This is a genomic window from Planococcus sp. 1R117A (assembly GCF_051417975.1).
Classification (GTDB): domain Bacteria; phylum Bacillota; class Bacilli; order Bacillales_A; family Planococcaceae; genus Planococcus; species Planococcus shenhongbingii.
Genome location: NZ_JBPRLO010000001.1, coordinates 230,686 through 461,371, shown reverse-complemented (window position 1 = coordinate 461,371; position 230,686 = coordinate 230,686). Strand labels below are relative to the sequence as shown.

Here is a 230,686-nt window from a genome sequence, read left to right as displayed (position 1 = left end):
AGAAAAAAGAAGATATTATTGTCAGAATTACTTCGACGGCAATCTGTGGAACGGATTTGCATATTTATCAAGGGGCCCTGCCGACGACGAAAGATACAGTCATTGGCCATGAACCTATGGGGATAGTTGAAGAAGTTGGACCTGATGTAACAAAAGTAAAAAAAGGCGATCGTATTGTATTGCCGTTTAATGTAAGTTGCGGTCATTGTTTCTATTGCAGCCATGACATGGAGAGCCAGTGCGACAACTCAAATGGCAACCCTCATTTTGATACTGGCGGCTATTTAGGACTGACTGAGCGCTATGGCGACTATCAAGGAGGACAAGCTGAATATTTGCGTGTCCCTTATGGAAATTTCATGCCTTTAGTGATTCCGGAATCATCCGAGCTTGAAGATGAGTCATTGCTGTTCTTGTCGGATGTTTTGCCAACGGCTTGGTGGAGTGTAGAGAATGCAGGAGTACGGCAAGGAGATACTGTGGTTGTTTTAGGTTGCGGACCGGTTGGTTTGATGGCGCAGAAGTTTGCCTGGATGCAAGGGGCCAAGCGGGTTATTGCCATTGATGAAATTCCATATCGCATGAATCTGGCGAAAAAAATCAATAATGTAGAAGTGTTCGATTTTTCGCAGCATGATAATATGGGAGCGTTCATCCATGAAATTACAAGCGGAGGAGCTCGCGTCGTCATCGATTGCGTAGGGATGGATGGCAAGAAATCCCCAGCTGAAGCAGTTCAGCAAAAATTGTTCCTTCAAGGCGGTACACTCAGTGCGATTAAAACTGCCAAAGATGCAGTCAGTAAATTCGGGGTTATCCAGTTAACCGGGGTTTATGGTTTGAACTATAATCAGTTCCCGTTAGGCCATCTTTTTGAACGCAATATTACACTGAAAATGGGGCAGGCACCAGTTATCCATTTGATGCCAATGCTTTACGAGAAGATTGAAAACGGTGAATTCGATCCACGTGAAATCATTTCGCATATCATGCCGCTTGAGGAAGCAAGCGATGCCTATAAAATTTTCAATGACCATACAGATGATTGCACAAAAGTGGTCTTGAAACCATAATGTCACAAACATGATTTAATTTTATTAGATTAAGCGCCCCATATGGCTTGGGGCGTTTAAATTTTTGTCCAAACACGGTATGATGAGAGATAAAAAGAAATTCACTCAATGGTGTTTTAAGCCGCTGAGTGTTAAAACGGGATGAAAGTTAGGGGAGGAAGCCTGTGGCTCAAATTGGAGAAACTAGACGCGAGCTTGCCTTGGATTGTTTTCTGTTAGCTGGAAAAATTTTAATGGAAAATGGAGCAGAAACTTATCGCGTGGAAGATACAATGATCCGGATGGCGGTTTCTCAAAAAATGACGAATTCCCATTGTTTTGTGACACCTACCGGAATTATGTTTTCTCCAAGTGATGAGTTGCCTACACGATTTGTCCGAATCAACAATCGCCAAACAGATTTAGAACGGGTTGCTCTTGTGAATTCGGTCTCTAGAAGATTGGTAGCAGGCGAATTTACGCTTTCGCAAGCTTATGATGAATTACAGAAAATTGACCAAACAAACCTGAAGTTTAATATATGGCTGCAAATTTTAGCGGCTGCTACTGCAAGTGGCTGTTTTCTTATTTTACTTGGAGGCAGCTGGACTGATTTGCCTTTTGCTTTTGTATTCGGGGGCACCGGTTTTATCATTGTGGAAACCATCTTAGAAAGAACCCGTGTGAAATTTTTTGCTGAATTTATCGGCTCACTCGCTATTGGCCTATTAGCTTTACTGGCCGTCCATTCCGGTTTCGGGAAAGATTTGGACACAATTATAATCGGGTCCATCATGCCGCTAGTCCCGGGGCTGCTCATTACCAATGCAGTCCGTGACTTGATGGCTGGCCATTTCGTTTCAGGACTATCAAAAGGCGCGGAAGCATTTTTGACGGCATTTGCCATAGGAGGCGGCATTGCTTTAATTTTATCATTTTAGGAGGAAATTGAATGAATTGGCCATTAGAGGCATTTCTTAGTTTTCTGGCGGCCGGTGCATTTGGCGTTATTTTCAATACACCGCGCCAGACCTTAATCAGTTGCGGTTTGGTGGGGATGACCGGCTGGCTCATTTACCGCAGCTATAATCTCATGATGGATGACTCGGTTCAGGCAACTTTTGCGGGAGCTTTCGGAGTCGCGATTGTAGCCCATTTGCTGGCGAAAAAGTTCAAGATGCCCATGATCATATTTAGTGTGGCGGGGATTATTCCGCTGGTGCCGGGGAGCAAAGCTTATAATGCCATGCGCAATATTGTTGAAAATAATTACCTGGAAGCCATCACATTTGCTTCTGAAGCCTTGATGATTTCTGGGGCAGTAGCGATGGGACTGGTATTTGCGGAAGTGCTCATGCAAGCTTTCTTCAAGCATCAGGCAAAACGGATCCAAAAAAAAATCGGTATTACCCTGGAGTAAAACTAGGGTTATACCGATTTTTTATTTTAGCCATTTTTCTAATTCTTGGGCTTCCATAGGGCGCCCTGAAATATATCCTTGGATAATGTCGCAGTCCATGGCCTTCAGCAATTCCAGCTGATCGTTCGTTTCGACTCCTTCAGCGGTAACTTGGAAATCCAAGCTCTTGCCGAACTGAATCATACCTTTGATCATTTTCTGCATTTTTTCTTGTTTGGTAATCGTTTGAATAATGTCGCGGTCAATCTTTAAACTGGAAATCGGCAGCATGAGCATATAACGGAATGATGCATAACCTGTGCCGAAATCATCAAGCGAGAATGAAATGCCGGCTTGATGCAGCTGTTTCATTTGTTTAATGATGGATTGTTCAGCCTCTGCTTCTAAGGCGAATTTCTCAGTTATTTCAATGGTCAGCGAATTGGCGTCGCATTCATTAAGCTGCAGCTGCTGCAAGAAAACTTTCGCCATATCCTTGTCGCGGAATTCACGAATGGATGAGTTGATGCTGACATTTATGTCGATGCCTTTTGCTTTCCATTCTTTCATCTGTGCGCAGACCGTCTCAAGGACATACATTCCAATTTCATGGATGCTTCCGCTTTCTTCAGCAATTGGAATCAATTCATCGGGTGTAACGACCCCAATCTCCGAATCTTCCCATCTCACCAGCGCTTCTACGCCTTCTACTTTTCCGGTTTTCAAGTTGACTTGCGGCTGATAAAGCAAGCGCAAATTCCGGCGGTCAAGGGCATGAATCAGACGTTTTTCAATAAGAGATTTTCGGTTCAGCCGTTCGTGGTCGTCCGATGTAAGAATGGAAATGGCGCTGCCGCCGCGTTCCTTCACTTTTTTGATGGTAGCGTAAGATGCTTTGATCAAATGGACGAACGATTGCTGGTCTTCAGGATAACGGGTAATGGCCCCGCTGATTGTTAAAGGAATTGCCGTTCCTTGCAGGTAAATTGGATGCTGCTGCAAATAATGCAGGAATCCTTCGATAAACCAGCTGCTGAGAGGAGTCACCAAAGCAAACTCATGCAAGCCTGAACGGGTAATGACCGAATCAGAGAAATACATGCGAAGGCGTTTTGTGAACTCAATCAGGAGTTCATTTTCTGTATCTGTATTGGAAACGTCCCTCAAAGTATAAAAACGGTCAATATCCAGGAAAACAAAAGAAAAGTGCTTGCCTTCCTCGATAAATTCATTAACCACTTGTTCCAGGCGATGGCGGTTTTCGAGACCAGTGATGGGATCTACGAAAGCAATTTGCTCCAGATGCTGCTGGGCTTTCTTTGCTGTTGTTATATCCTTTTCAAGGAAGATATAATAAGTATCATCCCCTTTAATCTGCATTGGGATGGCTGTTAAATCGACCCAGTAAACCTCGCCGTCTTTTTTCAGTTTCTTAACTTGGCCGTTCCATACGTTGCCTTCTTTTAATGTAGCTGTGAGCGATTCTACAAACCGGATATCTTCGCTTTGTTCTCCAAACATTGACCAGATCGGTTTGCCGAGTATCCGTTTTGGTGTCCATTTGCTCAATTTTAGGAATAGGGGGTTTGCATACGTAATTAAAAATTCTTCATCAAAATACAGAAGCATGAACGAGTCATCCAATCCGTTGCGCAAGCTGTTGAGTTCCCTGCTGGCTGATCCTTCTTCATCAGCCTCATCCACTTCAAAAATAGACATGACAAATTGCTCGTTATCCGCCGAAAAAGCTTTTGTTACGATTGTTGTATAAGTGCGAGAGCCGTTTCCTAAACCTACTTCCATTTCTTCGAACCGTATAGGTTCTTTGCTATGTAAAATGGTTTCCCAAGAATGCTTGTAAAGCGCAGCTTTTTCAGGGTTCATATAAGGATAAAGTTGCCCTTTGAGCAAATTCGTTTCGAGTTGGAAAACACGTTCAGCATGGCGGTTGCACCATACAACAAGTCCGTCTTTGTCCATAATGATAATGGGAAAAGGGATATGGTTAAAAACGAGATTATCTGATAATAGTTCTTGCAATTCACTCATTCCATGACGCTCCTTCTCCGTAGTTTATTTCCATTATAAAGAAGAAAAGGACCATCGTCATCCTTTTCAAAATATCTGCGTGCGAAAGTTCACGATACATTCACTATGTTTATTCTAACAGCCATGAGAGAATGGTGGAAGAAAAAAAGAAAATTATGAGAGAAATGAAAGAAGAGGGAATAAAAATGAAGAAAATTACAATTATTTCATTATTAATATTAGCTATGCTGCCGCTTTCTGTACAAGCCCATACTACGCTGATTTCATCCAATCCTGCTGAAGGGGAAGTCCTTCAAACACCGCCCCAGGAACTAGAGCTGGTTTTTGGCACAGTCATTGAAGAAGGAAGTACGATGACACTGAAAGGGCCGGATCAATCTTATCCTATAGAAGATATCGTAATTTCTGAAAATACCATGACCGGTGCAATCAGTGAAGAACTGCCGAACGGCCAATACATCATAGGCTGGGATATCATCGGAGAAGACGGCCATCCGATTGAAGGCGAAGTTCCTTTTAATTTAACTGCTGAAGCTGCTGCAGAAGAACCGCCTGCTGAAAATAATCCCACTGAAGAAGAACCTGTAATTGAAGAGCAAACAGAAAGCCCGGAAGCGACGGGAACTGCTGAAAGCGGCCAAGAGGAAGGCAACCCACTGTCCACCATTTTGCTTGTTGCCGCTGCTATTTTAGTGGGATTCGGTGTTTATAAGCTTCTTAAGAAAAAAGCATGATTTTTTTTACGGCGCTTTCCGATGTCTTGTTGTATATTGCATTTTCGTATATCATCGGTTCAGTGGTTTTAGGGTTTGTACCAAAGACGCATAAGCCGGTAATCCAGGAATCCAATGTTATGCGGCTTTTGAGTGTCGCCGGCATTGCCTTATTTTCACTTGCACCGGTAATTAAGTTAACCGTTTTTTTGAATAATGGAGAGAGCTGGTTCAGCACCTTGTTTCGTGTAATGATCGACTACCGTGTTGGAAACGGCTGGGTGTTGACTTTGTTGTTTTGTGTGCTTCTCGGGCTGACTGTGTATTACAGCGGATCCGTGCATATGCGCTTGTATTATACGGGAATCCTAGTCTTGATCGTCGGTTTTTTCAGCCATGTTTCCACTTTGAATTTATGGGGCGGCTTTATCAGCCATTCCCTTCATTTTTTAGCCATGTCGCTATGGATTGGTGTATTGCTCCATGTGGCGTGGTTTGCACAAGACGGCTCGAACTGGCGCCGTTTCATTTCCTGGTTCACACCTTTTGCATTAGCTTGTGTAGCCATGCTAATAATCAGCGGAATCTTCATAATGCTGTTTTTTGTAGAACCTGAAGATTATGTGAGGTCATGGATACTGCCTTATGGCCAGCTGCTGTTGCTGAAGCATCTAGTCATCATTCCCGTTTTGGCTGCTGCATGGATCAACGGATTTTTGAATCGAAAAGGAAGTTATGATCGAGCTTGGCTGAAAGTGGAATTTTTATTGATTTTGCTGGTTTTTGTTTTTACCGCTTTTATGAGCAAGCAAGCACCGCCGCATGATATCAATAATACATTTCGGTCAGAAGGTCCTGCTCCACTGATCGAGCTGTTGAAAGGCCCTCAGTTCATCCCGATTAATGGAGCATGGTCTGTTTCGATGAACGGCATCTTGTTGATGGTTATAGGCATCATGTGTTTAGCCATGATGGTGCTGGGCTATAAAAAACAATTGCCGCTTTGGCTGTCATTCATTTTCGGACTGATTTTTGTAGGCGCGGTATATGCCGGGTTAATGTTGAATATTGCATTTTAACAATAGCAAAGAATAGATTGCCAGTTGGAGAAAGGAAAGGTTCGATGGGGCGTATTAAAGGGGTTGCCATGATTATAAGCGGTGCCATGCTTTGGGGTGCGACAGGTCCATTGATGGAGTGGTCACTGGCAACCTTCGGCTTTTCTGCATCATTCCTGTCCACGGTCCGGCTGGTACTTGCCGGGCTGCTGCTGCTTGGATTTTTAAAATTAAAAAATATCCCGATTACTTCAATTTTCAGGGACAAGGTTTGGATTCGTCCGCTGCTGATTTTCTCTGTCTTCGGCATGCTTGCTGTCCAGTACTCATTTGTAGCAGCAATTGAAGCAAGTGACGCGGTCGTTGCGACGCTGCTCCAATTTTTGGCACCAATTTACATCATTTTATTTGTTTCGTTGCGGCAGAAAAAGCTGCCTCCCTTTTATCAGATTACAGGTATGGCTGGAACGCTGATCGGCTTGTTTCTGCTGTTGACGAATGGGCAGCCGGATAAATTGATCATTAGCGGAGAAGCGTTGTTCTGGGGGCTGCTTGTCGGTTTGACGTTTGCATTCTATACCTTGTATCCGGCACGGTTGATGCAGGAATGGGGCGTGCTGCTTGTCGTCGGCTGGTCGATGCTGTTTGGCGGAGCATTTTTAGGGATAGTCGATCCGATTTTTCTTTCAAACGAATGGGAGAAATTCCTTGATGGCCGGGCAGTTCTGGCAATGGCAGCCATTATTGTGATTGGGACAGTGGCTTTTGTTTTATTCTTGAGCAGCATGCGTTTTATCTCTCCTATTGAAACAAGCATCCTGTCTTCTCTTGAACCTTTGACAGCCATGGTGATTTCTGTTTTCTGGTTTCATCAGATGCTGGCGCCTGTCCAACTGGCAGGAGCTTTGATCATGCTTGTTTTTGTTACTTGGCTGTCTTTAGCCGGAAATTTAAAACCGAAAAAAAAGAAAGCTGAATACTCGGCACGCAGTACCTTATGAAGGTGCTGCTTTTTTTATATTTTCCAGAGATTATTGCTATCTGTTGTCAGAGAATTGTGGCATAATAGTCAACATAAAAGATTCGTGTTTCGAAATGTTTAGGGGGTTAACCGGGTGAAAACTGTTTTTTCTTACGCCAAGCCGTATAAGTTGCTGATTGGAATCGCTTTGGCTTTTATGCTACTGGAATTGACGGTTGAGCTGATGCAACCATTGGTTATTGCGAAGATTATCGACGATGGCATCATCGCTGGAAACCGGGACCAAATTATCCAGTATGGATTTATCCTGATGGCATTATCGGCAGTTGCTTTTGGAGCTGGAATTATTAATTCTTATTATGCCGCGCATGTATCGCAGAGCTTTTCTTTTGATTTGCGCAAAGCTCTCTATGGGCGCATCCAATCGTTTTCAATTGCCACTTTCAACAAGTTTCCGGCATCCGGTTTGATAACGCGCTTAACAAGCGATGTCACGATGGTGCAGCAAGTGCTGTTCATGGGGCTTCGCATTATGCTGCGTGCGCCGCTACTGGTAATCGGAAGCATGATTATGGCACTCTTGGTAAATGCCAAACTGGCGTTTTACTTGGTGATTGTCTTCCCATTTCTGCTGATTTTTTTATATGTCATGGTCAGAAAAGGCGTGACGTATTTTAGTTTTGTCCAGCGGCGCCTTGACCGCCTAAATCGAATGATTCAGGAAAACCTGCAAGCGGTGCGGCTGATCAAAGCGTATTTGCGCGGCAAATACGAAGCCAGCCGTTTTTCAGAAGTGGCCGTGTCATTAAAAGTGGATACTGTCAAAGCGTTCCGCGTCATGGAAATCATTTTGCCGGTCTTATTATTTGGAATGAACTTGGCTTTATTGGGAGTCATCTGGTTCGGAGCTAATGAGATCCGGCAAGGCGGAGCCCAAATTGGGGAGCTTGTGGCCATAGTGAACTATGCCATGCGCATGACGGGAGCTTTTTCAATGTTTTCGTTTATCATCATGGCTTATGCAAGGTCGAAAGCTTCTTCCGGACGGATTGAAGAAGTGCTGCTGGCAGAAGATGTCCGTGAAAAAGAAGAAATAGGGGAAGAAAAGGCGGTTCGCCAAGGAGAAGTGGTATTCGAAAATGTTTCGTTCACTTATTCGGGGACGAGCCAAAAAGTTCTGAAAAATATCTCTTTTAAAATGAAGCCTAATGAAAAATTGGCTATCATGGGAGCGACGGGTTCAGGAAAATCTTCACTGCTCCAGCTCATTCCGCGGTTTTATGACGCAACAGAAGGCACTGTCTATATCCATGGCCGTGATGTAAAGGAATGGTCATTGCGGTCGCTCAGAAAAACGATCGGCGTTGTCCCTCAGCAATCATTGCTGTTTACAGGGACGATTTCCGATAACCTGTCATGGGGCAAAGAACAGGCGCTGCAGGAAGAGCTGGCGGGCGCAGCTGTAAAAGCACAGATCCATGATACTGTCGTGAGATTTCCGAAAGGCTACAGCACCCGTGTTGGCCAAAAAGGCGTCAACTTATCAGGCGGCCAAAAGCAGCGGCTGTCGATTGCGCGGGCGCTTGTCCGGAAGCCATCGATTTTGATTCTGGATGATAGCACGAGTGCACTTGACGTAAAAACAGAAGCAGCATTATGGGAAGAACTGGAGCACGAAAAAGCGACGATGCTTATCGTAACCCAGAAAATTCGCACCGCATTAAAAGCGGATCGTATTCTGCTCCTTGAAGAAGGAGAAATATCGGCATATGGAACTCACGAACAGCTTCTGGAAAGCTCAGAATTATATAAACAAATTGCGATGTCGCAACAAGAGGAGGAGGTGGACGAGTATGTTTGATGCAATCCGCCGGCCTTTCGGTTATGAACCGGTCATTAAAAAAGAGGATCTGGCAAAAGGTGCTTCCAAGAAAACGGAGCGGGCGGAAAACTGGAAGTCCACGCTGCTGCGTATCTGGAAACTGGTGGATGAGCACCGTTTGCTATTGATCACGGTATTGTCGCTTGTATTTGTCAGTTCGGCGCTCGCACTCCTTGGCCCTTATTTAATCGGCCATATTATTGATGCCTATATCGTGCCGCAAAAATTCGAGGGAATGGGGCCGATTGTGTTGTGGCTTATTGTGGTCTATATCGGCCATTCCATATCGCTTTATTTGCAGAACTATTGGATGGTCGGTATTGCCCAGCAAGTGATTTACCGTATGCGTACAGCCTTATTTCAGCATATGCAGCGGTTGCCGGTGTCTTTCTTTGATAAGCGGCAGCACGGAGAATTAATGAGCCGGATGACCAATGATATTGAAAACGTCTCTACGACATTGAACAGTTCATTTATCCAGGTTTTCTCAAGTGTCTTGACGCTGACGGGCACGGTGATTGTCATGCTGATGCTCAGTCCATTGCTGACTGTGCTGACGTTGCTCATCATCCCGCTTATGTACATTGCCATGCAATGGATCACGAAAAGAACAGGCAGGCTGTATAAAGAACAGCAGCAGGCGATCGGTGAACTTAACGGTTTGATTGAAGAAACCATTTCCGGCCAGAAAATCATTAAAGCATTTTCCCAGGAGCCGCGGGTCATGGAAGAGTTTCTCGTCAAAAGCGAACGCCTTCGGAGAACAGGGTTTTGGGCGTGGACTTATTCCGGATTTATTCCTAAAGTCATGAACTTCCTGAACAACGCAAGTTTTGCAATTGTCGCGGGTGCAGGCGGGATTCTGGCATTGAACGGTGAAATCACTATAGGGGTCATCGTCATCTTCACGGAATATGCCCGCCAATTTACCCGGCCGCTCAATGATTTGGCGAACCAGTTCAATACGGTATTATCCGCGATTGCAGGAGCAGAGCGCGTTTTTTCCATCATGGGAGAAACCGAGGAAAAAGACGATGAAGTCCAAAATGCGGATAAAGAGCTCCAGGGCTATGTCGAATTCGAAGATGTATCATTCAAATACGAAGGTGCGGAAGAAGATTGGACGATCCGCAATGTCAGTTTTACTGTGGGAATCGGCCAGACTGCCGCTCTTGTCGGCGCCACAGGGGCCGGGAAAACGACAATCATGCAGCTGCTCGCGCGTTTTTATGATGCCAATGAAGGTGAAATACGGATTGACAGCACGCCAATCGCTGAAATGCCGCGTGAAACGCTGCGCAAGCAAATTGCATTTGTGCTGCAGGATCCTTTTCTGTTTGAAGCGACGGTTTGGGAGAATATCCGCTATGGCCGCCTGAATGCTTCAGATGAGGAAATTATCGAAGCCGCGAAAAAAGCGAATGCCCATGATTTCATCGTTAAACTGCCTGATGGCTACGATACGGTCTTGAAAGGGGACGGTTCCATGATCAGCCAGGGCCAAAAGCAATTATTGTCGATTGCCCGCGCTTTGGTGGCCGATCCGGTCATTTTGCTGCTGGACGAAGCGACGAGCAGCATTGATACGGTCACGGAACTCAAAATTCAGGAAGCTCTGGAGCGCCTGATGGCGGGGCGCACGAGTTTTGTCATTGCCCATCGCTTGAATACCGTGCGGCAAGCTGATTTGGTCCTGGTCATGGAGATGGGGGAACTGGTGGAATACGGAACACAGCAGCAGTTAATAAATACACGCGGCCTATATGCCAATATGCTGGCAGATGCCAAATTATAACTAGATGTAAAAAGGCTGATCCGTTTTTTCGGATCAGCCTTTTTTTATGGATGGGTTTGCATAGGGGCTCTTGGTTTAAAGCGCCCTAATAGAATTTCACCAAGTGGAATTGTTTTAGGGATAAGAATCGATAAAGCGATCGGCACCATCAAACCAAGAAGCGTGTATGTGAGTAAATTAAATGGCAGGAATTCTTTTACAAAAAAGCCGACCAGAATGTGCAAGTACATAATGGAAATCGAGTGTTTTTCAATTTTCATTAGCCAAGGGAAAGTCGCCATTGAAGCCAGTTGCTGAAAAATGCCGACGATTAGAATGGTAAAAGCAATCGGAATAACAAGATCTAATAAAAAATGGTCATAGCGCAAAAATTTCATGCTCAGATGGTAGTCAATCCATCCGGCTTTATCCGCGAACATGGCGGTTGCTGCCACTCCAGCTGCTGCTAGAATAGCATTTCTAGGGATTTTCATCCAAAAAGACTTAAAGTAATAGCCAATAGCATAGTAAATGACGGCAATTAAAGCCACGTCCAAATTCCAAATCATCGGGATTTGCTGGGAAGCCACATCCGGTTCGCTTGCTAAGGTCATCGCAAAAGTGCCTTCAATTTGGGCAAGTACATAACAACTTGCTAAAATGGCAAGTTGAATGGAGCGTTTGAACCGGGTAATCCATAAAAAGAGCAGATAGGTGGCGAACATGACTGTCACAAACCAAAAGACACCATGTTCACCGCGGAGAAAACGTCCTCCAACCGTCATATCGATTAAATCCTGTCTTAGGAAAGAAGCTGTAAAACTGCCTTCTCCGATAGCGATGCCATATTTTATCGCTGCCAGCAGCAATAAGAAGAAAAGATAAGGGACCAGTAATTGCATAAATCGCTTGTGAATGGCAGGTTTTAAGTCGTTTGAATCTGTGATGGGTTTAAAAAACAGTCCACTCAATAGAAAAAATGCCGGCATATGGAACCAGTATATGTATTTTATAAGGGGGAAATCTGTTATCATGGGTCCGGAATAGTGTCCGATGACCACCAAAATCATCAGAAAACCTTTTACTGAGTCGACCCAGGTTAAGCGCGTTTTTGCCAAGACAATGACCTCCGAGAATAAACTTATCAACTCAGTATATCCTAGGAAATCAAGGATTAAACCGTTGATACAGAACGGTAAAAATTCGTTTAATTCAGTATTCTTATGTTAGGATAAAAATAATAACGGAAAGGATGGTGGAAAATGAATATCTCTCTATCAATTGAGTCATTTCCGCTGAATTCAGAAACCATAAAAGACATGAAAGACTTTTTAACTTTATTTCAGGAAGATTACAGTATGGTGCTGCAGGAGCCGGTCTGGGGAAGTGCAGATGCCAGAGGTTTTGCCGTAGTCGCCTATACGGATGAAGGGCAATTAATAGGGTTTGCAATTTCCGTTGATATTGTCGGCCTCCACCATTACGAATGGTCGGCGATTGTCCATCCGGATTACCGGAGGCAAACCATTGGAACTGCGCTTGCAGAAGGCATTCACCACGGACACGTGCAGCGGGAAGCTGAAGAGGAACTGGCGGCTTTTATTGAAGAGCCGGGAGCCTCTGAATTTCTTAAAAGTTTAGGCTATGAAGCTGATTTTAAAGAAATCCTGTTGGGGGTAACGGCTTTGGAAGAGCTGGATTTGCCGGACGGCTTAACAGTCGCGCCTTTTGACGGAGAGCGTGAAGAATTGGAATCTCTGCTGCGGGCAGCTTTTGATGAAGATGTGATTCCGGTGATTGCCCATAATCTGGAGGAAGCGGGAAGAGACGTCTGGGTCATGAAGAAAGATGGGCATCTGGTGGCAACTGCTACACTGATTGCGGAAGAAGATGCTTTATGGGTGACGGCTTTTGCGGTGCATCCTGAACAGCAAGGGAAAGGCTATGGGCAGGCTTTTCTATCCTGGAGCCGCAATTTGGCGTTTGTAGAAGGCAAACAACAAGTGCTGCTCGATGTGGAAACGGATAACCACGCACTCCGGGTATATGAAAAAGCTGGTTTTGAACCTGTCAATACAGTGGCATACTGGAGAAAAATCACGGCTGCTGAATAGAAAAAACCATCCGCTTCTGCAGATGGCCGTGTATGAAGGAAATCAACTTCCTGTTCCTTTAAATTCTTTTTCAGTGCCGTCAGAAAAACGGACTTCAATTTCAATGTTATTGTAGCCCGCTTCAATGCCGAATGCCCCTACCACTTGTTTAATGGCTTCATCATCAGCTGTCTCCGGGGATAAGTCCAGTTGCTGGAAAGCCGGTTCGATTTCATCCATCGCATCATTTCCGGATAAATCCTGGTTTTCTAATTTGTTCTCGAAGCTGGCTTCTATATTGTCGCGGTCTTCCTCATAGCTGATATCGATAGCATCATCTTGATCGGGATAATCTACATCGACACTGAATTCAGTAAAGCCGAACGTGTCGCCGCCAATACTTTCTTCATCAGTTCCGCCGCCAGGGGAAGCGTCACCTGGGCCAGGTGCAGGATCAGTTTGGGATTCATTGCCGACCGGTTCGTTTACTTCATCGCTTTCTCCGCAAGCCGACAAAACTAAAGCGGAAGAAAGCAGCAATGCCGTCAGTATAGATGTTTTGTTATAGGTCATGGAAGTCATCCTTTCGCATTAGATTCATTACCGACAGTATTCCCGATTTCTTTGTTTTTAATCGTTGTAGACAGTGGTCGAAAGTGTGCACCATAGCGGAGAACTGAGCTGAGCGGAGAAAAAGGAGAGCCGGAACGGAGCAGCTTATATGAACGATTATACAAATGGGCAAAACATTGCAGCGTCTTCTGAAAAAGGCATTCATACAGACTTTCAGCAAAGCATGACTTACGGGGAATATTTGCAACTTGATCAGTTGCTATCGGCCCAGAGCAGTATGAGCGGAGAACATGACGAAGCGCTGTTCATCATTATCCATCAAGTTTCCGAGCTGTGGATGAAACTGATTTTGCATGAATTGGACGCTGCAATCAGCCATGTGAACCAAGACAAGCTGCAGCCTGCCTTTAAACAATTGGCAAGGGTATCAAAAATTCAATCGCAAATTATCCAAGCGTGGGATGTATTGGCAACCATGACTCCTGCAGATTATCTGAAGTTCCGGGATACCCTTGGAAATGCCAGTGGATTTCAATCTTATCAATACCGCATGATTGAGTTCGCTTTAGGGTATAAAACTAAACATGTACTAAAAATTTATGAAAAAGAGCCAGCGCTGCATAAAGAGCTTGTTTTAGCGTTCAATAAACCAAGTATTTATGATGCAGCTATCCAAAAACTTGCACGAAGCGGATTGTATATCGAGTCTGACGTACTTGATCGAGATGTTACAACAGTCTATGAATCAAACATCAGTGTAAAAACTGCATGGAAAACGGTTTACCAGAACACCGACGAATACTGGGAATTATACCAGCTGGCAGAAAAGCTGGTGGACATTGAAGATTGCCTGCAGCAATGGCGATTCCGCCATATGAAAACTGTGGAACGCATTATCGGTTTCCGGCAGGGGACAGGCGGCTCTTCAGGCGTCCATTATTTGAAAAAAGTGCTGGATCACTATTTTTTCCCTGAACTTTGGGAACTGCGGACAGATATTTAGGAGGACAAGTCATGAAGATTTACGCACACAGAGGATGCTCAGGCACCTATCCGGAAAACACATTGGCTGCTTTTCGCGCAGCTGCAGAATTGCCGATCGACGGCATTGAAATCGACGTCCAATTGACCAAGGACGGAAAAATGGTCGTCATTCATGATGAAAGAATCAATAGGACGACGAACGGCAAAGGTTATGTAAAAGATCTGACGCTTGAGGAATTGCAGAAGTATGACGCTGGATCCTGGTTTTCTGAAGAATGGAGCGGAGAATACATTCCAACGCTGGATGAAGTGCTGGAAATCTTTCAGGACACCGATCATATCCTGAACATTGAAATCAAGTCAGATATATTCCCTTATGTGGGCTTAGTGGACAAAGTCATCAACTTGGCTACTAGAAGAGGGCTCCTTGACCGTATGATCATTTCTTCTTTCAATCACGAAGACGTTCAGAAAGTCTGCCATGAAACCGATGCGAAGTCTGCCATTATCACTTCACAAATTTATGTAGACATTTACGACTACGCACGCGTCATTGGCACAAAGCGGCTTCACATTTCATTGCCTTCCGCCTATCGGAAAATGACCACTGAAGCACTTCGGAAAGGTTCCATTGTTTATGTATGGACAGTAAACAGCCTGGAATACGCACAAGAACTGCAAAAAATCGGCATCCACGGAATCTTTACCGATTATCCCGAAAGGATGCTGAAAGAGCTTAAGTAAAGTGAAGGCGTCATTTGTATAGATTGTCGAGAAGCTCTCATTATTTTTCATTTCGCTCCAGGCGGACGCTTTCTTATCTGCAGTCAAATGGTTTCCTCTTTTTCCTGAAAGAACAGACGAAGTAAGGTTTTTTAAGCGATTGCTTTCCGTTCCGGCGCGCGCTTTCCGCGGGCTCGCGCCCAAGCCTCCTCAGCCGCTCTGCGTCTTGCGGGGTCTTGGTCGTCTCGCTATTCCGCAGGAGTCGCACACCTGCACTCCAAGCAACGGCGAATCCCTCAAAAAGGGGCATGCCAAAAGCCTGCCGGTTCCTATTTTTTTCAGCAGGCCGGCTGTGATTTGGTAAAAGAGAAATGGTTTTACAAAGCCTTGTCGGATTCGTAATGATGAAGAAGTCCATATCGAATAAGGTGAAATACAACTTTCATGAATTCATTGACACAGGCGATGACTGCAATCTGATGGAGTTTTCCAATGGGTTGCTTTTTTAATCGGTCGTAAGGTTCGACGATGATGTTCTTTGCTTTTTTAATAAGGAAATCATATTCGTCACTATAAAATAGAGGGTCTTCTGCAGCCGTTTGTTTCCGAGCTGACCTTACGCTTCATTCAACTTCTTTTTGTTTTCTTTAGTTGTTCTTTAAAACAGTAACTGTATAAGAAAGCCCTTTATTCTTCTTTCCTTCTCTCCAGATATGGAGCTAAACAGCGGAGGAAAACGTACTGTTTCTGTCTTTGCATCGCTGCGCTAGCTTCGAGACATGGAAAAGCGTATCGGTTAAGCGATAGCAATTAAATGATTTTTCTATTTTCTAAACAACCAAAAAAGAGGCGCAATTTGCGCCTCTTTTACCATTTTGCATAATGTTCTTCAATTGCTCCAAGCATTTGAAGGATTTTTAGTTTTTTGCCATCCGGATAACGGACATAGCCATTATAATAGCCGAAAAGCTGATGGACTTCAGATTTCACCAGTTTCATATCTGTTTTAGAAACCCGTTCAAAAAAAGGGGTGAAAGTCAGTTTCACATCATCGGAGAATTTGGTATGAATCAGCCATGGTTCCTTATAATTTTCCCGATTATAGTGAAACAGCACATCTTCATGGATTTTGGTCATTTTCCCGTTAACGAAAAAGGCATTTTCCGTCATGCCAGTGCCGTCTGTCCACTTGCCCCCTAAATTCAATCCAATCGATCTCCCCAACGAACGCTGCGAAGCTACTGCCCAGTTCCAGGAAGATTCACGCGGCCAAACTCCTCTGCCATAATCCAGCACGGCAAAACTGTCTTCCGGTTCGAAGTCAAAACGCTGGCTTCCGATTTTTACATATCCTGAAGTGGGAAGGGAAAGATGTTTCCCGGTAAATTGAAAGGTCTGCCGATTCCAGGGGATCACAACATTGAGAGAATCATAGGCTTCTGGATGCTGGATTTCCAGGGAGGCATGAAGAGATTCCCCATCAAAGTCCTCTATACTTACCTGCATCTGTGTCGTGTTCTGTTTATAGCTTATTTGAATATTCATATCGCCGTGGCGGAAATGGCAAGCATCTAGTACTTCATCCGATAATTTTAATTGCCTTGTAAAAGGTACGACCAAGGTCTTTTCATGAAACCGCTGTGTTTCATAATTTAAAAAATAGACAAAACAGACTGTTGCATAATCCAGATGGCAAATAGTGGCAGAAAACATGATTTCATCACCAAAAACGCACCAATAATTCCACTTTTTCTTTCTCATGAAGTTTCCCCGAAGGTTACTGACAACGATAGGCTGGCGTGCATATCCGATGGCTGCCGGATTTAATTGGCCTTTTGCATCACAAAGCATTACGTGTTCTGTAAGTTCTCGTTCTACATGCTGCATTAAATCCACCTCGCTCATCATTCTACTTCCATTGTAGCAGAACAACCATGTTAAGACCGTGAAAAAGTAAATGAGAAGGTACGAAAGGAGGTGTTATTCATTACTTGCTTATGTGAAAATACCTTGTTTTATACTAAGTATTACTGAACAGGTTTTCTCCACATCAATACTAATGTCCCTTCACCGGCGTGGACAGCAAGAGAAGAACTGAGGTCGCCTATCAGCACGCGGGCTTGCGGATTGATTTTCAAGACTTCTTGTTTCAAGCTCTCAGCTTCCTCATGGACATTGCCATGCATGATTTGGAAAGTGTCGATTTTGAACTCTTCATGGTCCGCCTTGGCATGATCGATCAAATACTGCACGGCTTTTTTATGGGACCGCACTTTGTCGATTGGCACCAATTCACCTTCAGCGCTTAACTGGACAATCGGTTTCACTTTTAAAAGGCTTCCTAAATAGTACTGGGCGCCACTCATTCGGCCTCCTTTATACAATTGCGACAAGTTTCCGATTAAAATATAATTACGGAAGTTTTGCGTTTCCTGCTCTAGGCGCTTAGCAATTTCTTCAGCGCCAATTCCTTGGTCAGCCAGTTCCAAGCCGCGTTCTAATAATCCGCTCAATCCGTAAGACAGAGCCAATGAATCGACAGCATAGACTTTAAAGCCGGTCATATCGGCTCCGGCAACAGAAGAAGCAATCGTGCCGCTAAGTTTAGCGGAAGCATGGATGGCAACTGCACATTCGTACTCTTCCTGGAGCTTTTCATATAACTCAGCAAACTTTCCAGCAGAAGGCTGAGAAGTTTTGGGGAATTCTGAAGCGTTTTTAATGCGCTCATATAATTGCGTATTCGTTAAATCGACTCCATCTACAAATTCTTCTGAGCCGAAATGGATATTAAGCGGCACGATATAAACATCCGGATGAGCTTTAAATTCTTCTGTTACAAATCCAGTGGTATCCATAACCCAAGCAATTGGTTTTTTCATTTACAAACATCCTATCATAAAAGTATTTTGAATAATTAAACTATAGCACGGATAAGGAGCGCCGAATAGCCTAAAAGGTAGAGGTTCAAGACAAACTTCCGACTTGTCTAAAAAGATAAGTCTACAGCTAAACTACAGTTTAGCAAAACGTTTTTCGAATGATTCTCGCAAGTCGTTTTGGTGTTTAATCAGGATTAGGATAATTGCAAGAATCAGCGGCCATAAAACAGATAGTTGACCAGTAAGCGAAATCGCAATGATAAATGCTGAGAAACTAGTGAGCATGGTCAGGGTTGCGCTTTTGAGGATTGGGAAGAAAATCCCGAAAACAAGAAACATCACCAGAAAAAGTGAAGGCGTGATCAATAAGCTCACGCCTATAAATGTAGCAATGCCTTTGCCCCCGCGGCCTTTTAGCCACAGCGGGAAAAGATGGCCGCAAATCACCAAAAGGCCGCCGATGGCAATAACCCACTCGTTCAAGCCCCCATACTGTCCAAGCCCCGCAACTAAGGCGCCTTTTGCGGCATCCCCTAAAAAAGTCAGGACAAAAGCAGTTTTGCCGATTACAGCTCCTGCATTCCGGGCACCCAGATTGCCAGTGCGCTCTTTTCGCAAGTCGATGCCTTTCCATTTGCCGATCCACCAGGCTGTCAATAAATTTCCGATAAAATATGAAGCAATCCAATAAATGACCATGCCGGCCTCCTGAAAGGGTGTCGTTATTCCTATTTAAACAGTTTACAGCAGAGAAGGAAAGCCCGCTCTGTAAGACCCAAAGAGATCTCCAGTTTTTCTATGGAGGAATTGAGAGTTGATTCAATGCACAGCGGGTATAGCAAGAGGAAAAAAGGAGTGGGGATGATGGAAGATTTGACGCGTGAAAAATATTTGGCTCATGGTATTCCGCCGCAATCTCAATCACGTAAGCCGGGTTTGGAAAAGGATATGGATCCGCCGCCTGTTTTTGATTTGGAAAGCCGCCGGGGAAGCGGCAAACTGACGGATAAAGTGGCAGTGGTGACAGGAGGGGACAGTGGCATCGGAAAAGCTGCGGCAATCGGCTTTGCTAAAGAAGGGGCCCATCTTGCGATTGTCTATTTTGATGAACATATTGATGCGGAAACGACAAAGCATTTGATCGAAAAGCAAGGTGTGCGCTGTTCGCTGCATGCAGGAGATATCGCGGACGAAGCCTTTTGCTGGAAAGTCATCGAAGACGTAATCGAGATCCATGGGAAGATTGATATCCTGGTCAATAATGCCGCTTGGGCAAAAAGGCAGGACAGCATCCTGGACATTTCAGCAGAACAATTGCAGAAAACGTTTGCGACGAATGTATTTTCGATGTTTTATTTAACAAAAGCGGTATTGCCGCATTTACAGGTGGGCAGTTCCATTATCAACACATCCTCGATTGATGCCTACGCCGGCCAGACTGGACAGGTGGATTACTCGGCGACAAAAGGGGCAATTGTAGCGTTTACTCGGGCAATGGCGCTGGAACTTGCAAGGGACGGGGTCCGGGTGAATGGCATTGCTCCAGGTCCTATCTGGACACCGCTCGTTGCTTCCAGTCATTCAGAGGAAGAAGTCGCTGGATTCGGAATATCTACCCCGCTTGGGCGTCCGGGTCAGCCGGTGGACTTAGCGGGCAGCTTTGTATTGCTGGCTTCTGCCGACTCCGCTTATATGACCGGGCAGTTTTTGCATATTAATGGAGGAGCCTATTTGTCTTCGTAAACACGGAGATGCTGAATAAGTAGGGATATAAAAAGGCCATCTTATTTAAGGATGGCCTTTACCAGCTTGTTGAGAAAGTTAAAATTTGTATTAGTGACCATCCCTTAACCGAGATTCCGCCAACCAGCTGCGAAGCTATTGGCCGAATCATTTCGGTCAATAGCTTTGCGACGAGCTTGCGCAGGAGCACATGTTTTGTGGCCGAGGTTTGTGAGGCCAAGTCTTTGCGACGAGCTTGCGCAGGAGCAGTACGGTTTTCTCCGCTGGTTGGCTTCATATCTGGAGAGCAGGAGGCAATACAAGAGAGCTTTCCAAAACAGTCACAATTTTAGAGAGTCTCTAAAGGTGACAAAACAAAGCTGAATGCAGCGGAAGGTGGGCGACTCCAGCGGAAATAACATGAGCTGAAGACCCTGGACTGAGCAAAGCGAAGGAAGCGGCTGAAGCCATGTCCGCGGAAAGCGTCCCACCTGGAGCGCAATGACAGAAGAAGATATAAGGCCTGAAAAAGGCCATCCTATTTCAGGATGGCCTTTAATCCGCTATTTCAAGTCTGCTGCTTCGAACAGGTAATCGCTGATGACGCGAAGCCCTTTGTCGAAGTTTTCTAAGTGGAAATGTTCGTTTGGTGCATGGAAATTCTCGGAAGACAAACCGAAGCCCATTAAAACGACCGGCAAGCCAAGAACTTGGTCAAATACAGCGACAATCGGAACCGATCCGCCCATGCGGGTAAAAGCAGTTTTAACATTATAAACTTTTTCGTAAGAGCGGCCTGCAGCCTGGATAGCCGGATGATCATAAGGCGTCAGGAAGGGTTGTCCTTTATCGAAATCGGTGATTTTTACGGTAACGCCTTTTGGTTTATTCGCTTCAATGTGGGCACGAAGCTTCGCGACAATATCGTCTGGATCTTGGTTTGGCACAAGGCGACAGGTGATTTTAGCGCTGGCTTCAGCAGGCAGAACCGTTTTGATGCCTTCGCCGGAAAATCCGCCGGTGATGCCGTTGATTTCGAGTGTCGGGCGGATCCAAGTGCGTTCGACAAATGAATAGCCTTTCTCACCGAAATCTTCGGTAATGCCCAGATCTTGTTTTTCTTTTTCAAGATCGAATTCCAAAGCCGCAAATTCCGCACGTTCTTCGTCCGATACTTCCAAGACATCTTCATAAAAGCCTTCCACTTGAATGACGCCTTCTTTGTCGCGGAACGATTGCAGGATTTCCACGATGGCATGCAGTGGATTTTGGACAGCGCCGCCGTAAAGGCCGGAATGCAAGTCGCCTTTTGGTCCCTTGACATCAATCTGGATGCCTGCAAGGCCGCGGAGCCCATAGCAGACAGCCGGACGGCCAGGGCCCTGCATGCCGGTATCAGAAATGACGATCAAATCAGCTTTTAATTGTTCTTTATTCTGTTCAACGTATTTAGGAAGTGTAGGGCTGCCGATTTCTTCTTCGCCTTCAACGATGAATTTGATGTTTACAGGAAGTTCACCGTTCAATTTAAGCAATGCTTCGACCGCTTTTACATGCATGAACGTTTGTCCTTTGTCATCACTCGCGCCGCGCGCGTAAAGTTTATTGTCACGGACATGCGGATCGAAAGGAGGTGTTTCCCAAAGGTTCAGCGGGTCAACCGGCTGAACGTCATAATGGCCATAAACCAGCACAGTCGGTTTGCCTTCAGCATGAAGCCAGTCAGCATAGACAACTGGATGGCCTTCAGTCTCAAGGACTTCAGCATTCTCCAGCCCTGCATTTTGCATGGCATCTCTCAGCCATTCGGCGCCTTTTCGGATATCATCTTTGTGCTCTGACAATGAACTGATGGAAGGGATTCGCAAAAATGCTTTCAGTTCTTCCAGGTGTTCTTCCCGGTGATCTTTGAAATATTGGTCTATCACTTGTGCATTCATTTTATCCCTCAATTCCTTATTTTTTAATTATGGAAAAATTATAACATAGGAGCTAAGGTTTTCGACATTTGGATTTTTGCTATGGTATAATCTTTGATACGGAAAGAGCTCGTAAAATCTGTGTTTTATACACTGGAGGAACCAAATTTGTTTATCGCATTAGGGATCTGTTTATTCATGTCGTTCTTCTTCTCGGGAAGCGAAACGGCGTTAACAGCTGTTAATAGGATGAAGGTCCATCTTCGCGCGGAACAAGGCGATGCGAAATCGCTGCGGGTACGGAAGTTGATCGCGAAGCCGGACCGAATGATTACGACAATCCTAATTGGAAATAACATAGTGAATATCCTGATGCCGACGTTAGTGACAACAATTGCACTTACAAGAGGCTGGGAAGTGGGATTAGCAACGGCCGTTTTGACAGTCATCATCATCATTTTTGGTGAAGTGCTGCCAAAAACGATTGCCGCCACATTTGCTGATCGACTTGTTTACGTGGTGGCGCCTGCCATCAGTTTTTTTGTCATTATTTTTAAACCGCTTACATGGTTGTTGTCGAAATTTACGAATATCTTTATTCGCATCATTTCAAAAGGAACCGTGAAAGAAGCTACCTTGACCAAAGAAGAATTGCGGTCGATGGTGGACATTGCATCCACTGAAGGGACATTTGCCGAGGAAGAATCAGAACGGATCAAAGGTGTTCTCGATTTCCCTAATAAAGACGTGTCTGATGTCATGTCAACGCATCGTACCGATACGGTGGGCATTGCAATCGATTCCACTTACGAGGAAGTCCGGGACTTGATTTTGTCTTCTGCTTATACACGTTATCCGGTTTACGAAGAAAGTCTGGATAATATCGTCGGCTTGTTTTATTCGAAAAAATTGATCGAGTGGTCGATGAATCCGAATTTGACGATCGTGGAACTGATGGATGACAATCCGCTCTTTGTTGTGCAGTCGGTAAGCGTCGAGAAAGTCTTTAAAATGATGATGTCCAAGAAAAAACACATGGCAGTTATCCTGGATGAATACGGTGGAACGCTTGGAATAGTCACTCATGAGGATATTATCGAGGAAATGATCGGTCAGGAGATTGAAGATGAAACGGACGTAGAAGACGATGAGCTGGTCTTCGAAATGACCGAAACCCAATTGTCTTGCCACGGCCGTCTGGAAATTGAGGACGTCAATGATATGTTCAAGGTAGAAGTGCCGAACGACCATGACACCATTGCCGGATTTGTCATGCAGCAATTAGGCCATGTGCCGGATGAAGGCGAAGAATTTACATACGAGAACCTTCACGTCAAAGTGAATGAAATGGACCGCAACCGGATCATCCGGTTGACCATTACCAAGCATACAGATGAAGAAATAATGGCAAACCCTGTTTAAGACAGGGTTTTTCTTTTTGTTTGTTTTCGCATCTATGCTTGTCAAAAGAAAGGGTGCTTCCGCTTTTCTATTGTCCAGCTGCAGCGGCCAGATTCTCGGGTCATAAGCCAACCCGGCTGTGCGGCTGAAGAGATGCCGCTTCGCCGGTTCGTCTTATGCCTGTCGAATCTTTACGGCCGCTTCCGCTTTTCTGAATTACAACTTTGTAAGGTTTATGAAAGTGAATCCGATAGAGCGTAAGCTTCGGATAAGGCACAATAAGGTTAATAAGAAAAACGGACGGGGGCACTATTCATGGAAAGTTTATATACAGAATACAACCGATACATTTATCATTTATGCTTAAAATTGACTCGCAATAAAGCTGAGGCGGAAGACTTGATGCAAGAAGTGTGGTTAAAAGTTGTGCGCTATGAGTCATCGATTCAGGAAGTGGATCATTTAAAGGCATGGTTGACAACCATCTGCATGAACACTTTTCGTGACCGGTACCGCAAAAATGTACGACGCAGCAAGCACGTGATGCATCAGCCGGAAGGATTGGATGTTTCGCTTCTTGATTTGATTCCTTCTGATGAAGCGGGAGCTGAAGAAATTTTGGAACAGCAAGACGTTTCAGTAATGATTCGCCACAAGATTTCAGAACTCGATTCCATTTACCGCACAACCATCATGTATTTCTACGTTCACCAATTGTCGTTGATTGAAATAGCGGAAGCCATGAAAGTATCAATTGGAACCGTAAAATCACGCTTGTTCCGAGGCAAACAACGGTTAAAAGACATGTTGCTGGAAGATGCACGCACGCGTGAATATGTGCAAACAGCTTAATATTAAACTATCAGCCAGCTGAATCTTTCAGCTGGCTTTTTATTCCATAAAAATAATAAATTTCTTTTCATTTCTTCTTGCTATAATGAGAGCGAGGGGGAGGGTTTATGAAAAGAAAGAGGTTCCAAGGGTGGAGCAAGCGAAAAAGAATTGTCAGAGGAATAGCAGGAATTCTAGCTTTATTATACATAGCGGTTATTGTCTGGCATACATATAAACCATTGCCGCCCGGAGTTTCCTATGCTGGAAATACACACAGTGTGGAAAATATTGATATGCTTTATGACCTTTCCTATGCCCAGGACATGAAAGGGTCAGAAAAGGAATATGAACTGCAGATTTTCAAAAAAATATACGACATGATTGATCAGGCGGAAGAATTTATTGTATTGGATTTATTTCTATTTGATAATTATAACGACCAGAAAACGGCTTATCCTGCTGTAGCTGAATTGCTGACCGATCATTTATTGAAGAAAAAACAGGAAAATCCGGAAATGCCCATCTATTTCATCACCGACCCATTAAATACCGGATATGGCTCTTATGGAAGCCAGTTGCTTGGAACATTGGAGGATGCAGGAGTCGAAGTTATTTTTACCGATCTGGATCAATTGCGGGATTCCACGCCGCTGTATTCCGGCTTTTACCGTGTGTTGTTCCAATGGTTCGATACCGACAGCCAAGGATGGATCGCAAATGGCATGTCGAGCGATGCTCCTAAACTGTCAATCGCCTCATACCTGGAAATGATGAATATCAAAGCCAATCACCGGAAAACGGTCGTCACCGAAAAAGAAGCGATCATCAGTTCCGCAAATCCGCACAATGCCAGCGGGCTACATGGGAACATGGCTTTTACAGTAAGCGGACCGATTATAAATGACATCCTTGAATCGGAAGAAGCGGTGTCCAAATTCTCAGGCGGTCCTGAGTTTCCAAGGATAAAGGCTGCCGAGCAAGAAGGAAACTATAAAGCTCAATATTTGACTGAGAGTCAAATATTCGATGCGTTGATACAGGATATCGGGAAAGCGAAGAAAGGAGACAGCATCTGGCTGGCGATGTTTTATATTGCTGAAAGTGATGTGGTCGGGGCTTTGAAAGAAGCGGCAAACCGGGGAGTGGAAGTGCGGATGATTCTTGATCCGAACGAGAACGCTTTCGGTACGGAAAAAACCGGACTGCCAAACCGCCCTGTTGTCAACGAAATGTACGAAGAGGCAAATGAAAACATGAAAGTCCGCTGGTATAATACCGTGGTCGGACAATTCCATACCAAATCCATCATGATCAAGACACCTGAAGAAACAATTGTGATGGGAGGTTCAGCGAATTATACGGAGCGGACACTGGACAATTATAATCTGGAAGCCGATATCCGAATTGTGGCACCAAACGGCAGCGAGCTAGTCGGGGAAATGGATAGCTATTTCAATCGCTTATGGACAAATGAAGACGCGCTTTATACCCTGGACGTTGAAAAATTCCAGGATGAATTCTCATTTTGGCAGCGCGGGGTATACGGATTCCAAAAGATATTTAAATTAACAACCTATTAAAAAATGGCCTCTCCTTAAAAAGGAGAGGCCGTTCGTATGTTATTAAAGAGATTGCTTGCCAGCATTGATCCATTCTTCAACGTTCCAGACTTTTGTTGCCAATCCCTCGTAAAATTCAGGTTCATGGCTGACGAGGACGATTGTGCCTTTATAGGCTTGCATTGCACGTTTTAATTCCGCTTTCGCGTCAATATCCAAGTGGTTTGTCGGTTCATCGAAAATCAGCCAATTGCTTTCTTCCATCATTAATTTGCATAAGCGGACTTTGGCTTGTTCGCCGCCGCTCAATTGCGTCATCGAACGGGAAATATGTTCGTTTTTCAATCCAGTCCGGGCAAGAGCGCCGCGTACTTGGCCTTGATCCAAGCTCGGATAAGCAGCCCAGATTTCATCAAGCGGTGTGTGGGTAGGTGCTTTGACTTCCTGCTCGAAATAGCTCGGAGTCAAGTATTCCCCGCGCAGAACATCGCCGTCCAAAGGTTTGATCTTGCCAAGCATTGTTTTCAGCAAAGTCGATTTACCGACGCCGTTCATGCCGACAAGCGCGATTTTCTCGCCGCGTTCAATCATGAATGTGAGAGGCGGAAGAAGCGGCTTGTCATAGCCGATGGTCAAAGCTTCTGCTTCTACTACATAGCGGCTCGGGCTGCGGGTTTCTTTAAATGAAAATTGCGGTTTGGCTGCAATTTCCGGTTTTTCAATGCGGTCCATGCGATCCAATTGCTTCTGGCGCGATTTTGCGCGTCCAGTTGTGGACGCCCGCGCTTTGTTTTTTGCGATGAAGGTCTCGGTTTTCTTGATCATGTCGGCTTGTCGTTCGTAAGCGTCCAAATGCTGCTGTTTTGCAAGCTCAGCAAGCTCGATGAATTTTTCATAAGTCGCTGTATAACGGGACAAGCGGGAAAATTCCAAGTGGAAAATGACGCCAGTAACGCTGCTCATGAATTCCGTATCATGCGAAATCAACAAGAACGCATGCGGGTAATTTTTTAAGTAGTTAACAAGCCATTGAATATGTTCTTCATCCAGATAGTTGGTCGGCTCATCCAGCAAAAGGACTTTCGGTTTTTCCAAAAGCAATTTGGCAAGAAGCAGTTTTGTCCGCTGTCCCCCTGACAGAGCTTCAACCGGGCGTTCCAATCCGATTGCGTCAAGCCCAAGACCGCGTGCAATCTCTTCAATTTTTACATCAAGCGTGTAGAAGTCGCCGGCATCCAATGCATCTTGCACTTCGGCCATTTCTTCAAGAAGTTCTTCAAGGCGGTCAGGATCGGCATCGCCCATTTGCATAGCGATGTCATTCAATTCTGCCTCTTTTTTATAAAGCGGCAGGAAGGCATCTTGAAGCGTTTCGCGCATTGTGCGCCCAGGCGTCAATTGGGTATGCTGGTCCAAATAGCCGTAATGTGTCTTCGGCTGCCATTCAACCCGTCCGGAGTCGTACATGATTTTCCCTGTTAAAATATTCATCAATGTGGATTTGCCGACGCCGTTAGCTCCGACAAGGCCCACATGTTCGCCTTCAACTAGACGGAACGACACATCATTGAAAAGTGTGCGGTCTCCGAAAGTATGGCTTAAATTCTCTACTGTTAATAAACTCATTTATTTAATTCCTCCATATTTTAAGAAAAGTGTAGGTGCTAAGAAAAGCGCAGGCGCCTGTGTAGCTCCGACAAGCGCTAAAAGGCTGGGCAGTGATGGCGCTCTTTGCCATCGCAGGCCAGACTGAAGCGACTCGAGGAGCTAGGCGCCGGAGCTGGACACAAGAAAAGCGGAAGCGGCGGTTCAGGTTCGACGGGCATAAGACAAACCGGCGAAGCGGCATTTTTCCAGCCGCACAGTCGGGTTGGCTTATGACCCGAGAACCTCGCCGCTGCAGCTAGACCATAAGAAAAGCGCAGGCGCCGGAGCTGGACACAAGAAAAGTAGAAGTGCCTGTTCAGCTCTGACAGGCATAAGACAGACCAGCGAAGTGGCGTTCTTTGCCGCACAGCTGGGTTGGCTTATGACCCGAAACCTTCGCCGCTGCAGCTGGGCCATAAAAAAGTATAAAGTCCTTGAGGGATAAGGGACGAAGGGGAGAAATGCAAAAAAAAATTCGCGGGCTACAGTTCCGCGAGTTTTTTATTCAATTCCGCGAGGCGTTGTTCCATTTTTTCCAAGCGTTCTTCTGCCTGGTCCACCATTCTTGCATGTCCAGTAGTTTCCAGCTTTTCAATATCACCTTGTTGGCGTGTGTAATCACTTTTTAGTTCAGCAATTTCATACTCAAGTTCCTGTCGGTTCACTAGATTCACCCTTAGATTTTTTTCCATTGTATCACATTATACACAATTTTAAATCCCTTACGGCTTAGTTGTTGCTTTTCACATCAATGGTAAAACCTCTATAATGGTCAAGGAAGTTTTAGCAGAAGAAAAAAAGTATGATTTAACTATCAAAAAAAGGAGGCAATATCTCATTGATTCTATCTTATTCGGTTTAATGCTGATTTTTTTCCTTGGAGTTTTATCGCAATGGATTGCTTGGCGGCTGCAGCTACCTGCCATTGTCCTTATGTCGATTTCCGGGCTTCTGGTAGGTCCCATATTCGGCATCATTTCTCCAGCGGAAAGGTTCGGTGAATTATTCGGCCCGATCATTTCATTGGCTGTCGCCATTATTTTATTTGAAGGAAGCCTGAATTTAAATTTTAAAGAAGTAAAAAACTTCAGCAAGCCACTATGGCGCATTGCTACATGGGGGGCGTTTATCGCCTGGATTGCGGGATCGCTCGCCGCTCACTATATGGCCGGTCTGTCACTCGCCGTTTCGTTTGTTATCGGCGGCTTGTTCATTGTTACCGGACCAACAGTGATTCTGCCGATGCTGCGGCAGGCAAAATTAAAACCTCGTCCGGCAGCGATTTTGAAATGGGAAGGCATTATCGTCGATCCTTTCGGTGCATTGCTGGCATTATTTGCTTTTCAATTTGTTTTATTCGCAATGGGAGAAGAATCCGCATCGGCGTTCGGCTTGTTCTTTTTAGCCTCATTGTTTTCAGTGCTCCTTGGCCTTGTTGCCGGCTGGGGGATGGGCAGGATGTTCGAAAAAGGGCAAGTGCCTGAATTCCTCAAGTCGCCGATGGTGTTTGCGGTTGTGCTGCTGGTATTTGCCGTTTCAGATACCGTTATGCCCCAAACAGGATTGCTTGCCGTTACGTCAATGGGCATCATGATGGCGAATATGAATATCACATCCATCAATGAAATGCGCCATTTCAAAGAAAATATTTCGGTGCTGTTAATCTCGAGCATTTTCGTTATGCTGACGGCATCGTTGAGCTTGGACATATTGATTGGAATCTTTAATCCTCGGATTATCGCCTTTGTCCTGGCGATGCTCTTTATCGTCCGCCCTTTGTCTATCTGGCTTTCAACAATCGGAACTGATTTATCGTTCCAGGAAAAGTTGTTGGTCGGCTGGATTGCGCCGCGCGGAATTGTTGCGCTGACAGTCTCCGGCTACTTTGGCGCGACATTGATGGACGCAGGATTCGAAGATGCGGAATTATTGACGGCGCTGACGTTTGCCTTGGTCTTTTCAACCGTCGTGGCACATGGATTTTCCATCGGCTGGCTCGGGAGGAAGCTGGGGCTTGTTTCATCCGTTGAACCCGGAATACTGATTGTTGGGAGCAGCCGGTTCACTGTGAAACTTGGCAAAATGCTGCACGATATGAATAAGAACGTTTTGATTGTGGACTCCGCGTGGGGCCGCCTGCGATTGGCCCGCGAGGAAGGAGTGCCAAATTTTAACGGAGACATCCTATCGGAACATACCGAGTACGAAAAAGATTTAACGCCTTATGAAACGATGATTGTAGCGAGTGAGAACGATTCGTATAATTCATTGGTTACCAGTAATTTCGTGCCGAAACTGGGGCGGACGCATTTATTCCAAACTGCTATCCATATAGGAAATCCGAAAGATTTCCATGCTTCGCTCAGCGGCAAAACCTTATTTGGGTCAGAATGGAACATCCAGGCACTTGAAGAAAAGGCTGAGGAAGGATACGCCATGCGGAAAACGCAGTTGACTGAGCAATTTACTTATGAAAAATTCCGTGAGAAGTCAGTGGAAGGCACCATTCCTTTATTCATTGAGCGGGCGCAAGGAAAGATTGAATTCTTTACCGCTGAAAACGGGGCGGAACCGAAAACAGGAGATACCATTGTCAGCTTTTCACCGCCGGCCCATCAGGAAATCCGCACGCAAGAGAAATTGGAAACCAGCCGGATTAAAAGCGGAATTCAGTCTTAAGAATGAAATCTGACTTGGATAAGCTCAATCAATGCGTATTATGAATCGGACTTTGCTATGATAAAGTAAATCAGCTTTGGGAAACTCTGTTAAGTTTTTCAAAGTGAGACATTCAGGGACAGCGGAACTGTCCGGCAGATACGTATTCAAGGAGGATTTATCTTATGAAGATTTTATTAGTGGATGGAACCATTATTGGTTCGAAGACCGGTGTGATTTTGGAGCAAGTGCAAACATATATCAAAGATTTCAATCCGGACATGGAGCTTCTCATTTTAAACTTGGCTGACTATGACCATCAATTTGTTGATGGCCGGCCACTTGGCGAATACAACGAGGATATGCGGGAAATCGTTCGCCGCTTTGAAAATGCAGATGGCTACATTATCGCATCTCCGATTTTCCAAGGCTCTATTCCTGGAGTGCTGAAAAACACATTTGATATGCTGCACCCTCGCACAATGCGCTATAAGCCGGTTTCCATCGTAGCAAACGGTGGCACGTATCAGCATCATCTGGTCATCGAAAATCAGCTGAAGCCGATACTCGATTATTTCCGCTGCCTCGTAACGCCGAACTATGTGTATACGCACACTAGCCATTTTGATGACAACAATACTATCATTAATGAAGACGTTCACGATCGCTTGCGCGAATTGGCACGTGTTTTCGTCCAATATGCTGAGATGAGCAAGCATTTATCCAAGGAAACGATTGACAATCCTTGATTGGCAGAAGAAAAACCTCCCGCGGGAGGTTTTTTTGCTTTATTTGCTGGAAATAAAATCAAACTTTATTTATATCATTACTAGTTATAGGATTTACTTTCCTTCCGAAGCGAAATACTTTCCTTCCGCCGTAGAATACTTTCTTTTCGACGTAAAATACTTAATTAATCCGGAATAAAGTATACCCTGTCTTTATAACTTCCTTTATAAGGCATATTAGTGGCCTTAAGCAGCTTAGATGCCGTAGTTGTAGAGCTTATACCTGTAAAATCACGAAATTCTCTATTAGAAATAGTCGGCCCGATCAAATAACGATATTGTTTCAATGCCAATAGATGGCTGTCAGCCTCAGCGAATAGGCAAGTGTCACAGCGCCACCTTTTACGAGTATAGAGCAATTGGCGAACCACGCAATTCGGACAAAGGACTCCCTTCAATAATGAATTTGGCATCCTCAGTAAAATGGGTTGCTTGCTTGAATGGATAGCAGCTAACTCCAATGCGAGTGATTCAGTCCGCTTTTTTGTAATCCTTACTTGCAGCTGGTCCCGCAGCAATTGATCCATCAAAAAAGGCAGACCTGAAGATTGGATCATGATGCGTTTTCCAGCTCTCGATTGAATAACTGCAGAAGGATAGGTAAAGACGATGGCACCGATAACGGGCAGTTTTATTTTACGTTCGGTTAGGAATTGCTCAACCCATTTCTCATGGCGCCGTACTTGGTCATCGGGATTCCGCATGCCGTCAATGCTGCCGTCTTTGTTTGTCCGCGAGAACTGACGTGTCTGAGAATCGAAATTTAGCAGGCCGGAAATGCTTTTGATTTCAAGAATTAAAATGAAATGGCTGGTTATAAGAAGAGTGTCGATTTGATGTGAGGATTGCTGTTTTTGAATAAATAAATCATGGATAAAATAGTGGGGGATTGGGATGCCGATTTCGTGCCAAAGGGAATCAATGCGTTGTTCGCCGTGATAGCCGGCGCTGATTCGGCGAAGTTTTTCTGTCCAATGGGGGAATTGGATATGGGTAGGAGGAAGTCTCTTGAGCAAACTTTCGAGCTGGAAGAGTTCGGCTGGAGCCTGGCGTTGTTTAAGTATCAATCTAACAACTCCTTTCTTCTTTATGAATATAGCTTACAAAAGTGAAGACAGCAAGTTGAAATTGGAAAAAAGCTGGCTACTGTCCGGGAACCGAGATTTACTGTCCGCACAGCATAAAATACTGTCCATACTTAGAAAATACTGTCCGCAAACCGACAAATACTTTCCAACCCCCGCGAAAAGCCATCAAAACCGGAAGATGCTATAATATACGCTATACGAAATGAGGGTGAATAAATTGAAATCAGTAGTACTTGCAGAAAAGCCATCCGTAGCACGCGATATTGCACGCGTACTGGGATGTTCACAAAAAGGCAATGGATTTTTGGAAGGCAAACAATATATCGTCACATGGGCGCTTGGCCATTTGGTGACACAGGCACAGCCGGAGCAATACGACAACGACTTCAAAGAATGGAAAATGGAGAACTTGCCGATTATTCCGGATCCGTTTAAACTCGTGCCGATTAAACAGTCAATGAAACAATACAATGCAGTAAAAGCGCAATTAAACCGCAGCGATGTCAATGAAGTCATCATTGCAACCGATGCCGGGCGCGAAGGGGAACTCGTCGCACGCTGGATCCTGGAAAAAACGAAAACGCGCAAGCCGATCAAGCGGTTGTGGATTTCTTCTGTCACCGATAAAGCAATCAAAGATGGCTTCAACAATCTGAAAGACGGTAAAGCCTATGAAAACCTGTTCCAGGCAGCAGTTGCCCGTGCGGAAGCGGACTGGGTGGTCGGCATCAATGCCACACGCGCATTGACGGTAAAATACAATGCGCAATTATCAACCGGACGTGTCCAGACGCCGACGCTCGCAATGATTGCCGAACGCGAGCAGCAAATCCGCAATTTCCAGCCGAAGCCATACTACGGCATGCAGGCAATTACGGAACAAGCCGCTTTTACATGGACTGACGGCAACTCGACGCAGTCATTTGATAAAGAAAAAATCGACAAGCTGTTCAACAAACTGGGCAATACGCATGAAGGAACGGTCACGGAAGTGAAAGTCACGCCGAAGAAGCAGCCGGCGCCGCCTTTATTCGACTTGACCGAACTTCAAAAAGAAGCCTATAAGCGCTACAGCTGGTCGGCGAAAGAGACGCTCAACACGCTGCAAGGCTTATACGAGCGTTATAAAATCGTCACATACCCGCGGACCGATTCGAAGCATTTGACGTCTGACATGAAAGATACATTAAAAGACCGCATCAAAGCGGTGCAAGTCGGACCTTACCGGGCGTTGGCCGCTACCATCCTGAAAACGCCGGTGGCTGCGCAAAAAGGCGTGGTCGATGACAATAAAGTCAGTGATCACCATGCCATCATCCCGACGGAAGAAACGCCGCAGCTTCATAATTTATCCGATAAAGAGCATAAATTATACGACATGATCGTCAAGCGCTTCCTGGCCGTCTTTTACCCGATGTACGAATACGACCAGACAACGGTGATCATCACTGCAGGCGGCGAAACCTTCCAGACAAAAGGCAATACGATCCGCAATGAAGGCTGGAAACGCGTTTACAATGACGACGAAGAAGACGGCGATACGACATTGCCGCCATTTGAAAAAGGGCAGAAGCTCCATATTAAAGGAATCGCCCTGACAGACGGCAAGACCAAGCCGCCAGCTTTCTTCAATGAAGGAACGCTCCTTGGGGCGATGGAAAACCCGTCACAGTTCATGGCCGGCGAATCCAAAGAGTTGATCCAAACACTTGGTGAAACAGGCGGACTTGGAACGGTTGCGACACGCGCCGATGTCATCGATAAATTGTTCAATACATTCTTAATCGAGAAGAAAGGCAAAGATTTAACGATTACGTCGAAAGGCCGCCAATTGCTTGAACTTGTTCCGGAAGATTTGAAATCTCCGAAGCTGACCGCAAGCTGGGAGCAGCAGTTGACTAAAATTGCAAAAGGGCAGATGAAAAAAGAGCAGTTCATGAAAGAAATGATTGCGTTCGCCCAAAAGTCAGTGTCGGATATCAAAAAGAGCGACAAAAAATTCAAGCACGACAACGTTACTGGCAAGACTTGCCCGGATTGCGGCAAGCCGCTTCTTGAAGTAAACGGCAAACGCGGCAAGATGTACGTCTGCCAGGACCGCGAATGCGGCTATAAAAAGCAAGTAGCGGTGCAGACCAATGCCCGTTGCCTGGTCTGCCATAAACGCATGGAAATGCGCGGCGAAGGGGAAGGCAAAATGTTCGCCTGCCAATGCGGCCACCGCGAAAAACTGTCGGCATTCGAAAAACGACGCAATGCCAATCAGTCAAAAGCGACGAAGAAAGATGTCAATAAATACTTGAAACAGCAGGACGACACGCCTGTGAATACAGCAATGGCAGATGCGCTGAAAAAATTATTGGGGCAGAACGATTAAAATCCAAGCGCTGGCATGATATGCTTGTTGAAAATAGAGCGTGTGAGGTGCAGCCTGTGGCAAAGAAAATCGTGAAAACCAATGCAGCGCGCATATTGGAAAAAGAGAAAATTGCGCACGAAGTTCTGCAATATGATCCGGAAGACGGCAAGATCGATGGCGTTTCTGTTGCGGCCAAAATCGGTTTTTCACCGGAGATGGTCTACAAAACTTTAGTAGCTGCCGGGAACTCAAAACAGAATTATGTCTTTGTAATTCCAGTAGCGGAAGAGCTGGACTTGAAAGCTGCTGCCAAAGCGGCAGGCGAGAAGAAAATAGAAATGGTTCCTGTTAAAGACATTTTAGGCTTGACCGGCTATATTCGCGGAGGCTGTTCACCGCTCGGCATGAAAAAGGCATTTCCGACTTTTCTCGCTGAGCAGGCGGAATCGTTGGATGAAATTATCGTCTCCGCCGGAAAAATCGGCATGCAATTAAAACTGGCCCCTGACGATTTGATCCAAGCGACTGGCGGCCAGTATGCTGCTATTGTGATTGCTGGTTGAATTAATCGGACTTTTATGGTCAGCGGGTTTCCCACTCGGAGAAGCGGAACCCTTACTGACTGCTAAAGAAAAATAAAAACCATCCGTTCTTTTTGAGATGGATGGCTTTTTATCAATACATAATAGAAAGAAGGATGGGGATGGGACGCGCTTTTTTTTATCGGTGGCTGTTTTTCATTAGTGGACTTATTGTTTTAGCATTAGGCTTTACCATGATCATCAAAGCGGACAAACTTGGCATCAGTCCTTGGGATGTATTGAATGTCGGCCTCTTCAAGAATTTCGGTCTTAGTATCGGCACTTGGGCAATTATAGTGGGTCTTGCAGTTATCGTTTCCACAATGCTGTTCACACGGAAGTTCCCGCAAATCGGCACATTCTTGAATATGCTGCTGATTGGAGTTTTCATCGATGTATTCAATTGGCTGATACCGGATATTGAAACGCTGGTTGGACAAATACTCATTTTTCTTGTTGGCATTACCATTTCCGGCTATGGAGTCGGTCTTTACGTGTCACCAAGAATCGGTGCAGGCCCGCGTGATAGTTTGATGCTGATCATCGTTGAAAAGACAGGCCTCAGCATCTCGGTCGTCCGGGCAGTCATTGAAATTACCGTCGCGTTTATCGGCTGGATGCTCGGTGGGCCGGTCGGAATCGGAACCGTCGCTGTTGCATTATTGACTGGCAGAATCGTGCAAGTGTCATTACCGCAATTCGAAAAGTTGTTGAAAAAAATTATCGATAAAAAAGACAGCGTACCTCCTGCTCTAAAAATTTAAAAGGCGTTTCAGAAAGTTGAAACGCCTTCTTTAATATGTTATAAATAAAACCAAGTAAGGCTATTGGTTTTATAAAAATAGGCAATCAAAGGGGAATTTATATGGGACGTGAGTTCGTAGAAATATTTGATGAGTGGGTTCATACTTACGACGATTCAGTTTATGGAAAAGATAAAGAATATGAAGATGTTTTCGTAAAATACGATGAAATATTGCAGGCAGTCGCCGATTTAGCTATCAGCCCGGTAGTGGAATTCGGAGTAGGCACTGGAAACTTGACGGAGAAACTATTGGCACGCGGGCTTGAAGTGACAGGAATTGAACCCAATCAGGCAATGCGTGAAGTAACTGCTGGAAAATTAGCGGAATTAAAATTAATGGACGGGGATTTTCTGCAGTTTGACGATAAAATTAAAGCGAAAACCTTTGTCAGCACTTACGCTTTCCATCATTTGACGGATGAAGAAAAAGCTCAGGCGTTCCAGCTGTATGCGGAAAAGCTCCCAGTAGGCGGCAAAGTGGTGTTTGCGGATACGGTGTTTGAATCCTTAGAAGCAAAACAGCAGAAAATTGAATTTGAAGCATCACGCGGGTATGTTAATCTTGTGGAAGATTTAAACCGTGAATACTACACGACACTGCCGGCAATGAAAGAATTGATCGAAACAGCAGGCTTTTCAGTTGAGTTCACTCAATTGAACGGGTATGTTTGGTTAATAGAGGCTACTAAGAAAGGTTGAAGCGCCTGTCTCAGCTCCGACAGGCGTAAGACGATTTGGCGAAGCGGCTTTTTTTCAGCCGCACAGCCGAATTGGCTTACGACCCGAGGAGCTAGGCGCTGAAACTGGACACTAAGAAAGGTTAAATGCCTGTTCAGCTCCGACAAGCGCTGGAAGGCAGGCCAGTCTGAAGCGTCTCGATGAGCTAGGTGCTGAACTCGACACTCAGAAAACCAATAAAAACACTAACTTATAAGGAGACGATACCCATGAAAAAAATGAATGTTGAAAGCTTTAATTTGGACCATACAAAAGTGGTTGCCCCATATGTACGTTTAGCTGGAGAAAAAACGGGCGCAAATGGCGACACGATCCGCAAATACGATATCCGTTTCAAACAGCCGAACAAAGAACATATGGATATGCCGGCTCTTCATTCTCTTGAGCATATGATGGCGGAGCATAGCCGAAATCATTCTGATCAAATCATTGATATCGGGCCAATGGGCTGCCAGACTGGTTATTATTTATCCGTGATTAACCATGATGATTTTGATGATATTTTACGCATTTTGGAAAACACATTAAAAGATGTTATTGCAGCGGACGAAGTGCCGGCCTGCAACGAAGTGCAATGCGGATGGGCAGCAAGCCACAGTCTGGAAGGCGCAAAAGAATTAGCGCGTGAAATGCTGGCTAAAAAAGACGAGTGGCGCCAAGTATTTGCGGAAGAAACTGTTTAAGGAGAATGAGCATGAAATTTGCAACCGAAATCCAGCAGTTGATCGGCAATACACCGTTACTTGAGTTAACACATATCGACATTCCCAATAATTGCCGGATCTTTGCTAAATTAGAATTCTTTAATCCGGGCGGCAGCGTGAAAGACCGCCTGGGTGTTTCTTTGATAGAAGATGCGGAAAGCCGGGGAGTATTAAAACCGGGCGGAACGATGATTGAACCGACTGCCGGCAATACCGGAATCGGATTGGCGCTTGCCGCAATTGGGAAAGGCTATAAAGTGAAATTTGTGGTACCGGAAAAGTTCAGCCAGGAAAAACAGTCCTTGATGCGCGCGCTTGGAGCAGAAGTGATCAATACACCAACTGAACTTGGCATGAAAGGCGCGATTGCGAAAGCCAATGAACTGGCTGAGCAACTTGATGCTTTTTCACCGTCCCAGTTTTCAAATCCGGCCAATCCGGAAACTTATGTCCGGACGCTCGGTCCGGAATTATGGGAAGCGCTGGACGGCAAGATTGACATTTTTGTAGCAGGAGCAGGTTCAGGCGGTACGTTTGCCGGAACTTCGCGTTTTTTAAAATCAAAAAATGCAGACATCAAAACTGTCATTGTGGAACCGGAAGGCTCAATCATCAATGGCGGTGAATCAGGTCCGCATTTGACGGAAGGCATTGGCATGGAGTTTTTGCCGGATTACATGGACCGAACTCATTTCAACTCAATCCATACGATTTTAGATAAAGAAGCGTTCGAAGCATTGAGAGAGTTGGCGAAACGTGAAGGTCTGCTTGTCGGAAGTTCTTCAGGAGCGGCATTTGTCGCAGCGATGAGAGAAGCAGAAACTGCAAAACCGGGCAGCCATATCGTAACCATCTTTGCTGATTCAAGTGAACGCTATATGAGCCAAGATATTTATGGAAGAACATTTTAGGAGGATCATTCATGAAACCAAAAACTAGATTAATCCATGGTGGAATTTTTGGAGACGAAGCGACTGGAGCAGTCTCCACACCAATTTATCAAGTAAGCACGTATAAACAGGAAGCTGTTGGGAAATTCAAAGGATATGAATATTCACGCACAGGCAATCCGACGCGCCATGCCTTGGAAGAATTGATTGCTGACGTTGAATACGGACACGCGGGCTTTGCATTCGGCTCAGGAATGGCAGCCATTTCATCGGTTATGATGCTGTTCTCAGCTGGAGATCATATTATCCTAACTGACGATGTTTACGGGGGTACATACCGTGTTGTCAATAAAGTCTTGAACCGCTTCGGTTTGGAGTTTACCTTTGTCGATACAGGCGACTTAGCGGCTGTTGAAGCAGCTGTAAAAGAAAATACGAAAGCGATTTTCATTGAAACACCAACAAATCCATTACTGAAAGTAACGGACATTGAACAAATCTCTGCTTTCGCAAAATCGAAAAATCTGATGACGATTGTCGACAATACGTTCATGACACCTTATTTGCAAAACCCGATCAAACTTGGTGCCGATATTGTCTTGCATAGTGCCACCAAATATATCGGCGGGCATAGTGACGTAGTGGCTGGTTTAGTGGTAGTAAATTCTGCGGAATTGGCAGAAGACCTCCATTTCGTTCAAAACTCAATCGGGGCAATTTTAGGGCCGCAGGATTCATGGCTACTGATCCGCGGATTGAAAACGCTTGGTATCCGTATGGAAGAAGCAACTGCCAATGCGCAGAAAATCGCTGAATTCCTTGATCAGCATGAAGCAGTAAATGCTGTGATCTACCCTGGCCTTTCAACGCATACTGGCCATGAAATGATGAAGAAACAGGCAGACGGATTTGGTGCAATGATTTCATTTGACGTGGGAAGCAAAGAAAAAGCAGGCGAATTGCTTGCGAAACTGAAATACTTCACACTTGCTGAGAGTTTGGGAGCGGTAGAAAGCTTGATTTCTGTACCGGCTCAAATGACGCATGCTTCAATCCCTGTGGAACGCCGCGCGGAGCTTGGCATTGTGGAAGGGTTAGTGCGCATTTCCGTAGGCATTGAAGATGCCGAAGATTTAATTGAAGATTTAACAAATGCATTAAAATAATAAGGAAAAACCGCCCTCGAGGCGGTTTTTTTGTGCAATAAAATAATAAAATGTCAAAAATGTCAAATAACTTTTTTAAATGGATAATTCTGTGGTGAATATTACACTATATTTCGGTTTTCGAAATACATCTTTTAGCATATTCTTCTGAATAGTCAAACATGATAATATCTATCTAGTAGTAATATTCTGACAATTCAAGGAGGACACGACATGAAAATGAGTAAATGGGCGTCGGTCATTTCAGCTAGTGCATTGGCACTTTCTTTATTGACTCCAGCCGCATCACCGGCAGAAGCAGCAACAACAGCACCAAGTGAATGGAACAGCGAAAGGTACGGGGATCGGGTCGACATCGACCAGAAGCTGAACGAGCTGTCTCAAGACGAAAACTTTAAAAAAGAAGCAGATAAAAAGATCAAAGCGCAAGCTGATGAAGTGGAGAATCCTGAAACTGAAACAAAAGCTGACAGCACATTTACTTATGACGGCGGAACAAAAAAATTCTTAAACCGCAATTTGTCATTTAAAGACTTTACACTTCGCAGCGTCGGTGACAATGTCGAAATTTGGGTAGCAAACGACTTAGCTTATGGACCAAAGAACCCGAAACCAGCAGACGTCGTAACTCAAGCACAAGTAGATAAACTTCGTGATGAATTTGACAGCAATATCTATCCAAAAGCGACAAGTTTCTTTGGAACCCCGGATCAACTGGATGGCTCGAATTCTCCGCTTCCAGAAATGGTCGGCCTTCCGGAAGGCTATTACGAAGGATCGGATAAAGTCATCATGCTTGTAGATAACGTAGTGGATGAAGGCTGGGACAATCCATCTTATCCGTTCTTCGTAGCTGGCTTCTTCTGGCAGACGCTTGAAAATTACACAGACCGCAACATCATCACAATCGATACAAACTCTTGGGAAACACGCTTGGAGTCTACATTCTTCGGCACCACAATCCATGAATTGCAGCATTTGATCCATGCGGATAACGATCCTGCAGAAGAAACTTGGCTGAACGAGGGCATGTCCACGTTCTCTGAATATCTAGGCGGCTATGGCCATGATGCCGGATCCATCAACTTCTATCTGGATCATCCGGAAAACTCTTTAGTCAATTGGGATGAGCATGGGACAGCCAAAACAGGTCCTGAAACTATTGCTGATTATGGGCAAGTGTATTTATTCACTTTGTATATGTACGACAAATTTGGCCAGGAGTTTATCCGTGAATTAGCAGTAAACGGCTCTAGCCAAGGTATGCCAAGTGTGGACGAAGTGCTCCAAAAGTACGGTTCAGACAAAACGTTTGCTGAAGTGTACCAGGACTTCATGGCTGCTCTGACTCTGGACAACCCGAAAGCCGGCAAGCAATTCGACATCGACAGCATCGACCTTCGCAAACTTCCGGTTGGCACAACAGGAGCAGTCCGCGGGAAAACTGTCGATTTTGAAAAAGCGAAAACATTTGAAAAAGCAGGAGTGCCGGCATGGGGTGGCGACTTTAAAGAATTCAACTTCGGCAAAGATGTGCGTGGCATGAAATTCGACGGGGCAGAGTTTATTCCGCTTCAATGGGGAACAGTGGCTGACCCAGCAGGATCTGGAGTTCAAGTATTGCATGCCAACAACGGCGACGAATCCGACCAGGCATTGATCTTTGGAGCAACAGTTCCGGCGGCAGATGCAAAACTGACCTTTGACCATTATTACGATATTGAAGAACAATGGGATTTCGCAGCTGTGCAAGTTTCTACAGATAAGGGCGAAACGTGGACTTCATTGGAAAATGAAAATACACGCAGTGATGTAGTAGCTGAAGGACATCCGACAATCAAAGCAAACGTTCCTGGATTTACAGGCCATAAACTAAACTGGTCAACTGAAACATTCGACTTGTCTGCATATGCCGGCCAAGAAGTACTGGTATCATTCCGCAATATGACGGACTGGGGTTATAACGACAAGGGATGGTTTATCAAAAACGTTCAACTGGGAGACTTCTCAGCTGACGGCACTTCAACTGAACCGTTCAAATCCCTTGGTCAATTGAAAGGTGAATACGTTGATTTCACGACTACATTCATCCAAACGAAGAAAAATGGGCAAGAACGCGTCTTCCACGTAGATCCGTTTAATGTGACGAATAAAGAAGCATTAGATCTTCAGCAAGTCCTTCGTGAAGGCAATGTTAAGATGATCACTTCTTTTGCAGCAGCTCCAAACCAAAAAGAAGCACAGGACTTCACTTATGAAGTGCTGTACAAAAAAGACAATCCGAACAAAGCAAAAGGCAACAGCAACAAGAAATAAGAGGAAAGCGGACCCCGGTCCGCTTTTTCTTTTGGGAAAATTTTGCGTTGTGATAAGATGGAAAGTGAAATTGGTTTCGAAAGGAAGAGGACATTGTCAAAAAAATTGGATGCGTTTTTAGAAGAGAATTTGAGCGAATTGAAAGAGCAAGGCTTATATAACGAAATCGATCCGGTAGAAGGGCCAAATGGTGCAATCATCAAAGTGCGCGGCAAAGAATTGATCAATTTGTCTTCAAACAATTATCTGGGGCTTGCAACAAACGAAGACTTGAAACAAATTGCGAAAGACGCGATTGATAAATATGGCGTTGGAGCAGGAGCAGTCCGCTCAATTAACGGAACTCTTGACATTCACGTGAAACTGGAAGAAAAACTGGCTGAATTTAAAGGCACAGAAGCAGCGATTTCCTACCAGTCCGGATTTAATTGCAATATGGCAGCGATTTCTGCAGTTATGGATAAAAACGATGCCATTTTATCCGATCAGTTGAACCACGCTTCCATCATTGATGGCTGCCGTTTGTCAAAAGCGAAAATCATCGCATTCAAGCACTCGGACATGGAAGACTTGCGTGCGAAAGCGAAAGAAGCGACAGAATCCGGCCTCTACAATAAAGTCATGGTCATTACGGACGGCGTGTTCTCGATGGACGGCGACATTGCGAAACTTCCGGAGATTGTGGAAATCGCGAAAGAATTCGATTTGATTACTTACGTAGACGACGCACATGGATCTGGCGTAACCGGCAAAGGGAAAGGCACCGTGAAGCATTTCGGGCTTGAAAAAGAAATTGATATGCAAATGGGTACATTGTCGAAAGCGGTTGGCGTTGTCGGCGGTTATGTAGCTGGCAAAAAGAATTTGATCGACTGGCTGAAAGTCCGTTCACGTCCGTTCTTGTTCTCAACAGCGGTGACTCCAGGCGACGTTGCCGCAATCATTTCAGCGCTGCAAATGATCATTGACTCAACTGAGCTGCATGACAAGCTTTGGAACAACGGCGACTATTTGAAAAAAGGCTTGAAAGAGCTTGGATTCAATATTGGTGATTCTGAAACACCAATCACTCCTTGCATCATCGGCGACGAGAAATTGACGCAAGAGTTTTCTAAGCGTTTATTCGATGAAGGTGTTTATGCAAAATCAATCGTATTCCCGACGGTTCCTAAAGGCACTGGACGCGTTCGCAACATGCCTACAGCGGCGCACACAAAAGAAATGCTCGACAATGCGATTGAAGTGTATGCAAGAGTCGGCAAAGAATTAGGCGTTATCAAGTAAAAAGCGAAAACCCGCCAAGATGGCGGGTTTTTTATTTAATTTGCCGGAATACGACCAGTAGCGATGAAAATACGACCAGTTAAGCAGAAAATACGACCAGCAGTGACAAAAATACGACCAATAACCGTAAAAATACGATTCTGCAGCAAAAAAGCGGACACAACATGTGCCCGCTTCAACTAATTTATAATCCTTGCGCTTTAAAATAAGTCGCCGCAAATACTTTTGCTGCAATCATCATCGCTTGTTCATTAAAATCGAAATTTTCATGATGATGCGGATAACTCAAACTGTCAGCAGCCATTTTTGCTCCGACAAAAAAGTAAGCGCCTGGTTTTACTTGCGTATAATAGGCAAAGTCTTCAACCGGCATAATTGGATCGATATCGATGACACGTTCCGCACCGACGGTTTTGCCTGCTGCTCGTCGCACGATATCCATTGCGTCCGGATGGTTCCACAGAGCGTCATAGCCTGTTTCGATCACAACTTCAGCTGTTGCTCCCATTGCACGCGCTACGTTTTCTGCAATGGCTGCAACGCGTTCATTGGCCAGCTTGCGCAGCACCGGATCAAATACACGGATCGTGCCTTCCATAACCGCTTCACTCGGAATCACATTGTCTGCATCACCGGCATGGAATTTGCCGATGGAGACGACAAGTTCCTTCAGCGGGTCTGCATTGCGGCTGACAATCGATTGAAGGGCAATCATAATATGACTCGCTGCCAAGATCGGATCGGTGCCTGTATGCGGTTCTGCGCCATGCGTGCCGTATCCTTTGACGATGATCTTGAAGGCATCCTCAGCGGCCTGCAAATAGCCATCCCGCACAAAGACGCGCCCATTCTCCATCATGCTTTGAATATGAGCACCGAAAATCAAGTCGACGCCGTCTAAACAGCCATCTTCAATCATGCCGCGTGCTCCTCCAGGAGGCAGTTCTTCACCAAATTGATAGATCAGCACAATCGTTCCGGGAAGCTCGTCTTTTATCGAGGCCATTGCTTTTGCAAAACCTAAAAGCCCTGCAGTGTGGCCGTCATGCCCGCATGCGTGCATAACGCCGGGAACTCTGGATTTATAAGAAACATCTTTTTTATCATCGATTGGCAGCCCATCAAAATCGGCCCGGAAAGCGATTGTCTTGCCAGGCTTTCCGCCACGGATATAACCGACTACACCACGTCCGCCAACGCCGCGCCGAACTTCGACGCCCATTTCTTCCAAGCGCTCTGCAATAAAAGCAGGCGTTTCGACTTCCTGATGGGATAATTCAGGATGCATATGCAAGTGGCGGCGTGTTTCCACCATTTCCTCATATAACGATTCAATCTTTTTCATTACAGCTGATTGCATAGGATTGATTCTCCTCATGGTTTGAAATATGAACTTATAATCAGTATACATTCAGCGAAAAGAGGGAAGCAATAAAGAACGTATAAACAACACGTTTTAAGAATACTTATTCAAAGAGCATAAAAAAATGCGCTGCCCAATTCGGCAGCGCGAGGTTAAATCACATCTGTTTTTTCAATCAAGTTCAAAAATTGCTGTGTGCGTTCTTCTTGAGGGTTGTTGAAAATGTCTTCCGGTCTGCCGCGTTCTACAATCTTTCCGGCGTCCATAAAGAGGACTTCATCCGCAACACCTTTTGCAAAGCGCATTTCATGCGTCACGACAACCATGGTCATTCCTTCAGAAGCCAAGTCCTTCATAACTTGCAGCACTTCACCGACAAGTTCCGGATCCAATGCTGAAGTTGGTTCATCGAAAAGCATGACTTTCGGTTCCAGAGCAAGCGCACGGGCGATGCCGACGCGCTGTTGCTGCCCGCCGGACAATTGGAAAGGGTAATAATCCATTTTATCTGCGAGTCCGACTTTTGTTAAAATTTCTTCGGCTTTTTTTCGGGCAACCGCTTTATCAAGTTTTTGTACAATGACTGGACCTTCCATGACGTTTTCAATCGCTGTCATATGAGGAAATAAATTATAATGCTGAAAAACCATCGCTGATTGTTTCCGGAAAGCGGTGATTTGCTTTTTAGAAAAAGGTTTCGAAAAATCAGCGGTTTGTCCATCGATAGTGACCGTTCCGGCATTAGGCACCTCTAGAATATTCAAGCATCTCAGGAAAGTTGTTTTACCAGATCCAGAAGGGCCAATGACGACAATTGCCTGTCCTTTTTGGACATCTAAATCGATGCCTTTCAGCACTTCAAGATTGCCGAACTTTTTGTGTAGATTTTTAATGGAAATCATATTTCTCTCCTTACTGCAGTCTTTGAATGCCTGTATTATCGGGATACATAACGGTCAAAACGATGTTCCAGTCTGCCCTGTCCGATTGACAATAAGAAACAGACGACCCAGTAAATAAGTGCTGCTTGGGCGTATAACAATAAAAACTCATAGTTTGTAGCGGCAATTTGCTGAGCAATGCGGAACATCTCTGTAACGAGAATGAGCGACGCCAACGAAGTATCTTTAACTAAACTGATAAATGTATTCGAAAGCGGCGGAACAGATACCCGTGCTGCCTGCGGCAAGACGATGCGGCGAAGCGACTGCACGTAAGTCATTCCGATTGTATTGGCTGCCTCCCATTGTCCTTTAGGTATGGAAAGGATGGAAGCGCGGATTACTTCAGAGGCATAAGCCCCGACATTCAATGAAAAACCGAGGACGGCTGCCGGGAATGGATCAATGACAATCCCGACTGTCGGCAGTCCGTAGAATAAAATGAAAAGCTGAACCAATAAGGGTGTGCCACGGATAATCGATACATAAACCCGGGCAATATACTGCAGGATTTTAACGGTCGAGATACGGGCTAAAGCAGTCAATACTGCTAAAATCAGTCCCAATACAAATGAAATCAGTGTCAAAGGTATGGTGTATTGAATCAAGCCTTCTAATAAAGGAAGCCAGGCTGACTGTGAAATTTCCGTGAGCCGTTCCAGTCGAACAGGGTTGGAGAAAATACTATTCAAGTACATTTTCGCCGAACCATTTTTCAGAAATTTTATCGTAAGTGCCGTCTTCAATCATTTCAGCTAAAGCAGTATTGACTTCTTCAACGATAGCGCCGCTTCCTTTACGGAATAATAGCCCACTTTGAGCTACATCAGATGCTTCATCAACAACTTTGATATTGGCATCTGGGCGCTGTTTCAAAAAGTCCAGAACCGTTAAGTTATCATTCACTGTCGCATCCACGCGTCCGGAATTCAATAATTCGATTGCCTGGTTAAAACCTTCAACACCTTCGATTTCGGCTCCAAAAGAACGTGCAGTTTCTGCATAATTGCTTGTTAAAGACTGGGCAGATAATTTTCCTTCTAAATCTTCGAAACTTTTGATGTCTTCATTGTCTTTTGATACTACTAATGTAGCTGTAGAAGTGATATATGGATCTGAGAAATCATAGCTTTCCTGGCGTTCAGGATTGATGCCGACTTGGTTTGCCACCATGTCAAAGCGCCCAGCATCTAAACCTGCAAACATGGCATCCCATTGAGTTTCCAGAAATTCAACTTCCACACCTAAACGCTTTCCGATTTCTTGCGCAATTTCTACGTCAAAGCCAGTCAATTTACCGGAATCGTCATGGAAAGTGAAAGGAGGGTAAGTTCCTTCCGTACCCACACGCAACGTGCCTTCTTCTTGGACTTTGGCCAAGACATCTTCTTCAGAACTTCCAGAACCAGTTGCGTCATCCGTTGTTGGATCTTCTTCCGGAGAGCCTCCGCCGCATGCTGCCAACAAAAACATGGCCGCTAACAATAAGAGCATAAAACTAAACTTCTTCATAAATAATCCCCTCAATTTCTTTAATTTTTTATTGATAAGTGCATTTGCATTCTAAAAAAATACAGTACCGTACCGCCTTTTATACCCTTTTTTAGTGAAAAAGAAACTATGGTAACAAAACATAGTGGGATACTTGGTTTACAAAGCGAAAGGTGCTTATCAAATTTACAAATGCAGTACTTATATAGAACTGTATCATTATAGCACCAAGGTAGCAGACGTTCAAATTAATAGTTTCAGCTTTTTCATTGACGGATATTTTGAAAGTTATTGTATTTTTAAAGAGAACAATTTATAATGGCAACAGGATAAAGCTTAAAGAGACAATGAATTCATAGATAAGAATGTATTTATGCAGAGGACATTTGTTTTACGTGAAGGGAGATTATAAAATGAAGCGAATTATGATTACTGGGGCACTGGGGCAGATCGGTTCTGAACTGGTGGAGAAATTGCGCGGAATATACGGGATAGACAATGTACTGGCAACTGATATCCGGCCAGCAGCTGGCAGCGAGGGACCATTCGAGTTGCTTGATGTGACAGATGGACAAAAGATGTATGAGTTAGCAAAGGATTTCGGAGCGGATACCATGATGCATATGGCAGCTTTGCTGTCAGCGACAGCTGAAGAAAAACCATTGCTTGCGTGGAACTTGAATATGGGTGGACTGGTCAATGCGCTTGAAGCTTCTCGTGAACTGGATCTGCAATTTTTTACACCAAGTTCAATCGGCGCATTCGGTCCATCTACTCCTAAAAAAAATACGCCGCAGGACACGCTGCAGCGCCCGACAACGATGTATGGCGTCAATAAGGTGTCTGGTGAATTGCTATGCGATTATTATTTCCACAAATTCGGCTTGGATACTCGCGGAGTCCGTTTTCCAGGCTTGGTCTCGTATGTGGCACAGCCGGGCGGAGGAACGACTGATTACGCAGTGGACATCTATTACAAAGCGGTTGAACAGCAAAGCTATACGTCATATATCGATAAAGGAACATATATGGATATGATGTACATGCCGGATGCGCTTCAATCGATTGTTGATTTAATGGAAGCAGATCCATCAAAATTGGAACATCGCAATGCCTTTAATGTTACAGCCATGAGTTTTGAACCGGAAGAAATTGCGGCATCTATCCGCAAGCGTATTCCTGACTTCAAAATGTCTTACGAAGTTGATCCAGTCAGACAAGCAATTGCTGACAGCTGGCCTGACAATATCGATGCTTCAGCTGCAGAAAAGGAATGGGGCTTTAAAGCTACCTATGATTTGGATGCAATGACTGCTGATATGCTGGAGAAATTGAAAAAAAAACTGATTCACGCCTAGTTTAAAGGAGAAACGATTTGGCATCGTTTCTCTTTTTTATTTTCAATTAAACGCCTTGAAAACCTAGCGATTGAAGCAGCAAAAAAGGCCATCCGCAAATGCGAATGGCCTTTAGATTAAATTAAAACAATAGATGTCCAATTCCCGCAACAATCGGCAGGGCAATGACTGTGCGGAGCAAGAAAATGACAACCAAATCCAGAATGTTAACCGGAATTCTAGAGCCAAGCAGCAAACCGCCGACTTCCGACATATAAATCAATTGGGTGACGGACATCGTAGCGACTACGAAAAGCGTCAATTCCGATTCGATCATACTTTCAGCAAGTATGGCTGGCAAGAACATATCGGCGAATCCGACTACCATCAATTGTGCAGCTTCTTCTGCTTCCGGTACACCCAATAAATTCAAGTACGGTTCAAATGGTGCTCCAAGAATTTTGAAGATTGGTGTGTATGTAGCGAGCATCAAAGCGACTGTACCGAACGCCATAACGACCGGCGCTACGCCAATCCACATATCCAAGACGTTTTTAAAGCCATCTTTGAAGAATTCGCCAACTGACTTGTTTTCATCTGCTTTAGATAAAGCATTTTCAACACCGTGGGAAACGACGTTATATCCTTCCGGCACTTTTTCAGACATAGCATCTTGCGATTTGCCGTTCATGAACGTCGTCGGCTTTTGAGCTAACGGATAAATACGCGGCATGATAAGCGCCAGCACAATGCCTGTCAACACTACAGTTCCGTAATACGGCAGGAAGTATTGTCCAAGGCCGACTTGTTGAATAACGACAATGGCAAATGTAATTGAAACAACGGAGAAAGTAGTTCCGATAATCGCCGCTTCACGCTGCGTATACTTATTTTGGATATACTGCGTGTTGGTCAAAAGAACGCCGATGGTTCCATCTCCTACCCATGATGCAAGGGCATCAATCGATGAGCGGCCAGGCAAACGGAACAGTGGACGCATGATTTTCACCATCATGGTCCCGAATAGTTCCAGAAGGCCAAAGTTCATCAGAAGCGGTAAAAACAACCCGGCAAACAGGAAAATTGTAAAGAGGAATGACAATAGCCCTTCAGGGGACAGCAATAGTCCTCCCGTATCGGCGCTCCAAACTGCTTCCGGTCCGACTTGGAACAAAACCATTACGGCAAAAACAGCTCCTATGATGCGGACAATGGTCCAAAACAAATTGACATTGAATAATCTATCAAAGAATGAGACTGTATGGTGCTCATTTACTTTTCTAGTGATGCTGAATATTGAGCCGATGGCGGCAATCAGCAGGATGACAAGCATGATCCATGGTGAAATCGACTCGATTTTACCGGCCATCCAGTTGGCCAGCAAAGCAATTGGTACAACCCAGCCCTCATCTGTTGGTACCGGCACGATAAACAAAAACACGCCCAGAATAGATGGAATCAAAAACAATAGCCAGGTCGAAACTGTAAATTTTTTCACGAATAAACCCCTTTTCCTTGTGCATGAAAACACGTGATGAATAGTAATTATACAGCATTTTTCCCCTATAAAATGCTTTATAACCAATGTTTATATTATCTGAAAAAGGACAGAAAAAACACCCCTATTTTCTAAAAAGAAAATAGGGGTGTTTTAACCTAAAAGGAGTCTTCAAAGTCTTGATTCCAGCGGTAATTATAAAAACGTTCTTTAGTCAGCCAATTTTCAGTTTCCGCATCGCCTTGAGCAAGTTTATGCTCCATTTCTTCGAGCATCCAGGCAGTCTGGGAAATATGGGCTTTCATGGCATTCATCTTCTGATCACGCACCGCTGAAATATCATAAATAATATCCGGTTCTCCAAGCACGTCCAATGTGTTGTTGGCAAATGCCACACAATGAAGTTTTGGCCGGTCTTTCATGCGGCGAACGGCGCGGACAACTGCCCGTGCCGTTGCTTCGTGGTCAGGATGCACTGAAAGATCAGGGTAAAATGTGATAACCAGTGAAGGGTTCAGTTCGGTGATCAAATCAGCCATCATGCCGACCATTTTTTCGTCGTCTTCAAATTCGACTGTCTTATCTCGCAGCCCCATCATCCGCAAATCGGTCAATCCCATAGCTTCTGCAGAAGCCAGCAGCTCTTTTTTTCGGATCTGTGGAAGTGATTCCCTTGTAGCGAATGGCGGATTTCCTAAATTCCGGCCCATTTCACCTAGCGTCAGACAAGCGTATGTAACTGGAGTTCCTTGTTTAATATGCGTGGCAATCGTTCCTGAAACACCGAACGCTTCATCATCCGGGTGAGGGAAGACGACCAGCACATGCCGTTCTTTTGGAATTGTCATCTGTAGTTCCCCCTTAGTAACTGAACGGTGTTTCGCTGATTTGCAGCGCTACCGCCAATTTTCCTGTGCCATCATGTCCTGCAAGCAAGAGCCTTCCTTGCTCATCCAGTTCATAATGGGTAATGCCTTGTGCGTAAACCCAGCCATGCGGCAATTTCAATCCGACGCGATGAGGGCTTTCGCCGACCACTTTTCCCAGTTCATAGTTAATCACGACGTTGCGGATAAACGCTCCGGCATTGAAAAAACCTTCGTTAAAATGAGTGGCATAAGAGCCGTTTGTTGTTTCTAAATGCAGGTAAACATCCCTGTTCGCAAATGCATCGAGTTCTACTTGCAGTTTTTTCACTTCTACTATTTCCATCTTATTCACTCCTCAGCCAATCCGTATTCCTTTAGTATAGGGAATATTAGTCAAGAATGCGATTAGGATGCTTTAAGGAAAGCGTAATAATGCCGCTGTGTAAAAAGGGAATATTCAAACAACTTAAAATAGATTGAAGGCTATTGGGTTTATTTCTATGGCAGCATGAAGGTTTAAGATGCCTGGCTTTGAAATCACGGCAATTCAAGTCCATAGCAATGGAACAATAAAAAAAGAGGGCGCCTCAGCGTCCTCTTTTACATAGATTAAACTTCCGTTACTTGAACTTCAGGTTTTTCGAATTTATTGGCAGCGCCGTGCATCACTGGTCCAACGTACTGGTTTAGTTTCCAGCCGTACTGGATAGCTGCAGACACAAATGTTTTTGCGTTAAGGACAGCATCGTTTACGGATTGCCCGTTCGCCAAATTGGCTGTAATGGCTGCAGCGAATGTGCAGCCGGCACCGTGGTTATAAGTGGTATCCGTTTTATCAGCTGTCAAAAGATAATGCGTTTTGCCGTCGTACAGCAAATCAGCCGCTTTTTCATGCTGAAGCTGTTTGCCGCCTTTGATCACAACATATTGAGCGCCATGCGCATGGATTTTTTCAGCTGCCGCTTTTAAATCCTCTACTGTACGAAGTGTGCCAAGACCTGAAAGCTGTCCTGCTTCGACTAAGTTCGGAGTCACGACTTTTGCGACCGGCAATAGGTGCTTGATCATGGCATCAACGTTTTCCGGGAACAATACTTCATCTTCCCCTTTACATGCCATTACCGGATCGATGACAACTTCTTCCAATCCGGACTTTTTAATCGCTTTGCCAGCCATTTCTATGATATCGACTGTTGGCAGCATGCCTGTTTTCAAAGCATCCACTCCTGTTGAAAAAGCAGTCTGCAATTGTGCGTGAACCGTCTCGACAGGAATTGGATGGATGCCATGGCTCCAGCCGTTTTCAGGATCCATTGTCACGATGACTGTTAAAGCATTCATGCCGTAAGTTCCATGTTCTTGGAAAGTCTTTAAATCTGCTTGTATACCAGCTCCGCCGGATGTATCTGATCCTGCGATTGTTAAGGTCTTTTTCAATGTCATCGTTAAAACTCCTTTAATATATTATTTTCATCACTTTATTTTAACAAAAATCGGAACATTTACAATGAATCAAACTTTGACGGGAATAACAGAAGGACGGCCATCGCCGTGCTTATGAGAAAGAACAGCAAGATAACTGAAGCTATCATCCAACTGCCGCTTATGAAAAGACCGATGGCTAGAAAAAATGTTAATATGGAAACAGCCAGTAGTGCAACCATTAAGCAACCCATGCCAAGCCGCTTGGCATTTTCCGGCGCACTCGATCCGTTGGTTGAAGAGATGGTTTTTATTTTTTCACGAAAATCGGCCATCATCATCGCTCCTTTATTCCATCCTAACATGGGGCTATGGTGAAATGAATAAAAGAAAGAGGGTTTGTAAATGGCGAAAGATCCAAAATTGACAGAGATTGAACGCTTATTGAATGAAGTAAAAGGGAAAGAAGATACAAAAGAATCCGGCTTCTGGAAAACATTTAAAGTGATGATGAGCGTTTGGCGCAATTCGTTCCTTGTGTTAATCGTCATATTGTTATTGCTTCTTGTTGCATTGCCGCTCGGGACGTTCTGGATGATCAAAGGCAGCACATTCACTGAAGACAAAGGCGCATTCTTGGAACAGATCCAGGATCTCAACGAGCTGGCGACGGCTGAGGCTTTTTCGAAAGTCATTATTGAACGGCAGGACAATGCCGTATTTGGACAGGAAATCGGCCTGGACTTGCCCGGCACAAAACGCCAATTGCTGGTTGTCATCCCGGGATCGGTTAAAGCCGGCATTGACTTTTCCGAAGTGACAGAAGAAGATATCGAACTTGACGAAGCAGCGAAAACTGCCACGCTGACACTCCCGAAAGCCGATTTCTTAGGCGGTCCGGAAATATTTATGGATCAAGTGGAAGTGTATTCTTATGAAGGATTATTCAGAAGCGGCGCTGATATATCGGAAGCATATGAACTGGCAGAAGAAGCACAAAAACTGATGCTGGAAGAGACAAAGGGGCAAGGTGTCCTTGAGACGGCTGAAGAAAATGCGGCCCGTTCGGTGCAGGAAATGTTCAAGCTGGTAGATTATGATGTAAAAGTCGAATTTAAAGAATAAGGAGCGATGTGTATGCCGAAGGAAATATTTCAAAATGACTGGCAGGAAATAGTCGGGGAAGAATTCAGTAAGCCGTATTACTTGAAGCTGCGCGAATTTTTGAAAGAGGAATACGCCAACGAAACCGTGTATCCTGCAAAAGAAAACATTTGGAATGCGTTCAAACATACGCCTTATAAAGATGTCAAAGTCGTCATTCTTGGGCAGGATCCTTATCACGGGCCAAACCAGGCACATGGCTTGAGTTTTTCCGTTCAGCCCGGTATGCCGCATCCGCCAAGTTTGCGCAATATGCTGAAGGAATTGAACGATGATCTTGGATGTGAAAAACCGAAAGACGGAACGCTGACAAAATGGGCCGACCAAGGCGTCATGATGCTTAATACGGTATTGACGGTGCGGGCTGGACAAGCCAATTCCCATCGCAATCAAGGATGGGAAATCTTTACCGATGAAGTGATCCGGAAATTGTCAGCCCGTGAAAAGCCGGTGATTTTTGTATTATGGGGCCGGCCGGCGCAGCAGAAAAAGCCGCTCATCGATTTGGAGCGCCATTCCATTATTGAAGCCCCGCATCCAAGCCCATTAAGTGCCAGCCGAGGATTTTTCGGCAGCCGGCCTTATTCAAAAGTGAACGAACTGTTACAAAAGCAAGGCGACGAGCCGATTGATTTCTGTTTAGCCTGACGCCTGCCGGCAGGCATGATAAAATAAATGAGAATGTAAACGGAAAGGGGGATTTTGCATGGCAATCGATGCAGCACGCATTTTGAATGAAATCGAAAAGCACACTGCGCAAGCACGGAAAGGCGATCCGGCAAAAATGCGCGAGTCCATCGCTGCGGTACGGGCTCTTTGTGATCTTTTATTGGAAGATGACCAACTGCAAAAAGACAGCACACCGCGTGCAATTCCACTCGCCTCCCCTCAGATACAGCCGGTTTCTTCAGCCAGCAAACTGCAGGAAGAAGACGGCGCAAACGGTGATTCACTGTTTGAATTTTAATCGGAAAGAGGAATAGAAATGAAGTTTTTCTTGATAGCCGGAGCGGTTAATGCTTTATTATCCGTAGCTCTCGGTGCTTTCGGTGCACATATGTTAGAAGGACGCGTTGCGGATAAATATTTAGATACCTGGCAGACGGCTGTCCAGTATCAGATGTTCCATGCAGTCGGTTTGATGGTTGTAGGAATTCTGATGAGCTCGTCATTGATCGGTACGCTCGGTTCCTTGTCTTGGGCAGGATACTTAATGCTGGCCGGAATCATCATTTTCTCCGGAAGTCTGTATGTTTTAAGTTTGACTGGCATCAGTATTTTAGGGGCTGTAACACCAATCGGTGGAGTAGCATTTATTGTTGGCTGGATCATGTTGATCGTTGCAGCATCAAAAGCTTTGTAAAACATTAAGAAGGCCAGCGCCTAAGCGCCGGCCTTCTTTTATTATATTTCCCGGGAAATATATGTGTTTTTATCATTGTTCAAGCAACTCTTTTAATTTTGCAGGATGGTCCACCGTTAACGCAATGCGGGAAACCTTTTTGGTGCGCCCGAAGAATAACACCGCTTCCTGTGGTTCTTTAAATTCGATGATCACTTGTGGTTCCGGTTCCGCAAAGTCCTTTGCAATAAAGGAAAGGGTCTCTTTACCGGCTTTGGCACCCCAATGCAATTGGGCAATGGCTTCAAGCGGAACAGTCATGCGTTTGCTTAAGCCTAACGATACGTACAGTTTTTTGCCTGTAATTTTCAGCGGATTCAAGCGCAGCGCCTGGATTTCACCGATGAAATACACGACAGAATAAATGTTCAAGACAAGAAGCACAATTGACAGTACAAGTGATTTATCATGCAGCCACCAATGGAGCCCAATCGTCTCAATGACAATCGCATGAATCAGCATGATGTAAAAGGCCATGGTGCTTGAGTTCTTATGGAGTGAGATCAGATTGGGACCTTCTGTTGGTTTCTTTTTCCAAGAACAGAACGCGTAATAGAAGATGAGCGATTCCGATAAGATTACGGTAACGAGCGGATTGGGTTTGATTCGTTCATAGGTAGTAGGCAGCAAAGTGAATAATGGGCTTTCTGCCTTTTCTTTGATGGCGCGGACAATGGCCGGAATGTGGTAAAGAAGCAGCCCAAGAAAAGCGAGTTCTGCGAATAAAACCACTGCTTCCAAGCCAATCCCTATGTAAAACAGAAAAGTGAACGGTTCAAAATAAAGGGAAGGGATAATGAAGCGGGCGAGTACAAATCCTCCAGCGACAAAGCCGACAAAATGCTTGAATGACAAACGAAAAGAAGCGAGCATTAAAAGCGGTGCCACAAAGGCAAAGTCGATCAGCGACCCGGTGACGACCCAGAAGGTTTCTTCAGGAATGACGAGTGAGGAAAGAGGCGAGCGGTATAACAGGAAATTGCTAGTCATTACAAGCAGCAGCAAAACGAGAGACCATTTGGCAAAACTGTTCTGGCGCATCACAAGCATACAAACACCCCGTTTTTCTTTTAGTATACCGTGGAATATATTGGAATTGAAACGTAATTCGTGGCGAAATTCTGAAAGTTTCGAGGAGAGTCGCTTTCTCCGCATAACATATGTGAAAGCGGTGGGAATTTGTGTTCCGGACAGTAAATCCCGTCTGCGGACAGTATTTCACCATTTCCGGACAGTATTTGCCTTAAAACGGACAGTAAACCCGTCCAATTGCTCATTGAGGCAATAAAAACGGCTAAAAGCACTCCGCATAAAACAAAAAAACCGCCCGGGGGCGGTTTTTAATCTTATACTTGCAGGAATTTCGCTGTACGTTCTGCGTCCAGGCGTGTGCCGACGTAGAATGAACCAAATTCTGCGTAACGTGCGCTGACTTCGTCAAAACGCATTTCGTAGATCAATTTTTTGAACTGAAGAACGTCGTCTGCGAACAAAGTAACGCCCCATTCGTAGTCATCAAAGCCGACAGATCCTGAAATGATCTGTTTTACTTTGCCTGCATAGCTGCGGCCGATTTTGCCGTGGGACAGCATCAATTCTTTGCGAGTGTCCATTGGCAGCATGTACCAGTTGTCGTCGCCTTCACGGCGTTTATCCATCGGGTAGAAGCAGATGTACTGTAAACGTTGAAGTTCAGGATACAAACGTGCACGTACGTGAGCGTTTTGGTATGGATCTTCGTCTGATTTTCCAGAGAGGTAATTGGAAAGTTCAACAACCGATACATACGAATACGTAGGAACTGTATAAGCGATCAATGTCAGCTTATTGTATTCCGTTTCAAGCTCACGCAATTCATCCATTGTTTCGCGCAATAACATTAGCATCAAGTCGGCTTTTTGGCCAACGATTGAATACAATGCGTGTGCACCTGTTTTATTTTCATCGGCTTGGTTGATTTTGTCCATAAATGCCTGGAATTCGTCAATCGCGAATTGGCGTTCTTCATCCGTCAGCATTTTCCATGAAACCCAGTCCATCGAACGGAAATCATGAAGGACGTACCAGCCGTCTAATGTAATCGCTGCTTCATTCATTATCTAAACACTCCTTTTATCTAAATCTCACAAAATCAGTTTATCACATTGGTCATGTAAGTTCCTGAAAAACAAATGCCTGTCACCAATTCGTCATGCCTGAAGTGCCTTTTCAGCGGGGCATGAGTCGGGTAAACTAAAGACAAGCTATAGCCTGATGAGGAGAATTAATATGCCGTTATTTTCAGAACAAACCAAATGGCGTTTCTGGGATCAATCCTTGAGCGCCAAAAACCGTTCCGCACTGGAATCCTTTGCTGCGGATGATACATTATGCGAACTGGTCGGATCCGGAAAAAGTCCATCGACCATCCGGACATGGGTACACGACGATACAGTCGTACTCGGAATACAGGACCACCGTTTGCCGAACATCGAAGCGGGTATGGATTATTTAAAAGCGCACGGCTATGCGCCGATTGTCCGGAATTCCGGAGGACTCGCTGTCGTGCTCGATGCGGGAGTTTTGAATATTTCGCTGGTAATTTCAGAAAAAGAACAAGCCATCGATATTTCAGCAGGGTACGACATGATGCTTGAACTGGTGCAGGCATTATTTCCGGAAGCGCCGGTTGAGGCTTACGAAATTGTTGGCTCTTATTGTCCAGGGTCATACGATTTGAGCATCGGCGGCAGGAAATTTGCCGGCATTTCCCAGCGCCGCATCCGCCGCGGTATTGCGGTTCAGGTTTACCTGTGCGTAGAAGGGGCGGGTGCACAGCGGGCTGAACTGATCCGCGGGTTTTACGAAGCCGGGCTCAGCGGAGAACAGACGAAATTCACCTACCCGGAAATAAAACCCGAAGTGATGGCGTCGCTCAGCGAACTGCTCGGCAAAGAAATCACAGTACAGGAAGTTGTGCTGAATTTGTACGAATTGATCGGCATGCCATCACCGCAGCCGCTGATGCCTGAAGAGACAGAGCTTTACGGATTTTATTTGAACCGCGTTGTCGAACGCAACCGGAAAATGCTGCCGGCACCTCTTGAATGAGGTATCTGAGCTGGTGTAGAATACTTGTTACGCAGAAAAATTGGAGGTGCGCCCGTGAGCTATGCGACACAGAAATTAGCTGAAGAAAAAGTTTTCAAAGATCCGGTTCACCGATACATACATGTGCGCGACCAAGTGATTTGGGACCTGGTGAATTCACGTGAATTCCAGCGTCTTCGGCGCATCAAACAGCTTGGCACCTCTTATTTAGTATTTCACGGAGCTGAACACAGCCGCTTTAGCCATTCGCTTGGCGTCTACGAAATCGTCCGAAGAATTTCAGATGATATTTTCCATGGACGGCCCGAATGGGATGAAGACGAACGGCTAGTGGTGTTATGCGCTGCGCTTCTTCACGATCTGGGCCATGGGCCTTTTTCCCATTCATTTGAAAAAGTGTTCCATGTCGACCACGAAGAATTTACACGGGAAATTTTGCTTGGCGATACAGAAGTCAACCAGATCCTGTTAAAAGTTGGCGAAGACTTTCCGAAGAAAGTGGCGGAAGTAATAGCCAAGACATATGCCAATAAACAAGTCGTTTCTTTGATATCAAGCCAAATTGATGCAGACCGCATGGATTATTTGCAGCGCGATGCCTATTATACCGGTGTTTCGTACGGCCATTTTGATATGGAGCGAATTCTTCGTGTCATGCGTCCGTTGGATGATCAAGTAGTGATCAAGTCAAGCGGCATGCACGCAGTTGAAGATTACATCATGAGCCGCTACCAAATGTACTGGCAGGTTTATTTCCATCCGGTAGCCCGCAGTGCTGAAGTGATTCTGCGGAAAATTTTGCAGCGTGCCAAACAGCTGAGTGAGAACGGCTATAAATTCAAGCAGCCGCCGACGCATTTCATGGCATTTTTCAATCGTACTTTTGAGTTGAAAGATTATTTAGCGCTTGACGAAGGAGTCTTGATGACTTATTTCCAGCTATGGATGACAGAGCGTGATCCGATTCTTTCGGATTTGAGTGACCGGTTTGTCAATCGTCGTCTGTTTCAATATGTGGATTTTGATCCGGGCAAAGATTACCGGAAACTTGGGGAGCTTGCTCAATTGTTCGAGGATGCGGGTATCGACCCGGAATATTATTTGGTTGATGATTCTACATCCGATTTGCCATATGATTTTTACCGCCCTGGCGAAGAAGAAGAACGTTTGCCGATCCATTTGCTGATGCCTACAGGTGAAATCAAGGAATTATCCCGTCAGTCACAGATTGTTGATGCAATCTCAGGCAAACGAAGAACAGATTATAAATTGTATTTCCCGGCGGAATTATTAATAGATGGCAAAAAGAAAGCTGCCAAACAGAAGATACTGGAAATGCTTAGAAAAGGAGGGGTATAGTTGCTCCAGGAACACGCAAAAATTGTGGATTTCATCGCCACAGCGGAAGGGATCACCGGACGCAAGAAATTACAGAAAATGATTTATATTTTAAAAAAGATAGGTTTGCCGTTTCAAGAGAAATATGAATTCCATATTTATGGTCCCTATTCTGAGGAGTTGACGGCCCGCATTGAAGAATTATGCGATATGGGCTTCTTGGCAGAAGAACTGGAAGACAAAGGATCTTATGTGCGATACAAGTACAATGTAACCCAGGAAGGAAAAGATTTCCGGAGTACCTTGAAAGAATCGGTGCTGGAGAATCCCGAAGTTGCTGCTCGACTAAAGGAAAAAAGCGGCCGTTTTTTGGAACTGACCGCTACTCTTCTATATTTTGATCATCTAGAACGAGCTGAACAAATTGAAAAGCTTCATATTGTGAAAGCGAAGTTGAACTTTACTGCAGTCGAAATAGAAGAGGCGTTCGGGTTTATTGACGAATTGGGCCAATTGAAAAAACTCCCTTAAGGGAGTTTTTATGTATTAGCTGGTTTTTAAAACTTAGATGTCACTAAATAACTTTCCTTTAACGCCGTAGTCCGTTTTCTTCATATCTTCAATGAAGACGACTACGTTTTCAACTGGAGCACCAGTGGTTTCGGATACCGCTTCAGTTACTTTCTCGACCAATGCACGCTTTTGATCTTCTGTGCGGCCTTCGAGCATTTTGACAGTTACGTATGGCATAATAGTTACAGCTCCTTTTTTAAAGATACATCAATCATATCAGAACGGGAGGAATGTACACATGGCAAATGAAGAAAAACCAAAACAAAAAGTGGGATTCACGATCATCAAGAACGCTCCGACAGACGGCCATAAAGGCTATGGCATAGGTTCACTGTCTTTAGAAAACGTATCTCCGCTTTTTATTGACATAGAAGAAGGCGAAGCATTTGTTGACATTGGCGCGATGCATGCACGCAGCGAAGTGGAACGCGGCATTAAATTTACTGTGAACCGGGAAGATTCAGCCGGAGGCAAACCGTATTGGCTGGTGTGGGTTACCATCGATTTCAATCCGCAAGGCCCTTATTACGCTGGAGTAACGGCTTGCGAAATGGTCGTTAACCGCGAAAAACGCCGAGGTTATAAAATTTTAGCTGACCACGTCAATTTAATGGACAAATCGATGAAACGGAAAATCATCATTGAGCATATGGATGAAGCTTCTAAACGGGTTTTGGCAGAATACTTGAAAAAACACAATCTCGAATTGTGGGAACGCAGTACTGAACAACTTCGTCAAGGGCTGGATGTATAATAAAAATAGGATTTGTACGATTTGTGACATTTGGAAATGCTTTCGACAGGCGGTTGAAGTTGTCCAAAAAAGGAAGTAAACTATAAATACAGCTTTTAAATAGAAAGCTAGGACACCTGAAATGCGGGAAAGTGCCGTGAGCCATTGTGAGAAAACCCAAGCCCAATGCCTCATGTCTCTTTCTCCGTGCTATCAGGATAAAAGGGTTTTCTGTGAAGGGAAAGATTCCCAGTACAGAAAACCTTTTTATTTCGGGCATATTAAGAACTGCATCGGGTAAAGAGGACTATGCATAGAGAAACTCAATTAGGGAAGTTGTATGTCCCTGATTGCTAGTTGATCCAATCGGGCTTTTAAGGCCCGTGGTCTTCCGCTCGAAAAACGGAGACCCTACGGACCTTTAAAGCGCGATAAAGAGAAACTCAATCAGGGAAGTTGTACCTCCCTGATTGCTAGTTGATCCAATCGGGCTTTTAAGGCCCGTGGTCTTCCGCTGGAAAAGCGGAGACCCTACGGACCTTTAAAGCGCGAAAAATTTATTGCACTTTCATTAAAAAGAATTATACTTTTTTAAGTAGTTTTAAAATGACGGGAAAAGGAGTTTGATTATAGATGGCAGGATTTTGGTATACAGAAAAACAAACCGAGAACTTCGGGATTACGATGAAAATCAATAAAACGCTTCACACCGAACAAACGGATTTCCAATACTTGGAGATGGCAGAAACGGCTGAATGGGGCAATATGCTCTTCCTTGACGGCATGGTTATGACGTCTGAAAAAGATGAATTCGTTTATCATGAAATGGTGGCGCACGTTCCATTGTTTACTCATCCTAATCCAGAGAACGTTCTGGTTGTTGGCGGCGGAGACGGCGGAGTGATCCGTGAAGTGCTCAAGCATCCTTCTGTTAAAAAAGCGACGCTTGTCGATATTGACGGCAAAGTGATCGAGTACTCGAAAAAATTCTTGCCTTCAATCGCATCAGGCCTTGAAGATGCACGTGTTGAAGTGATTGTCGGAGACGGCTTTATGCACATTGCGGAGTCCGAAAACAAATACGATGTCATCATGGTTGATTCAACTGAACCAGTGGGCCCGGCAGTAAACTTGTTCACTAAAGGCTTTTACGCAGGAATTTCACGTGCATTGAAAGAAGACGGCATTTTCGTCGCACAGTCTGACAACCCTTGGTTCAAAGCAGACTTGATCGAACAAGTGCAAAAAGATGTAAAGGAAATTTTCCCGATCACGAAATTGTATTTGGCGAATATCCCGACTTACCCGAGCGGTCTGTGGGCATTCACAATCGGTTCGAAAAAATACAATCCATTGGAAGTGCCGGCTGAGCGTTTCCATGATATCGAAACTAAGTATTATACGAAAGAATTGCACAATGCAGCATTCGTATTGCCAAAATTCGTGAAAGATATGGCAGGCGAATAAACGATGAGATTTGACGAGACATATTCAGGTAAAGTTTTCATCAAAAGCCATCCGAATTACGAAGAATCCAAAGCAGTGCTATACGGAATGCCGATGGACTGGACGGTAAGTTACCGCCCAGGTTCACGTTTCGGCCCAAACAAAATCCGTGAAGTATCTATCGGTTTGGAAGAGTACAGCCCGTATCTGGACCGGGAGCTCGACGATGTGAAATTCTTCGACGCAGGCGACATCCCCTTGCCGTTCGGCAATCCGGAAAAATCCCTGCTTGAAATAGAAACCTATGTCCATACACTTCTTGCCGATGGCAAAATTCCGATGGGCATGGGCGGTGAGCATTTGGTGTCATTGCCGGTCATGAGAGCCGTTGCCAGCAAATACGACGATTTGGCGATCATTCATTTTGATGCGCATACTGACCTTCGCGAAAACTACGAAGGCGAAGAATATTCGCATTCCACACCAATCCGCAAAATTGCCGATCATATTGGACCAACGAATGTCTACTCGTTCGGCATCCGTTCCGGCATGAAAGAAGAATTTGAGTGGGCAAAAGAGCAAGGCATGTACATCTCGAAATTCGAAGTGCTGGAGCCGTTGAAAGAAGTCCTGCCGACATTAGCTGGACGCCCGGTATATGTTACGATCGACATCGATGTTCTGGACCCGGCGCATGCGCCTGGAACAGGCACGGTTGATGCAGGCGGCATTACTTCGCGTGAGCTGCTCGCGTCGATCCACGCAATCGCAGCATCGGATATCAACGTTGTCGGTTTCGACCTTGTTGAAGTATGTCCAGTTTATGATCATTCGGATCAAACTGCCAATACGGCAAGCAAATTGATTCGCGAAATGATTTTGGGCTGGGTGAAATAAGAAAAGCGGAGGCGATCGTGCGAAACCTGACGGGCATAAGACGGGCCGACGAAGTGGTGCACTTTATCACACAGTCGGAACGGCTTATGACCCGAAGGTTTGATCGCCGAAGCTGGACAATAAGAAAAGCGGAAACGGCCATTTAGGTTCGACTGGCATAAGACGAACCAGCGAAGTGGCGCTTTTTGCCACACAGCTGGGTTGACTTATGACCCGAGAACCTGGCCGTTGCAGCTGGACAATAAGAAAAGCGGAAACGCTTTTCCGCCAATCTTTAATAAAAAAGCCGGTCTGGAATTTTCCAGGCCGGCTTTAACTTTTTGGTGCTGAAAAATCATCTGAAACAGGCCGAATGATCATGGAAATACGTTGAGTAATCATAGATCCACGAAAACTGATTATAGAACTCCACCGAGTGATCATAGAACCGCAATAATTGACCATAGCGCACCGAAAATAGAATCTCTCCATTAAAAACGGTAAGATAAGAATGAATCATTAACTGGAAGAGGTGCTGACAATGGAATTATACAAATGGACTGGTCATAGGGACCAAGGCGTGGCAATCCTGGCCGCTATGGCGAATGCGCGGCTGGTGTACTTGGTGGACGGCGAGGAATCGGTTTTGCTTTATGAATCAGAAGGCGGAGCTCCTTTGCAGGGATTTGAAGCGTATCAGGTATTGAATGCTGTCGGTGACATCAACGACGGCTATTATGCCGTATTCAATAATATTCCGGTAACGGATGAAGGCCGTGAGCTATTTGAATCGCGTTTCCAAAATAGAGCGGGCATGGTCGAGAAAGAGCCCGGCTTTGCGGCCATCCGCGTGTTGCGCCCTGTCCAATCGGATACGTATATCATCCTGACTTTATGGAAAGACGAGAAGTCGTTTACGGACTGGCAGCAATCACAGGCTTACGGCCACGCTCATGCGAAGCGGGGAACGTCTGAAGGAATCGATAAGAAGCCGAATATCTTTCCACGTCCTTCTTTTGTGAAAACGTATATCAAATGAAAATGACTTCTTGCAACCACTCCTAATGGGTGGTTTTTTTGTCTGGCCAAATTTCAATACCGTCTCTTCAGAGCATAAAATGAAACTTAAATTGAAATGGAACCTTGAATCGGGCTATAATAAAAAGGCTATTGCTATTACATAAAGGAGGCGGCGGAATGCAAAAAGCTGTGAAAATAAAACTCACGACGATTATCCGTCAGCCAGACACAGAAGAACAGCTGATGGAGTTGTGGTCACACGGCACGCTGACAATAAAAAACGATCGGCGCTACTTGCAGTATGAGGAGCAGCTGGAAGAGCTGTTGATTCGAACCACAGTAAAGCTCAGTGAAAACGAAGCAGTGATTATGAGAAGCGGCGCCCTGCAGATGCGGCTACCGTTTTTATTACATAAAGAACAGACAGGAAATTTAACAAATGAGCAAGGCACTTTTATGCTGACGACAAAAGCTCATGAGCTGACGATCAGCGATACACGCTTTAAAGTCCGTTACGATCTGGCAATGGGCTCTGCTCACGTCGGAGAATATGAAATGGAAATCCAATTTATGGAGGGTCAAAAATGAATGCAGTAGAAAAAGTACAGCACGCCATTAAACTGGCAATCAGTGAAGCGGTTCAAAAAGCGGAATTGACGCCCGAACCAGTCGAAGTTTACCTGGAATCACCGAAAGACAAAGCGAACGGCGATTACGCCACAAACATTGCGATGCAATTAGCGCGTGTAGCGAAAAAAGCGCCGCGTGTCATTGCAGAAGCGATTGTCGGAAATCTTGACAAAGAAACAGCGAATATCGAAAAAGTGGATATTGCCGGACCTGGATTTATTAACATCACGATCAAAAAAGATTATCTGCTGGACGTAGTGAAAACCGTCCTGGAGCAAAAAGAAGATTATGGCCGCACCAATTCAGGCGGAGGCGAGCGGATTCAAGTCGAATTCGTGTCTGCCAACCCGACAGGCGACCTTCATCTTGGGCATGCCCGCGGTGCATCAGTCGGTGATTCACTATGCAACGTATTGGATGTTGCGGGTTACGATGTGTCACGTGAATACTATATCAATGATGCCGGGAACCAAATCAATAATTTGGCGCTGTCCATCGAAGCGCGTTATTTTGAAGCACTCGGCGAACCGCTGAACATGCCGGAAGACGGCTACCGCGGCCAGGACATCAAAGACATCGCTGCAGATCTTGTGAAAGAGCATGGCGATAAATTTGTCTCGATGACAAAAGAAGAACGTTTTGAAGCGTTCCGCAAGCATGGCTTGAAAGTGGAACTGGCGAAATTGCAGCAAGACTTGGCTGATTTCCGCGTTGAGTTTGATGAATGGTTCTCGGAAACTTCTTTATACGAAAAAGGCGAGATTGAAATTGCGCTGAACAAGCTTCGCGAGAACGGCCATATCTACGAAGAAGAAGGTGCAACTTGGTTCCGCTCGACGACATTCGGTGACGACAAAGACCGCGTATTGATCAAGAACGACGGTTCGTTTACATATATGCTGCCGGATATCGCTTATCATGACGACAAATTGTCCCGCGGTTTTGATAAGCTGATCAACATCTGGGGAGCTGACCACCACGGTTATATCCCACGCATGAAAGCGGCGATTGAAGCGCTTGGCTATGACCGCGATACGCTTGAAGTGAGCATCATCCAAATGGTCCAGCTGTACAAAGACGGCGAAAAGATGAAAATGAGCAAACGTACCGGGAAAGCAGTAACGATGCGTGAACTGGTTGAATTGGTCGGCTTGGATGCAGTGCGTTATTTCTTCGCTATGCGTTCAGGTGATTCCCATATGGACTTTGACTTGGATCTGGCTGTATCGCAGTCCAACGAAAACCCGGTTTATTATTCACAATATGCCCATGCGCGCATCTGTTCGATTTTGCGCCAAGCGGAAGAGCTAGGATTCTTAGCTTCTACAGATAATTTAGATCTGCTGACTTCGGAAAAAGAAATCGATGTCCTGAAAAAAATCGGTGATTTCCCGCAAGTGGTGGCAGATGCTGCGAAACAACGCGCACCGCATCGCGTCACTACCTATATTCAGGAATTGGCAGCTCATTTCCACAGCTTCTATAATGCCAATAAAGTATTGGATGCTTCGAACGCGGAACTGACTGCTGCGCGCCTTGCGCTGATCACAGCTGTTAAAACTACTTTAGCTAATGCGCTGAAATTAGTTGGAGTTTCCGCTCCTGACAAAATGTAAGAGACACAGAAAGAATTTTGTGTATAATTAACTTATTAAGAAACTTAATAATTCAATCATAAAGGTGCTTATGTCTAAGAACATGAGTTAAAAGGGAAGCCGGTTCGATTCCGGCGCGGTCCCGCCACTGTAAGTGAGAGCAATCTGCCAACAGCCACTGAAGCAACGCTTTGGGAAGGTGCAGTACGCCATGATCACAAGCCAGGAGACCTGCCTTTATGACAACACCCACTAAGCCTGCGAGGACCGGCTGGATGCACACGTTTTTTATGTCGTCCTTTCAATCTCTCGCAGTGTCTGCGGGAGATTTTTTATTTGATAAAAGGGGATGTCGAGATGAAGAAGTTTTGGAAGTTTGGAGCAAGTGCAGGGATGGCAGCAATGCTGCTCGCAGGTTGTGGCGGGCAAGAAGCACCGACAGGAGAGAATGCGGAAACACCGACAGATCCGCCAAAGGAAGTAGCGGAAGCTGAATTTCCGGTAACGATGAAGGATGCAATGGGAGAAGAAATCGTAATCGAAGAAGAACCGAAAGCGATCGTTTCCATGGTGCCGTCAAATACAGAAATCGCTTACGAACTCGGATTGGGAGAAAAAATGGTCGGGGTATCCGATTTTGATAATTATCCGGAAGAAGCGGCAACTGTCGAGAAAATCGGCGGGCAGGAATTCAATGTTGAAAAAATCATCAGCTTGCAGCCGGACTTGGTATTGGCCCATGAATCAGGTGTAGGCGTCGGTGAGGCTGGACTTCAGCAATTGCGTGATGCCGGCATTAAAGTATACGTTGTCCAGGAAGCCCAAAGTTTTGACGAAGTATATGACACAATGACGATTATTGGACAAGCAACCGGTACAATGCAAGAAGCGGATGCACTCGTTTCTGAAATGGAAGCACAAGTAGAAGAAATCGAAGAACAAGCGAGCAAAATCAAAGAACCAAAAAAAGTATTTGTTGAAGTAGGCAGCAATCCGGAAATTTATACAACCGGCAGCGGAACGTTCATGGATGAAATGCTGGACATCATCAACGCGGAAAATGCGGCTGGTGAGCTGGAAGGATGGGTCAGCATGGACCCGGAAGCAATTGTCGAAGCCAATCCGGATGTGATTGTGTCGACCGAAGGTGCTTACGTGCCGGATGCGGTTGAAAAAATCAAGGCCCGCAGTGGCTTTGCCGATGTTACGGCAGTGAAAGAAGATGCGGTTTATAATGTTGATTCGGATAAAGTTACCCGTTCTGGCCCGAGATTGACAGAAGGTTTGATGGAAATGGCTCAAGCTGTTTATCCTGAGGTTTTCAGTGAGTAAAAACAGCCTGGCTTATATCGTCTCTTTCATTCTATTGGGAGGGGCTGTCCTGCTGGGAGTAACGGTCGGCACGGTTTCCATTTCGCCGGAAGTGCTGTGGAACCCCGAGTCGGATGAAACAGCTGCCAATATTTTGTGGAATATCCGGATGCCGCGCGTGGTTTTGGCAGGTTTAGTCGGTGCAGCGCTGGCAATTGCCGGTGCAGCATTCCAAGGCTTGCTTAAAAACCCGCTGGCCGATCCTTACACTTTAGGAGTGTCATCCGGTGCCTCAGTCGGCGCTGTGATGACGCTCTTTTTCGGCATTTCGGTCCCGTTTTTAGGGAATTATACTTTGCCGGTGATGAGCATGCTGGGTGCATTGTTGACGATGTTTGCAGTAATGAGTTTTGCGAAATTGGTCGATCGTTCCATGAAAATGGAAACTGTCATTTTGACAGGAATCATTTTCAGTTCGTTTCTCGGCTCTGTCATCTCCTTGATGATAGCGCTGACGGGAGAAGAGCTTCGCCAAATCATCGGCTGGCTTCTTGGCAGTGTATCGATGCGAGGCTGGCCCTATGTTCAAATGGCCTTGCCGTTTATCCTCATCGGATCCTTCTTGCTTTGGCTGAACCGGCGTGAGTTGAATGCCATGCTGTTCGGGGAAGAACGGGCACAGCATTTGGGAGTCGACGTGAAAAAAAGGAAAATGATGATTCTTATCAGCGGATCCGTTCTGACCGGAGCGGCTGTAGCGGTTTCGGGAACGATCGGCTTTGTTGGCTTGGTCGTGCCACATATGACCCGGCTCGTATGGGGTTCGGATCATCGGCATGTATTGCCGCTGTCTTTTATCAACGGTGCTGCGTTATTGATCATCTGTGATTTGGTGTCCCGGACGATCATTTCACCGACAGAATTGCCAATTGGGGTAATTACCGCATTTATCGGGGCACCGGTTTTTGCGTTTATCTTTTTCCGGCAGCGGAAAGGAGTGGCTTGATATGTTGAAAATAACAGAGTTGGTTGGCGGATACGGAGATAAGAACATCGTCGATGATGTTTCTTTCCAAGTTTCCAAAGGCTCGATGCTTGGGATTTTAGGGCCGAACGGCAGCGGGAAATCCACGATGATGAAATTAATCAGCGGGGTGCTGCCTTTAAAGAGCGGAAAAATTGAAATTGAAGAGAAGACAATCACTGATTTTGGGGCTAAAGAACTCGCCAGGCACATGGCCGTTTTGCCACAGCTTCATGCGCATGCATTTGCCCATACGGTCCGTGAAACGGTATCGCTTGGAAGATACCCGCATCAAAGCGGCTGGTTTTCTTCCTGGTCTGAAGAAGATGAAACGGCTGTAACAGAAGCCATGCGCTTGATGAACATCACGCATTACGAGACTACACAAATCGACCGCTTATCAGGGGGAGAGCAGCAGCGCGTTTTTGTGGCACAGGCATTGGCCCAAAATGCTAAAATCCTGCTGCTCGACGAACCGACCAATCATTTGGACATCAATCATCAAAAAGAACTGCTTGATACCATTAAAAAACAAGCGATTGAAAAAGAATTGACAGTTGTGTCGATTTTCCATGACATCAATATTGCGTCCATGTATTGCGATCAACTTCTGCTGTTGGACCATGGCAAGATTATCCGTATGGGGGAGCCGCACGAAGTGGTGCGGGAACAGGATATTGAAGCCGTCTACCGGACGCGGGTTAGCAACCATCCACATCCAGAGCTTCCAAAACCGCAAGTCACGCTGCTTCCGGGAATAAAGCGGCGGACAGAAGAATGGGAAATCCGTGCCGAAGACTTTGCAGTTTCGCCGAATATGGTGCTTTACCAAAGTGAAGTTCCTCTGAAAACCGTATCTTCAGCTGTCATCAATGCCGGAGCCGGCTGGTTCCGGACATTCATTAATCGCCATGTGGACATGAATTATAATATCGATGACAGTTTGATGGAAATGACAGGATTCATTGAAGAGTTGGGTTTTAAACCTACAGATACTGTCGGAATGATGACGGCTGTACAAACCCAGGATGCTATCGTGAAGGAGTACAAGGCTTCTTTCGGTTCCATCGTCATTGCGGTGACTGCAGGAATTGGAAATGCAGTGGATGTCTCGAAGGCACTTGAACGTGCCATGCAAGTTGGCACGATTAATACGTGGATTATGGTCAATGGCAAATTATCGGATGAAGCTTTTATCCAAGCGATGATTACCGCTACGGAAGCCAAAACAAAAGCGCTTCATCTTGAAGGCGTAATGGATCTGCTGACAAATACGTTAGCGACCGGAACTTCGACTGACAGCTGTTTGGTCGCTGCTACGCAGCAAGGTGAACATTTGCCATACGCTGGCCCGATTACCGAGCTTGGAAAGTTGATCGGAGCAGGGGTATTTGAATGTACAGTGGAAGCAATTGGCTTATACCGCGAGGCGAAAAAGGAATGATCAGCCATATTTTTGCCATTGGACTGGGTCTCATAATCGATCGGATTGTCGGAGATCCACCCGGCTGGCCCCATCCGGTCAGATGGCTGGGAACTTTGATATCAAAGCTGACAGCCAAATGGAACCATCCGCCGAATGCTTTTCGCAACGGTTTTCTTCTCGTCTTAGCCGCCGCTGCGGCAGCTTTTGGAACAGCTTATCTGTTGGTTTCGGGAGCATATGCCGTTCACTGGAGTTTGGGCTTTCTTATCGAAACGATTTTAATCGCTTCCGGCCTGGCACAAAAAAGCTTGCGTGATGCCGCAGAAGACGTGTACCAGCCGCTGATTCAGAAGGACTGGAGCCAGGCAAGGGAAAAGCTGTCCTGGATTGTCGGGCGTGACACCGCTCATTTAGATGAAAGTGAAATTACCCGCGGCGTTGTCGAAACTGTATCAGAAAATACAAGCGACGGTATTACGGCACCGTTATTTTGGGCATTTCTGCTGGGGGCACCCGGATTATGGCTATATAAAGCAGTCAATACATGCGACTCGATGGTGGGCTATAAAAATGAGGACTTTGTGCAATTTGGCTATGCCTCGGCCCGCTTGGATGATGTCTTGAATTTCATCCCAAGCCGCATTACCGGAGCACTGATTCTGCTGACTACCAGAAACAAACGAAATCTCACGATGCGTCAGCGTTTTGCGGAATGGACACGGGACGCCGTCAAGCATCCGAGCCCGAACAGCGGCTGGCTGGAAGCAGCAACTGCTGTTCAGCTGGGCATAGAACTCGGCGGTGTCAATACATACAAAGGAGTCCGTTCAGAACGCGCCCGCATGGGGAAACCCGTTTATGAACTGGAAGCCGAGCATATCAAAGAGGCAGTTCAGCATATGCATATCGCAGCGATTTGGTTTTATATTCTCTTTGCCATAGGAGTGATGATCATTGAATTTGCCTGACCACGGCGCGAACCCGAAAATTTTATATAAACGACTCGGAATGGAAGCGCCTGAAAAAATTCTGGATTTCAGCGAGAACGTTCATCCTTTCGGCCCGCCGGAATTTATTGCAGACTCCTGGCCATCCTTTCAGGACCTGATCCGATTTTATCCGGACCCTGACGGCGAACCGTTCCGAAGCGCAGCAGCCGAGTTCCATGAAGTTGAACCGGATTGTGTCATTACGGGAAACGGGGCAGCGGAAATTTTCACTTGGCTGGCGCGCCGGTACCGCGGCAAGCGGGTGGTCTTGATTGAACCGGCTTTTTCTGAATACCGCAAAACGCTTGAGGCAGAAGGAGCAGAAGTTGTGGCTGTCCAATTAACAGAAGAAAATGGCTGGCGTCTTCAACTGGATGAAGTGGTGCTGGCGTTAAAAGGCTGTGCTGCTGTTTATATCTGCAATCCCCATAATCCGACAGGACTTTTACTGGAACAGCATGTACTGGTGTCAATCGCTGAAGAATGCCGGAATGCAGGATGTGAACTTGTTCTGGATGAAGCCTTTATTGATTTCGCTGGAGAGGAATTTTCGCTGATTCCGCTGCTGGAAACTTTCCCTCATGTCATTATTGTCCGGTCGATGACCAAGATGTATGCCATTCCTGGTCTACGGATGGGCTATGCCATCGGTGAACCGGAAGTTTTGAAGCAGTTGAAACAAGGCGCCGCCCATTGGAATGTGAATGCGATTTCGGCTCAAGTTGGAGCCCGGTGCTTGGGACAACAAACTTACCGGAAACGTGTGATGGAAGCAGCAGGAGTTGAGCGGGAGTCCATGACGCGCTTTTTGGAAGAAAAGGGCTGCACGGCGACAGATTCCGCTGTGAATTTTCTGTCGTTCCGGCTGCCAGCAGATAAAGCACCGGACGCCTTTTTCAATGAAATGCTGGAAAAAGGAATCGTGCTCCGGCACACTAAATCATTTCAAGGGATGGACGGAAACTGGTTTCGCATCGGCATGAAAGCAGCTGTCCAAATGCAGCAACTGCGGGAGGCGATGACACGATGGCTGCGGGACAATTGATATTTGTCAGTGGCGGTGTGCGCAGCGGCAAAAGCGCTTGGGCAGAAAAGTTCATACATAAAACCGATGCCAAGAATAAGATTTACTTGGCGAGCGGACAGGCATATGACGCGGAAATGGAAGAGCGGATTCAGCGCCACCGGCAGGACCGAAAAGATCAAGGCTGGAAAACGATTGAGCAGCCGCTCGATTTGGAGAAAGTTATTCCGGAAATTAGTGCTGGAGATGCGGTGCTGTGGGATTGCGTCACCACTTGGCTTGCCAACGAGTTATATGAAGGCTGGGAGCAAGAGGACCCATGTATAGATAAAGAAGGCTGCATGGAACAAAAATGGATGCATTTACAGGAAACCATCCGGAAAATCCGAAATCAAGCAGAACTTTTTGTCATCGTGTCAAATGAAGTATTGGACGATTTTGTGCGGGATGCTGCCTATCAGCAATGGCTTGGCCAAATTCATCTATGGCTCGTGGCTCAGTCGGACAAGGCATATGAAGTGGAAAATGGAGTCGCTTATAGAAGGAAGTGATGAAATGCACGGAATCATGATTCAAGGAACTTCATCCGATGTAGGGAAAAGTATGATTTGCACAGCGTTTTGCAGATTGTTGGCCGATCAAGGCTATAGCGTGGCACCGTTCAAATCACAGAACATGTCGAATAACTCTTACGTAACGGTACTGGGAGAAGAAATCGGACGGTCACAAGGCGTGCAGGCTGAAGCAGCTGGAATTGTCGCGACCGTAGACATGAATCCGATTCTGTTGAAACCGGAAAGTGGCATGAAATCCCAAGTGGTGCTGTTCGGAAAGAAATTAGAGGCAATGGACGGCATGGATTACCGCAGCCGATTTTATGAACAAGGGCTGACCGCCATTGATCAAGCGCTACTGAATCTCTCAAAAGAGTTTACGCACATCGTGATAGAAGGGGCGGGAAGTCCGGCAGAAGTCAATTTGAATGACCGCGATTTGGTCAATATGGCTGTTGCTGAGCGGGCCGATGTGCCGGTGATTTTAGTGGCTGATATCGAACGAGGCGGAGTCTTTGCTTCAATCGTTGGAACACTGGCGCTTATGCCGAATCCTGAGCGAGTGAAAGGACTGCTAATCAATAAATTCCGTGGAGATATCGGGTTATTTGAAAACGGTATAGCGTTTTTGGAATCTTATACAGGCATTCCGGTTCTTGGTGTGATTCCGTATTTGCCGAATCACGCAATTGAACAGGAAGACTCACTCGGTGTCCGTGAATTAGCGAAAACCGCTTCTCGCCAGCCGATTGATATAGCAGTATTGAAACATCCTTACCTTTCAAATTTTACAGACATCGAAGCGCTGTTAAACGAACCGGATGTATCTATCAGCTGGGTGGAATTTGTCGCAGACTTGGGTGTTCCGGACATTGTCATCATCCCGGGGACCAAGAGCACGATTGCGGATTTACGTTATTGGAAGCAGCAAGAGCTGCAAGAACATCTAAAGTCATTGCCAGATGAATCAAGGATTGTGGGACTCTGCGGCGGCTTTCAAATGTTGGGAGAATGGCTGGCAGACCCTTGTGGCTATGACGGCATGAAAGTGGAACTCGAACAAGGCTTAGGCTTTATTCCGGGCATGGAAACGCAATTCACTGAAGAAAAATTCGTGCAAAGGCGCACCGGCATGGCGCATTTTGAGAAGTCGGGCATAGCTGTAACAGGCTATGAAATTCATACTGGAAGATCGACTTCGGTAAATCCGCCACTGATCCATTACGAAACAGGCAGTGAAGGCTATCAAGACGGCCGGATTCTTGGCACCCATTTGCATGGCTTTTTTGACAGCCCGGACTGCCGCCGTGCTTTCCTGGCGCCGTTCCGGAAAACGAAAAAACTGCCGGAGCCGCCAATTCACGAAGAAATCGACCGCTTTGGACGCTGGGCGCATCATGTGAAACAGCATATTGACTGGCAAGCGGTCGAGCGAATGGTGGAGGCAAGCCAATGATGGGGCATCTTGCAAACGGTTTGGCTTTGGCTTTTCAGTTTTTCTCAGTGATCCCCGTGAGAAAAGAACTGCCTCTTGAAAAGAACGACGTAACGGCAATGTATCTGTCGCTTCCATTGGTGGGGGCCTTGATGGGGAGCTTATCTGCTTTGATTGTTTTTACATTAAGGGATTATACGGAAATGAGTTCCTTGCTCGCAGCATTTGTGGTCATCCTGTTTTTAGTAACAGCGACAGGCGGCCTGCATCTGGACGGGCTTGCTGACGTAGGCGACGCTTATTTTTCGTATCAGGACAAGAAAAAAAGACTCGAAATCTTAGGAGATCCGCGAATCGGCGCTTTTGGTGCTATGGTTTTATTGTTCGCGGTCCTTGGCAAAATCATTGTTTTGTCAGAACTGGTCTACAAAATTCCGCTGGTTTTGCTCATTGTGATTCCTTTTTTTTCAAGAATCGGTTTGCTGATGCTCTTCAGCACAACCAAGACCGCAAAGCAAGATGGGCTGGGCGCTTTTTTCCGCCAGCGTGCCAATGTCAAATGGCTGATTTTAGCGGCTTGCCTTTATCTGCTGATTGCAGCAGGGGTTCTTGTTTATTATGCGGGAGCTGTAAATGGGGCACTTTTTGCCGCCGCTTTCCTGTTGAGCCTCTGGCTTTACCGGAAGTGGTGCCTGCGCCAGTTTGGCGGCGTGACGGGCGACTTGTTCGGAGCTTATATAGAAGGGACTGAATTGCTGTTATGGACGGTGCTTTTATTCTTCATCTGATCCGGCATGCACCAACAAAAGGAAATGGCTTGAAGCAATATATCGGTTGGACCGATGAAGCGATTGTGCCTTTTGGCGTTAAAGAGAATACGGCGGTGCAGGAGGTCTGGGGAAGCGACTTGGCACGTTGCCGCCAGACAGCAGAAATCCTTTTTCCAAACGCTGTTTATCACGAAAATCCAAACTTTCGGGAATGCCATTTTGGGGACTGGGAAATGAAAACGTATGAAGAATTGAAGGACGACCAGAATTACAGGGACTGGATTGATAATCCGATTGAGCAAGCGCCACCTGGAGGTGAAAGTTTGGCGGATGTCATACAAAGGGTGGACGACGCAGTGCGATCTCTTCCTGAAGGCAACGAATTTTATATTGTTGCCCATGGCGGACCGATCCGGTATTTATTGGCCAAAGGAAGTGGGCAGCCGTTTCAGCGGCAAGCGGCACTCCACGGGCAATGCTATACGTTGGCCTGGCAAAGCCGGAAAGCATTCGAGGAGGGAGCGCCATGCATATCGTGTTCGGTGGAGCCTTTAACGGCAAACGCCAATATGTAAAAGAATTATTGGGGAATCGGGAATACATCTGGTATGAAGGAAAGTTGCCGGACCAAGCTGCATCTTTTCTAGTGATTGCCGGAATTGAGGAGTGGGTTAAAGCTCAGCTCGACAAAGGAACAGATGAAAAAGATATTACTAGAGGGATTGAGCAAGCCATTTCATTGCAGCCGATCAATCAGCAAATTTGGATTTTGACCGACATGAACCGGGGCATCGTCCCAGTAGATCCGTTGGAGCGAGAGCTGCGGGATGTGATCGGCCGGCTGTATCAGCATTTATTCAAGAAAGCAGACCATATTACACGGATATGGTACGGTATACCACAAACCATCAAAGGGGCGGATGAACATGAGAATTTATACGAGAACCGGTGATAAAGGGCAGACTAGTTTGATTGGCGCTCGCGCTGACAAAGATGCACCGCGGATTGAAGCTTACGGCACAATTGATGAAGTCAATTCATTTATCGGCAAGGCAATGACCGAACTCGATCCGGAGAAGTTTGCGGATCTGCTGGCTGACTTGGAAGCGATTCAGAACGAATTGTTTGATTGTGGTGGAGATTTGGCGGATGTCCGCAAAGAACCTCAGTATAAAATGACCGAACAGCCGGTGGAAGTGCTGGAATCACGCATTGATGATTTGATGGAAGAGCCGCCACTATTGGAGCGATTCATTTTGCCTGGCGGTTCGCCTGCAGCAGCGACTCTCCACATTGCCCGTACGATTACGCGCCGGGCAGAACGCCAGACAGTTACATTGATGAAAGCGGGGGAAGATTTCCCGCTGGTCGTACAGCGTTATTTGAACCGCTTGTCCGATTATTTATTCGCTGCAGCGCGCGTCGCCAATTCCCGGACTGGTGTTCCGGATAATGAATACGTCCGCAGTGCGAAAGTATTCAGGAACGGCGGACGTGCAAAGAAAAATGACTAATCCATCAACAAATAAAATCACGCTGGCTGCTTTATTCATCAGCTTATCGGCTATCGGCGGCATGTTTAAAATCCCGCTCGGAATCGCATCGATTGCCCTTGATTCCTTGCCGGCTCTTGTAGCAGTTTTGTTCCTTTCCGCACCGCTTGCTGGAACAGTAGCAGCTCTCGGACATTTACTTTCTGCATTATTCGGCGGCATGCCGCTAGGGCCTTTCCATATTATCATTGCGCTGGAAATGTGGGCAGCGGTCTGGCTGTTTGCCAAGCTGCACAATGCAAACAGAACGGCATTGAAATGGCCGATATTCATTATCTGCAACGGCTTACTCGCGGCGATTCCATTTTACTTTCTGTTGTCTCCGGCATTTTTCTATGCGTCAGTACCAGGGCTGCTGTTGGCTGCGACTATTAATGCAGTGGGAGCTGGAATCATTCTGCCGTTTATGAATAAAGTTGGAGAGAAGGTTTTATAATGCGCCATGCATTGCAAGTGGGGGAATGGGTGATTACATCCGACAACTCAGCAGCAATCGGAGAAAAACCGCACGATGTGGTGGCGGCTTCTGATAAAATTACGGCCAAATTTGCTGCACGGGTGGCGCTGCTTGAGCAGTGGGCAGCTGGAAGCGATTCGGAAGCGATCCTGCTGCATAACTTCAGCGGCGAAACCCAATGGAGCCGGTATGTAGAAGGAATCCATGAGCTGTTCGCCGAAATCGGAATCGAAGCGCCTAAAATTGCCGGCAGTTCAGAAACCAATATGGAAACGCTGCAGTCGGGAATAGCGGTGACCATGCTCGGCAGGAGACGCGAGGAAATAAACGCCGAAAGCCTGAAGTGGTTTATTTACGGGATGCCATTGGTCGGCAAAGATGTGCTGGAAAAAAGGGAACAAATTGCGGACATGAAAAAAATTTATGAAGCATTGAAAGAAGGGCTTGTTGCCCGAATTTGGCCGGTCGGCTCGAAAGGCATCGCCATGGAAGCGGAGCTTTTATTCGGCCGGAAAATCTCAATGGCTGCTGAAGTGGACGTAGAAGTTTCAGGGGGACCGGCGAGCTGCGTGCTGATTGGCGTCCAGCCGGAACAGATTGAATCGCTGAAGCCGCATTTCGGCCAATATGTTTTTCCTTTAGATACGGAAGCGCCACGATGAGTGGTGCTTTTTTTAATGAAGTGAAATGCTATGAGCGGAATACGGAGTTCTATGATCGCTTAGCGTAATTCTAAGGGCAGAATGGGAGTTCTATGATCACTCAGTAAGATTCTATGATCAGTCCAGTAATTTAGATGATTATCTACAGTTAATCTTTGAACATTCATAACAAATTATTGGTTCATTTTACTAACCAAGTGTATATAATAAAAAATGAAAACCCTTTCATATTATCTATTGACTGAATGCTCATTCATATTTATTATAGAACATAGTATCGACAATCTTTTATCAGTCACGTAAACTTTGTATAAGGAATTTTTTGAATATACAAACACAAGGGGGATATCACCATGGAGCCATTGCTCATAGCAAACTGGATTTTGTTTCTTGCAGTAACGGTTTATGCAGTTTACCTGTTTCTCTATTTATTGAAAACTAGGTATGATTTCATAAAGCTTGGCAAGAAAGTGGAGTTTGAGGAAAACTTTAAAGAACGTTTCCGCAAAGTCATGGTCAACGTTTTTGGCCAGAAGAAACTATTGAAAGATAAGAAGAGCGGAACGATCCATGTCATATTCTTTTATGGGTTCTTACTGGTGCAGGCAAGTGCCATTGATTTCATCATCAAAGGCTTGGTGCCAGGAGCGCATTTGCCGCTCGGGCCGCTTTATCCGGCGTTCACATTTTTCCAGGAAATCGTTACTTTGACGATCTTGGTCGCTGTCGTATGGGCATTCTATAGAAGATATATCGAGAAATTAGTTCGTTTGAAACGCGGCTGGAAAGCAGGCTTGGTGCTGATTTTCCTCGGCACACTGATGATTTCTGTACTAGTTGGAAATGGTGCAGCCATGATTTGGCAAGGCCATGAAACAGCTTGGACCGAGCCAGTAGCATCTGTATTTGCGACTGCTTTCTCAGCGCTTCCTGTAACTGCGGCAGGCGTTATCTTCTACGCTATGTGGTGGGTGCATCTATTGTGTCTGTTAACATTCCTGGTCTATGTGCCGCAATCGAAACACGCTCACTTGATTTTTGGGCCCGTCAACACATGGTTCCATCGTGTGGACCATGTGGGCCGATTGAAACCGATCAACTTTGAAGAAATGGAAGACAATGAAGACGAAGAGGCCATGCCTTCATTCGGTGTCGGCAAAATCACAGATTTTAGCCAGTCTCAAATGATCGACTTCTATGCTTGCGTAGAATGTGGACGCTGCACAAACATGTGTCCGGCAACCGGTACCGGAAAAATGCTGTCTCCGATGGATCTGATTACAAAACTTCGGGATAACTTAACCAATACAGGTGCGGTCATGACCCGCCAAAAGCCTTGGGTGCCTGCACTCGCATTCAATAACACCAAAGGAAACCAACTGGCGATGGCTGCTGGTGCTGAAGGGGTCAGCATCGACGAACTTTACAGCCCGAGCTTGATTGGAGACGTCATCACAGAAGAAGAGATTTGGGCTTGTACGACTTGCCGCAACTGTGAAGACCAATGTCCGGTAATGAATGAACACGTGGATAAAATCATCGACCTTCGCCGTTATCTTGTGATGACGGAAGGGAAAATGGACAAAGATGCACAGCGCGCGATGACAAACATCGAAAAGCAGGGCAATCCATGGGGCCTTAACCGCAAAGAAAAAGAAAACTGGAGAGATGCACGTCCAGATATCAGCATTCCGACTGTTAAAGAAATGAACAAAGCCGGAGAAGAATTTGAATTCTTGTTCTGGGTAGGCTCAATGGGTTCATTTGACAGCCGCTCTCAAAAAATCGCGTTATCATTTGCCCGATTGATGAACGAAGCTGGTGTCAAATTCGCGATTCTTGGCAATAAAGAAAAGAACTCCGGGGATACACCGAGACGTTTAGGAAATGAATTCTTATTCCAGGAACTGGCGACAGCAAATATCCAGGAGTTTGAAAAAGCGGGAATCAAGAAAATCGTCACGATTGACCCGCACGCCTACAATATCTTTAAAAATGAATACCCTGATTTCGGATTTAAAGCCGAAGTTTACCACCATACGGAAATGCTGTTCGAGTTGGTGCAGGAAGGCCGCTTGAAACCGCAATTCCCGGTAAACGAACGCATAACGTTCCATGATTCCTGCTACCTCGGCCGCTACAACGATGTCTATGACGCACCGCGTGAAATCCTGAAAGCGATCGAAGGCGTAGAATTAGTTGAAATGGTCCGTAACCGCCAGGACGGCATGTGTTGCGGAGCCGGCGGCGGATTGATGTGGATGGAAGAAGATGCAGGCCACCGCGTCAACGTTGCCCGTACCGAACAAGCACTGGAAGTGAATCCGACAATGATTTCTTCCGGCTGCCCATACTGTTTGACCATGTTGTCAGACGGCACAAAAGCGAAAGAAGTGGAAGACAAAGTCGGCACATACGATGTTGCTGAATTGCTTGAAATGGCAGTCATTGGAAATCGCACAGCAGAATTAGAGCCGGAAACCATTCAATAATAATTGCCAAAAGAAAGAAAATTCTATAAGATAGGCTTATAAGCAAGAAAATGAAAGGGAGTGCATCGCTCCCTTTTGTTTTGAATTAAAACCGAGCGAGCGTTCAGTCAATATTTTTAGCGCATCACAATGCGCTAAAAATATTTGCCTCGAAGCTAGCGAAGCGATGCAGAGGCAATAGTTAAATAAAAGCGACGAAGCTAGCAAAGCGATGCAACGCACTTTCATGTTTCGAAACAGCAAAGAAGCGTCTTTTCAACGTTCAGATTAGTTTATCTGCGTTCAAATCAATTTATCGACGTCCAGAAAAAATTATCTGCGTTCAAAAAATTTTATCTACGGTTAATCATTATTTATCTTCGTTTACGTCAACTGTTACCGTTTTAGGCGAAGAATTATAACAAGCATAATTTTTTTGCACATAATTGAAAACGTTTACAAAGGGAGGAAGAAAGATCATGGCAAAAACAGTGATTATCGATGGAGCACGTACAGCATTCGGGAAGTTTGGGGGCAACTTAAGCACTTTATCGGCAAGTGAATTAGGGGCAGAAGCGATTAAAGCAGCAATGAGCCGCGCGGATATCCAACCGGAAGAAGTGCAGGAAGTGATCATGGGGAATGTACTGCAAGCTGGCCAGGGACAAATTCCATCACGCCAAGCAGCGAAAAAAGCGGGAATCCCGTACAACGTCAAATCAGAAACCATCAATAAAGTATGTGCTTCCGGCATGCGCAGCGTTACGCTTGCAGACCAAATCATCCGCTTGGGCGATGAAGAAGTGATCGTGGCAGGCGGCATGGAATCGATGTCGAATGCACCATATTATTTGCCGAGAGCACGTTGGGGACTTCGCATGGGGGATGCGCAAGTAGTTGACGGCATGGTCCATGACGGATTGTCTTGTTCATTCCATCCGGACCGCGTCCATATGGGGACTTACGGCAACTCGACAGCTGAAGCATTCGCATTGACGCGTGAAGCACAAGACGAATGGTCTGCCCGTTCGCATGAACGCGCGGTAAAAGCGAAAGAGTTATTTGCAGAAGAAATCGTAGCGATTGAAATTCCGCAGAAAAAAGGCGATCCGATTACAGTCGATTTCGATGAAGCACCGCGTGCCAATTCAACTATTGAAGCGCTGGCGAAACTGAAACCGGCGTTCGGCAAAGACGGCACCATCACAGCCGGCAACGCTCCAGGCATCAACGACGGAGCAGTAGCGCTTGTGTTGATGAATGAAGAGCGGGCACAAAAAGAAGGGAAAAATGTATTAGCCCATATCTTGGCACATACAGAAGTGGCGATTGACCCGCATCGTTTCCCGGAAACTCCAGGAATCGTCATCAATGAATTATTGAAGAAAACAGGCAAAGCGCTCGACGACATCGATTTGGTGGAAATCAACGAAGCCTTCGCAGCAGTAGCGTTGGCAAGTTCGCAAATTGCGAACCTGGACGCGGAAAAAGTGAACGTCAATGGCGGCTCTGTTGCACTTGGCCATCCAATCGGGGCGAGTGGAGCACGCATCATTTTGACACTTGCATACGAATTGAAACGCCGCGGAGGCGGTATTGGAATCGCAGCCATCTGTTCAGGCGGCGGGCAAGGCGATGCAATCATGATTGAAGTTCCGAAACAGGAGGCAAACTGACAATGGCGATTCAAAATGTAATGGTAATCGGAGCCGGCCAGATGGGTTCCGGCATTGCACAAGTTTGTGCACAATCAGGTTTTAATGTGAAATTGAATGATATGAAACAAGAAGCATATGACCGCGGCATCGCGGTAATTACGAAAAATCTGTCACGCAATGTAGAAAAAGGACGCATGACGGAAGAAGAAAAAACGGCTGTTCTTGGCCGTATTTCTTCTTCCCTTGATTTGAAAGATGCACATGATGCAGACATTGTCATTGAAGCAGCAGTGGAGAACATGGAAATCAAACACAGCATCTTCAAAACCTTGGACGAAGTAGCTCCAAAGCACGCAATTCTGGCTTCTAATACATCTTCACTTCCTATTACGGAAATCGCAGCCGTCACAAACCGGCCGGAACAAGTGATTGGCATGCATTTCATGAACCCGGTTCCGGTTATGAAACTGGTTGAAATAATCCGTGGCCTGGCAACAACAGATGAAGTTTATAAAACCGTTGAAGAAATGACTGTGAAATTAGCCAAAACTCCAGTGGAATGCAACGACTTTCCAGGATTCGTTTCAAACCGTATTCTAATGCCGATGATCAATGAAGCGATTTTCACCTTGCAAGAAGGCGTAGCCACCAAAGAAGCGATTGACAACATCATGCGCCTCGGGATGAACCACCCGATGGGCCCGCTCGAATTGGCAGATTTCATCGGGCTTGATACATGTCTTTATATCATGGAAGTGCTGCATGATGGATTTGGCGACAGCAAATACCGCCCAAGCCCGCTTTTGCGCCAATATGTGAAAGCTGGATGGCTCGGCAAGAAAACAGGGCGTGGTTTCTATGAATACAGTTAAATTAGGGGGCACCACAATGGATTTGCGTTTTACTGAAGAGCAGTTGATGATGCGAAATATGGTCCGTGATTTTGCAAAAGAAGAAATTACTCCTTTTATCGAGCGGATGGAACAAGGGGAGTTTCCAAGAGAAATATTAAAGAAGATGGCAGATCTGGGCTTAATGGGGATTACCGCTCCTGAAAAATACGGCGGATCTGAAATGGACTTTACTTCCTACATCATCGCGATTCACGAATTGTCGAAAGCGAGTGCGGTGATCGGCGTGATTCTTTCAGTGCATACTTCAGTCGGCACAAATCCGATCTTGAATTTTGGGACAGAAGAACAGATTCAAAAATATATTCCGAAACTGGCGTCAGGTGACTATTTGGGTGCTTTCGCACTGACTGAGCCTTCAGCTGGATCGGATGCAGGAAGCTTGAAAACAAAAGCGGTCTTGAATGGCGATCATTACATTCTGAACGGTTCGAAAGTATTTATTACCAATGGCGGTGAAGCTGATACATATATTGTGTTCGCTTCAACAAAACCGGAAGCGGGAACACGCGGGATTTCTGCTTTTATCGTAGAAAAAGATTTTCCGGGTTTAATCGTCGGCAAAGATGAAAAGAAAATGGGGCTTCACGGTTCGAGAACAGTGCAGTTGACCTTCGACAACCTGAAAGTGCCGGTTGAAAATCTGCTCGGCAAAGAAAACAAAGGCTTCAGCATAGCGATGGCGAACTTAAATGTCGGCCGTATCGGCATAGCCGCACAAGCTTTAGGGATTGCAGAAGCAGCTTACGAATATGCGGTGGCTTATGCAAAAGAACGTCAGCAATTCGGAAAATCGATTGCGGACAACCAAGGCATCGGCTTTAAACTGGCGGACATGGCCACGCAAGTGGAAGCGGCAAAACTGCTCGTTTACAACGCAGCCGACTTATACGCCAGAGGCAAAGACTGCAATAAAGAAGCTTCAATCGCGAAGCTGTTCGCTTCAAAAGCAGCAATGGACAACGCCATCGAAGCCGTCCAAGTATTCGGCGGCTACGGCTATACAGAAGATTACCCGGTCGAGCGTCTGTTCCGCGATGCAAAAATCACCGAAATCTACGAAGGCACGAGTGAAATACAGCGAATCGTTATTAGTAAACAACTATTAAAATAATTGGAGGAATGGGACAATGAATTTTCAATTAAGCGAAGAACATGAAATGATCCGCAAAATGGTACGCGATTTTGCAAACAATGAAGTGGCACCGACTGCTGAAGAACGCGACGAAGAAGAGCGTTTTGACCGCGAAATTTTCGATAAAATGGCGGAACTGGGACTGACAGGAATTCCTTGGCCAGAAGAATACGGTGGAATCGGCTCGGATTATTTGGCATATTGTATTGCTGTTGAAGAGTTGTCCCGTGTCTGCGCATCAACTGGCGTAACGCTTTCCGCCCATACTTCACTTGCTGGCTGGCCGGTATACACATTCGGCACAGAAGAGCAGAAACAGAACTACCTGCGCCCGATGGCTGAAGGAACAAAAATCGGCGCATACGGCTTGACTGAGCCGCAATCAGGTTCTGACGCTGGCGGAATGAAAACAAACGCTAAAGAAGACGGCGACCATTACATTTTAAACGGTTCGAAAATCTTCATTACAAACGGCGGCATTGCCGATATCTATATTGTTTTTGCGGTAACTGACCCGAATTCAAAACATAAAGGCACAACTGCTTTTATTGTTGAAAAAGATTTTGAAGGCTTCTCAGTTGGCAAGAAAGAGAAAAAACTCGGCATTCGTTCAAGTCCGACAACTGAAATCATTTTCGATAATTGCCGCGTACCAAAAGAAAACATGCTGGGTGAATTGGGCCAAGGCTTTAAAATTGCGATGCAGACGCTTGACGGCGGCCGTAATGGCATCGCAGCCCAAGCAGTCGGCATTGCTCAAGGCGCTTTGGATGCATCCGTAAATTATGCGAAAGAACGCGAGCAATTCGGTAAGCCGATTGCGGCAAACCAAGGCATTTCGTTCAAACTGGCAGATATGGCGACTTCAATCGAAGCGTCACGTTTGTTGACTTATCAGGCGGCATGGCTTGAATCGAACAAACTGTCCTATAGCAAAGAATCGGCGATGGCGAAATTGATGGCTGGTGATACCGCGATGAAAGTAACGGTTGAAGCGGTTCAAGTTTTCGGCGGCTACGGCTATACGAAAGATTATCCGGTTGAGCGTTTTATGCGCGATGCGAAAATCACGCAAATTTATGAAGGCACTCAGGAAATCCAGCGTTTGGTCATTTCCCGGATGGTCACTAAGTAACTGGAGGGATTCGCCCATGAACAAAAAGCGTGAAGTACAGTCCTCCGTAAAAGACGAAAGCCTGATTGAAAAGCGCCGTGCGCAGATGATCCGGGGTGCTGTTACGCTTTTTAAAGAAAAGGGCTTTCACCGGACAACCACACGGGAAATCGCTAAAGCTTCGGGCTTCAGCATCGGAACTTTATATGAATATATCCGGACGAAAGAGGATGTCCTGTACTTGGTTTGTGACTCGATTTACGATGAAGTCCATGCAAGACTCGACGCGATTGATATTCAAAAAGGGTCGCTGGAAGTGCTGATAACGGCACTCGAACATTATTACGGCTTGATTGACGATATGCAGGATGAATTTGTGGTCATGTACCAGGAATCGAAATCATTGCCGAAAGACGCGCTGCAATATGTGCTGAAGAAAGAGATTGAAATGGTTTCTTTATTTGAGCGTCTGCTTGCAGAATGCGCCGCAAGCGGTGAAATCAAACTGACGCCGAAAGAAATCAAACTGGCGGCCCATCATTTATTCGTACAGGGGCAGATGTGGGCGTTCCGGCGCTGGGCATTGCGGGATTTCACCATTCAGGAATTCACCAAGCTTCAAACTCAATTTCTGCTGCAGGGGATGGCAGGAGAAAAAATCACGATACAGGGGGCTTAATATAAAATGGCGATTTTACAAGAAGAAACAAAGTACAAGCCGAAAAATCATGTCCGTTTTGTAACCGCATCAAGTCTTTTTGACGGCCATGATGCATCGATCAATATCATGCGCCGGATTTTGCAGGCAGCTGGAGCAGAAGTAATTCATCTTGGACACAACCGCTCAGTGGAAGAAGTCGTCAATGCGGCGATTCAGGAAGATGTCCAGGGCATCTGTATTTCCTCATATCAAGGCGGACACATGGAATACTTCAAGTACATGCACGATTTGCTGGAGGAAAGAGGAGCGGGATACATCCGGATCTACGGCGGAGGCGGAGGCGTTATTTTGCCTCGCGAAATCCAGGAACTGGAAGAGTACGGCATCGCCGGCATTTTTTCTCCTGAAGACGGACGGAAATTAGGGCTTGAAGGAATGATCCAGGAAATCGTCAAAGAATGCGATTTTTCAACTGTAAAAGAAGACTTGTCTTTTGAAGGAGTTTCTGCAGACCATCCGGTGGCCTTGGCAAATCTGATTACCGCTGCTGAAGAAGCGCATACCCGCGAAATTGATACGGATGACTTGCTTCAAGCGGTTCGTGCACAAACGAAAAATACGCCAGTCCTTGGAATTACAGGGACAGGCGGCGCCGGGAAGAGTTCGCTGACAGACGAGCTGATCCGCCGTTTCCTATCAGAGCTGCCTGATAAGAAAATCGCGATTTTATCAATCGACCCGACAAAGCAAAAGACCGGCGGCGCATTATTGGGCGACCGCATCCGCATGAATGCGATCTTCAATAAACGTGTTTTCATGAGGAGCTTAGCGACACGCGGCTCAAGAACGGAAATTTCAGGCGCTTTAGGCGACGTTTTAGATGTGGTAAAAGCGGCAGGGTTCGATTTGATTATTGTGGAAACCAGCGGAATCGGGCAAGGAGACGCAGAAATTGCTAATTTCGCGGACGTATCGATGTACGTCATGACAAGCGAATTCGGTGCACCGACACAACTTGAAAAAATCGACATGATTGATTACGCAGATTTGATTGTCATCAATAAATTCGAACGCAAAGGCTCGGAAGACGCGCTTCGGCAAGTTCAGAAACAGTACCAGCGCAGCCATTTATTATGGGATAAAGAACTTGATGCGATGCCGGTATTCGGTACAATCGCCAGCCAGTTTAATGACAAAGGCACCAATTCCCTGTTTGCGGCTTTGGTTCACACAGTAAATGAGAAATGCAATACTGAATGGACCACAAGTTATGATCAGTTTATCAAAACGCAAAAAGAAAACTTGATCATTCCAAATGACCGCCGCTACTATTTGCGGGAGATTACGGACACTGTGCGCAGCTACCACGCGAAAGCGAAAGAGCAATCTGCGTTAGCACGCCGTTTGTTCCAATTAGAAGGAGCAATCGAAGCGGTAAAAGAAAAAGCGCCGGATGATGCCTTAGTAGCGTCACTTCAATCATTGGCTTATGGCGTCCGCGATGAGTTGACAGCTGAATCAAAACGAATTCTGGAAAACTGGAAAGCGCTGAAAGAAGCTTATGCCGGCGATGAATTCGTCACCACGGTACGAGACAAAGAAATCCGGACGATTTTGCGGACAGAAAGCCTTTCTGGCTTAAAAATCCCGAAAGTTATCTTGCCGAAATTTGAAGATTACGGTGAAATCCTTAAATGGGTCTACCTGGAAAACGTTCCTGGTTCATTCCCTTATACAGCCGGGGTATTCCCGTTCAAACGCGAAGGGGAAGATCCGAAGCGCCAGTTCGCAGGAGAAGGAACGCCGGAACGGACGAATAAACGCTTCCATTATCTGTCGAAAGACGACGATGCGAAACGCTTATCAACAGCGTTCGACTCCGTGACGCTTTACGGGGAAGACCCGGATCACCGCCCGGACATTTACGGGAAAGTCGGGGAATCAGGCGTGTCGATTTGTACGCTTGATGACATGAAGAAACTGTATGACGGCTTTGACCTTTGCGCACCTTCTACGTCGGTATCGATGACAATCAACGGACCAGCGCCGATTATCCTGGCGATGTTCATGAACACGGCCATCGACCAGCAAGTGAAAATCAACGAAGAAAAATTCGGCCGTCCGTTGACGCTCGAAGAGTTCACAGAAGTACGCGAGTCGACGCTTCAAGTTGTGCGTGGAACGGTGCAGGCAGATATCTTGAAGGAAGACCAAGGGCAAAACACGTGCATCTTCTCGACGGAATTTGCGCTTCGCATGATGGGCGATATCCAGCAATACTTTATCGACCACAAAGTGCGCAATTATTACTCCGTATCGATTTCGGGCTACCATATCGCGGAAGCGGGAGCGAACCCGATTTCACAGCTCGCGTTCACTTTGTCGAACGGCTTCACCTATGTGGAATATTATTTGAGCCGCGGCATGAACATCGATGACTTTGCCCCGAACTTGTCGTTCTTCTTCTCGAACGGCCTGGATCCGGAATATACAGTGATTGGCCGCGTGGCACGCCGCATCTGGGCAGTGGTTATGCGCGATAAATACGGCGCCAACGATCGCAGCCAAAAACTGAAATACCATGTCCAAACGTCTGGCCGCAGCTTGCATGCCCAGGAAATCGACTTTAACGATATCCGGACGACTCTGCAGGCATTGATGGCGCTTCAGGATAACTGCAACTCGCTTCACACTAACGCTTACGATGAAGCAATCACAACGCCGACAGAAGAATCAGTGCGCCGCGCGATGGCTATTCAGATGATCATCACAAAAGAGCATGGCTTATCGAAAAACGAAAATCCATTGCAAGGCGCATTCATTGTCGAAGAGCTGACACAATTGGTGGAAGACGCAGTGCTGACGGAATTTGACCGGATCAATGACCGCGGCGGCGTTTTGGGTGCAATGGAAACCCAGTACCAGCGCGGCAAGATCCAGGAAGAATCGATGTTCTATGAAATGAAGAAACATACAGGCGAATTGCCGATTATTGGAGTCAACACATACTTGAACCCGAATCCGCAAAGTGACGCAGACATCAATGCGATGGAAATCGCACGTGCCACAACTGAAGAAAAAGAAACACAAATCGCCAATTTGCGCGCTTTCCAGGAACGCAACGCATCAGATGAAGCATTGGCTCATTTGAAACACGTAGCGAAATCGGGCGGCAACATCTTCGGAGAATTGATGGAAACCGTAAAAGTCGCAAGCCTCGGCCAAATCACCACAGCTTTATACGAAGTAGGCGGACAATATAGAAGAAACATGTAATTCTAGTGGATAATGAACGAAAAAGCCGTGTGTGGATCTTCCACACACGGCTTTTTATCTGGAAATGGGAATAATAAGCGATATTTTTGTGGAAATGGCTTTAGAGAGAAGTGGAAAGGATTTTTATTTGCGTTCGTGGCTCGTTTATTTGCGCTTAAAAAGTTTTATTTGCGTTCGGACCCTGTTTATTTGCGTTCAGCCAAATCTATGGTTCATTTCAAACTTTTGGTGATGTAAATCTGAAAATCAAAACCCCGGTGAGTCGCTTTGAACGGAAGTTTTCTGTATAATAGAAGAAAGTTCAATGTAGCCACAGCGAAGGATGATACTCTATGTCTAAATACATCCATTACATAATCATCATCCTCTGCATCGTACTTACTTTATTTCTGTACAATAAAGCACTTGCATCAATTCCTTTTTTGATCCTGTCGTTTTATTTGTTTTATTTTGGCTGGACACAGCTTACTGACAGAAAAAAGAAAACACGGTAGCGGAGTGCACCTACTTTGTATATAATGAATAAAGTTGAAGATAGAAGAAGGGACGTGCACAGATTGAATATCCGTGAATTATCACAAGACGAATTAGTGGAAGAGTCGTTTGTCGACTTAGCCTATGCAATTTTAGAAGAAACACATGAAACTAAAACTTACTCGGAGATTGTTTCAGCAATTGAAGCATTACTCGGTTTATCGAATGAAGATATGAAAGCGCGCCTTGTTCAGTTTTACACAGACATGAACATTGATGGCCGATTCTTGATACTGGGAGAAAACCGCTGGGGACTTCGTGAATGGTATCCAGTAGAGCAAATTGAAGAAGAATCCGCACCAACGGTTAAAGCACGCAAGAAGAAAACGAAAGTATCCAGCGATGAGGACTTTGATGACATGGATCTTGAACTCGAAGATGAATTGGAATTTGACGACTTTGATGAAGTGGATGACGAAGACGACGATGAAGATGATGAAGTATTGGTCATTCCGCCAGTCGAAGACGAAGAAGTGGAAGTCATTGATTTCGATGTGGATGTAGATGACGATGACGATGATGAGGTAGACGTGGATGTATTGGTCGAAGACCTGGACGGCAACATTATCGATGATGAAGAAGAAGAGGACGACTTAGAAGACGACCTTAAGTAGTCTGAACAATTTTTTACCTTGACTTATGCGATTAGACTGGATAAGATTTTATTGGGCTCCTTAAAATAGGAGAGATGAATCGTAAAGTTTACGCGCTCCCTCTGCACAGTGCAGGCGGGGCGCTTTTTATTTTTTTAAATTGAAGGAGGAAACAAGCATGACAAAGTATATTTTTGTAACTGGAGGCGTTGTGTCGTCTTTAGGCAAAGGAATCACAGCAGCATCATTAGGCCGTTTATTGAAAAACAGAGGATTGAACGTTACCATCCAGAAATTTGACCCATACATCAATATTGACCCAGGCACGATGAGTCCATATCAGCACGGAGAGGTTTTCGTAACAGACGACGGTGCGGAAACGGATTTGGATCTTGGCCATTATGAACGTTTTATCGACATCAATTTGAACAAATACTCTAACGTAACGACAGGGAAAGTTTACTCCACTGTCATTAAAAAAGAGCGCCGCGGCGACTATTTGGGTGGAACTGTCCAAGTCATTCCGCATATCACAAATGAAATCAAAGACCGCTTGCTGCGCGCTGCGAAATCAGCAAAAGCAGACGTAGTCATCACTGAAATCGGCGGAACTGTCGGCGACATCGAATCCCTTCCATTCCTTGAAGCTATCCGTCAAATGCGTTCAGACCTTGGCCGCGATGAAGTCATGTACATCCACTGTACACTGATCCCTTACCTTGGCGCTGCCAAAGAAATGAAAACAAAACCGACTCAGCACAGCGTAAAAGAACTGCGCAGCCTTGGAATTCAGCCTAACCTGATTGTTGTCCGCACAGAGCACCCTGTACCTCAAGACATGAAAGATAAAATTGCTTTGTTCTGCGACATCAAAGCGGAAGAAGTCATTGAATCGCGCGATGTTGACGTAATTTACGAAATGCCGCTTCGTTTGAAAGAGCAGCATATGGATCAAATCGTTCTTGACCATTTTGGGATTGAAGCTCCGGAAGCCGATATGACAGAATGGACGGCTCTTGTAGAAAAAGTTCAATCCTTATCCAAAAAAGTGCGTATTGGTTTAGTCGGAAAATACGTTGAATTGCAAGATGCTTACATCTCTGTTGTTGAAGCATTGAAACATGCTGGATTTGCATACGATGCCGACATCGAAGTGAATTGGATCAACGCTGAATACATCAATGAAGAAAATGTTGCTGAGCAATTAGGGAACTGCGACGGCATCCTGGTTCCTGGTGGGTTTGGAGACCGCGGTGTCGAAGGGAAAATTGTTGCAACGAAATATGCCCGTGAAAACAACGTTCCGTTTTTCGGAATCTGCTTGGGCATGCAATTGGCTTCTGTTGAGTTTGCACGCAGCGTCATGAATTTTGAAGACGCGCATTCTTCTGAACTGAACCCGAAAACGTCTTATCCGGTCATCGATTTGCTGCCAGAACAAAAAGATGTTGAAGATTTGGGCGGAACACTTCGTCTAGGATTGTACCCTGCTAAATTGGAAATCGGTTCAAAAGCATACGAAGCGTATGGTGAAGAGCTGGTTTATGAACGCCATCGCCACCGTTATGAATTTAATAATGAATACCGTGAGCAATTTGAAGCAGCTGGCTTTAAATTCTCAGGCACTAGCCCGGATGGCCGTTTGGTTGAAATTATTGAGCTTGCTGACCACCCTTGGTTTGTGGCTTGCCAATTCCACCCAGAATTCATTTCACGCCCGAACCGCCCACAGCCTCTATTCAGAGAGTTTGTCCATGCTTCATTGAAAAATGCAGAAGTGCCGGTTTAATCTTAATTAAAATTTTTAAACCCATGAATTGCAGTTGGAGAATAAAAAATAAATAAACACGTTGAAAAACCTTCCTGCTTTTTTATTGCAGGAAGGTTTTTCTTTTGGATGTAGCTTTGATTCATCAAGCGGAGGTGAATTTTAAATCACCTAAAATTTTTAGGTCAGTTTGACTGTCGAGGAATTTCTATGCTCTTCCATCATTTCGCTCCAGGGCGGCCGCTTTCCGCGGGCACGGCTTCAGCCGCTTCCTTCGCTGCGCTCAGTCCAGGGTCTTCAGCTCGCGCTGTCCCGCTGGAGTCGCCGCCTTTCGCTGCATTCAACTTCCCTTTATCACCTTTAGAGACTCTCTAAAATAGTGACTGTTTGAGAAAATCTTCTCTATGCTTGTGCCTGTTCTCAAGATATGGAACCAAATAGCGAAGGAAATCGTACTGTCTCTGCAAACGGTTTGCTAGAACTTCATTACTCAGCCAGCATTTCATCGATGGCCATTTTGACTGCATGATAAACAAATAACGCGCCCATTGCATGGGGCACCACGGTCCGGCTGCCGTCTTCTGCCGGCAGCAAGCCTTTGTCGATTTTTAATGAAATAAAGGCATCCGCTTCCATTTCATTATTACGATTCTCTGCCGTTAGCATAGCAAATGGCAGGTGGGCATCATTTAATCGTCCAGCGAGTTCGTCGCCTTCCTTGTTTTTCGCAAGGATCCATACACGGTCGGCGCTAGTAATAACGCTGTCTGGCTGCCACCGGGCACAGCTTTGGAGAGGTTCAACTCCTTCAGCTGCACTGGCAGCCACTGCTTTCATTTCACCGAATGCGGCAATGAAGATAGTTCCTTCGCCGATGGCTGCTTGGGCAAGAACACGAGCTGTATCTTCAATCGCTTCTTCTTGCTGTGCAATCCGCTGAAATAAGCCGCTTAATTGGGTTGTTAACATTTTCATTTCTTTCACCTCATAAACAGATTATAGCAGAAGGCGTTGCGATGTAGAAAAGAGGGCCATTGTCTAGTAGAATGAAAAGGTACGCTGAAGCTGGAAAAAAGAAGGGAATGGCTCCTCTTGAAAACGATATTGATCGTAGATGACCAGATGGGCATCCGACTTTTATTAAATGAAGTATTTAAAAAGGAAGGCTTCCATACCTTAATGGCTGCAAACGGCAAAGAAGCCATACAAAAAGCGATGGAAACACAGCCGAATCTGGTATTGTTGGATATGAGAATGCCGGGAATGGATGGCATTGAAATTTTGAAAAGCTTAAAGGAATTACAAAAAGAGATACATGTGATCATGATGACGGCATATGGTGAACTCGATTTGATCGAAGAATCGATTGACAGCGGAGCAGCCCGTTATTTCACGAAACCATTTGATGTATTTGAAATACGCGATGCTGTAAAGCAATTGTTAAGAGACTGATACACACGAAAGTAGCGAAAGCATGCTGTTTTTGGTATAGTAAAAAGGATATTTGGGTAATATACAGCTGAGGAGGAATTTTGTAATGCCGTTAGTTTCAATGAAAGAAATGATGATAAAAGGGAAACAAGAAGGTTATGCAATCGGACAATTTAACTTAAATAATCTTGAGTTTACTCAAGCGATTTTACAGGCAGCACAAGAAGAAAATTCTCCTGTCATTTTAGGGGTATCTGAAGGTGCAGCTCGTTATATGGGCGGATTCACTACAGTGGTACATATGGTGAAGGGCTTAATGCACGATTACAAAATTACAGTTCCCGTGGCTATTCATCTAGACCACGGCTCCAGCTTTAAAAAATGTAAAGAAGCTATCGATGCTGGATTCACTTCTGTCATGATCGATGCATCTCATCACCCATTTGAAGAAAATATTGAAATCACAAAACAAGTTGTGGAATATGCACATAAACATAATGTATCCGTGGAAGCGGAATTAGGAACCGTCGGCGGACAAGAAGACGACATTATTGCAGATGGCGTAATTTATGCAGACCCTCAAGAATGCAAGCAATTGGTTGAAGAAACTGGCATTGATTGCCTGGCGCCGGCTCTTGGGTCTGTCCACGGACCATATAAAGGCGAACCGAACTTAGGCTTTGAAGAGATGGAAGAAATTTCTCAGCTTTGTGATGTCCCGCTTGTATTGCACGGAGGAACAGGAATTCCGGTAAAAGATATTCAGCGTTCGGTTTCTTTAGGAACAGCGAAAATCAATGTCAATACGGAAAGCCAGATTGCTTCAGCGAAAGCGGTCCGAGAAGTGTTGAATAATGATGCGGATGTTTACGATCCACGTAAATATATGGGGCCAGCCCGTGAAGCGATCAAAGCGACTGTCATTGGGAAAATGCGTGAATTCGGCAGCTCAGGAAAAGCTTAATAACATACAATACTGGATGAAAGAGAGAAGCGTCCGAAGGGTCTCTTCTCTTTTTCCCAGATAACTAGGAGGAAAAGAAGATGAAATTTTTTATTGATACAGCAAACTTTGAAGAGATTAAAGAAGCACACTCATGGGGAATCCTTTCAGGGGTAACGACAAACCCTTCTCTAGTGGCGAAAGAAAAAAATGTTTCTTTCCACGACCGTTTAAAAGAAATTGCAGCACTTGTTGATGGCTCAATCAGCGGGGAAGTTATCGCACTTGACGCAGAAGGCATGATCAAAGAAGGCCGTGAATTGGCTGCTTTGGCACCTAACATTACTGTGAAATTGCCAATGACGCCGGACGGTTTGAAAGCTTGTTCAGTTCTTGCAGCAGAAGGCACAAAAGTCAACGTAACATTGATTTTCAGTGCAAACCAAGCACTTCTTGCAGCACGTGCAGGCGCATCTTACGTTTCTCCTTTCCTTGGCCGTTTGGATGATATCGGACACAATGGCATGGACTTGATCGCGACAATCGCTGACATTTTTGCTATCCATGACATCAAAACAGAAATCATTGCAGCTTCCATCCGCCATCCGCAGCACGTAACAGAAGCAGCACTGAATGGAGCGCATATCGGTACAATGCCGATCAAAGTAATGCAGCAAATGTTCAAGCACCCATTAACTGACAAAGGAATCGAAGCATTCTTGGCAGACTGGGAAAAACGTTCTATTGAAGAAGAAGTAAAATAAAACTATATATTGAAATGAAAAATTAACCTTTTACATGCCGCTCCGGCCGCTTTGGGCAGAGCTCCCGCAAGAAGACAGGAAGACCGCCTGTCTTCTTGCTTTGCTTAACCCGTGGACGCGCCTTTGGAATATCGGCAAGTGAAAATAATTAGTTTAGATAGTTGAACCAATCGGACTTTTAAGGACAGTAGATTTCCTTGAAAGCGGAAATTGTACTGTCATTTAAAGTGGGATAAAGGAGAAATTAAATCGAATGGATGTTTATAAAGTAAAAGGCGGTAAACGCTTATCCGGCACGATTAAAGTGAATGGGGCAAAAAACAGCGCAGTGGCATTGATTCCTGCGTCCATTTTAGCGAACTCACCTGTGCAAATTGAAGGCTTACCGGAAATTTCTGACGTCTGGACACTGAAAAGTATTTTAGAAGAAATCGGCGGCGAGGTGTCATTTGAAGATGGCACCATGAAAATCGATCCGACTCATATGATTGATATGCCGTTGCCAAATGGCAATGTGAAAAAACTGCGGGCTTCTTACTATATGATGGGTGCTATGCTTGGCCGTTTTAAACATGCGGCAATCGGGCTGCCGGGCGGATGCTTTTTAGGGCCTCGTCCGATTGACCAGCACATCAAAGGTTTTGAAGCGCTCGGCGCAAAAGTGACGAACGAACATGGCGCCATTTATTTGCGTGCGGATGAACTTCGCGGTGCGAAAATCTACCTGGATGTTGTCAGCGTAGGAGCGACTATCAATATCATGCTGGCGGCAGTTCTTGCCAAAGGCCAGACAACTATTGAGAACGCTGCAAAAGAACCTGAAATTATAGATGTGGCGACGCTTCTCACAAACATGGGAGCAAAAATCAAAGGAGCGGGTACGAACGTAATCCGCATTGATGGCGTTGAAGAGCTGCACGGAACAAACCATACAATCATCCCGGACCGTATAGAAGCAGGAACATTCATGATCATGGCCGCTGCAATTGGAGATGGCGTACTGGTTGATAACGTTATTCCATTCCATATGGAAGCTTTAACAGCAAAATTGCGTGAAATGGGCGTCGATGTACAAGAAAACGAAGAATCTATTTATATTCCTAAATCGGCCTCACTTCAGGCAATTGATGTGAAGACGCTGGTATATCCAGGATTTGCAACGGATTTACAGCAGCCATTTTCAGTATTAATGACACAAGCGACGGGTTCTTCAATGATTACGGATACGATTTATTCGGCCCGTTTCAAGCATATTGATGAATTGCGCCGCATGAATGCAAGTGGACGGGTTGAAGGGCGCGCAGCGGTAATTACCGGGCCGACTCCGTTGACATCGGCAACTGTGGTGGCTTCTGATTTACGCGCAGGTGCGGCATTGGTTATTGCCGGTTTGCTTGCAGAAGGCGAAACAGAAATACGGGAAATTTATCATATCGAACGCGGATATTCGAATATTGTCAATAAGCTTCGTGGGCTTGGCGCAGATATCCGCAGAGAAACAATTGATCCGGTCACAAGTGCAAAGTCCGACCTGGGACAGAGCGCGAACTGACTTCTTTCCAGCTTGTTGATATATGCTACAATTATGAAGTATAGATTTTCAGCTGAACGGGAGGAAAAGAAACTATGGAACGAAGTTTGTCAATGGAACTTGTGCGTGTTACGGAAGCGGCAGCAATTGCTTCGGCAAAATGGATGGGCCGCGGTTTGAAGATTGAAGCGGATGACGCGGCAACTAGTGCCATGCGGAAAGTTTTTGATACAATTCCGATGCGCGGTGTGGTAGTGATTGGTGAAGGTGAAATGGATGAAGCACCAATGCTCTATATCGGAGAAGAACTCGGGACGGGCCAAGGACCGGAAGTGGATGTGGCGGTCGATCCTTTAGAAGGAACGAATATCGTAGCAGCTGGCGGCTGGAATGCGCTTGCAGTTCTTGCGATTGCTGATCGTGGCAATTTATTGAATGCACCTGATATGTATATGGATAAAATTGCAGTAGGACCTGAAGCCGTCGGTAAAATTGACATCAATGCACCAGTGATTGATAATCTTCGTGCAGTGGCGAAAGCAAAAAACAAAGATATTGAAGATGTAGTAGCAACTATCCTGGACCGCCCGCGCCACAAACACATTATTGAGCAAATTCGTGCTGCAGGAGCCCGCATTAAATTGATCAATGATGGGGACGTGGCAGGAGCGATCAATACCGCTTTTGAAAAAACCGGTGTTGATATTTTATTCGGCACAGGCGGAGCCCCTGAAGGCGTAATCGCGGCTGTTGGCTTGAAATGCTTAGGCGGCGAACTTCAAGGGAAGTTGATGCCTCAGTCAGATGAAGAAGCACAACGCTGCTTGAATATGGGCTTGGATGTCAGTAAAGTTCTTAAAATGGAAGACCTTGTAAAAGGGGACGATGCCATCTTTGCAGCAACAGGCGTTACGGACGGTGAACTGCTTCGCGGAGTTCAGCTAAAAGGCGGTTTTGCAGAAAGCCATACATTGGTAATGCGTGCGAAATCAGGCACAGTCCGTTTTGTCGAAGGGCGCCATAGCATGAAGAAAAAACCAGATCTCGTTATGCATGATTAATGATCCAACTTCAAAATTGAGTCCGGTATCTTGCCGGACTCCTTCTTTAAAGATCTTTCCAATCAAATCAACGACTGATCCTCAACATACGAAACCCTAAAAAAAGAGTAAGAGTGGTGTCCAATTAATGACAATAATAACAATTTCCGCTTTGGAAAACATGACGCTGAGAGAGCTTTATACTTTGGCGAAAGAATACAAGCTGACCAATTACAGTAAATTATCGAAAAAAGAATTGATTTTTGCTATTTTAAAAACAAGAGCAGAACAAGAAGGCTTTTTCTTTATGGAAGGCGTTCTTGAAATCATCCAATCAGAAGGTTTCGGTTTCTTGCGTCCAATCAATTACTCGCCAAGTTCACAGGACATTTATATTTCAGCTTCCCAAATCCGCCGGTTTGACTTGCGGAATGGCGATAAAGTTTCAGGAAAAGTGCGTCCGCCAAAAGAAAACGAGCGCTATTTCGGCTTATTGCAAGTAGAAGCGGTAAACGGTGAAGATCCGGAAGTCGCTAAAGAACGTGTCCATTTCCCAGGCTTGACACCACTTTATCCGGATCGTCATATCCATCTGGAAACCACACCGAAACATCTTTCTGCACGCATCATGGATTTAGTGGCGCCTGTCGGATTTGGCCAGCGCGGTTTAATCGTTGCTCCGCCAAAAGCCGGTAAAACGATGCTGTTAAAAGAAATTGCCAACTCGATTACCACAAACCATCCGGAAGCCGAGCTGATTGTTCTGCTCATTGATGAACGTCCGGAAGAAGTGACTGATATCGAGCGTTCGGTTGACGCGGATGTTGTATCTTCAACATTTGATGAAGTACCGGAAAATCATGTAAAAGTGGCAGAGCTAGTTTTAGAACGCGCAATGCGCCTTGTAGAGCATAAACGGGATGTCATCATCCTGATGGATTCCATTACACGATTGGCCCGAGCATATAATTTGGTTATTCCGCCAAGTGGCCGTACACTGTCAGGAGGAATAGACCCTGCAGCTTTCCACCGTCCAAAACGCTTTTTCGGGGCAGCCCGCAATATCGAAGAAGGCGGCAGTTTGACTATCTTAGCTACTGCTTTGGTTGATACCGGATCGCGTATGGATGAAGTGATCTACGAAGAATTTAAAGGAACCGGCAATATGGAGCTGCATTTAGACCGCAGCTTGGCAGAACGCCGCATTTTTCCAGCACTGGATATCCGCCGTTCGGGCACCAGAAAAGAAGAGTTGCTTCTTAATCCTGCTCAATTGGAGAAACTGTGGGCAATCCGCAAAACCTTCTCAGATTCACCGGATTTCGGAGAACGCTTCTTGAAAAAACTGGGCCAAACAAAGACCAATGAAGAGTTTTTCGAGCAATTGAACAATGAAATGAAGGCTCACCGCAGCAACAAAAAGATGATTTAAATAGTTGCAATATGACCTAATATTTGTTATGATATTGAGAGTGATTTAAAACAGTGCTATTGCATATACGGCCTAAAGAGCCGTGTAAGGCAATAGTAAAATAGATTATCAAACTCTGTTCCAGATGGTTCAGGGCGGGAGGAGAAAATATTATGAAAACAGGTATTCATCCAGAGTACAAACAAGCGACAGTAACTTGCTCATGTGGGAATTCTTTCACTACAGGTTCTGTAAAAGAAAACATCAACGTTGAGCTTTGCTCAGAATGTCATCCATTCTACACTGGACGTCAGAAGTTTGCTGCAGCAGATGGCCGCGTAGACCGTTTCAACAAAAAATACGGCATAAAAGAAGAAATTGCTGAGTAATTGATAAATATACCTGCTTTGCGCGAAAACGCCAAGCAGGTATTTTTTCGTTTAATAGCTGTTTAATTCGCCTTACATAGCAGGAAAAAGCAGAATTACTAACGATTTTGGGTATGAATATAATGAAAAAGCGTTTGAAAGGGGTCCCACTTATGTACGTTATGAAACAATCAGGTTGGGTAGAGCTGATCTGCGGAAGTATGTTTTCAGGAAAATCGGAGGAATTGATCCGTCGGATACGGCGCGCTCAATTTGCAAAACAAAAAATTGCGGTATTCAAACCGAAAATCGATGACCGCTATAGCGAAGAAGCGGTGGTTTCACATAATGGTACTACTGTCATTGCCTTGCCAATTGAGCATTCAAGAGAAATGTGGCAGTTCATTACAGATGAATATGATGTCATTGCCATTGATGAAGCTCAATTTTTTGATGATGAAATTATAGATAATGTCCAAAAACTGGCTGATCACGGATTCCGTGTCATTGTAGCAGGCCTGGATCAAGATTTCAGAGGACGCCCTTTTGGCCCGATGCCGACATTATTGTCCATTGCAGAACAAGTAACGAAACTTCAAGCGGTTTGCACCGTTTGCGGATCACCTGCAAGCCGGACACAGCGTTTGATTGACGGCAAGCCAGCTGGCTCTGACGACCCGACGATTTTAGTAGGCGCATCAGAAGCATACGAACCGCGCTGCCGCCATCACCACGAAGTCCCGGCCGGTGTAACGATTTCGAAATAAAGCAGTTTTGTTTGAAGAACTAACTTTTTAAACGCTTCGGCCGCTTTGGGCATGGCTCACGCAAGAAGCCAGGAAGACCACCTGTCTTCTTGCTCCGCCTAGCCCGTGGACGCGCCTGCGCTGGATACGCTTTCTAGAAAAGAGAGAATCATTGAGTTAGCTTTTTGATGGCTGCTCACTTAGATATGAAGCAAAACAGCGAAGACGCCTGCGGGATAGCGAGACAGCCGAGACCCCGCAAGGCGCGAAGCGGCTGAGGAGGCTTGGCGCTCGCCCGCGGCAAGCGTAGCTGTTTTGCGGAATATCGACTTTATCAAAAGAAAACAGAAAAAAGAGGTGATAGTGGAATGTTTGATCGATTACAAGCTGTAGAAGACCGTTATGACCGTTTAAATGAACTGTTGAGTGATCCTGAAATTGTCAGTGATACCAATAAACTTAGAGAGTATTCCAAAGAACAATCCGATTTGCAGGATACGGTGGAAGCTTACCGTGAATATAAAGAACTTACCGCTCAATTGAACGAAGCGAAAGCGATGTTTGATGATAAACTGGACCCTGAAATGCGCGAAATGGTCAAGGAAGAAGTCAATGATTTGGAAACGCAATTAACGGCGATTGAAGAACGCCTCCATATTTTATTGATACCAAAAGACCCGAATGACGACAAAAACGTCATCATGGAAGTGCGCGGAGCAGCTGGCGGAGATGAAGCGGCATTGTTTGCTGGTGACCTTTACCGCATGTACAGCAGATATGCCGAATCGAATGGCTGGAAAGTGACCATCATGGATTCCAATCCAACTGGCCTTGGTGGCTTTAAAGAATTGGTATTCATGATTACTGGAAAAGGCGCTTATTCGAAACTGAAATATGAAAACGGGGCACACCGTGTGCAACGTGTACCGGAAACTGAATCGGGCGGCCGCATCCATACGTCAACAGCGACCGTCGCTTGTTTGCCGGAAGTGGAAGAAGTTGAAGTGGAAATCCACGACAACGATATCCGAGTAGATACGTACGCTTCATCTGGAGCGGGCGGACAATCCGTTAACACGACGATGTCGGCAGTGCGATTGACGCACATTCCGACCAATACGGTCGTTACCTGCCAAGATGAAAAATCCCAAATTAAAAACAAAGCCAGTGCAATGAAAGTCCTCCGCGCACGCGTTTACGATAAATTCCAGCAGGAAGCACAAGCTGAATACGATGCAGTGCGGAAATCAGCTGTCGGAACCGGGGACCGTTCTGAACGGATCCGGACTTACAATTTCCCTCAAAACCGGGTAACGGATCATCGCATCGGGTTGACTATACAGAAACTCGACCAGATCATGCAAGGCAAGCTGGATGAAATCATCGAAGCTTTGGTTGTGGAAGAACAGTCTGCGAAAATGGAAAGTTTGAACAATGACTAAAAGCAGACGATTGTATGAGGCCCTTAACGGGGCTTCTTCTTTTTTAAAAAGCAAGGGCCGGGAAGAAGCGGTCGCGCGAATCCTGCTCCAGCATGAACTCGGTTTATCACATGCCGGCCTGCTGTCTGCCATGCGTGATGAAATGGATGAAGCGGCATTTGAGCGCTACTGGAGCAAGATTGAACAGCATGCAAAAGGAATTCCTGTTCAGCATTTGACCGGAGTCGAAGAATTTTATGGCCGGAAATTTCAGGTCAATGAAAACGTCTTAATTCCCCGGCCGGAAACTGAAGAACTGGTGGAAGAAACTTTAAGGCTGGTCAAGGAGGTTTTTCCTGATAAATATCCGTCGATTGCGGATATTGGAACAGGGAGCGGCATCATTGCGATTACGATGAAATGTGAGCTTCCTGGATCGCTTGTCACGGCGACTGATATTTCGGAAAAAGCGTTAAATATGGCCGAGCAAAATGCACATCGGCTGGAGGCGGATGTCCATTTTAAGCTTGGGGATTTAACTGAACCGATCCGTGATCAGAAATGGGATATCATTTTATCGAACCCGCCGTATATTGGCTATGAAGAAGCAAACGATCTATCTGATACTGTCCGTGATTTTGAACCGCATAACGCATTATTTGCGGATAATAACGGCTTAGCTTTATACGAAAAAATGGCCGATCAATTGCCGCATTTGCTGAATAAACCTGGGATTGTCGGCTTTGAAATTGGTTATAAACAAGGACCGGCTGTGGAAAACTTATTAAAAAAAGCTTTTCCGGAAGCAAAAGTGTATATAAAAAAAGATATCAACAATCAAGACCGCATGGTTTTTTGCATACACCATTAACTTGTTCACAAATTGTGAGCAAATTGCTATGAATTATCCACAATTTGTGGATAAAATTATAAAAAACAAGTAAAAATAGGAGATGTTCACATGGAAACGGAAATCGTACTTGTGGATAGTTCTGTGAATAAAGAAGAAACTTATTCACAGGCTGTGGAAATCCTCCGGAATGGAGACATTGTGGCCTTTCCCACTGAAACCGTCTATGGGTTAGGCGCTGATGCCACGAATCCGCAAGCCGTTGAAAAGATATTTACCGCAAAAGGGCGGCCGTCAGACAACCCATTGATTGTACATGTCGATTCTAAAGAAAGCGCCTTGAACTGGGTTCAAAACGTTCCGGCAAAAGCAATTCAATGCATGGATGCTTTCTGGCCAGGAGCCTTAACAATCATACTAGAGTCAAAACCGGGCGCATTTGCTGAAAATGTTACGGCGAACCTCAAGACAGTCGGTATTCGTGTGCCGAATCATCGAGTTGCATTGGATTTGTTGACACGGGTAAACGTGCCAATCGCCGCGCCCAGTGCCAATACAAGCGGCAAACCGAGTCCGACGCTGGCAGAACATGTCTACCACGATATGGCTGGCATCATTCCGCTTATACTTGACGGTGGACCCACAACCATCGGACTCGAATCGACCGTTCTCGATATGACAAGCGAACCGCCAGTTATTTTACGGCCAGGGAAAATTACAAAAGAAGATCTTGAACTCGTGATCGGCACAGTCCGGCTGTCTTCCGAAATCCAAGGGAACGCACCGAAATCTCCTGGGATGAAATATATACATTATGCGCCTGACGTGCCTGTCTATTTAATCGAGAACGATGAAGCATTAGTTGGAAAAGCGATACAACATGTACAAAAAGAAGGAAAGAAAGTAGCAGTTCTCAGCACCGCCGATTTCCCAGTGGCCGATTACCATTTTCCATTATCGGCAGAAACTCTTTATGATAGTTTGCGAAAATGTGATCAGACGGATGCTGATTTGATTCTGGCCACTGTTTCATCAGCTCCGAACCGGAGTGATGCCATGATGAACAGATTGGAAAAAGCGGCTGACCACAAGTGGTTCAGCTAAATCATTCTGGAGGTGGAGATACAATGAAGATTTTCTTTGTATGCACAGGCAACACATGCAGAAGTCCGATGGCAGAAGCCATATTATCGGCGAAAAATTTGCCGGGAATTGAAGTCCGTTCAGCCGGTATCGTCGCTGGAGAAGCTCCCTTGTCATTCAACGCCCAAACCGTATTGGACGAAGAAGGAATTTCATTTGAACATACTTCCAAACAATTATTGCCGGAAGATATGGAGTGGGCAACATTAATCTTAACGATGACCGCTTCCCATAGACAATTCCTGCTGCAGCATTATCCGGAATATGCCAGCAAACTATATACATTAAAAGAGTTTACCGGTGAAATGGCGGCGGATATCAGCGATCCATACGGCGGATCTTTATCCACTTACCAGCAAACGTTCAATGAATTGAAAAGATTGATTGAGCTGCTTGTAGAAAAGCTGGCTGAAGAAGAACAGACAGAAAAGAAATGATCGTTTTGAAATAGGCCATTTGCGAATACGCAAATGGTTTTTTATTTATAGGATCCTTCAGATAGCTGAAAATCCATTGTTTCTTCCGTATACAGCGGGTTTATAGGATTTTTTGGATATTGATGTTAGAATAAAAGAAAAGTGAATAATGCATTTAAAAAGCATTTCGCTTCAACCGAAAATAGAAAAGAGGGCTTTACATGAAAATTGCTATAACATCAGATCACGGTGGGAATAACCTGCGTAAAGAAATCGTTAATTTATTAAATGAATTGGGTATGGATTATCAGGATTTTGGTCCGCACACAGATGATTCAGTCGATTATCCGGACTATGCAAAACCGGTGGCGGAAGCAGTGGCGAAAGGCGAATTTGATCGTGGAATCCTCATTTGTGGAACAGGAATCGGCATGTCGATTGCTGCCAATAAAGTTAAAGGCATCCGATGCGCACTGGTTCATGATGTATTCAGTGCAAAAGCGACAAGAGGCCATAATAATTCAAACGTTTTAGCGATGGGTGAGCGCGTAATTGGGCCTGGGCTAGCACGTGAAATTGCCAAAACATGGCTTACAGAAGAATTCGAAGGCGGCAGACACGAGAAACGCATACAGAAAATAACAGATCTCGAACAATAATAAAAGGAGTGGTTGATATGCAAACTTTATGGCAACTGCAGCTTGAAGAAACGTTAAGTGAATTGGAACAGCAAATTCAATTTAAAAAGGGCCAAGTGTTTGTAGTCGGCTGCTCCACTTCGGAAGTAGCAGGGAAACGGATTGGCACAGGCGGCGGCCTTGATATTGCAGAAAGCCTTTATGAGCCGCTTGAAAAATTTGCGGCACGCCACCGTATTTTTCTGGCTTTCCAAGGCTGCGAACATATTAACCGGGCACTGACGGTCGAACGCCAAGCAGCTGAAAAATACGGCTGGGAACCAGTTACGGTCATCCCTGTTGCTAAAGCCGGCGGCTCCATGAGTGCTTACGCCTATTCAAATATGAAGGATCCGGTGGTGGTTGAAGAAATTCAAGCACATGCTGGAATCGACATTGGACAGACAATGATTGGCATGCATTTAAAAAGAGTAGCCGTTCCGGTGCGAACTTCTGTTAAACTAATAGGTGAAGCGATTGTGTCAGCTGCAACTACCCGTCCGAAACTTATTGGCGGGAAACGCGCAAGTTACGATCGTGAGCTTGTCCAACTACAGGAGGGATACATTGATGGAATTGATTAAAACGCAGGACTCGGCAGTTTTCGAAGCAATTAAGGCAGAAAAAGGGCGTCAGGAAGCGAATATTGAACTAATCGCCTCTGAAAACTTTGTATCGCAGGCAGTAATGGAGGCACAGGGTTCAGTCCTTACTAACAAGTATGCTGAAGGCTACCCTGGAAAACGCTATTATGGCGGATGTGAATTTGTGGATGTAGTAGAAAACATTGCACGTGACCGACTGAAAGAAATTTTTGGTGCAGAACATGCAAACGTTCAGCCACATTCAGGATCACAAGCCAATATGGCAGTTTACACAGCAGTGCTTGAAAAAGGCGACACAATCCTAGGCATGAATTTAAACCATGGCGGACACTTGACACACGGCAGCAAAGTGAACTTCAGCGGAATGCAATACAATTTCGTGGAGTATGGAGTAAACGAAGAAACGCAATTAATCGATTATGAAATCGTGCGCCAAGTAGCGCTTGAGCATAAACCGAAAATGATCGTTGCAGGCACTAGTGCTTACTCCCGCGTTTTGGACTTTGAGAAATTCCGTGAAATCGCTGATGAAATCGGAGCTTACCTAATGGTGGATATGGCGCATATTGCAGGATTAGTCGCAACTGGCGCTCATCCGAATCCAGTGCCGCATGCGCATTTCGTAACATCGACTACACACAAAACACTTCGCGGCCCTCGTGGAGGATTGATCCTTTGCAAAGAGGAATTCGCGAAGAAAATCGACAAGACCATTTTCCCTGGAATTCAAGGGGGCCCTCTAATGCACGTCATTGCTGCAAAAGCGGTGGCATTTGGAGAAGCGCAACAGCCTGAATTCAAGACTTATATTGACCAAGTAGTAAAAAATGCACAAGCTCTTGCTGAAGGTTTAAAAGCTGAAGGCGTCGATATCGTTTCAGGCGGAACTGACAACCACCTAATGCTGGTTGATCTTCGTTCTCTAAACTTGACTGGTAAAGTAGCGGAGCATGTACTTGATGAAGTAGGGATTACAACAAACAAAAACACCATTCCTTTTGATCCGCAAAGCCCATTTGTGACTTCAGGAATACGCCTTGGTACGCCAGCGGTAACTTCCCGAGGATTTAAGGAAGCGGAAATGAAAGAAATCGCTTCGATCATGGCTAAATTATTGAAAAATCCAGAAGACGAAAATGTGAAAAAAGAAGCTGCAGAACGAACTGCTAAGTTAACAGCTAGTTTTCCATTGTACAAATAAGGAAATACAGCTGCCGAAAGTTTGATTTAGGCAGCTGTATTTTTGCTGTATACATAAAAGTTCTTGGGGGACCTTCGTATGCCAACGTACCAATTAAGGAAAGAAAAGCGAATAATCATTGAGTGGCTGCGCCGTCTGGGGGTAGAATTTCAAACTGGTTTTGTTGTGTTGAACCATGATGCAGAAGACACCCCAATCATTTATGCGAATCAGGCTTTTTGTGAGATGAGCGGCTTCTCAGAAGATGAAATAGTCGGATTTAATGGAAGATTTATGCACGGGTCAAAAACCGATCCGGAAGTAGTCCGGAAAATAAGAGACTGCATTGATGCCCGTACTGCATGCACATATGAAATCATTAACTACCGGAAAGACGGCAGCCCTTTTTGGAATGAAATTACTGTCCAGCCCATTAGCATCCAGGAAAAAGGAGTAACTTTTACATTGATGCTTCAACGGGATATCACGGACCGCAAGCGGACGGAAGCTTTGATCAAATTGCAGCAGGAAACTTATAATGATATTGAAAAAGGCTATATGCTGAGCGTTCTTTTACAAAAAGCCTGTACGGCAGTTGAGTCTTTTTTCCAAGATGGTGCGAAATGTACGGTCATGCTGGTGGATGAAAATGATCGTTTCCGGATTGCGGCAGGAAATTCTATGCCAAAGGAATTTCATGAAGCAGTGGACGGAGTTTTAGCAGAAGAAACAGCAGGCACTTGTGGAGCAGCTTTTTATCGCGATGAAACCGTAGTGGTGGAAGACATAACAATTGATCCTTTATGGAAGAACTACCAGGAACTTGCGGAAACGCTTGGCCTTGTTTCAAGCTGGTCTGTCCCGATTCATGATCTTGAAGGCAAAACCATCGGCACGTTTGGCATTTATTTCCCTGCATGCACTCTTCCGGCTCCCAAAGAATTGGAATTTATAGAACAGATGGCGCCGGCAGTGGCATTGATCATCAAATATTCCCAGCAGCAAGCAGACATTCTGGCATTGGCTTATACCGATAAAGAATCGAATTTGCCGAACCGGAACTATTTCATAAATGAAATAAAAGAACTGTTAAAAGAACAAAAAGAAGGATTTATTGCATTCATTTCTGCAGATGAATACGTAAAAGTGGTTGATCAGTACGGACACCGGGCAGGGGATTCACTCGTCCGCGAAGTCGGCAAACGGTTTCTTCGGGCGAAATTGCCATCGGATCATGTGATTGCCCGCTTTTCTGATTCGACCATTGCGTTGTTTTGCTTAACGCCTCTTGGCAAAGTGCCGGATTATTTAGAGCTGCTGGCCCAATTGGATCCGGTCAGCATTCAGGATATGGAACTGTTCCTGACTTTGAAAATGGGAGTAGCCCTGATTACGCCGAACCAGCAAAATGCGGACGAACTGATACGCCATGCAGACAGCGCATTGTCCAAAGCCAAACTGCGGGCAGGGGAGTCCATTTGTTATTACGAAAACGAACACGATGAATCGATGATGAAAGATTTGCGGATCGCCAATGAATTGACGGCAGCGATCAAGCGTGAAGAAGTCGATGTTTACCTGCAGCCGAAAGTGGAATTGAAGACTGGGAAAATTCTAAGCTTTGAAGCATTGGCCCGCTGGTCTTCCCCAGAGCTTGGTGTTATTGCTCCTGATGTTTTTATTCCCGTTGCGGAAAAAAACGGCAAGATCCGGGTGTTGGAGCAAGTGGTGCTGAAACGTGTCTTGACGTGGTTGAAAAAACGGCAAGACCAAGGTTTGGAGTTAAGCCAAGTGGCGATCAATATTTCAACCGATCATTTTTTCCATCATTCCTTTATTCCTTATCTTGTCGATAAGACGGCAGAATATGGCATTGAACCGAAATGGCTTCAATTAGAAATTACGGAACGCATCGGTTTTGTTGATATTGATACAGCTTATAAAGTTTTTAGGCAGCTGAATAATTATGGTTTCACAAGTTCACTTGATGATTTCGGTACAGGATATTCTTCTTTGAGTTATTTGCAGAAGCTGCCTGTCACCGAAATTAAAATTGACCGTTCGTTCATTTCCAATATGCAGGAACCTCAGACTTTAGCGATTGTGCGCACGATTGTACAGCTGGCTGAGAACTTGAATATGCGTGTTGTAGGGGAAGGAATCGAAACCGATGAGCAGCGGCGGATTTTAATCGCGCTTGGATGCCGCATCGGCCAAGGTTATTTCTACTACCGTCCGATGTCTCTGGATGAAGCGAATTTACTATAAATCGAAGCCAAAGGGCTTCGATTTTTTTCGTGCTCTGATTCTTTTACAGGAGAGAAAAAACTGAAAAGTCGCAATGCTCTCGGCAGCAACTTTCAGAAGAAAAATTCTGTTATACTATATAAGATAAATGTTAGAAAAGGAGAGATATGCCTTGGGGAAAGTATATGTATTTGACCATCCGCTGATTCAGCATAAATTGACGTATATCCGCGATAAGTCGACAGGAACGAAAGAATTCCGTGAATTGGTAGATGAAATTGCAACGTTGATGGCTTTTGAAATCACGCGGGATTTGCCGTTAAAGGAAATTGAAGTGGAAACGCCGGTTCAGATGGCGACTTCCAAAGTGTTGGCGGGCAAGAAGTTAGGCATCGTGCCAATTCTGCGTGCTGGCATCGGTATGGTGGATGGCATTTTAAAATTGATTCCTGCCGCTAAAGTGGGCCATATCGGTTTATACCGGGATCCGGAAACTTTACAGCCGGTTGAGTATTATTTGAAATTGCCATCCGATGTGCAAGAACGTGAATTTATTGTAGTAGACCCGATGCTTGCAACAGGTGGTTCAGCGATAGAAGCTGTGAACTCCTTGAAGAAGCGCGGTGCGACGAAAATCCGTTTCATGTGCATCATTGCAGCACCGGAAGGCGTGGAAGCTTTCCAAGCAGTTCATCCGGAAGTTGATTTATATATTGCGGCATTGGACGAAAAACTGAACGAGCACGGGTATATTGTTCCAGGTCTTGGTGATGCAGGGGACCGGTTGTTCGGTACGAAGTAAGAAAAGCGGAAAGAGCCGCTTAGCTTCGACAGAACTAAGACAGACCAGCGAAGTGGTGCATTTTGCCACTCAGCCGGGGTGGATTATGACACGTGAAGCTGGCTCTTGTAGCTGGACAAAATAAGCAAGAAAAATGCAGGCAATCCAACCCTCGGGTAATAGCTGCGAAGAGGGTTTTTTCGCCAGAGTCTAGACATATAAGAAGTGAGGGATTTATTTGTCGAAAAAGTGGAAAGTGATGACGATTTTTGGCACGCGGCCTGAAGCTATTAAAATGGCGCCGCTTGTACTCGAACTCCAAAAGCATCCTGAAACCATCGAGCCGCTTGTTGCGGTAACTGCCCAGCATAGAGAAATGCTTGACCAAGTGCTGGAAACGTTTCAGATTACTCCGGATTTCGATTTGAATATTATGAAAGACCGGCAGACATTAAGTGATGTTACTACTCGGGCACTTATTGGGCTTGACGGCATCATGAAAGAAGCAAAACCGGATATCGTACTTGTGCATGGCGATACGACAACGACTTTTGTAGCGAGCCTTGCCGCTTTCTACAACCAGATTGCTATTGGCCATGTAGAAGCTGGACTGCGCACACATAATAAGTATTCTCCTTATCCAGAAGAAATGAATCGTCAATTGACGGGTGTCCTTGCTGATATTCACTTTTCGCCGACTGAAAAATCCGCTCAAAACCTGCGCTCGGAAAACAAACAGGAAACAAGCATTTATATCACTGGCAACACGGCTATAGATGCATTGAAAACAACAGTGCGCGAAACTTACAGCCATCCCATTCTTGAGAAAATCGGTTCAGACCGCATGATTTTATTGACGGCCCATCGCCGTGAAAATCTGGGGCAGCCAATGCGCAATATGTTCCGGGCCATTAAACGCCTTCTCGCGGAACATGACGATATCCAAGTGGTTTATCCGGTTCATATGAATCCGGCAGTGCGTGAAGTCGCGGATGAAATTCTGGGGCGTGATCCGAGAATCCATTTGATTGAACCGCTGGAAGTGTTGGATTTCCATAACTTCGCTGCCCGCTCATTCATTATTTTGACGGATTCCGGCGGCATTCAGGAAGAAGCGCCGTCGCTCGGCAAACCGGTCCTTGTGTTGCGGGATACCACTGAACGGCCTGAAGGCATCGATGCTGGGACACTTAAGCTGGCAGGGACAGACGAAGAAACAATTTATGGTCTGGCAAAAGAACTGCTCATTGACAAAGAAACGTATAAAACGATGTCTCAGGCTTCTAATCCTTATGGTGATGGTGAAGCTTCCCGCCGGATTGTTGAAGCTTTAATCGAATACTTTTCTGCTAAGTAAAGTATTGATTTTTTGTTGAGGTAATACTTTTTGGAAATTTGTCGACAATATGACAGATGGAAATCGCTTGTGAACAATTTCACTTCTAGGAATTGACATGATTTTACCCCTATTGTATGCTTACAAAGGGTATGCATGAGAAGGTTTTCTTACATAGAAGAAGTTGTTCTGAAAGCCTGATGCGACTGCTCTTTTTAGAGGTAAAATGTCAAATCAAACGAAACTCGAGGGGTTTATCATGCGCCCAACAAAAAGTCCCTTACAAGCGATGGCCCTTTACAGCGCCATCCTCTCACAACTTGTCGGGTCCGTACTCATCGGTACATTCACAGGTATGTGGCTCGATGAACAATTCGGAACCGCCCCGCTTTTCTTGATCATTTGCCTATTTACAGGATTAGCCATCGGTATATGGGCAATGCTTCAAACTATCCGAAAATTCGACTCAGGAGACCAGTAAAAAATGGATGGACTAAGGGAGATTTATACAAGGCTTAAGAAGATGATGTACTTCATCCTTGCGGCATTCGTTATTGGTTGGGGGTTTACCCCTTATCAAGAAGTTTTCGCGGGCCTGATCATCGGTTCCTTGTTCGGCATTTATAATATGTGGATTCTGGTTCGCCGGATGGAAGGATTTGACCGGGCGGTGGCAGAAGGCTCGAAGGTTCGTTCGCTCGGAACGGCATTACGGTTTGCATCAGGTGTTGCAGCAGTGGCGATAGCAATTCTTTTCGCTGAGTACATTCACTTGGTCAGTACGGTAATTGGGTTGATGATCCCATATGTTCTGTTATTGGCAGAACGGATTGTTTATCATGTGAAACACCATTAATAAAGTGGAAAGAGAGGTGAAACTATCGTGGATCATGGCGCTCCAATGTATGAATTGTTCGGTATTTGGTTTAACTTATCGAACGTTATGATGCTTCTTGTAGCCGCTCTTATCGTTTTCCTAATTGCATTTATCGCTACTCGGAATCTGCAGCTTAAACCAAAAGGCATGCAAAACTTCATGGAATGGATTATGGATTTCGTTAAAGGTCTTATTAAGAGCAATATGGACTGGAGAGACGGTGGACGATTCCATGTTCTTGGAATTACGTTGATCATGTTCATTTTCGTATCAAACATGTTGGGATTGCCTTTTGCAATAGTTGTCAACGGAGATCTTTGGTGGAAATCACCAACTGCTGATCCAACGGTCACTATGACATTGGCTGCCACCATTATCGTTTTGAGCCATTACTATGGCATCAAACTGAAAGGGCTGGGACAATACAGCGCAGGATATTTAAAACCTATGCCGTTTTTATTCCCGCTTAAGATTATTGAAGAGTTCGCAAATACGCTGACACTCGGTCTGCGTCTTTACGGTAACATCTATGCAGGTGAAATCTTGCTTACTTTATTGGCAGGCCTTGCATCAGCAAGTGTCTTTGGATTTGCAGCCGCTATCCTTCCAATGATGGCATGGCAAGGGTTCTCAATTTTTATTGGCGCAATCCAAGCGTTCATTTTCGTTATGTTAACGATGGTTTATTTATCGCATAAAGTTGCCGACGACCATTGAGTATAAATTGCTCATATTGAGCAAAAAAAAAAAAACAACTATCCTGAGGAGGACATATCACAATGACAGGTTCATTAGGTTTATTAGCAGCAGCAATCGCAGTAGGTTTAGCAGCACTAGGTGCAGGTATTGGTAACGGTCTTATCGTTTCAAAAACAGTTGAAGGAATCGCTCGCCAGCCAGAAGCACGCGGCGTTCTTCAAACAACTATGTTCATCGGGGTAGCATTGGTTGAAGCACTACCAATCATCGCAGTAGTTATCGCGTTCATCGTAATGAACCAATAGTATCGGCTCTCATACATTAAGCAGAATGGCGGGAATGCTTCGGCAGGTTTTTCGCCATTTATGTTTGTATGACCTTATGATTTCGAAAAACTATTCTTTTACATTAAAAGATCTTATTATAGAAGAAACTCAACGAAACTGAACTTTAAGCTCTTGAAGGGAGTGAAACAATCGTGTTTTTTGATCACCTCGTACTCGGCGCGGCCGGGGAATTTTTAAACATCGGAGATATCATAGCAACTCTTGTAATTTTCATCTTGTTGATGTTGCTATTGAAAAAATTCGCATGGGGCCCATTGATGGGCGTAATGCAACAGCGTGAAGATTTGATCGCCAGTGAAATCGAAACGGCTGAACACAGCCGCCAGGAATCACAGAAATTGCTTGAAGAACAGCGCAGCTTGCTAAAAGAAGCGCGTACTCAAGCACAGGAAATCGTAGAAACGGCTAAAAAGCAAGGCGAAGTTTCGCGTCAGGATATTATCGCGACAGCACGCACTGAAGCTGGCCGCATGAAGGATTCTGCAGTTCAAGAAATCGCTAACGAGAGAGAAAAAGCTCTTACAGCAGTACGCGAAGAAGTTGTGGCATTGTCAATGCTTGCAGCATCTAAAGTGCTTAACAAAGAAATCAGTGAAGAAGACAACCGCCAATTGATTAATGAAACGATTGCGAAGGCAGGCGACATACAATGAGCCAAGCTTCAGAACGTTATGCATTAGCATTATTTGAAATTGCAAACCAGCATGGCACTTCTGAAGAAGTGGAAGCGGATTTGCGTGAAGTTAAAAAAGTTTTCATTGAAAATCCGGAATTGCTGAATCTTTTAGATTCACCGAAATTGGCTGCTGAAAACAGAAAAAATATTATTTCCGAACTTTTCGGCCAAGGGAATGGATATGTCGTCAACACATTGCAGTTGCTGGCAGAACGCGGACGCTTAGACGAAGTTACGGACGTAGTAGACCAATATATCAGATTAGCTAATGAAGCCAAAGGAATCGAAGATGCAAAAGTTTATTCGGTGAGTCCGTTGACAGAAGAAGAACGTGCATCCATTTCTGCTACATTTGCCAAGAAAATCGGTAAACAATCTTTACGAATTGAAAACATCATCGATCCGTCTTTGATCGGCGGATTGCGTCTTCAAGTCGGAACCCGTATTTATGACAGCAGCATCTCTTCTAAGTTGGAACGTTTGCAGCGTCAATTGATCGGTTAATTTACGAAATTATGAGAGGGTGACACACATGAGCATCAAAGCTGAAGAAATCAGTGTCCTGATTAAACAGCAGATTGAAAACTATCAATCTGAATTGAAAGTAGACGATATTGGTACGGTAATCACAGTCGGTGACGGTATCGCTCGTGTTCATGGCCTCGACAACGTCATGGCTGGAGAACTTATTGAGTTCTCAACTGGTGTATTGGGTATGGCGCAAAACTTGGAAGCCAACAACGTTGGTATTATCATCCTTGGACCATTCTCTGACATCAAAGAAGGCGATGAAGTACGTCGAACTGGCCGCATCATGGAAGTGCCAGTAGGACCAGAACTTATCGGACGCGTAGTAAATCCACTTGGACAGCCAGTAGACGGCTTAGGTCCAATCAACACAACAAAAACTCGCCCAATCGAAAGCCCGGCTCAAGGGGTTATGGCCCGTAAATCGGTTCACGAACCACTTCAGACAGGGATTAAAGCGATTGACGCTCTAGTGCCAATCGGCCGCGGACAGCGCGAATTGATCATCGGTGACCGCCAGACAGGTAAAACTTCTGTCGCGATCGATACAATCTTGAACCAAGCTGACCAAGACATGATTTGTATCTATGTAGCAATCGGGCAAAAAGAATCTACAGTACGTAACGTAGTTGAAACTTTGCGCAAAAACGGTGCACTTGATTACACAATCGTTGTGACAGCTTCTGCTTCACAACCAGCTCCATTGTTGTACTTGGCTCCTTACGCTGGTATCTCTATGGCTGAAGAATTCATGTTTGAAGGCAAGCACGTCTTGATCGTATACGACGATTTAACAAAACAAGCGTCTGCTTACCGCGAACTTTCACTATTGCTTCGTCGTCCACCAGGCCGTGAAGCTTATCCAGGGGATGTTTTCTACTTGCACTCACGGTTATTGGAACGTGCTGCGAAATTGAACGAAACTTTAGGTGCCGGCTCAATTACAGCTCTTCCATTCGTTGAAACGCAAGCAGGCGATATTTCTGCTTACATTCCAACAAACGTAATTTCGATCACTGACGGACAAATTTTCCTTCAGTCAGATCTATTCTTCTCGGGTGTACGTCCGGCAATCAACGCAGGTCTTTCTGTATCACGCGTAGGTGGTTCAGCACAGATCAAAGCAATGAAAAAAGTTGCGGGTACTTTGCGTCTTGACTTGGCTGCATTCCGTGAACTTGAGTCGTTCTCTCAATTCGGTTCAGACCTTGATGCAGCGACTGCAGCAAAACTTGAGCGCGGGAAACGTACTGTTGAAGTATTGAAGCAAGATTTGAACAACCCGATTAAAGTTGAAAAACAAGTTGTTATTTTCTATGCATTGACTCGCGGATTCCTTGATGATATTGCAATTCAAGACATTCAGCGTTTTGAAGCGGAATTGACAAGCTGGCTGGATTCCAACCACACTGAAATTTTGGAAACTATTCGCAAAACTCAAGGTTTGCCTTCTGACGAAGCATTTGGAGCAGCAATCAACGATTTCAAACGCACTTTCGCAAAATCAGAATAAGAGAAACTGTGTTCAGCGGAGTTTCTTAATTCCGCTGAACGCTGGTTGATCTAAACTGCTGAATAAAGCAGGGCAATAACTTTGTTCGAATATGAAGAAAAAATAATAAGGTGGTGAAATACCAGTGGCATCTTTACGCGATATAAAAAACCGAATTTCGTCAACCAAGAAAACAAGCCAAATCACTCGGGCGATGCAGATGGTTTCTGCGTCAAAGCTGAGCCGTGCGGAATTGAATGCGAAAGCATTCGTCCCTTACATGGATAAAATTCAGGATGTAGTCGCTTCTATTGCACAAGGTTCGAATGAAACCCACCCAATGATGACGACTCGCCCTGTTGCTAAAACAGCTTATCTAGTGATTACATCGGATCGCGGTTTAGTCGGCGGATACAATAGTAATATTCTTCGTACAGTAATGGCGAGAATCCGCCAGCGCCATACATCCAATGATGAGTTTGTTATCCTCAGCGTTGGTCGTAAAGGTCGGGATTTCTTTGCCAAGCAGGGAATGACGATTCTTGAAAGTGCGATTGCACTGCCGGATCACCCAACTTTTGCTGATATTAAAGAAATTACGCGCAAAGCTGTTGGTATGTTCTCAGATGGTACGTATGATGAAGTTTATATGTACTACAATCACTTTGTCTCAGCTATTCAGCAAGAAGTTACTGAAAAGAAAGTTTTGCCATTAACGGATATCCAAGCGACTGGAGCAACTGCTTCCTACGAGTTCGATCCATCAGCTGAAGCGATTTTACAAGTGCTTCTTCCGCAATATGCAGAAAGCTTGATTTTTGGTGCTGTTCTTGACGGCAAGGCAAGTGAACACGCTGCGTCCATGACCGCAATGAAGAGCGCAACCGACAATGCGTCTGACTTGATCGATGGATTGACACTTTCATACAATCGGGCACGCCAAGCAGCGATTACTCAGGAAATCACTGAAATCGTCGGCGGGGCAGCGGCTTTAGAATAGAAAAGCAGAGGCGCCGGAGCTAGACAAAAAAATTACAGGATCAGCCGAGCTCCTGCTGTTAAAGCGGGAGCCATGCTGTTCGTTAATGCGAAATATAGAAAAAAGTAAGACAGGAGGGAACAGCATGAACACAGGACACATTCTTCAAGTTATGGGTCCGGTTGTAGACGTTAAGTTTGCCAATGGCCAGCTTCCAGAAATCTACAACGCCCTAACTGTACTCATTGATCGTCCAGGCCAACAACAAGTGAAATTGACACTTGAAGTGGCTCTACACCTTGGTGATGATTCCGTTCGCACGATTGCGATGGATTCCACTGACGGATTGCAACGCGGTTCAGTAGTAACCGACTTGGGCAGCCCTATCACTGTTCCAGTTGGAGATGTAACATTAGGCCGTGTATTTAACGTACTCGGAGAAGTAATCGACTTAGGTGAAGAAATTCCGTTGTCTGAACACCGTAACCCTATTCACCGTTTAGCTCCGACATTCGAACACCTTTCAACAGAAGTTGAAATTCTTGAAACAGGCATTAAAGTAGTTGACTTGCTTGCTCCTTATATCAAAGGCGGTAAAATCGGTCTCTTCGGTGGTGCCGGTGTAGGTAAAACAGTTCTTATCCAGGAATTGATCAACAACATCGCTCAAGAACACGGTGGTTTATCCGTATTCGCTGGTGTTGGTGAACGTACACGTGAAGGAAATGACTTGTTCTTTGAAATGAGCGATTCTGGCGTTATCAAGAAAACGGCAATGGTATTCGGACAAATGAACGAGCCGCCTGGCGCACGTATGCGTGTAGCTTTGACTGGTTTGACTATGGCTGAATATTTCCGTGACGAACAAGGCGCAGACGTTCTTTTGTTCATCGATAATATTTTCCGTTTCACACAAGCAGGATCTGAGGTATCAGCACTTTTGGGCCGTATGCCATCAGCGGTTGGTTACCAGCCGACACTTGCTACTGAAATGGGTCAATTGCAGGAACGCATCACAACAACTAGCACTGGTTCAGTAACTTCGATCCAAGCGATCTATGTACCAGCCGATGACTATACGGATCCGGCTCCGGCTACAACTTTTGCTCACTTGGACGCAACAACTAACCTTGAGCGTAAACTTTCTGAAATGGGTATCTACCCTGCAGTGGATCCTCTTGCATCAACTTCACGCGCTTTGTCGCCTGAAATTGTTGGAGAAGAGCATTATGCAATTTCCCGTCAAGTTCAAGAATCGCTTCAACGCTACCGTGAACTTCAAGATATCATTGCAATCCTTGGTATGGATGAGTTAAGTGATGAGGACAAGCTAACGGTTAACCGTGCGCGCCGCATCCAAAACTTCCTTTCTCAAAACTTCCACGTAGCTGAACAGTTTACGGGCCAAAAAGGCTCTTACGTTCCAGTACAGGAAACAATCAAAGGATTCAAAGAAATTCTTGCTGGTAAATACGACCACTTGCCGGAAGATGCTTTCCGCTTAGTTGGCCGCATTGAAGATGTTATTGAAAAAGCTAAAGGCATGGGCGTAGAAGTCTAAAATAAGGGACCAGGAGGGAAAAAAATGAAGACCATCATAGTCAATATTGTCACTCCCGACGGCCCGGTATACGATTCAGAAGTTTCTATGGTAATAGCAGTTACAGCAACGGGTGAGATGGGAATCTTGCCTGGCCATATTCCGACAGTAGCTCCTCTTGGAATCGGCGCAGTCCGATTAAAGAAAGAAAACTCGACTGAATTGGCAGCTGTAAGTGGCGGATTCTTGGAAGTTCGTCCTGACAAAGTAACAATTCTAGCCCAATCAGCAGAACTTGCGACAGACATCGATCTGGCGCGTGCACAAGAATCTGCAAGACGTGCAGAAGCGATACTTCAGGCGAACAAAGATGAAGTAGACTATCAGCGAGCAGAACTAGCGTTAAGACGTGCGAAGAATCGTATCAACGTTTATGAGGGTAACATTTAATTGAAAAGCGCAAGCGCCCGTGTAGATTCGACAGGCATAAGACGCACTGGCGAAGCGGCATGTTTTCAGCCGCACAGTCTTGAAAAGTAGAAGTGCCTGTCCAGCTCTGACAGGCATAAGGCAGACCAGCGAAGTGGCGATCTTTGCCACACCGCTGGGTTGACTTATGACCCGAAGAGCTAGGCACTGAACTAGACACCAGGGTGGCTTATGACCCAAGAATCTGGGCGCTGAAGCTAGACATTAAATGAAGCGATAAAAATATTTTTAAAAACGGGCAGAAGGGCAATTGACTTTTGCCCGTTTTTTTTACTATAAGGAGAGAGCAGCATGGAAGCTATGATTGGACAGACTGCCTTGATTTCTATTTTCAGCCATATCTTTTTTACCGGTGTCGCTTTTTACGCGTTGCGAGCGGTAATGTTCGAAAAATGGATCCGTAAACAGCATGTGCTTCAAGCGCAGATTTTATATATTTTCCTGAGCATTGCCATTGGTACAGGGGTATCGACATTCTTTTTGAACATCTCCTCATGGTCCCGACAATTGCCTTACTTATTTTAATTTGCTTTTTTGCCATGAGAACGATTTTCGTGCATATGGCAAAAGGGCAAATTTTTTTATTTGCCTTGATGTTCTTTCTCCAATAGTTCTCTATTTCTAGCTGGTTTCGCAGAATTACACGAATCTTTATTTCCCGGGAAATAAAATTAATTTCCAGGTTTACCAGTGGAAAAAAAGGGAAAATTAACTCTGTAATCAAAATGTAATATATTGTTATACATACAGCAAGCTCAGACAGATATACTTAAATATAGGGCATACGGACATAAAATGTGAACGACTTTCGAAACATATAGTATCAAAAAGAATAAAATTATAGAAAACATTGGATAGATACTTGTTATATTAGTATAAAACAGGTATTATAAAAAAGGTTTTGTTTCTAATTTATGACATTGGACTTTTAAATTTCGGAATTACATATAGATGTATGAATACTTAACAGATGGAGGGCATATCAGTGGATCAGATTATTGTACGAGGCGGCCAGAAATTACAAGGGAAAGTTAGAGTAGAAGGGGCTAAGAATGCGGTGTTGCCAGTTCTTGCCGGATCACTTCTTGCTTCAAACGGGAAAAGCATTATTAAAGAGGTACCTAACTTGGCGGATGTGTATACGATTCAAGAAGTACTGAAAAGTTTAAATGCTACGGTTGAATACTTTCCGGAGAAAAATGAAATGGTGATTGATTCATCACAGACATTATCAAGTGAAGCGCAATTTGAATACGTCAGAAAGATGCGCGCATCAATCTTGGTAATGGGGCCGTTGCTTGCACGTAATGGATTCGCTCGTGTTGCTTTGCCGGGAGGCTGTGCAATTGGATCACGTCCAATTGAACTGCATTTAAAAGGATTCGAGGCAATGGGTGCACAAATTACTTTCGGGAACGGTTTTGTAGACGCGGAAGTTAATGGCCGTTTGCGCGGTGCAAAAATCTATTTGGATTTCCCAAGTGTCGGAGCTACTGAAAACATTATGACAGCAGCCGCTTTAGCTGACGGAGTAACTGTTATCGAAAACGCTGCGAAAGAACCTGAAATTGTTGATTTGGCAAATTACATCAATGAAATGGGCGGGCGGGTAATCGGTGCCGGAACAGATACTTTGCGCATTGAAGGCGTTAAAGAATTGCATGGCGCTGAGCATTACATCATTCCTGACCGTGTAGAAGCTGGCACATTCATGGTGGCAGCAGCTATTACCCAAGGCGATGTCATTATTGAAAATGCAGTACCTGAACATATGCGCGCATTAATCTCTAAAATGGGTGAAATGGGTGTAGACATCGAGGAGACGGAAGAAGGGCTTCGTGTGCGCTCAAATCATCCGCTGCGTTCGATCGATATCAAAACAATGCCGCATCCAGGATTCCCGACAGACATGCAATCTCAAATGATGTCGTTGATGCTGACGGCCACCGGAAACGGGATCTTAACTGAAACTGTTTTTGAAAACCGGTTTATGCACGTTGAAGAGTTCCGCCGCATGAATGCCTCTGTTAAAATCGAGGGGCGCTCAGTGATCATGGAAGGCCCTTCTAAGCTGCAAGGAGCTGAAGTGTCAGCAACGGACCTAAGAGCAGCGGCAGCGCTGATTTTAGCCGGTCTGGCGGCTGAGGGGATTACGCGGGTCAATGAACTGTATCATCTGGACCGCGGCTATGTAGATTTCCACTTGAAACTGGCTTCATTGGGTGCAGACATCGAACGTGTCACCACTGCAGAAGCAGAAGTAAAAGAAGAACAAATGGCCTAATACATTATATTCTAAGCCTGCCGCTTTTGTTGGCAGGCTTTTTGTTATTTGATGGGGAAGAAGAGTTGCCTGAACCATGTCTGATTCAAACAACCGAGCTGTTAGCAGCGCCATTGGCGAGAATGGAACGTCTGGTAATATTCTTTGAAAATTACAAAACTGGCCTTACTTCCTAGATGATTCTTTTTCTTTTCTGGTGGGACTATGCTAAAATGTTCACTTAAGAGAGTCTTTTTTGGCTCGTATATTTCGTGCGTTATTGGTGGGAGGGGAAACGGATAAATGTTCTCAAAAGATATCGGAATTGATCTCGGTACAGCCAATGTCCTGATTCACGTCAAAGGAAAAGGAATTGTCTTGAATGAGCCGTCAGTAGTGGCAATAGATCGAAAGACAAACCAGGTTTTAGCAGTTGGAGAAGAAGCAAAGAAAATGATTGGCCGTACGCCTGATAATATAATTGTTATCCGTCCACTCAAAGATGGAGTGATAGCTGATTTTGATGTAACAGAAACTATGCTTAAATACTTTTTAGATGTTTTAAAAGTAAAAGGCTTTATGACCAAACCCCGCATCTTGATTTGCTGCCCGACCAATATCACAAGCGTTGAACAAAAAGCGATCCGTGAAGCTGCAGAAAAATCCGGCGGTAAAAAAGTGTTTTTGGAAGAAGAGCCAAAAGTGGCCGCAATTGGAGCAGGCATGGATATTTATCAGCCCAGCGGCAATATGGTCATTGATATGGGCGGTGGAACTACGGACGTTGCTGTCTTATCCATGGGGGATATCGTCGCAAGCGAATCCATCAAAGTTGCGGGAGATGTCTTTGACAACGATATTCTTCAATACATCAAACGCCATTATAGATTAATTATCGGCGAACGAACTGCTGAGGACATCAAAATAAAAATCGGATCGGTTTTCTCAAACGGCAGGAAAGAGGAAATGGAAGTGCGCGGACGTGATATGGCCACTGGGTTCCCGCGTGTCATAACCGTTCATTCTGCAGAAATTGAGCAAGCATTAAAAGAATCCGTTAACCTGGTTATTGCTGCTGCTAGAAAAGTATTGGAAAAAACACCACCGGAACTTTCTGCGGACATTATTGATCGCGGAGTGGTTTTGACGGGTGGAGGAGCAATGCTTCATGGCATCGACCACCTTCTTGCAGAGCATTTGAAAGTGCCTGTCATGGTGGCAGAACAGCCTATGAACAGCGTCGCACTCGGCACAGGAATCATATTGGATAACATGGATAAATTCTCTTTGCGCAAGCAAGGCTTGTTCAAAAATTTCCAAATGCGGTCCAGCGAAGAGAAAAAAGCCACCACCGATTGATCTTGATTTAGTACGTGACGAATGTCAGATGGCATTGATAAAATTATTTAGTATAATGACAACTAATGCAGATGCAAGTTCAATTCAGCACCAATAGTTGAGTTCTGGGCATTAAAGAGAAACTTCAACCGATGGGAGCTTGATCTCCTATTGATTGTTGGTTGATCCAGTCGGGCTTTTGCTGCCAGTGATCTCCCCAATGGCGAAGAGGGAGTTTATTGACCGTTAAAGCGGGATAAAACCTTGGTTCAATAAGCGGCATGCATCAATGGAAAGGTTGACTGAGTGAATGGTTGATTCGAAAAAGAAGGTAAGCCTTCGGCAAAAGGAACAAAAAGAAACAACTGAAAAAGCGGATCCAAAGCAGCGCAAGTGGGTACAGATTCGCCTGTTTCCTATTTGGCTTAGGATTGTAATTGTCATAGCTTTGATAGCTTTAGCAATGGTTCTTGGCGTTATGGTCGGATATGGCGTTATTGGAGACGGCAATCCGCAGGACGCGTTGAAATGGGAAACGTGGCAGCATATCATTGATATCATGAGCGGAAAGAAATAACTTCCGCTCCTGTTTTATTTCATTTATTAAGGAGCTGGAACAATGTTAACAGTTGAACAAATTCAGGCAATCTTGCCGCACCGATATCCGTTCTTAATGGTAGACCGGATTTTAGAAATTGAAGAAGGAAAAAAAGCGGTCGGATTAAAAAACGTAACGGCTAATGAAGAATTCTTCAACGGCCATTTTCCAGGCTACCCGGTTATGCCAGGGGTGCTGATTGTTGAAGCGCTTGCGCAAGTAGGAGCTACAGCAGTTCTGCAAATGGAAGCAAACAAAGGTCGTTTGGCATTTTTCACGGGAATCGACAATTGCCGGTTCAAACGCCAAGTGGTTCCTGGTGATCAGTTAAGACTGGAAGTTGAATTGACTAAAGTCCGCGGTTCAATGGGCAAAGGGCATGCAATTGCTTCTGTAGACGGAGAATTGGTATGCGAATGCGATATCCTTTTTGCTTTAGGGCCGGTAGTAGGCGAAAAGCAGTAAACCAGAAAAAAGGCTGGCAGGAGTGTTTCACTCCTGCCAGCCTTTTTTTCTATTCACGTTTTTGCTCCGTCTTTCCGCAGCCCTGGGCGTGTCCGCATGTCGTGTTCAAAGCGTTCCAGCAATTCCGTACCTTCAAGGCCGTCTTCAAGAAGCTCAGACAGCAAGGACTCTGCATATTTGCGGCGTACCCGTTTCAAGGTGCCTTTCATCAGCACAGAAATCTGATCACCCATCACTTTGACGCCGTATATCGCTACTTGGAATGTAGCGGGCTCGTTGTCAGGGTAGGAGATGACGACTTTTACATCATATATGTCACCGGAGTTCATCATCTTTTGGAAAGTTTCCTGATACTCAAGGTCCATGAGCATTTCGAGCACCCATGAACGATGGCTATTTTCCTGGTTAATGATGATGCCGTCCTGCAGCGGATAGTTGATTACTTCCTCGTCGTTTACCACGCCCAAAGACAGCATTTTAAATGTCTTCACGGAAATCCCTCCAAACATCACTTTTTTACAGTATATCACAGCCATAATTTCTCAGGCTATCAGCGTAAAATATTCTGGAAATATGCTAAATATTATTTTTTGAAATGTAGAGAAACCTTGCCAACTGGGCATTTCATGCTCTTGCATAGTTAAAAAATCTTTTTCTGCTACATTCAAAAATAAAATATTGCAGGCATAAATGCGGCAAAAATAATTTTTGGTATTTTGCACAATATTCACTTTACTTAGTATGCTTTCTGTAATCCAAAGGAGGTGAGTAAATGAACCAAGTCGGAATTGTAGGGCGATTAACGAAAGATCCGGTAAGCCGTGTCATGAGTGAAGGCCGCATACATACTTCTTTCATTGTAGCGGTGTCCCGGAATTATAAAAACCAGAAAGGGGAAATAGAAACCGATTTTGTCCTTTGTTCGTCATGGGGCCGTCCAGCCCAAAACCTTTCGAAATACTGTGTGAAGGGATCGCTTATTGCTGTCACGGGCCGGCTGCAGTCCCGGCATTATGACAAAGAAGACGGAACGCGTGTGTACGTCACTGAAGTGTTGGGCGATCAAATCCGCTTTTTGGATAAAAGGAAAGAAAAAGAAGAATCCGCCCAAAGACAGCCGGAGCCCGAGTCTGAAGCAGACTTTGACTTCCAGCCGCCTGGGACGGATGGAGTAAACGTTTAACGCTAAACAAAGGAGGCACTTAGGAATGCCAAAAGACGCGCAGTTGCAATTGGAAGTGCATATGGAGCAATTGATTAAAATGACGGCTCAGCTTCATCGGCGATTGGCAGAGGCGGAGCGGGAACTAAGTGAATTAAAAGCAATTTTCCGTTCCGTCCAAAAGGGTGATGGTCTTTCCGTCTAAAATGGGAATTCGGTCAGGTGGGGGCCTGACCGAATTATTTATAAATTATAAGAGAACAATTCTTTTAGTTCGTGATCTGACAGTTCCGTCATCCACTGGCTGGATTGGATAAACTGCTCGGACATCGATTGCTTCTGCGTCAGCAGTGAGTCAATTTTCTCTTCTATCGTCCCGATGGTCACAAATTTATGGACATGGACAAATTGCGTTTGGCCAATGCGGTAAGCACGGTCAGTCGCCTGGTTTTCAACAGCAGGGTTCCACCATCTGTCTGCATGCAGGACATGAGTAGCAGCAGTCAAGTTCAGGCCGGTGCCGCCTGCTTTCAGAGATAGGATAAAGATCGGGAATTCACCTGCTTGGAAAGAAGCGACCAGCGAATCCCGCTGATTTTTTGGCATGCTTCCTGTCAAGAACGGAACTTCATGGCCATATAATTCATTGATGGCTTGCTGCAGCAAATGGCCCATGCCGATGTATTGCGTAAAAATCAAACATTGTTCCCCGCGTTCTGCAATTTCCCCGGCGAGAGTCACAATACGCTCCAGCTTCTGAGATCTCGGCAGTATTTCTTCAGCAGAACTGTAAGGTTCTTTCAAATACAGTGCTGGATGATTACATAGCTGCTTTAATTTGCTTAACATTTTCAGCACAAGCCCTTTTTTCTCGAAGCCTGTGAGCGTCTCCATTTTCTGCACCGTATCCTGGACCAATCCTTCGTATAAAGCGGCTTGTTCCGGAGTAAGCGGACAGTATTCCAGCTGCTCCAGCTTTTCCGGCAAGTTTAACTGCAAGTCGGGATCTTTTTTGGTCCGGCGCAATAAGAAAGGCTGAATGCGTTTGCGCAGTTTTTCCTTATGCTCTTCTGAATCATCGCGTTCAATCGGAATCATGAAGTTTTCCTGGAATTGTTTGATGCGATACAAATAGCCTTTATTGATAAAGTCGAAAATCGACCATAATTCCGAAAGCCGGTTTTCAATCGGGGTGCCAGTCAACGCAATATGGTGGTCCCCTTTAAATTTACGGATGGTCCGCGACTGTTTCGTATACATGTTTTTGATGTTTTGAGCTTCATCGAGAGTGATGCTGGTCCAATGGATTGCTTGGATTTCTGCCGCATCTGAAGAAGCGATTCCATAAGTCGACAACACGACATCCGGTTTTTCATCATTCAGGAAGTGTAAAAACTCTCCTTCTTTCGGGCGTGTGCTGCCGTAATGGGTAACGACTTTCAAATCAGGAGCAAAGCGCTCCAGTTCTTTTTGCCAGTTGCCGAGTACGGAAGTCGGGCAAACGATCAGTGACGGCTGTTCCGGATTTTTTCCGTGCACATGCAATAGATAGGCAATCAGCTGCACCGTTTTCCCAAGCCCCATATCGTCAGCCAGGCACAGGCCAAACCCTTCTTGTCGCATAAAGACCAAATAATCGAATCCGGTTTTTTGATACGGCCGGAGCTCAGTCAGCAGATTTGGAGGGATTGGCGTTTCCGGCAAATCGCGTTTATCGAGCAGCTTATCAAGCAGCAAACGAAGCGATTTGTTCAGATGAAATTCGACCAATGGGTCGTCTTCTTCTTCGGTTTCTTCATTGATCATGATTTCCGGCACATTTTGGAACAGCATGTCTTTGATCGTCCATTCCGCATCATCGGCTTCTTCAATCATTTTCCGCAATTGCATCAGCAGATTTGAATCGACGCGGACCCATTCATTGCCGATGCGGATAAATTCCTTGTTTTCAGCAACGAGCTGCTGGAAGTCTTGCATGCTGAGTTCATGGCCGTTCAATGAAAACTGCCAGTCAAAACGGACAATCTGATCCAGACCCACTACCGATGCTTTTTTGACAGGGGAGTGGATATTCGCCCGTACCCGGACTTTCGACTCCTGGACTGCTTTCAGCCAAGACGGAATGGAGACTTCGATGCCGAATGCCTGCAGGATTTCTGCATCATTTCGCAAAAACTCAAGCACTTGGGCATCTGTCCATTCGGCATGGAAAAGGCGGCTTTCATCATAATTCTCCACCGACGGACACAGGCTCAGCAGCAGCCTCTGCTGCTGTCTGATTTCCTGGGAATGGGCTTTCCATTTCTCAGGAAGGACCTTTTCAATTGGCTGATCAGCGCGGCGTTTGGACGGAGACCAGTAGACCGTACCGCGTTTTGGACGCAGCACTACTTTAAAAGACCAAAAAGCATCCGTATCCGGTTCGCTCAATTGTGCAGCTATAACGTAATCTTCAGCTGCCGGTAAGCCTTGCCAACCTGCGTGCTGAACAAAATGCTGGATAAATGGCAATTGTGCGGGAGTCAATCCTTTTTGCCGTAATTGGTGTTGAATGGTATCAATAAGGAAGGCCTGGATTTCCGGATCGCCATAAGCCGAGTCGAAGAGGATATCTTCAGCGTCCACTGATATATGGTTCCATAAATCTGGGTCGTTCAGTGAATCGGCCACTTTCGCGGCCAGTTTCAGCCAGGTGTCGTCTTCGGCGCGCTGCCCGAGGAATGAAACATAATGATGGGGGGCCTGCTGAAACAATCGGACAAATTCAGCCGGCGTCAAAAGCAGGTCTAATCCATCGATTCGTGCGGTTAATCCATAAAAGCTTTCTTTATCAAGAAAATACAAATACGGTTTCCAAATTTCCGGAGGTATACGGTTTCCCAATTCATTTGTTGCCTGGATGCGAAAATCTTCCGTGCGATTGATTTTCAAATAATAAGTGCGGCTTCCTTCTATTTGGAACTGATTCATACAAGATGTCCTTTCTCGATCTCTTCCTGGAGTGCCCGCAGACGTTTGTTTTGTGTACGGATTTCAGTCATATAGGCTTTCCAAAACTCCATTTGACCGCTTTTTTTACAGGCGGCTTTCATTCGCTTCCAAATCCGGACCGCCTGTTTATAGCTCGGCCGGGTGCGTTCTTCCAAGTAATCCATTGCATACCGGTGGAAAAGCGGCAATACGTAGTCTGGAGCGGCTTCCTGAACTTCTTTCAAGCCGCATTCTTCGGCAAAATAAAGCGGTGAATTATGAAGATGGTGCAATTCCGCCCATTGTTTATAAAGTTGTTTTTCAATCAGGTAAGTTGAGTAAGCCGGCAGCCCGTAATGGCCAAATTGTTTGAACAAGTCTTCCCAATCCGTTTCGCTTAAATGGATTTGTGAAAACAGGCGGCTCAAAACACGGACATACTGATGGCGGTATTGTGTATATAAACCATCGAACAGGAATGTTTTTACGTTCGGTTTAACGGCCATTAAAATAGTCGCCAATGCCTGTTCATGCTGTTCTTCTTCTGCCAGGATGGCAAGCTGCACCCAATCGGGCGTCTCTTCCGGCGAAATTTTCTTCACTGAAACATCGTCCTGCAGCAAAATTGCGAAAAACGCCTCGATCCGGTTTTCAGGCCGGTCAAAAGCAGATATCTCTTCCATCCGCAATTTATTCGTTGTAAAAAGAGTGGTCCAAAACAAACGGTAAACCGTAAAGCGCTGTGAAAACGAACCGCCTTTCACTTGAACAAAAGAACGGACCAGCTGCCGTAAATGCTTTAAGAAATCATCTGCTTCAAATGTGCGGTGCTGGACACGCAATTGCTCAAGCAAATCGCGGATGGCGTGGAGTTCATCTTCAAACCAAGTCTTAAAGAAAGAATGATGCACTTCAGTCGTTCCGGCGATATACGTGTTCCAGACTTCCATAAGTGAAATCAGATGGGCGTAGGTGCGGTAAAACACTTTCCATTCCCGTTCAAGAGGCACAAAGGAAAGCGCATTTTTCAAACGCCCTTCATACATTTGTTCAAAATAAAAATAATTGCGTGTTGTGTAATCCGGAACCGGATCGCGCCAGGCATTGCGGATAAGCTGTGTCCATTGATCAGGTGACCGTTTGCCGGTAAGGAGACTAAGGGGATCAGACGGGCGGGATCGCCAGTCGGCTACCCATTCTGATAGAGAGCCGATTTTCTGGTAAAGCGCAAAAATCACTGCCAATTTGTGGCGGCACATCTCTTCCTGCGGGCAAGCGCAAGCGGCGTTCAATTTATCGAAATTTAATAGTACTTTAACTGTATGGGCATCTTTGACGATTGCTTCAAGCAATAGCCGCTCTTCATTGAACGACAAAATCTGCACTCCGTCATGGCGCACTAAAAAGACTGCTTTTCGAACCATTTCCTCATCCTGCTCACGCGATGGATTGAGTGATTTGTCGATAGCAGCCATATAATTGTGTATCGTGTCATCGAACCGTTTTGCTAGGGATTGAACCGTAGCCATATGCATCGCTCCAAATAAAAACTTTCCTTCTATTATACGGCTTTCAGAGAGCTCCGTAAACGATGAAGAAAATTTATCGCTTATCTTTTGATGGATATGTGGGTTTTCACTGACGGATTTCTGCTGCCGGCGGCGTGAATTTGGGTCTGTATTATATCAATTGAACTGAAAAATGATTTTAAAAAATCCCGCTTCGGCCGCTATGGTAAGGCAAAGATTGGTGCTCCTGCGCAAGCTCGTCGCAAATAAGGCGCCCAAATGCTTTGGTCACCTCATTGACTTCCGCGATAAGCCGAGAAGGACACTCGTCTCATCGCTCCGCCTTGCCCGTGGACGCGCCTCGCTGGATAAGCTTTCTGGAAGAGAGAAGTGATTATTAATATAATATTTGATGTTTGATCACTTAAATCCGGAAAAAAACAGCAGAGACACCCATGGCAAGCGGAGCTGTTTTATAAAATATCTGCTGCTGTAAATAACTTGTCCAATCCGTATAAACCTAAAAATTAATAGCGAAAGGAGAATGGACTTGATGGATTCCTATGTTTTAGCAATTCCGGATTTAAGGTATGTGATAACTCCAGAAGCAATCAGCCGGTGGGAGCTTTTCTGGCGGCATGCAGACAGCAGCTTCCCGAAAGTGGAATGGCAGGCGGCTGCGTCGCATGATAGTTTCGTATTTACCAACAATGAGCTATTTCCGGATAGCCCTTTAAAAGAAGTACGCATCGATTTTCATGCCAATTGCATTATCTTCAAAAAAATGGGAACGGAAGAACAGGAATTCGAAATATTTCTCCGCTCTTTAATGGATTCTTTATTTATCCAAATCCCCTCAAATGAAATGCATTTTATTGTGTCTCCAAAGGAGCAGCGCCGTCACAATTTGGCATAATGGATTGATCAGCCCTGTGCTTTTTTGTATCGGAAATGAGAGATATATGATATTATAAATGTAGTAAGAATATTCAAATTCTTTTTTGAAAAGGGGGGGAGTGTCATGCTGCATGTTAAATTGATGAAACCTTTTTATACAAAGAAAGAAGATCATCTCGTAAGGTTCGTATTTGCCTATCAATACTTCTCGATTCTTAAAGACGATGAACTGTTTCATTTTATTCCAGTAGAAGGCAAAGAGATAGTCGTCAATTTAAATACATTTCAAGTAGAGAATCTATCTGAAGTGTTTGTGTTCCAAAAAGGCAATAGATTTATCCGATTGCCGTTGTATCAGTTGCTGCTAGTGTCTGATATCCACATGCATCTGCAAGCCATATTGCAGGAAGAGCGAGAAGGGCTGCTGGAAGTGAACGACCAAGCAAAACAGGAAGCGGAAGAAGCTATTCATTTTCTTGAACAGGAAAACTTTAACCGTATGATTGATTACGCTTTGGCCGCACACGATGAAGCGATGTTCAATGACTTGATTAAACAACAACAGGAAAATGGAGGTTTGTAAAGTGAATTTAGCCTATGGATAAAACGCCTGCCCGGATTAATTGAGAGCAGGCGTTTTTGTATACATAAAAAAACGCATAAAAGCCCTTTTTCCAGATTTCCGGAAAAGGGCTTTTAATATACTCCGATATGCATAAGTCACCTCTTACATTAATGTGAAGAAATTTAGAAACAGCATTAAGGCAGTTGAACCGGCTAATCCAATTGCAAGATCTTCCCACTCTAGTTCAAGCACTTTATCAAAATTCATACATATCCACTCCCTGTGTTGGTTTTATAAAAGAAGATCTTACCTGTAAGTTATAAGGTTTTGGCAAGCCGTTTTATAACTTGTTTTTAATCATATAGCAATATCAAATTCTTACCATGGACCAAAATAACTAAAAATTCTAAATTATCGTTGTCTTTAATTAATATTTTCCAGTTTTTATTAAATTATAAATATGCATTTCGCTGGAGTTTTACTTTCTGCAGCAAAGCGGTATGCTTGAATACATGAATACTAGTTAAAATAGGAGTGGATGCTTGTGCGAATCAAACCAAGGCGTTTGAAAAAAGGGGATACGGTGGGAGTGATTTCACCGTCAAGCCCGCCAAATTTAGAGAATTTGAAGAAGGCCTTGCCGTTTTTGGAACAATTGGGGCTGAAAGTGAAAATGGGAAAATCAGTGGAAGCGAAGAACGGCCATTTGGCTGGAACGGATGACGAGCGGCTTGCGGATTTGCATGCCATGTTCGAAGACCCGGAAATTTCAGGCATCATCTGTGCAGGTGGCGGATATGGATCAGCGCGTTTGGCGGAAAGCATCGATTTCCAGATGATCAAAGAAAATCCGAAAATATTCTGGGGCTATTCAGATATTACGTTTTTACATTCGGCAATCGGCCAATACTCGGAGTTGGTGACATTTCATGGGCCAATGCTGGCGTCGGATGTGGGCAAAGAGGAATTTCATGAACGCAGCGCCCGGATGTTCGGCCAGCTGTTCGGGCCTTTCGAATTGCATTATTCCGAAGAAATTTCTCCGCTTACAGCGCTCAGCGTGGGAATGGCACAAGGTGAACTGGTCGGCGGGAATCTATCGCTGCTGCGAAGCGCCATCGGCACCAAGTTCGAGCTGGACGTGAAAGGCAAAATCTTGTTGATAGAAGACATTGACGAAGAGCCTTATCAAGTGGACGAATTGCTGAACCATTTGCGGATGGCCCGGAAATTTGATGAAGTGGCCGGAATTGTCATCGGAGACTTTAAAAATTCGGAACCGAAGAAAAAAGAAAGATCGTTGACGCTGGATCAAGTGTTTGATGATTACTTCAGTGAGTTGAAAGTGCCGGTCGTCAAAGGCTTTAAAATCGGACATTGTGAACCGCATTTTTCTGTCCCGCTTGGAGTGGAAGCACGGTTGGATGCTGACGCTAAAACTTTGACCATTTTGCCGGGAGTCGAGTGAAAAACAATTGAAAAAGCCTGGCGGCGTACAAGATGCAGGAGTGTGCAGGTACATCCGATTGCGGAGGGGCAGCCTGGAACTGCCGGTTAAAATCCATACAGCTTAAGAGGTGAAATTCTGTCTTTTTTATGATATAATAAATAGATATTGTTTCTACTAAAGAGAGGCGAGGATAACGATGGCATTTCAACCACATGAAAAAGAGGTATCGGAATTTGTAGCAGCCCGCAGAATTGGTGAATGGATTTCCTTCACTCGCAACGGAGTGGAAGTTAACGGAACGATCTTTAAAATTATGGACAACTCGGTGATTGTCGAGATTTCACATGAAGATGCAAAGGAAATTGGTGCAGCATCCAACATGACCGTAATTTCACATAAGAAATACAAAATTGTATAAGATTTTTGAAACTCCTGCAGTTTGCAGGAGTTTTTTCATATTCAAGAAGAGCAAATCGGAACGATTCCGGCAGCTTTCTTAAATGAGCTTCTTTTTTAATGCTTAACAAACGGCGCCGGGATGCTGGTGATATTCGATGCGCTTTTAGCTTAAAGACTGAAATATTGAAAAATGTGACAGCTTTATCGTTTCAAAGCGGTGTTTTTTTTGGTAGAGTTAAAAGGAGCAGAACCATCATTTGCGCTGAAAGGAATCCCATACATGATATTTGATTTTAAATTCTGGCATTATTTTACCCGACAGGGAGAGTTAATACATAATTTGCAAGAAAACGAAATGCGGAAATTCAACCAGCGGCTTGCCTGGATTTTTGCTTTAGGGGTGCTTCTCTTTGCGCTGCGTGAAATCTGGGGGATGAATACCACATCCTTGACTCCTTATTTAACGGAGGCGTCTTGGGATGCCTACACGCTTGCCCGCTGGACTTCGTTAGCCGGCACATTGATTTGGGCCGGGCTTTATTTGGCATTCCATTCCTATGGTGTGGCTTTTCTCTTCAGCAAGCTGACGAAAATGACTTTTCGGGCAGCAATTGTCATGCAGGCATACGTAGTGGCTTTACTGGTTATTGAAAAAGCCTTGACGTTTTTCCTGTTTGCAGTAACGGGCTTTACGATGCCGGTATCGCTATTTTCGTTTGGACCTTTAGCGGTTACGTTTTTGGACAATACATTGATGAACCATTCTTTCCTGATTTTTTTCTTTAATCAATTGACTATTTTCACATCGCTGATCATTGCAGTCCAATACCGTTATGTCCGCAGCTTTACGGCGTTTTCACCCAAGCTGATTTTATTGCTGCTGATTTTGATTCATATTGTGGCGGCGCTGGCCATTGCGGCATTTAGTGCCTATGTGCCGATTGGTGAGATGCTGAGCGATTTTACGAGAGGGGGAGCTTCTATTGAATAGGTTCTTTTTCATCGGGCTCTCCGTTGCGGTGACTGCTTTTATCGCCGCCAATGCCTTATTGCTGTTTGGAGAGAAAAGCATCATCTCGAAAAATGTCTATGTCAGTGAATATGAACGGGCATACTCCAATACATATACAGAAAAACTGTCGAAAGAATCGATTGTGGCGCCGCGTGCCAGCACCCAGATTTATGTGCAGGAAAGGGAAGCGATCGATCAATGGACGGTCAATGAAGGCGACGCTGTCCAAGCGGGCTCAGAAATCGCTTTGCTGAACGAAGCGGAATCGGAAGGGCAGCGGGCGCTTTGGGAATCTGAAAAAAGCGCATTGGAATCTGAAAAAAGCGAAGTGCAAAGCTCGTTGAGTGCACTCGAGTCTGCCCGTTCCAGCCAAAGCGGCAAAGAATCTGAAAATACTTCGGACCAATCGACCGAAACCAACGAAGACGGCGATATCATTGAATACAATTTCGATTTTTCTGTTGGCGTCGAAGTGCCTCAAGACGGCTCGTTCGCAGCGGGAATTGCCCAAGCGGAACAGCGCCTGGCAGCTATCGAATCGCAATTGGCTGTCATCAACGCCCAGTTGAGCCAAAGTTTGGCGAGCCCGGCTTTGGTCAGCCCGGTGGAAGGCATTATAGCCAAAGTCAACCGGGATTCTTCACCGCTGAGTGTGGAAATTTATTCGGAGGAAAAGACATTTGTCACGTATGTATTGGAAGATGAATGGAAAGACGTTGCCGCACAGGACCGTGTAATGGTTCAAGCGGAAGGGTTGGAGCAAGCCATTCCAGGGACAGTCATGAGTGTTTCCCAGATTCCGGCGGGAGACTCCAGGTGGCTCGAGGCTTACCGGGCGCTTGATCCGAAAGAGCAGGCCAATCCGATCGCTTTTTACGAAGTTCAAATCATGGCAGATGAGCCGGTCAACGGCGAACTGCCGTTTGGCAGTTCAGCAAATGCTGAAGTGATTATCAACGAAGCGGCCGATGCGGTGGCAATGCCGCAGCCTTGGATTTTCAACCGCTACGATACAAGCGGCTCCGCCTATGTGCTAGCCGAGCAAGGCAATGCTGCTGTCGTTCCGGTTACGGTCAACTTCGAAGTGGACGGCAAAGCGGTCTTAAGCGACGGCATCGCACCAGGAACTGTGATGCTGAAAGACAGCACGTTGAGTGATTTCAAAACGCCGCCCAACGTCTTTATGCCATTCCCCAGTGAACAGCCGGATTACGAATTTGCCAAAAATACCAATTGGCGCAAGTACGTCGAATTTTTATTGGCAAGATAATTCACAAAAGCCGACCCCGGAAGCTGCTGCTTTCGGGGTTATTCTATGGACAGATAATAATCAGCTAAGCTGAAAGGCATTTACGAGGGTGACAGGCTTCAATTCAATTGATAGGATAAGAGAAACTCAATCAGTGGGGCTTTATTCCACTGATTGCTAGTTGATCCAATCGGGCTTTTATGGCCAGTGGATTCCGCTCGGCGAAGCGGAATAAAGGAAATAAACCGGCAGACATGGACGAAAGGAGTGGAAACGGATGAAAGAAACCGACTGGCGTTTTAAAATTGCCAACCGGGAAGCGATAATCGGGCTCGGGCTGGCACTTTTCAATTTTGTCTGGTGGTTTGGCTTTGCCTACGGAATGGGTTCCCGTCCCGTAGAGGAATATACATATATTTGGGGCTTGCCGGATTGGTTTTTTTACAGTTGTGTAATGGGCTTTCTGGTGACAGTGGTGCTAGTCATCGTCATCGTGAAGTTTTTCTTTGTAGAAGTGCCGTTTGAAGAGGAGGAAGACGAGCGATGAATGTGGCTGTAATTATTCCGATGGTCGCCTTTTTGCTGATCATTTTCGCAATCGGTTATTGGTCCAGCACCAAACTGGCCGCCAGTTCAAATTTTATCAATGATTATTTCCTGGGCAGCCGGGAACTCGGCGGTTTCGTACTGGCTATGACGATGGTCGCTACATACGGCAGCGCCTCCAGTTTTCTTGGGGGACCCGGAACCGCCTATACATTAGGATTCGGTTGGGTATTGTTGGCCATGACACAGGTGGTAACTGGTTATTTTGTGTTGATGATTTTAGGAAAGAAATTCGCCATTATGGCGCGCCGTTATGAGGCCATAACGATGATCGACTTTTTAAAAGCGCGTTATAACAGCACATGGGTCGTAATCTTATCGGCACTCAGCATCATCATTTTCTTGTTTTCCGCGATGGCGGCCCAGTGGATCGGCGGCGCGCGGCTGGTAGAATCACTGACAGGCTTGCCTTACAATACGGCATTGTTTATCTTTGCGGTCAGCGTCCTCGTTTATGTAACAATCGGCGGGTTTCGGGCAGTTGCTGTGACAGATGCTGTACAAGGCGCCGTCATGTTTATCGGGACATTGATCTTATTGATTGCGGTCATTATCGCCGGCGGCGGAATTCCAAATATCATGGCCGATTTGATCAATGAAAACCCGAGATTGGTAACGCCTTTTGGAGCAGATGGCAGCTTGAGCGCCGCTTATATATCCTCTTTCTGGATTTTGGTAGGCATCGGCGTGGTTGGCTTGCCGCAGATTGCGGTGCGGGCGATGTCGTATAAAAATTCCCGTTCGATGCACCGGGCGCTGATTATCGGAACAGTCGTGACAGGGTTTATTATGCTGAATATGCATTTAATCGGCATTTTCGCACGCCCCATTTTACCGGGCATCGACATCGGAGACAAAGTCATTCCAATGATTGCATTGGAGACTTTGCCGCCATGGGCCGCTGGGATTGTTCTGGCTGCCCCGATGGCTGCTATCATGTCAACGGTGGATTCCTTGTTGATCCTTGTGTCATCGACGATTGTAAAAGACGTTTACTTGAATTACATAAAACCCGATGCTGATTTAAAAACCATCAAACGGATTTCTTTTGGCATCACTGGTGCGCTTGGAGCCATTGTATTCCTGCTGGCGCTTGACCCGCCGGAATTGCTGATTTTCCTGAATCTCTTCGCTTTTGGCGGTTTGGAAGCGGCCTTTATCTGGCCAGTAGTGCTCGGCCTTTACTGGAAATGGGGCAATAAATACGGTGCCATCGCTTCCATGGTTGTGGGCATCAGCAGCTACGTCGGGCTGCATTTTTACAACAAGGCAAATGGCGAGCTGTTCGGTGTTCATACCGTCACGTTTCCGGTGATTTTTTCCTTACTGGCGTTTATCGTATTCAGCTTATTGATCGGCCGGAAAGCCTATGATTATGAAGTCAAGGCAGCTAAGTAACCACAGCGGCGTTTACTTTTCCGTAGAACCGGCGTAAAATGAATGGATAATTCGGAACTCGAAAGAAGGCTTGACTTGATTGAATCAATGGAAAATTTATGCCATCTTAACATTTGTTATGCTCGTCTGGGGCTTTAATTTGCCTTCAGTGAAATACTTGGTGGAATTTGTCGATCCGGTAACTTTAACCGCATTCCGCATACTGACAGCCGGCATCACCGTTTTTATCATCCTGGCTTTCATGAAAATGCTTCGCTTGCCGCGGAAAAACGAATGGACGTTTATTGTGCTCGGCGCGCTTCTCAATGTGGTGGGACATCATTATTTCCTGTCCAGCGGACTGGCAATTACATCTGGTACGAACGCAGGGCTGATTTTAGGGACAGGGCCGATGCTGACAGCCGTGCTTGTTTCTTTGATCCTTCGAAGCTATCCTTCGAAACTGCAATGGGTGGGTGTGGTTATTGGGCTTGCCGGTGTGTCAGCCACCGTGATGGTAGGAAGCGGGGCGGCGGCCGGCATGAATATCGGCGACGTTTTCGTCTTTCTGTCTATACTTACCCAAGTGCTCAGCTTTCTCGTCATTTCAAAATCGGCGAGTTCCATGGATCCCCGCCTGCTGACGGCGTATATGTTCATTGTCGGAGCCATCATCTTATTCATCATTTCGCTGATTCAAGAGCCAGGGGAAATTCGGGCTTTTGCAGAAGTGACACCGATTTTCTGGCTAACATTTTTCTTTTCAGCAGTGCTCGGGACAGCGGTCACCCATATGCTTTACAATTATTCCATCGGCCAGGCGGGACCGACAAAAGCAGCTATTTTCATGAATTTGAATACTTTTTTCTCGCTGGTCGGCTCCGCGGTCATTCTTGGTGAAATCATCACATCCCGCCATATTTTCGGACTTGTGCTGATTGTTATCGGAGTGCTGTTCGGATCCGGTGCTGCGGAAGATTTATTGAAAAAACGGAAAAAGCGGCTTAACGTGTGAGCCGCTTTTTTGTCTATGCCGATTGTCTCAGTTTATTTTCAAGTGATTTGCAATATAATAGAAACAAGTCGAAATACGAAACGGAGTTTTAGTCTATGTCATTAACATTGAATCCACGTGCAGAAGCGCTTAAAATCTCAGGAATCCGCCAGTTTTTCAATCAGCTGCCCAATTATCCGGATGCGATTAACTTAACAATCGGACAGCCTGACTTTCCGACGCCGGAAAAGGTTAAGGAAGCCGGAAAAGCGGCGATTACCGCTAATCTGACCGGTTATTCCCATAATGCGGGGCTCGTTGAACTGCGCCAGGAAATTTCTGCGTTCTTCCAAGATACATATAACCTGGTCTATAATCCGCTAACTGAAATTATAGCCACAAACGGGGCAAGCGAAGCGCTTGATGCTGTTTTTCGCACCATTTTGCAAGAAGGCGATGAAGTGATCCTTCCGGCCCCTTGTTTTGCAGGATACGAACCAATTATTGAACTTAATGGCGGGAAACCTGTCCTGCTTGATACATCCGATACCGGCCTGGTGCCGACAGCAGAAGCGATTAAAGCGCTGATTACCAATAAAACAAAAGCGATTTTATTTAATTTCCCTTCCAACCCGACAGGTGTTACATTGACGAAGGCCCAAATGGAGCCACTGGTGGAAGAGCTCAGCAAACATGAAATTTTTGTCGTGACAGATGAGATCTACAGTGAAAATACATTTGAAGGCAGCCATACTTCGTTTGCCTGTTTTGATGCCATTAAAGACCGCACATTCCTTGTGCACGGTTTGTCCAAATCCCATTCAATGACCGGATGGCGCATGGGCTTTTTGCTGGGGCCGGAACAATATGTCACGCAAGTGCTGAAAGTGCATATGTACAATACCGTCTGCGCATCCGTGCCGAGCCAGTATGCCGCAATCGAAGCGTTGAAAAATAACCGCGACGCGCCGGAAATGATGAACCGGGCATACCGGGAGCGCTGTGATTTTGTCTATGGAAAACTGACCGAGATGGGGCTTGATGTCGTGAAACCGGCAGGCGCATTTTATATTTTCCCTTCCATCACAAAATACGGCATGACGTCATTCGAGTTCGCGAGCGCTTTATTGAAAGAAGGAGGCGTGGCAGCCGTACCCGGTTCAGCGTTTACGAAAGCCGGAGAAGGCTTTCTCCGAATCTCATACGCCTATTCCATGCCGACACTAGAACGGGCAATGGAACGCATGGCAGCATGGGTGAAAACGCTGGAGCAGAAATGAGGAATATCATTTTGCGGGGATACAACCCCCGCTAAGTGTTAGTTGATCCAAGAGGAGGACATAGAGATGGCTACATTATGGGGGACTCCCGAAAAGCTGCAGGAATTGTTATGCGAGTTGGTTGGCTGGAAAAGCATGACGTTAACAGAAGGCGAAGTTCAATTCGCCTATAAATTGAAAGAAAAATTGGAAATGATTCCGTATTTCCAGGAGCATCCTGAAAACTTGGCGTTTAGCCAAGTGAATTGGGAGCGCGAGAACGTCACTGCGCTGTATAAACATCCTGAAGCCAAAGAAACGATTGTGCTCATCAGCCATTACGATACCGTCCATACATCGGAATATGGCGATCTGGAGCCGATTGCCTGCAGCCCACTGGAATTGGCGGAAGCGTTCAAGAAAGTGCGTGATGAATTGGATCCAGATGCAAGAGCGGACCTTGAGTCTGGTGAATACTTATTCGGACGCGGCACCATGGACATGAAAGCAGGGCTGGCGCTTCACATGGCACTGATTGAGAAAGCGGCTGCCGAGGAATGGCCGATCAATTTGCTGCTGATGACCGTGGCCGACGAAGAAGTGAATTCCGCCGGCATGCGCTACGGAGTTTCGAAACTGCTGGACCTGGAGCGGGAGCACGGTTTGGAATACATCTTATTCCTGAATGGTGAACCGGTGTTTGCCCATCATCCGGGAGACATGAACCATTACGTCTATACCGGATCGATCGGCAAGATAATGCCATCCGCTTTATTCTACGGCAAAGAAACGCATGTCGGCGAACCGTTGTCCGGCATTACATCGAGTTATATCTCGACATACCTGACGCACCGGATGGAATGGAATACAAGTTTTACTGAAACCGTTTATGGTGAAAAAACGCCTGTTCCGGTAACTTTGATGCAGCGGGACATGAAACAAGAGTACTCGGCACAGACACCGTACCGGACCAGCGCGATGTACAACGTCTTTTTGATGGAAAAAACGGCGGAAGAAGTATTCGACCAATTCGAGAAAGTGGCCATCGAAGCGATGGAACATTGCACACGCGACTACCGCGCGATGTGCGAACGCGAAAACATCGAACCGGTCGGAGACATCCGGGTGCTTCGCTTTGAAGAACTGATGAAATATGCGATCACTAAATTCGGCATCGATTACGTCAATGAAGCCTTGTATGACACCATGATGCATCCGGAATGGGACGTGCGGGAAAAGTCGATGCACATCGTCGACATCCTGCTGATCAATTGCCAGGAGCTTACACCGGCGACTGTGCTGCTGTATGCGCCGCCTTATTACCCGCCAGTAAACTCATCGGAAAACGAACTCGTCAAGCGCTGCGTTGAACAAGTGACAACCAATGCCATGAATAAATTCGGATTGAAAATGAAACAAATCCATTACTTTAACGGCATATCGGATTTAAGTTATGTCAATTACACCGACCAGAATGGCGGATGGATCACCTATGAAAAAAATACACCGGTGTATGGTGACTTGTACAACATCCCTTTCCAGGCGATGAAGCAATTGCAGGCGCCTGTCTTGAATGTCGGTCCTTTTGGCAAAGATGCCCATAAACGCACAGAACGCCTTCATATCAAAAATACATTTGAAGAAATGCCGATTTTGCTGGAAGAATTGATTCTGTCGATTTTCGTTAAAAGTCCTCATTACTAAGGGTGTTGAATTAAGAGACCTTCGCTTTCAGCGAAGGTCTTTTCCATTTGAAGCCCTTGGTCTGGCGCCACTGGTGAAGCTTGTTCTGAAGAACACCGATAGAAACCTTAGAAACGCCGATAGAAAGCGTCAAAACGCCGATAGAAACTGGAGAAACATCGATTGAAAAGCTGGAAACACCGATAGAACCCTCTTCGACTGTCGATAGAAATTCATTCTATCGCATTTCGCCAAAGCGAAATGTATGTTTTGACAGTGAAGGAGTCCTTCGTTTTGACGAAGGGCTCTTCCATCTAAGCCCTTGAGCTTGTAACAGAGAGCGGAGCTTGTTTTGAAGAACACCGATAAAAACCCTTCAAATCTCATTTTTCCATCGAAATAGCTGTTCAAATCTTCGGTTTGGATATATATGGAATTAATTCGAGAAGCTTGATACAATCAAGCAGGAGGGATGTCAATGATCATTAAATACCGGGAGAGAACAGCGAAAATCACTGGCTACGAAGCGCTATTGAAAAGGCTGCCAGTCAATCATGAGAAAAGCAGGAAAATCCAAGAGCTGCTGAATTACGAGAAAGCGGGAGCGGGCGGCGAAGAACGAGTGGATGAACTTCTGTCTTATTTTGAGCCGAACTATCCGTTTATCGTCATCCAAGACTTATCACTGCCAGACCGCAGTCAAATCGATACCGTTTTTATTACACAAGACCGGCTATTGATATTGGAAATCAAGAATATGGGTGGGGAACTGAGGCTCAGGTCGAACCCCAGTGTGTTGGATCAAACTTTGCCGAACGGAAAACGCCGATACTTCAAAAGCCCCGTGGTCCAAGCGGAGACAGCAAAAATCAAAATGGAAAAAGTGCTGAAGCAATTCGGCTGCACTCTACCTGTAGAAACAGCAGTAGTAATGGCATATCCTTCGCAAGTAATTGAGAATGTACCGCTCGGTGCCACAGTATGGATTGCAGACGAATTATTTTTCCAGTTGCATCGGTTAAAAATTGAAGACAAACTTCTTACAGTGGATCAGATGAATTCACTCGGCCAAAATCTGCTGGCTGTTGACCAAAAATACCAGCCCTTTCCCTTAGCCCCCAACTTGAGAATCAATCTCCAGGACATCCAAAATGGCGTTTACTGTCCGCGCTGCCGTTTTAGAAAAATGAACCGGGTCGTGCGCAAATGGGAATGCCCTCCATGCAATTTAACAGACTTGAATGCGCACCTTGATGCCATTGATGATTGGTTTATGCTCTGCAAACCAACTATTACTGCAAATGAATGCAAAATCTTCCTTGGAATGCCGACACAAGAAGCAGCAAAACGGGCATTAAAAAGAAAAAAATTAGAAGAAGTCGGAGGAAAAAGACATCGTTTTTATCGGGAAAAAGAACAATACCGATAGAAAAGAGAGAAACACTGATAAAAACGTTCAAAACACCGATAGAAACATGTGAAATGTCGATAGAAATCAAAAATACACCGATAGAAACTGCTCAAAACATCAATAGAAATTACTTCGCAGTTTGCCAACAGCGAAATGCGCTCTTAAGCTTTAAAAGAGACCTTCGCGCACTGCAAAGGTCTTTTCCATCCCGAGCATGTGAACTCCGGTCTTGGAAACTACCCTAACGAACATCACCGAACCAAAATATCCCCTCCTATCCTACAACAAACGGCCCCAATCATGTACAATTTACTTATACATAATAAGGGGGAACAGAGATGAAGATCATCAAAGCACAGATCTATGCAGTGGAATTTCCGTTGAAAGAACCGTTTATCATTTCGTATGCGACCTATCCGAATATGCCGGCGGTCATTGTCAAGCTGGAGACGGATGCGGGAATCATCGGCTACGGCGAAGCGGTGCCGGATGAGCATGTCACGGGTGAGCAAGTCACCGGTACATATGAAATTTTGAAAAATGTACTCGTTCCGCAAATCATCAATCAAAACCCGTTCGACATCGAACACATCCACTATCTCATGGATGCGGCGATTGCCAGAAACCCCGCGGCAAAAGCAGCGATTGATATTGCGTGCTACGACTTGATGGGGAAAGCGGCAAATCAGCCGGTCTATAACTTGATTGGCGGACGTGCACATGACAATCTGCAATATCCGAAAGTGCTCAGCATTGAAGCGCCGGAAATCATGGCGGAAAAAGCGAAGAAAGCGATGGACCAAGGATTCAGCAGCTTGAAACTGAAAGTGGGCGGCACGGATTCTGCTACTGACATTGCGCGCATTTACGCAGTGCGGGAAGCGGTGGGACCCGAAATGCCAATCCGCATCGATGTCAATCAAGGATGGAAAACGGTCGGGCATGCGGTTCAGACCATCAACCAGTTGGCGGAGGCACAGCTCACTTGGATTGAACAGCCGATCCGCATGGGCGATATCCGCGGGCTTGCAGATATCCGCCAAAAAACCACCACGCCAATTATGGCAGATGAAAGTGTGCAGACGATGGAAGACGTGCTTGAAATCATCCGTCTTGAAGCGGCCGATTACATCAACATCAAATTGATGAAATCCGGCGGTATTTTCCCGGCGATCCAAATGGCGAAAGCGGCAGAAGCAGCAGGCATCATTGCCCAGATCGGGTCGATGGTGGAGTCTTCAGTCGGTTCTGCGGCAGGCTATCATGCGGTGATGTCGCGGCGCAATATCCAGTCAGCTGAATTGACCGGACCTCTTTTATTCGCAGAAGAGATCGGGAACCTGGAGTACCAGCTGCCTTATGTCAATTTGTCGGACCAGCCTGGCCTTGGCGTCGAAGTGGATGAAAAGCAGCTGCAGAAACTGTCCACGGCCACTTGCATAGTGGAAGGGAATGAACGGACAAATGGATAATGAAACAAAAATACTGGAGTACTTTGACCATTTCCATGTCCATCCCGAAGTGAGCTGGAAAGAAGTCCAAACGACGAAAAAACTGACTGACATTATGGAAGAGCTGCAAATCAGGCATCATACCTTCAATGACGTAACGGGATTGATCGCTGAAATTGGCGAAGGAAATCAAGTAGTGGCGGTACGCGCCGACATCGATGCCCTGTGGCAGGAAGTGCAGGGAAAAGTGCAAGCCAATCATTCTTGCGGCCATGATGCCAATATGGCGATGGTGCTGGGGGCGCTTCTTTATTTGAAAGACGAAACTCTGACGAAGCGTATTCGGTTTATTTTTCAGCCGGCAGAGGAAAAAGGCAATGGATCGCTTGCGATGATTGAACGTGGAGCGCTGGAAGACGTGGCGCATTTATACGGTGTGCATCTGCGTCCGATTGAGGAAATGCCTTTTGGCCAAGTAGCGCCTGCCATTTATCACGGTTCCGGGATTTTCCTGAAAGGTAAAATTACCGGAGTGGATGCCCACGGTGCTCGGCCGCATCAAGGGAAAAATGCCATTGATGTGATTGCCGCCATCCATCAATTTGTGAAATCGATTTATTTCTCGCCGTTTGAGTCGTATTCGGTGAAGCTGACGAACATCCAGGCGGGAGGCGAGTCGTTGAACATCATTCCGGGCAGCGCTGCGTTTGCACTGGATGTCCGCTCACAGTCGAACAGCCTGATGGCGGAATTGAGAAAACGCATCGATGCGGGAATCGAATCCATCGCAGCAATGCACGGCGTCGAAATAAATTGGGAATGGGATGATTACACGCCGGCGGCGGAAGTATCGGAAGAAGCGATGCAGATTGCGGACACTGCCATCCGGTCCGTCGTAGGCGATGAAAATACGTCTGCGCCTATTGAAACAACCGGTGCGGATGATTTCCATTTTTACACGATAAAGAAGCCAGAACTGAAAGCGGCGATGCTTGGAGTGGGAGCAGATCTTACGCCGGGGCTCCATCACCCGGATATGGCGTTTAACCGGAAAGCGCTTGATATCGGAGCGCGTGTACTGGCAGAAACGCTGAGAAGAACGTGAGCAGGTTTCTGCTGTAAAGAATTGGGGTAAAGTAAACAAGTTTAACAACATCTAAGAAAATACAACTAAGAAAACTGTAGATATAAAGCTACAGGTTAGAGGAGAAACTTTATGGATACTATTTTGGACGGATTAACATGGATCATCAATGAAGGCAATGACTTATTATGGACGTATATCTTAATTGCCCTGCTTTTGGGACTCGGCTTATATTTTACGATTCGCACAAAATTTGTGCAGGTGCGCCTGTTTGGCGAGATGTTTCGTGTAATCACCGAGAAAAAAGATGGAAAAGATGGTGTTTCGGCATTCCAGGCCTTTACAATTTCTACTGCATCACGGGTCGGCACAGGAAACATTACCGGTGTAGCCATTGCTATTGCAATTGGAGGGCCAGGTGCGGTTTTCTGGATGTGGGTCGTGGCTTTGATCGGGATGTCAACGGCTTTTATTGAAAGTACGCTGGCACAGGTTTATAAAGTGAAAGACGGTGAGCAATTTCGCGGAGGGCCGGCTTATTACATGGAAAAAGCACTCGGCAACCGGAAGCTTGGCATCGTCTTTGCAATCTTATTGACATTGGCATTTGGCTTTATCTTCAACTCGGTGCAATCAAACACGATTGCGCAATCATTCGAAGATGTCTTCCGCATCCCGGAATGGGGGATCGGTTTGGGATTGGTCATCTTGACGGCGCTAGTCATTTTCGGAGGGGTTCAGCGGATTGCCCATGTAACTCAGGTGCTGGTTCCTGTTATGGCGGTGCTGTACATTTTGGTGGCGCTTTATGTAGTAATCATGAATATCAGTGAAATTCCTGCTATCTTCGCATTGATCGTGAAAAGTGCTTTCGGATTAGAAGAAGCGGCAGGCGGGGCAATTGGAGCGGCCATTATGCAAGGCGTGCGCCGCGGCTTGTTCTCGAACGAAGCCGGGATGGGATCTGTGCCGAACGCTGCAGCAGCGGCGAACGTGTCGCATCCGGCGAAGCAAGGCCTTGTCCAAAGTTTGGGGGTATTCTTTGATACCATCATCATTTGTTCCGCTACCGCTTTTATCATCATTCTGGCGGGCGTCTACAAAACAGGCGAACAGGAAGGGATTTCGCTGACACAAGCTTCCCTGAATGTCCACGTCGGCGACTGGGCACCGTATTTCCTGGCCATTGCCATCATGTTTTTCGCCTTCAGCTCGATTATCGGGAATTATTATTACGGTGAAACGAATATTGAATTTATCAATGCGCATAGCGCTTGGCTGACGGCTTACCGCTTCGGCGTGCTGGGGATGGTAATGTTCGGTGCACTCGCAAAAGTGCAGCTCGTCTGGAATATGGCCGATTTGTTCATGGGTCTCATGGCGGTACTCAACCTGACCGTTATTGCGATACTTGGGAAAACGGCATTCAAAGTGCTGAACGATTACACCACCCAGCGGAAAGCCGGGAAAAATCCGGAATTCTTTGCGAAAAACATTCCAGGTTTGAAGAATACGGAATGCTGGGGCGAACATAGCAGAGACTAATTGATTTAAACACATTTGCTTACGAGGCAAATGTGTTTTTTTCTGCTCTCTGGCAGCAACTCGGAAATAAATTCATGATACAATTCAACTATGAAAAAAATACTCATCTTGCTTACTTTATTTATCGTGTTATTTGTATCTTCCGGCCAAACTTATGAAGAACAATCCTTGATTCCGGCATTGGAAAAGTACCTGCCGTCCGAGCCGTTCAAAGGCGTATTGAGCCATTTGGAAATTCCGTATTGGGGCACTCACGTATCGATTGAAGAAAGAGGCTATCATAAATTCATCGAATTTTTGCTTCGCAAAGGCGCCCATGTCCTGATGTTCGGCTTGATCGCCTTGGCCGTGCTGAATCTTTTGCCTAAGCCAAAAGTGTGGCTCGCTTTGGCCATTACTGCAGCCATTGCTTTAGCGGATGAATTCCACCAATCGCTGACCGGGGGACGGACGCCCGCATGGCAAGACGTTCTTTTGGATTTGTTCGGCGCAGTGTTGTTTTTGAGTGTGGCAAAACTCTTCCAAAAGAATAAAAACAGAAAAAAGACTATAAAAACAAAAGAATAATCCAGCGAATTTTTAAAAAAGATGTAAATTGTATAGAAATTTTAGTGAAAAGCAGACAACTATGATAAAATTAACAATTGATTTAGCTCTGCATTTTAAAATCATAAGCAAAACAACTTAGTAAATGTGAATAGTTTTAAAGGCATCACTGCTAGATAGTGAGTTTTTATGGAGGATGAAAAAGAATGAAAGAACAGATTTTAGGCGTCAATGTTAATATGCAAAGCGAAGAAGAGCTTATGCAATTCATTGACTCAGATATTAGAAACGGAAGAAAGTCCCGTATCGTCGCCATCAATCCGGAAAAAGTGATGATGGCTTCCAAAAACAGCGAATTGATGGAATTGCTGAATGAATCGACTTACCAGATTCCGGATGGCATCGGCATATCAGTAGCTTCAAGGCTGCGCGGGGGAGAAATCAAAGGCAGAGTAACAGGCATCGGCATGATGGATGCGTTGCTTAGATTGGCAAACAAAAACAGCTACCGGATTTTTATGTATGGTGCGAAAAAAGAAACGGTAGAACTGGCGGCTGCTTCAATACAGGACAAATACCCGAAATTGGTTATTGCAGGAATGCTGGATGGTTATGAGAAAGATATGGATAAAGTTGCGCGCACCATAAATGCTGCTAAACCCCATATCTTATTTGTAGCGTTAGGAAGTCCGAAACAAGAGCTGTTCATCCGCGAGAATATGGAACGCTTGGACGTTAATATTTTCCAAGGAGTCGGAGGCAGTTTTGACGTTTATAGTGGAACAGTAAAAAGAGCTCCTATTGTATTCCAGAAAACCGGAACCGAATGGCTTTTCCGTCTTGCTTCACAGCCATCTCGCATCAAACGCCAAATCGCTCTTCCTCAATTCCTTTTTAAAGCATTGCGTGCAAAGGATCAGGAAAGCCTGTGAAAATTCTTCATATGATCAGCGGAGGAGAGACGGGCGGCTCGAAAAAACATCTGCTGCAATTATTTCATGAATCACCGGTTGAGATGGAATTATTGTTATTGACGGAAGGGCCGTTTGCCGAAGAAGCCAGAAAGCAAGGCGTGACAGTGACGGTCATACCGCAGAAGAACCGATTTGACCAATCCACTTCCCGAAAAATATTAGCTTTCATTCAACAGAATGGCTTTACATTGGTCCATTCGCATGGAGCGAAATCGAATTTTTTGATTAATTCCATTCGCCGGAAAATGAAGATTCCGTGGTTTATTACGGTGCATAGCGATCCTTCCTTGGATTTTCTTCATCAGCCGAAAGCGGTAAATCAGTTTTTCACCTTTCTCAACAAACGGGCGCTCCGCAATGCCGATCACCTTTTTGCAGTATCTGAAAAGTTTAAAACGATGCTGGTGGAGATGGGCATGAAAGCATCGAAAATCACGCCTGTTTTCAACGGCATCGAATTCCATGAAACGATTCCGGCATATGATAAAAAACAGATCCGTGCGCAATTCGATACGGCAGAAACAGATTTCGTATTTGCCATTGTGGCACGCCTTCACCCTGTAAAAGGGCATGAAGTGTTGTTGAAAGCCTTCAGTAAGCTCGAAAATAATAAGTGGAAGCTATGGATAATAGGCGACGGGGCGTTAAGAAAGACCTTGGAAGCCCGTGCCAAAGAATTGGAGATTCAGGAAAAAGTGCAGTTTTTGGGCACTCGAAACGATGTGGATCAATTGCTTTATGCTGCGGATGTTTCTTTGTTGACGTCATACAGCGAAAGCTTCCCGTTGGTGCTATTGGAATCGGCTGATATGGGGACCCCTGTTATTGCGACTGATGTCGGAGGGGTAAGCGCTCTTGTCGATCACGGCAAAACAGGCTGGATTATTGTACCGGGTGATGAGGAATCGTTGCTGCAAGCGGCAAAAGCTGCTATTTCTTCAGATACTTCTACGATGGGCCGTCAATTGAGGGAGTTTGCCGTTAATAACTTTTCCAATGCAAATTTACAAAAAAAGCTGCTGTCTACATACCGAGATCTTCAGAAAAAAAACTAGGCAAAAAATCCTGTTTTTCGCAAGGTGAACTTTTCCTTAAAACAAGGCAGAACCTTGATATACAAGCGTTTTTACAAATCCTCGAGGATCTTCTCGAGGATTTTTTGCGTGGCTCATAATATAAATATGGTATTCAACCGAGTTTAACAATGATAAACTCAATAAAGTTCATAAAAATGTATAATAAATACAAAAAAACATACTAGAAGGAGCACAAAAGACCATATGAAGAAATTTAAGAGCCTCCGTGTCCTTGCCTTAACCATCACCATTTCGGCTTCCGCATTCGTGCTTACTCCAGAAGCTTCGACTGTATTCAGTGATTTTGACAGAATTTCCGGAAAAGACCGGTACCATACCGCAGTAGCAGTTTCACAAGAAGGGTGGGCGGACAATAGCACAGATCATGTCGTGCTGGCCGTTGGCACCAATTATCCCGATGCATTATCGGGAGCACCGCTTGCCCAAAAGTTGAATTCGCCGATTCTTTTAGTGAAAAAAGACGTCATTCCCTCCGTGGTCCTTGCAGAAATTAAACGGATTGGTGCTGAAAATGCCACCATCTTGGGCGGCAAAGGCGTAATCTCAGATTTAGTCGTGGCTCAATTAGAAGAAGCCGGCATCACTCCCACCCGGATTTCAGGAGCAAACCGCCACCAGACTTCAGCATTGATTGCCCAGGAAGTTGGCGGTGCCAAAGCCGTCGTTGTTTCAAGTTCAGGTTTTGCGGATAGTCTGGCGATTGCTTCCTATGCCGCTGAAAAAGGCATGCCGATCCTGTTGACGTCACCTGCCAAAATGTCACCTGAAGTGGAACAAATGATTGAAAAATATTCGGACGTCATCGTAGTAGGAGGAACAGGCGCTGTTTCTCCTGCAATCTTCGAGCAAATAGAAAAAACGGCATCTGTCCGACGCATTGCAGGACAAGACCGCTTTTCAACAGCCGCTGCCGTGGTTTCTGAGTTATACCCTTCAACAATAGCGGCTTCTTTAATGGCGTCAGGCGAACACTTTGCGGATGCATTAACGGGCTCAGCACTCGGCGCAAAACAGAAAAAACCGATTTTCCTTACACGAAAAGATTCGTTGCCTGCTGTGACTAAAAATGCCATAACGGCTAAAAATGTAGGGGCATTAACGGTAATTGGAGGAGAAGGGGCGATTTCCAATGGGGCTTTAAATCCTGCGCCTACACAGGTGGCAACTCCTGTAACTACTCCCGTAACAGCTTCTGTATCCACTGCTGTTATCCGCACAGGCATTGTAGAAGAGTCACAGAAATACATGGGAGTGCCTTATCTATACGGTGGGACAACGACCAGAGGATTCGACTGTTCGGGGTACCTGCAGTATGTTTTTGCGAAACAAAACATCACGATTCCCCGGACCACGGCGCTAATGGCCAAGTCAGGCAAAGAGGTAAGTTATGCAAACGCTGAACCGGGTGACATTGTTATCCTCGATTTGAAGAATGCAGTGCCTACCACTCCGTCCCATGCCGGCATTTATCTGGGAGATGGAAAAATAGTCCATGCCGGATTCAGCACGGGAGTGACCATCATGTCATTAAATGCAAAATGGGCGAACTGGGACAAGAAAATTGTGACTGTCAGATCTTATATAAATTAATTAACAATCTTATATAAATTGAACTAATGAATTAGATGTTGATGAAATCGCTCCAGGCGGACGCTTTCCGCGGGAGGACCGTGAGCCTCCTCAGTCGCTGCGCTCCCTGCGGGGTCTCACCTGGCCCTCTATTCCCGCAGGAGTCGCCGCCTTCCGCTCTTTCATCTTAAATGGAGAGGAATGAGATGAATGAAACGTCTCGGTGTTAATAGAGGTTTCTCCACATCAGCAAATTCTCATAATAGCATTTGTACCCATTTCAAGATATGGAGCAAAACAGCGGAGACTCCCGCGGGGCAGCGTAGCGACGGAGTGCCGAAATCCACTCGGGAGCGAAGCCCGAGTTAGTTCGGCGCAAGCCCGCAGGAAAGCGCAGCTGGTTTGCGGAATATCGACAGACAAAAATTATTAGTTCAACTTATCTAACCATCATCGTCCCACTATTACAGAAACATTAGGAGGAATTTTTTTGAAATCCATCATAAAAGGTTTTGCCCTTATCTTATTTTTCAGTTTGCTGGCTGTGACGATTCCAACTGAGTCAGCGTCAGCAGCGGATTTTACCGTGAAAGTGAAATTAAACAATAAATTAGGACCTTCTGCAACGTACCATTTTGTTCCAAAAGGGGCGTCCGTATTAAAAGAAGCACCAACTGTGGTGTTAGCGAAAGATAGAAAATACACGGTAACTGTCAGTGCAGGAAAGCTGGTTGTCAAAGACGGCACTAAAATCTTGGCGTCCGGATTATCCACAGTAACCATTGAACCTAAAATCTACGCTAAAGAAAATCATCTGTATCTTTACAAAGGAGCATTAACAGAAGCGCATCCTTATATGGGAACGATTCTTTTCAGATTATCAGGCACCGCTTTGATGCAGCCAGTCAATATGCTGCAATTTGAAGATTACTTGAAAGGCGTTGTGCCATCGGAATCACCGGCAAGCTGGGGTTCACCTGCTGCCGGCGGTATGGAAGCCTTGAAAGCGCAGGCGATTGCTGCACGCTCTTACGTATTCTCGAAAATGAGCCAGAGCACACTGGAAATTGACGACACGACAACCTACCAAGTATACCAAGGGTTCATTTGGGATCCGCTGTCGCCAAAATATCTACGCGATTACCAGTACAGCAACCAAGCTGTAACAGAAACGCAAGGACAGATTTTGACTTACGTCAAAGCGGATGGCAAAAAAGGTTTTGTGACGGCTTTCTTTTCTTCAAGCAACGGCGGTCAGACGGAATTAGCTGAGCAATACTGGTCCAGCCCGCTTCCTTATATAACAAAATCGCAGAAAGATCCATACGATACCAGCAATGTGTTGTGGAAACTGACTTGGCTAAAACAGCAGCTTCCCGCAAGTTTAAATGTACAGAAACCGGAAAGCTGGTGGGACATTACTACTGAATACAATCTCAACAGTTCAATGGTTGCGAACAGCCAAAGCCGCGAGGCATTTAAAAATTACAAAGCTTATGTCTTATCAAAAGCAAAAGTTGCCAATCCGGCAATTGAATCGATCAAGATCGCTTCAATTGACTCCATTCAAACAAGTGATTACGAAAATACCGGCAAAGTAAAAGAGACGAAGGTTGATGTGACTTACTATGCCAGAACCAAGACAAACAATGCTCTAGCATACGATATGGAAGCTGGTGCGGCATCCAAAACCCTTTCCGGAATAGACCGCTACGAGACGGCTGCTAAAATTGCTGCTGAATATGTTGGTGCAGCTAAAGCCAAAACAATTGTCTTAGGTGGAGGCAGTATACTGGCAGATGCTCTTGCTGGAACGGTGCTTGCACATAAGCACCGAGCTCCGATCATGCTGGTCCGGAATAACTCCCTCCCGGCAAGCGTGGAACAATTTATAAACGAAAAAACTGAAGCTGGGGCAACTATCTATATATTGGGCGGCGAATCTGCCATTTCTCCAGAAATACAAGATAAACTAACGCAAAAAGGCTTTAAAACTATCCGGCTTTCCGGCAAGGATAGAACTGCAACCTCATTAGCAATTGCCAAAGAAATTGGCTCTTCTTCAAAAGTCATGATTGCAAACGGCGAGGAAGGTTCTTCGGATGCCTTATCGGCTTCTGCATATGCGGCTAATAAGCAAATTCCGATCATTATCCAACGCGGAACAAAGCTTGCTGAACAAACCAAAACGTTCTTAAAAGACAACGCCAGCAGCTCCGCTATTATTATCGGAGGCAAGGGAGTCGTTCCGGAAACTGTTGAAACCGAATTAATGGATATGAACATAAAAGCAGAACGCATTAGCGGTTCGAACCGTGTGGAAACCAGTATTGCAATCAATCGAGAGTTGCCTTTGACTGGGAATAGTATTGTCATCGGCAACGCTTATCGATTTGTTGATGCACTGGCAGGATCTGTACTGGCAGCGAAAACGGGATCGCCGATTGTCCTGCTTGATCCCGATCCGGCAAAACTGCCTGCTGCTTTCTTCGAGTCGATGCCCACAAAGAGTGAAGCTTTCTTTCTTGGAGGAAGCGGCGTCATTTCGGAAGACTTGAAAGCAGCGGTCAATCAATACGTTGGCAAAGCGATTAATAAACATCAAATGACCCTTACTTTCAATGGTTCAAAATCACTTAACGGCAACCCGTCGATGACGACATTCCGGACTACGCTTGGCGGCGTTAATTTAAAGAGCCTTCAATACGGAATCATCGATCAGGAAGACCGGTTCATTATGGACGGAAGCGGATTTGGGCATGGCATTGGCTTGAGCCAATGGGGTTCTTATAAACGGGCTAAAGACGGACAGAAAGCAGACGATATACTAAAATTCTATTATCAAGGGGTAACTATTGAATTAACCTCAAGCTTTGTGAAATAATGTTTCTTGGGCTGATGTTGCGCATTGCTGCAACATCAGTTTTTTGTCAATAAAAAAGCGATGAAAACAAGAAATAGAAAGAGGAAAAATATATGAAGAAGCTTCTGGACTCGCATTATCTCACTACTATATTTGTTGTGGGATCCATATTATTGGTTGCTAAAATTGCTGTTTTCCGGTCTTTGGTTTTTGGGGAAGTGTCGTTTCTTAGAATATTAATTATAGATTTTCCAATGTGGATGCTCATACCGGCATTGCTATTTTGGGTGCTGAAAAAAGTAAGTCCGTTGATCCTTTTAATTTACAATTTAATTGTTTCCGCTTTGATGGTTTCGATTATCTGGTACGAACGTTATTTTCAGACGGTGCCGTCTTATTACGATTTAAATCAGGCTAACCAGGCCGGATCGGTAATGGAAACGGTCAAGCTTCTGTATTCACCGTGGGATTTATTCTTTTTCTCGGATTTGCTCATATACATAGTGCTTGCTATCGTATTTTGGAAAAAGCAGTTTAAAACAGTTTCGCGTTTGAAAATCGGAGCAGTTTCTGCAGTGCTGGCAATAATGTCCATTGGGACTACAGCAGTTGCCATTCAGAAACCGATTATCGATATTACGTTGTTCGCAAAAGAACAGGGGTTTATCCAAACCCAGATTGTCCAGGCATTGTCTCAAAGTTCAGCTGTCGGACATGCAGAAAATAAGATCATGACCGATTCGGAACTTGCCGCCTTAAAAGGCAATGAATTCGTGCCTTATACTGAACAGGAGCGTTTCGGCATTGCAAAAGACCGTCACTTGTTTTTTATACAAGTCGAATCTTTGCAGGCTTTAGCAATCAACCAATCCATCGGTGGGCAGGAAATCACACCGAACATCAACGCTCTTTTAAGAGACAGTATGTATTTCAATCAAGTGTTCCAGCAGATTGGTGCTGGAAATACTTCCGACGCTGAGTGGATGTTCCACACTTCCCTGTATCCAAAAGGACTCGAACCTACAGTCAATTATGTGGAGGATGTAGAAGTTCCGTCGTTGGTGCGGTTATTGAACGGCCGGGACTATTTAACAACGACATACCATGCGGATGCGATTGACTATTGGAACCGGGATAAACTTTATCCGGCATTAGGATTCCAAAAAGCATATACAAAAGAAGAAATTCCTCATGAAGATCTGGTTGGAATTGGCCCTTCCGACAAAGTGCTGTTTGAATTTGCAGCAAAAGAAATTAAAAAACAGGCCGAAGAAGGCAAGAAGATTTACGCCAATATCATGACGTTAACCAGCCATACGCCATTCGAAATTCCAGAAGATAAGCAAATGCTCCAGTTGCCTGCCGAGTTCGAAGGCAGTTATGCAGGGAATTATCTGCAGTCTGTCCGTTATACGGATGAGCAAATCGGCGGCTTTATCAAGTTTTTAAAAGAAGAAAACTTGTATGAAGAGTCGTTGATTGTCATAACAGGCGACCATTCAGGGCTTCACGGAACGCCGATGAAAATAAGCGATACGAAATTGATGAGTGGTTTGATGGGCCATACCTATACCATCAAAGACCGATTTTTGCTGCCGTTCATCGTAGCAGGGCCAGGCCTATTCAACAATGAAGTCCATTCAACTCTAGGCGGCCAAGTGGATATTATGCCTACATTGACGAACTTGCTAGGAATAGTGCCGGAAGGTCCGATTGTTGGCCATAATTTACTGGAATACGATAACAATTTGCTGACCATGCGTTATTATTTGTCTGGAGGGTCTTTTGTAACGGAAAACGAGATTTACTTAGGACAAAACGCTCGATATCCCGAACGTTATTATGATTTCGATATGATGACAAAAATGATTCCGGTACCGGATACGGTGAAACAGGATCAAGAAACTATTATGGAAATTCTTGCACATTCTGATGCAATTTCCAGAAGTTATTTAAACGATATGCCAAGTGAATAAAACAACCTTTACAAAATTGTAAATTCTTGTTTAATTTAATGTAAATGAAATGATTAAAAATATAAAATCATCATTTAGTCTTGCAATGAGATTTATGCCTTACTAATTAAAAAAAAGAGTGAACCTCCAAAAAGTAGTCTATTTAGACTACTTTTTTTGTTTGCTTTAATATTTTACAATACATAATCTGTATAAAGAATCATTTTTGTTAAAACTTGTAACTTCCTCTTGTTTCTACTATTTTTTACATGTAGGATTAAAAACAGAAAGAGGGGATTTTAACTTGAAAACAAAAATTTTATTCGTGTTAATACTGCTGCTTGCTATTAGCTTTAGTCCGAAAGACACATCAGCCGCCGGTAAACCGACTATTATTCTAGATCCTGGCCATGGCGGAATGTACGGCGGTACGGCCGGCTATTCAGGGAACAGAACCGGTTATTATGAAAAACACGCCAACCTGGAAATTTCTAAGCGAATAAAGTCGGAACTGGAAAAACTAGGTTTCGCAGTTAAAATGACTCGCACCGCAGATACCCATTTCAATTCCTATTCGTCAAGCAGCGATTTGATATCGCGCATGAGAGTAGCCAATAACATGGCTGTCGGCAACAACGACAATAGCGTATTTGTATCGGTTCACCATAATGCGACAACTTCACCTACTTACGGTGGATATGAAACTTATTACTTCAATAAAGCTTATACGGATTACAATTATCCGCCTGATAAAATGCAGGCCCATTATTCGCCTGAAAGCCAGCGTTTGGCTAATGTGACTCATAACTCCGTTATTTCTTCAGGAGTAAGAGAAGGACGGGGGATTGTCCCAAACAGTTTATACGTAACGCGGAATGCGCAAATGCCAGCAGTCCTTTTGGAAGTGGGGTATATGTCTAATCCGACAGAAGAAAGAATGATTAAGACTGCAGAATTCCAGCAAAAGGTTGCTGTTTCTTTTGCAAAAGGTGTTAATAGCTTCTTTAATGTATACGTGGTAAATGATGCGAACGGCAAAGCCTTGCGCCATTATACTTCTAAAACGGATGCTTTAAACTATGCAAAAACAGTATCAGGAAGCTATGTAACATACAAAAAAACTGGAGCTGTGCAAACTACAGCATCGGCACCAGCGCCAACACCGGCTCCAGCTCCGATACCAGTTGTAAAACCGCTTGTTTATGGCGTTTACCATTCAGCAGTAAAAATCAATAATAATATGTTTGCAACACAGCAAGAAGCTGAAAAGTATGCAGCGCAATGGAAGAACACACGGGTTGTCCATACGACAACAGGAAATGTTGTGTGGTCCAACTACATGCCTTTGAAATACACCGTCCAGGATGGCAGCAAAAATGACGTCAAGAAATTCTATCAAAAAGACCAAGCCATCGCGTATGCGCAAAAACTTGCCAAAGCTTCAGTAATTGACAATACAACCCAAGATATACTATGGTCGAACTTCCAACGGAAAAACTTCGTGGTCCGTTCGAAAGACAAAGGAGTTATGGCTGATTTTTACAATAGAGAAGAAGCGAGAAGCTATGCTGCGCTTTGGCCGAACTCTGAACTCTTTGATATTTGGGCACAAAAAGTGATTTATACGAATCCGAAAACCACTGCTTATACGTATAGCCCGAAAAATATTATAGGCAAGGATCGGATTGCTACAGCTATCGAAGTTTCCAAGCAATTGTACCCTACAGGTTTTGCCAGCACTAAAGCTAAAAAAACAGTGGTACTTGCAACTTCCCATGGATACGCCGATGCACTGTCTGCAGGCCCTCTTGCAGCACATTACGGCAATGCGCCAATTCTTCTGAACAAGCAGGCTACTTTATCGGCTAATGTGGAAGCGGAGATTAAACGCCTTAAAGCGAACCACATTATTATGGTCGGCGGTACTGGTTCTTTATCCGCAGGGATAGAAAGCAAACTGAAAGGAATGGGTGTTACAGTAGAACGCCTTTCAGGAGCTGACAGATACGCAACAAATGCGAAAATCAACAGCAAATTGCCAAATACTTCTGGAGTTTTTGTAGCCAGCGGAAATGGCTTCCCGGATGCTTTGACAGCAGCAAGTGCAGCGGTTGTGAAAAACTGGCCAATCGTATTGGTCAATGAGAGATTGGCGACACCGGACAGACTGAACAATGCATTCGGCGACGACATTGTCATTATCGGCGGGACTTCTAGTGTGCCGACGAAAATTGAAACAAATCTGGAAAAACTGATCGGCAGTGATAAAGTATTACGCCTATCCGGTCCGACTCGCTATGAAACATCTACAGCTGTATTGAATTATTACAGCGATGAATTCATTTCAAACAGCCTGATTGTATCAAGCGGAGCAAATTATCCGGATGCACTCGTTTCGTCAACATTGACAAAACGCTACAATGCACCATTATTCCTGGTGCCTGAAGGTAATATGCCAACTTCCTTAACGAACACATTGAAAACGAACAGTACGGAAAAACTGATCAACCGCATCTATTATGTCGGCGGTACTATACCAGATTCAGTGAAATCAACGATCAACGCAATGCAAAAATAATGAGGTGGGTATAATATGAAAAAACTTAGTGGACTGGTAATTGCAGCTTTATTGCTCAGCGGCTGTGGCACGGCAGTGAAAGAATCAAGCGGAGGAACAACCAACAGCGGTTCTGGAAACCATGTATCGGCATCTGAAGTAGGAGCCGTTGACCCAGAAGGCCTGCAAGTTTATATGCCTGAACAAGGATTAGTGAAAAACTTCGAAGTGGATACTTTCGAAGTGGTGCGTGAAGTAAAACAAGTGGAAGAAAACAAAGCATTGGAAATCATTACATTCGGCGATGTGAAAACCGTTCAAATTTCCGAATGGACGGAAAGCACGATGGACATGCTTCTGGAAACTTCCGAACTGACAGGCGTCAAAGATCTTTCGCTTGAAGGACTGGTTCCGATGGAGTCACCGGTCAGCATGATCAATGAGGCGAACCAAGCAGAAGGCGAATGGCAGATTACCGGAACTTCAGAAACACTGGAAACGCCAGCTGGCACTTTTGAAGATGTCCTGGTTATCACGCAAACGCTGAAATCCGACACTTCTGATCAAGTGACGACTATTTCGAATTACTATGCGCCGTCTCTGGGCTTGATCCAAGAACAGACAACTGTGACAAACGGGGATAATGTTCATGAATCGAAGATGGAACTGGTAAGTTACGAGTAATTCTATACTAATAAAACCAAGCATGGCACTAATGGGAATCCATTAGCGCCATGCTTTTTTGTTTTGTGGGTTAGCTTTTTCAATTAAGTGAGTTGAAATTTAAAACTTTATATGCCGATATTCCGCAAAACAACTCCGCTTTCCTGCGGGCGAGCGCCAAGCCTCCTCAGTCGCTTCGCGCCTTGCGGGGTCTCGGCTGTCTCGTCGCTACGCTGCCCCGCGGGAGTCTCCGCTGTTTTGCTTCATATCTAGGTGAGTAAAAATCAGAAAGATGAATGAACGATTATCGCCTTTGCAAAGAAATATCCAGCGCAGGTGCGTCCAGGGCTAGGCGAAGCAAGAAGACAGGTGGTCTTCCTGGCTTCTTGCGGGAGCCATGCCCAGAGCAGCCGAAGCGGTAAACAAAAGATCCATCCTTCGGTTAAACTTTATAGAAATGAAGGTATCTATAAAAATATAAAAATTGACAAAAAATTTAAATTATTTACACTATCTTAATAATAGATATTGTATTATGAATAGTAGGAAGAATCGCCTTATTTGATCACCTCATACGAAAACTTAAGGTGACGCCTAAAAAAATAGTGGGATGGTGTAGGGATGCCGAAAAAAATTTTTACTTCAGTAATGGCAGCAGCATTGGTTTTGTCATTGGCGGGAGTACAAGAAACGTCTGTCGAAGCAGCCGAAGGTGATTTTAATCTGACAATTATGCACACGAACGATACACATGCCAATTTGGACAACGTAGCCAAACGGGTCACATTGGTCAATCAAGTCCGGGCAACGAATCCGAATAACTTGTTATTGGATGCAGGAGACGTTTTTTCAGGAACCCTTTATTTCAATAAATACGAAGGGCAAGCAGATCTTCCTTTCATGAATTTGATGAAATATGATGCCATGACTTTCGGAAACCACGAATTTGACCTAGGCTCCAGTGCAAATGGACATTTAAGGCTTTCGCAATTTGTAGCCGGTGCCGATTTTCCTTTTGTAGCGGCGAATGTTGATTTTTCCGGGGATGCCAATTTAGCGCCTCTTGAAAAAGATGGATATACAGCAGCTGCTAAGAACGGGGAAATATATGAAGGAATCATCAAAGAGATAGATGGAGAAAAAGTCGGGATTTTCGGTTTGACCACTGAAGAAACGGCTACCATTTCAAGCGCGAACGAAGTTGCTTTTACAGATTACATCGCAGCAGCCAAAGAAGCAGTCGCAGGTTTCAAAAGCCAGGATGTGGATAAGGTCATCGCTTTGACGCATATCGGTTATGACGACAATGCCGCTATCGATAACGACAAAGCATTAGCGGCGGCAGTGCCTGAAATCGATGTGATTGTCGGCGGGCATACCCATACGGAACTCCAAAAGCCGGTAAAAGCTGGCAGCACGGTAATCGTTCAAGCTAAACAATATAATGAGTTCCTGGGTGAACTCGATGTCACGTTCAACGAAGCGGGAGTAGTCACAGCTTTTGACGGCCAATTGCATAAAGTGGCAGACGCAGCTGAAAACGAAGCCGCAAAAAATCTGCTGGCGCCTTATAAAGCGGAAATCGAAGAAATGAAAAACGAAGAAATCGGGGTAGTAACTGACAGTCCATTAAATGGAGCCCGAGCAGATGTGCGCACAGGCGAAACAGATCTTGGTAATTTGATTACAGATGGCATGCTGGCAGCAGCCCGAAAAATCGACCCTGATACAAGCATTGCGTTAACGAATGGCGGCGGAATCCGTGAATCCATTAATGCTGGCCCCATTACTTTAGGTGAGGTTTTGACAGTAATGCCGTTTGGGAATTCCCTTGCAATCATGGAACTGACCGGAAAAGAGCTTAGACAAGCGTTGGAAATCAGTGTTAAAGACTATCCATTGCAAAGCGGCGGGTTCCTTCACTTTTCTGGACTGACCTTCAACTATGATGGAAAAGCACCAGTTGGCCAGCGGGTATCAACAGTCTTCACAGAAACAGCTGAAGGCAAAGTCGAGCTGGATGAAGCGAAAACTTACAAAGTCGCTACAAACACATTCACTGCAAAAGGCGGTGATGGCTACACTGTATTTAAAGAAGTATATGAAGATGGCCGGGTAAGTGAGCCTGGTATTATCGACTACGAAATGTTTATCGATTATGTAAGGTCTCTTGATTCAATAGATGCACGTGACGAAGACCGCATCAACCAAGTCCGCTTTTCAGGCAAAGACCGTTATGAAACAGCTATCGCCGTCTCTCAAGAAGGATGGGATACTGCAGAAACAGTTGTCATCGCCCAGGGCGGTCATTTCGCGGATGCATTGACAGCAACACCTTTGGCTTATAAAGAAGAGGCACCGATTTTATTGACGCGCGCCGCTAAATTGGATGAGCGCGTCAAAGCGGAAATTGCCCGTTTAGGTGCAAAGAAAGCCATTATTCTAGGGGGCACAGGAGCGATTTCACCAGCAGTTGAAACTGAGCTGAAAGCTGCCGGTGTGGAAAGTGTTCGGCTCGGCGGAAAAGACCGCTACGAAACAGCAGCGAAAGTGGCTGAAGAAATAGGGAATGCAGGGCAGACGGCCGTAGTCGTCAACGGAACAAACTTCCCGGATGCCTTGTCTGCAAGTTCTTTTGCAGCGGTAGATGAACACCCGATCTTGCTGACGCGTCCAGACAGAATACCAGCTGCAACAGCAGCAGCTCTTGAAGGCGTAGTAGAAACTATAATCGTTGGCGGTACTGGATCCGTCTCAGAGAAAGTTCAAGGCGAATTGCCAGGAGCCAGCCGAATCAGCGGAATTGACCGCTACGCGACATCAGTAGCAGTTGCAGAGGAATATTTCCCGGAAGCTGAAGTAGGGTTCGCAGCAAACGGCGCAGGCTTTGCCGATGCATTAGCAGGCAGCAATTTGGCAGCTAATCATGAAGCGCCGATGTTATTGGTTAAACAAAATTCTGCTAGCAAAGCAGTAGATGACTTAGCAGCAAATTACGAAACCATTTACACGACAGGCGGAACAGGTGCCGTATCACCTGCAGTGATCAAGGAATTGCATAAGAGATAAAAAGCACGAAAAACCGGCAGCCGAAAATTTCTCGGCTGCCGGTTTTGTTGCCTTTTATTACTAAACCGATATTCCGCCAATGTCTTTGCGACGGAACAGCAAAGCGATGCAACGCTCTTTCATGTCTCGAAGCTAGCGGAGCGATGCAGAGACAGAGACAGGGTAATTTTCTCTCGCTGTTTGGCTCCATATCTAGAAAGTAGAAACAAATAAGAGAGCTTTCCACTCAGTCCCTATTTCAGAAAATCTCAAAAGGTGATAAAACGAAGTTGAATGTAGCGGAAGGCGGCGACTTCTGCGGGAATAGGGCGAGTCCTGAGACCCCGCAGAGAGCGCCAGCGAGCGAGGAGGCTTAGGCCGCACCCCGCGAAAAGCGTCCGCCTAGAGCGAAATGATATAGCAAATAATGATATCCCAACAACCTAAAAACCGGCCGCCCATTGGGCAGCCGGTTTTATACTTGCTTACATTTACACAATTAATACGAATCTACATCGGACTGCGACAAATGCCAGCCTGCCATTTTCCCGGCTTCCACCTGGGAATTAAAAGACTTGATAACAAACGGCATAGGGCTATTTATATGAAAGAACCCAGCTTTCTTCAACGCTTCGTACCGCGCGCTGTCTTTCACGGCCCATACATTCATTGCATCAGCCTGTGAGTGCGAGCGGATGGCACGGAGCATGACAGACAATTGGTGGCTGTCATTCGGCCCCCATAAATCCACAATCGTTTCAAAAGTAATTCCGTCCGCTGCAGTTTCCTTATGCAGCACCACATAGCCGTAATCTTCCTGAGTGGCACTCAATGCGTACACCCGGTAATCCCTTTCAGGATGATCCAAATAGCGGCGTTTCACATAGTCACTTCCACGTTTTGCATGAAGCGGATACGATCCGGCATAGCGCTCATATAACTCATCAACCAACTGCAAATCCGCAGCTCCAAGTTCCCTTAAATGATACGGGGTTTTCTTACGGCTCAGCAGGCTGTACAGCTTATCTGCAGGATCTTTCAAAAACGAAAGCTGCTCTTTTTTTGTGCTGAGCAATGTTCCCGGTTTATTAACAGCTAAAAATCTCGGGACATTGCCAAGGTCGTCTGCTTTAGCAGATGACAGGAAAATATCTTTTGCTTTGGGAGCGGGAAAGCCGTAAACGATATCGATGTTCTGGCTTTCGCATTCTTCAAGCATGCGGGCAACGATCTTTTTATAAATGCCGCGGCCTTGAAAAGCGGGGTCCACCATGATGTCCACGCGCTCTGCCAATAAGAGCGTCTTCCCGCGGTAGCAAGCTTCAATCTTCAAGCAGGCAGCATGGCCGACAATGTCGCCTTCTTCTTCAGCGACAATGATAATGGCGGGAGGGGAAGAAAGGCGTTGAAACTTCCATTCCCATTCCGCGATGCTGCGTGCTTTTCCAAAAACCCGATGGTACAGAGAATTGATCTTCTCAGCGTCTCCTTGTTGGAAAAGACGGATCATAGCTTTTCACCAATCGGTTTTCCAAAGTCCTCCCGGCGGGAAGCGGCGGCTAACAAAACAAAGAACGAAAGTGTGAAAATATCAGATTCCCACAGATTGTATACAAGACCCATGAAGTATCCGCCAAGCAAGATGCTGACCGTCAGAACATATAAATAGCTTTCTTTATGTTTCTTGAAGTAGCGCCATAGAATGGATAATAGGAATACGGCGAAAGCAATAACGCCGAGGATTCCGGTCTGTACTATAATTTGAATGTATTGATTGTCCGAATAGAAATTATGGCTGATCTCGTAGGCGCTGTAAATTGGAGAAGAACTGGATAATGTAGTGGAATCTCCAAATGTAGCAAATCCTGTACCGATGATCGGGTAATCGCTGAACACTTCAAAGCCTTTTTTAACGATGTAAATTCTTCCGGAGTTTTGGCTGCCTGCTACAGTTTCTTCACTGAACGTGCTGCCGATGCGATCAGCAAATCCGGATTCGCCACCCACATCGAATTGCTGGATATTATTTACTTTTTCACTGCCGATATCCGTGCTTTCGATATAGTTTGTCAGTAAATTCAGCGGCAAGACCACAAACACTAAAGCAACTGCCAAGTACTTGACGAAATCCAGGCCGATTTTCCATTTGCGGGTCAATAAGACAAAGGCGATGGCTGCAACCAAGAAGCCGCCCCATGTACCGCGGGAATAAGTCAGGACCAGGATGCCTGCGATGAAGATGTTCAGGATATCCATATGGCGCGGGTTGAACTCGCTAAGCTTTTTCTTGGCAGTGTAGAACAAGATGAAGGCAAATAATAAGTAGATGCCCAATACGTTCGGGTTGCCGAGCATGCCGTAAATGCGGACGCGGTTCTTAGCTGATAATGCCATCGCTTGCCAGCTTTCCGGCAAAAACAAATTCCGGATGGACAATTTCTCAGCCATGGCTTGGATCAAGATCAGGATGGAAGTCCAGATGAAAATCCAGATGAGGTTGACCAAATCTTTTCTTGAAATCTGCAGGCGGTAAACAATATAGTACACCAAGTAGAAGATGGTGAACGAGCGCAGCTGCTGGATGATGTTGACGATGTTGACGCCAGTGATCAAAGCCGCAACTGAACCGATAGCCAAAAAGGCGAAAAAAGCATATTCGAAAGTCTTGAATTTAAAAAGGTTGGAGATTGTTTTGCGATTCATCCAGAATACTTTAAAAAGGGCACCGAACACTAAAGCATCGGTAATATAAGAAAGCCCTGGGTTGTATTCAATGATAAAGACACGGATCGGGATATAGACAAACAGCATTAGAATCCCGTTCTTTGGGTTGTAGAATGCGTAAGCGAACAATAGAATTGTCAGCACGTAGCCGATCAGCGGAATTCCCGTATAGCCTATAAGCATGAAAGCCAGCAATGAAACCAGCCAAAACCATTTCTCGTTTTCGTTCTTTAAAAAGTTCATAATTTCCTCCAAATACTTATATAATTAGCGGCTTTGGTACAAAGCCTTTTTGAAATTGATATTTTTGAAAATAGCCCACCAAAGCGTAATTGTACGGTTTGCTTGTTTAAAATGATTTTGGTAATTGCGGTCCTGCTTCTTCAGATTTTCAGCAGCTTTGATAAAAGCCGCTGGAGCATTCTCCACAAAAGTCTCCACATATTTTACGCGAGCATCCGACACTAAAGACGCTTTAATGCTGGCCAAAGCTAAAAATCCATCAAAAGCAATGACTTGTGACTTGAACGCTCTGGTCGCTTGCTTTTTCACTTCAAATTCATCCGTGATGTCTATTATACAATTGATTTCCTCTGGAGGGACAGGGCAGTTAATCTCATATTCCCTTATTAAGGAAGGTTGATGGATCGAGTTTTTCAAAGCAGCTGCCACCAAATGAGAGCTGAATACATGATCGGGATGAGCATCGATCAGACTTGGCGTATAAATTACGTCAGGTCTGATCTCATCAATCAGCTTTTTGAAAGGATCAGAAGACTCGACTTGAGCCATGGCGCTGTCTTGATATTCCATATATATAATAGAAGAAAAGCCTAAAAGGTCCTGGATCGACACCAGTTCGCTTTTGCGGATTTCGGCAAGGCTTTGGTTGGCGCTGCCGGAAGTATTGCTTTTATTGCCATCGGTAATGACGGCAATATGAACTTCTGCTCCGTTGGATGCGTATTTTCTGATGGTGCCGCCGAGACCGATCGTTTCATCGTCGATATGCGGAGCAAATACCAGTACCGATCGGGCATTTTCCAATGGCGTGACCTGTTTCTCGGATCGGTAGAACTTTTTCAAGGATGCCTTTATGGCTGGCGCCAAAAAAGGAGTCGCGTTGTTGAGTAATGCCTGTTTCATAAAAGCTTAAAACTCCTTACTTTTTCAATTTAGTCAATAGAAAACGGGCAATGGCAGTGCGCAGGAGAAGAATCGAAACGGTATAAACAATGGCTCCTACAATGACAGTGATGATAAAGCGGATATACACATGGAACTCGCCAACCGCTAAATCCGTCAGCCATAGGGAAGCGAGCATGATCAATGTAGCGGTGATGATTTTCGATGCATCTTTCAGTAAATAGCCATTTTTAAGCTTTCCTTCAGTCCGGTTGAAGACGATCCAGTTTAACGTAAAGTAAACGAGTGCCATAACGGAAGAGGCAAGCGGAATGGCCAGATAAGTCCCCATCAATTCAATGAACAGGAAATTCAACGCGACATTCAACGCGATGGAAAATAAACTGATGCGCAAAATGACATGACCTTTCTTTTTCGCATAAAAGGCTTTGTTCAAGATGTTCTGCAAACTGAAAAACAGCACGGACCCTAAATACAAATGTCCGACAGCAGCCGTTGCTTGCGTGGCATCCGCTGTAAAAGCACCGCGTTCATAAACAATATGTATCAAATCTTCCATAAGCCACATCATCCCGGCTACAGCCGGAAGCAATACCAGCAGCGTCAGCATCAAGCCATACTCGATGCTTTTCTTGAAGCCTTCCTGATTATTATTTGAAATGGCTTTGGATAAAATCGGGAAGATGATGGTGCCGATGGTGACCCCGATGATGGCTTGCGGGAAGTGAACAATGTTTTTGGCATAGTTTATGTAGTTGATCGCTTGACCGCTAAAACTGCCGGCGAAAATATTGTCGATGGTCAAATTGACTTGTCCGACCATCACCGTAATCGCTACGGGGATAAAGATGATTGAGAATGGCTTTATTTCGTTCCAATCGAGCCGCCCGACCACTTTATGGCTTTCTTTTGGAATAAACCATAAGCGTTTAACGATATACGACAGAATCGATCCGGTTAAGTAACCGAAAGCGAGTGAATAGGCGCCGATTTGGTCTGCGAATAGAATAGCGCCAAGAATGGTGCTGCCAATCACCAGAATCTGTGAGATGACCGAAAGGGAAAACTTGTTCTCGGCATCCAGATACGCTTCATACACTGAATTCAAGGAAACCATAAAAACAGCGATAAAGAAAATGATCGAAAGGGCGACGCTCAAATCAATCGCTTGAGCGGGCAGTTCCGAAAACATCATAGGCAATAAAAAAGGACTTGCCGCAATGCCTATTAAAGAAACCGTTAATCCGAGCAGCACAGTGCCGCGGATAATCTGAGAAAAATGATGATGCCCTTTACCGTCAGCCAGTGCATGTATATAGCTTGGAACGAAAGCGTTCTTCATTCCCGTAGCAAAAAACAGGATAAACATATTCGGTAAAGTGAACGCCGCAAAATAAGCCATCGCCTGATAAGAATCCCCAAAATAAAAGGCGATAATCATATCACGCAGCAAACCTGATATTTTCAGGAAAAGAGAAGCAATCACAAAAAGGATGCTGGTTATTGCAAGTTTTCTACCCAAAACAAAATCCTACTTTCCACAATGTTTTTCCAATAAAAAAAGAACTCATAAATTTCCAATACACGTTTTATATCTTATCATGAATCTCACTTTTATGACGTCTAATATAACAATAGGTTACGAAAAAATTCATATCCGCCTTATTGAAAACGCTTACAATTCACTGATTTCAATTTAATAAATCATATAGGGCAAAAGAAATTAAAAATTCCTGTATATGTAAAGGTCTTAGTTACATTGGGTAAAGAAGTTAAAATTTTACAAAAACTTAATCTGCTTAATAATCTCTTCTTGTATAATTGTGTTGTATCCCAATTCTAGATTGAGGAGTGGAGAAAATTGACGAAAAGCATCTTCAGCAAGATTTTTCTAAGTCTGTTACTGGCATTATCCGCTGTTTTGCCGTATATGGCGACAGCGCAAGCCGCAGAACCGATTACGGTAGCGGAAGCGATTGCCAATAATTCAGGAACCGCTACGGTGAAAGGATTTGTCGTAGGGACCGCTAATAGCGGGACGAGTTACGACCAGGAAGCCCCGTTCACGGCGGCTACCAATGTGGGATTGGCGGATTCGCCGGACGAAACAGATCCCGCTAAAATCTTGCCCGTCCAATTGCCGAGCGGTTCTGTCCGTGCAGGATTGAATCTGGCAGACAACCCGCAAAATTTCAAAGCGGAAGTGACCATCACCGGAACACTCAGTGCTTATTTCTCTGTTCCTGGCCTCCGTTCAGCATCAGCTTATACAATCCTTTCTGAAGGCGAAGCGCCGCCGGAAGCAACGCCGGTCGATTCGATCGCTAAAGCCCGCACGTCTAACGGCGAGCTGATCGAAGTCGAAGGCACAGTGACAACTGGAACCGGTTTCTGGGGCGGCAAAGCCTTTTACATCCAGGACGGCACAGCAGGCCTTTATGTCTTTACTTCGAACGCGAACGTCAGTCCTGGGGATAACGTACGCCTGACAGGACGCACTTCCTTATATTCAAACGAACTGCAATTGCAGCCAGATACAATAGAAGTAATTTCATCCAACAACCCATTGCCTGAGGCGCAATCCATTACGCCGGCAGGGGTCAATGAAGAAACGCAAGGCGAGCGCATTGAACTGCGCAACGTCACGATCACTGGCTTAAAATCAGTAAACGATTTTGGCACATTTGAATTTTCAGCGGTTGCGGAAAACGGCGAGTCGGTCATCATCCGCAACGATAACCGCAACGGCCTTGATTTCGCCCGCTTCACGCAGCAATACAAAGAAGGCGACCTCATTCACGTATCGGGAATCGCTTCGAAATTCAATAACACGTACCAAGTAAAAACACTCGGCACCGCCAGCTTTGACTTGGTCAATAAACCGGCTGTTTACACAGACGTATTCCCAGGCGTCGTTTCTGCAGGAACGAAAATTTCCCTGCAATCCGGCTGGGACAACGTAAATATTTATTACACACTTGACGGCTCAACGCCAACTGCCGCCAGCACACCTTATACAGCGCCGATTGAATTGACTGAAGACACGGTGATCAAAGCGATTGCTGTTGGAGACGAGACCTCAGAAGTCTTTTCATTCGACTATACGGTGCTGAAAACAGCAGACCTGAAAATCCGTGACATCCAAGGCGAAAGCCATTACTCGGATTATGAAGGCGTGATCGTCAACGAAATCGTCGGAGTCGTGACGCATATCTACAACTCAGCGAACTTCGTCATCCAAGACACCAACCCGGACAACGACTTGGTCACTTCAGAAGCATTGATTGTCAATAAAGCGTCGAACGGCTTGAAAGTCGGCGATGTGGTGACAGTCAGCGGGACAGTGGAAGAGCATTTCCAGGAAGGCTATTCGGACATGAGACAAAACGACCTTCCGATTACGCGCATCCGCGCAACAGAAACTGTCAAAACAGGAACAGCTCCGCTTCCTGAACCGATTGTCATCGGCGAAGATGTCCAGCCGCCGACAGAAGTCATCGACAACGATCAGTTCTCAGCATTCGATCCGGAACAAGACGGCATTGATTTTTGGGAGTCACTCGAGTTGATGCGCTTGGCCGTGCCGAATGCGAAAATCGTCGGGCCTCAAGGCTACGGTGAAGTGGTCGTAGTAGCAGAAAACTCACCAAACACGGATTTCCACAAGCAAGGCGGAATCCTGATTTCCGAAAACGACTATAACCCGGAACGCATCACCGTCGATTTTAACGATGAAAGTTTCGTTGCAAAAGGCGGAGACCGCTTTAATGGAGACGTCGTCGGCGTCCTTGGCTTCGGCTTCGGAAACTATAAATTGTGGACAGAGCGAGCAAGCTTGCCGGAACTGATTGAAGGCAATACAGCTCCCGAAACCACATGGATCGAAAAAGACGAAGACAAGTTGACGGTTGCTACGTATAATATGGAAAACTTCTCAGCTGACCCGAACCATACATCAAACGAAAAAGCGGCGCGCCTCGGCGAATCGTTCGTTGAGAACTTGAAATCACCGGATGTTGTCGCATTGGTGGAAGTGCAAGATTCCAACGGACCGATCAATTCAGGCGACCCGAATGCAGATGCCAGCTATGAACGCTTGATCGCAGCCATCGAAGCGGCGGGCGGCCCGAGTTACGAATGGACGGACATCGCACCGGAAAACAACCAGGACGGCGGGGAGCCGGGCGGAAATATCCGTGTCGGATTCCTGTATAACCCGGAACGCGTGACGCTTTCCGATGCACCAAAAGGCGATTACAACGACGACAACTCATGGGTAAACGGCGAACTGGCATTGAACCCTGGGCGCGTCCAGCCAATCCCGATGCCGAATACCCGCAAGCCACTAGCTGCACAATTTGAATTCCAAGGAGAAGACGTGGTCGTCATTGCGGCCCACTTGAATTCAAAAGGCGGCGACCAGCCGCTGTTCGGCCAGAACCAGCCGCCATTCCTTGGCTCTGAAGAAGAGCGCATTGAATTGGCAACAGCGATCAACGGTTTTATTGAAGAAGGCTTGGAGCAAAATCCGGACTTGAATGTAGTGGTGGCAGGGGATATGAACGACTTCGAATTCACGCCGGCGCTTGACGCGTTGAAAGGCGACATCCTGGCGAACAAAGTCGAAGATGTACCACTGGATGACCGTTTCTCTTATTACTACCAAGGAAACTCGCAAGTGCTTGACCATATGCTGGTGACGAATAACTTGGACGATAAAACAGAAGTCGACATGATCCACATCAACGCAATGTTCATGGAACAGCATGGACGCGCATCTGACCACGATCCGCTGCTTCTGCAAATCGACTTGGCAGATCCGGCCGTTCCGGGTGAACAGCAAGCGGACCCTGATTACTCAGGAGAAGCAGCAGTAGTTGTCGCTGGACCGGCAGATGAGCAAGGCCAATTGAATATCCACTTTAATGAAGAAACAGCTGAACAATTGCTGGCGAGCGGCAAAGCGCTTGTCATCGATATGCCTTCAGCAGACCTGACATTGTCCGCAGCAAACCTGCAGCAAATCACGGCAGCTGCAGACGGAGCTTTCACATTGGAAGTGGCGTATGACGACGAAAGCGAAGTCGACAAACGCCCGACAACAGCCGATCAAGTGGGCTTAAATCTAGTGAAGGAAAACGGCGAAGATTTGATTATCCAATTCAATGCAGCTGCTGAACTGGAATTTGACCTCAATACAGACGTCAAAATTTTGTTCGGCGCCCGTGAAGACGCCAAAGGCAAATGGAAAATCATCCAAGGCGAGAAAACCGGCAAAACGTTTACGTTGAACATCACCGAACTCGGCAACTACACGGTTGTATCCAATAATGGGCAGATGAAGAACAGCAAGTAGTTGAACGAAAGTCTTTATATACAGATATTCCGCAAAACAGCTACGCTTGCCGCGGGCGAGCGCCAAGCCGCTTCGTCGCTTACGCTCCTGCAGGGTCTCGGCTGTCTCGCTATCCCGCAGGCGTCTCCGCTGTTTTGCTCCATATCTGGGGAGTGAAAATCAGCAAAGTGGATTAATGATTATCGCTTTTGCTAAGAAATAACCAGCGAAGGTGCGCCCTAGCTTCTTGCGAGAGACTTACCCAAAGCAACCGTAGCTGTTTATAAAGATTTTCACTTATATAGGAAAGAAAGAGAGCTTCCGCATTTGCGGAAGCTCTTTTCAGCTTATTGAGAAAGTTGAGATCTGTATTAATTATTTTCCCTTAATCGATATTCCGCTGTTTAACTTCATATCTGGAGAACAGGTACAAACATTCGAGAGCTTTCCGAATCAACTCCCTATTCCAGAAAATCTCTAAAGGTAACAAAAGAGAGCTGAATGTAGCGGAAGGCGGCGACTTCTGCGGGAATAGTGCGAGTCCTGAGACCCCGCAGGGAATGAATGGGGCAAAAAGCATTTGCCCCGTTCATTTGCGACGAAGCTAGCGCAGCGATGCAGGAGCACACGGGTTTCGCCAGCGAGCGAGGAGGCTCAGGCCGCACCCCGCGAAAAGCGTCCGTCCTGGAGCGAAATGAACAATGCTGTTGAGAGTTTTCTACTCCATCGGCACCCACTTCAGCAGACCTTTTTGATTCAACTTGTTATAATGTAAAAAGATTGTGAAGTGAACATGCCAAAGTTGTTGAAAATCAGCTGTAACCATTTGGCGCTTTTGGCGTCTATATCAATACCATTAATTTAAAGAAGCGGGTTGAATCTATGAATAATCGCATAACCAATCGCAATATGAACATACGAAAAAAGAAAAAGATCTTTATTGCTGTGCTGTCGCTGATTTTATTGGCTGCAATCGGCATCGGCAGCTATTTATTGATAGCGCCGCAGGAAAACACACCGCCATCGACGGCAAGCGCCAAACAAGAAGCATTTGCCGGCAAGAGCTATAGCGGCTTCCAAGCGGAACCAAAAGAAGCGCCTGTACCGGAAGCGCCGGCAGAAGGCAAAGTAGAAGATGCGAGGGAAGAACAGCCTATAGAAGAACCGGCAGCAGAAGAACCGTCAGAAACGATCATCGTGACACCGGAAAAGCCGGTCGAAGCGCCTGAAAAAGATTTGACGCTGATGATCGCCAATGCCAAGACGCATGTCTATACGCTTTATACCGATTTGGAGCAAGGCTCAGGCTTCTTGTTTAACGAACAAGGCGATATCCTGACAAATGCCCATGTCGTGAAAGACGCCTCGTACGTCATGCTTAAAAACAGCGATGGCCAAGAGTTTAACGGACATGTGATCGGCATCTCGGAAACAACGGATATCGCGCTGGTGCGGGTCAAAGAGCTGGCCGGCAAAACACCGATGCCAATGGCTGCTGAACTTCCTGAAGTTGGCGACAAAGTAGTCGCAATCGGTTCGCCGGAAGACCAGGCGAATACTGCAACTGAAGGGGAAGTCACAGAAACCGGCAACAGCTTTTCCGACGGCTATGAATACACCAACATGATCGAAAGCACCGCGACTTTGAAAAAAGGTTCCAGCGGCGGCCCGTTGATCGATGCGGAAAAAGAAACGATTCTCGGCATCAATTCGATTATTCTGGAAGAAAGTCCGGAAATCGGCTATGCCATCCCGATCCATACCGTGATTGGCCAATTGAATGAATGGGTGGCCAATCCGATTGAGTACGAAGAAGAAGAAGTCGTGCTGCAGGATGTCAAAGACGCTTATTTTGATGAAGAATTGCTCGGAAGCTTTATTCAAGCTTATTACGAATTGATTCCGTACTCGTTGAATGATCCGGAGATGACGTACTACGAGTCGTACTTGCTGCCAGGAAGCGAAGCGGAAACGGAAGGCAAAAAGCGCGTGAAAGAACGCACCGATGCCAATAAAGTCTACGATACCATCAACTCATCGATTGTGAACGTCGAAATCGGTGAAGAAGAAGCAACAGTGGAAGCAACTGCCGAATACCTGTTCCACGACAAAGCAACCAATGAGACATTCAGTGAAACCGAAACAACCGTTTTCACCGTGGTAATTGATGAATACGGTGATTATCAGATTAAGAGCATGGTCAATAAATAAAGTTTCAAGCCATTTTCGTTCGCGAAAATGGCTTTTTCTATTCTCTTAATGAAGGAAGAAAGGATTTAAAAGAGGGTTTGATGCTTTTCGCCAGCGAAAAGCGCTTGTTCTTTTGGCAATCAGTCTTTTATCTGCGTTCAGTTGAAATTATCTGCGCTCAGAAATCTTTATCTGCGCTCAGAATTTTATATCTGCGTTCAGTGAGATTTATCTGCGTTCGACAAAACCCGGCATAGCCGATTTTTCAAAATCAACAACAAAAAAGCACTTCAGCCCGTGGGCTGAAGTGCTTTATTCATTGATTAAAGGCGTTTGTAGCTATGGAATTTCTTGCCCCAGTAAGGGTCGTTTACGCTTTTCACTTCAGCTTTTGATCCGCCGGCATGGACGAATTGGCCATTGCCGATGTAGATCCCAACATGTGAGATTCCAGCTTTGTAAGTGTTAGCGAAGAAGATCAAGTCTCCAGGTACTGGATTGCTGACAGTTGTAGATTCCGCGAACTGAGTGCCAGTTGTGCGTGAAACATTCTTGCCGGCTTTTTTGAATACGTATTGGATGAACCCGCTGCAGTCAAAACCGCTTGTAGTCGTTCCGCCAAATTTATATGGAATTCCTTTAAGAGACAATGCGATTGAAACAACTTCAGAAGATGAAGCTGAGTTTGAAGCTTTTACTACTTTAGTAGAAGCAGGAGTCAATAATGTGCTAAGAACCCATCCGGCTTTACCGTTGACTTTCACTTTGTACCAAGTTTTAGAGCCGACTTTCTTTTGGTGAGTTGCAATAACTGTAGCGCCTTTTTTAGCGACGGTTACCACTTTATATTTAGTGCCTGCATCCAAACGGATGTTAGAGTTGTGTTTTGTTTTGTATTTGCCAGTTTTAACAGTTGCTTTAGCTGCTGCAACTTGCTCAACTTCCCCGGTGTTAACTTGTGCTGTATGTGAAGACTCAATGGCTGGAGTAATAGTGTTGGAATTAAATGCTGCCTCGACATCAACAGCTGAGTTAGTAAATATCAATGAACTAGCTGCGAAAAGAGTGAAGACTAATTTTTTCATTATTTTTCTCCTAACATCCTTTGTTATCCCCAAATAGGATTTTGTTTGTTTCTTTAATCTGTTACTTACTATAAAGAGTCGAAGGTTGAATAACAACGTCAATTCGATTGCAGTTATATTACAGTTGTATAACAAAAATATTTATGGTTAATAAAACCAGTAGTGTCAAGGGTTCCGGAGTTTACATGATTTTAAGAAAAAGGTTTAAATTTAATGAAAAACGGGTTTTATATTAGATTACAGACGTTTTTATGACTTAAAAAGACATTTACTACCTGTTTATGGGTATTAAAGAAACTGTATGGATGACATAAAAATTGGAAATGAACATTAAAAAACTTGGAAATATGTTTAAAAATCTTATGCATATACCTAAATATTCAGAAATTATTACAACCAAATTATGGTATTAATTAAAAATGAGGAATTATCATATAATTATCAAAAGAAATAAAATTTTGATTAAATCGGTATATTTCCTACACTAATATAACGATAGAATATTTCTAATGTAATTCCAGTAGTCAGCAAGCTTTTATTGGCTTTCAGAAGCGCCTCTTTTTGACAAATGGAGCTCGATAAACTACCCTTAAATTATTCAGAATATTCCATTTAAATGAAGTGGGAGGGAAATGGCATGATCAAGATACTGTCCATAGACGGAGGCGGTGTTCGGGGCATTATTCCAGCCATTGTGTGTGCGGAAATAGAAAGACGGACAGGAAAGCCGATTTGCGAACTTTTCGATTTGATCGCCGGAACATCCGCCGGAGGAATTTTGGCGCTTGGGCTCGTGGTGCCGGAAGAAGGGGATGCGATTAGCCGCATTCCGAGGTATACAGCGAAAACGCTTGCGAAACTGTTCAAAAACGATGCCCATATCATTTTCGATAAATCGATTCTGTTTCGCATACCCGGCGGGCGCTATGTATATAGAAGATATCCGGATGACGGCATGGAATTTGTCTTGGAAAAGTATTTCAAAGACGCCATGATTTCCGAGTCGCTGACTGACGTCCTGATTCCCAGTTACGAAATCCAGCTGCGCAGTCCCGCCTTTTTCAAAAGCGCCCAAGTAAAATCAGAGCATCCGACGCAAATGGATGTATTGATGAGAGATGTCGCCAGAGCGACGTCCTCGGCACCGACTTACTTTACACCTGAAAAAATCGAGACGCTTCCGGAACTGGCGTTTATCGACGGCGGCGTCTATGCCAACAACCCGGCCATGTGCGCCTATGCCGAAGCAAAGGCAATTTTTCAAGAAGAAACTGATTTTCTGGTCGTATCGCTCGGCACCGGCGAAGCCAACGCACCCATTCCATACGAAGAAGCGGTCCACTGGGGTCATATCGGCTGGTCGCGGCGCATGCTGAACATCATCATGGATGGCAGCTCCGATTCCGTTGACTATCAATTGAAGCAAATTGTGACACCGCTAAAAGGGGAAGACCGTTATTACCGTTTCCAAACCGAACTCGGCAAAGACACCGAGCCCATCGACAACTCCGATCCTTTTAATATGGAGAAACTCGAAGCACTGGGCATCGGCATCATCCGCAACAGAGACAACCAGCTTAAACTCGACAAACTATGCGAGCAGCTGCTGGAATAACAGAAATAAAGCATTCGCAGTTTTTCTCTGCGAATGCCTTTTGCTTTGGTTGCTAAAGAGGGAGAAGTTGTAACTCAAAGGGAATTGGTTGTAACTCGTGCTGAAAAGGTTGTAATTCAAAGCCGATTCGTCGTAACTCCCACCAAAAAGGTTGCAACCCGCAAACTTCTATTCAACAGCCTTCTTACTCCTTCTCAACAGCCAAAAAATAATGCCAAGCAGGATGACGATGACTAAAGAATAACCGCCATTTACATAAGCGTTAGTACCTTCCACCAAATCAACCGCTTCTTCGTTCAATTCTTCAGCTTCTTCTTTCGGAATCTCAAAAGGATATTCCCAAATCCAATTCTCTTCACCCAGCGTCCCATCCATCACCAAAGTGTATGCCCCAGGCTCGAGTTCCCGGTTTTCCCAGTCGATGACAAAATCCATATTGGAGTTTGGCGCCATGCTGAGATCTCTTTTTTCGACATACACCAATTCTTCGCCGTCTTCCGACAGGACACGTGCGTCAATCTCTAAATCGTTGACGATTGCGGCTGTGCTGTTCTGGATATTGGCAGTGACAGCCGTCCGATAATTGACGAGTGACGGCTGCACCGTTTTCAAGGCCAGTTCCGGTTTTATCACTTTATCTGTTTCTGACAGCATCAAGCCGACAACATAAGTGTATTTGTTTTGGATCTGAATTCCTGCGTCTTCAGTTTCTTCATCTAATACCTTCTCAAAATAAAGGCCGCCGAGAATCACTCCGTCAAACGCTTCGTCTGGCATCTTAAGGAGAACCGTGACGGTTTCTGAGCCGTTCGCCGGCACAGTAACCAATTCTTCTTGCAGCTCAGCAATATTGGTAATGGGCACCGCCAAACTTTCATCGGTTTCCGCATCAATTTTCGTGTAATCGATGATGCCATTGCGGTTGGTGACCGGATTATTGATCGACGCCTTCACTTTCATATCTTTATTTGTGCTGTTCCAGACAGTGACGGTCAGTTCCTGTTTCTGGCCCGGCTCCATCAATAAATCAAAATACGTCTGCTTTTTATCGATTTGATTGGCTGGAATATGGGGCTCGACGCTGTATCCGACTTGTCCATCGTCCGCAGCAGCCGGGGAACTCCCCAGTGCTAAGAACAACAGCGGCGCAATCATTAAGCAAAATAATTTTTTCACGCTAATCCCGTCCTTTTGATCAATGAATATTTTATTTCTCAGTTAGCGTCAGTTGGAGTCGCGGACAGCGTCCAAGTGATCGTTGATGAAAAATCAGCTTCTGAAGCTTGCCCGGCAGGAACCGTCAACGTCACATTATTGTTTGTGTTTTCGGCAGTGCCAAACCACCGGACAAGCCATGAGCCCAGTCCAGTATTTTCTTCCGCTTCTGCAACTTTCGCGGAAGCCGTGCCGTCAGCAGCAAGTTTGATCACATTTTCGGCTGTTGGAGCGGCAAACGTATTGGTGCTGGCTGCCACTACAGCAGGGTTCATAAATGTGATTTCGGCACCGTTCAAAGCGGATGTGTTATCGCTTGAAGTGAAAGGAGTCGCACTCGCCGTCACTTGCCAGCCGAGTCCGCCTCCGCCGCGGCGGTCTGTCACTTGGATGAAGGGACGCAATGATTCAGATTCATACGTCTCTTCTTCTAATGAAACCTTCTGATTTCCGAAATCAATAGAAGAAACGTAATCCAGGCTCAACGGTCCAACTTGTCCAGTTGGTGGATCAACCGGATTCTCGGGGTTTTCCGGGTCCAGTGGAACATTTGGATTTTCCGGATCTAATACAGGCGGTACATCAACAGGAGCGGTAAACGTAATCGTCGCTTCAGAAGAAGCAGGACCTTCCGCGAAAACAGCCGGTGTTAATAGGGATAAAGAAAGCAATGATGCAGTTCCAATAAATGCGAATTTTGAACGATTCATAAGTAATATTCCTCTTTTCATTTATTTTTAGGTGGACAACTTATGGAGCATCCACAAGTGTCCAGGTAATTTCTGTGGAATAGGTTTCCGGGCGCGCTTCCATGGTATCCAGCTCAATCACCAGCCCGTGGTTTCTGGGCCAGGCAACTGTGGTGTCCGCTGATGTTCCAGTAATGCCGTGATGGACTTCCAAAGCAGCGTCATTCAACGGCCGTGCATGGCCGCTGGAATCGATAAACTTCAGCGCTTCCGGCAAAGCATGGGCAGAAGAAGTGGAAGTCAGCGGCCGGTTGATGTGGGCGTGAATGATCCAGTCGCTGCCGTTGCCTCTTGTATCTGATACGATAATGCCTTGTTCCGGATGAGTTCTTTCTATAGTAGTCATTCCGTTTCCAATCTGGGTTTCTTTAAAAGCGATGGTCTCTGGTACGCTTTTGAATTCCAGAATCCCGGACGCTGGAACTGTCAGCACGCCACGGGCAAGATTCTGTTCTAATAAAGAAACGTCAACAATCTGCCGAGTTGCCTGGGCATAGAATACGTATTCATTCTGTTCGGCAGCAGGAGGGAAAGCATCAATAGTAAATGCCAGTTCAAAGCGGTAAGTAGAAATTAGCCCTAAAGAAATCAAACCGCGGGTATTGATGACCACTTGATTGCCAATGAGCTGAATATCGCCGGTCTGGAAACTTCCAAGCGAACGGCCAACTTCAATGCCCAATAAGCTAACAAGCGGAACATCGAAAGAGGCAGTCATATTGCCAGCATCCGCAAGTGCAGCCAATTCCGGAGGCAGCGAGAAAATCACATATGTATTTTCCAGTAAGTTCAGATTCAAAATACTGCGCCCTGAGTAATTGAGCTTAACTGTCTGCCGGCCATCAGTTTGCGCAATCGATGAGGCTTTCAAAGTCGTATTTGTCAATAAACCCACATCAAGCAGCCCGCCGGATGCTTTTGGCTGTGGGGCAGCTTGAGGTTCAACTGGCATAGTCTCTTCAAGAGGAGGTTCTGGTTGTTCAGAAACAAGTTCCGGCAAAAGTTCCTGTTGCGGTAAATCATCTTGTGCAGGCAATGTTTCCGGTGCACTAATCGGCTCTTTTTCAGATGCTTGCTCCTCCGGCAGTTTTTCAGATAGGACCGGTTCTTCTAGCGTTTCGTCAGGAGGTGCAGGTTCCGGCAATTCATCCTGAGACTGCGAAGGTTCTTCAGGCGGTTTTTCAGAAGAAACAGGTTCTTCTAAGTTTTCATCAGGAGCTGGAGTTTCTGGCAGCTCTGCCGGAGAAAGCGGAGGTTCCTCAGGAAGCGGTTCAGGTTCGATCGTTTCGTCCTGAAGCTTCCCGTCCTCATCCGGTTTTCCAGCAATCAGTTCTGGAACTTCTTCTTCCGGTAGTTCCGCTTCCGACACTTCGTCTGCAGGCGTTTTGGAATCCGGCTCTACTGAAGAAAGATCATACTCGCTTTCCGGCATTTCATCGGAGGCGCTGTTTGCGTCGCCGATCGCTTCAACTAGCAACGGAGCGCGCAGCTCATAAAAAACAAACAGTAAAAGCGTGATTAAAATAGTGAACTTCAAACGTCTTTTCATGAGTAGTTGCTTTAAATCCACCTTTCAGGGGAAATCCATTTATTTGGAAGTATAGTTTTAATGTACCAGGAGACTCGTTGAATATCAAATTATTTACAGTTTAAATTTATGTTAAAACGGTTCGATATAATCATAAAAAAGAGCTTATTTTAAATTTAATAAATCAGAAGTAGTAAAAAAGACTATTAAAATTAGTGAGAGAATTTCAAGGGAGACTGAAAAATCCTTCTAAATAAAGGATTCTGCTATTAATCATGAGCGGAAAAAGAAGAGTAAATAACAAAAAACTGTGGTAAATACTTTAGACCTATCGGTGGATAGATTTAAGCGAAAATGAGGATAGATTCGAGACTTAGCTTTTTAAAAAAATAGGTAAAAGTACTTAGTTGAAAACTTATCTTCTTTTACCGATGCATTTCTATTTTAAGAAGTAAAAATCCCAAACCAGATTGCTGTCCATAAGCTTCAGCTCTGAACGGGCTCAAAACATGGTCCTTACATGGATGCATTCGCCCAGGCGAATGCAAAAAAGAAAACAATCAAAGAAGAAAAGTGGGTGCTGCATGGGAGAGGTTGCAACTCAAAGGGATTTGGTCGTAACTCACGCCGAAAAGGTTGTAACTCGAGCCCAATTCGTCGCAACTCACGCCCAAAAGGTCGTAACCCATAACTTCCAATATTCCAAAAGATGCATTTCGCCCAGGCGAAATGCGAAAAAGAAGGATCTCTTCTATAAAAGAGGTCATTGCCCTAACCCCTAAAGGCACACCCCGTCCACCACTCTCCGAAACAATCGGTTTAACCACACCTCTCCGAGGGGAAAGGAATAATGCTGCGGGTACCAAGCCTTAAACCTATACATATATTTTCATCGGAAGGAGATACACAGATGGCACAACGAATTCACTACATGGACTGGCTGCGTGTAATCTCCATTTTTGTAGTGGTCGGCATTCATGTAGTGTCGAAAATCATCAACTCCGGCTCCTATACAGCGTGGGAATGGCAATATGCCAATGCGATTGCTTCGGCTCTGCGCTGGTGCGTGCCGGTCTTTTTCATGTTGAGCGGGGCATTACTACTGACCCGGAAGCCGGACGAACCGGTAGGAGGGTTTTTGAAAAAGCGGCTGGCAAAAGCGCTCATTCCGCTGATTTTCTGGAGCGGGGTGTATACGGCTTACAATATTTTCGAGAAAGGCGAATCCTATACGATTTGGGAAATGATTAAGCTGTTCCTCAGCGACGACGTGTATTACCATCTTTGGTTCCTTTACGTCATCATCGGCTTGTATGTGATGGCGCCTTTCTTGCGGATCCTGGTCCATCATTTGTCGCAAAAAGCCTTTCTCTATTTCCTGATTTTCTGGTTCGTGTATTCCGGCGTTTTGCCGTTCGCACCGAAATTCTTCGGGTTTGAACTGGCCATCCCGGCAGGCATGTTCGAGCCGTATATCGGCTATTTCATGCTGGGGGCTTACCTGTACTTGTACCCGGTGTCGAGAAAAACCCTGCCGCTGCTCGGATTTTTGGCCATCATCGGCTATTTCATCACCTATTTCGGCACAACCCTTCTGACGGAGAGCCGGGGTGAATTCGACGATTTCTTCTATGAACATTACCGGCCGAATGCACTTGCCATCACACTGTTCATCTACATCGGATTCCAGCATCTCGCTGCGAAAATCAAACCGAACCGCTGGATCACCCGGATGAGCACCGCGACGCTCGGCATCTATGTGATCCATCCGCTCATCCAGACCTATCTCCACAAAATCTTTGGAATCAATGAAATGACCGGAACGCCGATCATCGGCATCCCGCTGGTATGGATCTTGATTTTCTTCCTGTCATTTGCCATCATTTTGCTGTTTCAAAAAATACCGGGCGTCAAACACATCGTCCCTTAAAACCGTTCGCCTCTTTGGTGGACGTTTTTTTATTGCTTCCAAAAAATAAAACCAAATCGACACGGTTTTCTCCCCTCAAAAATGAAAAACTATGGTAAATTATAGTTATCAATAAATTATGAATGTTCAATAAAATTTACTATTATTCTAGAGGAGGAAAAACCTTGAAGAACAGGAAGGCCTTATTCATGATCTTTTTAATCGCCGCCTTGGTATTCAGCTCACTGGCATTCGGTACTGCACAATCCGCCAGCAGCGAGAACGCCAGCGTCCCGGGTTCCGGCAAAGCAGCTACCGTCCCGCAGCAATTATTGAAGCCGCAGCAGCCGAAAAAAGAAGTCCGCATCATCGTGGAACTTAAAAAAGAACCGGCCATCGAAAGCGCCACGGACAAAGGCATCCTCTACAGTGAATTGCCGGATGCCACAAAAGAAACCTTGGAAGCCGCTGTTGCAGCCCAGCAAAAGTCGGTAAAAGCCTCCGTCAGCGATGTGGCACCGAATATCAAGTACCTGCAAAGTTTTACGACAGTATTCAACGGCTTTTCCGCCACTGTCCCAGCAGGCCAAGTAGCGAAAATCGGTGATCAAGCCGGCGTTAAAGCGGTCTATGAAGCGACCGAGTACCAGCGGCCGGAAGTTAAGCCGGAACTGAAGCATTCAAAAGAACTGGTCCAGGCACAGCGCGTCTGGAACGACTACGGCTTTAAAGGGGAAGGGACGGTTGTCGGCATCATAGACACCGGCATTGACCCGAATCATAAAGACATGGTGTTGACCGACAACTCAACCGGTGAAATCACCAAAGCGGAAGTCGATGCCTTGCGGGCGGACGGCTCGGTCCCGAACGGCCAGTACTTCTCCGCGAAAGTGCCGTTTGGCTTCAATTATATGGACGCTAATAACGAAGTCCGCGATATCCGGCCGGACGCCTCGATGCACGGCATGCACGTCGCCGGAACCGTCGGCGCAAACGGCAACGAAGAAGACGGCGGCATCCGGGGCGTAGCACCGGAAACGCAGCTATTGGCCTTGAAAGTGTTCAGCAACGACCCCTTATACGAATCAACGTACAGCGACATTTACATCAAAGCGATGGACGATGCCATTAAATTGGGCGCAGACGTCCTCAATTTATCAATCGGGGCCACTGCCGGATTCGTCGATTCGACGGACCCGGAACAGCAAGCCGTAGAGCGCGCGACCAATAACGGCATCCTTGTTGCCATTTCAGCCGGCAACTCGAATCTGTTCGGCTCCGGCCATTTCAATCCGCTGGCGGAAAACCAGGATTACGGATTGACCGGCTCACCGAGTGTATCACCCGATTCTTTTGGTGTGGCGTCTTTTGAAAACGACGTCATCACCGCCAAAAGCTTTGCTTATAAGGTCGCAGCACAAGAAGCCCAGCGCGGCATTTATTTCCTGGGAAATAACGCCGATCCGACCGAGCTGCCGCAGGATACCTATCCGGTAATGGATGCCGGGCTCGGAACGCCTGCTGATTTTACAGGGAAAGATTTCAAAGGCAAAGTGGCACTGATAGCCCGAGGCGGCATCACGTTCGTTGAAAAAGGCTTGAATGCCCAGAAAGCGGGCGCCGTCGCCGTCATCATCTACAACAACACGACAGGCACGGTCGCCATGCAGTCCGACCCGGCCATCAAGATTCCATATATGTCAACGCTGCAATCCGTCGGCCTGGCGATGAAAGCAGGGCTGGATGCGAAACAGCAAGTGACCGTCACATTCGACGGCCAGTATTTTGAAGTGCCGAGTGAAACGGCCGGCAAAATGAGCGCCTTCACTTCCTGGGGGCCGACGCCGAACCTCGATTTCAAACCGGAAGTCACAGCACCCGGCGGCAATATTTTCTCGACTCTCAACAACAACGAATACGGCTTGATGAGCGGCACGTCAATGGCTTCTCCGCATGTGGCCGGTGGAGCGGCGCTATTGTTCCAGCGCATTGAAGAACAGGAACTCACCGGCCGCGACCGCGTGCAGCTGGCGAAAACGCTGATGATGAATACCGCCAATCCGGTAGTGTTCTCACAAGGCCAGTTCGTGTCGCCAAGACGCCAAGGAGCGGGACTCATGCAGCTCCACGATGCACTTTCAACCCGCGTGCTCGTGACTGATAAAGAAACAGGGAACGGATACGTGGCCTTGAAGGAAATTGCCGGCAACCAATTCGGCATGACGCTGACCGCTCAAAACACATCGGATCAAGCGGCTGAGTTTAACGTCACCGTCAATGTCCAAGTCGACGCCGTGACCAATGCCAGCGGCAAAGTCGTCACGTCGCCGAACGAACTCGGCTCACTCAATATCACGGGAGACGCAGAAATCGATGCACCGGCCACCATCACCGTTCCCGCTAACGGAACCGTCGATATTCCGGTGACCGTGGATGTTTCAGGAGCAAGCGAACAGCTCCAAAGCAATTTCACCAACGGCTTCTTCGTTGACGGCTTTATTACCTTGACCGATGGCAATGAAGAAGTGACGGGCAATACCGCGCTCGCCGTTCCATATTTCGGCTTTAGCGGCGATTGGGACGACGCCCGCATCTTTGACCGCTTCGCCTGGGATCCGAACACGTTCTATGGTTTTACGCTGCTCGCTGACCCGACCGGCAAAATCATCAACGGCAACAGCCATTCGACCGGCTACGAACCCGGACGCTTCGCCTTTTCACCGAACGGGGACGGCGTGCTGGATGCTGTCATTCCGGTCTTTTCATTGCTGCGGAACGCCAAGCAGTTTGAAGTGAATATCCTGAACGAAGCAGGCGAAAAGCTGCGGACGATTCGCTCCGACGAAGAATTGCGCAAGAACTTCTCAGCGACCGCACCCGACCTGCCGTACGTGCTGAATCCGCTGTATGCCTGGGACGGCAACATCCTTGGCAAAAAAGCGGCAGACGGCAAATACCGCATCCAGTTGCGGGCAGTCATCGATTATACGGACGCTGAATGGCAATCGATCGATTTCCCGATCATCGTCGATACCGTAAAACCAGTGGCAACGGTGACATTCAATGCACAAACCAAAACCATTCAAGTGGCCGGCTTCACGGATAATCCGGGAGGCGGGGGAGCAGACCGCTGGGAAGTGTTCTTGAATAACACCGAACTGACGGAAAACACTGCAACTCCTGCAGACGAATCGCTGGCGCCAAGCGTGGCCACTTACACCGTCGCTGCTGAACTCAAGCCGACCGACAAGCTGAAAGCCGTGTTCTACGACACCGCTGGCAATAAAACCGAAGTGGCGCTGCCAACAAGCACAACAGTGGCACCGGCGGCAGAAACGGACAAACCAGTCATTTACATCGATGCACCAGCCGTGCTGTCGACGCATAAAACCAAAACCGTCGAAGTGACAGGGCGGGTGGAAGACGCATCGAAAGTGACGTCGCTCACCATCAATGGCCAAGTGCCGAGAGAATTCAACGGCACGGCGTTCAAACACACATTGACATTTGAAGACGGCACCCAGCACGTCACCATAAAAGCGGTCGATGAATTCGGCAACGACATGGAAATCCGCCGCCGGATCTTCGTCGACACGACCGTTCCTGCCATTGAATTGATCGATGTGCCGGAAACGATTGCGGCGGATGAAGACGAAGCGGAAATCACCTTCAATATCAAAGACAACTTCGACCAGATCCGTGTCTATTTATTCGACAGTGAAATCTACGCCCACCCGATAAGCCGGAACGATCAGGTCGATTTCAATGAAAACATTACTGAAACAATCGAAGTGCCGGCAACAGGACCCAATAATTTCACGCTAGTCGCCGAAGACTTAACAGGGAACCGGTCACAAATCACTTTCACCATCATTAAACAAGCACCTTAAGCCAAAAAGACGTTCCATCAGCTCGGGCTGATGGAACGTCTTTATATATCATCCAACTTCAAGCAATTTCTGCTTCAACGCTTCCAACTCTTTTTTCCGCGCCAGATAATCATCTTCACCGGCTTCTTCCCAAAGCTCCAGATCCGCCCCACGCTCGATCGACTGGATCGCTAAATGGCGCACCTCTTCTTCCAGGCAATTGTTTTCCAGCTGCACAGCCGCCAGTCCGATATACACCAGTGACATCACTTCAAAATCTTCCTCGGGATGGAACTCCTCCAAATACTCATCCAGAATGATCGTCGTCGCTTTTTTAGACGACAACCCTTCTTCTATATAATCAATAAAGCCATCCTTCACATCACAAGTCGTATCATCATCAAATATCCCCGTACCCCACGCGCCCATTTCTCCACTCCTGTTTTTGTTTTTAACTAAAATTTTACATTAAATATATATTTAATCAATAGAGAAAATAGAATATACAGAAATTTTTCTATAAACATTAAGGGAACAAAAGATTTGTCCTTTTATAAATCGCTTCGGACGCTTTGGGCAGGACTCCCGCGATGAGCCGAGAAGAACACTCGTCTCATCGCTTCGTCTCGCCCTTGGACGCGCCTACGCTAGATAAGCTTTCGATAAGAGAACTTTTCACTTATATAGCTCATTGATTATTAACTACTTAGATATGGAGCAAAACAGCGGAGACGCCTGCGGGAAAGCGAGACAGCCGAGACCCCGCAAGACGCGCAGCGGCTGAGGAGGCTTGGCGCTCGCCCGCGGCAAGCGCAGCTGTTTTGCGGAATATCTACAGCTGAAAATTTTTGACACACTCATATAACCAAGCAACAATCCCTCACCAAAATCCATCTTTGGAAACCACAAAAATAAAATTGGTAATTATTTATTAAAAAACCATCAAACTAATAAAAAAACGTGATAGAATTGAATTGTTTAAGATTTCAGATAATACATAACAATTCGAAGGGGGAAGTTGATTTTGGAAAAACAGACGTTTTGGAAAGTCTTCAGCAGCATAGTGGCACTTATCATGATTCTTACCTTGCTGTTCCCGTATCCGGCCGCAACACCAGCTGCAGCCAACAGTCCATCTAAATCAGCACCGCAATCAGAAAGCCAGCTGCAGATGCAGTCGGCCATCGCCGAACAGGCGAGATTGCTCGAAAGAGGCCCGACTCTCCATAAAGACTTGCAGGGTTTGCCAAGTGATAAACAAGTCAAGGTCATCGTCCACCTTTCCCAGCGGCCAGTAGCCCTCGAACAGGGGATCCAGGCTTCAGCAGGGAAAACCATAACCCGGGCGGAAGTCGGCGCAGTGAAAGCGGCAGTCGTTGCCCAGCAAACAGCCGTGAAAACGCAGATCCAGTCCCAGCAGCTCTCGGTGAAGGAAGGGTATTCGTATAACACCGTCCTGAACGGCTTTTCAGCAAAAGTAAAAGCCGGAGATCTAAAAAAACTGCTGGCAATCAAAGGCGTCATCTTGATTGAACCGGACGTCCGCGTGCAAGTCATTCCAGTTGTTCCGAAAAAGCAGGCGCAGGCATCTCTCAGCTCAAGCTCTTCGTTTCTCGGAGTCGATAAACTGTGGGCGGAAGGAATTGAAGGGAAAGGGGTCAAAGTAGCGGTCCTCGACACAGGGATTGACCGGGACCACCCGGAATTCAAAACAGTCTATAAGGGCGGAAAAAACTTTGTGCCGAATTCCAGCCAGTATGCGAAGCCACGGGCCAAAGATGACCCGTCTGAAACCAAGCCATCGGAGCGCCCGGCAAATCAGCTGCCAGTAGATCCATATGGCAATAAATTCGCTACGTCTCACGGAACGCATGTAGCAGGAATCATCGCTGCGACTGGTGCCAATGATTTCGGTTTCAAAGGGATTGCACCAAAAGTGGACCTCTATATGTACCGCGTCCTTGGAGCTTACGGCGCCGGGGATATTTCCCAAGTGATTGCCGGAATCGAAGAAGCGGTGATCCAGGATATGGACGTCATCAATTTATCGCTTAACGGGTTCAATACCTCAGAATCGGAAGCGATGGCTTTTGCGCTGAACAATGCTGTGCTGAGCGGAACAACCGCAGTGGCGGCAGCGGGGAATAACGGATTATACCGCGGGTCGGTCGGAACGCCGGCCACTTCGCGGCTCGGCATCGCGGTCGGCAATTCCACTTTGCCGGAAGAGCGGCATAAAGGGACGATCAATGCAACAGCAGGCAGCTTTAAGCTGACGAAAGCCCATAATTTGATGGCCACAACGATCAACAAAGATCCAGCCAAACAGCTGGCAGGATCGCTGCCGGTAGTCGCTGTCCCGGAAGCAGGCAAAGCAGCGGACTATGAAGGCCTTGATGTAAAAGGCAAAGTGGTGCTCGTCGCCCGGGGCAAAAACGAATACACCGATAAAATCCGGATCGCCAAACAAAAAGGGGCAGCGGCCATTCTAATCCATAACGTCCGGAACACAGAAGAAGCCCCGGGACCGTCCGGCGTATTCTTCGGCGACTCGCCGGACTTTATCCCGGCGTTCGACTTGTCCCGGACAGACGGGGAAGCATTGCGCTTGGCCTTGGCAAAAGCGCCGGGAACCGTATCCTTCGGGAACTTCACCAAGACCGCAACAGCCGGCGATGTGATTTCCGAAACCAGCTCGAGCGGACCGACAACGCCGAACTATGACATCAAGCCGGATATTATTGCACCGGGCATGAACATCCTGTCCGCTATCCCGATGTATAAATCGGATTTCCCGAAAGCCAATTACAGTGACGCCTATATCCGCAACTCAGGGACTTCCATGTCGGCGCCGCACGTCACGGGAATCGTTGCCCTGATGAAACAAGCGCATCCGGACTGGACAGCGTCCGATTTCAAAGTCGCTTTGTCCAATACCGCGAAATTACTGGATACTAAGAAATACGACGTGTTTGCACAAGGCTCCGGCCGCGTCCAAGCTTATAATGCCGCCCATCCGGCTGCACTCGCCTATGTGCAGGACAAAGCTGTGCAGAACCAAAGCGGAACTCAAGTTGACAACATCAAAGGCTCGGTCACGTTCGGCACGCAGCCCGTCAAAGAAAAGAACATTTCCGTCTCCAAGAAAATCCGGGTAAAAGACATCACCGGCAAAGGCGGCAATTACAAAGTCACCATTGATGTGAAGAAAACAGCGGGCAATGCCAAAGTGACCGTTGATAAACCGGCATTCACACTGGCCGGCGAACAGCTGCTGAATGTCACATTGACTGCTTCCAAGAATGCCAATGCCGCAGTGGGAGATGAAATCATCGGCTATATCCGCATCTCGAATGGCACCACAACGATGGCGTTGCCGTTTGCAGCTGATTTGAGCGGGGTCCCGATAGTTGAACTTCAGTCCTTGCAAATTTCCGAAGCGGATCTGTCATTTAACGGAGATGGCATCAACGACAAAGCGGTCGTCAGCTTTACAGTGACCGGAAATCTGGCGCAAAATTCCTTGGAAATCTATAACTTGATCCAACCCGACCCAAATATTTTTGAAGACACATATATGGGCCATATCCGCTTAGCGGCTTCGATGAAAGCCGGGAAAAATGAGATTGCGTTCAATGGAAAATACCGCCCGTGGTACGGAGGGCCACTCACGACGCTTAAGGACGGCTTGTACCAATTCAATTTCTCAGCCACTCCGGCATCGGGAAATCCTGGGTTCATACAAGAAATCATCTTCCCGGTCTTTGTGAAAACAACCGCACCGGCAATCAGCGGCTCCATCAAAGAAGGGAAGCTGACCGGAAAGGTTACAGACAAGTACATCGACTATAACGCCGAGCTTGAAAAATACGGCGCCGGAGTAAATTATGATTTGAACACCAAATTGAAAGCGTCGTACGTCATCACCCGGAGCGGCAAAGCGCAAAAAGCCGTGCCGTTCAATCTGGACCAAAAAGGTGGATTCAACGTCACCGTTAAAGGCTTCAACGCACAAACCGACTCTGTAAAAGTCATCGTAACGGACGCCGCTGGTAATAAAGGCCAGAAAACAATCAAGTAGATAATGGAATGAAAAAAGAGTGCAGGAATAAATCCTGCACTCTTTTGTATGGGAAAAGCAATATTAAGGGACAGCGACCAAAAAGGGGATTTCCCATGCGCGAGGTTGTAACTCACGAGCAATTGGTTGCAACTCAAGCCGCATTGGTCGTAACTCGCACCCGATTCGTCGCAACTCACCCCGAAAAGGTTGCAATTCATCAATCCAGTCAGCCTCCATCACATTCTAAATAACTCTCCCAATGCCAAACTGGATGCTTTTCGCCCCGGCGAAAAGCGAAAAAACCCCTAAAACTTTTACAAGAACATTTCCCATTCCTCCTTCCACTAAGAAAGACATATATGATATAAATTTACTAATAACGCTAAATAATAATAATTCAGAAAGCTCATACAATTCCTGGTTTTCCCCATTATAATGAAAATGTTGGGCTAATACTGATAAGAGGAGATGGAAAAATGCCAATTAACAACAAAGCGGCAATGACACTGGCGGCACTTGTATTAACTGCAAGCGGTTTATCAACTGCTATACCTGCGGAAGCGGCAAACGAAGTCAGCGCCAAAGCGGTAGAGCAAAACAAAGGCCAGGAAAAGAAGGAAGTTTCGCTCCGCATTTTAGGTACCTCCGATTTGCATACCAATTTTGTCAATTACGATTATTACCAAGATAAAATTTCAAATAGTTTAGGACTTGCCAAAACCGGCGTCTTGATCGAACAGGCACGCAAAGAAAACCAGAACACGCTGCTGTTCGACAACGGCGACTTGATCCAAGGCACGCCGCTTGGCAGCTATTCGGCGAATGTCGATCCGCTTGAAGATGGCGAAAAGCATCCGGCATACGCAGCGCTTGAAGCACTCGATTTTGACGGCACGACATTAGGGAACCACGAATTCAACTACGGCCTTGACTATTTAGATGAAGTCATGGACGACGCTGAATTCCCGGTGCTGAACGCCAACGTCTACGACGCGAAAACGAAGCAAAACCGCTTTACGCCTTATGAAATCATCGACAAAGAAGTCGTCGACGGCCGCGGCAAAAAAGTGACCGTCCAAGTGGGCGTCATCGGCGTAGTGGCTCCGCATATCATGAAATGGGACCGTGCGCATCTTGAAGGAAAAGTATACGCGGAAGATGCGGTGCAGACTGTAGAAAAATTCCTGCCGAAAATGGAAAAAGACGGTGCTGATATCATCGTCGTGCTGTCCCACTCCGGCATGGGCGACGCGGTGCATGAAGTCGGCGAAGAAGACATCACCTATCAGCTGTCTGCACTGAAAGGCATCGATGCCATCATCACCGGCCATAACCATGCACAATTCCCGGGTGCTTATAAAGACCTTCCAAATGTAGATCAAGAACAAGGAACCATTAACGGCACTCCGGTCGTCATGCCTGGCAAATTCGGCAGCCATTTAGGTGTCATTGATTTGCAGCTGGCGCCACACGGCCAGGACTGGAAAGTCATCAAAGAAAAAGCGGCACTTCGCGCCATTGATGCGAAAACAGATGAAGTCTCTGAAGAAGTCGTCGAAGCGGTAAAAGAAGCGCACGAAGCGACAATCGAGTATGTCCGACAGCCAGTGGCTGAAACGCCTGCTCCGATCAATTCCTACTTCTCATTAGTAAAAGACGATCCATCTGTCCAAATCGTCAACAATGCCCAAACGTGGTACGTGAAAAACAAAGTAGCGGGCACAGCCAATGCTGACTTGCCGATCTTGTCAGCGGCAGCGCCGTTCAAAGCCGGAACCCGCGGCGACAGCAATTATTACACCAATATCGACAAAGGCACAATCGCCATCAAAAACGTAGCGGACTTGTATGTCTTCGACAACACCGTCTTTGCGTTGAAGATGACAGGCGCTGATGTCAAAGAGTGGCTTGAAATGTCTGCAGGGCAATTCAAGCAAGTCAATGCAGCAGCAACTGGGGAGCAGCCATTGATCAACACCGATTACCGCACCTACAACTTCGACGTCATCGACGGCGTTGAGTATGAAATCGACGTTACTCAGCCGGCGAAATATGATGTCAACGGCAAACTCGTGAACGCAAGCGCCAGCCGCGTTAAAAACTTGAGCTTCAACGGTGCGCCAATCGACCCGGCTCAGGAATTCCTGGTCGCAACAAATAACTACCGTGCAAGCGGCACATTCCCGGGCGTCGTCAACGCCAGTGAGAAAATCGACTTTGCTTACGAAAACCGCCAAGCGATCATTGACTACATGGTGCAGGAAAAAACCATCAATCCGTCTGCAGACGGCAACTGGGATTTTGCCCCGGTAGCAGGCGATTTGAATATTACTTTCGAATCGTCACCGGCAGCACAGAAAGGGATACCGGCTGACAGCGGCATCACTTATATCGGTGCCGGCACAGACGGCTTTGCCAAATACGGCATCGACTTGAAATAAAACCAATAAGAAAAAGGCATTTACGACCAGTGTAAATGCCTTTTTCTTCTGGAAAGCACGTTCAAAGAAACAAATGGACGGCTTATACCAAAGTCCAGTTATAAGAACTTGTAAAATTAAGCATAAAAAACCTCATACTTTCCAAAAACTAGTATAATGGAGTAAGGATAGAATTAACTTACTGCAAGTATAATTTGAAGGAATAAGGTTTAGGACTGTATAAACTTTAACACTCATTTAAACTTGCTGTCATTACCATTTATAATCAATTCCCAAATGGTGTTTTTCTCACTAAACAAGCTTTATCATCATTATTTTCTCTCTATCCAGTTTCAAAGTCACAAACAAGAAAGCTCGAAAGAGACAAATGAATCAAAAAACAAGAACCATTTTATTAACAAATATTGACTTTAATGACATCGCTCTGTATGATAAATAAGTTATAGAGACTCATAATTCTGATAGGAGGTTTAGCTTTGTCCGTAAAAGTGATGGTAATTATTCCGGCATATAACGAAGAAGATTCGATTGTCCAGACTGTGGAAAGCATTAAGGCGGTTTCTCAAATTGACTATATCGTCGTCAATGACGGCTCGACTGACAGAACCCGGGATTTACTTGATGAGCATGGTTTTCATCATATCGATTTACCGATCAATCTTGGAATTGGCGGAGCGATGCAGACGGGTTACCGGTATGCCCGTGACCACGGGTATGACTATGCAATCCAACTGGATGCGGATGGCCAGCATAATCCTTCAGACTTGAAAAATCTCATAGATGAAATCATAGAAACAGATTATGACATGGTCATCGGTTCGCGGTTCGTCGAACAAAGTGCCTATAAAGGCAGTTTGCCGCGCCGGATTGGCATTTATTACTTTTACCGTTTCATCCATCTGTTAACAAGGATGAAAATCACGGACCCGACTTCGGGGTATCGCATCGTCAACCGGAAAATCATTGAATCATTCAGCAAGTATTACCCAACAGATTATCCGGAAGTGGAAGTGCTGGTAAACTTATCGAGAAAGAATTACAAAATCAAAGAAATAAAAGTGGAAATGAATCAGCGCCAAGGCGGGAAGTCGTCCATTACTCCAAAAAAATCAATTTACTACATGTTTAAAGTAACGTACATTTCATTGGTGCGATCAGTATTATAGGAGGGGCTTCATGGTTCAGGGAATTTCAATTGCAGTGGCCATTCTGTTTTTAGTTCAAGTGCTTTTTTATACATCCAAAAACAAACTGCAGGATCAGCAGGCGCTCATTTGGTTAGTCCTGTCTTTTGGCGGTTTGATGCTCGCTTTGTTTTTACCGGTAATGAACTCCGTTTCACATTTTTTAGGAATTGAATACATGCCATCGCTTATTTTTATGCTGGCATTCCTGATTATCCTGACAATGCTCGTATTTCAGACGACGACTGTCACCAAGCAACAGACACAGATTAAGCAAATTGCACAACAGCTTTCCTATTCCATGAAAATTATAGATGAAATGCGTAAAGAAGCTGAGAAAAGAGACGATAAAAATGTTAGTTAATTACCTGCTTATCTTATTAAATACAATGATACTAGTTTCCGGGCAGTTTTTATGGAAATTCGGAATGGTGAACAAAGAGAACAGTTTTGGTTCCTTAGGCGAAGTCATCAAATTGATGGTGTCGCCCTATATCGTAACGGGATTGACGATGTACGGCTTTGCTACTGTACTTTGGCTCTTCATCTTGACGCGTGTTCCTTTGAGTGTAGCCTATCCACTCCAAAGCCTGGCCTATGTTTTTGCGGTATTCGGAGCTTTCTTCATCTTCAATGAACCGCTGTCGTTGATGAAAATCGTCGGCGTGCTATTGATCATGATTGGGGTTTCATTCATCGGTTTTTCTTCGGGTGCATAATCTTGAGCAGGAAAGTGTGAGGACTTTATCTATGAATAAAAAACTGTTCGTTCTAATCAAATCAAATTACTGGCTCGCTGTTATTTTAGCAGTTGGATTTTTGCTTCGTCTTGGTGTCATCGTAACTTATGGGAGTGATTTATCCCTTCAAAGCGATGACAAGGGGTATGTGAAAAGCGCCATCAACTTGCTCAACACCGGCATGCTGACCTATCATGATCCGGATATGCCAACAGTCCATATTATGCCTGGCCAATCCATTCTTCTAGCATTCATTTTCCTGCTATTCGGCAAAGGCAGCTTTGGCATATTAATGGGGAAATTGATTTTTATAGGGATTGGCACATTCAATATATTCATGGTCTATAAAATCGGGAAAATCATCGGTAATAAATTCATCGGGTTATTGTCTGCGGCGATGCTTGCGATCTTCATCCCACAAATCCTGACCGATAATCTATTCATTACAGAAACACCGTTCATGGCAGCTTTGTTTCTGCTTCTGTACTATTCCATCAAACTTGCAAATGAACCAAGCAACTGGAAATATTTCTTTATCCTGATGTCATCTTATTTAGCCGTGGTTATGTTCAAAGCCACGTTCGCACTGTACCCCGTTCTGCTGCTGATTTATTTCATCTTGAAAAAGTACCCGGTGAAAATCGGGCTTAAGCAGCTGGGTGTGGCAGCCATCATGCTGTTAATCGTACTGGGGCCATGGTGGGCAAGAAATTATGTGCAGTTCGGAGACTTCATCCCTCTGACAGGCGGCGGTGGAAATCCATTGCTTCTAGGAACGTATCAGGGAGCTGGAAAAGAGCTCGGAGACCCCTACCAAGTAGAGATGGACCGCAATTATGAGCAATACGAAGGACAGAACACTTACTATAGATTGCAGGGTCAAAATGAACTCGCTAAAGAACGGATCAGCATGTGGTGGGCTGAGGATAAGGAATCTTTTTTGGAAACTTATTTGAAGTTAAAACCGATTAAACAATGGGAGACCCATTTTTACTGGATAGAAATCTACGGTTTTTCAAAGTGGCAGATCAATATCATCCATCAGCATATTGTCGACTGGGCTCTCTGGTCTTTGATTGCGCTGCTTTTCGTGAGGCGGCGCTGGAAAGAATACCTGCTGCTGATCAGCATTATTGTCTACAATCTGGGACTCAATTCGATATTCTTTGCATTTCCGAGATACAACCAGCCGCTTATGTTCATCTTGTTCATCGGGATTTCCACAGCGGTGTATGTGCTTTATCGATTAGTAGTGAAAATAGTTAAATTCTTTCAAAGCCAAAAGAGCGAAGTAAATTCGTTTTCTAATGAGTGAGACAACGCATAATGCAAAAGGAACCCGGAAAGAACGGGTTCCTTTTGCATTTTCATGGGGAAGAGATCAGTCGGATGCTTTTCGCGGGGGCGAAAAGCGGATCAGGAAGGCATTCGCTCGCGAAGGCCTTTTTCAAATAATGGGCTTTCCCGGGGGCGAGGTTGTAACTCGCAGGCAATGGGTTGCAACTGGAGCCGCATCGGTCGTAACTCGCACCTGATTCGTCGCAATTCACCACTAAAAGGTTGTAACTCGAACATTCCAAGCCACCCAGCCACAACAAACACCCCAAAGCCCCAATGACATGCTTTTCGCCACGGCGAAAAGCGAAAAAGAAGGGCATCCTCATTAATGCCTGCTCATTCCTTTGGAGGTTGCAACTCGCCTCCAAAAGGTCGTAACTCGCACCCGATTCGTCGCAACTCACCGAAACTACACCTATATTATAGTAGAAACTCCACCAGCCAACCCACAAAAAAACATAAAAAAAGCCAGCCGAACCAACGACTGGCCACACAAAAACTATTTCATATAAACCCGCTGGACAGAATCGCCATGTGATGCCAAACCCATCTTCCGCAGCACATATCCAGCCGCATGCTTATCCTTCAAGCCGAGAAACTCCCAGCACTGGGCATTCGAAATCACAGGCGACACAAACTCGAACCAATCATCCAAAGCGCGGAAATAGCCGTCCCGGACATCCGACTGGCATTTTACGCAAACATGCACGCGCTCACTTTTCCGCGCACAAACCGCTCCACAGCTGCCGCACAGCACGCCTTTTTTCAAATCCTTCACTTGATAACGGTACACATCCTGGTAATTCATCTGGGGGAAAAGGGTATGGTGGTCAATGACAAGCTGGCCGGCACGCGCCAATTCTTGGGGAGACATCGGCAGCCCGGTCCGGGGGAGGGAAGAGAGGAACCGGTTCAGCGAATAACCGTAAATCACAGGCACTTCTTTCGGCGCCTTTTCAATCAGCGTCGTCGAGTATGGCAGCACCACGGCCGTATAAACAGGAAGCAGAATACCAAGCCGCTGGAATAAAATCAGTAACTCTTCTCGTGCATTCCACGCTTGCGTCACAGGCGAATTATAACCGAAAAATTTGCCGTCACGCGTTTCTTGCTTCATATGAAAACTTTGTTCATCAAACGACAGCGTCCCGGAATAATTCTTCACTTCAAGCACTACAGCAAAATGCGGAGTCAGCACCACCGTATCAATCTGGCAAAAGCGCTCATTCAGCTGTAGATCGCCAATAATGACAGGAGGCTCCAGCCAGCGTATTCTCTTCAATAACTCATCAATCCGCTGCTCGCCGCCAAAGCCGGCTCTCGCTTTATAGTGGTCGGAAACAATATCTTCATGTTCCATCTTTAGCCGATGCATCAACCGGGGCAGCACCTCCAGCAAAACCGGCGCCTCACGTTCTTTCATAAACATAGCATCACTCCTTTTGCCACAGTATACCAATAACAGGATAAAAAGAATTCAATGAAAATCAACTGAATCCATCAGCCTAAGTAAAAAACTTCACTATTTATTAACGAAAAATTGCTGGTCACAACCGACTATCTTTCTTTCGAAGGGGGTATATTATATAAACAATAACTAATCGAGTAGGGGGAAGCCGCTATGTTTTGTTCAAATTGCGGATGCATGAACAACCTGACAGCGAAAAATTGCCTCAACTGCGGCCGGCCATTGGACCGCACCACCCGAATTAGAAAATACAAAAGACGCCAGCGTTTAAATTTCTTCATCGCAGCCATCCTGTTGCTCGGCACAGGGTTCGGCTCAGCTCGAATATTCTATCAGCCAGTACCCGATCAGCCTTCAGCAGCAGTCGAAAACGCAACTGCCACCCAGCCGCAAACCAACCCGCCCATTAAAGAAGTGGTCACAGAAACCGCAGATCCACCAGAAAACGCCCAACAATCAGCCCAGCCCGGAACCAAAGCCATAAAAGACATTATCAAAGAAACCCAGCAAAAAGTCTTCACCATCAAGACCGGTTCAGCATACGGCTCCGGCTTCTTGTTTACGGATACCGGCACAGTCGTCACCAGTGCTCATTTGATCATCGGCTATACCGATGTTATGGTCCGTACAGTGGAAGGCGTAGAGAAGCCGGGAACAGTCATCGGCATCTCGGAAACTTATGACATCGCATTGATCCAAGTCGATGCGTTCGCTGGGGCAAAGCCGCTCCAAATCGAGCAAAACCCGAGTGATGTCGGAACCGAAGTCATCGCGCTCGGCAGTCCATCCGGCTTGGAAAATACCGCGGCAATCGGCTACTTGACCGGCACCGACCGCGATTTTGACCATGAATTCCTATACAAAGACATGTACCAGATCGATGCCCAAATCGCACCAGGTTCCAGCGGCGGCCCGCTCATTGATGCCGTCACTGGCAAAGTCATCGGCATCAATTCACTCTTGTTGAATGACGGCAACGCCATCGGCTTTTCGATTCCCATGTACTCAATGAACGAGCTGCTAAAAGACTGGGCATCAGAGCCGATGACCGAAAGGGAAGTGGAAGAAGTCTATGACACTTACGACGGCTTCGGTTGATAAAGAATACAATAATACAAAAAAAGACGCTTCCACGAAGGGAGCGTCTTTAAAATTCATCTTATTTAAGTCCAGTGGCTCTTTTCACCAACGCGTTGCGGCGTTGCTTTTTCGTGTTTTCATACTCGTTGACCACTGATTTCACATGAGACTCGGCAAGGCCATGCGCTTTCAAATCCCGCTTCATCACATCAACCACTGCATAAAACGCGGCATCCATATTTCTTTCAAGATCTGAAGCTGCTTTCGTGTACTTGTTATAGTAGCGAGCATAGTTAGGTGAATCATCTGCTTGATATTCTCGGTAAGCCACCGCAACTAAGTCGTCAATTTTTGCATTGGCTGTATCTTCAAGACGAGTCAATGAAGTCTCGTATTTCCCTTTGATCTGAGCAACCGTCACTCGTTTAGTGCCGTTGTTTGATCCGTTATTGCTGTTGTATCCATTACCGTTGCCATTGTTAGATCCGTTATTGCCATTTGAACCGTTGTTCCCGTTGTTAGATCCAGTAGTTCCATTTGCATTCTTGCCAGAACCATTGTTATCGTTCGAGCCATTATTTCCGTTAGAAGAATTCCCACCAGTAGAAGCACTAGCAGTTTGGCTTGTGTTTGCAGCAATTGCTACAGCTGCAGCAGAACCGTTGCTGTTAGAAGAACTTGGCGAGCCTTCACTTGATGAACCGGCACTTGAACCAGCTGTATCTTCAGTGTCAGTTTCTTTCGCTTCTTTGTCTTCTTTAGTTTCTTCGTCTTTCTCTTCAGTGACTTTGCCATCCGCGTCTACAACAATCTTGGTATCATCCGGCAAATCAACTTCAATTTCTTCTTTTGTCACTTCATCCACGTTTTCATCCGCTGATTCGTATTCTTTGAATTCGAAAGCGTAAACCAAGTAACCTGCGATAGCCAACAACACAACAGTTAAAGCGATTGTTAATTGTTTCCAATACTTTTTCACATTACATTCCTCCTGAATAAAATCCTTCTTTTTACATTATCATATCTTAAACACTGAAAGTACTTCTTTTTTAAGCTTAATAAAATTATTACAAAAGATGAGTGCTAAACCTGTTTTTTCAATACACTAAAATAATACCACAAAAATAGAGCAAAAAGAATGTCTTTTAGTAATATTTTGTAAAAAATATTCAAAATTCGAACTATAAGACCATCCGAAATATCTTTCATCATAGGAATTTCCAAAAGTCAAATGAATTTTCAAAAAATATATGCAATATTACCCAAAAAATTTTTCCAATAAAAACCTCTATTCCCTAATTACTTCATGCTATACTATAAAAAGCATTTTACTAACAAAGGAGCCACTCATCAAATGGAAGAAACCATCTCGTTACAAGAATTATTCGCCACATTAAAAAAGAGGTTGGCCTTAATCATTGCGTTAACGGTTTTGGCAGTTCTGATTGCAGGCGTCATTAGCTATAATTTCCTAACTCCCATTTACCAGACGAACACACAAATTCTCGTAAACCAAGAAAAAACGGATGCTTCCCAATTGCTCAACCAGAACATCCAAACCGATCTTCAGCTCATCAATACATACAGCGTCATCATCAAAAGCCCGGCTATTCTCGACCAAGTGTCGCAGCAGCTTGACTTAGGTCTCTCTGTAGAAGCTCTTACCGAGAAAATCTCCGTCACCAACGCGGAAAATTCCCAAGTCGTTAACATCTCGGTGCAGGATCCGGATCCTGCCATTGCTGTTGATATCGCCAACACGACAGCAGCCGTGTTCCAGGAAGAAATTCAGGAATTGATGAAAGTCGACAACGTGTCGATCTTGTCTCCAGCAGTAATGAAGGAAAATCCATCACCGGTTGCACCAAACCCGATGATGAACATGGCAATCGCTGCTGTAGTCGGTTTGATGCTTGGAGTCGGAATTGCCTTCCTGCTTGAATACTTAGACACAAGCCTGAAAAACGAGCAGGACATTGAAGACGTACTCGGTGTGCCACTATTAGGCGTCATTTCTCCTATTAAAGAAGAAACACCGCTTCAAAACAGTTCAGACATTCCATCCAGAATAAAGGCGGGATAAGCATGTTCGCAAAACTAAAGAATAGAAAACAAGAAAAAAGAAAAAGACTGCAGCAAACCGCCAGAAAACTGGTGGCCCATACGAATCCGCGGTCGTTTGTCGTGGAGCAGTTCCGGACGCTCCGGACGAACATTAACTTCTCTTCACCGGACGCAGACATCCGTTCGATCGTCGTCACTTCAGCAGCGCCTGAAGAAGGCAAGTCCACTGCAGCCGCAAACCTGGCAGTGGTCTTCGCACAAGAAGGAAAGAAAGTGTTATTGGTTGACGGCGATATGCGCAAACCGACAACGCATCACACTTTCCATATGGATAACATCATTGGCTTATCAAACGTCTTGACCCGCCAAGCGAAAATCGAAGATGCTGCTCGATCTACGGAAGTGGAACGGCTCGACCTTCTGACATGTGGGCCGATTCCGCCAAACCCGGCAGAACTGCTTGGTTCCCAGCAGATGACCAATATGATGGAACAGCTGAAAAGCCTGTATGACTTGGTCATCTTTGACGCGCCTCCGGTCTTGTCTGTAGCTGACAGCCAGATTCTAGCCAATAAATGCGAAGGCACGATTCTTGTCGTCAACTCGGGGAAGACGGAAAAAGAACAGGCAGCGAAAGCAAAAGAAGCGATCGCTTCTTCCAACAGCCGGATCATCGGCGCCGTGTTGAACAACTTCGTTCCACCGAAAGACAGTTATTACTACCAATACTACGGCTCAGAAAAGTAAAAAGGTTTTCCTTTTTGCTTTTTTCTTTGACAGTGAGGAGGAAAATACCATGATTGATACACATTCGCACATCCTGGCAGGCATTGATGACGGCGCGGAAACAATAGAAGAAACCAAACAGCTGCTGGACAAAGCCTTGGAAGAAGGGCTGACAGGCATCATTGCCACACCGCACGCCTACCATCCAAACTATTCTACCAACGTAACCATCCTGAGACACCAGCTAGCAGTTACGAAAGACTATATAAAAGAACAAAACCTGCCAATCGAAGTCTATAGCGGCAATGAATGCCGGCTGTCCGACAAATTGCCGGAACAGCTGAAAGCCGGACAGGCACTGCCATTAGCGGAGTCACGCTATATGCTGCTCGAGCTTCCGTCTTCCGGCGTACCGGCCTATACCGTACCGATCATCCAGCAGCTTATCGCGGACAACTGGGTGCCAATTATCGCCCATGCGGAACGCAACCAAGGCATCATCGAGAAGCCGGAGCGGCTAGAGAAGCTCTTACTGCACGGCGCATTGGCGCAAGTCACTTCGGGTTCGATTGTCGGCAGTTTCGGCAAAGCCATCCAGAAATCGGCGTTTACGCTGCTTGATGCCAACTTAATCCATATCTATGGATCAGACGTCCACAACATGTCGAAAAGACCGTTTTTGTTTAAAGAAGGGCTCGCCGTACTGGAGAAAAAGAAGCACCTCGAACTGATTGAAATTTTGCTTTCAAACAACGAATGCATTATTCACGATAAGCCGATGACCATTCTGGAACCTCTGAAACCACAAAAAGGAAAATGGTGGAATCTATTTTTATAAATTTGCAATAAAAGTATAAAAATGATAATAAAACCCTATCCCTTCCAAATAATAGTATGTTAGAATTAGAACAGAATTTCCCATCCTATGAGTATTTTAGGGGGTGCTAAGGAAAAAGTAGTATTCAGGAAAGGGCTGACCCGTTTTGTCATTAAAAAACCGGATTTCTCTATTAATTCTGGTCGATTCATTAATTGTGTTCTTTTCAATTTTTGTCGGCTACTTCCTGTTGCATCCGTGGACCAATCCATTTGAGAGCAAGTTTTTGCTGGCGAGTGCGCTGACGATTTTCGTTGCTCACCATGCATTCGCGCTCGCTTATGGTTTGTATCGGAAAGTATGGGAATACGCATCAATTGGAGAACTGACGTCCATCTTTAAAGCAGTAACATTTTCAATCATTGCAATAGGAGCTGTGCAATTTCTTGTGCGGGGAGATATTCTGCTCAGAGCATTAGCCATTACATGGATGCTGCATTTGCTGCTGATCGGGGGATCACGTCTTTCATGGCGTTTGTTCCGGGATATGCTGATGGGCAAAAAAACACAGGACCAGAAACGGACGATGATTGTCGGGGCTGGGCAGGCTGGAACTTTGGTAGCGAGACAGCTCTTGAATAATAGAGACCGGGGATTAGTGCCAGTCGCATTTCTTGATGATGACATCAAAAAGAAAGGCCTTGAAATCTATGGAATCCGGGTTATGGGCAGTACCGAAGCAATTAAAGAATATGCGAAAGACCATGATATTGAACATATCATCGTCGCTATTCCATCACTTGGCAAAAGAGAAGCGGCTGAACTGATTAAAATGGCGGTCGATACAGGAATCCGTACTCAGACCATTCCGCTCATTGAAGACATCATGACCGGCAAGCTATCAGTCACAGATATCCAAGACGTCAAAATTGAAGATCTTCTCGGCCGTGAAGAAGTGCAGCTTGATATGGGTAAAATCAAAAATCAGCTCACTGGCAAGACGGTATTAGTGACAGGAGCAGGCGGTTCGATTGGTTCTGAAATTTGTCGTCAAATTGCAAGATTCGGTCCGAAGAAACTCTTGCTTTTAGGACACGGAGAAAACTCGATTTACACAATTGATATGGAACTTCGTAAGAAAATTGATCCGGATACAGAACTTATTCCCATCATTGCAGACGTACAGGATTATGAACGCATCATGGATATTATGACGTTGTATCGCCCGGATGTTGTCTACCATGCCGCAGCGCATAAACACGTACCTTTGATGGAAAGCAATCCGACAGAAGCGGTTAAGAACAATATTTACGGCACAAAAAATGTCGCGAATGCAGCGCATGTCTCAGGCGTCGGCAGTTTCGTTATGATTTCCACGGATAAAGCAGTTAACCCTCCAAATGTTATGGGGGCAAGCAAACGATTTGCCGAAATGATTGTCCAAAATTTGGCGAAGCGCAGCGACACGAAGTTTGTAGCAGTCCGATTTGGAAATGTGCTCGGTTCTCGTGGATCAGTCATTCCATTGTTTAAGAGTCAAATAGCGGTGGGCGGTCCAATTACTGTGACCGATCCGGAAATGACTCGGTACTTCATGACCATCCCCGAAGCCTCCCGTTTAGTAATTCAAGCTGGTTCACTTGCTAGAGGGGGAGAGGTCTTCGTTCTTGATATGGGGGAACCTGTTAAGATTGTTGATCTTGCGAAGAACTTAATCCGGTTGTCTGGTTATACAGAGAATGAGATTGAGATTAAGTACTCCGGGATTCGACCGGGAGAGAAGTTGTTTGAAGAGTTATTGAATGAAGATGAAATTCAAAACAAGCAAGTTTTTCCGAAGATTTATATTGGGAAGGCAAATCCAGCTAGTGAAATGGAAATGTTGTATGTGCTGGAGAAGCTGCCTGAGATGAACAATGAAGAGATTAAGCAGACTTTAGTTGGGTTGGCTAATCGGAAGAATGTAGAAACAACAAAATTATTAGTCGGTAATATGTAGTTTCTTCTATAATAAATGATTTGAAATTGTGAAATGGAAAGGGGAACGGAATATGTTCTCGGTGGCCAAACGGATTAATGAATTTATAAAAAATTTAACTACTCTTTCGGTATTGGCAGTTGTTTTGTCTTTGGTTAAGCTTCTTTCTTCTATATCTAATGTCTCGGGTTGAAAGCACCCTAAACAAACAGGGAATGAAATAAGGTTTTAGATGCGGATGCAAACAAATATTATTCCATGAGCCTATATTATTAGTTAGTATCATGTAATTCTTTTAAATATAATTTTTAAAATTGCACAAACAGAAAGGGGAACACAATATGTTCTCAGTGGCCAAACGAATTATCGATTTTACATTGTCTCTTTTCACTCTAATTGTTTTATCTATAGTGTTATTGGTTCTTTGCCTGCTGATTAAAATTGAGTCTCCTGGACCGGTTCTCTTTAAGCAACGTCGGATAGGCAAAGGCAAAAAGGAATTTAATATCCTTAAATTCCGAACGATGAAGACCGATGCACCAAATGATATGCCAACGCATTTGCTTGATAAGCCGGATTCTTATATAACAAAGATTGGCAAATTTTTGCGCAAGACGAGCTTGGATGAACTTCCTCAACTAGTCAATATCCTTAAGGGGGACATGAGTCTTATTGGTCCCCGTCCGGCTCTTTGGAATCAGGATGATTTGATAGCAGAGCGGGATAAGTATCAGGCCAACGATGTATTGCCAGGTTTAACAGGATTAGCACAAGTAAGCGGTCGGGATGAATTGCCGATTGAAGTAAAAGCGAAGTTTGATGGAGAGTATGCTAAGAAAAAGAATCCGGTGTTGGATACGGTGATTTTCTTTAAAACAGTTTTTAGTGTTTTGAAAAGTGATGGAGTTAAAGAGGGAAAACGCGAGGTGTCTTAAATGAAGGTATTGATAACTGGGGAGAATAGCTATGCCGGCACTCAATTCGCAAAACGTATATCCGAGCTTAATATGGATTGGATTATAGATTATATTTCAGTCAGAAATGACGCCTGGAAAGAGAAAGATTTCTCTGTATATGACGCCATTTATCATGTAGCTGCAATTGTTCATCAGAAAGAAAAAGTTCAGAATGAAGAATTATATTATAAAGTCAACAGAGATTTAACTTATGATTTAGCAGTGAAAGCAAAAGTTGAAGGGGTACATTCTTTTATCTTTTTAAGCACGATGGCAGTCTATGGATTAATCGGGAAAATTGGTGAGGACACGGTTATTACAAAAAATACAAAAGAAAGCCCTACTTCTTTTTATGGCAAAAGCAAATTAGAAGCAGAACAGTTATTAAATAATCTTCAATCTGAGCAATTTAATGTCTCTACTTTAAGAATACCGATGATATATGGAAGTAATTGTCCTGGGAATTATAGTTTACTAAGTAAGCTAGCACGGAAATCTCCTGTATTTCCAAAAATCACTAATAAGAGAAGCTTGATTTTTGTAGATCATCTTTCCGATATTGTTATTCACTTAATTGAAAATAACCTTGCCGGAATGTTTTTAGTGAAGAACCCAGCAGATATTAACACCTCAAATATGGTTGAAATAATTGCTAAGGTAAATAATAAGAAGTTGCATCAATCTGCTATTTTAGGACTTTTTATAAGATTTTCTGGAAACAAAATCAAAACTACAAGAAAAATGTTCGGAAATATTATTTATGAAGATAAGGATAGTAGAATTAAAGGATTTAAATACAAACAACTCAGTTTTGAAGAGAGTATTGCGCTTGCTGAGGGAAGAAAATTAGGTGATTACAATTAAAAAAGATGTGGGTATCATGTGCCAGTATTTTTATCCCGAACATGTATCTTCAGCAACTCTTCCAACTGAATTAGCAATAGGATTAAGAGAAAGAGGTTTGGAAGTAGGAGTGCTATGTGGTTATCCTCAAGAATATATAAATGATGGAGAAACGAAAATACCCCTTAAAGAAACGCATCAGGGTGTTGATATAAGAAGAGTGAAATACACTACTTTTAATAACAAATCTAAATTTGGTCGTATTTTTAACTTTTTCTCCTTATTTTTAGCTATGCTTACTAAATTTTTTTATCTACAGAATTTCAAAAAGATAATTGTTTATTCTAATCCGCCTATTCTTCCCTTAATACCCTATGCATTTAAGAAGTTATTTGGAACTGAATTTATTTTTGTCGCTTTTGATATATACCCGGACAACGCATTAAAAATGAATGGCATAAAAGAGAACGGACTAATACACAAAGTAATGAACTACATAAACGATAAAGTTTATACGAATGCTTCTCAGATTATTTTGTTAGGAAATGAAATGAAAGATTATGTACTAGATAATGACATTGCTACTACTGAGAAGAATCTTAAAGTTATTCCAAATTGGTATTCTAATGAAAATGCTCTTGCTAATAAAGAAATTATTAATCAAGAGTTCCGACACATTAGGGAAGCACATAATTTAGTAGTGCTCTATTCCGGCAATATGGGATCTTTCCAAGACCTTGAGACTATATTAAATGGTATTTTAAATTTTAAAAACCAAAATGAAGTATTTTTCATTTTTTCAGGTCACGGGAACAAGGCGGATTACGTAAAAGAATTTTTAGTGAAAAATAATGTTGAAAATGCAAAAGTTTATGGTTTTCTAACAGGCCAAGACTATTCCGATGTTTTGAACTTAAGCGATCTATGCTTAGTAAGTTTAGAAAAAGGAATCGAGGGCTTAGGTGTACCTAGTAAAACCTATGGCTATTTAGCTGCTGGGAAACCTGTACTGTCGATTATGAGTTCGCATACTGATATTGCTCGTGATGTAATCGAATATAACTGCGGCGATAATATTCTGCAGGGCGATGTGTCAGGTTTTGAAAGAATAATATATGAGTATTTAACATATCCATTACAGCTGAAGCAAAAATCTATTAATGCAAAAAAATTATACGAAGCAAAATATACAAGAAATATTAACGTGGAAAAATACTATAAGCTGTTAAATAATTAAAACCTAAAAAGAAAGGCGTGAAGAATATTGTTTAAGAATAAAACATTACTTATAACAGGTGGTACAGGTTCTTTCGGAAATGCTGTATTAAAAAGGTTTTTAGATACGGACATAAAGGAAATTCGTATTTTCTCCAGAGACGAAAAGAAGCAGGAAGATATACGTAAGCAATTAAATAACAAAAAAGTGAAGTACTATATCGGAGATGTCAGGGATATCAACAGTGTAAACACAGCAATGAACAATGTAGATTATATCTTTCATGCTGCTGCATTAAAGCAGGTTCCTTCTTGTGAATTTTTTCCTATGGAGGCTGTCAAAACGAATGTCTTAGGCACTGAAAACGTTCTTAATGCTGCTATCCAACACAATGTGAAGAACGTTATTTGCCTATCAACAGATAAAGCAGTCTATCCGATAAACGCAATGGGTATTTCTAAAGCGATGATGGAGAAAGTAACGGTAGCGAAATCTCGCACAGTAGATTTTGAAGACACAACAATAAGCGGAACACGTTATGGCAATGTAATGGCTTCACGCGGATCGGTTATTCCTCTTTTTATTGAGCAAATAAAAGCTGGAAAACCTTTAACAATCACAGATCCTGAAATGACACGCTACTTGATGTCATTAGACGATGCAGTCGAATTGGTTTTGTTTGCTTTTAAAAATGCAAACCAAGGAGATATTTTCGTTCAAAAAGCACCAGCTTCAACAATTGGAGATCTTGCACAGGCAGTTAAAGAATTATTCAAAGCAAACAATCCTATTGAAGTAATCGGAACTCGCCATGGCGAGAAGTTATATGAAACACTCTTAACAAGAGAAGAAATGGCTGTAGCTACAGATATGGGTGGATATTACCGAATTCCAGCTGACAACCGTGATTTAAATTATAATAAGTATTTTACTGAAGGTGAAGAAGAAATTTCAGAAGGCTGGGAATACAATTCACATAATACTCACCGTCTCTCTTTACAAGAAATTAAAGATTTATTATTGACATTGGATGTAGTAACAGAAGAATTAGAAAAAATGGGTGTTACTCAATGACAAAAATTTTAGTGACAGGTGCCAATGGATTTGTCGGTAAAAATTTAGTAGCAGAGTTAAGAAATCAAGGGTACGAAGAGTTGTATCTATTTAATAGAAAGAACTCTTCTAGAGATCTTGAAAAATTTACGAAAGACTGCGACTTTGTCTTTCATTTAGCTGGCGTTAACCGTCCATTAAATGAAAGTGAATTCATGGAAGGCAATCAAGGATTAACTTCACAGTTGTTGCAACTGCTAGTGAAAAATGATAATAAAGCTCCTGTATTGATTACCTCTTCTATTCAGGCTGAAAAAGATAATCCGTATGGAAAAAGCAAAAAAGCTGGAGAAGATGAATTATTTTCCTATACTAAAGAAACTGGCGCTAATGTATTCGTTTATAGATTACCGAACTTGTTCGGTAAATGGAGTAAACCTAATTACAATACTGTGGTAGCTACTTATTGCTATAACATAGCGAGAGATTTAAATATTCAGGTAAACAATCCTGAAGCTCTTCTTGAACTGGCTTATATTGATGATGTACTTGAAGAATTTTTAAGAACTTTAAAAGGAAGCCCAACTACTAACGATAATCTTTGTATTGTACCAGTCACACACAAGATTACATTAGGTGACTTAGCTGACCGTTTAAGAAGCTTTAAAGAAAGCAGAAGCTCATTAGCGGTACCGGCAATGAGCGATGAATTGACTAAGAAATTGTATAGTACATATTTGAGTTTCTTGCCCGAAGATAGCTTTTCATATGATTTGAAAATGAATGTCGACAACCGTGGCTCCTTTACTGAATTCTTACGATCACCAGACCGAGGCCAAGTTTCAGTAAATATTTCTAAGCCAGGAATTACTAAAGGTAACCACTGGCATCATACAAAGAATGAAAAGTTCTTAGTGGTAAGCGGTGAAGGTTTAATTAGATTTAGAAATATAGATTCAGAAGAGATTATCGAATACTACGTGAATGGCGACAAGCTGCAAGTAGTAGATATTCCGACAGGGTATACGCATTCAATTGTGAATATAGGAGAAACAGACTTGGTTACAGTGATGTGGGTAAATGAAAGCTTTGATCCTGAGAAGCCAGATACCCATTATTTGGAGGTATGATGAATGAAGAAGTTAAAAGTAATGACAGTTGTAGGCACCAGACCAGAAATCATCAGACTTTCAGCAGTTATCAATAAACTGGAAGAATCAAATGCAATAGAACATATACTTGTACATACAGGACAGAATTATGACTATGAATTGAACGAAGTGTTTTTCGAGGATTTTAACTTGAGAAAACCTGATTACTTCTTAAATGCAGCAAATGGGACAGCCGTTGAAACAATTGGCAATATCCTTGTGAAAATCGATCCGATTTTAGAAGAAGTTAATCCAGAAGCATTGCTTGTTCTAGGAGATACAAACAGCTGTCTGTGTGCTATTGCAGCAAAAAGAAGACAAATTCCTATCTTCCATATGGAAGCAGGAAACCGTTGCTTCGATCAACGTGTCCCAGAAGAAACAAATCGTAAAATTGTCGATCACACCGCTGATATCAATTTAACATATAGTGATATCGCCAGAGAGTATCTTTTACGGGAAGGCCTTCCAGCAGACCGAATTATTAAGACGGGAAGTCCAATGTTTGAAGTGCTCAATTCAAGAAAAGAAGATATTGAGAAATCAAATATAGTGAACAGATTGAATCTTGAAGAAGAAAAATATTTTGTAGTATCAGCTCATCGTGAAGAAAATATCAGCTTTGAAAAGAACTTCATGGATTTATGTGAGAGTTTGAATGCGATTGCAGATAAATACGGTATGCCGATAATAATTAGTACTCATCCGCGTACACAAAAAATGATTGATGAAAAAGGTATTAAATTTAATTCGTTAATTAAAACGATGAAACCTTTAGGCTTTAATGATTATGTGAAATTGCAAATGAAATCAAAAGCGGTCCTTAGTGATAGTGGGACGATAAGTGAGGAGTCTTCTATTCTTGGGTTTAGAGCGCTTAATATTAGACAAGCTCATGAACGACCTGAGGCTATGGAAGAAACTTCTGTTATGATGGTAGGCTTGGAGAAAGAAAGAGTAATGCAGGGATTAGAAATTTTAAAGACACAAAATTATTATACTTTAAAAGAAGTAGAAGATTATAGTAAGCCAAATGTTTCAGATAAAGTTATTCGAATTATATTGTCTTATACGGATTATGTGAATAGAACTGTTTGGAAAAAATAAAATTACACACTATATAAAATTTTAGATTAGAGGTTTCTAAATGGATAATTTATACGAAAAAATAATAGCAGGACAAGAAAAAGTTGCAGTGGTAGGACTTGGATATGTGGGGCTTCCATTAGCAGTTAGTTTTGCAAAACATGTAAACGTAATTGGCTTTGATATAGATGCAAATAAAATTAAGACTTACAATAATGGAATTGATGTAACTAAAGAAATTGGTGATGAAGAAATACAAAGTAGTAAAGTGAATTTTTCTCATGATGAATCAGATTTAAAAAACTGTAAGTTTCTTATAGTATCAGTACCTACACCAGTAAATTCAAATAAGATACCTGATTTAACTCCTGTTATAGGAGCAAGCAAAACAATCGGAAGAAACCTACAAAAAGGTTCTATTGTTGTATATGAATCTACAGTTTATCCAGGAGTGACAGAGGATATTTGTATTCCGATTTTGGAAAAAGAGTCAGGTTTAAAATGTGGGATGGATTTTAAAGTAGGATATTCTCCTGAAAGAATTAATCCAGGAGATAAAGTAAATACATTAGAAAATATTGTGAAGATAGTTTCAGGGATGGATCAAGAGAGTCTAAATATTATAGCAAGGATTTATGAGATTATCATTAATGCGGGAGTTTATCGCGCTGAGACCATCAAAGTAGCAGAAGCAGCAAAAGTAATAGAGAACTCTCAAAGAGACATTAATATTGCTTTTATGAACGAATTGGCTATGGTTTTTAATAAAATGGACATTGATACTAATGCCGTACTGAAAGCGGCTGGTACAAAATGGAACTTTTTAGACTTTAAACCTGGATTAGTTGGAGGTCACTGTATAAGTATTGATCCATATTATTTTATTTACAAAGCAGAAGAGTTAGGATATCATTCTCAAATTATTTTATCAGGAAGAAAGATAAATGATGGTATGAGTAAATATGTAGCAGAGAATATTATAAAAAAACTTGTTAAAAGTAATAAAAATTTAAATGGGGCTAGAGTTGCTGTTTTAGGACTGGCCTTTAAAGAGAATTGTCCAGATGTTCGAAATTCAAAAGTTTTTGAAATAATAAATGAATTACAAGATTTTAACGTAGAAATTTTAATTGTTGATCCACTAGTAGATAAAAAAGAAGTACGTGAAGAACATGGCTTAAAAATAATTGAATTTACTGAGTTAGAAGAAATAGATGCAATTGTTATGGCTGTTCCTCATAGAGAGTTTAAAGAATATGATTTTAATAAAATAAAATCTGTTTTTAAACAAGAGTTAAATGAAGAAAAAATATTGATAGATGTAAAGAGTGTCTATAATAAGCAAGAAGCTAAAGATAATGGTTTTATACACTGGAGTTTATAAGTGGTAAATAACAATTGAAATTTACAGACAAAAGGAAGTATGTATGTGAAGAAAAATATTTTGATAGTAGGTCCATACTTACCTGGAAAGAATTTTGGAGGACCAGTTAAATCGATTAAAAACATCATTGATACTTTAAGTGCAAACTACAATTTTTTTGTGATTACTCAAGACAGAGATTTAAATTCATCTAATACGTATCCAGATATTGTGAAAAATAGTTGGAATAATGTGGGGAAAGCGAAAGTCTTTTATTTACAAAAGAAAAATGTTGTAAAGTATATTTTTAAAATATTAAAAAGTAACAGATTTGATTTAATTTATCTTAATAGTTTTTTTTCAGTTTATTCAATTATTATTCAAGTAATGAAGTTATTGAAAATAATTAATAACCCTATATTGATAGCTCCTAGAGGTGAGTTTGCGACCGGAGCTTTGAATATAAAAGCTATAAAAAAGAAAGTTTATTTAATAATATATAAATTTTTAAAAATGAAATACTTGTCAACTTTTACAGCTAATACAGAAAAGGATACTTTTGATATTCAAAAAGTATTAGGGGAAAATATTAAAATATATAAAGCTGATAATATCATTATGGAAGAAGTAAAAAGTAGAAAGATTAAACCTTTTAAAATTGAAGAAGAAATCAAAATAACTACTCTTTCTAGAATTTCTGTAATGAAAAATTTAGACTATGCTTTAGAATTGTTAAAAGAAATAGGAGAAAAGAATAAAGTTTTCACCAAGATTCAATTTGATATTTATGGACCAACCGAGGATTTAGATTACTTACAAAAATGTAGAAATATCATTAGTCAAATCGACGATAGAATTCAAATAGAATTTAAAGGTTCAGTAGATTATGAACAGGTAATAAATATACTGTCAGAATACCATTTATTCTTACTTCCTACCTTAGGAGAAAACTTCGGTCATGTAATACAAGAAGCTTTAACAGCAGGATGCCCAGTTATTATAAGTGATAGAACGCCCTGGATAAATCTTAAGGAAAAAAATGTCGGGTATGATATTCCTTTGACTAATAAACAAATGTTTATAGAAGCAATAGAATCGTTTATTAAAATGAACAATATACAATATACTTCTTATTCATTTAAGGCTTTAGAGTATGGGATATATAAAATGAAGACTCAAAATGCGATTGAAGATCACAAGATTATGTTTGATAGTGTAATCAATAAATATTAATCTTCGAAAAATATGTAAAAATATTTTGTTTCATGTAATAAGATTTTCAAGAGGGTTAAACAGATAGAACAAATTAGTTTTTACATAGGGGGTATCTGTAAGTGAAGACAATATATAAAAATTACCCTCTATTATTAATTCTTGCATCCTTTGGGCCATACTTGTCAATAAGCTTGGGAATAAGAGCAGATAATGTCTTAGTATACATTGGAGGAGTATTATTTTTAGTAGTATTGCTAAGTAGAAAAGAAATTAAAATATATAAAAATATATATACACTTTTAATTATCTGGTTCATTTTGTTTTGTTTTCTTTTCTTTAGAACTGTAATATTCCGTGGTTTTATAAGTATAAATGCTTTTGTAGCAGAAATAAATAATTTTACACAGCCATTATTTATTCTCTTTTTCTTTGCTTGTTTAATTTTTTCAAATGATTTAAAAAGTATTCGAGATATCCTTGTTAAAACAGGGAAAATTCTTTTAATACTGCTTTCATTAAATACATTATGGATATTTTTAGGCATGTTTGTAGATCTTACAGTAATAAATCAGTATTTTTGGAGAGGTGAGAATTCTGTAGCCTCTAGAGCCGCATTACACGGGAGATTTAGTGGGATTTTTAATCAGCCAGTAGAAGCGGGTATTTGTTATTCAATAGGATTATTTGTTTGGATATACATTAAAAGTCTAAATAAATCTGCTATAAAGATAACAGATATTGTAATTTTAATTCTAATTGTTTTAGGAGGCTCTTTAACTGTATCAAAAGTCTTTATTATTTTTAGCATACCCCTATTTCTTATCTATTTAATTTCGGTTCAAAATACAAGAAGAAAATTGCTGAAAATTTTATTAGTGGTACCGCTTATTTATTTTCCGATTTATTCGTTTTTCATAAAGGAATGGACAGGACTGGATTATTTTTTAAGACTTTTTGACACATCAAATTATAAACAAGGTGGAGTTATAAATTTAGTTACGGCAGGAAGATACGGTTCTGAAGCATCGCAACAATCTATCTATTTTAAAAGAATATTTGATAAAGCGCCAATTATAGGAGAAGGATTAGGGTCGCAAAATGTATATGATAGTGCTTTTTTTCATATATTTAGCAGTGGGGGTCTTACAGCGCTTGGAGTATATATCTTGCTTTTAATATATTTTATATGGATGTCGTATAAATTTTATAAATATAGTTTAAATTCACAAGAATTTAAACTATTTCTAGCGTTAGTATTAATTACTATATTTGGAGGTTTAGGGGCGCCTGTTTTAACTTTAAATAGATCTTCTGTAGTTTTGTGGGTTTTCTTAGGATTATTACTTCAATTTCTGAGTATTTTAATGAAAGAGAAAATTGTAAATTCAAAAAGATTATGAGATTTAGAAAGAATTTTAAAACTCTATTAAAAAGAAAATCTAAAATCTCAATTAAGAATCTCTAAGAGGTTTGTCGAATAAAGAGGGATATAATGAAACACTTACATTTAGTAAGTACAGATAAATTTATTGAACCATTTATAGAGTTTATAAATAAAAATTTTAACGTAAACGAACATCGTTTTTTATCTTTTACTATATCATCACAAAATCATATAACTAAAAATCATGAAAACTTGTCTTTTGAAAAAAAATTTTTTGGTAATATAAATGTTTTGAGTGAAGTATACAGAGCAGAGTCTATTTATATACATTCTTTATTTAGTATGAAACTTGTTATTTTCTTTTTTTTTCAACCGTGGCTTTTAAGAAAATGCAATTGGATAGTATGGGGAAAAGATTTATATATTTATAAAAATCGAAAAGATTCATTAAAAACAATTAGTAAAGAATTTATTAGAAGATTTGTAATTAAACGTTTTGGAAATATTGTCACTTTAGTAAAAGGGGACTACGATCTTGCTGAAAAATGGTATTCTGTTAGAGGCAAATATCATCATGGTGCATATATAAATCCGATCACAAAAAAATTTTTAGATTCTCTTCCTACATTAAAAAAAGAACAAAATACTCCACTCGCAATCCAGATAGGAAATTCTGCAGATCCAACTAATAAACATATAGAGGCATTTAAAAGATTAGAAAGATTTAAAGATGAAAATATAAAAGTATTTGTACCTTTATCCTACGGTGATAAAAAATATGCTCAGGAGGTAATCTTAGAAGGGGAAAGAATATTTGGTGATAAATTCATACCGCTAATTGATTTTTTGCCACCTTCTGAATACAGTAATTACTTGAATAGTATAGATATAGCAATTTTTAATAATAATAGACAACAAGCACTTGGAAATATATATGCACTTTTATATCTAAATAAAAAAGTTATTTTACGTTCAGACACTTCAATGAGCAATCATTTTATAGAAAAATTTGATATCCATTTAGAGGATGCATTAAATATCAATAACTTAAAGTATTCGGATTTTATAATTAAAGAAAAGCAAAATAATAAAATGAAGATTTCGTGTGTATTTGAGGAATCTTACTTAGCCGAAGTCTGGAAGAAAATATTTGAAAAATAGACTAAGGAAGTGTGATCATTGAAGAATCTCGTAATATATGGAGCGAGTGGATTTGCAAAAGAAACTGCCCATTTAATTGAAGAAATCAACTTAAGTGGGAGAGGAAAATGGAAGATAATTGGATTTATAGATGATTTCAGAAATGAAAAAGGCATTATAATAAATGGTTATCCTTTAATGAAGTTTGAAGATATAATTAATGATTTTGAAAGTTTAGCTATTGTTATTGCAGTGGGATTACCTCAAGCAAAAAAAAAGATTAAAGAAAAGCTTAATGAAGTTGATAATATTTATTTTCCTACATTAATACATCCAAATGTTAAAATACCTCGAACTACTACGGTAGGCTATGGAAGTATAATTTGTGAAGGAGCAGTACTTACTACTAACATAACAATAGGAAATTTTGTAGTAGCTGGTGTAAATTCGACTATTGGACACGATTCTGTTGTTATGGATTTCACTACTATTTTACCCAATGCGTCAGTTTCAGGTGATGATATTTTGAGTGAAGCAGTATATTTCGGAACAAATGCTACTATGATTGAAAAACTTAAGATAGGCAGGAACTCAATTATTGGAGCAGGCTCTGTAGTGATTCGAGATATTCCTGAAAATTGTACTGCAGTTGGTAATCCAGCAAAACTTATTAAATATCATAACTAAAAATTAGCTTAGAAAGGACGACAAATGAAAAAAATTTATGTGAGCAAACCTAGTTTACCTTCTTTAGAAGAATACACAGACTATTTGAAATTAATTTGGGGAAATCACCATTTAACTAATAATGGACCTCTTCATCAGCAGTTTGAAGTGGATTTAAAAAAGCATTTAAGTGCTGACAATATCTCTCTTTTTACAAATGGTCATCTTGCACTCGAGGCTGCACTTCAAGTTCTCGACTTAGAAGGTGAGGTAATTACCACACCATTTACCTTTGCTTCAACTATTCATGCAATTGTAAGGAGTGGGTTAAAACCGGTATTTTGCGATATAGAAGTAGATAATTTCAATATTGACACAAGCAAAATTGAAGAATTAATTAATGAGCGAACATCAGCAATATTAGCAGTTCACGTTTTTGGGGTACCTTGTAATGTCGAAGCTATTCAAAGATTAGCAGATAAATATAATTTAAAAGTTATCTATGATGCTGCTCATGCATTTGGAGTGACTTATAAAGGCAAGCCAGTCTCATCTTATGGTGATATTTCAATGTTTAGCTTTCACGCTACAAAAGTTTTTCATTCTATTGAAGGAGGGGCTTTAGTTTTTAAAAATTCTAATCTGAATAAAAATCTTTCAAAGATAAAGAACTTCGGAATTGAAAATGAAGATACTGTTGATATGATTGGTTTCAATGCGAAAATGAATGAATTTCAAGCCTCAATGGGATTACTTAATTTAAAGAAAATCAGGGAACAAATTCAAAAAAGAAAACAAATAGTGAATCATTATAATGAACGATTAGGGAAAATGGGTGGCATACTAATCCCACCTGAAAAAGAGGGTGTAATTAACAATTATGCTTACTATCCAATTATTATCAAAGAGAGCAATGGAGAAAATATAAGAAACCATATTCATGAAAAATTGGGAATTCAAAATGTAGTTTCTCGTAAATACTTTTATCCTTTATGCTCTAATTTCGAATGTTATAAGATGTATAAGACTTATGTGCCTATTGCAGAAAAAATTGGGGATTCAATTTTAGTACTTCCACTATATGATAATTTAACGAGTAGTGAAGTAAATTATATTTGTGATTCACTAGAAGTTGCTTTAAAAGAAGCGTGATTTAATGAATAACTTGTTCGTGAAATTTTTAACTTATTTTTATGGAAGTGGAATTGGCCTTTTTATTGGGGTTATTACTACAGTAGTTTCTACGCGCATACTATCACCTGAAGACTTCGGCAAAGCATCGATGTTTACATTAGCAGTAAACATATTGATGATTTTCATTGTATTTGGAACCGATCAAGCTTTTGTTCGTTTCTTTTACGAGGAAGTAAGCGAGTTACGCGGAAAATTACTGTTCAATACTATGAAAATACCTCTTATCTTGCTTGGCCTTACATTGGTATTCTTAATTATTTTTCAGGAAAATATAATGATTTTTTTATTTGGTGAAGATAATAGTATTGTTTTTTTAGTTTTAATAATTAGTATTATTTTTCAAGTGATTTACCGTTTTTCTTTATTAGTTATAAGAATGCAACAAAAAGGCCATCTTTTTTCATTAATGGAAATACTAAACAAATGTTTTAATCTCATATTAATAGTAATTTTATATTATATGATGGGTGACCAGTATGAAATTCTTATCTATTCATTTGGAGTTACATTAATAATTCTTACAAGTGTTTCGGTACTTCTTGAGAAACATTTTTGGAATCCCTTTAGAAAAGTGGAAAGAAGTGTTAAACATTCTCAATTAGATATCTTAACATTTAGTTATCCGCTAGTTTTAACGACCTTAATTACTTGGCTATTTCAAACATTTGACAAGGTTGCTCTTCGCCAATGGAGTGATTTTGAAGAACTTGGATTGTATTCAGCAGCGTTTCGTATAGTAGCATTATTAAGTGTTGTCCAAGCGGCGTTTTCAACTTTCTGGGCACCTGTATGCTATGAACATTTTGAAAAACATCCTGAGGATAAAATATTCTTTTCTAAGACCAGTAAAATTGTAGGGTTTGTCATGTTTGTGATTGCGATATTAACGATACTATTTAAAGACCTGATTATATTATTATTAGGTCCTGAATTTAAAGAAGCTGCACTTATCATGCCTTTTTTAATATTTATGCCAGTAATGTACACTTTGTCTGAAACTACAGTAATCGGAATTAATTTCTACAAAAAAATGAAGTTGCATATTATAGTTGCAGGAATCGCTTGTATTACAAATATAATTGGGAACTTCATTTTAGTTCCTACATATGCTGCTGCTGGAGCGGCTATTTCAACCGGTTTGTCATATATACTATTTTTCATTTTAAGAACACATCTTTCTCTAAAGTATTATCGAGTGGATTACGGTTTGAAAAGGGTGTATTTAATGATAAGCTGTATTGTTTTTTATGCCCTGTTATGTATGTTTTACACGCAACATATTTTGACTTATATACTGGGTATCATTTTATTGGTTTTAGTAGGGGTTCTATATCGTGCTGATATATCTGACTTAATTAGTTTAGTAAAAAATAGAAAAAAGGGTGTTGAATAATGAGAGGTATTATATTAGCAGGGGGATCAGGAACTCGTTTATATCCATTGACAAAATCTATTTCAAAGCAAATACTGCCTGTTTACGATAAACCGATGATTTATTATCCTCTATCTGTATTAATGTTAGCAGGTATACGAGAGATCCTAATTATTTCAACAGCGAGAGACATTGAGTGTTTTAAAGAATTGCTTGGCGATGGAAGGGATATAGGGTTGGAATTGTCTTATAAGGTTCAGGAAGAACCTAATGGATTAGCAGAAGCATTTATATTGGGAGAAGATTTTATCGGAGATAATTCTGTTGCACTAGTACTTGGAGATAATATATTTTATGGCTCAGATTTTGGGAATCGTGTAAAAGAAGCAGCTACTCTTAAGTCTGGTGGGATTATACTTGGTTGTCAGGTAAAAGATCCAAGAGCTTATGGAGTAGTCGAAGTTGATGCAAGTGGAAATGCAATATCAATTGAAGAAAAACCTGAAAACCCAAAGTCATCTTTTGCAGTTCCAGGATTATATTTTTTCGATAACAATGTTGTGAAGATAGCAAAATCAGTTCAACCGTCTCCACGTGGAGAAATAGAAATAACATCAGTTATAGAACAATATTTACTTAACAGAGAACTTAAAGTTCATCTAATGGGACGTGGGCTAGCCTGGTTAGATACAGGGACGCATGAATCATTATTAGAAGCTTCAAACTTTGTTGAGGCAATACAGAAACGCCAAGGGCTTTATATTGCTTGCATTGAAGAAATTGCTTTTCGACGAGGCTATATTTCGAAAGATAACCTTATAAAATTAGCAGAGCCATTAAAGAAAACTGCATATGGCCAGTACATATTAGATGTGGCAAATGAGAATTATTATATTACCGAAGGCAGTGAATCCATTTGAAAAAAATATTAGTAACTGGTGGAGCAGGTTTTATTGGCGGAAATTTCGTTCAATATATGGTTGAGAAATATCCGAACTATGATATCTATAATTTAGATTTGTTAACATATGCCGGTGACTTAACTAAGCACGAAGAAATTGAAGAGAAGAAAAACTATACATTTTTAAAAGCTGATATTGCTGATAGAGATGAAGTTAACTCGCTATTTGAAGAATATCAATTTGACTTTGTTATTCATTTTGCTGCAGAAAGCCACGTGGATCGATCTATTACTGATCCAGGAATATTTGTACATACGAATGTTGTCGGAACGCAAGTCTTGTTGGATGCTGCGAAGCAATATGGCATAACCAAATTTGTACATGTATCAACAGACGAAGTCTATGGGGATCTTGAATTCGATCCGACAACTTTCTTTACTGAAGATACTGCATTGCAGCCTAACAGTCCATACAGTGCAAGCAAGGCCTCATCTGACTTGTTAGTTCGCGCATATCATGAAACCTTTGGTCTGCCAGTTAACATTACCCGTTGCTCAAATAATTATGGTCCTTATCATTTTCCAGAAAAATTGATTCCTTTAACCATTTCACGTGTATTGAACAATCAAAAAGTACCAGTATATGGTGATGGTAAAAACATTCGTGATTGGTTGCATGTATTGGATCATTGTAGCGCAATTGATTTAGTTATGCATGAAGGAGTAAATGGAGACGTATATAATATTGGTGGCCATAATGAAAGAACGAATTTAGAAGTAGTAAAAACGATTATCGGAAATTTAAATAAATCTGAAGAATTGATAGAATACGTGTCAGACCGCTTGGGACATGACAAACGATACGCTATTGATCCAACTAAGCTAGAGAATTTAGGCTGGAAGCCAACTTATACGTTTGAAACTGGAGTTGCTCAAACCATCCAATGGTATCTTGATAATAAACAATGGTGGGAAAAGATAATTTCAGGAGAATACCAAACTTATTTCGAAAAACAATATTCAAAGTAAATATTTAGATTGAAACTCAAATATTTAAAATTGTACTCTGTATTGGAAGCAATTTTGTCTATACACAACAATTGTAGGGCTAAAAAGCCGCATCCATGGAACAGTGCGCCCCTGTGTATGGAAATATTTAGTTTATTAACGGAAATTGCATGGAGAAAATGCCGCATCCAGGAAACGTAACGGTTTCCTGCTGCGGCTTTCTCATGTTTAAGCCGAAAAGGAAATAGTCATAAGTGTGTCGTACACAGGGACAAAATGGGGAACGCTGGAAGTAAGGGGGTAGCTTGAGTAGTGCGGAATGAATAAGCCGCTTGTACGAAGTTTTGAGTCTCTAATTGCGGAGAATAAGAACAATGGAATCGTGGCCCGACTAACATCAAATTCGCGTCTTAAGGAAAGAAACAATTGTGATTGTGAACGATTCTAATAATACAAAACAATCGAATGCAAAAAGAAATACAATTCCGAGAATATAAAGTTCTTTGGATTGTATGTTTATTTTTATACTAAAATGTCAAATAGTGAGCATATTCTGAAAGGAGATTGATGAGCAAAATTATCCTTGGTGCAGGAGATAATTCAGTTTATACAGAAAGTGGTGTGTTAAGAGAGTCGTATCCAAGAACCGCAGGTGTTTCGGACTGGAGCATCAGTGTTAGTTACCAGGGAAGGTAAATATAAAAAAGTATAGAACGCAAAAATATTTGGTAAATTATGTTAATATGAGAATTAATAGTTACCTTTATAAAACACTTTGCCTTTTCCAAAGGAAAGTAGTTTGCCTCCATGCCTTTTGGATTAATTAATTTTTAAAGAAGATTTCGTTTCTTTTTAAATCCAGCTCTTCAATATTGATTATTACAACTAGAAAAATCTCGCACAAGAAAGAGGAAGAAAATAAAATGTTAAGTTCCATACGTCATAAGAATAAATTAATCGGAATTATTTTAATCGCAGTTATATTTTTATCAGCTTGTAATGAAGTTGCTATAGGTAATAAGAAAATATCTATAGATTTGAATACTCTTAGCTATGATAAGCAAAATCGCGTTTTGAGTGCTGACTTCTCAACTAACATACCAATAGGCACGGAAGTAGGGGTAGCATTACATACTCCTAATGGGGATCTCTTTCACGCACTTGAACCAGTAGAGATAGAAAGTGGAAATGGAAATAGAGTCGAATTTCCAATAACGGATGATATGGTACAGGGGTTAGGAGATGGATTTTATTTTTTTGAAGTAATCATTGAGGTCAATGAAAACAAGGACTTCTACAGCCATGAATTGGGTGGAAGTAAACTGGAAGTAAGTGAGAGATATGAAGGTTCTGAAGACGTTAGCGTTAGTACAGTAACAAGTTCTGTATCTGTAAATGAAGCCTATACTCTATACATAAACTCAAATGAATTAAATTTTGAAACTGAATTAACTGATGAAGAGAGAAAAATAGCTTTAGAGAATGTACATATTAAGGAAACGGAAGAAGCGAAAACAGAGGTACAAGAAGCTACTGTTGAAACCGACTTCAGCTTATCATTCAAAGAATATAATGATAAGTATTATAAGACTTTTAAAAATCAATTGGATTTAATCGGAAGTAACTTCGAAATTTTAGCAATGGATGGATACGAAAATCAGAACATTGTTGATGATTTAATTAGATGGACAAAGGAATTCGATGAACTTTTAAATGTCTATGAAGAGAATGCCATCACTGCAACTGATAAAGACGAAGAACTTCACGCCCATACTATGCAATTAATCGAGCATCAGCGAGGAGCTAACGGATATATAATCACAGGTTTGACAGAAAGAGATGATCTTTCATTTTTAATCGCAGAAGAGTATCTATACACGATAGCAGACATGTATCTAGAAGGTTATGAGATGCTAAATTAAAGAGTAATTGAATGAAGAAAATCGCCCCCATCCTATTTGTACACAACATTTCTACAGCTAAAAAGCCGCATCCGTAAACCGTAAATGTTTCGGACTGTAGAGTGTCGCGCCCCTGTGTAAGACACAATTTAAATTATTCAACTGAAATAAATGCCCAAAAGCCGCCTTAAAAGAAATCAACGGATTTCGAAGGCGATCTCTGTGTTTTCATGCAGTCAGCTAATTATTCAATAATTACTCTGTACACAGGGACGAATTGGGACGGCTAGAAAAACATATAATATAGGAAAGACAATGGATGTCAATTTAAATGTGCAGAACCGCCAGCTGAATTTATTCCGTATGGCGGTTTTTGTGTTGAATGAGGAATCTACGAATGGTTTTATGGATTCCCTCTATTCACTTTGCTTTGTTGAGTTGTCCCAATTGAGTCTGAATATACATAGCAATTTATCCATTGATGATTCGATTTCGGATGTGAGTTATCAAGTGGATATACACTTATTTTCACGGTAAAAGATCAATAAATTTAATTCCGACCATTCTTATAGAAATTATTGACTTCACTTGTAATGCCGGATAAAATTGAATATGTTCGACTGACTGATTAGTCAGTCAAGAGGAGGTGGATTACATATCTATGCAAGAGCAAGCTTCTGATCGAAGAGAACAGATTTTAGCGGTTGCCTTAGAGCTATTTTCTAATCATGGCTATCACAAGACGAAAGTATCGGATATCGTGAAAGCTGCTGGTGTCGCTCAAGGCACATTTTATTGGTACTTCAAAAGCAAAGAGGCTATAGCTTTAGAGATTATCCACAACAAAGAAGCCGATTTAATTGAAGTCGTTTCACAGGGATACAGGGAGTCAAAGGCAACTGTACAGGAAGTGGTAAAAGCTTCAGAACGATTATTTGAGGATTTCTTTGTGTTCTCGCAGCAAAACAAGTATTTTATGAAACTGCTTTTGAAAGGCATGGAAACAGAGGAATCTGTTCAATCTGCCATTTTTGAAACACGGAAAAAGCTGGAAACTGCTTTTCAGAAAAATATAGAAAGAGCAGCTGAACTGGGAATTCTGCCCCGAAAGGATCCGGTGATACAGTCTGCACTTTTGATGAGCCTTTTAGAAGGAATGCTGGAAAGATGGCTATTTAGTCCGCAACAAGGACATGCTAGATTGCAAAGCCGAACTGCAGAAGAACTGGCCAAAGAGCTTGTCCAGTTTGAATTTTTTGGATTGCTGGGAATTTAACTTGAAAAAAGGAAGGAAGATGATGATGAAAAAAAGGTCGTTTTTACTGATTGTATTGGTGGCAGTCTTTGCTCTGATGCTGGCTGCTTGTGGTTCGGAAACCGGGTCAGAGGGGACGGATACTGAAAAAACAGTATTGCTGGATCAAATCAAGGAAGAGGGAGTACTGAAAGTAGGTTTGATGGGTACATACCGGCCGTATAATTTCATGAATGAAAATCAGGAAATGGACGGATTTGATGCTGACATCGCCAAAGAAGTTGCCGACCGTTTAGGGGTAGAGGTTGAGTTTGTTGCCCAGGAATTTTCAGGAATGATTGCAGGGCTGCAAGCGGAAAAATTTGATGTGGTGATTAGTCAAATGACCATTACAGATGAAAGAAAAGAACAAATGGACTTTTCAGATCCTTACATCACCAACCAAGTGAAAGTCATTGTAAGTGAAGATAATGATTCGATTACGGCAGTGGAAGAATTCAAAGGAAAAGATATCGGTGTCGGCTTAGGCACAAATGATGAAACCTACTTACGTACAGAACTTATGCCTGAAGTCGGTGAATTCAATATCATGACCTATGATGACGTTATTACTACTTTGAAAGATCTCGATGCCGGGCGCGTTGATGCAACAATCAATAATATGTACGCTATCAAACCAGTTGTAGAGCAAAACGGTTTTAAAATCAAAGCTGTAGGTGAACCGATTAAATCCGACCAAGCCGGTATTGCAGCCCGTAAAGGGAACGAAGAAATCATAACTGAATTGAACCGCATTTTAGCAGAGATGAAAGAAGACGGAACTTACAACGAAATCTTTGTGAAATGGTTTGGGGAAGAGCCTCAAGTATAAAAGAAGGGAATTATAAAAGTGGATATTGTACTTGATAATTTGCCATTTTTGTTCCAAGGAGCTTATTACACGCTCCTGATCACCATTGTTTCCATGTTTTTTGGCTCTGTCATTGCAGCGATTGTTGCAGTTGCCAGACTGAAAGGGCCCCGGCCGATCAGATGGATTGCCAGAGCTTATGTGTCGATTATTCGAGGGACCCCGACCTTGGTTCAGATTATTATTATTTATTACGGGCTTGTGGATTATGGCATTAAGCTGGAGCCATTAACGGCAGGCATTATTGCGCTTAGTATAAGCATCGGGGCTTATTTGTCAGAAACCTTGCGCGGTGCCCTGCAAGCCATTCCAAAAGGGCAAATGGAGGCGGCTTACGCATCGGGCTTGACGCCGTTCCAAACGATGAAACGTATCATCTTTCCGCAGGCGATACGGATTGCCATTCCTCCCGCAGGTAATACATTTATCGGAATGCTGAAAGAAACGTCATTGGTTTCTGTCATTACCGTTACCGAATTGCTGCGATCTGCGCAACTATTAATCGCCCAGTATTATGTTTATATGCCATTTTATCTTTCCATTGCACTCATGTATTGGATCATGAGTACAGGCTTTTCCGCCATATTGGAAAGATGGGAAAAGAAACTATCCATTTATGTATAAGTTGGTGCTGAAAAATGATCACAATTAAAAATTTGTCGAAAAGATTTGAAAAACTGGAAGTGCTTAAAGATATTAACCTGGAAGTGAACAGCGGCGAAGTCGTCGCTATTCTTGGGCCAAGCGGGTCAGGGAAAAGTACGCTATTGAGATGCTTAAACGGGTTGGAAGAAATGACCAGTGGTGAAGTGACAGTAGCAGGATCCAAGGTGAACACGAACGACAGCAAGAAAAAGCAATTAAAAGCAATTCGTCAGATCCGGCTGCAAAGTGGAATGGTTTTTCAGCAGTTTAACTTATATCCACATAAAACAGTACTGGAAAATGTAATAGAAGCTTTGCTGGTGGTCAGGAAATGGCCGAAAGAAAAGGCTGTTGAAAAAGGTGAAGCCTTGCTGGCAAGAGTGGGACTGGCTGAAAAAAGGGATGTATATCCATCGCGCTTGTCCGGCGGCCAACAGCAGCGGGTTGCGATTGCACGTGCTTTGGCGGCTGAACCCGAAGTGCTGTTGTTTGACGAACCGACATCAGCACTGGACCCGGAGTTGGTCGGAGAAGTATTGGCAGTTATAAAGGAACTTGCTGAAGAGGGAATGACCATGGTGATCGTCACGCATGAAATGGAATTTGCCGGAGAAGTGGCAGATCGCATCGTTTTTATGGATGATGGGATTGTTGTCGAGCAAGGAACTCCTGATGCATTTTTCAAACAGCCAGAAACAGAGAGAGCGAGAAAGTTTTTAAAGAAAATGTAGGCCGATTTCAGGCTGCCGGATCGTGAACCATAGGGGCAGAAGGCTAACATGGAACCGGGCTAAGGAAGAGTGTTCCGAGAAAGGAAGTAAGCGATGAAAGTACAAACGAAATGGAATGGGCAGCGAGCTTTCACGGCAACAGGCGATTCCGGTTATGAGATCAACATGGATGCTACTGCAGCATATGGCGGCGAAGGAAAAGGTGTAACGCCTACTGAAATGCTGTTGGCATCTGTCGCAGGCTGCATCGGAATTGATGTAACGATGATATTAAAACCGCATCTAGATGCGATCACTAAAATTGAGATCGAAACAGATGGAACTCGAAAAGAAGAATTGCCAAAAGGGTTTACTGCCATTGCTGTAACCTTTGCGATCGATGGCAATATTGATGCCAAGAAGGTTTGGAGAGCTATAAATCTAGGGAAACAAAAGTATTGTGCTGTTTCAGACTCCTTAAAAGCTGACATTTCATTCCATCTGATATTGAATGGAGAAAATACTGAAAATATTTATTGAAATTGCGTTCCAAGGAAATTATTCTACAGGAATCACGCCCCCTGTGTTCTCAGAGAGAATAAAATGAAAGACCTAGACCTGTGTCGTATTAAATTACGCCCCTGTATATGACACAATTTAAGTTATTCAACTGAAATGAATGCTTAAAAGACCGCCTTCGAAATCCTTTGATTTCATTGAAGGCGGTCTTTGTGTTTTCATGCAGTCAGCTAATTATTCGAAATTGCTTTGTATACAGGGACGAAAAAATGATAGGATTCATGTCCTGCTCTGCTGAAAGCATTGATGATTTTCCCTTTGCTCTTTTGTTTGATGAATTGTTCTGCAGCCGCTTGTGTGCCAAAGACCACGTCGTTGACATTGATTGAAAACGCTCTTGTTAACCGTTGTTCTTCTACATCTAAAAACGGCGTGACGACATCAATTCCTGCGTTATTGACAAAGACATCCAAGCGTCCAGACGTATTAACGGCTTCTTCCACTAATTTGAACTGATCGTCTCGTTTTGACACGTCTCCTTTGATGCCGATTGCGTCAAGGCCTTCATTCTTAAATTCTTCAAGAGTTGAATTCAATAGCTCTTCATTGATGTCATTCAAGACCACTTTAAAACCGTCTTTTGCTAGGCGCTAGCAAACCCTTGCCTAATCCGTTGCCTGAACCTGTTTTAACGCTACCTTTTCCAGCAAAGCCCTCCTTATAGTTGTACTCAGTATCTATAAACTGTCTAATGGATCGGAGTTGTTCGTCAGCTGCAGTCCGAAGAATTAGGTTTATTGATGGGCTTGTGGGGGATAATGTAGATACGGAAACGATGATTTTTAATTTTTAGGAGGCAAAGAAAATGAGCAGAACAAATCAAGTTAACCTTACAGAAGCACATACAAGAGATAATCAGGTGATCTTTTTCAAAAGCCAGGAGGAATTTGCAAAAGCTTTAAGAGAAGGCACGGGAGCATTTGAGGAACCCGGTTTTACCGAAGAATTGATAGAAAAGGAATAAGGAAGTGAGGCAGCTCCTAAAGGGAGCACTTTTTTAATTTTACTGGTGGTATTTTGAACGAATACACTAACCTGTGATATTCTCAGAAGAATAGATGAAGTATGGTCACTTGCATTTTGCACAAAGCATCGCTCTCTTTCTTTTCATTTGACCGAAAGAGACAGCCGATGAATAGGCAAGATAGGATATTCAACTTGTAGCGTAAAGGAGATTTTCATGATTATTTTCCAGAGTTGCTTATGGCAAACGAATTCGACTTTAATAGAGGGGAAGGAGGAGTGTTTCCTGTTTGACCCCACCTACTTTCCTCGTGAATTGGAACAAATTAAAAAATCTCTTCCAGACAAACGGCTAAACTTGATTTACACCCATGGTGATTGGGATCATATCGCTGGATTTTCCGAGTTTTCACATGGGCATATGCTGGGTCATCACAAGATCAGTGAAAGCAAAGACCAAATTGAGAAAGTGAGATCTTTTGATCTCCAGTGGTATGTCGCACGTGACAAAGAACTTGAGTTTCCAAGAATTGATGAAGAAATAGGGGAGGAGACTACCAAGTTGACCTCAGATGATTCACTTTATTTCTTGCCCATACCGGGCCATACGCCCGATATGATGGCTACTTTTTTTCTGGAACGCAAACTTGTTGTAGCAGGAGACGTCTTATCGGATTTAGAATTTCCATTTATCTTTTATTCTAGCCAAAAATACATTAAGAGTTTGCAGATGATGAAAGAGAAAATAACCGAACATCATATCCACACGCTGATTCCTGGACACGGCCGACCTATTTTTAATTCTCAAAGGGAAATTCTTCAACGAATCGAAGACGATTTGGCTTATCTTCACCAATTAACGTCTGGTGATAAACGAGCTTATTATCGGCGACAGCCAATTCCCTCACACTTGATTTCTCAACATGAAGCAAATATAAATTTTATTGAAACAGAAACAAAGTAAGGGAGAAGAAACCCATGCTTCTGTGTGCAAGACCTTTCAGCAATAGCGTAAAGGAAATCCGCATTCAGGAACCATAAAGCACAATAAGGGAAAAAAAGCATTTTTTATAGCTGCCTGGGGAATATGGTTATAGAGGGATACCTTGATCATATACATCTTACTTTATGTTGAAAAAAAAGGAGGATACTATGGATTTAAATACTCAAGCTATTGAGAATCTATTAAGTGCTGACGAGTTGAAAGAAGTGAATGCATACTTCGAGACCAATAAAGCAGGTATCATGAAGGAGCTTGCGGAAATAGACCAGCACATCGCATTACGTCCTTTAGCGCTCGTCTTTCAAGAGCCAACTGAAGAATTGCAAAGCCGCTATGAAGCATTGAGTTTTTTCGGAAGAAGTTAAAGAAGACGGAAGTGATCGGATGTATGTTGAATTTGTTGAATAAATAGGAGCATTGAACGGGGAGTGTCCAAGTGGGCACTCTTTTTTGAGGCGCAACTCTTCCGGTGGAGTGATCTCAGCTGGAGCAGTAAGCTGAAGACGTTAGAGAAAGTAAGACATGGAGAGCTTTCGGAGAAGTATATGCGTAAAAATATAATAAATGAAAGAAGTATATGAAAAACAGCTATCTTCAAATGAATCGAACTCCAAATGGTAGACACTTTAAAAAGTGCTCCCATTTGGGTTTAGTTCATTAATACCTAAAAGTCGATTGTGTTAAAAAAGCTGCACGTTAAATTATCTAAATTTTCAATTAATTAATAGTGAATACCTTTCAATAATGTTAAAATTGTATCATACATATAAAAAAACGATGTGCCGAAACAGTAAAGATCAATTCTTTTTGGAAATAATTTCTGAAATGGGGAGATTCTTATGGGAATATTAAAGTCTTTATTCAAATTCAGCCAGAAAGGAGGCAAAAATAGAAGTACAACTAAAATAGACGCTGCTTCAAAGCCAACAGAAAAGTTGAAGATTAACAGCTCAACAGACCCAGCACAAGATAGAGAACAAAATACAGAAAATGAAAAAGATCAATTAAGAGAAAGAAGAAAAGAAGAACTTATGGAAGTGGCAAGTTGGCATCGGAAAACAAGAAAACGGTTGCTCACTATAGGGATAATAATTTTGGTATTTGCTGTCTTTCTTTTCGACCTTGATGTTAGAAATTTTAGTACGGCAAGTAATTTTAGGGAGTTATTTCAACATCCTGTCTTCACCAGAACGTTGATTATATTATCGGGCATTTCAATGATTTTATTATCGTTTGTTCCTTTAAGAAAAGTATATCAAATCGTGCGCCAAGATATTGATCGTGAGTTGGAAAAGTTAACGATTGAAGATTATTTTGAAGAAACACCGGCTCTGACATCAACTGGTTTAACAGAGGAGAAAGAAGAGCTTAAGCGGAGAGAGTATTTCCTGAAAAGCAGAAGGAAAGAAATTAGAAAGTATGCGCGCTGGCATCGTTGGCTCAGGAGGATTTTGATTGCTCTGGGAGCATTCAGTCTTTTGTTTTCTATCTTTGTTTTTGATTTGGCTATTAATAACGGTCCCTTTGCATCTCCCGGTGGATTATTTCAAAATCCCAGGATTACAAGGATCCTGATTATATTATTTGGTCTATTCATGCTCTTGATCTCCATGGTTCCGGTACGGAATGCGTTTCAAATAGAACGCCAAGCGATCGACCATGAATTGGAAATGATAAGAATTGGAGTCTACTCCATAGAAGCAAGAGCAGAAACGCTGTTCAAGCAACACCACCTGGAACTGAAAAGATACTATGATGAAGCTCTTAGTGAAAACTCCTGGCTGTATAAAATAGGCGTAGTTTGCTTAACGTTGGGCTTTGTTATTATTGGAATCACTTTTTATTTCTTTTATACTCAGAAGTTTGACGTCGAGTCTGAAATTATTATCGCTATTCTTGGAGGAGTGAGCGCCATTGCCACTGATTTCGTAGCGGCCGTCTATATCAAGATGCATTCGGAAACGATCAAAACGTTAACTCAATTCCATAATCGTTTTGTAAATACGCATCATTTTTATTTTGGCAATTTCTTAATATCAAAAATAAAAAACGAAGACAAGAGAGATGCTGCAATCGTAAAACTGGCTTTGAGTATTATTGATGATATTGAATCAGAGGAAAAAACAGAACCACCTAGTGATTCATCTGCAGAGGAAGATAAAAAGAAAGTTAAAGGAAATGAGAAAGAAGCAGAAAAAGAGCAAGAAAAAAATAAAACTTAGTGCAATATGTTTCTGAATGCTAGTAATAACTTCATAACTCTAGATGGATATTTTCTATAAAATTGCACCCTATGTAAGGGACAATTGAATTTATTCGATTAAAAGACCACCTTCAATGAAATCAAAGGATTTCGAAGGTGGTCTTTTGGATATTCTTGGATCTGGCTAATCATTCGTAATTGTTGTGCACAGAAGAGTAAAAGGGCAAGAAATAAGAACAAGATAGGAACCTGGACAAGAGGCGATTGCTGAATAAATCAGTCTGAGGAGAAAAATTAGAAAGCGGGAAAGGTTTATTGATGGATTTGAAGGGAATAATGTAGATACGAAAATAACTTTCTTGATTTTTGGAGGTAATGAAAAATGAGTAGAACAAATCAGGTAAACATTATAAAAGACCACTCAAGAGACTACCAAGTGAGCTTTTTCAAAAGCCAGGAGGAATTTGCAAAAGCGTTAAAAGAAGGCACAGGTGCTTTTGAAGAAACCGGTTTTATTGAAGAATTGATAGAAAAGGAATAATGATGTAGGACAGCTCCTAAAGGGGGCGCTTTTTCATTTTTATGCTAGTTTTTTAAACAAGGTCAACGAAATATGATGATTAAGAGGAGGATACGATGGATTTAAATACTCAAGCGATTGAGGATTTGTTAAGTGCGAATGAGTTGAAAGAAGTGAAAGATTACTTCAAGACCAATAAATCAGGGATCATGAAGGAGCTTGCGGAAATAGACCAGAACATCGCATTACGTCCTTTAGCGGTAGTCTTTCGGGAGGTAGATGAAGAGCTGTATAGTAGATATCAAGCTTTGAGTTTTTCGGAAGAAGTCAGGGAAGATGGCAGTGATGGGATTTATGTTGAATTGGTTAAATAAGTGGAAGAAGTGAGATAAAGAGTGTCCATATGGGCATTCTTTTTTGATATCAAACTCTTCTATTGAAAATAACGTAGCTGGTTCAATCTAATTTCATGAAGGGTTTTATAAAAAAGCGAATCGAGGCAATTAGTAGAAATGGTGTTAGTTAATGTAGAAAGAATCCGCTATCTTCGGTATGAAGATAGCTTTTTGATTTCTTAAAACGTATTTCCATTAACTCAAGCGGAGTATCTTAAAATTGTCCGCTTTTCTGTCCTGTTCAATCATATGGGGATATGAGTAAATAATAGTAAGAGTTGATATAGGAGGGGAACGGCAATGAATACGGATATAGGCCGACTTATTCGAGACAGAAGAAAAGAAATGGGCTTATCACAAGAGACTTTAGCTGAAAAAGCCCAAGTGAGTGAACGTACAATACGAAGAATTGAAAAAAATGAAGGGGCAGGAGAAGGTATTTTAACAGCGATTTTTGAAGTCTTGAATATTTCGATTCTGAAATTAGATAAAGAAAACGTGCAAATGCCTAAAATGGCCATCCGGGTTCCTAACATTCAATCTTCTCATGATTTAGCTCATGTACTTATCAATGCAGAGCATATCGAAATCAATAACCATATACACGATGGTTTCCACGATGACTTCGAAGAAGAATGGATAGTCGACACCTTCCTTGAAAAGTGTGAAGAGATTTGTGGAATATTGGACGAAGATGCTCCGGAACAAAATAAAGTATTAGTAGGCATCCTCCAAAACGAGTTGGATAAATTACATAAAAGAAACATCGGGGTATCAGGGAGTTGCACAGATTCACTGGTGAACAATTTTAAAGTGGCCAATTTATCGATATATAAATATTAAATGAGGCACTCTATTTAGTGAGGAGGAGTAACATGTTCGTTGCGCTTGATTCATCAGGCCGTCAAAGGTTTTCATTTGAAGAAAATAAACTGGATTTAAGGAAGTTTTCCAAGTTGAAAGAACTGTACTGCCCTTACTGCGAAAGACTGGTGTTCTTTCATGGCGGAAAAAAGCGAATCCATCATTTCAATCACGAACCCCATGTAGAATGCACATTTACGGGAGAACCTGAAACACAAGAGCATCTGAACGGAAAGCTGCTTATTTATAAATGGTTGAAAAAACAGTATCCGCAAGCAGAGGTTTCTTTGGAAAAAAGAATAGTAGAAACAAATCAGATAGCCGACGTATACGCGGCTTTTGGAGATGGCCAAAAATTTGCTTTTGAAATCCAATGCGCAGAACTGACAGCCGATGAGTGGCTTGAGCGCAGAAAGCTATACCGAGAAGCGAATATATGGGATATCTGGTTATTCGGTATGAAGTATTACAGAGAAATAGATGATGAAGAACTGGCAAGTGAAGAAAAATTGCTGCGTTTGAAGTATCTTCAGCAAACAGTGAATAAAAAAGACCGCTCTGTTTATTTTATTGATTCGTATACCAGTTTAATAAGGCAGATTGGTGATTTCTTTGAGTTATCTTCTGATTCAGAGACAGTGTATCTTGCTGAGGTTCAAGTTATGCCAGTAATGGACTTGAAAATTATTAAAGTGCAATCGCCTTGCCACTATATGTTGGCTGATTCAAAAACTATTAATAAGATTGATTTGCACCTTCATAAACGTATTCAGGAAGCAAGGGAGATATGGAACGCACGGGCTTATAAAAAACGAAAAATAGAGGAGCGGCTTAGGCAGTTTGAAAGCTATCAAAGGTATTTAAATAACTTTAGCTTAGAAGAGGCGCTTCAGCAGATGTCGTATCAGGAACAAATTAAATTTAAAAGACTGGCAAAAGAATATGGCTTTACTAACGAAAGTTTTCCAGGAATCTTTAATATCCAATTAGAAAATCACCACTATATCCAAACGCCTTATCCGCTATGGCAATTACTCGTATTCCATAAAGCGGTTAAGCATAATACCAGCAAAAAGAAGTTAATCTTTCCTAAGTATTTCTTTCAAGATATCAA

Annotated in this window: 206 protein-coding genes, 1 pseudogene and 1 riboswitch (2 of these 208 running past the window's edge); of the genes and pseudogenes, 168 read left to right on the top strand and 39 right to left on the bottom strand. The window is 44.1% G+C overall.

The window, feature by feature from the left end; all coding sequences use genetic code 11:
• The 3 genes from ACSFXN_RS02020 to ACSFXN_RS02010 all read left to right on the top strand — a co-directional run.
• Positions 1-1,073, top strand: partial view of a zinc-dependent alcohol dehydrogenase gene (locus tag ACSFXN_RS02020; protein ID WP_437148541.1) — the 3' portion only. The gene continues 67 nt to the left of window position 1, outside the view; the window shows 1,073 of its 1,140 coding nt (coding positions 68-1,140); its start codon lies off the left edge, out of view; it ends in the stop codon at positions 1,071-1,073.
• 164 nt (positions 1,074-1,237) lie between these two features.
• The gene (locus ACSFXN_RS02015) at positions 1,238-1,993 is read left to right on the top strand and encodes a threonine/serine exporter family protein (RefSeq protein WP_437148540.1); all 756 of its coding nucleotides are present in this window, start codon (positions 1,238-1,240) and stop codon (positions 1,991-1,993) included.
• An 11-nt stretch (positions 1,994-2,004) separates the two neighbouring features.
• Positions 2,005-2,472 carry a threonine/serine exporter family protein gene (locus tag ACSFXN_RS02010; protein ID WP_437148539.1) on the top strand — a complete coding sequence of 156 codons (468 nt, stop codon included), beginning with the start codon at positions 2,005-2,007 and terminating at the stop codon, positions 2,470-2,472.
• A 21-nt stretch (positions 2,473-2,493) separates the two neighbouring features.
• Here ACSFXN_RS02010 and ACSFXN_RS02005 read toward each other — a convergent pair whose 3' ends face one another.
• Positions 2,494-4,500 (bottom strand): EAL domain-containing protein, encoded by a 2,007-nt coding sequence (locus ACSFXN_RS02005; RefSeq protein ID WP_437148538.1) that lies wholly within the window; start codon positions 4,498-4,500, stop codon positions 2,494-2,496.
• A 185-nt stretch (positions 4,501-4,685) separates the two neighbouring features.
• On the opposite strand from ACSFXN_RS02005, the gene ACSFXN_RS02000 reads away from it, so the two are divergent.
• From ACSFXN_RS02000 to ACSFXN_RS01980, 5 genes are all read left to right on the top strand, one after another.
• Entirely contained in the window at positions 4,686-5,234 is a 549-nt protein-coding gene (locus ACSFXN_RS02000; RefSeq protein ID WP_437148537.1) for a copper resistance CopC family protein, read from the top strand.
• A complete protein-coding gene (locus ACSFXN_RS01995) occupies positions 5,231-6,292 on the top strand; it encodes a copper resistance D family protein (RefSeq protein ID WP_437148536.1) in 1,062 nt (353 codons plus the stop codon). Before ACSFXN_RS02000 ends, ACSFXN_RS01995 begins: the two co-directional genes overlap by 4 nt.
• 44 nt (positions 6,293-6,336) lie before the next feature.
• A complete protein-coding gene (locus tag ACSFXN_RS01990) occupies positions 6,337-7,272 on the top strand; it encodes a DMT family transporter (protein ID WP_437148535.1) in 936 nt (311 codons plus the stop codon).
• Positions 7,273-7,386: 114 nt separating this feature from the next.
• Positions 7,387-9,114, top strand: coding sequence for an ABC transporter ATP-binding protein (locus tag ACSFXN_RS01985; RefSeq protein WP_437148534.1), 1,728 nt, complete (start codon positions 7,387-7,389; stop codon positions 9,112-9,114).
• Positions 9,107-10,930, top strand: coding sequence for an ABC transporter ATP-binding protein (locus ACSFXN_RS01980; RefSeq protein ID WP_437148533.1), 1,824 nt, complete (start codon positions 9,107-9,109; stop codon positions 10,928-10,930). The genes ACSFXN_RS01985 and ACSFXN_RS01980 overlap by 8 nt, the downstream gene beginning before the upstream one ends.
• A 44-nt stretch (positions 10,931-10,974) precedes the next feature.
• Here ACSFXN_RS01980 and ACSFXN_RS01975 read toward each other — a convergent pair whose 3' ends face one another.
• Positions 10,975-12,027, bottom strand: coding sequence for an acyltransferase family protein (locus ACSFXN_RS01975; protein ID WP_437148532.1), 1,053 nt, complete (start codon positions 12,025-12,027; stop codon positions 10,975-10,977).
• A 144-nt stretch (positions 12,028-12,171) separates the two neighbouring features.
• On the opposite strand from ACSFXN_RS01975, the gene ACSFXN_RS01970 reads away from it, so the two are divergent.
• Positions 12,172-13,023 (top strand): GNAT family N-acetyltransferase, encoded by an 852-nt coding sequence (locus tag ACSFXN_RS01970; protein ID WP_437148531.1) that lies wholly within the window; start codon positions 12,172-12,174, stop codon positions 13,021-13,023.
• 42 nt (positions 13,024-13,065) lie between these two features.
• Here the strand turns inward: ACSFXN_RS01970 and ACSFXN_RS01965 are convergent, their stop codons facing one another.
• On the bottom strand, positions 13,066-13,575 hold the full coding sequence (locus ACSFXN_RS01965) for a YusW family protein (protein ID WP_437148530.1): 510 nt from the start codon (positions 13,573-13,575) through the stop codon (positions 13,066-13,068).
• 148 nt (positions 13,576-13,723) lie between these two features.
• On the opposite strand from ACSFXN_RS01965, the gene kynA reads away from it, so the two are divergent.
• Positions 13,724-14,578 (top strand): tryptophan 2,3-dioxygenase, encoded by an 855-nt coding sequence (gene kynA, locus ACSFXN_RS01960; protein ID WP_437148529.1) that lies wholly within the window; start codon positions 13,724-13,726, stop codon positions 14,576-14,578.
• 11 nt (positions 14,579-14,589) lie between these two features.
• Positions 14,590-15,303: a glycerophosphodiester phosphodiesterase gene (locus tag ACSFXN_RS01955; RefSeq protein ID WP_437148528.1), complete on the top strand. Its 714-nt coding sequence runs from the start codon at positions 14,590-14,592 to the stop codon at positions 15,301-15,303.
• Positions 15,304-16,149: 846 nt separating this feature from the next.
• On the opposite strand, the gene ACSFXN_RS01950 is transcribed toward ACSFXN_RS01955, so the two are convergent.
• The 3 genes from ACSFXN_RS01950 to ACSFXN_RS01940 all read right to left on the bottom strand — a co-directional run bounded on the left by ACSFXN_RS01950 (position 16,150) and on the right by ACSFXN_RS01940 (position 18,863).
• Entirely contained in the window at positions 16,150-17,169 is a 1,020-nt protein-coding gene (locus ACSFXN_RS01950) for a DUF2804 domain-containing protein (protein WP_437149146.1), read from the bottom strand.
• Positions 17,170-17,309: 140 nt separating this feature from the next.
• Positions 17,310-18,164 carry a DegV family protein gene (locus ACSFXN_RS01945; protein WP_437148527.1) on the bottom strand — a complete coding sequence of 285 codons (855 nt, stop codon included), beginning with the start codon at positions 18,162-18,164 and terminating at the stop codon, positions 17,310-17,312.
• A gap of 132 nt (positions 18,165-18,296) precedes the next feature.
• A complete protein-coding gene (locus ACSFXN_RS01940) occupies positions 18,297-18,863 on the bottom strand; it encodes a glycerol-3-phosphate acyltransferase (protein ID WP_437148526.1) in 567 nt (188 codons plus the stop codon).
• A gap of 165 nt (positions 18,864-19,028) precedes the next feature.
• Between ACSFXN_RS01940 and ACSFXN_RS01935 the strand changes: the two genes are divergently transcribed.
• Complete coding sequence (locus ACSFXN_RS01935; RefSeq protein ID WP_301855324.1) at positions 19,029-19,907, top strand: SDR family oxidoreductase; 879 nt, start codon at positions 19,029-19,031, stop codon at positions 19,905-19,907.
• Positions 19,908-20,449: 542 nt separating this feature from the next.
• Here ACSFXN_RS01935 and ACSFXN_RS01930 read toward each other — a convergent pair.
• Positions 20,450-21,826, bottom strand: coding sequence for a dipeptidase (locus ACSFXN_RS01930; RefSeq protein WP_437148525.1), 1,377 nt, complete (start codon positions 21,824-21,826; stop codon positions 20,450-20,452).
• 147 nt (positions 21,827-21,973) lie between these two features.
• Between ACSFXN_RS01930 and ACSFXN_RS01925 the strand changes: the two genes are divergently transcribed.
• From ACSFXN_RS01925 to ACSFXN_RS01915, 3 genes are all read left to right on the top strand, one after another.
• A complete protein-coding gene (locus ACSFXN_RS01925) occupies positions 21,974-23,227 on the top strand; it encodes a hemolysin family protein (protein WP_437148524.1) in 1,254 nt (417 codons plus the stop codon).
• A gap of 294 nt (positions 23,228-23,521) precedes the next feature.
• Positions 23,522-24,058: an RNA polymerase sigma factor gene (locus tag ACSFXN_RS01920; RefSeq protein ID WP_437148523.1), complete on the top strand. Its 537-nt coding sequence runs from the start codon at positions 23,522-23,524 to the stop codon at positions 24,056-24,058.
• Between the two features lie 107 nt (positions 24,059-24,165).
• Positions 24,166-25,620: a phospholipase D family protein gene (locus ACSFXN_RS01915; RefSeq protein ID WP_437148522.1), complete on the top strand. Its 1,455-nt coding sequence runs from the start codon at positions 24,166-24,168 to the stop codon at positions 25,618-25,620.
• Between the two features lie 42 nt (positions 25,621-25,662).
• On the opposite strand, the gene ACSFXN_RS01910 is transcribed toward ACSFXN_RS01915, so the two are convergent.
• Both ACSFXN_RS01910 and ACSFXN_RS01905 read right to left on the bottom strand, forming a co-directional pair.
• Positions 25,663-27,225, bottom strand: coding sequence for an ABC-F family ATP-binding cassette domain-containing protein (locus tag ACSFXN_RS01910; RefSeq protein ID WP_437148521.1), 1,563 nt, complete (start codon positions 27,223-27,225; stop codon positions 25,663-25,665).
• Positions 27,226-27,728: 503 nt separating this feature from the next.
• Positions 27,729-27,938 carry an SE1832 family protein gene (locus ACSFXN_RS01905; protein WP_436837148.1) on the bottom strand — a complete coding sequence of 70 codons (210 nt, stop codon included), beginning with the start codon at positions 27,936-27,938 and terminating at the stop codon, positions 27,729-27,731.
• Between the two features lie 169 nt (positions 27,939-28,107).
• Between ACSFXN_RS01905 and ACSFXN_RS01900 the strand changes: the two genes are divergently transcribed.
• Both ACSFXN_RS01900 and ACSFXN_RS01895 read left to right on the top strand, forming a co-directional pair.
• Positions 28,108-29,925, top strand: a complete 1,818-nt coding sequence (locus tag ACSFXN_RS01900) for a cation:proton antiporter (protein WP_437149145.1) — start codon at positions 28,108-28,110, stop codon at positions 29,923-29,925.
• A gap of 164 nt (positions 29,926-30,089) precedes the next feature.
• Positions 30,090-30,653 carry an NADPH-dependent FMN reductase gene (locus ACSFXN_RS01895; protein WP_437148520.1) on the top strand — a complete coding sequence of 188 codons (564 nt, stop codon included), beginning with the start codon at positions 30,090-30,092 and terminating at the stop codon, positions 30,651-30,653.
• Between the two features lie 164 nt (positions 30,654-30,817).
• Here ACSFXN_RS01895 and ACSFXN_RS01890 read toward each other — a convergent pair whose 3' ends face one another.
• Positions 30,818-31,759, bottom strand: a complete 942-nt coding sequence (locus ACSFXN_RS01890) for a nuclease-related domain-containing protein (protein WP_437148519.1) — start codon at positions 31,757-31,759, stop codon at positions 30,818-30,820.
• 223 nt (positions 31,760-31,982) lie between these two features.
• Between ACSFXN_RS01890 and ACSFXN_RS01885 the strand changes: the two genes are divergently transcribed.
• The 9 genes from ACSFXN_RS01885 to ACSFXN_RS01845 all read left to right on the top strand — a co-directional run bounded on the left by ACSFXN_RS01885 (position 31,983) and on the right by ACSFXN_RS01845 (position 42,623).
• On the top strand, positions 31,983-34,157 hold the full coding sequence (locus tag ACSFXN_RS01885; RefSeq protein WP_437148518.1) for a DNA topoisomerase III: 2,175 nt from the start codon (positions 31,983-31,985) through the stop codon (positions 34,155-34,157).
• Positions 34,158-34,213: 56 nt separating this feature from the next.
• On the top strand, positions 34,214-34,702 hold the full coding sequence (ybaK, locus tag ACSFXN_RS01880; protein WP_437148517.1) for a Cys-tRNA(Pro) deacylase: 489 nt from the start codon (positions 34,214-34,216) through the stop codon (positions 34,700-34,702).
• 140 nt (positions 34,703-34,842) lie between these two features.
• Positions 34,843-35,484, top strand: a complete 642-nt coding sequence (locus tag ACSFXN_RS01875; protein WP_437148516.1) for a YczE/YyaS/YitT family protein — start codon at positions 34,843-34,845, stop codon at positions 35,482-35,484.
• A gap of 101 nt (positions 35,485-35,585) precedes the next feature.
• On the top strand, positions 35,586-36,224 hold the full coding sequence (locus ACSFXN_RS01870; protein ID WP_437148515.1) for a class I SAM-dependent DNA methyltransferase: 639 nt from the start codon (positions 35,586-35,588) through the stop codon (positions 36,222-36,224).
• 248 nt (positions 36,225-36,472) lie between these two features.
• On the top strand, positions 36,473-36,946 hold the full coding sequence (locus tag ACSFXN_RS01865; RefSeq protein WP_437148514.1) for an S-ribosylhomocysteine lyase: 474 nt from the start codon (positions 36,473-36,475) through the stop codon (positions 36,944-36,946).
• Positions 36,947-36,957: 11 nt separating this feature from the next.
• Complete coding sequence (locus ACSFXN_RS01860) at positions 36,958-37,878, top strand: PLP-dependent cysteine synthase family protein (protein WP_437148512.1); 921 nt, start codon at positions 36,958-36,960, stop codon at positions 37,876-37,878.
• An 11-nt stretch (positions 37,879-37,889) separates the two neighbouring features.
• Positions 37,890-39,023, top strand: coding sequence for a bifunctional cystathionine gamma-lyase/homocysteine desulfhydrase (locus ACSFXN_RS01855; protein ID WP_300990184.1), 1,134 nt, complete (start codon positions 37,890-37,892; stop codon positions 39,021-39,023).
• A 213-nt stretch (positions 39,024-39,236) separates the two neighbouring features.
• The gene (locus tag ACSFXN_RS01850) at positions 39,237-41,339 is read left to right on the top strand and encodes a peptidase M6 (protein ID WP_437148510.1); all 2,103 of its coding nucleotides are present in this window, start codon (positions 39,237-39,239) and stop codon (positions 41,337-41,339) included.
• A gap of 93 nt (positions 41,340-41,432) precedes the next feature.
• Complete coding sequence (locus tag ACSFXN_RS01845; protein WP_437148508.1) at positions 41,433-42,623, top strand: glycine C-acetyltransferase; 1,191 nt, start codon at positions 41,433-41,435, stop codon at positions 42,621-42,623.
• Between the two features lie 184 nt (positions 42,624-42,807).
• On the opposite strand, the gene ACSFXN_RS01840 is transcribed toward ACSFXN_RS01845, so the two are convergent.
• From ACSFXN_RS01840 to ACSFXN_RS01825, 4 genes are all read right to left on the bottom strand, one after another.
• On the bottom strand, positions 42,808-43,983 hold the full coding sequence (locus tag ACSFXN_RS01840; RefSeq protein WP_437148506.1) for a M20 metallopeptidase family protein: 1,176 nt from the start codon (positions 43,981-43,983) through the stop codon (positions 42,808-42,810).
• A gap of 155 nt (positions 43,984-44,138) precedes the next feature.
• A complete protein-coding gene (locus ACSFXN_RS01835) occupies positions 44,139-44,888 on the bottom strand; it encodes an amino acid ABC transporter ATP-binding protein (RefSeq protein WP_437148504.1) in 750 nt (249 codons plus the stop codon).
• A 35-nt stretch (positions 44,889-44,923) separates the two neighbouring features.
• Entirely contained in the window at positions 44,924-45,625 is a 702-nt protein-coding gene (locus ACSFXN_RS01830) for an amino acid ABC transporter permease (protein ID WP_300990179.1), read from the bottom strand.
• On the bottom strand, positions 45,612-46,439 hold the full coding sequence (locus ACSFXN_RS01825) for an amino acid ABC transporter substrate-binding protein (RefSeq protein WP_437148502.1): 828 nt from the start codon (positions 46,437-46,439) through the stop codon (positions 45,612-45,614). Before ACSFXN_RS01825 ends, ACSFXN_RS01830 begins: the two co-directional genes overlap by 14 nt.
• Before the next feature lie 392 nt (positions 46,440-46,831).
• Between ACSFXN_RS01825 and ACSFXN_RS01820 the strand changes: the two genes are divergently transcribed.
• Positions 46,832-47,776, top strand: coding sequence for an L-threonine 3-dehydrogenase (locus tag ACSFXN_RS01820; RefSeq protein WP_437148500.1), 945 nt, complete (start codon positions 46,832-46,834; stop codon positions 47,774-47,776).
• A 121-nt stretch (positions 47,777-47,897) separates the two neighbouring features.
• On the opposite strand, the gene ACSFXN_RS01815 is transcribed toward ACSFXN_RS01820, so the two are convergent.
• From ACSFXN_RS01815 to ACSFXN_RS01795, 5 genes are all read right to left on the bottom strand, one after another.
• Complete coding sequence (locus tag ACSFXN_RS01815) at positions 47,898-49,253, bottom strand: YjiH family protein (protein WP_437148498.1); 1,356 nt, start codon at positions 49,251-49,253, stop codon at positions 47,898-47,900.
• Between the two features lie 158 nt (positions 49,254-49,411).
• Entirely contained in the window at positions 49,412-50,101 is a 690-nt protein-coding gene (gene bshB2 / locus ACSFXN_RS01810) for a bacillithiol biosynthesis deacetylase BshB2 (RefSeq protein ID WP_437148496.1), read from the bottom strand.
• A gap of 13 nt (positions 50,102-50,114) precedes the next feature.
• Entirely contained in the window at positions 50,115-50,465 is a 351-nt protein-coding gene (locus tag ACSFXN_RS01805) for a YojF family protein (protein ID WP_437148494.1), read from the bottom strand.
• Between the two features lie 266 nt (positions 50,466-50,731).
• Entirely contained in the window at positions 50,732-51,565 is an 834-nt protein-coding gene (gene pdxK, locus ACSFXN_RS01800; protein WP_437148493.1) for a pyridoxine/pyridoxal/pyridoxamine kinase, read from the bottom strand.
• A gap of 59 nt (positions 51,566-51,624) precedes the next feature.
• Positions 51,625-51,879, bottom strand: a complete 255-nt coding sequence (locus ACSFXN_RS01795) for a hypothetical protein (RefSeq protein WP_437148491.1) — start codon at positions 51,877-51,879, stop codon at positions 51,625-51,627.
• Positions 51,880-51,949: 70 nt separating this feature from the next.
• On the opposite strand from ACSFXN_RS01795, the gene ACSFXN_RS01790 reads away from it, so the two are divergent.
• From ACSFXN_RS01790 to ACSFXN_RS01775, 4 genes are read left to right on the top strand one after another with little or no spacing between them, the layout of a single operon-like run.
• Positions 51,950-52,669: a DUF4230 domain-containing protein gene (locus ACSFXN_RS01790; protein ID WP_437148489.1), complete on the top strand. Its 720-nt coding sequence runs from the start codon at positions 51,950-51,952 to the stop codon at positions 52,667-52,669.
• 12 nt (positions 52,670-52,681) lie between these two features.
• Entirely contained in the window at positions 52,682-53,356 is a 675-nt protein-coding gene (locus tag ACSFXN_RS01785) for a uracil-DNA glycosylase (RefSeq protein WP_437148487.1), read from the top strand.
• A 58-nt stretch (positions 53,357-53,414) separates the two neighbouring features.
• Positions 53,415-53,675: a YwdI family protein gene (locus ACSFXN_RS01780; RefSeq protein WP_300990169.1), complete on the top strand. Its 261-nt coding sequence runs from the start codon at positions 53,415-53,417 to the stop codon at positions 53,673-53,675.
• Positions 53,676-53,693: 18 nt separating this feature from the next.
• Positions 53,694-54,071, top strand: coding sequence for a DUF423 domain-containing protein (locus ACSFXN_RS01775; protein WP_301855295.1), 378 nt, complete (start codon positions 53,694-53,696; stop codon positions 54,069-54,071).
• Positions 54,072-54,143: 72 nt separating this feature from the next.
• On the opposite strand, the gene ACSFXN_RS01770 is transcribed toward ACSFXN_RS01775, so the two are convergent.
• Positions 54,144-55,160, bottom strand: coding sequence for a beta-carotene 15,15'-monooxygenase (locus ACSFXN_RS01770; RefSeq protein ID WP_437148484.1), 1,017 nt, complete (start codon positions 55,158-55,160; stop codon positions 54,144-54,146).
• 296 nt (positions 55,161-55,456) lie between these two features.
• A complete protein-coding gene (hemQ, locus tag ACSFXN_RS01765) occupies positions 55,457-56,206 on the bottom strand; it encodes a hydrogen peroxide-dependent heme synthase (protein WP_437148483.1) in 750 nt (249 codons plus the stop codon).
• Between the two features lie 172 nt (positions 56,207-56,378).
• On the opposite strand from hemQ, the gene ACSFXN_RS01760 reads away from it, so the two are divergent.
• The 3 genes from ACSFXN_RS01760 to ACSFXN_RS01750 are packed head-to-tail and all read left to right on the top strand — an operon-like array spanning position 56,379 to position 59,069.
• Positions 56,379-57,200 carry a lipoate--protein ligase family protein gene (locus ACSFXN_RS01760; protein ID WP_437148481.1) on the top strand — a complete coding sequence of 274 codons (822 nt, stop codon included), beginning with the start codon at positions 56,379-56,381 and terminating at the stop codon, positions 57,198-57,200.
• 54 nt (positions 57,201-57,254) lie between these two features.
• Positions 57,255-58,559 carry an HD domain-containing protein gene (locus ACSFXN_RS01755; RefSeq protein ID WP_300990164.1) on the top strand — a complete coding sequence of 435 codons (1,305 nt, stop codon included), beginning with the start codon at positions 57,255-57,257 and terminating at the stop codon, positions 58,557-58,559.
• On the top strand, positions 58,560-59,069 hold the full coding sequence (locus ACSFXN_RS01750) for a YwgA family protein (protein ID WP_437148479.1): 510 nt from the start codon (positions 58,560-58,562) through the stop codon (positions 59,067-59,069).
• A gap of 33 nt (positions 59,070-59,102) precedes the next feature.
• Here the strand turns inward: ACSFXN_RS01750 and ACSFXN_RS01745 are convergent, their stop codons facing one another.
• Complete coding sequence (locus tag ACSFXN_RS01745; protein WP_052650641.1) at positions 59,103-59,288, bottom strand: 2-hydroxymuconate tautomerase; 186 nt, start codon at positions 59,286-59,288, stop codon at positions 59,103-59,105.
• A gap of 61 nt (positions 59,289-59,349) precedes the next feature.
• On the opposite strand from ACSFXN_RS01745, the gene ACSFXN_RS01740 reads away from it, so the two are divergent.
• The 29 genes from ACSFXN_RS01740 (at position 59,350) to ACSFXN_RS01600 (ending at position 90,758) form a co-directional block, all read left to right on the top strand.
• A complete protein-coding gene (locus ACSFXN_RS01740; protein ID WP_437148478.1) occupies positions 59,350-59,865 on the top strand; it encodes a YwhD family protein in 516 nt (171 codons plus the stop codon).
• 612 nt (positions 59,866-60,477) lie between these two features.
• Positions 60,478-61,311: a spermidine synthase gene (gene speE / locus ACSFXN_RS01735; RefSeq protein ID WP_437148477.1), complete on the top strand. Its 834-nt coding sequence runs from the start codon at positions 60,478-60,480 to the stop codon at positions 61,309-61,311.
• A gap of 3 nt (positions 61,312-61,314) precedes the next feature.
• The gene (speB, locus tag ACSFXN_RS01730) at positions 61,315-62,187 is read left to right on the top strand and encodes an agmatinase (protein WP_437148476.1); all 873 of its coding nucleotides are present in this window, start codon (positions 61,315-61,317) and stop codon (positions 62,185-62,187) included.
• A gap of 520 nt (positions 62,188-62,707) precedes the next feature.
• A complete protein-coding gene (locus ACSFXN_RS01725) occupies positions 62,708-63,205 on the top strand; it encodes an antibiotic biosynthesis monooxygenase family protein (protein ID WP_437148475.1) in 498 nt (165 codons plus the stop codon).
• Positions 63,206-63,363: 158 nt separating this feature from the next.
• Positions 63,364-63,774, top strand: coding sequence for a DUF1934 domain-containing protein (locus tag ACSFXN_RS01720; protein WP_437148474.1), 411 nt, complete (start codon positions 63,364-63,366; stop codon positions 63,772-63,774).
• Entirely contained in the window at positions 63,771-65,432 is a 1,662-nt protein-coding gene (gene argS, locus ACSFXN_RS01715; RefSeq protein ID WP_437148473.1) for an arginine--tRNA ligase, read from the top strand. The genes ACSFXN_RS01720 and argS overlap by 4 nt, the downstream gene beginning before the upstream one ends.
• 45 nt (positions 65,433-65,477) lie before the next feature.
• Positions 65,478-65,664: riboswitch (cobalamin riboswitch) on the top strand.
• 104 nt (positions 65,665-65,768) lie between these two features.
• A complete protein-coding gene (locus tag ACSFXN_RS01710; RefSeq protein ID WP_437148472.1) occupies positions 65,769-66,743 on the top strand; it encodes an ABC transporter substrate-binding protein in 975 nt (324 codons plus the stop codon).
• A gap of 7 nt (positions 66,744-66,750) precedes the next feature.
• Positions 66,751-67,728, top strand: coding sequence for a FecCD family ABC transporter permease (locus ACSFXN_RS01705; protein WP_437149144.1), 978 nt, complete (start codon positions 66,751-66,753; stop codon positions 67,726-67,728).
• A gap of 1 nt (position 67,729) precedes the next feature.
• Positions 67,730-69,190, top strand: coding sequence for an adenosylcobinamide amidohydrolase (locus ACSFXN_RS01700; RefSeq protein ID WP_437148471.1), 1,461 nt, complete (start codon positions 67,730-67,732; stop codon positions 69,188-69,190).
• Entirely contained in the window at positions 69,187-70,140 is a 954-nt protein-coding gene (gene cbiB, locus ACSFXN_RS01695; protein ID WP_437148470.1) for an adenosylcobinamide-phosphate synthase CbiB, read from the top strand. The genes ACSFXN_RS01700 and cbiB overlap by 4 nt, the downstream gene beginning before the upstream one ends.
• Complete coding sequence (cobD, locus tag ACSFXN_RS01690) at positions 70,127-71,206, top strand: threonine-phosphate decarboxylase CobD (protein WP_437148469.1); 1,080 nt, start codon at positions 70,127-70,129, stop codon at positions 71,204-71,206. Before cbiB ends, cobD begins: the two co-directional genes overlap by 14 nt.
• Complete coding sequence (locus ACSFXN_RS01685) at positions 71,188-71,736, top strand: bifunctional adenosylcobinamide kinase/adenosylcobinamide-phosphate guanylyltransferase (RefSeq protein ID WP_437148468.1); 549 nt, start codon at positions 71,188-71,190, stop codon at positions 71,734-71,736. The genes cobD and ACSFXN_RS01685 overlap by 19 nt, the downstream gene beginning before the upstream one ends.
• The gene (locus tag ACSFXN_RS01680; protein WP_437148467.1) at positions 71,699-73,195 is read left to right on the top strand and encodes a cobyric acid synthase; all 1,497 of its coding nucleotides are present in this window, start codon (positions 71,699-71,701) and stop codon (positions 73,193-73,195) included. The genes ACSFXN_RS01685 and ACSFXN_RS01680 overlap by 38 nt, the downstream gene beginning before the upstream one ends.
• Entirely contained in the window at positions 73,192-73,962 is a 771-nt protein-coding gene (gene cobS, locus ACSFXN_RS01675; protein WP_437148466.1) for an adenosylcobinamide-GDP ribazoletransferase, read from the top strand. Before ACSFXN_RS01680 ends, cobS begins: the two co-directional genes overlap by 4 nt.
• Positions 73,935-74,519, top strand: coding sequence for a histidine phosphatase family protein (locus tag ACSFXN_RS01670; RefSeq protein WP_437148464.1), 585 nt, complete (start codon positions 73,935-73,937; stop codon positions 74,517-74,519). Before cobS ends, ACSFXN_RS01670 begins: the two co-directional genes overlap by 28 nt.
• Positions 74,471-74,896, top strand: coding sequence for a bifunctional adenosylcobinamide kinase/adenosylcobinamide-phosphate guanylyltransferase (locus ACSFXN_RS01665; RefSeq protein ID WP_437148463.1), 426 nt, complete (start codon positions 74,471-74,473; stop codon positions 74,894-74,896). The genes ACSFXN_RS01670 and ACSFXN_RS01665 overlap by 49 nt, the downstream gene beginning before the upstream one ends.
• Positions 74,871-75,458, top strand: coding sequence for a cob(I)yrinic acid a,c-diamide adenosyltransferase (locus tag ACSFXN_RS01660; protein ID WP_437148462.1), 588 nt, complete (start codon positions 74,871-74,873; stop codon positions 75,456-75,458). Before ACSFXN_RS01665 ends, ACSFXN_RS01660 begins: the two co-directional genes overlap by 26 nt.
• Positions 75,439-75,933 (top strand): ECF transporter S component, encoded by a 495-nt coding sequence (locus ACSFXN_RS01655; protein WP_437148460.1) that lies wholly within the window; start codon positions 75,439-75,441, stop codon positions 75,931-75,933. The genes ACSFXN_RS01660 and ACSFXN_RS01655 overlap by 20 nt, the downstream gene beginning before the upstream one ends.
• On the top strand, positions 75,933-76,616 hold the full coding sequence (locus ACSFXN_RS01650; RefSeq protein WP_437148459.1) for an alpha-ribazole-5-phosphate synthase: 684 nt from the start codon (positions 75,933-75,935) through the stop codon (positions 76,614-76,616). Before ACSFXN_RS01655 ends, ACSFXN_RS01650 begins: the two co-directional genes overlap by 1 nt.
• A 353-nt stretch (positions 76,617-76,969) precedes the next feature.
• The gene (locus tag ACSFXN_RS01645; protein WP_437148457.1) at positions 76,970-79,108 is read left to right on the top strand and encodes a heterodisulfide reductase-related iron-sulfur binding cluster; all 2,139 of its coding nucleotides are present in this window, start codon (positions 76,970-76,972) and stop codon (positions 79,106-79,108) included.
• A 458-nt stretch (positions 79,109-79,566) separates the two neighbouring features.
• Positions 79,567-80,763: an acetyl-CoA C-acetyltransferase gene (locus ACSFXN_RS01640; RefSeq protein ID WP_437148456.1), complete on the top strand. Its 1,197-nt coding sequence runs from the start codon at positions 79,567-79,569 to the stop codon at positions 80,761-80,763.
• Positions 80,764-80,765: 2 nt separating this feature from the next.
• Positions 80,766-81,617 carry a 3-hydroxybutyryl-CoA dehydrogenase gene (locus ACSFXN_RS01635; protein ID WP_437148454.1) on the top strand — a complete coding sequence of 284 codons (852 nt, stop codon included), beginning with the start codon at positions 80,766-80,768 and terminating at the stop codon, positions 81,615-81,617.
• A gap of 16 nt (positions 81,618-81,633) precedes the next feature.
• Positions 81,634-82,770, top strand: a complete 1,137-nt coding sequence (locus ACSFXN_RS01630; RefSeq protein ID WP_437148453.1) for an acyl-CoA dehydrogenase — start codon at positions 81,634-81,636, stop codon at positions 82,768-82,770.
• Positions 82,771-82,786: 16 nt separating this feature from the next.
• Positions 82,787-83,926: an acyl-CoA dehydrogenase gene (locus ACSFXN_RS01625; protein ID WP_437148452.1), complete on the top strand. Its 1,140-nt coding sequence runs from the start codon at positions 82,787-82,789 to the stop codon at positions 83,924-83,926.
• A gap of 16 nt (positions 83,927-83,942) precedes the next feature.
• The gene (locus ACSFXN_RS01620) at positions 83,943-84,584 is read left to right on the top strand and encodes a TetR/AcrR family transcriptional regulator (protein ID WP_437148451.1); all 642 of its coding nucleotides are present in this window, start codon (positions 83,943-83,945) and stop codon (positions 84,582-84,584) included.
• 6 nt (positions 84,585-84,590) lie between these two features.
• Positions 84,591-87,842: a fused isobutyryl-CoA mutase/GTPase IcmF gene (gene icmF, locus ACSFXN_RS01615; protein ID WP_437148450.1), complete on the top strand. Its 3,252-nt coding sequence runs from the start codon at positions 84,591-84,593 to the stop codon at positions 87,840-87,842.
• A gap of 332 nt (positions 87,843-88,174) precedes the next feature.
• A complete protein-coding gene (locus ACSFXN_RS01610) occupies positions 88,175-88,336 on the top strand; it encodes a hypothetical protein (protein ID WP_437148449.1) in 162 nt (53 codons plus the stop codon).
• Positions 88,337-88,399: 63 nt separating this feature from the next.
• On the top strand, positions 88,400-88,990 hold the full coding sequence (rpoE, locus tag ACSFXN_RS01605; protein ID WP_437149143.1) for a DNA-directed RNA polymerase subunit delta: 591 nt from the start codon (positions 88,400-88,402) through the stop codon (positions 88,988-88,990).
• 157 nt (positions 88,991-89,147) lie between these two features.
• On the top strand, positions 89,148-90,758 hold the full coding sequence (locus ACSFXN_RS01600) for a CTP synthase (protein ID WP_437148447.1): 1,611 nt from the start codon (positions 89,148-89,150) through the stop codon (positions 90,756-90,758).
• Between the two features lie 200 nt (positions 90,759-90,958).
• On the opposite strand, the gene ACSFXN_RS01595 is transcribed toward ACSFXN_RS01600, so the two are convergent.
• Positions 90,959-91,081 (bottom strand): hypothetical protein, encoded by a 123-nt coding sequence (locus ACSFXN_RS01595; protein ID WP_437148446.1) that lies wholly within the window; start codon positions 91,079-91,081, stop codon positions 90,959-90,961.
• Between the two features lie 142 nt (positions 91,082-91,223).
• A complete protein-coding gene (locus ACSFXN_RS01590) occupies positions 91,224-91,712 on the bottom strand; it encodes a DUF2529 family protein (RefSeq protein WP_437148445.1) in 489 nt (162 codons plus the stop codon).
• Between the two features lie 117 nt (positions 91,713-91,829).
• Here ACSFXN_RS01590 and ACSFXN_RS01585 point away from each other — a divergent pair, with 117 nt between their 5' ends.
• The 33 genes from ACSFXN_RS01585 (at position 91,830) to fabZ (ending at position 121,918) form a co-directional block, all read left to right on the top strand.
• Positions 91,830-92,189: a response regulator gene (locus ACSFXN_RS01585; RefSeq protein ID WP_437148444.1), complete on the top strand. Its 360-nt coding sequence runs from the start codon at positions 91,830-91,832 to the stop codon at positions 92,187-92,189.
• Positions 92,190-92,274: 85 nt separating this feature from the next.
• Positions 92,275-93,132: a class II fructose-bisphosphate aldolase gene (locus ACSFXN_RS01580; protein ID WP_437148443.1), complete on the top strand. Its 858-nt coding sequence runs from the start codon at positions 92,275-92,277 to the stop codon at positions 93,130-93,132.
• Positions 93,133-93,212: 80 nt separating this feature from the next.
• A complete protein-coding gene (fsa, locus tag ACSFXN_RS01575) occupies positions 93,213-93,875 on the top strand; it encodes a fructose-6-phosphate aldolase (protein ID WP_300990133.1) in 663 nt (220 codons plus the stop codon).
• A gap of 253 nt (positions 93,876-94,128) precedes the next feature.
• A complete protein-coding gene (locus tag ACSFXN_RS01570; protein WP_300990132.1) occupies positions 94,129-95,427 on the top strand; it encodes a UDP-N-acetylglucosamine 1-carboxyvinyltransferase in 1,299 nt (432 codons plus the stop codon).
• Positions 95,428-95,501: 74 nt separating this feature from the next.
• Complete coding sequence (gene glpX / locus ACSFXN_RS01565) at positions 95,502-96,467, top strand: class II fructose-bisphosphatase (protein WP_437148441.1); 966 nt, start codon at positions 95,502-95,504, stop codon at positions 96,465-96,467.
• A 127-nt stretch (positions 96,468-96,594) separates the two neighbouring features.
• Complete coding sequence (rho, locus tag ACSFXN_RS01560; protein WP_437148440.1) at positions 96,595-97,878, top strand: transcription termination factor Rho; 1,284 nt, start codon at positions 96,595-96,597, stop codon at positions 97,876-97,878.
• 152 nt (positions 97,879-98,030) lie between these two features.
• On the top strand, positions 98,031-98,246 hold the full coding sequence (rpmE, locus tag ACSFXN_RS01555) for a 50S ribosomal protein L31 (protein ID WP_300990129.1): 216 nt from the start codon (positions 98,031-98,033) through the stop codon (positions 98,244-98,246).
• Between the two features lie 152 nt (positions 98,247-98,398).
• The gene (locus tag ACSFXN_RS01550; RefSeq protein WP_437148439.1) at positions 98,399-98,992 is read left to right on the top strand and encodes a thymidine kinase; all 594 of its coding nucleotides are present in this window, start codon (positions 98,399-98,401) and stop codon (positions 98,990-98,992) included.
• A gap of 347 nt (positions 98,993-99,339) precedes the next feature.
• A complete protein-coding gene (prfA, locus tag ACSFXN_RS01545; RefSeq protein ID WP_437148438.1) occupies positions 99,340-100,413 on the top strand; it encodes a peptide chain release factor 1 in 1,074 nt (357 codons plus the stop codon).
• A complete protein-coding gene (gene prmC, locus ACSFXN_RS01540; protein ID WP_437148437.1) occupies positions 100,406-101,263 on the top strand; it encodes a peptide chain release factor N(5)-glutamine methyltransferase in 858 nt (285 codons plus the stop codon). The genes prfA and prmC overlap by 8 nt, the downstream gene beginning before the upstream one ends.
• A gap of 90 nt (positions 101,264-101,353) precedes the next feature.
• Positions 101,354-102,346 (top strand): L-threonylcarbamoyladenylate synthase, encoded by a 993-nt coding sequence (locus tag ACSFXN_RS01535; RefSeq protein WP_437148436.1) that lies wholly within the window; start codon positions 101,354-101,356, stop codon positions 102,344-102,346.
• Between the two features lie 23 nt (positions 102,347-102,369).
• On the top strand, positions 102,370-102,822 hold the full coding sequence (locus tag ACSFXN_RS01530) for a low molecular weight protein arginine phosphatase (protein WP_437148435.1): 453 nt from the start codon (positions 102,370-102,372) through the stop codon (positions 102,820-102,822).
• Between the two features lie 200 nt (positions 102,823-103,022).
• A complete protein-coding gene (gene rpiB / locus ACSFXN_RS01525) occupies positions 103,023-103,460 on the top strand; it encodes a ribose 5-phosphate isomerase B (RefSeq protein WP_300990123.1) in 438 nt (145 codons plus the stop codon).
• Positions 103,461-103,477: 17 nt separating this feature from the next.
• Complete coding sequence (locus ACSFXN_RS01520) at positions 103,478-104,062, top strand: TIGR01440 family protein (protein WP_300990122.1); 585 nt, start codon at positions 103,478-103,480, stop codon at positions 104,060-104,062.
• Positions 104,049-105,284, top strand: a complete 1,236-nt coding sequence (glyA, locus tag ACSFXN_RS01515; RefSeq protein WP_300990121.1) for a serine hydroxymethyltransferase — start codon at positions 104,049-104,051, stop codon at positions 105,282-105,284. The genes ACSFXN_RS01520 and glyA overlap by 14 nt, the downstream gene beginning before the upstream one ends.
• Before the next feature lie 78 nt (positions 105,285-105,362).
• Positions 105,363-107,531 carry an EAL domain-containing protein gene (locus ACSFXN_RS01510; protein WP_437148434.1) on the top strand — a complete coding sequence of 723 codons (2,169 nt, stop codon included), beginning with the start codon at positions 105,363-105,365 and terminating at the stop codon, positions 107,529-107,531.
• A 151-nt stretch (positions 107,532-107,682) separates the two neighbouring features.
• Positions 107,683-108,312 carry a uracil phosphoribosyltransferase gene (upp, locus tag ACSFXN_RS01505; RefSeq protein ID WP_437148433.1) on the top strand — a complete coding sequence of 210 codons (630 nt, stop codon included), beginning with the start codon at positions 107,683-107,685 and terminating at the stop codon, positions 108,310-108,312.
• Between the two features lie 238 nt (positions 108,313-108,550).
• On the top strand, positions 108,551-109,648 hold the full coding sequence (gene wecB / locus ACSFXN_RS01500) for a non-hydrolyzing UDP-N-acetylglucosamine 2-epimerase (RefSeq protein WP_437149142.1): 1,098 nt from the start codon (positions 108,551-108,553) through the stop codon (positions 109,646-109,648).
• 238 nt (positions 109,649-109,886) lie between these two features.
• On the top strand, positions 109,887-110,108 hold the full coding sequence (locus ACSFXN_RS01495) for an AtpZ/AtpI family protein (protein ID WP_437148432.1): 222 nt from the start codon (positions 109,887-109,889) through the stop codon (positions 110,106-110,108).
• A 3-nt stretch (positions 110,109-110,111) separates the two neighbouring features.
• Positions 110,112-110,483 (top strand): ATP synthase subunit I, encoded by a 372-nt coding sequence (locus ACSFXN_RS01490; RefSeq protein ID WP_300990116.1) that lies wholly within the window; start codon positions 110,112-110,114, stop codon positions 110,481-110,483.
• Between the two features lie 27 nt (positions 110,484-110,510).
• The gene (gene atpB / locus ACSFXN_RS01485; RefSeq protein ID WP_300990115.1) at positions 110,511-111,221 is read left to right on the top strand and encodes a F0F1 ATP synthase subunit A; all 711 of its coding nucleotides are present in this window, start codon (positions 110,511-110,513) and stop codon (positions 111,219-111,221) included.
• A gap of 62 nt (positions 111,222-111,283) precedes the next feature.
• Positions 111,284-111,508 carry a F0F1 ATP synthase subunit C gene (gene atpE / locus ACSFXN_RS01480; RefSeq protein WP_006829234.1) on the top strand — a complete coding sequence of 75 codons (225 nt, stop codon included), beginning with the start codon at positions 111,284-111,286 and terminating at the stop codon, positions 111,506-111,508.
• A gap of 173 nt (positions 111,509-111,681) precedes the next feature.
• Positions 111,682-112,203, top strand: a complete 522-nt coding sequence (gene atpF, locus ACSFXN_RS01475) for a F0F1 ATP synthase subunit B (RefSeq protein ID WP_437148431.1) — start codon at positions 111,682-111,684, stop codon at positions 112,201-112,203.
• Positions 112,200-112,730, top strand: coding sequence for a F0F1 ATP synthase subunit delta (locus ACSFXN_RS01470; RefSeq protein ID WP_437148429.1), 531 nt, complete (start codon positions 112,200-112,202; stop codon positions 112,728-112,730). Before atpF ends, ACSFXN_RS01470 begins: the two co-directional genes overlap by 4 nt.
• A 28-nt stretch (positions 112,731-112,758) precedes the next feature.
• The gene (gene atpA / locus ACSFXN_RS01465) at positions 112,759-114,267 is read left to right on the top strand and encodes a F0F1 ATP synthase subunit alpha (RefSeq protein ID WP_437148428.1); all 1,509 of its coding nucleotides are present in this window, start codon (positions 112,759-112,761) and stop codon (positions 114,265-114,267) included.
• A gap of 124 nt (positions 114,268-114,391) precedes the next feature.
• Positions 114,392-115,246 (top strand): ATP synthase F1 subunit gamma, encoded by an 855-nt coding sequence (gene atpG / locus ACSFXN_RS01460; RefSeq protein ID WP_300990111.1) that lies wholly within the window; start codon positions 114,392-114,394, stop codon positions 115,244-115,246.
• A 124-nt stretch (positions 115,247-115,370) separates the two neighbouring features.
• A complete protein-coding gene (atpD, locus tag ACSFXN_RS01455; protein WP_300990110.1) occupies positions 115,371-116,786 on the top strand; it encodes a F0F1 ATP synthase subunit beta in 1,416 nt (471 codons plus the stop codon).
• Between the two features lie 24 nt (positions 116,787-116,810).
• Entirely contained in the window at positions 116,811-117,215 is a 405-nt protein-coding gene (locus ACSFXN_RS01450; RefSeq protein ID WP_300990109.1) for a F0F1 ATP synthase subunit epsilon, read from the top strand.
• A 330-nt stretch (positions 117,216-117,545) separates the two neighbouring features.
• Complete coding sequence (locus tag ACSFXN_RS01445; protein WP_300990108.1) at positions 117,546-117,779, top strand: DUF1146 family protein; 234 nt, start codon at positions 117,546-117,548, stop codon at positions 117,777-117,779.
• A gap of 460 nt (positions 117,780-118,239) precedes the next feature.
• A complete protein-coding gene (gene murA, locus ACSFXN_RS01440) occupies positions 118,240-119,538 on the top strand; it encodes a UDP-N-acetylglucosamine 1-carboxyvinyltransferase (protein ID WP_437148427.1) in 1,299 nt (432 codons plus the stop codon).
• Positions 119,539-119,820: 282 nt separating this feature from the next.
• Positions 119,821-120,876, top strand: coding sequence for a rod shape-determining protein (locus ACSFXN_RS01435; RefSeq protein WP_437148426.1), 1,056 nt, complete (start codon positions 119,821-119,823; stop codon positions 120,874-120,876).
• A 289-nt stretch (positions 120,877-121,165) separates the two neighbouring features.
• Positions 121,166-121,432: a DNA-directed RNA polymerase subunit beta gene (locus ACSFXN_RS01430; protein ID WP_437148425.1), complete on the top strand. Its 267-nt coding sequence runs from the start codon at positions 121,166-121,168 to the stop codon at positions 121,430-121,432.
• A gap of 42 nt (positions 121,433-121,474) precedes the next feature.
• Entirely contained in the window at positions 121,475-121,918 is a 444-nt protein-coding gene (fabZ, locus tag ACSFXN_RS01425) for a 3-hydroxyacyl-ACP dehydratase FabZ (protein WP_300990103.1), read from the top strand.
• A 53-nt stretch (positions 121,919-121,971) separates the two neighbouring features.
• Here the strand turns inward: fabZ and ACSFXN_RS01420 are convergent, their stop codons facing one another.
• Positions 121,972-122,409: a YwpF family protein gene (locus tag ACSFXN_RS01420; protein ID WP_300990102.1), complete on the bottom strand. Its 438-nt coding sequence runs from the start codon at positions 122,407-122,409 to the stop codon at positions 121,972-121,974.
• A 281-nt stretch (positions 122,410-122,690) separates the two neighbouring features.
• Here ACSFXN_RS01420 and ACSFXN_RS01415 point away from each other — a divergent pair, with 281 nt between their 5' ends.
• Together ACSFXN_RS01415 and ACSFXN_RS01410 are read left to right on the top strand one after the other, a co-directional pair.
• Positions 122,691-123,101, top strand: a complete 411-nt coding sequence (locus ACSFXN_RS01415; RefSeq protein WP_437148424.1) for a single-stranded DNA-binding protein — start codon at positions 122,691-122,693, stop codon at positions 123,099-123,101.
• Between the two features lie 25 nt (positions 123,102-123,126).
• Positions 123,127-123,285 carry a hypothetical protein gene (locus tag ACSFXN_RS01410; protein WP_300990100.1) on the top strand — a complete coding sequence of 53 codons (159 nt, stop codon included), beginning with the start codon at positions 123,127-123,129 and terminating at the stop codon, positions 123,283-123,285.
• Between the two features lie 38 nt (positions 123,286-123,323).
• Here the strand turns inward: ACSFXN_RS01410 and ACSFXN_RS01405 are convergent, their stop codons facing one another.
• Complete coding sequence (locus ACSFXN_RS01405) at positions 123,324-126,050, bottom strand: DEAD/DEAH box helicase (protein ID WP_437148423.1); 2,727 nt, start codon at positions 126,048-126,050, stop codon at positions 123,324-123,326.
• Positions 126,047-127,579: a hypothetical protein gene (locus ACSFXN_RS01400; protein WP_437148422.1), complete on the bottom strand. Its 1,533-nt coding sequence runs from the start codon at positions 127,577-127,579 to the stop codon at positions 126,047-126,049. Before ACSFXN_RS01400 ends, ACSFXN_RS01405 begins: the two co-directional genes overlap by 4 nt.
• A gap of 532 nt (positions 127,580-128,111) precedes the next feature.
• Here ACSFXN_RS01400 and ACSFXN_RS01395 point away from each other — a divergent pair.
• The 24 genes from ACSFXN_RS01395 to ACSFXN_RS01280 all read left to right on the top strand — a co-directional run bounded on the left by ACSFXN_RS01395 (position 128,112) and on the right by ACSFXN_RS01280 (position 159,833).
• Positions 128,112-128,474 carry a hypothetical protein gene (locus ACSFXN_RS01395; protein WP_437148421.1) on the top strand — a complete coding sequence of 121 codons (363 nt, stop codon included), beginning with the start codon at positions 128,112-128,114 and terminating at the stop codon, positions 128,472-128,474.
• Positions 128,475-128,579: 105 nt separating this feature from the next.
• Positions 128,580-129,038, top strand: coding sequence for a transcriptional regulator (locus ACSFXN_RS01390; RefSeq protein ID WP_300990096.1), 459 nt, complete (start codon positions 128,580-128,582; stop codon positions 129,036-129,038).
• A 526-nt stretch (positions 129,039-129,564) separates the two neighbouring features.
• Positions 129,565-130,488 (top strand): S66 peptidase family protein, encoded by a 924-nt coding sequence (locus tag ACSFXN_RS01385; protein ID WP_437148420.1) that lies wholly within the window; start codon positions 129,565-129,567, stop codon positions 130,486-130,488.
• Positions 130,489-130,666: 178 nt separating this feature from the next.
• Complete coding sequence (locus ACSFXN_RS01380) at positions 130,667-130,888, top strand: DUF2187 family protein (protein WP_300990094.1); 222 nt, start codon at positions 130,667-130,669, stop codon at positions 130,886-130,888.
• 261 nt (positions 130,889-131,149) lie between these two features.
• Entirely contained in the window at positions 131,150-131,860 is a 711-nt protein-coding gene (locus tag ACSFXN_RS01375; protein ID WP_301855229.1) for a hypothetical protein, read from the top strand.
• On the top strand, positions 131,853-133,151 hold the full coding sequence (locus ACSFXN_RS01370) for an efflux RND transporter periplasmic adaptor subunit (RefSeq protein ID WP_437148419.1): 1,299 nt from the start codon (positions 131,853-131,855) through the stop codon (positions 133,149-133,151). The genes ACSFXN_RS01375 and ACSFXN_RS01370 overlap by 8 nt, the downstream gene beginning before the upstream one ends.
• Before the next feature lie 256 nt (positions 133,152-133,407).
• Positions 133,408-133,677: a YhdT family protein gene (locus ACSFXN_RS01365; protein ID WP_437148418.1), complete on the top strand. Its 270-nt coding sequence runs from the start codon at positions 133,408-133,410 to the stop codon at positions 133,675-133,677.
• Entirely contained in the window at positions 133,674-135,134 is a 1,461-nt protein-coding gene (gene panF, locus ACSFXN_RS01360) for a sodium/pantothenate symporter (protein WP_437148417.1), read from the top strand. Before ACSFXN_RS01365 ends, panF begins: the two co-directional genes overlap by 4 nt.
• A 79-nt stretch (positions 135,135-135,213) precedes the next feature.
• On the top strand, positions 135,214-136,128 hold the full coding sequence (locus tag ACSFXN_RS01355) for a DMT family transporter (protein ID WP_437148415.1): 915 nt from the start codon (positions 135,214-135,216) through the stop codon (positions 136,126-136,128).
• Positions 136,129-136,223: 95 nt separating this feature from the next.
• Positions 136,224-137,387, top strand: a complete 1,164-nt coding sequence (locus ACSFXN_RS01350) for an aminotransferase class I/II-fold pyridoxal phosphate-dependent enzyme (protein WP_437148414.1) — start codon at positions 136,224-136,226, stop codon at positions 137,385-137,387.
• Positions 137,388-137,453: 66 nt separating this feature from the next.
• On the top strand, positions 137,454-139,070 hold the full coding sequence (locus ACSFXN_RS01345; RefSeq protein WP_437148413.1) for a M20/M25/M40 family metallo-hydrolase: 1,617 nt from the start codon (positions 137,454-137,456) through the stop codon (positions 139,068-139,070).
• Positions 139,071-139,527: 457 nt separating this feature from the next.
• Positions 139,528-140,478 carry a nuclease-related domain-containing protein gene (locus tag ACSFXN_RS01340; protein WP_437148412.1) on the top strand — a complete coding sequence of 317 codons (951 nt, stop codon included), beginning with the start codon at positions 139,528-139,530 and terminating at the stop codon, positions 140,476-140,478.
• Positions 140,479-140,798: 320 nt separating this feature from the next.
• Entirely contained in the window at positions 140,799-141,932 is a 1,134-nt protein-coding gene (locus tag ACSFXN_RS01335; RefSeq protein ID WP_437148411.1) for a mandelate racemase/muconate lactonizing enzyme family protein, read from the top strand.
• Entirely contained in the window at positions 141,925-143,016 is a 1,092-nt protein-coding gene (locus ACSFXN_RS01330) for an amidohydrolase (protein WP_437149141.1), read from the top strand. Before ACSFXN_RS01335 ends, ACSFXN_RS01330 begins: the two co-directional genes overlap by 8 nt.
• 111 nt (positions 143,017-143,127) lie before the next feature.
• Positions 143,128-144,540 (top strand): alanine/glycine:cation symporter family protein, encoded by a 1,413-nt coding sequence (locus ACSFXN_RS01325; protein WP_437148410.1) that lies wholly within the window; start codon positions 143,128-143,130, stop codon positions 144,538-144,540.
• Positions 144,541-144,630: 90 nt separating this feature from the next.
• On the top strand, positions 144,631-145,107 hold the full coding sequence (locus ACSFXN_RS01320; protein ID WP_437148409.1) for a VanZ family protein: 477 nt from the start codon (positions 144,631-144,633) through the stop codon (positions 145,105-145,107).
• Positions 145,108-145,292: 185 nt separating this feature from the next.
• Positions 145,293-146,018, top strand: coding sequence for a WecB/TagA/CpsF family glycosyltransferase (locus ACSFXN_RS01315; protein ID WP_437148408.1), 726 nt, complete (start codon positions 145,293-145,295; stop codon positions 146,016-146,018).
• Positions 146,015-147,115 carry a glycosyltransferase gene (locus tag ACSFXN_RS01310; RefSeq protein WP_437148407.1) on the top strand — a complete coding sequence of 367 codons (1,101 nt, stop codon included), beginning with the start codon at positions 146,015-146,017 and terminating at the stop codon, positions 147,113-147,115. Before ACSFXN_RS01315 ends, ACSFXN_RS01310 begins: the two co-directional genes overlap by 4 nt.
• Positions 147,116-147,340: 225 nt before the next feature.
• A complete protein-coding gene (locus ACSFXN_RS01305; RefSeq protein ID WP_437148406.1) occupies positions 147,341-148,747 on the top strand; it encodes a cell wall-binding repeat-containing protein in 1,407 nt (468 codons plus the stop codon).
• A gap of 469 nt (positions 148,748-149,216) precedes the next feature.
• Positions 149,217-151,610 carry a SpoIID/LytB domain-containing protein gene (locus ACSFXN_RS01300; RefSeq protein WP_437148405.1) on the top strand — a complete coding sequence of 798 codons (2,394 nt, stop codon included), beginning with the start codon at positions 149,217-149,219 and terminating at the stop codon, positions 151,608-151,610.
• Positions 151,611-151,702: 92 nt separating this feature from the next.
• Entirely contained in the window at positions 151,703-153,565 is a 1,863-nt protein-coding gene (locus tag ACSFXN_RS01295; RefSeq protein WP_437148403.1) for an LTA synthase family protein, read from the top strand.
• Positions 153,566-153,848: 283 nt separating this feature from the next.
• Positions 153,849-156,122 carry a cell wall-binding repeat-containing protein gene (locus ACSFXN_RS01290; protein ID WP_437148402.1) on the top strand — a complete coding sequence of 758 codons (2,274 nt, stop codon included), beginning with the start codon at positions 153,849-153,851 and terminating at the stop codon, positions 156,120-156,122.
• A gap of 15 nt (positions 156,123-156,137) precedes the next feature.
• Positions 156,138-156,785 carry a hypothetical protein gene (locus ACSFXN_RS01285; protein ID WP_437148401.1) on the top strand — a complete coding sequence of 216 codons (648 nt, stop codon included), beginning with the start codon at positions 156,138-156,140 and terminating at the stop codon, positions 156,783-156,785.
• 600 nt (positions 156,786-157,385) lie between these two features.
• Positions 157,386-159,833: a cell wall-binding repeat-containing protein gene (locus ACSFXN_RS01280; protein WP_437148400.1), complete on the top strand. Its 2,448-nt coding sequence runs from the start codon at positions 157,386-157,388 to the stop codon at positions 159,831-159,833.
• Between the two features lie 478 nt (positions 159,834-160,311).
• Here the strand turns inward: ACSFXN_RS01280 and ACSFXN_RS01275 are convergent, their stop codons facing one another.
• The 4 genes from ACSFXN_RS01275 to murJ are packed head-to-tail and all read right to left on the bottom strand — an operon-like array spanning position 160,312 to position 165,204.
• A complete protein-coding gene (locus tag ACSFXN_RS01275) occupies positions 160,312-161,322 on the bottom strand; it encodes a GNAT family N-acetyltransferase (RefSeq protein ID WP_437148399.1) in 1,011 nt (336 codons plus the stop codon).
• Positions 161,319-162,779: an O-antigen ligase family protein gene (locus tag ACSFXN_RS01270; RefSeq protein WP_437148398.1), complete on the bottom strand. Its 1,461-nt coding sequence runs from the start codon at positions 162,777-162,779 to the stop codon at positions 161,319-161,321. The genes ACSFXN_RS01275 and ACSFXN_RS01270 overlap by 4 nt, the downstream gene beginning before the upstream one ends.
• Before the next feature lie 24 nt (positions 162,780-162,803).
• Complete coding sequence (locus ACSFXN_RS01265; RefSeq protein WP_437148397.1) at positions 162,804-163,682, bottom strand: PIG-L deacetylase family protein; 879 nt, start codon at positions 163,680-163,682, stop codon at positions 162,804-162,806.
• Between the two features lie 16 nt (positions 163,683-163,698).
• The gene (murJ, locus tag ACSFXN_RS01260) at positions 163,699-165,204 is read right to left on the bottom strand and encodes a murein biosynthesis integral membrane protein MurJ (protein WP_437148396.1); all 1,506 of its coding nucleotides are present in this window, start codon (positions 165,202-165,204) and stop codon (positions 163,699-163,701) included.
• Between the two features lie 339 nt (positions 165,205-165,543).
• Here murJ and ACSFXN_RS01255 point away from each other — a divergent pair, with 339 nt between their 5' ends.
• Together ACSFXN_RS01255 and ACSFXN_RS01250 are read left to right on the top strand one after the other, a co-directional pair.
• Positions 165,544-169,038: a DUF6359 domain-containing protein gene (locus ACSFXN_RS01255; protein ID WP_437148395.1), complete on the top strand. Its 3,495-nt coding sequence runs from the start codon at positions 165,544-165,546 to the stop codon at positions 169,036-169,038.
• 861 nt (positions 169,039-169,899) lie between these two features.
• Positions 169,900-171,228, top strand: coding sequence for a S1C family serine protease (locus ACSFXN_RS01250; protein ID WP_437148394.1), 1,329 nt, complete (start codon positions 169,900-169,902; stop codon positions 171,226-171,228).
• A 302-nt stretch (positions 171,229-171,530) separates the two neighbouring features.
• Here ACSFXN_RS01250 and ACSFXN_RS01245 read toward each other — a convergent pair whose 3' ends face one another.
• Positions 171,531-172,292 carry a C40 family peptidase gene (locus ACSFXN_RS01245; protein WP_437148392.1) on the bottom strand — a complete coding sequence of 254 codons (762 nt, stop codon included), beginning with the start codon at positions 172,290-172,292 and terminating at the stop codon, positions 171,531-171,533.
• Between the two features lie 637 nt (positions 172,293-172,929).
• Here ACSFXN_RS01245 and ACSFXN_RS01240 point away from each other — a divergent pair.
• Positions 172,930-173,907, top strand: coding sequence for a patatin-like phospholipase family protein (locus ACSFXN_RS01240; protein ID WP_437148391.1), 978 nt, complete (start codon positions 172,930-172,932; stop codon positions 173,905-173,907).
• Between the two features lie 168 nt (positions 173,908-174,075).
• Here ACSFXN_RS01240 and ACSFXN_RS01235 read toward each other — a convergent pair whose 3' ends face one another.
• The 3 genes from ACSFXN_RS01235 to ACSFXN_RS01225 are packed head-to-tail and all read right to left on the bottom strand — an operon-like array spanning position 174,076 to position 177,420.
• The gene (locus tag ACSFXN_RS01235; protein ID WP_437148389.1) at positions 174,076-175,083 is read right to left on the bottom strand and encodes a DUF916 and DUF3324 domain-containing protein; all 1,008 of its coding nucleotides are present in this window, start codon (positions 175,081-175,083) and stop codon (positions 174,076-174,078) included.
• Positions 175,084-175,121: 38 nt separating this feature from the next.
• Positions 175,122-175,832, bottom strand: a complete 711-nt coding sequence (locus ACSFXN_RS01230) for a WxL domain-containing protein (RefSeq protein WP_437148388.1) — start codon at positions 175,830-175,832, stop codon at positions 175,122-175,124.
• A 40-nt stretch (positions 175,833-175,872) separates the two neighbouring features.
• Positions 175,873-177,420 carry an adhesive domain-containing protein gene (locus tag ACSFXN_RS01225; protein WP_437148387.1) on the bottom strand — a complete coding sequence of 516 codons (1,548 nt, stop codon included), beginning with the start codon at positions 177,418-177,420 and terminating at the stop codon, positions 175,873-175,875.
• 889 nt (positions 177,421-178,309) lie between these two features.
• Between ACSFXN_RS01225 and ACSFXN_RS01220 the strand changes: the two genes are divergently transcribed.
• Entirely contained in the window at positions 178,310-179,329 is a 1,020-nt protein-coding gene (locus tag ACSFXN_RS01220; protein WP_437148386.1) for an acyltransferase, read from the top strand.
• Positions 179,330-179,493: 164 nt separating this feature from the next.
• Positions 179,494-183,198, top strand: coding sequence for a S8 family serine peptidase (locus ACSFXN_RS01215; RefSeq protein ID WP_437148385.1), 3,705 nt, complete (start codon positions 179,494-179,496; stop codon positions 183,196-183,198).
• Between the two features lie 48 nt (positions 183,199-183,246).
• Here ACSFXN_RS01215 and ACSFXN_RS01210 read toward each other — a convergent pair whose 3' ends face one another.
• Positions 183,247-183,606, bottom strand: coding sequence for a MarR family transcriptional regulator (locus tag ACSFXN_RS01210; RefSeq protein ID WP_437148384.1), 360 nt, complete (start codon positions 183,604-183,606; stop codon positions 183,247-183,249).
• A gap of 595 nt (positions 183,607-184,201) precedes the next feature.
• Between ACSFXN_RS01210 and ACSFXN_RS01205 the strand changes: the two genes are divergently transcribed.
• The 6 genes from ACSFXN_RS01205 (at position 184,202) to ACSFXN_RS01180 (ending at position 192,920) form a co-directional block, all read left to right on the top strand.
• Positions 184,202-187,258, top strand: a complete 3,057-nt coding sequence (locus tag ACSFXN_RS01205) for a S8 family serine peptidase (protein ID WP_437148383.1) — start codon at positions 184,202-184,204, stop codon at positions 187,256-187,258.
• A 458-nt stretch (positions 187,259-187,716) separates the two neighbouring features.
• A complete protein-coding gene (locus ACSFXN_RS01200; protein WP_437148382.1) occupies positions 187,717-189,681 on the top strand; it encodes a bifunctional 2',3'-cyclic-nucleotide 2'-phosphodiesterase/3'-nucleotidase in 1,965 nt (654 codons plus the stop codon).
• Positions 189,682-190,172: 491 nt separating this feature from the next.
• Positions 190,173-190,847, top strand: a complete 675-nt coding sequence (locus ACSFXN_RS01195; RefSeq protein ID WP_437149140.1) for a glycosyltransferase family 2 protein — start codon at positions 190,173-190,175, stop codon at positions 190,845-190,847.
• A gap of 10 nt (positions 190,848-190,857) precedes the next feature.
• Entirely contained in the window at positions 190,858-191,229 is a 372-nt protein-coding gene (locus tag ACSFXN_RS01190) for a DUF2304 domain-containing protein (protein ID WP_437148381.1), read from the top strand.
• Positions 191,219-191,584, top strand: a complete 366-nt coding sequence (locus ACSFXN_RS01185) for an EamA family transporter (protein ID WP_437148380.1) — start codon at positions 191,219-191,221, stop codon at positions 191,582-191,584. The genes ACSFXN_RS01190 and ACSFXN_RS01185 overlap by 11 nt, the downstream gene beginning before the upstream one ends.
• Positions 191,585-191,615: 31 nt before the next feature.
• On the top strand, positions 191,616-192,920 hold the full coding sequence (locus ACSFXN_RS01180; RefSeq protein ID WP_437148378.1) for a glycosyltransferase family 39 protein: 1,305 nt from the start codon (positions 191,616-191,618) through the stop codon (positions 192,918-192,920).
• A gap of 522 nt (positions 192,921-193,442) precedes the next feature.
• Here ACSFXN_RS01180 and ACSFXN_RS01175 read toward each other — a convergent pair.
• A complete protein-coding gene (locus tag ACSFXN_RS01175; RefSeq protein WP_437148377.1) occupies positions 193,443-194,372 on the bottom strand; it encodes a nuclease-related domain-containing protein in 930 nt (309 codons plus the stop codon).
• Positions 194,373-194,564: 192 nt separating this feature from the next.
• Here ACSFXN_RS01175 and ACSFXN_RS01170 point away from each other — a divergent pair, with 192 nt between their 5' ends.
• Complete coding sequence (locus ACSFXN_RS01170) at positions 194,565-195,509, top strand: trypsin-like peptidase domain-containing protein (RefSeq protein ID WP_437148376.1); 945 nt, start codon at positions 194,565-194,567, stop codon at positions 195,507-195,509.
• 61 nt (positions 195,510-195,570) lie between these two features.
• Here the strand turns inward: ACSFXN_RS01170 and ACSFXN_RS01165 are convergent, their stop codons facing one another.
• The gene (locus ACSFXN_RS01165; protein WP_437148375.1) at positions 195,571-196,470 is read right to left on the bottom strand and encodes a hypothetical protein; all 900 of its coding nucleotides are present in this window, start codon (positions 196,468-196,470) and stop codon (positions 195,571-195,573) included.
• Between the two features lie 375 nt (positions 196,471-196,845).
• Between ACSFXN_RS01165 and ACSFXN_RS01160 the strand changes: the two genes are divergently transcribed.
• The 26 genes from ACSFXN_RS01160 to ACSFXN_RS01035 all read left to right on the top strand — a co-directional run bounded on the left by ACSFXN_RS01160 (position 196,846) and on the right by ACSFXN_RS01035 (position 223,585).
• The gene (locus ACSFXN_RS01160; protein WP_437148374.1) at positions 196,846-197,574 is read left to right on the top strand and encodes a YveK family protein; all 729 of its coding nucleotides are present in this window, start codon (positions 196,846-196,848) and stop codon (positions 197,572-197,574) included.
• Between the two features lie 2 nt (positions 197,575-197,576).
• Complete coding sequence (locus tag ACSFXN_RS01155) at positions 197,577-198,302, top strand: CpsD/CapB family tyrosine-protein kinase (RefSeq protein ID WP_437148373.1); 726 nt, start codon at positions 197,577-197,579, stop codon at positions 198,300-198,302.
• A 49-nt stretch (positions 198,303-198,351) separates the two neighbouring features.
• Complete coding sequence (locus ACSFXN_RS01150) at positions 198,352-199,119, top strand: tyrosine-protein phosphatase (protein ID WP_437148371.1); 768 nt, start codon at positions 198,352-198,354, stop codon at positions 199,117-199,119.
• A gap of 145 nt (positions 199,120-199,264) precedes the next feature.
• Positions 199,265-201,097 carry an SDR family NAD(P)-dependent oxidoreductase gene (locus ACSFXN_RS01145; RefSeq protein WP_437148370.1) on the top strand — a complete coding sequence of 611 codons (1,833 nt, stop codon included), beginning with the start codon at positions 199,265-199,267 and terminating at the stop codon, positions 201,095-201,097.
• 320 nt (positions 201,098-201,417) lie between these two features.
• Positions 201,418-202,011, top strand: a complete 594-nt coding sequence (locus ACSFXN_RS01140) for a sugar transferase (protein ID WP_437148369.1) — start codon at positions 201,418-201,420, stop codon at positions 202,009-202,011.
• Positions 202,012-202,896: an NAD-dependent epimerase/dehydratase family protein gene (locus ACSFXN_RS01135; protein WP_437148368.1), complete on the top strand. Its 885-nt coding sequence runs from the start codon at positions 202,012-202,014 to the stop codon at positions 202,894-202,896.
• Positions 202,883-204,112, top strand: a complete 1,230-nt coding sequence (locus ACSFXN_RS01130; RefSeq protein ID WP_437148367.1) for a glycosyltransferase family 4 protein — start codon at positions 202,883-202,885, stop codon at positions 204,110-204,112. Before ACSFXN_RS01135 ends, ACSFXN_RS01130 begins: the two co-directional genes overlap by 14 nt.
• 27 nt (positions 204,113-204,139) lie before the next feature.
• On the top strand, positions 204,140-205,165 hold the full coding sequence (locus ACSFXN_RS01125) for a polysaccharide biosynthesis protein (RefSeq protein ID WP_437148366.1): 1,026 nt from the start codon (positions 204,140-204,142) through the stop codon (positions 205,163-205,165).
• The gene (locus ACSFXN_RS01120; RefSeq protein WP_437148365.1) at positions 205,162-206,274 is read left to right on the top strand and encodes a polysaccharide biosynthesis C-terminal domain-containing protein; all 1,113 of its coding nucleotides are present in this window, start codon (positions 205,162-205,164) and stop codon (positions 206,272-206,274) included. Before ACSFXN_RS01125 ends, ACSFXN_RS01120 begins: the two co-directional genes overlap by 4 nt.
• Positions 206,275-206,277: 3 nt before the next feature.
• A complete protein-coding gene (wecB, locus tag ACSFXN_RS01115) occupies positions 206,278-207,402 on the top strand; it encodes a non-hydrolyzing UDP-N-acetylglucosamine 2-epimerase (RefSeq protein WP_437148364.1) in 1,125 nt (374 codons plus the stop codon).
• Between the two features lie 40 nt (positions 207,403-207,442).
• A complete protein-coding gene (locus ACSFXN_RS01110) occupies positions 207,443-208,765 on the top strand; it encodes a nucleotide sugar dehydrogenase (RefSeq protein ID WP_437148363.1) in 1,323 nt (440 codons plus the stop codon).
• 45 nt (positions 208,766-208,810) lie between these two features.
• Positions 208,811-209,977: a glycosyltransferase family 4 protein gene (locus tag ACSFXN_RS01105; protein ID WP_437148362.1), complete on the top strand. Its 1,167-nt coding sequence runs from the start codon at positions 208,811-208,813 to the stop codon at positions 209,975-209,977.
• A gap of 101 nt (positions 209,978-210,078) precedes the next feature.
• Positions 210,079-211,359: a hypothetical protein gene (locus tag ACSFXN_RS01100; protein WP_437148361.1), complete on the top strand. Its 1,281-nt coding sequence runs from the start codon at positions 210,079-210,081 to the stop codon at positions 211,357-211,359.
• A 92-nt stretch (positions 211,360-211,451) separates the two neighbouring features.
• Positions 211,452-212,504, top strand: coding sequence for a TDP-N-acetylfucosamine:lipid II N-acetylfucosaminyltransferase (locus ACSFXN_RS01095; RefSeq protein WP_437148360.1), 1,053 nt, complete (start codon positions 211,452-211,454; stop codon positions 212,502-212,504).
• Positions 212,505-212,522: 18 nt separating this feature from the next.
• Positions 212,523-213,170: an acetyltransferase gene (locus ACSFXN_RS01090; RefSeq protein WP_437148359.1), complete on the top strand. Its 648-nt coding sequence runs from the start codon at positions 212,523-212,525 to the stop codon at positions 213,168-213,170.
• 24 nt (positions 213,171-213,194) lie between these two features.
• Positions 213,195-214,301, top strand: a complete 1,107-nt coding sequence (locus tag ACSFXN_RS01085; RefSeq protein ID WP_437148358.1) for a DegT/DnrJ/EryC1/StrS family aminotransferase — start codon at positions 213,195-213,197, stop codon at positions 214,299-214,301.
• A 4-nt stretch (positions 214,302-214,305) separates the two neighbouring features.
• Positions 214,306-215,736: a lipopolysaccharide biosynthesis protein gene (locus ACSFXN_RS01080; protein ID WP_437148357.1), complete on the top strand. Its 1,431-nt coding sequence runs from the start codon at positions 214,306-214,308 to the stop codon at positions 215,734-215,736.
• A complete protein-coding gene (gene rfbA / locus ACSFXN_RS01075; protein WP_437148356.1) occupies positions 215,736-216,635 on the top strand; it encodes a glucose-1-phosphate thymidylyltransferase RfbA in 900 nt (299 codons plus the stop codon). Before ACSFXN_RS01080 ends, rfbA begins: the two co-directional genes overlap by 1 nt.
• Positions 216,626-217,645 (top strand): dTDP-glucose 4,6-dehydratase, encoded by a 1,020-nt coding sequence (rfbB, locus tag ACSFXN_RS01070; protein ID WP_437149139.1) that lies wholly within the window; start codon positions 216,626-216,628, stop codon positions 217,643-217,645. Before rfbA ends, rfbB begins: the two co-directional genes overlap by 10 nt.
• Before the next feature lie 902 nt (positions 217,646-218,547).
• Complete coding sequence (locus ACSFXN_RS01065; RefSeq protein WP_437148355.1) at positions 218,548-219,546, top strand: hypothetical protein; 999 nt, start codon at positions 218,548-218,550, stop codon at positions 219,544-219,546.
• A 294-nt stretch (positions 219,547-219,840) separates the two neighbouring features.
• A complete protein-coding gene (locus tag ACSFXN_RS01060; RefSeq protein WP_437148354.1) occupies positions 219,841-220,062 on the top strand; it encodes a hypothetical protein in 222 nt (73 codons plus the stop codon).
• Positions 220,063-220,186: 124 nt separating this feature from the next.
• Positions 220,187-220,801: a TetR/AcrR family transcriptional regulator gene (locus tag ACSFXN_RS01055; RefSeq protein ID WP_437148353.1), complete on the top strand. Its 615-nt coding sequence runs from the start codon at positions 220,187-220,189 to the stop codon at positions 220,799-220,801.
• A gap of 19 nt (positions 220,802-220,820) precedes the next feature.
• On the top strand, positions 220,821-221,651 hold the full coding sequence (locus ACSFXN_RS01050; protein WP_437148351.1) for a transporter substrate-binding domain-containing protein: 831 nt from the start codon (positions 220,821-220,823) through the stop codon (positions 221,649-221,651).
• Positions 221,652-221,669: 18 nt separating this feature from the next.
• On the top strand, positions 221,670-222,314 hold the full coding sequence (locus tag ACSFXN_RS01045; protein WP_437148350.1) for an amino acid ABC transporter permease: 645 nt from the start codon (positions 221,670-221,672) through the stop codon (positions 222,312-222,314).
• A gap of 14 nt (positions 222,315-222,328) precedes the next feature.
• On the top strand, positions 222,329-223,066 hold the full coding sequence (locus tag ACSFXN_RS01040) for an amino acid ABC transporter ATP-binding protein (RefSeq protein WP_301855140.1): 738 nt from the start codon (positions 222,329-222,331) through the stop codon (positions 223,064-223,066).
• Between the two features lie 93 nt (positions 223,067-223,159).
• A complete protein-coding gene (locus ACSFXN_RS01035; RefSeq protein WP_437148349.1) occupies positions 223,160-223,585 on the top strand; it encodes an OsmC family protein in 426 nt (141 codons plus the stop codon).
• A gap of 251 nt (positions 223,586-223,836) precedes the next feature.
• On the opposite strand, the pseudogene ACSFXN_RS01030 reads toward ACSFXN_RS01035, so the two are convergent.
• Positions 223,837-224,305, bottom strand: a pseudogene (locus tag ACSFXN_RS01030) (SDR family NAD(P)-dependent oxidoreductase); the annotation flags it as partial.
• Positions 224,306-224,429: 124 nt separating this feature from the next.
• Here ACSFXN_RS01030 and ACSFXN_RS01025 point away from each other — a divergent pair.
• The 8 genes from ACSFXN_RS01025 to ACSFXN_RS00990 form a co-directional block, all read left to right on the top strand.
• Positions 224,430-224,588 carry a hypothetical protein gene (locus ACSFXN_RS01025; RefSeq protein ID WP_437148348.1) on the top strand — a complete coding sequence of 53 codons (159 nt, stop codon included), beginning with the start codon at positions 224,430-224,432 and terminating at the stop codon, positions 224,586-224,588.
• A 216-nt stretch (positions 224,589-224,804) separates the two neighbouring features.
• Entirely contained in the window at positions 224,805-225,551 is a 747-nt protein-coding gene (locus ACSFXN_RS01020; RefSeq protein ID WP_437148347.1) for an MBL fold metallo-hydrolase, read from the top strand.
• Between the two features lie 188 nt (positions 225,552-225,739).
• Positions 225,740-225,955, top strand: coding sequence for a hypothetical protein (locus ACSFXN_RS01015; RefSeq protein WP_437148346.1), 216 nt, complete (start codon positions 225,740-225,742; stop codon positions 225,953-225,955).
• A gap of 474 nt (positions 225,956-226,429) precedes the next feature.
• On the top strand, positions 226,430-227,812 hold the full coding sequence (locus ACSFXN_RS01010) for a hypothetical protein (RefSeq protein ID WP_437148345.1): 1,383 nt from the start codon (positions 226,430-226,432) through the stop codon (positions 227,810-227,812).
• A 363-nt stretch (positions 227,813-228,175) separates the two neighbouring features.
• The gene (locus ACSFXN_RS01005; RefSeq protein WP_437148344.1) at positions 228,176-228,334 is read left to right on the top strand and encodes a hypothetical protein; all 159 of its coding nucleotides are present in this window, start codon (positions 228,176-228,178) and stop codon (positions 228,332-228,334) included.
• 95 nt (positions 228,335-228,429) lie between these two features.
• Entirely contained in the window at positions 228,430-228,687 is a 258-nt protein-coding gene (locus ACSFXN_RS01000; RefSeq protein ID WP_301855125.1) for a hypothetical protein, read from the top strand.
• Positions 228,688-229,008: 321 nt separating this feature from the next.
• Complete coding sequence (locus ACSFXN_RS00995) at positions 229,009-229,551, top strand: helix-turn-helix domain-containing protein (protein WP_437148342.1); 543 nt, start codon at positions 229,009-229,011, stop codon at positions 229,549-229,551.
• A gap of 32 nt (positions 229,552-229,583) precedes the next feature.
• On the top strand, positions 229,584-230,686 hold the 5' portion of the coding sequence (locus ACSFXN_RS00990; protein WP_437148341.1) for a competence protein CoiA. 328 nt of this gene lie beyond the right edge of the window; only the first 1,103 of its 1,431 coding nucleotides appear in the window; the start codon lies at positions 229,584-229,586; its stop codon lies beyond the right edge, outside the window.

Coding starts and splice junctions, on each gene's coding strand:
- ACSFXN_RS02010 (WP_437148539.1), top strand. CDS start 2,005: ATGAATTGGCCATTAGAGGCATTTCTTAGTTTTCTGGCGGCCGGTGCA.
- ACSFXN_RS02005 (WP_437148538.1), bottom strand. CDS start 4,500: ATGAGTGAATTGCAAGAACTATTATCAGATAATCTCGTTTTTAACCAT.
- ACSFXN_RS02000 (WP_437148537.1), top strand. CDS start 4,686: ATGAAGAAAATTACAATTATTTCATTATTAATATTAGCTATGCTGCCG.
- ACSFXN_RS01995 (WP_437148536.1), top strand. CDS start 5,231: ATGATTTTTTTTACGGCGCTTTCCGATGTCTTGTTGTATATTGCATTT.
- ACSFXN_RS01990 (WP_437148535.1), top strand. CDS start 6,337: ATGGGGCGTATTAAAGGGGTTGCCATGATTATAAGCGGTGCCATGCTT.
- ACSFXN_RS01980 (WP_437148533.1), top strand. CDS start 9,107: ATGTTTGATGCAATCCGCCGGCCTTTCGGTTATGAACCGGTCATTAAA.
- ACSFXN_RS01970 (WP_437148531.1), top strand. CDS start 12,172: ATGAATATCTCTCTATCAATTGAGTCATTTCCGCTGAATTCAGAAACC.
- ACSFXN_RS01965 (WP_437148530.1), bottom strand. CDS start 13,575: ATGACCTATAACAAAACATCTATACTGACGGCATTGCTGCTTTCTTCC.
- kynA (WP_437148529.1), top strand. CDS start 13,724: ATGAACGATTATACAAATGGGCAAAACATTGCAGCGTCTTCTGAAAAA.
- ACSFXN_RS01955 (WP_437148528.1), top strand. CDS start 14,590: ATGAAGATTTACGCACACAGAGGATGCTCAGGCACCTATCCGGAAAAC.
- ACSFXN_RS01950 (WP_437149146.1), bottom strand. CDS start 17,169: ATGCAGCATGTAGAACGAGAACTTACAGAACACGTAATGCTTTGTGAT.
- ACSFXN_RS01945 (WP_437148527.1), bottom strand. CDS start 18,164: ATGAAAAAACCAATTGCTTGGGTTATGGATACCACTGGATTTGTAACA.
- ACSFXN_RS01940 (WP_437148526.1), bottom strand. CDS start 18,863: ATGGTCATTTATTGGATTGCTTCATATTTTATCGGAAATTTATTGACA.
- ACSFXN_RS01935 (WP_301855324.1), top strand. CDS start 19,029: ATGGAAGATTTGACGCGTGAAAAATATTTGGCTCATGGTATTCCGCCG.
- ACSFXN_RS01930 (WP_437148525.1), bottom strand. CDS start 21,826: ATGAATGCACAAGTGATAGACCAATATTTCAAAGATCACCGGGAAGAA.
- ACSFXN_RS01920 (WP_437148523.1), top strand. CDS start 23,522: ATGGAAAGTTTATATACAGAATACAACCGATACATTTATCATTTATGC.
- ACSFXN_RS01915 (WP_437148522.1), top strand. CDS start 24,166: ATGAAAAGAAAGAGGTTCCAAGGGTGGAGCAAGCGAAAAAGAATTGTC.
- ACSFXN_RS01910 (WP_437148521.1), bottom strand. CDS start 27,225: ATGAGTTTATTAACAGTAGAGAATTTAAGCCATACTTTCGGAGACCGC.
- ACSFXN_RS01905 (WP_436837148.1), bottom strand. CDS start 27,938: ATGGAAAAAAATCTAAGGGTGAATCTAGTGAACCGACAGGAACTTGAG.
- ACSFXN_RS01900 (WP_437149145.1), top strand. CDS start 28,108: ATGCTGATTTTTTTCCTTGGAGTTTTATCGCAATGGATTGCTTGGCGG.
- ACSFXN_RS01895 (WP_437148520.1), top strand. CDS start 30,090: ATGAAGATTTTATTAGTGGATGGAACCATTATTGGTTCGAAGACCGGT.
- ACSFXN_RS01885 (WP_437148518.1), top strand. CDS start 31,983: ATGAGGGTGAATAAATTGAAATCAGTAGTACTTGCAGAAAAGCCATCC.
- ACSFXN_RS01875 (WP_437148516.1), top strand. CDS start 34,843: ATGGGACGCGCTTTTTTTTATCGGTGGCTGTTTTTCATTAGTGGACTT.
- ACSFXN_RS01870 (WP_437148515.1), top strand. CDS start 35,586: ATGGGACGTGAGTTCGTAGAAATATTTGATGAGTGGGTTCATACTTAC.
- ACSFXN_RS01865 (WP_437148514.1), top strand. CDS start 36,473: ATGAAAAAAATGAATGTTGAAAGCTTTAATTTGGACCATACAAAAGTG.
- ACSFXN_RS01860 (WP_437148512.1), top strand. CDS start 36,958: ATGAAATTTGCAACCGAAATCCAGCAGTTGATCGGCAATACACCGTTA.
- ACSFXN_RS01855 (WP_300990184.1), top strand. CDS start 37,890: ATGAAACCAAAAACTAGATTAATCCATGGTGGAATTTTTGGAGACGAA.
- ACSFXN_RS01850 (WP_437148510.1), top strand. CDS start 39,237: ATGAAAATGAGTAAATGGGCGTCGGTCATTTCAGCTAGTGCATTGGCA.
- ACSFXN_RS01840 (WP_437148506.1), bottom strand. CDS start 43,983: ATGCAATCAGCTGTAATGAAAAAGATTGAATCGTTATATGAGGAAATG.
- ACSFXN_RS01835 (WP_437148504.1), bottom strand. CDS start 44,888: ATGATTTCCATTAAAAATCTACACAAAAAGTTCGGCAATCTTGAAGTG.
- ACSFXN_RS01830 (WP_300990179.1), bottom strand. CDS start 45,625: ATGTACTTGAATAGTATTTTCTCCAACCCTGTTCGACTGGAACGGCTC.
- ACSFXN_RS01825 (WP_437148502.1), bottom strand. CDS start 46,439: ATGAAGAAGTTTAGTTTTATGCTCTTATTGTTAGCGGCCATGTTTTTG.
- ACSFXN_RS01820 (WP_437148500.1), top strand. CDS start 46,832: ATGAAGCGAATTATGATTACTGGGGCACTGGGGCAGATCGGTTCTGAA.
- bshB2 (WP_437148496.1), bottom strand. CDS start 50,101: ATGACAATTCCAAAAGAACGGCATGTGCTGGTCGTCTTCCCTCACCCG.
- ACSFXN_RS01805 (WP_437148494.1), bottom strand. CDS start 50,465: ATGGAAATAGTAGAAGTGAAAAAACTGCAAGTAGAACTCGATGCATTT.
- pdxK (WP_437148493.1), bottom strand. CDS start 51,565: ATGACATTGAAAAAGACCTTAACAATCGCAGGATCAGATACATCCGGC.
- ACSFXN_RS01795 (WP_437148491.1), bottom strand. CDS start 51,879: ATGGCCGATTTTCGTGAAAAAATAAAAACCATCTCTTCAACCAACGGA.
- ACSFXN_RS01790 (WP_437148489.1), top strand. CDS start 51,950: ATGGCGAAAGATCCAAAATTGACAGAGATTGAACGCTTATTGAATGAA.
- ACSFXN_RS01785 (WP_437148487.1), top strand. CDS start 52,682: ATGCCGAAGGAAATATTTCAAAATGACTGGCAGGAAATAGTCGGGGAA.
- ACSFXN_RS01780 (WP_300990169.1), top strand. CDS start 53,415: ATGGCAATCGATGCAGCACGCATTTTGAATGAAATCGAAAAGCACACT.
- ACSFXN_RS01775 (WP_301855295.1), top strand. CDS start 53,694: ATGAAGTTTTTCTTGATAGCCGGAGCGGTTAATGCTTTATTATCCGTA.
- ACSFXN_RS01770 (WP_437148484.1), bottom strand. CDS start 55,160: ATGCTTGTGATGCGCCAGAACAGTTTTGCCAAATGGTCTCTCGTTTTG.
- hemQ (WP_437148483.1), bottom strand. CDS start 56,206: ATGAATGAAGCAGCGATTACATTAGACGGCTGGTACGTCCTTCATGAT.
- ACSFXN_RS01760 (WP_437148481.1), top strand. CDS start 56,379: ATGCCGTTATTTTCAGAACAAACCAAATGGCGTTTCTGGGATCAATCC.
- ACSFXN_RS01745 (WP_052650641.1), bottom strand. CDS start 59,288: ATGCCATACGTAACTGTCAAAATGCTCGAAGGCCGCACAGAAGATCAA.
- ACSFXN_RS01740 (WP_437148478.1), top strand. CDS start 59,350: ATGGCAAATGAAGAAAAACCAAAACAAAAAGTGGGATTCACGATCATC.
- speE (WP_437148477.1), top strand. CDS start 60,478: ATGGCAGGATTTTGGTATACAGAAAAACAAACCGAGAACTTCGGGATT.
- speB (WP_437148476.1), top strand. CDS start 61,315: ATGAGATTTGACGAGACATATTCAGGTAAAGTTTTCATCAAAAGCCAT.
- ACSFXN_RS01725 (WP_437148475.1), top strand. CDS start 62,708: ATGGAATTATACAAATGGACTGGTCATAGGGACCAAGGCGTGGCAATC.
- ACSFXN_RS01720 (WP_437148474.1), top strand. CDS start 63,364: ATGCAAAAAGCTGTGAAAATAAAACTCACGACGATTATCCGTCAGCCA.
- argS (WP_437148473.1), top strand. CDS start 63,771: ATGAATGCAGTAGAAAAAGTACAGCACGCCATTAAACTGGCAATCAGT.
- ACSFXN_RS01710 (WP_437148472.1), top strand. CDS start 65,769: ATGAAGAAGTTTTGGAAGTTTGGAGCAAGTGCAGGGATGGCAGCAATG.
- ACSFXN_RS01700 (WP_437148471.1), top strand. CDS start 67,730: ATGTTGAAAATAACAGAGTTGGTTGGCGGATACGGAGATAAGAACATC.
- cbiB (WP_437148470.1), top strand. CDS start 69,187: ATGATCAGCCATATTTTTGCCATTGGACTGGGTCTCATAATCGATCGG.
- ACSFXN_RS01685 (WP_437148468.1), top strand. CDS start 71,188: ATGGCTGCGGGACAATTGATATTTGTCAGTGGCGGTGTGCGCAGCGGC.
- ACSFXN_RS01680 (WP_437148467.1), top strand. CDS start 71,699: ATGAAGTGGAAAATGGAGTCGCTTATAGAAGGAAGTGATGAAATGCAC.
- cobS (WP_437148466.1), top strand. CDS start 73,192: ATGATGGGGCATCTTGCAAACGGTTTGGCTTTGGCTTTTCAGTTTTTC.
- ACSFXN_RS01670 (WP_437148464.1), top strand. CDS start 73,935: ATGGACGGTGCTTTTATTCTTCATCTGATCCGGCATGCACCAACAAAA.
- ACSFXN_RS01665 (WP_437148463.1), top strand. CDS start 74,471: ATGCATATCGTGTTCGGTGGAGCCTTTAACGGCAAACGCCAATATGTA.
- ACSFXN_RS01660 (WP_437148462.1), top strand. CDS start 74,871: ATGAGAATTTATACGAGAACCGGTGATAAAGGGCAGACTAGTTTGATT.
- ACSFXN_RS01650 (WP_437148459.1), top strand. CDS start 75,933: ATGCGCCATGCATTGCAAGTGGGGGAATGGGTGATTACATCCGACAAC.
- ACSFXN_RS01645 (WP_437148457.1), top strand. CDS start 76,970: ATGGAGCCATTGCTCATAGCAAACTGGATTTTGTTTCTTGCAGTAACG.
- ACSFXN_RS01640 (WP_437148456.1), top strand. CDS start 79,567: ATGGCAAAAACAGTGATTATCGATGGAGCACGTACAGCATTCGGGAAG.
- ACSFXN_RS01635 (WP_437148454.1), top strand. CDS start 80,766: ATGGCGATTCAAAATGTAATGGTAATCGGAGCCGGCCAGATGGGTTCC.
- ACSFXN_RS01630 (WP_437148453.1), top strand. CDS start 81,634: ATGGATTTGCGTTTTACTGAAGAGCAGTTGATGATGCGAAATATGGTC.
- ACSFXN_RS01625 (WP_437148452.1), top strand. CDS start 82,787: ATGAATTTTCAATTAAGCGAAGAACATGAAATGATCCGCAAAATGGTA.
- ACSFXN_RS01620 (WP_437148451.1), top strand. CDS start 83,943: ATGAACAAAAAGCGTGAAGTACAGTCCTCCGTAAAAGACGAAAGCCTG.
- icmF (WP_437148450.1), top strand. CDS start 84,591: ATGGCGATTTTACAAGAAGAAACAAAGTACAAGCCGAAAAATCATGTC.
- ACSFXN_RS01610 (WP_437148449.1), top strand. CDS start 88,175: ATGTCTAAATACATCCATTACATAATCATCATCCTCTGCATCGTACTT.
- ACSFXN_RS01600 (WP_437148447.1), top strand. CDS start 89,148: ATGACAAAGTATATTTTTGTAACTGGAGGCGTTGTGTCGTCTTTAGGC.
- ACSFXN_RS01590 (WP_437148445.1), bottom strand. CDS start 91,712: ATGAAAATGTTAACAACCCAATTAAGCGGCTTATTTCAGCGGATTGCA.
- ACSFXN_RS01580 (WP_437148443.1), top strand. CDS start 92,275: ATGCCGTTAGTTTCAATGAAAGAAATGATGATAAAAGGGAAACAAGAA.
- fsa (WP_300990133.1), top strand. CDS start 93,213: ATGAAATTTTTTATTGATACAGCAAACTTTGAAGAGATTAAAGAAGCA.
- ACSFXN_RS01570 (WP_300990132.1), top strand. CDS start 94,129: ATGGATGTTTATAAAGTAAAAGGCGGTAAACGCTTATCCGGCACGATT.
- glpX (WP_437148441.1), top strand. CDS start 95,502: ATGGAACGAAGTTTGTCAATGGAACTTGTGCGTGTTACGGAAGCGGCA.
- rho (WP_437148440.1), top strand. CDS start 96,595: ATGACAATAATAACAATTTCCGCTTTGGAAAACATGACGCTGAGAGAG.
- rpmE (WP_300990129.1), top strand. CDS start 98,031: ATGAAAACAGGTATTCATCCAGAGTACAAACAAGCGACAGTAACTTGC.
- ACSFXN_RS01550 (WP_437148439.1), top strand. CDS start 98,399: ATGTACGTTATGAAACAATCAGGTTGGGTAGAGCTGATCTGCGGAAGT.
- prfA (WP_437148438.1), top strand. CDS start 99,340: ATGTTTGATCGATTACAAGCTGTAGAAGACCGTTATGACCGTTTAAAT.
- prmC (WP_437148437.1), top strand. CDS start 100,406: ATGACTAAAAGCAGACGATTGTATGAGGCCCTTAACGGGGCTTCTTCT.
- ACSFXN_RS01535 (WP_437148436.1), top strand. CDS start 101,354: ATGGAAACGGAAATCGTACTTGTGGATAGTTCTGTGAATAAAGAAGAA.
- ACSFXN_RS01530 (WP_437148435.1), top strand. CDS start 102,370: ATGAAGATTTTCTTTGTATGCACAGGCAACACATGCAGAAGTCCGATG.
- rpiB (WP_300990123.1), top strand. CDS start 103,023: ATGAAAATTGCTATAACATCAGATCACGGTGGGAATAACCTGCGTAAA.
- ACSFXN_RS01520 (WP_300990122.1), top strand. CDS start 103,478: ATGCAAACTTTATGGCAACTGCAGCTTGAAGAAACGTTAAGTGAATTG.
- glyA (WP_300990121.1), top strand. CDS start 104,049: ATGGAATTGATTAAAACGCAGGACTCGGCAGTTTTCGAAGCAATTAAG.
- ACSFXN_RS01510 (WP_437148434.1), top strand. CDS start 105,363: ATGCCAACGTACCAATTAAGGAAAGAAAAGCGAATAATCATTGAGTGG.
- wecB (WP_437149142.1), top strand. CDS start 108,551: ATGACGATTTTTGGCACGCGGCCTGAAGCTATTAAAATGGCGCCGCTT.
- ACSFXN_RS01495 (WP_437148432.1), top strand. CDS start 109,887: ATGCGCCCAACAAAAAGTCCCTTACAAGCGATGGCCCTTTACAGCGCC.
- ACSFXN_RS01490 (WP_300990116.1), top strand. CDS start 110,112: ATGGATGGACTAAGGGAGATTTATACAAGGCTTAAGAAGATGATGTAC.
- atpE (WP_006829234.1), top strand. CDS start 111,284: ATGACAGGTTCATTAGGTTTATTAGCAGCAGCAATCGCAGTAGGTTTA.
- ACSFXN_RS01470 (WP_437148429.1), top strand. CDS start 112,200: ATGAGCCAAGCTTCAGAACGTTATGCATTAGCATTATTTGAAATTGCA.
- atpA (WP_437148428.1), top strand. CDS start 112,759: ATGAGCATCAAAGCTGAAGAAATCAGTGTCCTGATTAAACAGCAGATT.
- atpD (WP_300990110.1), top strand. CDS start 115,371: ATGAACACAGGACACATTCTTCAAGTTATGGGTCCGGTTGTAGACGTT.
- ACSFXN_RS01450 (WP_300990109.1), top strand. CDS start 116,811: ATGAAGACCATCATAGTCAATATTGTCACTCCCGACGGCCCGGTATAC.
- ACSFXN_RS01445 (WP_300990108.1), top strand. CDS start 117,546: ATGGAAGCTATGATTGGACAGACTGCCTTGATTTCTATTTTCAGCCAT.
- ACSFXN_RS01435 (WP_437148426.1), top strand. CDS start 119,821: ATGTTCTCAAAAGATATCGGAATTGATCTCGGTACAGCCAATGTCCTG.
- ACSFXN_RS01430 (WP_437148425.1), top strand. CDS start 121,166: ATGGTTGATTCGAAAAAGAAGGTAAGCCTTCGGCAAAAGGAACAAAAA.
- fabZ (WP_300990103.1), top strand. CDS start 121,475: ATGTTAACAGTTGAACAAATTCAGGCAATCTTGCCGCACCGATATCCG.
- ACSFXN_RS01415 (WP_437148424.1), top strand. CDS start 122,691: ATGAACCAAGTCGGAATTGTAGGGCGATTAACGAAAGATCCGGTAAGC.
- ACSFXN_RS01410 (WP_300990100.1), top strand. CDS start 123,127: ATGCCAAAAGACGCGCAGTTGCAATTGGAAGTGCATATGGAGCAATTG.
- ACSFXN_RS01405 (WP_437148423.1), bottom strand. CDS start 126,050: ATGAATCAGTTCCAAATAGAAGGAAGCCGCACTTATTATTTGAAAATC.
- ACSFXN_RS01400 (WP_437148422.1), bottom strand. CDS start 127,579: ATGGCTACGGTTCAATCCCTAGCAAAACGGTTCGATGACACGATACAC.
- ACSFXN_RS01395 (WP_437148421.1), top strand. CDS start 128,112: ATGGATTCCTATGTTTTAGCAATTCCGGATTTAAGGTATGTGATAACT.
- ACSFXN_RS01390 (WP_300990096.1), top strand. CDS start 128,580: ATGCTGCATGTTAAATTGATGAAACCTTTTTATACAAAGAAAGAAGAT.
- ACSFXN_RS01380 (WP_300990094.1), top strand. CDS start 130,667: ATGGCATTTCAACCACATGAAAAAGAGGTATCGGAATTTGTAGCAGCC.
- ACSFXN_RS01375 (WP_301855229.1), top strand. CDS start 131,150: ATGATATTTGATTTTAAATTCTGGCATTATTTTACCCGACAGGGAGAG.
- ACSFXN_RS01365 (WP_437148418.1), top strand. CDS start 133,408: ATGAAAGAAACCGACTGGCGTTTTAAAATTGCCAACCGGGAAGCGATA.
- panF (WP_437148417.1), top strand. CDS start 133,674: ATGAATGTGGCTGTAATTATTCCGATGGTCGCCTTTTTGCTGATCATT.
- ACSFXN_RS01350 (WP_437148414.1), top strand. CDS start 136,224: ATGTCATTAACATTGAATCCACGTGCAGAAGCGCTTAAAATCTCAGGA.
- ACSFXN_RS01345 (WP_437148413.1), top strand. CDS start 137,454: ATGGCTACATTATGGGGGACTCCCGAAAAGCTGCAGGAATTGTTATGC.
- ACSFXN_RS01340 (WP_437148412.1), top strand. CDS start 139,528: ATGATCATTAAATACCGGGAGAGAACAGCGAAAATCACTGGCTACGAA.
- ACSFXN_RS01335 (WP_437148411.1), top strand. CDS start 140,799: ATGAAGATCATCAAAGCACAGATCTATGCAGTGGAATTTCCGTTGAAA.
- ACSFXN_RS01330 (WP_437149141.1), top strand. CDS start 141,925: ATGGATAATGAAACAAAAATACTGGAGTACTTTGACCATTTCCATGTC.
- ACSFXN_RS01325 (WP_437148410.1), top strand. CDS start 143,128: ATGGATACTATTTTGGACGGATTAACATGGATCATCAATGAAGGCAAT.
- ACSFXN_RS01320 (WP_437148409.1), top strand. CDS start 144,631: ATGAAAAAAATACTCATCTTGCTTACTTTATTTATCGTGTTATTTGTA.
- ACSFXN_RS01315 (WP_437148408.1), top strand. CDS start 145,293: ATGAAAGAACAGATTTTAGGCGTCAATGTTAATATGCAAAGCGAAGAA.
- ACSFXN_RS01305 (WP_437148406.1), top strand. CDS start 147,341: ATGAAGAAATTTAAGAGCCTCCGTGTCCTTGCCTTAACCATCACCATT.
- ACSFXN_RS01295 (WP_437148403.1), top strand. CDS start 151,703: ATGAAGAAGCTTCTGGACTCGCATTATCTCACTACTATATTTGTTGTG.
- ACSFXN_RS01285 (WP_437148401.1), top strand. CDS start 156,138: ATGAAAAAACTTAGTGGACTGGTAATTGCAGCTTTATTGCTCAGCGGC.
- ACSFXN_RS01280 (WP_437148400.1), top strand. CDS start 157,386: ATGCCGAAAAAAATTTTTACTTCAGTAATGGCAGCAGCATTGGTTTTG.
- ACSFXN_RS01275 (WP_437148399.1), bottom strand. CDS start 161,322: ATGATCCGTCTTTTCCAACAAGGAGACGCTGAGAAGATCAATTCTCTG.
- ACSFXN_RS01270 (WP_437148398.1), bottom strand. CDS start 162,779: ATGAACTTTTTAAAGAACGAAAACGAGAAATGGTTTTGGCTGGTTTCA.
- ACSFXN_RS01265 (WP_437148397.1), bottom strand. CDS start 163,682: ATGAAACAGGCATTACTCAACAACGCGACTCCTTTTTTGGCGCCAGCC.
- ACSFXN_RS01250 (WP_437148394.1), top strand. CDS start 169,900: ATGAATAATCGCATAACCAATCGCAATATGAACATACGAAAAAAGAAA.
- ACSFXN_RS01245 (WP_437148392.1), bottom strand. CDS start 172,292: ATGAAAAAATTAGTCTTCACTCTTTTCGCAGCTAGTTCATTGATATTT.
- ACSFXN_RS01240 (WP_437148391.1), top strand. CDS start 172,930: ATGATCAAGATACTGTCCATAGACGGAGGCGGTGTTCGGGGCATTATT.
- ACSFXN_RS01230 (WP_437148388.1), bottom strand. CDS start 175,832: ATGAATCGTTCAAAATTCGCATTTATTGGAACTGCATCATTGCTTTCT.
- ACSFXN_RS01225 (WP_437148387.1), bottom strand. CDS start 177,420: ATGAAAAGACGTTTGAAGTTCACTATTTTAATCACGCTTTTACTGTTT.
- ACSFXN_RS01220 (WP_437148386.1), top strand. CDS start 178,310: ATGGCACAACGAATTCACTACATGGACTGGCTGCGTGTAATCTCCATT.
- ACSFXN_RS01210 (WP_437148384.1), bottom strand. CDS start 183,606: ATGGGCGCGTGGGGTACGGGGATATTTGATGATGATACGACTTGTGAT.
- ACSFXN_RS01200 (WP_437148382.1), top strand. CDS start 187,717: ATGCCAATTAACAACAAAGCGGCAATGACACTGGCGGCACTTGTATTA.
- ACSFXN_RS01195 (WP_437149140.1), top strand. CDS start 190,173: ATGGTAATTATTCCGGCATATAACGAAGAAGATTCGATTGTCCAGACT.
- ACSFXN_RS01190 (WP_437148381.1), top strand. CDS start 190,858: ATGGTTCAGGGAATTTCAATTGCAGTGGCCATTCTGTTTTTAGTTCAA.
- ACSFXN_RS01185 (WP_437148380.1), top strand. CDS start 191,219: ATGTTAGTTAATTACCTGCTTATCTTATTAAATACAATGATACTAGTT.
- ACSFXN_RS01180 (WP_437148378.1), top strand. CDS start 191,616: ATGAATAAAAAACTGTTCGTTCTAATCAAATCAAATTACTGGCTCGCT.
- ACSFXN_RS01175 (WP_437148377.1), bottom strand. CDS start 194,372: ATGTTTATGAAAGAACGTGAGGCGCCGGTTTTGCTGGAGGTGCTGCCC.
- ACSFXN_RS01170 (WP_437148376.1), top strand. CDS start 194,565: ATGTTTTGTTCAAATTGCGGATGCATGAACAACCTGACAGCGAAAAAT.
- ACSFXN_RS01160 (WP_437148374.1), top strand. CDS start 196,846: ATGGAAGAAACCATCTCGTTACAAGAATTATTCGCCACATTAAAAAAG.
- ACSFXN_RS01155 (WP_437148373.1), top strand. CDS start 197,577: ATGTTCGCAAAACTAAAGAATAGAAAACAAGAAAAAAGAAAAAGACTG.
- ACSFXN_RS01150 (WP_437148371.1), top strand. CDS start 198,352: ATGATTGATACACATTCGCACATCCTGGCAGGCATTGATGACGGCGCG.
- ACSFXN_RS01140 (WP_437148369.1), top strand. CDS start 201,418: ATGTTCTCAGTGGCCAAACGAATTATCGATTTTACATTGTCTCTTTTC.
- ACSFXN_RS01135 (WP_437148368.1), top strand. CDS start 202,012: ATGAAGGTATTGATAACTGGGGAGAATAGCTATGCCGGCACTCAATTC.
- ACSFXN_RS01120 (WP_437148365.1), top strand. CDS start 205,162: ATGACAAAAATTTTAGTGACAGGTGCCAATGGATTTGTCGGTAAAAAT.
- wecB (WP_437148364.1), top strand. CDS start 206,278: ATGAAGAAGTTAAAAGTAATGACAGTTGTAGGCACCAGACCAGAAATC.
- ACSFXN_RS01110 (WP_437148363.1), top strand. CDS start 207,443: ATGGATAATTTATACGAAAAAATAATAGCAGGACAAGAAAAAGTTGCA.
- ACSFXN_RS01095 (WP_437148360.1), top strand. CDS start 211,452: ATGAAACACTTACATTTAGTAAGTACAGATAAATTTATTGAACCATTT.
- ACSFXN_RS01085 (WP_437148358.1), top strand. CDS start 213,195: ATGAAAAAAATTTATGTGAGCAAACCTAGTTTACCTTCTTTAGAAGAA.
- ACSFXN_RS01080 (WP_437148357.1), top strand. CDS start 214,306: ATGAATAACTTGTTCGTGAAATTTTTAACTTATTTTTATGGAAGTGGA.
- rfbA (WP_437148356.1), top strand. CDS start 215,736: ATGAGAGGTATTATATTAGCAGGGGGATCAGGAACTCGTTTATATCCA.
- ACSFXN_RS01065 (WP_437148355.1), top strand. CDS start 218,548: ATGTTAAGTTCCATACGTCATAAGAATAAATTAATCGGAATTATTTTA.
- ACSFXN_RS01060 (WP_437148354.1), top strand. CDS start 219,841: ATGGATGTCAATTTAAATGTGCAGAACCGCCAGCTGAATTTATTCCGT.
- ACSFXN_RS01055 (WP_437148353.1), top strand. CDS start 220,187: ATGCAAGAGCAAGCTTCTGATCGAAGAGAACAGATTTTAGCGGTTGCC.
- ACSFXN_RS01050 (WP_437148351.1), top strand. CDS start 220,821: ATGATGATGAAAAAAAGGTCGTTTTTACTGATTGTATTGGTGGCAGTC.
- ACSFXN_RS01040 (WP_301855140.1), top strand. CDS start 222,329: ATGATCACAATTAAAAATTTGTCGAAAAGATTTGAAAAACTGGAAGTG.
- ACSFXN_RS01035 (WP_437148349.1), top strand. CDS start 223,160: ATGAAAGTACAAACGAAATGGAATGGGCAGCGAGCTTTCACGGCAACA.
- ACSFXN_RS01025 (WP_437148348.1), top strand. CDS start 224,430: ATGAGCAGAACAAATCAAGTTAACCTTACAGAAGCACATACAAGAGAT.
- ACSFXN_RS01020 (WP_437148347.1), top strand. CDS start 224,805: ATGATTATTTTCCAGAGTTGCTTATGGCAAACGAATTCGACTTTAATA.
- ACSFXN_RS01015 (WP_437148346.1), top strand. CDS start 225,740: ATGGATTTAAATACTCAAGCTATTGAGAATCTATTAAGTGCTGACGAG.
- ACSFXN_RS01010 (WP_437148345.1), top strand. CDS start 226,430: ATGGGAATATTAAAGTCTTTATTCAAATTCAGCCAGAAAGGAGGCAAA.
- ACSFXN_RS01005 (WP_437148344.1), top strand. CDS start 228,176: ATGAGTAGAACAAATCAGGTAAACATTATAAAAGACCACTCAAGAGAC.
- ACSFXN_RS01000 (WP_301855125.1), top strand. CDS start 228,430: ATGGATTTAAATACTCAAGCGATTGAGGATTTGTTAAGTGCGAATGAG.
- ACSFXN_RS00995 (WP_437148342.1), top strand. CDS start 229,009: ATGAATACGGATATAGGCCGACTTATTCGAGACAGAAGAAAAGAAATG.